Source organism: Streptomyces atroolivaceus, assembly GCF_000717025.1.
Taxonomy (GTDB): Bacteria; Actinomycetota; Actinomycetes; order Streptomycetales; family Streptomycetaceae; genus Streptomyces; species Streptomyces atroolivaceus.
This window is the reverse complement of sequence record NZ_JNXG01000001.1, coordinates 1-230686: the sequence shown is the minus strand read 5'-3', so window position 1 is coordinate 230686 and position 230686 is coordinate 1. Positions and strand designations below refer to the sequence as shown.

Genomic DNA, 230686 nt, shown 5'->3' with positions numbered 1-230686 from the left:
GAATCAGCCCGCCGGTACGGCCCGGTCCGGCACGGGGGTGGCGGCGGCCTCCCGCCGGTACGTGCTCGGGCTCTCGCCGCGGAGCCGTTTGAACGCCGCGCTGAAGCCGAACGCATCCGCGTAGCCGACCCGCCGGGCCACCGCCCCCACCGTCAAGTCCGGCCGGGTCAGCAGATCGGCTGCGAGCGTCATCCGCCACTCGGTGAGATACGCCACCGGCCCGGTCCCGACCAGCTCCGTGAACCGCTTCGCCAAGGTCGTCCTCGACACCCCCGCCCGGCTTGCCAGCTCCGCCGTCGTCCATGGGTGCGCGGGATCCTCGTGGATCGCGCGCAGGACGGGCCCCGCCACCTCGTCGCCGAGTGCGCCGTACCACCCCGGCGGCTCGGCCTCCGGACGGTCGAACCAGTCCCGCAGCGTGCACACCAGCAGCCAGTCCAGAAGCCGGTCGAGGACGATCTGGTGTCCCGGCCGGCCACCACCGATCTGCGACTCCAGGTAGTCCCGCATCGGCGAGCAGTCCTGCTCGTCGGGTACCACCACGACCGGCGGCAGAGCACGGAGCAGCCGCTGCGGGACCTGCTCCCGTACGTCGTACGCGGCAGCCAACAGCACGGTGGAGCAGCTGAGTTCGAGGTCCCGGTCAGCAGCGTCCGGCGCGTCCTCGCCCCAGTGCACCTCCCGTACGCCCGTCGGCTGCTCCGTCGCCGTGGCGTTCACCGGGTCGTCGGTGAAGCAGAACGGTGCGGGCCCCCGGACGATCGCGGTCTCGCCGAGCCCCACATGCCGCGCCTCGCCGGCCTCCGGCACGATCCATCCGGCGCCGCGCAGTGGTACGCACAGGGTCAGGTACGCGCCGTCGCTGAACCGCAGCGACCACGGCGGCCACAGCACCGAACGACCGAACACCGCACCCTTGCCCCGCACGCCCAGCAACAGCTCGTCGAACACGTCCATGGGACAACGATAGGCAGGTAGTTCACGAGGCGTCCCGGGCCCCTGTCGCGCGTCCGAGACGGAGCAGACCAGCATCACGGCGGTGCTGGAGAGCGACTTGTGCCGTGGGCGGCCGGCACGGTGACGCCGCACCTGGACGTCGGTGCCGTCGATACAGAGGCCGGCGCCCTCGCGTGAAGACGCTGCCGGGTGCGGTGGCGGTGGCTACCCGGCATCCCGGTGATCGGGGGCCGTCGGCGTCAGCCGTCGATGTGGCCGATCACCGGGGTCTCCAGGGGCGGCGGGTGCGGCCAGCCTCCTTCGACGGCCGGGCCGCTACCCGCGGGAATGTTCGCCGCTATCAGCGCCGCGCTCTCGCGGGCGCCGAGGCGGGATCCGATCACCCGCGACGGAATGTGCGGCGACCACCGTGACCAGTGGAGAACCACGTCCCACAGTCCGTCTCCGTTCGGCACCGCACGTGGTACCTCCTCGAAGAAGGGATCATCCGTACTGCTGAGGAGGCTGAACTGCCCGTGCGACGGGAACGGGAAGAACACGCGCAGGGCCGGCTGCGCATACAAGGCCTCGGCCAGTTCGGCGTCGCCCAGCCTGATCACCGGCGAGCGCTCCAAGGTGAGCCGCCATGCGGTCGGGACGACCCTCCCCGGCGGTGCCGCTTCCAGCGGGCTCGCCGCGAGCAGGGTCCACCCGCGCCGCAGTTGCTCGATCGAGGCCCCCTCACGCCAGGCGTGCAGGATGGCGTCGACCACAGCGAGGTCACCGGTGCTGCCGAAGGCTCCCCAAAGCCATCCGGTGTCCGTGGAGATCTCGATGCGGAACTCGCGTTCGTCGGTGCTGGTCGCGTATACGGCGAACCGTGCCTCTCCGCGTGCGCAGCATGCCGCGACCGCGGGATCGTACCCCTCAACGGGACCCAGCGGTGCGGCACGGTGCCCGTGCCGCACCGCCTCGCGCGCCAGCGCACCTCTCAGGCCGCCCGCCGCAGCCAGCTCTGGATAGAGCTCGGGCGGCACTTCGCTTGAGCGTTCGGGCATGCGCACACCTTAGGCGGTGATACCGAGGCCGGCCGGGCCGATCGTGCCGAAGTGCGGACGGGCACGCAACGGGCACGGGCGACACAGCGCGCTCGCGCCAACGAGCAAGCCCCCGGCCGCTGGCCTGGGGCTTTTTCATGGAGCGGGTGACGAGAATCGAACTCGCGCTCCGAGCTTGCGAATCAACGGTTCTTGAACGACTACATCGGCTCTGACCTGCACATTTGGTCTGGACGTGCAAGGCCGGAGCGGTCTCCGGGCACCGTACCTGACCGCTGTTGTCCGCTCCGCTGGGCATGAATGGGGTTCAGGTCAATGCTCCGGGCGGGCCCACGGGCCAGAGGGGGATGACGCGGACCTGGTTGCCGCAGAGCCTGGCCATGTCATCGCTGTCGGACGTCAGCAGGGCGACGGGTTTCGGCTGCCGGAGCGCGACCTCGGCGACCGTGGCGTCGATGGCGTACTTGTGCCCGTGCAGCGCGGCGCCTTTGAGGAGCGCCGCCGCAGCCTTGGCCGCCTGTTCGGTGACCGGTTCCACCTTGGCCCGGGACAGGGCCCAGTTCAAACGAGGGATGTTGATACGGGAGTGGCTGACTTCCACGATGGTGTTCGCCCCGATCACCAGGTCGGCTCCCATGTTGTGGAAGACCTGCAGCATCGCGAGGAGCTTGCGGTCCTGCGCGACCCAGGCGGCCAGTCCTTCCGAGTCCAGGACGACGGTTTCGATGCGCTCGCTCACGCGGCCTCCGCGTCCTTGGAAGAGCCGGCGGAGCCGAAGATCCTCGCGCGGGCATCGGCGAGTTCCTCGTCGCTGAAGCCTCCATGCTCTTCCTCGTGGCGGCGAAGGTCGTCGCTCAGCAACTGGTGCCGAATCTGGCGGGCCACGGCTTCAGCCACGTAGCCGGAGACGTTGTCCGTGAGCTTGCGGAGCTCCGCCACCTGGTCGCTGGGTAGCGTGACGGTGATGCGAGTCGTTGAGGACATACGGCAAGCATACTGGAGTATGCATAGGAGGGCTTGTGGCTTCCCCTGACGCTCCACAGTCGAGGTCGCATGATGAAACCGGTGGGGTTTGGTGCACCACTCGACGGTGTTCCCCTGCTTGTAGACCTCGCGGTCGAAGCTGGGTGGGCAGCCGCCTCGGCGGCCCCGCCGCAGGCGGTGGCTGGTCTGGTCGGAAGGCTGCGGGATCACCGCCTGGACTCCCCGGCGCCGGAGGTGGCCGCGGATGGCGCGGGAGGAGTAGGCCCGGTCGGCCAGCACGGCGAGGGGCCGCAGGCGACGGGGTCGGGTCCGGGCGCCAGTCCGAGGGGATCAGGAGAGACGTAGCGACCGGCCGCCGGATCGTGGTGGCGGAAGAGGTTGTAGTGCAGGCCGGTTTCTGGGTCGTAGTACTGGCCGGGGAAACGCAGAGGAGTGTAGGCGGTGCTCGTCCGAGCCCAGGCGGTCGTGCCCCGGATGGTCGTGCGGGTGCGCCAGGCTATGGCGCGGTCTCCGTGGACCTGTGGCCTGCGACGCATGGACGGGATCGACAGGGCGTGCGACCGGAGGCGCGGGCCGGTCAGGATGAACAGACCGGCCCCGTAAGACGTAGCGTGATCCGGACGACAAAGAAGCCCCCGGCCGCTGGCCTGGGGCTTTTCATGGAGCAGGTGACGAGAATCGAACTCGCGCTCTGAGCTTGGGAATCAACGGTTCTTGGGCCGTTGAAGGGGCTCTGACCTGCATTTTCCCGTCAGGCGGCGTGTATGGCTACGGTCTCTGGGAACCACACCTGACCGCTGTTGTCCGCTCTGCTGGGCACGGATGGGGCACGGGAGTCGCTACGGAGACCGTGCCCCAGCGGCTGAGCTGTCACGGCTGAGGCTCGTACAACCAACCGGCCCTCCTGTCTGTCTTGTTCGGCGACGTCTGACCGACATCGGCCGCCGAACAGGACTGAAGGACTTGATGAACCCAGCCAGACGCACGACCGCCACCGCCTTGGCTCTGGCCACGGCAGGCGGAGTGCTCTACGCCACCGCCGTACCTGCTTCCGCGGCGGTGAACTGTACTTCCCCCGTCTTCACACGGCAGTTCTTCGCGAACACGACGTTCTCGGGCACGCCGAAGAAGACGGACTGCGATTCCACGATCGACCAGAACTGGGGCAGCGGAGCCCCTGTCTCCGGCGTGCCGTCCAACAACTTCGGCGTGCGTTGGTCGGTGACACGCGACTTCGGCTCCGGTGGCCCCTTCACGTTCACGGCCTCCGCCCTGGACGGAATGCGCGTCTATGTCGATGGCGTCCGCAAGATCGACGTATGGAAGAACGTCTCCGCCACCGTCAAGAAGACGGTCAATGTGACGATCCCCGCGGGCAAGCACACGATCCGCTTCGACTTCGTCAACTGGACAGGTTCCGCGAACGTCAGGTTCGCCTATACGCCACGCACCTCCGCCGCCTACGACAAGGTCAAGCCCCTCATTCCGACTGGCACGGCCGTCTCGTACAACTCCGCCACCGGCGCCGCCAAGCTCACCTGGACCAGGAGCAAGGAGATGGACCTGGCGAACTACCGGGTCTACCGGCGGCTGAAGGGCGCGACGTACGGCAAGCAGCTCGCGACGACCACCGCCACGTCGTACACCGACAGCGCGCTGCCCAAGACCGGAGCGGCCTACTACTACGAGGTGCGGGCCGTCGACAAGGCGGGCAATGTATCCGGCGGCAGCTCCGACAAGCTCGTCATCACCGTCGACAGGACGCCGCCCGCCGCGCCCTTCGTCGAATGGGATGCCTGCCCGGCCGACCAGCCCTACGCGGCACCGGAGCTGGTCACCACCGCACAGAATGCCGCCGACATCGCCCGGTACGAGATGCAGCGGCTCGACGCCACCACGAAGAGCTGGAGCACCATCTACTCCGGCACCAAGGGTGCCATCTGCGACACCGGTTACCGGGCCGACGGCAGCAAGGTCACCTACCGGGGGCGGGCCCGGGACGCCGCCGGGAACTGGTCGGCGTACTCGGCCGCCACGACGTTCACCACCCCCGACCTGACCCCGCCCGCCGCCGTCACAGGGCTCCGCGCCGAGTACCGGTCGGGCGTTCCGCATCTGGTGTGGTCGCCCGTCGCCGGGGCCGCCTCCTACCAGGTCCTCCAGTACGACCCGGCGACCGGCGACCACACCGACGCTCTTCCCGACGGGAGCCCCACCACCCGGACCGACGTCGTGCCGCGCCAGTCGGCCGCCGTCGCCGACAGCTACCGGTACGCGGTGCGCTCGCTGGACGCCAGGGGCAACCCTGCCGCGCCGGTGGAGATCACTCTGAAGATGGCCGACCGGCCGGAGGCGATCCCCGCGTTCAAGACCACTGCCGACAGTTTCGACGAGGGCGTGATGGTCGAGTGGAGCAGCGTCGACCCGTGGACCGTCGACGAGCAGCCCCTTCCCACGTACAAGATCATCCGGACCGACACCGCGACCGGCGAGACCGACGTCGTGGACCAGTGCAAGCCGAACAGCTCAGTGGACCAGCCGCTGGATGACCCGGACACGTACTGGACCTGGGCGGACGACGATGCTCCTCTGTCCGCCCGCAAACAGGTCAACGGCAGCTGCTGGGACGTCCAGGGCAAGTCGGAGACGACGTACGAGTACCGAGTCGTGACGATCGACCGGTACGGACATGTGTCGCAGGCCGGCCCGCCCGCCACGGAGACCACCCCGGACACGCAGCGTCCGGCCCCGGTCCAGGACCTGACCGCGGAGCGCGTCCCGCTCGGCGTCCGGCTGACCTGGACGCCGCCCGCCGACACCGATGTCTCCGGCTACCGCGCGTGGCAGGGCGTCACCGACCCGGACAGCGGTGAGACGGTCTGGAAGAACGACTGCTGGACCGGCAGCTCCCTGACCAGGACCGAAATCCTCTGCCCGACAGTGCCGGACGGCGCCACCCACGTCTACAAGGTGGCCGCGATGGACGATCACCGCGACGATCCACTCGACGTCCTCCACCCCGCCGAGGTCTCGGTCACCCTGCCCGACACCCGGCCGCCAGGCTGGACGGAGACCGAGGTCCGTGAGGGCCAGTACCCGGATCTGTACGTCGGCTGCTCCGAAAGCTCCGGACTCGGGGACTGTTCCCGGTTCGCGAGCTACCGCGTGGAGCGCTGGGACCCTGCCACCGCCGCCTACGTGGCCCTGGCGGAGGGCGCGATGGGTGACGCCGCGTTCTACATGGACACCACGGTGCACGAGGACCGGCTCGGCCTGTACTACTACCGCGTCGTACGGCTCGACGCCTCGGGCGTCGAGGCCGTGACCCGATCGACGGCGTACGGCATCTGGGACTCCTGGCTCTGACCGGACATGGGAGGGGACCGAAGGGTTCTTCGGTCCCCTCCCATGCTGGGCGACGAGCGGTTCGACCGGCCGCAGGACTTCGACCTGGGCGTGTACTGGGTCTCCTACCCCGATGACTTCCAGGCCCGCTGCTATGTCGGCACAGCCACCGTCCGCCTTTCTCCCCGGGAACGCCGGCGCTTGCTCGGCAACGTTGCCCTTGCGGTGGTGAGGGCCTTCGGCTCCACCGCGACCGCCGGCGGTGACGACGGACGGGTCGAGGCGGTCATCCCGGTCGAGGGCACCGAGCACGCCTGCTGCGAGTTGCTGAGGCTCGGGGGGATGCCGAGGTCGTTGCACGGGCCGAACTCCCCCAGGTCGTGGCCGCCACCGCAGCGATACTCGCCCGAGCCTACGAGAACAAGGGCCCAGGTGGTGCGCAGGTGGTGCGCGACGCCGGGGAAGTCTGGCAACGACGAACCCCCAGGTCCATGACCTGGGGGTTCGTGAAAGAGCGGGTGACGAGAATCGAACTCGCGCTCTGAGCTTGGGAAGCTCATGTTCTACCATTAAACTACACCCGCGAGGCACGCTGATGATCGGCGATGCATCGTCCCACACTGTACCCCATCGCAGGCCCCCGGCGTGTCCGTCGCGGGGCCCGTGGGTCGTTCCGGAGTGTGGATGCGCGTGAGGGTGGGGGGAGTTGAGGGCGTAGCGTGGGTGGACGGAGTGCCGCCTGGAGTGGCGTCCTGTTCATCCCCTAATGTGGCGGTCTCGTCCAAGGCTGGTTGGGGAAGGGACTTGATGTCGTCGATGGAGCGCACCGTCGTCCGCTGTGCCGAGGGGCACGTTTTCACTACCTCGTCGTTCCCGATGCAGCAGCTCGGGTCCGAGCGGATCGGTCCCGGGCGGCTCATCCGCTGTCCGCGCTGCGCGCGGTTGAGGCAGGCCGTTCCTGTGGTGTTCGAGGAGCGCTAGTTCCGTTGGCGTTCGAGGGAGCGCCGGAGGTGTGAGTCAGGCGCGCGGGTCGGTCCGGTTGGGGCCGGCTCGCGCGTTCTGCGTATCCTCGGTGCGTGCTTCTCTCAGATAAGGACCTCCGGGCCGAGATCGATGCCGGGCGGGTTCGCATTGACCCGTTCGACGCTTCGATGGTGCAGCCCTCGAGCATCGATGTGCGGTTGGACCGCTACTTCCGGGTGTTCGAGAACCACCGCTATCCGCATATCGATCCCGCCGTCGAGCAGGTGGACCTGACCCGTCAGGTCGAGCCGGACGGTGACGAGGCGTTCATCCTCCACCCCGGGGAGTTCGTCCTCGCCTCGACCTACGAGGTCATCTCACTCCCCGACGACCTGGCGTCGCGACTGGAGGGGAAGAGCTCGCTGGGGCGGCTCGGACTGGTGACCCATTCCACGGCCGGGTTCATCGACCCCGGTTTCTCGGGGCACGTCACCCTGGAGCTGTCGAATCTGGCGACGTTGCCGATAAAGCTCTGGCCGGGAATGAAGATCGGGCAGCTCTGTATGTTCCGGCTGACTTCGTCCTCCGAGTTCCCGTACGGATCCGAGCGCTACGGATCGCGCTACCAGGGCCAGCGAGGGCCGACCGCCTCGCGTTCTTACATGAATTTCCACAGGACTCAGGTGTGATACGGCATGGCTGGTGAGATGCGGGAGAATCTGACGTACGAGGCCTTCGGGCACGCCGTACGCGAGTTGGCTCAGGCGGTGGCCGACGACGGCTTCGAGCCGGATGTCGTGCTGAGCATCGCTCGGGGCGGGGTCTTCGTCGCGGGCGGTCTGGCGTATGCCCTGGACTGCAAGAACATTCATCTGGTGAACGTCGAGTTCTACACCGGGGTCGGGACCACGCTGGAAATGCCGGTCATGCTGGCGCCCGTCCCGAATGCCATCGACTTCACGCAGAAGAAGGTTCTCATCGCCGATGACGTCGCCGATACCGGAAAGACGCTGAAGCTGGTCCGCGACTTCTGTATCGACCATGTGGCCGAGGTGCGCAGCGCGGTCATCTACGAGAAGCCGCAGTCGCTCGTGAAATGCGAGTACGTGTGGAAGAAGACCGATCAGTGGATCAACTTCCCGTGGAGCGTGGAGAAGCCCGTCGTGCGTCGTGAGGGTCAGGTTCTCGACTCCTGATCAGCCCTGAAGCGAAACGGGAGGGCCCCGGTGCCGTGCACCGGGGCCCTCCTACGTGTCGGAGCAGGGTCAGATCGTGCCGAGCTTGATGATCGAGAGCAGCGCGATCAGCTGGATCCCGGAGGCGCCCAGGGCCTTCGGCCACGGCAGGTCGTGCGACTTGCTCACCATGGAGGTGAAGAGCGCTCCGGCGGCCAGCCAGGTCATCCAGCCGAGGATCTGGACCAGGGAGTTCTCGCCGCCGAGGAAGAGGGCGAAGATCAGGCGGGGTGCGTCCGTGATCGACATGATGAGCATCGACAGGCCCACGGTCGGCTGCCAGGAGCCCGTGCCGCCGAGCTGGCGCGCCAGGGTGTGGGTGACCGCGCCGAGGACCAGTCCGCCGATGACGAAGCCGACGCCCGTGAAGATCACGTACGGGGCGGCCGTGGAGACCTCCGCGTGGATCGCCTCGTCGCGCGCCTGGTCGAAGCCGAAGAGCGCGAGCAGGCCGTACACGAAGGTGACGACGAGCGCGGGGCCCCAGACGGGGTAGTCGCGCATCTGCCAGAACGTCGGTCCCGGCCGCATCACGATGCCGCTCAGCAGCTGCTTCCACTGCAGCCTGGGTCCCGAGGGGTGCGCGGGGGCCTGGCCGGCCTGGTAGGTGTTCCCGTCGCCGTACGGGTCCTCGTTGATGCTGAACGCCTGGGTGTGACCCGGGGCGTTGGCGTACGGGTCCCGCTGCGAGGGCTGGTGGTGCGGGTCGCCGAAGTACTCCGGTTCGCCGTGCCCGCCTGCCTGCCCGTTACCACCCCCGGGCCCGTTGCCGCCGTGCCCGCCGCCGTACGGAGCGCCCTGCGGGCCTCCGTACGGTGCGCCGTTGCCACCTGCCGGCGGCCACGACTGCCCGCCGTACGGCGGCGGTGATGCCTGCGCGCCGTACGGCTGTTGCTGCTGCGGGTGTTGCTGCCGTGTGCGGTTGTCCCGGCCGCGTCCGATCCTGAATCCAGCCACACATCGAACGTACCTGGTCCGTGGGGGCGCGGTGTGAGGGCCGGGGGAACACCGGCCCCATTGCGGCCTAGCTGTGACATCCCCTAGGGGAACCCTGGGGGGTCTGTGGCACCCTGCGGGCCCCTGGCAGCACCCAGGACGGACGGAAGCGGCCGGTCCTGCCCCCGAGGCAGGTCCGGCCGCTTCCGTGGTGGGAGACAGCTACTGGACGGGTTCCGGTTCCGGCTGGTCGGCCGTCTCCGCGTCGCCCGCCGGGTCGGCGGGTGTCTTCACCGACTCCAGGAGCAGCTGCGACACGTCGACGACCTGCACCGACTCCTTCGCCTTGCCGTCGTTCTTCTTGCCGTTGACCGAGTCGGTCAGCATGACGAGGCAGAACGGGCAGGCGGTGGAGACGATGTCCGGGTTGAGGGAGAGGGCTTCGTCGACGCGCTCGTTGTTGATGCGCTTGCCGATCCGCTCCTCCATCCACATCCGGGCACCACCGGCGCCGCAGCAGAAGCCGCGCTCCTTGTGGCGGTGCATCTCCTCGTTCCGCAGACCCGGGACCTTCGCGATGATCTCGCGCGGGGGCGTGTAGATCTTGTTGTGACGGCCCAGGTAGCAGGGGTCGTGGTACGTGATCAGACCCTCGACCGGCGTCACCGGGATCAGCTTGCCCTCGTCCACCAGGTGCTGGAGCAGCTGGGTGTGGTGGATGACCTCGTACTCGCCGCCGAGCTGCGGGTACTCGTTCGCGATGGTGTTGAAGCAGTGCGGGCAGGTCGCGACGATCTTCTTCGACGCCTTCGGCTTCTTGGTCGAGTCGTCCTCCCCTTCCTCGCCTGGGGCGGACTCGCCGAACGCCATGTTCAGCATCGCGACGTTCTCCTGGCCGAGCTGCTGGAACAGCGGCTCGTTGCCGAGGCGGCGGGCGGAGTCACCGGTGCACTTCTCGTCGCCGCCCATGATCGCGAACTTGACGCCCGCGATGTGGAGGAGCTCCGCGAAGGCCTTCGTCGTCTTCTTGGCCCGGTCCTCGAGGGCGCCCGCGCAGCCGACCCAGTACAGGTAGTCGACCTCGCTGAGGTCCTCGACGTCCTTGCCGACGATCGGGACCTCGAAGTCGACCTCCTTGGTCCACTCGACGCGCTGCTTCTTGGCGAGCCCCCAGGGGTTGCCCTTCTTCTCCAGGTTCTTGAGCATCGTGCCCGCCTCGGACGGGAACGCGGACTCGATCATCACCTGGTAGCGGCGCATGTCGACGATGTGGTCGATGTGCTCGATGTCGACCGGGCACTGCTCCACGCACGCGCCGCAGGTGGTGCAGGACCACAGCACGTCCGGGTCGATGACGCCGTTCTCCTCGGCGGTGCCGATGAGGGGGCGCTCGGCCTCCGCGAGGGCGGCCGCGGGGACGTCCTTGAGCTGCTCCTCGGTGGCCTTCTCGTTGCCCTCCATGTCCTTGCCGCCGCCGGCCAGCAGATACGGGGCCTTGGCGTGCGCGTGGTCGCGCAGGGACATGATGAGGAGCTTCGGGGAGAGCGGCTTGCCGGTGTTCCAGGCCGGGCACTGCGACTGGCAGCGGCCGCACTCGGTGCACGTGGAGAAGTCGAGGATGCCCTTCCAGGAGAACTGCTCGACCTGGGAGACACCGAAGGTGTCGTCCTCGCCCGGGTCCTCCCAGTCGATCTCCTTGCCGCCCGTGGTCATCGGCTGCAGCGCGCCGAGCGCGACCGCGCCGTCGGCGTTCCTCTTGAACCAGATGTTCGGGAAGCCGAGGAAGCGGTGCCAGGCGACACCCATGTTGGTGTTGAGGGACACCGTGATCATCCAGATCAGCGAGGTGCCGATCTTGATCATCGCCGTGAGGTAGATCAGGTTCTGGAGTGTGCCGAGCGTGAGGCCCTTGAAGGCGAGCACCAGGGGGTACGAGACGAAGTAGGAGGCCTCGTAGCCCTCGACGTGGTGGATCGCGCCTTCGAGGCCGCGCAGCGCCAGGATGGCCAGGCCGATGATCAGGATGATGTACTCGACGAAGTACGCCTGCCAGGCCTTGGAGCCGGCGAAGCGGGACTTGCGGCCGGCCCGCGAGGGCAGGTTCAGCAGTCGGATGGCCATCAGCGTGACGATGCCGAGCACGGTCATGATGCCGATGAACTCGATGTACATCTCGAACGGCAGCCAGCCACCGACGACGGGGAGCACCCAGTCGGCCTGGAAGAGCTGTCCGTACGCCTGGAGCAGCGTCGGCGGCAGAGTCAGGAAGCCGATCGCTACGAACCAGTGGGCGAAGCCCACGATCCCCCACCGGTTCATCCGGGTGTGGCCGAGGAACTCCTTGACCAGGGTGATCGTGCGCTGCTTGGGGTCGTCGGTGCGGCTGCCTGCCGGTACCGGCTGTCCGAGACGGACGAACCGGTAGATCTGCGCGACGGCTCGGGCGATGAGCGCAACGCCGACGACAGTCAGCACCAGCGACACGATGATCGCGGCGAGTTGCATTTGGGGGCTCCTCGGGCCTGCGAGGGTGGGATCCAGCGCGTACAAGCGATTACTAAGCAGTAACTTAATCAGTCTGTGCTGACACTATCCACTTATTCCGCCACGCTGTAGCCGGGCAGGCGGTGATCTGTGTCGCTCAGGTGAGCCTTCCCCGTGCGCCGCGGTCCGCGTAGCGCCGCACGTAGGTGGATGCGTACGGATTGCGCCAGGATCGCCAGGTCGAGCCCCGTCCCATGATGCTCTGCGTAGTGCGCGTCGAGGAGGGCGGGTTCGTCCCAGGGCATTCCGGAGCGGGCCCGCACCTGGGCCAGGCCGGTCAGCCCCGGCCTGAGCCCCTGGCGCCAGTGTCCTGCGGCCGGTCCGAGCAGGGCGGCCTCGTCGGGGGTGAGCGGGGCCGGGCCGACCAGGGACAGCTCCCCCCGGACGACGTGGGGCAGCCGGGACAGCAGGTCGAGCCGGAGGCGTCGGGTGCGCAGCGAGCGCAGCTCGAAGAGGCGGCCGCCCAGGCCGACCCTGGTCTCGCGCAGCAGTACTCCTCCCCGGTCGTGGGGTGACCGGAGCGTGAGGGCCAGGGCGCCGAGGGCGAGTGCGGGGGACGTGAGGAGCAGGAGGGCCGTGCCGAGCGTCAGGTCCAGGGCCCGCTTGGCGGTCAGGGTGGCCAGCGGTCCGGCGACGCGCTCGGCCGTCACGGCTGCCAGGCGCTCGGCGACGCGCTCGGCCGCCAGGGCGGCCCGGGGGACCCGGCCGGCTCTTGAGCTCCTCACCCGAGCCGATGTGCCGGGGCGCCGCTTCCTTCGTTCCGCGGTCTGCCTCGCGTTCCGCATTGCACCTGCCCGGAGTCGATGACGTGACGGTTTGCCCGTCTCCATGCCATTTTGTGACAGAACGATCCCACGGTGCGATGGTGGGAGGCGTGTGTGTGACGTGCCGCGCGGCCGGTGTCGCGGATCGAGGAGGCCATGGAAGACCTCCGGAGAGCCTCCGGCGTTGCCCGAACACGCGAAACACCTGCTCAGCGCGGATGCGAGCACATAAGTTGAGCGTAAGTGGCTCAGGTCCTTTGACTCCGGGGTGGGTGTCATGCATCCTTGAGTCAGATCCACTCAAGTAGTCAGTTGGAGGAATTGAAATGGCACGTGCGGTCGGCATCGACCTGGGCACGACTAACTCCGTCGTCAGCGTTCTCGAAGGCGGCGAGCCCACCGTCATCACCAACGCCGAAGGCGCCAGGACCACGCCGTCCGTCGTCGCCTTCGCGAAGAACGGCGAGGTGCTTGTCGGCGAGGTGGCCAAGCGCCAGGCGGTCACCAACGTCGACAGGACGATCCGTTCGGTCAAGCGCCACATGGGCACTGACTGGAAGATCGAGCTCGACGGCAAGAACTTCAACCCGCAGCAGATGAGCGCCTTCATCCTGCAGAAGCTGAAGCGCGACGCCGAGTCCTACCTGGGCGAGAAGGTCACCGACGCGGTGATCACCGTCCCGGCGTACTTCAACGACTCGGAGCGTCAGGCGACCAAGGAGGCCGGCGAGATCGCGGGCCTGAACGTCCTGCGTATCGTCAACGAGCCCACCGCCGCAGCCCTGGCGTACGGCCTCGACAAGGACGACCAGACGATCCTCGTCTTCGACCTCGGTGGCGGCACCTTCGACGTGTCCCTCCTGGAGATCGGCGACGGCGTCGTCGAGGTGAAGGCCACCAACGGTGACAACCACCTCGGTGGTGACGACTGGGACCAGCGGGTCGTCGACTACCTGGTGAAGCAGTTCGCCAACGGGCACGGCGTGGACCTGTCCAAGGACAAGATGGCTCTCCAGCGTCTCCGCGAGGCCGCGGAGAAGGCGAAGATCGAGCTCTCGTCCTCGACCGAGACCACGATCAACCTGCCCTACATCACGGCGTCCGCCGAGGGCCCGCTGCACCTGGACGAGAAGCTCACGCGCTCGCAGTTCCAGCAGCTGACCGCGGACCTCCTGGACCGCTGCAAGAACCCGTTCCACAACGTGATCAAGGACGCGGGCATCCAGCTCTCCGAGATCGACCACGTCGTTCTCGTCGGTGGCTCGACCCGCATGCCGGCCGTCGCCGAGCTCGTCAAGGAGCTCACGGGCGGCCAGGACGCCAACAAGGGTGTGAACCCGGACGAGGTCGTCGCCATCGGCGCCTCGCTCCAGGCCGGTGTCCTCAAGGGTGAGGTCAAGGACGTCCTGCTCCTCGACGTGACCCCGCTGTCCCTCGGCATCGAGACCAAGGGAGGGATCATGACGAAGCTCATCGAGCGCAACACCACGATCCCGACCAAGCGTTCCGAGATCTTCACGACGGCCGAGGACAACCAGCCGTCCGTGCAGATCCAGGTCTACCAGGGCGAGCGCGAGATCGCGGCGTACAACAAGAAGCTCGGGATGTTCGAGCTCACCGGTCTGCCGCCGGCCCCGCGCGGTGTGCCGCAGATCGAGGTCGCCTTCGACATCGACGCCAACGGCATCATGCACGTCGCTGCCAAGGACCTCGGCACCGGCAAGGAGCAGAAGATGACCGTCACCGGTGGCTCCTCGCTGCCGAAGGACGAGGTCAACCGGATGCGCGAAGAGGCCGAGCAGTACGCCGACGAGGACCACCGCCGTCGCGAGGCCGCCGAGTCGCGCAACCAGGGCGAGCAGCTCGTCTACCAGACGGAGAAGTTCCTCAAGGACAACGAGGACAAGGTCCCCGGCGACGTCAAGACGGAGGTGGAGACCGCGCTCACCGAGCTGAAGGAGAAGCTCAAGGGCGAGGACACCGCCGAGATCCGCACCGCAACCGAGAAGGTGGCGGCCGTCTCCCAGAAGCTGGGCCAGGCGATGTACGCCAACGCCTCCGAGGGCGCGACGCCGGGTGCCGAGGCGCCGGGCGACGGTCAGGCCAAGGCCGACGACGACGTCGTCGACGCCGAGATCGTGGACGACGAGAAGGACACGAAGGGCGGTGCGGCGTGACCGAGGAGACTCCGGGCTTCGACGAGAAGCCTGACGTCCCCTCCGGCGCCGAAGCCGACGACGCCGAGCCGAAGGCAGCCGCACCCTCCGAGGAGGAGGCGGCGGCCCCGGCCGGGGACGTACAGCAGACAGCGGCTCTGACGGCTCAGCTGGACCAGGTCCGTACCGCGCTCAACGAGCGCACGGGCGACCTCCAGCGGCTCCAGGCCGAGTACCAGAACTACCGCCGTCGGGTCGAGCGCGACCGGGTCACGGTCAAGGAGGTCGCCGCGGCGAACCTCCTGACCGACCTCCTGCCCGTGCTCGACGACATCGGCCGGGCGCGGGAGCACGGCGAGCTCGTCGGCGGCTTCAAGGCGGTGGCCGAATCGGTGGAGACGGTCGTCGCGAAGATCGGCCTCCAGCAGTTCGGCAAGGAGGGCGAGCCCTTCGATCCGACGATCCACGAGGCCCTGATGCACTCGTACGCGCCGGACGTCACCGAGACGACCTGCGTGGCGATCCTGCAGCCCGGGTACCGCATCGGGGAGCGCACCATCCGCCCCGCGCGGGTGGCCGTGGCCGAGCCGCAGCCGGGCGCCACGCCCGCGGCGGCCAAGGAAGAGAAGGCAGACGACGAGGAGAGCGGTGGCACCGAAGAGGTCTGACATTCCGTCCGACCACTGCGGTGAACACCGACGGGGCGTGCGGCCGGCCACACGGCCGGCCGCACGGCCGATCGTCCGGAAGGAGGGACGTCGATGAGCACGAAGGACTTCGTCGAGAAGGACTACTACAAGGTCCTCGGCGTCCCCAAGGACGCCACCGACGCCGAGGTCAAGAAGGCGTACCGGAAGCTCGCCCGCGAGTACCACCCGGACGCCAACAAGGGTGACGCCAAGGCCGAGGAGCGTTTCAAGGAGATCTCCGAGGCGAACGACGTCCTCGGTGACCCCAAGAAGCGCAAGGAGTACGACGAGGCGCGCGCACTCTTCGGCAACGGAGGCTTCCGGGCGGGTCCCGGCGGTGCGGGCGGCAACTTCAACTTCGACCTGGGTGACCTCTTCGGCGGGGCCCCGGGCGGCGGCCAGACCGCCGGCGCCGGCGGTTTCGGCGGTGGCGGCGGCCTGGGTGACGTCTTCGGCGGACTGTTCAACCGCGGCGGTGCCGGCACACGTGTCCAGCCGCGGCGCGGCCAGGACATCGAGTCCGAGGTGACGCTCAGCTTCACCGAGGCGGTCGACGGGGCCACGGTCCCGCTGCGGATGTCCAGCCAGGCTCCCTGCAAGGCGTGTTCGGGCACCGGCGACAAGAACGGCACCCCGAGGGTCTGCCCGACGTGCGTCGGCACCGGCCAGGTGTCGCGCGGTACAGGCGGCGGGTTCTCCCTCACCGATCCCTGCGTGGACTGCAAGGGCCGGGGCCTCATCGCCCAGGACGCCTGCGAGGTCTGCAAGGGCAGCGGCCGGGCGAAGTCGGCCCGCACGATGCAGGTCAGGATCCCGGCAGGGGTGCTGGACGGCCAGCGGATCCGGCTGCGCGGCAAGGGCAGCCCGGGCGAGCGCGGTGGCCCGGCGGGCGACCTGTACGTCGTCGTCCACGTCGACGCCCACCCGGTCTTCGGCCGCAAGGGCGACAACCTCACCGTCACCGTTCCCGTCACCTTCCCGGAGGCGGCGCTCGGCGGCGAGGTGAAGGTCCCCACGCTCGGAGGGCCTCCGGTCACCCTGAAACTCCCGGCCGGTACGCCCAACGGCCGTACGATGCGGGCTCGTGGCAAGGGCGCAGTCCGCAAGGACGGCACCCGGGGCGACCTGCTGGTCACCGTCGAGGTGACCGTACCCACGGACCTCGGCGCGGACGCCCAGGACGCGCTGGAGGCCTATCGGAAGTCGACCGCGGGGGAGGACCCGCGGGCGGAGCTGTTCCAGGCTGCGAAGGGAGCTTGAGATGGACGGCCGTCGACGCAATCCGTACCAGCTGACCGACGAGTCCCCGGTCTACGTGATCTCGATCGCGGCCCAGCTCTCGGGCCTGCACCCGCAGACACTGCGCCAGTACGACCGCCTCGGCCTGGTCTCGCCCGACCGCACGGCCGGACGCGGACGGCGCTACTCGGCCCGTGACATCGAACTGCTGCGCACCGTCCAGCAGTTGTCGCAGGACGAGGGCATCAACCTCGCGGGCATCAAGCGCATCATCGAGTTGGAGAACCAGGTCGCCGCACTCCAGCAGCGCGTGGCCGAGCTGTCGGCGGCGGTGGACGGCGCGGCCGTGGCCATGCAGCAGCGCGAGGCCCAGGTGCACGCCTCCTACCGGCGTGATCTGGTGCCGTACCAGGATGTGCAGCAGGCCGGTGCGCTGGTGGTCTGGCGGCCGAAGCGGCCCAAGGACTGAGCCGGCCGGCCGGAAGGGGTCCGTCCCGGAGTCTCACGACTCCGGGACGGACCCCTTCCCCGTGGCCGGGGCGGTGTCCACGATGCCGGACCGCATGATCAGGACGCCCAGATGGGTCCTGCTGGTGGCCCCCAGGGCCTGCATGAGCTTGGCGATGTGGGAGCGGCAGGTCCGGACGCTGATGCCCAGCTTGCGTGCCACCACGTCGTCGACGTGGCCCTCGCCGAGGAGCCGGGCGATGCTCTGCTGGACGGCCGTGACCTGGGCGCCGGGGGCGGTCGTGGGGAGCTGCTGGGTGAGCGGGGTCGCCTGCGCCCAGAGGACCTCGTAGACCTGGACGAGGTAGCGCACCAGGGCCGGGTGGCGGATCTCCAGGGCCACGTTGCGTTCGGGGGTGGCGGGTATGTAGGCGACGGTGCGGTCGAAGATGATGAGCCGTTCGACGGTCTGTTCCACCGTGCGGACCTGGAGGCAGTCGCCGGGCACCTGTGACACGTAGTCCTTGACCCGGGAGTTGTAGCGGGCCGGGTGCTGGTAGATGTGCCGGAGCCTGGCTCCTCCGGCGATCGCCGAACGGGCGTTCTCCAGCCCCTGCCTCATGTGGTGCTCCAGCCGGTTGCCCCCGGGCTGCGCCGTCAGCACCTCCTCCCTCGCGTGGAGGGCGGCCTCCCGGAGGGCGGACACGATCTGCGGCCTCCCGTCGAGCACGGTGATCGCCAGGTTGGGGTTCTCGTCGGCGACGGACGCCAGCGGTGTCAGCACCCGGCTCAGAGCGGTGCTCAGCCGTATTCGTTCGTCGATCTCACGGGTGATGGGCTGCAGCAGGTGGGCCAGTGCGGCGGACGGCGGGACGGGGCGCATCCACGCGTCGTCGCCGGTGTCGGGGTGGACCAGGGACATCTCGATCAGGCACGGGGCCGACGCCAGGGCGGTGCGGGAGACCCGCCCCACACGCAGCGCCTCCTCGTACAGCTGGAGCGCCGGTTCGCAGAGCTCCCGGGGGCCGTGGGAATGTGCCGGGTTCGCCTCATGGGTATCGATTTGATGACCCCTCACTTTGTGCAGTGCAAAAAGATGACGGTGGTGGAAGCGGCGCCCGCGGGGGAGTCTGGAGGGGCCGGGCGAGAGGGGAACTCGCCCGGTCCGATGCGGGCGCGGCCGCACTCACACGCTGTGCGCGGACTCGTCCTCCGGCTTCGGGGCGGGGGTACCTCGAGCCTCGCACGTTCAGGATTCCTGGTCGAGGATTCCTGAACGTGCGATCAGGTACCCGAGCTGGGCGCGGCTGGTGCTGCCCAGGGTGGCCGACAGTTTGGCGATGTGCGCCCGGCAGGTGCGGACGTTCATCCCGAGGCGGCGGGCGATGGAGTCGTCGACGTGACCTTCGACGAGGAGCTGGGCTATGGAGCGCTGGACGCCGCTGATCCCGACCGGGGTCGGCTCGTACCGGATGTCCTCCAGAAGTGGGGTGGCGCTCTGCCAGAGCTGCTCGAAGACACTGGTCAGGTAGGAGACGAGACCCGGGTGCCGGAGTTCCAGGGCGACCGTCCGGTCGTCCTGGGCGGGAATGAAGGCGACGGTCCGGTCGAAGATGAGGAGTCGTTCCACGAGCTCCTCCAGCGTGCGGATCGCCACGCCTTCGGCGAGCCTCTCCGCGTACGCGAACGTCCCCTGGTGGTGGCGTACCGTGTGCTGGTAGAGCGTGCGGATGCTGACGCCGCGGTCCACCACCGCCTTGCCCCGCTCCAGCCCCTTGCTGAGGATGTCCTCGCTCCGTCCGCCCCCCGGCTGCACCGTGAGTACTTCGGTGTGGCACTCCGCGGTGGCGGCGTCGATGGCCGCGTTGATGCGCGTGCTGCCCTCCAGCACGGTGATGGCGTGTGTGGTCGGCGGGTCCTGGGCGCTGATGTCCATGAAGGGCTCGAAGGACTCGGTCAGCTCCAGGGAGTGGCGCCTCCGCTCCTGGATCTCCCGCTCTATCGGGTGCAGCCTCTGGGCGAGCGCCGCCGAGGGCGGCACCGGGCGCAGCCAGTCGGCATCGTCGGGATCGGGGTGGAGCAGGGCGAAGTCCATCAGGCAGGGGGCTGGTTCGACCTCCGCGCGCGGTATGCGTCCGGACCGCAGCGCGCTGGCGTAGAGGGCCTGCCCCGCATCGCATAGTTGGGTGATCCCGTGAGGATGTGACGCCTTTGAGCCACTTGTGCACATATCTCCACCCCCCATGTTCCTGAACGTGCAGGAACATGATGCATCGATCCGGTGGTGCTTGCGTGTCCGCGTGAGACATCGTCTTGATTGCGGGGGAGATGAATCCATCAAGTGAGGACGAAGCCGAAATGTCTAAGCGAATGCTTCGCTCGGTGCTTGCCACTGCGTTCGTGGGGGCCCTGGCATACGGTGCGGTGGGTACCCATGACATCACCTGGGGAGTTGCGACGGCCGAGCAGGCGGCTCCCGGTGACATCACGTGGGGGGCTGCTCCGGGCGACATCACGTGGGGTGCGGCTGAGGGCGGCGACATCACATGGGGTGTGGCCACGGGTGACATCACGTGGGGTGCGGCTCCGACCCACGCCGGCGCATGACCACCCCTCCGGACGACCGCACCTTCCGGCGGGAGATGGCCACGGCCTACCGCTCAGGGTGGCACTTCATCGATCTGCTCACGGCACTTACCCGCCAGGGCGATTCGTTGATGGTCACCCTGTTCGGGGAGCCCATCGTCGTCGTCATGGAAACGGATGACGACATCCGCGCCTATCGCTGTCTTCGCCGGCCGCGCGGAGCGCCGCAGCCGGTTCGCTGTGCCGTGAGGTACGGCATGATTTTTGTAAATCTCGATCAGCGCGATCATGAGCTGTTCGAACAAGAAGCCATTTCCGCCACCCCCCGCAGTGCCTGAACGATTCCCCCGTCGTTACATATCGTTCCGGCACTTCCCCCACACAGCGGCGCCATCGTGACCTGAACACGATGGCGCCGTTGTGCTGTCCGGAAATGATTTCTTTGTTTCTCAGCCTTTTCCGAGCGCCCTGTCGACGGCGATCTCGATGACGACCCGCTCGGGGTTGTGCCGCGGGGTGCGCTCGTAGCGCTCGGCGTAGCGGCGTACCGCGTCCTGGATCTCCGCGGGCTCCGTACGGACCACCGCCACGCCCTCCAGGGTCGCCCAGCGGCGCCCCTGCATCTGGCAGACCGCGACGCGTGCCCCTTCGGGGCCCGCCGCCAGGACGTGGGCGACCTTCCTGGTGTTTCCGCCCGTGATGATGCGGGCGAGCCGTGTCTCCGGGTCGTACGTCACGCCGACCGGCACCACATGCGGTGTGCCGTCGGGGCGGAGCGTCGTGAGGGTGCACACATGGCGCTCCCGCCAGAACGCGAGGTACTCGGGGCCGGGGTTGCGAACGTCAGGCATGGGTTCAGCCTAGAGACCGGGGAGTCGTGGGCGCCCGGGGAGGCACCGGAACGCCCTTGAGTGGAATAGACTCAACTTTGTACCCGTTGTTCGAGTCAAAGTTCTCTGCAGTACCAGACACGAGGAGGAGACAGCGCCCGTGGACGCCGAGCTGACCAACAAGAGCCGGGACGCCCTCAACGCGGCCACCAGCAGGGCCGTGAAGGACGGGCATCCCGATCTGACCCCCGGGCACCTGCTGCTTGCGCTGCTCGCGGGCGAGGACAACGCGAACATCATCGATCTGCTGGCCGCCGTCGACGCCGACCAGGTGGCCGTGCGCACGGAGACCGAACGGCTCCTCGGCGCCCTGCCCAGTGTCACCGGGTCGACCGTGGCACCTCCACAGCCCAACCGCGACCTGCTCGCCGTCATCGCCGACGCCGACCAGCGGGCCAGGGAACTCGGCGACGACTACCTCTCCACCGAGCACCTGCTGATCGCCGTCGCTGCGAAGGGCGGCCGTGCCGGTGAGATCCTCGACGGACAGGGAGCCAGTGCGAAGAAGCTGCTGGACGCGTTCGAGAAGAGCAGGGGAGGGCGCCGGGTGACCACCCCCGACCCCGAAGGCCAGTACAAGGCGCTGGAGAAGTTCGGTACGGACTTCACGGCCGCCGCACGCGAGGGCAAGCTGGACCCGGTCATCGGCCGTGACCAGGAGATCCGCCGCGTCGTGCAGGTGCTGTCGCGCCGTACGAAGAACAACCCCGTGCTCATCGGTGAGCCCGGCGTCGGCAAGACGGCCGTCGTCGAGGGGCTCGCCCAGCGCATCGTCAAGGGCGACGTCCCCGAGTCCCTGCGGAACAAGCGGCTCGTCTCCCTGGACCTCGGGGCCATGGTCGCGGGCGCCAAGTACCGGGGTGAGTTCGAGGAACGCCTGAAGACCGTCCTCTCCGAGATCAAGGAGAGCGACGGGCAGATCATCACCTTCATCGACGAGCTGCACACCGTCGTCGGCGCGGGCGCCGGCGGCGACTCCGCGATGGACGCGGGCAACATGCTCAAGCCGATGCTCGCCCGGGGTGAGCTCCGCATGGTCGGCGCCACCACGCTGGACGAGTACCGCGAGCGCATCGAGAAGGACCCCGCGCTGGAGCGCCGCTTCCAGCAGGTCCTGGTGGCCGAGCCGTCCGTCGAGGACACCATCGCGATCCTGCGTGGCCTCAAGGGGCGCTACGAGGCGCACCACAAGGTCCAGATCGCCGACTCCTCGCTGGTGGCCGCGGCGACCCTCTCCGACCGGTACATCACCTCCCGCTTCCTCCCCGACAAGGCCATCGACCTGGTCGACGAGGCGGCCTCGCGGCTCCGCATGGAGATCGACTCCTCCCCCCTGGAGATCGACGAGCTCCAGCGCTCCGTCGACCGGCTGCACATGGAGGAGCTGGCCCTCAAGAACGAGACCGACGAGGGCTCCAAGCAGCGCCTGGAGAAGATCCGCCGCGACCTCGCCGACAAGGAGGAGGAGCTGCGCGGTCTCACCGCCCGCTGGGAGAAGGAGAAGCAGGGCCTGAACCGCGTCGGTGAGCTCAAGGAGCGCCTCGACGAGCTGCGCGGACAGGCCGAGCGCGCGCAGCGCGACGGCGACTTCGACACCGCCTCCAAGCTGCTGTACGGGGAGATCCCCGGGCTGGAGCGGGAGCTGGCGGAGGCGGACGAGGCCGAGCAGGCCTCCAAGGACACGATGGTCAAGGAGGAGGTCGGCCCGGACGACATCGCCGATGTCGTCGGCGCCTGGACCGGGATCCCGGCCGGACGCCTCCTGGAGGGCGAGACCCAGAAGCTGCTGCGGATGGAGGCCGAGCTGGGCAGGCGGCTGATCGGCCAGACCGAGGCCGTGCGGTCCGTGTCGGACGCCGTGCGCCGCACCCGCGCGGGGATCGCCGACCCCGACCGGCCCACGGGCTCGTTCCTCTTCCTCGGTCCGACCGGGGTCGGCAAGACGGAGCTCGCCAAGGCGCTCGCGGACTTCCTGTTCGACGACGAGCGGGCCATGATCCGCATCGACATGAGCGAGTACGGCGAGAAGCACAGCGTCGCCCGCCTCGTGGGTGCCCCGCCCGGCTACGTCGGTTACGAGGAGGGCGGGCAGCTCACGGAGGCGGTCCGCCGCCGCCCGTACAGCGTCGTGCTGCTGGACGAGGTCGAGAAGGCGCACCCCGAGGTCTTCGACATCCTGCTCCAGGTGCTCGACGACGGCCGGCTCACCGACGGGCAGGGCAGGACGGTGGACTTCCGCAACACGATCCTGATCCTCACGTCGAACCTGGGAAGCCAGTTCCTGATCGACCCTCTGACCGAGCCCGAGGTGAAGAAGGAGCAGGTCCTGGAGGTCGTACGGGCCTCGTTCAAGCCGGAGTTCCTCAACCGGCTCGACGATCTGGTCGTCTTCTCCGCACTGTCCGGCGACGAGCTGGCCCACATCGCGGGCCTCCAGGTGGAGAGCCTCGCCAAGCGGCTGGCCGACCGGCGGATCCGCCTCGACATCACGCCCGAGGCGCTGGCCTGGCTGGCCGTGGAGGGCAACGACCCGGCGTACGGTGCCCGGCCGCTGCGCCGGCTCATCCAGACCGCGATCGGCGACCGGCTGGCCAAGGAGATCCTCGCGGGCGAGGTCAAGGACGGCGACACGGTCCGGGTGGACCGGGCCGCCGACGGACTGGTCGTGGGGCCGGCGACGGAGGTCAAGAGCCTGTAGCCCTGGCCCCCCGTCCCCGGCCGGATGACCTCGTCCCCCGGCCGGGGACACGCATGTGCGGGTCCGTCCCTATTGATTCGTGCATCTGGCATGCATCATGGGTGGGTCCGGCCCACGAAATTGAGCCGAATATTTACATTCCGTGGCTGAAGTGCGGATGTGGTGCAGGCTCCGGACGCTGTTATTTGTATCCGGGCGATACATATCCGCACGCTCGACAGAAAGTGGGACTCCGGTTGCCCGGGTGATCGTGTTCCACGCGATATCAGGGGAGTTCGGGCCTTTTCCTTTTGCGTCGGAAGCGGCGGTGCCGAATTCGGAGACCGGTAAGGTACGCGCATGACGGAGCGGATACCCGGCGAGGCGAGTGCGGAGCCGGAGAACGGCACGAGTGGCAGTCTCATTCGGCACGGCGAATTTCGTACTCTGTGGGTGGCTTTCGCTCAGTCGGTCCTCGGTGACCAGCTGGCCCGGGTCGCGCTGTCGCTGCTGGTGTTCGAACGCACCGAGTCGGCCGGCTGGACCGCGGCGACCTACGCCCTGACGACTCTGCCCGCCCTGCTGTCCGGGGTGCTCCTCTCCGGTCTCGCCGACCGGTTCCCCCGGCGCACGGTCATGATCGGGTGCGACCTGGTGCGTGCCGCCCTCGTCGGGCTCATGGCCCTGCCCGGTACCCCTCTGCCGCTCCTGGCGGGACTGCTGGTGCTGGCGCAGCTCGCCGAGGCGCCGTTCGGGGCGTCGAAGGGCGCCCTCATGCCGGCCGTCCTGGGCGAGCGCCTGTACGAGCGGGGGCAGCGGGTCATGATGATCACCTACCAGGCCGGACAGCTGATCGGCTTCGGCGCCGGTGGCGTGCTCGTCGTGTGGCTGGGCAGCCACCTCTCGCTGGGGCTGAACGCGTTGACGTTCCTGATCTCCGCGGTCCTGATCAGACTGGGTGTGAAGGCGCGACCGGTGGACACGAGCGCCGACGCGCGGCCGAAGCGGCTGCACACCCAGGTGGGCAGGGCGGCATCACTGATCTGGTCGGACCCCCGGCTGCGGTCCCTGGTCGCGCTGGGCTGGCTGGCCGGGTTCATCGTGCTGCCGGAGGGCCTCGCCGCCCCCTTCGCGGAGGAGGCCGGCGGGGGCGCCGCCTCGGTGGGGCTGCTGCTCGCCGCGCATCCCGCCGGAATGGTCCTCGGCGCGGCCTTCCTCGGGCGCCCGGGGATCGGGGCCGAGCGGCGCCGCCGGCTGCTCGGGCCGCTCGCGGTGGGCGCGAACCTGCCGCTGGTCGTCTACTGGGCGGGCCCGGGCGTCGGGGTGGCCCTGCTGGTGCTGCTGGTGTCGGGGGTGTGCTCCGCGTACCAGATCACCGCCGGGGCGACCTTCGTCCTGCTCACCCCTGCCGACCAGCGCGGTCAGGCGCTCGGACTCGCCAGGTCCGGGCTGACCGCCATGCAGGGGATCGGTGTCGCGGCGGGCGGCCTGGCCGCGGAGCTGACGGACTCCTCGGCACGGACGATCGGCGGGGCGGGCGTCGTCGGTACGCTCTGCGCCGTCCTCGTCGCGGTTTCCTGGTCGCGGGCCAGGGGAAGGAGCGGCGGGACGATTCCCCTGAGCGCGTAGGACCACCGGCCGCGATCGCGGCTAGGGTCGAAGCCAGGAAACCACGTGCGATCCACAGGAGTACCCAGCGATGTCTATCGACCCGACCTCGATCCCCAACTTCGGGGGCCAGCCCGAACCGCAGGCGGCAGGACCCGAGGGCCCCGTGGTCCCGGACCAGGACCTCGTCAAGCAGCTTCTCGAGCAGATGGAGCTGAAGTTCGTCGTCGACGACGAGGGCGACCTCGCCGCGCCGTGGGAAGACTTCCGGACGTACTTCATGTTCCGCGGCGAGGACGAGCAGCAGGTCTTCTCGGTCCGGACCTTCTACGACCGTCCCCACGCCCTGGACCAGCGCCCCGTGCTGCTCGACGCGATCGACGACTGGAACCGCCGCACCCTGTGGCCCAAGGTCTACACGCACGCCCACGAGGGCGACGAGGGTGCCGCGGGCTCCGTGCGACTCGTCGGTGAGGCGCAGATGCTCATCGGCACCGGCGTCAGCCTGGAGCACTTCGTCTCCTCGACGGTCAGCTGGGTGCGGGCCTCGATCGAGTTCGACAAGTGGCTCGTGGAGCGTCTGGGCCTGGAGACCGCGGAGGAGAAGCCGGAGGGCGACGAGCCCACGGAGGCCTGATCCCGCGGCCGGACGGCGGAGGCCCGGTCCGGGGCGCGGCCCTTGCGGCCGCCGCCCCGGACCGGGCCTCCGCCGTGCCTGCGCCGGGGTGCCCGAGGCCGGAGGGCCAGGGGCGGCCGCGGCTGTGGTTCGCCGAGCCGGGCCGCCCCGAGGCTCCGCGTGGTCAGGACGCCCGGAGGGTCTTCAGCCGGGTGACCGCTTCGGTGAGCACGTCCGTGCGCTTGCAGAACGCGAAGCGCACGAAGGGCGCACCCTGCTCGCGATGGTCGTAGAAGACCGCGTTCGGGACGGCGACGACCCCGCAGCGTCCGGGGAGGGCCCGGCAGAAGGCGAAGCCGTCGGAGCCCTCGCCGAGCGGGCGGATGTCGGTGGTGACGAAGTACGTCCCGGCGGGCTCGTAGACGTCGAAGCCCGCCTCCGCGAGGCCCGTACCGAGCAGGTCGCGCTTGGTGCGCATATCCGCGCGCAGCGCGTCGAAATAGCTCTCGGGCAGCCGCAGCGCCTCCGCGACGGCGTACTGGAGCGGGCCGCCGGAGACGTACGTCAGGAACTGCTTCGCGGAGCGGACCGCTGTGACCAGTTCCGGGCTCGCGGTGATCCAGCCGATCTTCCAGCCCGTGAGCGAGAAGGTCTTGCCCGCGCTGCTGATGGTGACCGTGCGCTCCCGCATGCCGGGGAAGGACGCGATGGGGATGTGCTCGCCCTCGAAGACGAGGTGCTCGTAGACCTCGTCGGTGACGACCAGGAGGTCCCGCTCGCACGCGAGTGCGGCGACGGCCGCCAGTTCGTCCCGGGTCAGGACGGTGCCCGTCGGGTTGTGCGGGGTGTTGAGCAGGATCAGCCGGGTGCGGGGTGTGACGGCGGCGCGGAGCTCCTCGAGGTCGAGCCGGTAGGCGCCCTCGTGCGGGCGGAGCGTGACGGGGACGCGGGTGCCGCCCGCCATGGCGATGCAGGCGGCGTACGAGTCGTAGTACGGCTCCAGGGCGATGACCTCGTCGCCGGGCTCCAGGAGGGCGAGCAGGGAGGCGGCGACCGCTTCCGTGGCGCCCGTGGTGACCAGGACCTCGGCGTCGGGGTCGTACTCCAGTCCGTAGTGCCGTCGCTGGTGCTCCGCGACCGCGGAGCGCAGCTCGGGGATCCCGGGGCCCGGCGGGTACTGGTTGCCGTGGCCGGCGCGCAGGGCGCGGACCGCGGCCTCGAGGATCTCCTCGGGGCCGTCCGTGTCGGGGAAACCCTGACCGAGGTTGATCGATCCGGTCTGTGCGGCCAGCGCCGACATCTCCGCGAAGATCGTCGTGCCGAACTCGGTGAGGCGGCGGTTGAGCAGCGGTCGTCCCTGTGTCATGGGCGCCATCCTGTGCCGAAGCTCTGGAGTTGCTCAAGTCTGCTTTGGGCGCGGCGGGCGATGGGAATCCAACGCTCACTTGAGAAGCGGGGACCTCGCTTCGGGGGAGAGAAGGATGTGAGGTCGATGGAGTTGTTCGTCTTCATCGTGTTCCTGGTGATCGTGGTGGTGGGGGTCGCCGCCCTCGTCACAGGGTCGGGCGGCCGGAAGAAGGCGGCGTCGCCGGGACGCGCCCGGCGCGCGGGCCGCAGCAGTTCGGACGGTGGCGGGGGAGGGAGCTCGAGCGGGGGCAGCTGGTGGGCCGGGGACAGCGGCGGTGGTGACTCCGGCGGCCATTCCTGCGGGGGTGGAAGCAGCAGCAGCGGCGGCAGCAGCAGCAGTTGCGGCGGTGGCGGTGGCTGCGGCGGGGGCAACTGACAAGGTCCGTCCGTCCTCTGCCGTACGAGGGCGTCCGAGGTGTCCGGTGGGGGGTAACTCCCGCCGGACACCTTTTTGTTGGGAGCGCGGGAACAGGTGAACCGTCCTGCCCCCTGAGGGATGGAAACCACGGCAAGTTGGGTAAAAGCGCTGTGAGCGCGACGTACTTCGTGATTGCATCGATGTAGAGAACATTCAGCCCCCGGGCCCCAGTTGGGCCGGATCGGGCTCCTCCTCCCCCACGTGCGCCGCACGGGGGTACCTCCTGTCCACGTGTCCCTGTGTGTCCTGCGGAGCCGATCCATGCTCACGACCCTTCAGACCGCCTATTCCGATACCCGAGCCGCCGATCTGGCATGGACGCTCGGGCGGGAGCCGCTGCCCGCCCTCGCCGTACTCGACCTCGAACTAGGGGGCGCGAAAGTGCAGTTGCGGCTGCTCGGCGCCTCTCACCAGGTCCTGCTGGAGGAGGAGCGCCGTACCTGCTCCGAGACCGTCGCCTGTCTGCCGGGCAGCAGTGCGCCGCTGCCGCTGGGTGTCGCCGAGAGTCTGGGTGACTGGGACTACGAGTTCGCGGCACGCGTCGAGACGCTCTCGGAGGGCTCGTTCGCGGGCCGCGCCCAGGAGTTGCTCGCGCTGGTCGCAGACCATCCGCACGGTCTGGCGGGGACGTTCCCCGGCAGCCCTCACGCCTTCACCGCGATGCTCGCCCAGCGGACGGAGGGGCAGGTGCGGTGGCGGACCTGGCACGCGTATCCGCAGGAGGGGCAGCTGGTGGTGACCCGGACGCGGGTGAGAGCGCGGGTGCCGGCAGCGGTGCCGTGAGGGGCGATCGTGCCGGTCCGGGCCGGCGCGGCGGGCCCGCGCGGGGCGGTGAGCGGGTGCCGGGCGCGCGCCGCTTACACACGTGTGGGTGACAAGAAGCAACAGCACCGTCACGTAGCGTTCGTTTCATGATCGACCAGCAGATGCCGCTGCGAGGGGGCGCGACGCGGCTTCCCGTACGGCCGGGGACCGGCCGTTTCCTCGTGCTGGCCGTGGTCTTCGTCTGCGCCGCGTGCGGTCTGGTGTACGAGCTGGAGCTGGTGGCGCTGGCCTCGTACCTCATCGGTGATTCGGTCACGCAGGCATCGGTCGTGCTGTCCGTGATGGTGTTCGCCATGGGCATCGGCTCGCTGCTCGCGAAACGTTTACGCGGTCACGCCGCCGTGGGGTTCGGTCTGATCGAGGCCGCTCTCGCGCTCGTCGGCGGCACCTCGGCGCTCATCCTCTACGCGTCGTTCGCCTGGCTCGGGGAGTCGCGTCACACGCTGGTCGGCTTCTCGCTCGCGATCGGGATCCTGATCGGCGCGGAGATCCCGCTGCTGATGACACTGATCCAGCGGGTCGACCGCCAGGACGCGGGCGGGGCGGTCGCGGACCTCTTCGCCGCCGACTACGTGGGCGCGCTGGTCGGCGGGCTGGCCTTCCCGTTCCTGCTGCTGCCGATGATGGGCCAGCTGACCGGGGCGCTGTTCACCGGAGCGGTCAACGCGGCGGCGGGCGGGGCGCTGGTGCTGTGGGTGTTCCGGCGCGATCTGTGTCCGCGGTCACGCCGGCTGCTGATCGTCGTCAACGGCGCGGTGATCGCCCTGCTGGCCACGGCCTCCGTCCTGGTCGACGACTTCGAGCGGGCGGCACGGCGTGCGGTGTACGGGAACGAGGTGCGGGTCGCCATGCAGACCGAGGTGCAGGAGATCGTCCTCACCGGTCCGGTGAGCGGCTCGCTCGACCTCTGGCTGGGCGGCCGGCTGAAGGTCAGCTCCCGGGACGAGCACCGCTACCACGAGGCGCTCGTGCACCCGGCGATGAACGGGCCGCACCGGCGGGTGCTCATCCTGGGTGGGGGCGACGGACTCGCCGCCCGTGAGGTGCTGCGCTATCCGGATGTCACGTCCGTGGTGGTGGTCGAGCTCGATCCGGCCGTCACCCGGCTGGCCCGCACGGACCCGGCACTCTCCACGCTGAACGGGCACGCGTACGACGATCCCCGGCTGACGGCGGTCACCGGGGACGCCTTCGCCTGGCTGCGGACCACGCACGAACGTTTCGACGTGGTGATCTCGGATCTCCCCGACCCGGGGATCACGGCGAGCACGAAGCTCTACGCCACCGAGTTCTACGGGCTGGTCGCCGGGGCCATGGAGCCGGACGGGCGGCTGGTGGTGCACGCGGGGCCGCCGAGCGCCAGGCCGGCGACGTTCTGGACGGTGGAGGCGTCGGTGCGGGCGGGCGGCCTGGCTACCCGGCCGTACCGCGTCGACGGGCGCCTCAGCGGCTTCGCGGCGGTCGCGGACGGCGCCACGGGCGGGACGGGGACACCGAAGGGCTGGGGATTCGTGCTGGCGGCCCGGCAGCCGGTGGGCCGGCTCGGCATGGATCCGGGGGCACCGCCCCTGCGGACGCTGGGGGAGCGGGAGCTGCTGGCAGGCCGGCGTGCGGCGGAGCGGGTGCGGCAGCACGGGGTGCAGCCGTCGACGCTGGTCCACCCGCGGTACTGGGAGGAACCGTGAGCACGGCGGGGCGGCGCGGTCCGCACGGCGTCCGGGGGTGGAAGCGCTGACGGGACGGCCGGGGCTGAGTAGGCTCGGGCGGTATGGAGCATGAGGTGTTCGTTCCGGTTCCGGTCCCGTCCCTGCGGCGGACGCTGGCTGATCCCGCCCGCGTCGCGCGCTGCGTGCCGGGGCTCCAGCAGGATGCCGACGCGTCGGCGGGGCCGCTGGCCGGCCGGCTGAGGTTCCGCGCCGACGGCCACACGATCACGTACCGGGGGGCGCTGACGCTGCGGCCTTCGGACGGGGGTGATTCCTTCTCCGTGACCGGGGAGGGGGTGGAGGCCCGGGGCGCCGGCACGGCGAAGCTGGCGCTGACCGTCCGCCTCTCCGAGACGGACGGCGGAACGACGATCGGTTTCACGGGCACGGCGAGCGGCGACGGCCGCATCGTGGAGCTGGACGCGTCCGCGGCGCTCGCCGCGGCGCAGCGCTTGCTGGACCGCTTCACGCAGCAGTTGGTGACGGAGTCCCTGGCGTCGAGGGACGGTGGACCGGAGTCCGGCGGGCCGACGGTGGAGCCGTCGGGCGGTGACCGGTCCGGCGAGCCGCCGTCCGCGGAGCCGACGTCTCCCGAGACGCCGTCCGCCGGGACGCCGCCTTCTCCGGACGCGTCCGCCGAGCCGCCGTCCGCCGAGCCGACGTCCGCCGGCGCTCCGTCCGCCGAACCGCCGTCCGCCGGCGAGGAGTCCGCGGGCGAGGGCTCAGCCGGCGAGGAGTCCGCCGACAGCAAGTCCGTGTTCGACGCGCCCGTTCCGCCGCCGTCGCTCGACCCCTCCGAGGAGATGGAGTTCACCGTGCCGGACGAGCCGCCGGCCGAGGCCGCGCACGCCCGCCGCACCATGATCGGCCGCAGTACCGAGGAGGTCGACCACGCCCCGCCGCGCGGCCGGTACGCCCCGGTGCCGTCCCCCGAGGCGGGCGCCGCCGGCATCACGCTGCGCTGGGCCGCCCCGGCAGCCGCCCTGGTGATCGCCTCGGCCGTGGTGGTGGGCAGGGCTCTGCGGCGCAGGAGGCCGTAGCGAGCCGCCCCGCGCCAGTAGTGTCGGGGGGTGAGCAGAGTTGTGAAGAACGCACGGCTGACCGCCGGCGACGTCGAATTGACCGTTGACCCCGTGAACGGCTGCCGGATCAGCAGCCTGCGGATCGGGGGCACCGAACTGCTGCGTCAGGGCGAGCGGTACGGCTGCTTCCCCATGGTGCCGTGGTGCGGCCGCACCGAGAACGGCCTGTTCCGTAACGGTGGCGAGCTGCACCAGATGCCGCTGAACTCGCCGCCGCACGCCATCCACGGCACCGGCCGCGACACCACCTGGAAGCCGGCCCGGCAGGGCGAGGCGGAAGCGGCCTTCTTCTACGATCTGGCCGACCCGTGGCCGTACGAGGGCCGGGTGACGCAGTCCTTCGAGCTGACCGAGGAATCACTGACGCTGAGCCTCGGCATCGAGACGTACGGGGACTCCTTCCCCGCACAGGCCGGGTGGCATCCCTGGTTCCTCCGGAACCTCGGTGCCCAGGACGTGCGGATCGCCTTCGACCCGGCCTGGCAGGAGGAGAGGGGCGACAACCACCTGCCGACCGGGCGCCGGATCGACCCTTCCCCGAGCTCTCAGCTCCTGTCGAGCGAGGGAGACCCCGTCCCCGGCACGTGGGACGACTGCTTCGGGATGCCCGAAGGCGTCGACGTGCGGCTCACCTGGCCCGAGCAGCTGGAGCTGACGGTCAAGAGCCGGGACGAGTGGGTGGTGATCTACGACGAGCAGGCGGAGGCGGTCTGCGTCGAGCCGCAGTCCGGGCCGCCGAACGGGCTGAACACGGCCCCCCGGCTGGTCACCCCGATCGAGCCCCTGGAGATCACGACCACCTGGAGCTGGGTACGGCTCTGACCCACCCCGGCAGCCCTTACCCTCGTTGACATGACTGACGTACGCGCTGAGCTGCTCCAGCAGATCAAGGACAAGGCCGTGGTACACGGCAAAGTGACCCTTTCCTCGGGTCTGGAAGCCGACTGGTACATCGACCTGCGCCGGATCACGCTGGACGGCAAAGCCGCGCCGCTGGTCGGCCAGATGATGCTCGATGCCACCGCCGAGCTGGAGTACGACTGTGTCGGGGGCCTGACCCTGGGCGCCGACCCGGTGGCCACCTCGATGCTCCACGCGTCGGCGGCGCGTGGGACGAGCCTGGACGCCTTCGTCGTCCGTAAGGCGCAGAAGGCCCACGGGATGCAGCGCCGCATCGAGGGCACGGACGTCAAGGGCCGTCGCTGCCTCGTCGTCGAGGACACCTCGACGACCGGTGGCTCGCCTCTGACCGCGGTCGAAGCGGTGCGCGAGGCCGGCGGTGAGGTCGTGGCGGTCGCCGTGATCGTGGAGCGCGGCGCCGCTCCGGCGATCGCCGAGGCGGGTCTGCCGTACGTCCAGGTCTACTCGGTGGCGGACCTCGACCTGTCCTGACCTGGTCCTTCCTCGGTGCGCTCCCCGTTTCACGTGAAACGGGGAGCGGTACTCGACGGGCAGCGCGGAGCCGAAGCGAGAGTCTGGGATGATAAGGGCGACGATGACGTCGCCCCCAGGTCAGGGACCAAGCACTGCACACCCGCACATCCCAAGGAGCGGACAGATGCCCATCGCAACCCCCGAGGTCTACGCCGAGATGCTCGACCGGGCGAAGGCAGGCAAGTTCGCCTACCCGGCCATCAATGTGACGTCGACCCAGACCCTGCACGCTGCACTGCGCGGCTTCGCGGAGGCGGAGAGCGACGGCATCGTCCAGATCTCCACCGGTGGTGCCGAATTCCTGGGCGGCCAGCACAACAAGGACATGGTGACGGGCGCCGTAGCCCTGGCCGAGTTCGCGCACATCGTCGCCGCCAAGTACGACATCACGGTCGCGCTGCACACCGACCACTGCCCCAAGGACAAGCTGGACGCCTATGTGCGTCCGCTCCTCGACGTCTCCGCGGAGCGCGTCGCCAAGGGTCTGAACCCGCTGTTCCAGTCGCACATGTGGGACGGCTCGGCCGAGACCCTCGCGGACAACCTGGCCATCGGCCAGGAACTGCTGGCCAAGGCCGCCGCAGCCAAGATCATCCTCGAGGTCGAGATCACCCCGACCGGTGGCGAGGAGGACGGCGTCACGCACGAGATCAACGACGAGCTGTACACGACCGTCGACGACGCGCTGCGTACCGCCGAGGCGCTCGGACTGGGCGAGAAGGGCCGCTACCTGCTCGCGGCGTCCTTCGGCAACGTCCACGGCGTCTACAAGCCGGGCAACGTCGTCCTGCGCCCCGAGCTCCTCAAGGACCTCCAGCAGGGCGTCGCCGCCAAGTACGGCAAGCCGGCCGGCAGCCAGCCGTTCGACTTCGTCTTCCACGGCGGATCGGGCTCCACGGCCGAGGAGATCGCCACCGCGCTGGAGAACGGCGTCGTGAAGATGAACCTCGACACCGACACCCAGTACGCCTTCACCCGCCCGATCGTGGACCACGTGTTCCGCAACTACGACGGCGTGCTGAAGGTCGACGGCGAGGTCGGCAACAAGAAGGTCTACGACCCGCGCAGCTGGGGCAAGTCCGCCGAGGCGGGCATGGCCGTACGGGTCACCGAGGCCTGCACCAACCTGCGCTCCTCGGGCACCAGGCTGAAGTAGGCACTGCACGGATGTACGAGCGGGCCCGGTCTCCCTTCGGAGGCCGGGCCCGCTCCGTGTCCGGGGTGCCGGTACCCCGCGGTGGGCCGTCCGCGCGCCAGGATCCCGGCGACGTCGTCGGCTGCCGGGGCACCGGGTGCGTACCCCGGCCGGGTGGGGGCCATGAATGGCCGCCCGGTCCGGCAGCGGTGATCCTGCTCGTATGACTGACACGGACGGCGCGGACGGCGACGGGATCCGGGTTGCCTCGCCCGTGGGGCGCTGGGTCGTCCTGACCACCGTGCTCGGGTCCAGCATGGCCCTGCTCGACTCCACGGTCATCAATGTGGCCCTCCCCCGCATCGGCGAGGACCTCGGCACCGATCTGGCCGCGCTGCAGTGGACCGTCAACGCCTACATGCTCACCCTCGCCGGGCTGATCCTGCTCGGGGGCGCGCTCGGGGACCGGTTCGGACGGCGGCGGGTGTTCGTCCTCGGGGTGGTCTGGTTCGCCGTGGCCTCGCTGCTGTGCGGGATCGCGCCGAACGCGGAGGTGCTCGTCGCCTCACGGGCGTTGCAGGGTGTCGGGGGCGCGCTGCTCACCCCCGGGTCGCTGGCGATCATCCAGGCGGGCTTCCACCCCGACGACCGGGCCCGTGCCGTGGGGCTCTGGTCCGGGTTCGGCGGGGTCGGGGCGGCCGTCGGGCCGTTCCTCGGTGGGTGGCTGGTGGACGGGCCGGGCTGGCGGTGGGTGTTCCTGCTCAATCTCCCGCTGGCCGCCGTCTGCGTTCCCGTGGCCCTGCGCCACGTGCCGGAGTCCCGGGACCCGGACGCGCACGGCCGCTTCGACGTGCTCGGGGCAGCCCTCGCCGCCCTGGCGCTCGCCCTGGTCACCTACGCGCTGATCGAGGTGCCGGAGCAGGGCGCGTCCGTCACGGTGATCGGCGCGGCGCTGGGCGGTGTGGTCCTGGGGGTGGCGTTCGTACGGGTGGAGCGGCGCAGGGCCGAACCGATGGTGCCGCCGTCGATCTTCGCGTCCCGCCAGTTCACGTCCGTCAACATCGTCACGTTCTGTGTCTACGCGGCCCTCGGCGGTTTCTTCTTCCTGTCCGCGATCCAGCTCCAGGTGGTCGCCGGCTATTCGGCGCTCGGCGCGGGGACCGCGCTCCTGCCCACGACCGTGCTGATGCTGCTCTTCTCGGCGTCGGCGGGCGACCTGGGGCGGCGTATCGGGCCGCGGATCCCGCTCACCGTCGGGCCGCTGCTGGCGGCTGCCGGGATGCTCCTGATGCTGCGGGTCGGCCCCGGCGCCTCCTACCTGGGGGACGTCCTGCCCGCCGTGCTGGTGCTCGGCCTCGGCATGGTCACCCTCGTGGCCCCCCTCACCGCGACCGTTCTGGCCGCCGTGGACACCGGCCGGGCCGGGCTCGCCAGCGGTATCAACAACGCGGCCGCGCGGGCCGCCGGGCTGCTCGCGGTGGCCGCGCTCCCGCTGCTGGCCGGGATGGGCCCGGAGGCGTACCGCGACGCGGGCGAGTTCGCCTCGACGTTCCGGCGGGCCATGCCGATGTGCGCCGGGCTGCTCGTGGCGGGTTCGGTGATCGCCTGGTGGGCCGTACGGTCCGTTCCCGAGGCCCGGCCGGAGAGCCGTCCGGAGTGCTCGGTGCACTGCGGGGTCTCGGCCCCGCCATTGGAGCCGGAACCCCGGCCCAGGCACACTTGAACCATGTCCATCCACGAGAACCTTCTCGGGGGCCCTGCCCCGACCCACCTGCCCGACGACCCGGAGCCGCGCGAGCTGCTCGCGAGCGGCACGGCGCCCGCCGATGTCGCGGCGAAGTACCCCACGTCCTCGCTGGCCTGGGCGCAGCTCGCCGACGAGGCGTACGAGGGCGGCCGGGTCGTCGAGTCGTACGCGTACGCGCGCACCGGCTACCACCGCGGCCTCGACGCCCTCCGCCGCGCGGGCTGGAAGGGCCACGGCCCCGTCCCGTTCGAGCACGAGCCGAACCGCGGCTTCCTGCGCGCCCTGCACGCGCTCGCACGGGCCGCGCAGGCCATCGGCGAGCAGGAGGAGTACGAGCGCTGCTCGTCCTTCCTGCGTGACTCCTCGCAGACCGCCGCAGACATCCTGGGCTGACACGACCCCGCCTTCCGGGCCCCGCGGGCCGTAGCCCGCGGGGCCCGACGCGTTCGGCGGAAGGCCGTTAGGATGCCGAGCAGGGGACCGGAGCTCCACCACCTCAGAGGAAGGGGCGGACCGCTACCCGGAAGCTCGTGTCGAGGAGACAGAAATGTCGACGAACCACCCCGGCCCCGAAGCCACCGGTGCGGAGACCCCGCACCTGGACTTCGCGGGAACGACCCCGTACGAGGACTACGTCCAGGCGGATGTCCTGACCCACCTCCAGCACCTGCGCTCGGACGATCCCGGCGAGATGGTCTTCCTGGTCACCACCCAGGTCATGGAGCTGTGGTTCACGGTCATCGTCCACGAGTGGGAGACGGCGGCGCACGCCCTGCGCGAGGACCGCATACCGGTCGCCCGTGACGCGCTGAAGCGCTCGCTGCGGGAGCTGGAGGCGCTGAACGCCTCCTGGAAGCCGCTCGCCGGCCTCACCCCCGCCCAGTTCAACTCCTACCGGGGGTCCCTCGGCGAGGGGTCCGGCTTCCAGTCGGCGATGTACCGCCGGATGGAGTTCCTGCTGGGCGACAAGTCCGCCTCCATGCTCGTGCCGCACCGGGGCGCGCCCCGCGTCCACGCCGAGCTGGAGAAGGCGCTCCACGAGCCCGGCCTGTACGACGAGACGCTCGCCCTGCTCGCCCGCCGTGGATACGCCGTGCCGCAGTCGGTGCTCCGGAGGGACCTGTCGCAGAAGTACGAGCCGTCCCCCGCGGTCGAGGCCGTATGGGCGGAGATCTACGCCGACCCGGACCAGAACGCCGAGCTCGTACGCCTCGGCGAGGTGCTGACCGATGTCGGCGAGCTCGTGTGGCGATGGCGCAACGACCACCTGACCGCCACCCGGCGGGCGATGGGGTCGAAGACCGGCACCGGCGGATCGGCCGGGGTCGCCTGGCTGGAGAAGCGGGCCACCAAGAGCGTGTTCCCCGAGCTGTGGACGGCCCGTAGCCATGTCTGACTTCAAGGAGCGCGCCGAGGCGCTCGACACCGCCGACGAACTGGCCGCGCTGCGCGAGCTGTTCATCCTCGACGACTCCGTCTACCTCGACGGCAACTCGCTGGGTGCGCTGCCCCGCCACGTCCCCGCGCGCATGCAGGACGTCATCACCCGCGAGTGGGGCGCGCTGCGCATCCGTTCCTGGGACGAGAGCGGCTGGTGGACCGCGCCCGAGCGGATCGGCGACCGGATCGCCCCGCTGGTCGGGGCGGCCCCCGGGCAGATCGTGGTGGGCGACTCCACCAGCGTGAACGTCTTCAAGGCCGTCGTCGCCGCGACCCGCCTCGCCGGCGAGGGGCGCGACGAGATCCTCGTCGACGCGACGACCTTCCCCACGGACGGGTACATCGCCGGGTCGGCGGCCCGGATGACGGGTCACCGCGTCGTCCCCGTCACCCCGGCCGACGTGCGATCCGCCCTCGGCCCGCGCACGGCGGCCGTCCTGCTGAACCACGTCGACTACCGCACGGGCAGGCTGCACGACCTGCCCGGCCTCACCGCCGCAGCCCACGAGGCCGGTGCGCTCGCGGTCTGGGACCTGTGCCACAGCGCCGGGGCCCTGCCGGTGGGTCTCGACGCGCACGGCGTGGACCTGGCCGTCGGCTGTACGTACAAGTACCTCAACGGCGGGCCCGGTTCGCCTGCCTACCTGTACGTCGCCGAGCGCCATCAGACGGTCTTCGACTCGCCCCTGCCCGGGTGGACCTCGCACGCCGACCCGTTCGCGATGACGCCGGGCTACGCCCCCGCGGACGGTTCCGTACGGGGCCGGGTCGGGACCCCGGACATCCTGTCCATGCTGGCCCTGGAAGCGTCGCTGGACGTGTGGGACGGCGTATCGGTGGACTCGGTGCGGGCCAAGTCCCTGGCGCTGACCGACTTCTTCCTGGAGTGCGTCGCCGCCTACGTGCCCGAGGGCCGGGTCGCGCCGGTCACCCCGGCCGCCCACGCGGAGCGCGGCAGCCAGGTCTCGCTGCGGTGCGACGACGCGGAGGCGGTGATGCGCGCACTCATCGAGCGCGGAGTGGTCGGTGACCTGCGCCGCCCGGACGTCCTGCGCTTCGGTTTCACCCCGCTCTACGTCGGTTTCGCCGACGCGGAGAGGGCGGCGCGGATCCTCGCGGAGGTGCTGGCGGTCTGAGACCGGCCGGGCGCCCGCGGCCGTACGGGTCCACCCCTCCGGGCCCGTGCGGCGGCGGTCCGTCGTACTGGTACCGTCCCCGCAGGTCAGTCCAGTTGGGCACGGGCACAGGACGGTTGGAGCAGCATGTCGGATTCTGCCGCGCGTGATCGCGACGCCGCCGAGACCGAGTCGGCCCTCGCGCATCCGGCGGTCGCCCCCGACGGGTCGGCGGCCTACGGGAGCCACCCCGACCAGGTGATCGACTTCTTCGCGCCGCGGGACGGGCGGGCCGGGGCGCCGCTCGTCGTGCTCCTGCACGGCGGGGCCTGGCGGGCGCCGTACGACCGGCAGCACGTCTCACCGTTCGCCGACTTCCTCGCGCGGCGCGGCTTCGCCGTGGCCAGCGTGGAGTACCGGCGTGGCGGCGAGATCCCGCAGCCGGGCGTGGCGGGCCCGGCCGCCGGCCGCTGGCCCGAGACGTTCGACGACGTGGCGGCGGCGATGGACGCCCTGCCGGCGCTGGCGGCCCGGGAGCTTCCCGGGGCCGATCCGCGCAAGACCGTCGTCACCGGGCACTCGGCCGGTGGCCAGCTCGCCCTGTGGGCGGCGGCCCGGCATGTGCTCCCGGAGGGCTCGCCGTGGCGGCTGGCTGCCGCGCCGCCCCTGCGCGGAGTGGTCGCCCTGGCGCCGATCGGTGATTTCGCGAGCGCCGTCGAGCTGGATGTCTGCTCCGGGGCGCTGCACCAGCTCCTGGGCGGCGAGGAGAACTTCGGGGCGCGGGCCGCGCACGTCGATCCGGCCCTGCTGCTGCCGACCGGGATCGCGACGGCCGTCGTGCAGGGCGTGGACGACGTCACCGTGCCGCAGGCCGTCACGGACGCGTTCGTCGACGCGGCGGCGAAGGCCGGGGAGATGGTGGGGCTCACGCTGCTGGACGGGGTGGGGCACTTTCCGCTGATCGATCCGTCGGCGGACGCCTGCGCCGTGGTGGCCGAGGAGATCGCCCAGCTGGCCTGGTAGTACTTGCGACGGACGGCCAAGGATCCGCATCACTGCTGACGACCGGGGCACAGGGCGGCGCCTACCGTGTGAGCGTGACCGAGACGAAGACCAGAAGCCCGGAATTCCGGCTGGCCGCAGGGGCGATAGACGGCCTGCGGCAGGACCTCTTCCACCATGTGCTCGACTACCGTCCGATGGGGCCGCTGGGCACGGACGGCCCGGTGATCCGACGGCTCCCGAAGCCGATCCGGACGCGGGCCGTCTGGTTCCCGCACGCGGTGGTGGCCGCGGTCGCGCTGATCGCGCTGCTGGGAGGCGTCTTCTCGGCGAACACCTACTCCCCGTTCGGGCTCGCGACCCTCATCACCGCGTTCCTGCCGGCCGCCGTGTTGCTGATGACGCTGCTCCGCCCCGTTCTCGCCTTCTGGGCGTCGATCGCTCTGGTCCCGGTGACGGCCGTCGTGGGCAGCGGGGACTGGCCGTGGTCGCCGCACACCTTCGTGTGCCACCTGGGCGTCCTGATCGTCGTCGCGGCGCGGACCAGGCCGCGTACGGCGGCCTGGATGTGGGCGATCACCCTGCTCCCCGGCTTCTTGTCGGCCGCCCTCGGCCCCTACAACCCCTCCTCGACCGCCGGCGGCATGGCCTTCACGTCGGCGTTGGCCCTGCTCGTCGTGACGGTCGTGCAGACCCGCCGCGAGGCCCAGCGCGAGGTGACCGTGCAGCGCACCGTCACCGCCGTCGAACGTGACCGGCGCACGCTCCTGGAGGAGCGCACCACCATCGCCCGTGAGCTGCACGACGTCGTCGCCCACCACATGTCCGTCGTCGCGATCCAGGCCGAGGCCGCCCCGTACCGGGTGGAGAACCCGCCGCCCGAGCTGGAGCAGGCGTTCGTCACCATCCGGGAGAACGCCGTCGCCGCGCTCACCGAGCTGCGCCGCGTCCTCGGTGTCGTACGGGCGGAGGACTACGAGGCGCCGGACGCTCCGCAGCCCACCCTCGCCGAGATCGGCCGGCTGCTGGACAACGTCCGCGAAACGGGTCTGGAGACGGAGAAGACGGTCACCGGCGCGGTACGCGAGCTTCCCCAGGGCGTCGAGCTGTCGGCGTACCGGATCGTCCAGGAGGCGCTGAGCAACACTCTCCGGCACGCGCCGGGCGCCACCGCCAAGGTGGAGATCGGCTATGTGCTCGGCGGGCTGGGGCTGCGCGTCGTCAACGGTCCCCCCAGGGGGCTGGTCAAGCCCTCGCCGGGTGCCGGGCACGGGATCACGGGGATGCGGGAGCGGGTCGCGATGCTGAACGGGGAGATGACGGCCGGGGCGACGGAGGACGGCGGCTACGAGGTCGCCGTGTTCCTCCCCGTACCGGCGGCCGAGACCGCCGCCACGAAGGGCGGGACGGCATGAACGACACCATCAGGGTGCTGATCGTGGACGACCAGATGATGGTCCGCGAGGGCTTCTCCGTGCTGCTCAACGCGATGCCCGGCATCGAGGTGGTCGGCGAGGCCGTCGACGGGCGGCAGGCCGTCTCGCAGGTCGCCGCCCTGCGGCCCGACGTGGTGCTGATGGACATCCGGATGCCGGAGCTCAACGGCATCGAGGCGACGCGCGAGATCGTCGCCGCCGACGCGGACGCCAAGGTGCTCGTCCTGACCACCTTCGACCTCGACGAGTACGTCTACCAGGCCCTGCGGGCCGGGGCCTCCGGCTTCCTGCTCAAGGACGCGTCGGCCCGGCAGCTCGCCGAGGGCGTGCGGGTGGTGGCGTCCGGCGAGGCGCTGCTCGCCCCGACGGTGACCAGGCGGCTGATCACCGAGTTCTCGAAGATCGCCGAGGCGCCCCGGCCGCCTGCCATGGCCAGGATCGGCGACCTCACGGAGCGCGAGACGGAGGTCCTGGTGCTGATCGCGCAGGGGCTGTCCAACCTCGAGATCGCCTCGCACCTGGTGGTCGCCGAGTCGACGATCAAGACGCACGTCAGCCGCATCCTGGTGAAGCTGGGGCTGCGGGACCGGACCCAGGCGGCCGTGTTCGCGTACGAGGCGCGGCTGGTCACCCCCGGATAGCGTCACCCCCGGATAGCGTCGGCTCATGCACGTGTCCTTCGATCCCTGGTCCCCGGCGTTCGTCGCCGACCCGTACCCCGCCTACGCCGCGCTGCGCGCCACCGGCCGGGCGCATTACTTCGAGCCGACGGGGCAGTGGCTGATCCCGCACTACTCCGACGTGTCCGGGCTGCTGCGCGACCGGCGGCTGGGGCGGACGTACCTGCACCGCTTCAGCCACGACGAGTTCGGCGTCACCGCCCCGCCCGCCGCCCACGAACCGTTCCACACGCTCAACGGGCAGGGGATCCTCGATCTGGAGGCCCCCGACCACACCCGGATCCGGCGCCTGGTCGCCAAGGCCTTCACGCCCCGCAGGGTCGAGGCTCTGGCTCCCACGGTGGAGCGGCTGGCCGCCGGGATCGTCGACGACTTCGTGGAGGCGGGCGGCGGCGATCTGCTGAGTGCGGTCGCGGAGCCGCTGCCGGTGGCCGTCATCGCCGAGATGCTGGGTGTCCCGGAGGCCGACCGCGGGCTTCTGCGGCCGTGGTCGGCGGCGATCTGCGGGATGTTCGAGCTGAACCCGCCGGAGGAGACCGCGCGGGCCGCCGTGCGGGCGTCGGTCGAGTTCTCCGGCTACCTGCGTGAACTGATCGGGGCACGGCGCGCGGACCCGGGGGCCGATCTGATCTCAGGACTCATCGCCGCCCATGACGACGAGGACCGGCTGACGGAGCAGGAGATCGTCTCCACCTGTGTGCTGCTGCTCAACGCCGGCCACGAGGCGACCGTCAACGCCACCGCCAACGGCTGGTGGATGCTCTTCCGGCACCCGGAGCAACTGGCCTCCCTGCGCGCCGACCACGGCCTGTTGCCCACCGCGGTGGAGGAGTTGCTGCGCTACGACACCCCGGTGCCCATGTTCGCGCGGTGGGTCCTGGACGACATCGAGGTCGACGGCACCGTCATCCCGCGGGGTTCGCAGGTCGCGCTGCTCTTCGCGTCGGCCAACCGGGATCCGGAACGCTTCGCCCACGCGGAGCATCTGGACCTGTCCCGGAAGGACAACCCGCACATCTCCTTCGGCGCGGGCATCCACTACTGCCTGGGCGCCCCGCTGGCCCGCCTCGAAATGGCGGTTTCCTTCGGAGAGCTGCTGCGCAAGGCCCCCGGCATGCGTCTGGCGGCCGAGCCGGAGTGGAAGCCCGGATACGTGATCCGGGGTCTGCGGGAGCTACTGGTCGAGATCTGAGGCGAGGGCGCCTGAGAGCCGTATGTGGTCCGGGTGATGTGGGTTCGCCCAGGTGTGCAGGCCCCACGTGGCGAGGGCGAAGACCGCCGCGGTGCACGCGCCGGCGACGAGGGCCCGGGACCGCACGGTCCTGTGCCCGCGCGGCAGACGCAGGGTCAGCAGCCAGGTGACCGGGGGGATCAGGGCACCGGCGAGCAGGACGAGGGGCAGCTCCGTCCAGAGGACGGAGAGATCCCTGGCGTGCCCTTCGAAGCCGGCACCCATGTGCAGGCCGGTACGGAGTGACGAGGCCCAGACGTACAGGGCGGTGGCCGCCCCGAGCGCCGCCGTCGCACACCCGCCGTACCCTGCCGCGTCACGTTGCTCCATACGCTCCATGACGTCCGCACGCCCTGGCCGGTTCCTGCCGGCCGGGTCCGTGGGCCCGCCGCCGGAAGGCTTCCGGATGCCTTTCGGGGGCCCTCCGGGGGCCGGCTTCCCGCCCGGCCGGGACGCGGCCGGTGAGCGGCGGGGTCCTGCCCGCGGCCTTCGCCGTGAGTGCCTTCGTGATGTTTCCGGAAGTACGCTGACTTCGCAAAGTCGTGAAAGCGCAGAAGTGTGAAGGCCGGATCGTGATCGGAGCAGGGCAGGCGGCGGAGCCCGTGAGCGGCGGGGCCGGGGGTCCCGGCGATCGGGAGGGCGGGGTCGCAGGGCGCGACCAGGACGCGGTGTCACGCTTCGTCGAGCGCTTCGCGGCGGAGATGACGGAGGCCGGGATGCAGCGGATGGCCGCCCGCGTCTTCGCAGCCCTCCTGGCCGAGGACGACGGTTCCATGACCTCGGCGGACCTCGGCCGGCAGCTGCGGATCAGCCCGGCCGCCGTATCGGGCGCGATCAACTACCTCACCCAGGTCAGCATGGTCGGCCGCGAACGCGACCCCGGCTCACGCCGCGACCGCTACCGCCTGCACGACGAGATCTGGTACGCCGCCTTCGCGAGCCGGGACCAGGTGCTGACGCGCTGGGAGCGAACGCTGAGGGACGGCGCCCGTTCCCTCGGCGAGGACACCCCGGCCGGGACGCGGCTGGGGGAGACGGCGGAGTTCTTCGCATTCCTGCAGGCGGAACTGACCGGTGTCCTGGACCGGTGGCGCGAGAGCCGCGCGACGCCCGGCTGAGGCCGCGGGCCGGGCTCAGGCCGCGGGCCGGGCTGAGCCACGGGCCGGGCTCAGGCACCCACGGGGAGCACCAGCCCCCAGGCGCCCGCCCGTACCGTCCACGTGCGGGTCCTGACGGGGCCCGCGACCTGTATGTCCGCGCGGTAGCGGAAGTCCGGGCCGGAGACCGTGACCGCCTTGGCCTCCACCGTGTGCGTCTCGCCGGAGGCCGTGTGGATCACCACGTCCGCCAGGCCTCCGTCCCCCTGCGCGGCCACCGAGACGCCCTCGACGGGCCGGTCCAGGTCGTTCAGCAGGACCCCGTCCGCCTCGACCCGCAGCCGGTGGGCCCGGACGGGGCCCGAGTGCGAGGGCGGGGCGGGGCGGACCAGGGAGGCCACCAGCGTGCGGCAGGTGTCCCAGACCGTGTGGGGCGGGCCCGGCGCGGGCCTGGCCGCCGGGATGCTCAGCTCGCCGAGCACGACTCCGTCGCTGTCGTCGACGAGCAGGTCCAGCCTGCGGGCGGCCCCGTCGAGCGCCGTGCGGGCGGCCGCCACGGCCCCCCGGGGCACGCCGAGTGCGTGGGCGAGTTCCAGCGTGTGCGCCGCGCCGACCGGGATCAGGGAGAGCGCGCTGTCCGCGAGCTCGCGTTCCCGGTGCAGCTGGGACACGGCGCGCAGCAGCGCGTGGTCGTCGCCGACCACGACCGGACGCCTGGAGCCCCGCCGGGACAGGGCCCTGGCGAACTCGTCGGGGCTGTCCGCGAGGCAGATCTTGGTGTGCGCGCCGGCGCTCAGCACGTCCTTCGCGATGCGCACGGACTCGCCGTCGTAGCGGCGGGCAAGGGGGTCTATGAGTACGAGTAGCTGGTGGTCGCCGTCGCCGGGGGGCTCTGCAGCCGACACCTCGGTCCTTCCTCGGGTAGCATCTTGGTGCAAGAGCCCCTTGCGCTATTGCGCCAGGGGCTTCGTCTATTCCGGGGCACCCGGTTCGACGGCTCAGGCTTTGCCGCACATCGTCGTGCGGCAGGTACGACCTTTACGTACGCCCCCTGACCTTGGACATGCCCCGCCCGGAAGGGGTGTACGCCTGTGCCCGCACTTGTGCTGCTCGGTGCTCAGTGGGGTGACGAGGGCAAGGGGAAGGCCACCGACCTCCTCGGTGGATCCGTTGACTATGTGGTGCGTTACCAGGGCGGCAACAATGCCGGCCACACGGTTGTCGTAGGCGACCAGAAGTACGCACTGCATCTCCTCCCCTCCGGAATCCTGTCGCCGGGGTGTACCCCGGTCATCGGTAACGGTGTCGTCGTCGACCCGGCGGTCCTGCTCTCCGAGCTGAGCGGTCTGAACGAGCGAGGCGTGGATACGTCCAAGCTCCTGATCAGCGGCAACGCTCATTTGATCACTCCGTACAACGTCACCGTCGACAAGGTGACGGAACGCTTCCTCGGGAAGCGCAAGATCGGCACGACCGGTCGCGGTATCGGCCCGACCTACGCCGACAAGATCAACCGCGTGGGCATCCGCGTCCAGGACCTCTACGACGAGTCGATCCTGGAGCAGAAGGTCGAGGCGGCGCTGGAGCAGAAGAACCAGCTCCTGGCCAAGGTCTTCAACCGGCGCGCGATCGAGTCCGGCAAGATCGTCGAGGAGATGCTCCAGTACGCGGAGCAGATCAAGCCGTACGTCGCCGACACGACGCTGATCCTGAACAACGCCATCGACGAGGGCAAGGTCGTCCTCTTCGAGGGCGGTCAGGGCACCCTGCTGGACGTCGACCACGGCACCTATCCCTTCGTCACCTCGTCGAACCCGACCGCGGGCGGTGCCTGCACCGGATCCGGCGTGGGCCCGACGAAGATCAGCCGGGTCATCGGCATCCTCAAGGCCTACACCACCCGCGTCGGTGCCGGCCCCTTCCCGACGGAACTTCTCGACGAGGACGGCGAGGCGCTGCGCCGGATCGGCGGAGAGCGCGGTGTCACCACCGGCCGTGACCGCCGCTGCGGCTGGTTCGACGCCCCGATCGCGCGGTACGCGACCCGGGTCAACGGCCTCACCGACTTCTTCCTCACCAAGCTGGACGTGCTGACCGGCTGGGAGCAGATCCCGGTGTGCGTGGCCTACGAGATCGACGGCAAGCGCGTCGAGGAACTCCCGTACAGCCAGACCGACTTCCACCACGCGAAGCCGATCTACGAGCTGCTGCCGGGCTGGTCCGAGGACATCACGAAGGCCAAGACCTTCGCCGACCTGCCGAAGAACGCGCAGGCGTACGTGAAGGCGCTGGAGGAGATGTCCGGCGCCCCGATCTCCGCGATCGGTGTCGGCCCCGGCCGCACCGAGACCATCGAGATCAACTCCTTCCTGTAGGGGCTCCCAGCTCTCCGCAGGAGCGGCGCGACGGCGGCCGGACCTTCCCACGGGAAGATCCGGCCGTCTCCTGTTCCAAGGGCGTTCCCCGCTCCGGCAGGGCTCAGTCCTCCCCGCAGAGCCGCATGCCCTTCGGAGTCGCGCAGGGCAGGTGGCCGTTGGTCCGCATGATCTCCTCGCCGTATTCGTCCAGGTAGTTCAGGAAGCCGGCCACCAGGGAGTCCGCGGGCGGCGAACCGTAGGTGTACGCGTACTCGATCTCCCGGTACGGGTAGCTGCTCGTGGCGACCGTGTCGACGGACGGGGTGGTGCCGTCGATGGCTGTCCGGTGCGCGCCGTCGGGTACCGCGCCTCCCCGCAGTTCGGTGTATCCGATGGCTCCGTCGAGCTCGGCGACCTCGGCCAGGACCTGGTCCGTCCCGTCGAGTTCGCAGCGGAGGACCGGGGCGTCGGCGTAGTCCTTGGTGACGCAGTCGCGCGAGGACGTGGCGGGCTCGTTGGCGTTCAGGACACGGCGCTGGAAAACCTCGCGGGTCCCGGAGTTGGCGTCCCGGCTGACGAGCCGGATGTCCAGGTCGGGGCCGTCCGCGACGATCTCGTTCCAGTTGCTCACGTCGCCGCGGTAGATCCGTCTGATCTGGTCGAGGGAGAGGTCCTTCACCGGCACCGTGTCGTTGACGACGAGGGAGAACAGCGAGATCGCGACCCGTTTCCCGTTCAGCTCGGTGAGAGCTGCCGGCCTGGGGCCGTCGGACAGGGCGATCATGGAAGGGGAACCGGCGGATCCGGCCTTGGCGCCCGTGGCGTCGAGCTTTCGCACCCCGGCGTTGCTGCCGTGGATGTCCAGGCGGATCCTCGCGCCCTCGCACTCGTCCTCGTACTTCTCCTTCAGCTCCTCCACGACCGGCTCGAACGCGGTGGAGCCGGTGACCGTGAGGGTGCCCCTGGCGCAGTCCATCGGGGGCGGGGAGTCGTCCCGCACGACGATGATGCCGGCGAGCGTGACGACGCAGGTGGTGAGGGCCACGGTGATGATCCTGGACGCCGGTCCGAACAGCGGAGGCTTCTCGTCGGGGCGGGCGGCCTTGTTCCGGGCCACGACGCCGTCCCGGATGCCGCCGGTGACCTTGACCGGTCCGCCCACGCGCGAACCGGTCAGCAGGACCAGGAGCTTGAAGTGCTCGTTGCGGTTGAGCGGGACCCGCGGCAGCCGGATGACCGAGCCGTCGTGCCGGAAGCCGGCCGCCGGGGTGAAGTGATCCATCAGGTGCTCGGCGTCCGGCGAATGGGTCACGGCGATCCCGCGGACCGTCCGGCCGGTGAACTCGGCTGTGAGGCCGTTGAGTTCACCGCGTCCGGTGTAGTCCTCGTCGCCGATCGACTGTGAGCCGTCGTTCTCGACGCGCAGCAGGACGAGGGTGGCGTCGGCCATGTCCGGGGTCTCGTCGAAGAGCCCGAGCCGCACATTGGCCCGGCCCTGGCTGACTTCGCTCCCTATGGGGGTGTCCATCTGCACGCGGTAGCCGATGCGCTTGCGGCGCGGGACGCGGCGTTCGTACCAGAGCACGCCTGCCGAGGTCGCGACGCCCAGTACGGCGGTGAGGGCGGCGATGACGTTCTCGGGGGTGAACAACGAGTCCATGGTGCTCGCGCTCCCTCGTGGGTGCGGTGTGCCGGATGGCGTCACCGTACGGCCGGGGATTCGGTGGCGGGAAAGCCTCCGCTTTCCTTCCGGTGAAATTCGTCTCGCGTTCAACGAGGCAGTGGCCGGGCGGAGTTGGGGGAGAGCTGCGTCAGGGACGAGTTTTGGTCTAGACCTTGACAGGTCCAGACCATCGACGCTTGAGTGGCCGTAACCCCCCATGGCGGTGCTCGCTCGGTGCGGGCGTCGCGTCGAAGGAGTGATCACGTGGCCAAACGTGTCATGAGCCTGATCGTCGCGCTGGGCGCGGTCATCGCGACGTTCGTCTTCCTCCCCGCATCCACGGCGTCGGCAGCCGCCTGCGCCCCGGCCTGGAGCGCCTCCGCCGTCTACTGGGGCGGGGGCTCCGCCTCGTACAACGGGCGCAACTGGTCCGCGAAGTGGTGGACCCAGAACGAGAGGCCCGGCACGGCGGACGTCTGGGCCGACCAGGGCAGCTGCGGTGGCGGCACGGACCCGGGGCAGCCGGACCCCTCGGGCTTCGTCGTGAGCGAGTCGCAGTTCAACCAGATGTTCCCGAGCCGGAACTCGTTCTACACCTACAGCGGCCTCACCGCGGCACTGAGCGCCTATCCCGGCTTCGCCAACACCGGCAGTGACGCGGTCAAGAAGCGGGAGGCCGCGGCGTTCCTCGCCAACGTCAGCCACGAGACCGGCGGGCTGGTGCACATCGTGGAGCAGAACACCGCGAACTACCCGCACTACTGCGACACCAGCCAGTCGTACGGCTGCCCCGCCGGTCAGGCCGCCTACTACGGCCGCGGGCCGATCCAGCTCAGCTGGAACTTCAACTACAAGGCCGCCGGTGACGCACTCGGTATCGACCTGCTGGGCAACCCCTGGCAGGTGGAGCAGAACGCGTCCGTGGCCTGGAAGACCGGTCTCTGGTACTGGAACACCCAGTCAGGACCCGGCACCATGACGCCCCACAACGCCATCGTGAACGGCGCCGGCTTCGGCGAGACGATCCGCTCGATCAACGGCAGCATCGAGTGCAACGGCGGCAACCCCGCCCAGGTCCAGAGCCGCATCAACAAGTTCCAGGCGTTCACCCAGATCCTCGGTACGACGCCTGGCTCGAACCTGAGCTGCTGAACCCGGCCCCACCCCGGGGAGAGGGGGCGCGCCCGGCCTCGGCCGGACGCGCCCCCGTTTCGTCCCTTCGGCCCGCTGCGGCATCGGCCCCGGGGAGGCCGCGCCTCGCCGCGGTGCCCCGTCGCCAAGGTCCTGGGGCTCCCTCGCTCGTGCCTCGGCCGGCCCCGATTGGTCTTCGGGGGCGCGTGGTTGGCAGGATCACGCGCCATGGACACGGACAGCTCCGGCACCCCGCCCACGACCACCGAGGCCCGTCTCGCTCTGATCGACAGCTCCCTCGCCCGGCCCTTCCCCGTGGGGGAGGAGAGCGAGGACAGCGGGGTGCGCAGCAGCGGACCCGGACATCACCTGCTGATCCTGCGGGCGAGCCGGGACTTCTGGGACGACCGGTCCCCCGAGCTCGTCGAGCCCGCCGAACAGGAGATCGAGACCGAGTTCAGCGCCGTGGCGACCGCGTTGAGCGACCGATGGGGCGAGCCGGAGACGGTCGACCTCTGGCCGTATCTGGAACGGGACGAGGAAGGGGCGGAGGCAGCCCCGGAGCCGCTGGGACAGCTCTGCAGCCTCGCGGGCAGCATGCAGGTCTGGCGTGTGCCCGGGAGCACGCGCTGGCTCGGTCTGGCCGTGGGGCAGGCGGACCCGGAGTTTCCCATCTGGCTGCTCGCCGCGGTCGGAGGGACGACAGTGCTCCCGGGGTGAGAACCGCACCCCGGGGGCCGTAGCCGCACTCAGAGCAGCGGCGGCTTCACGGACATCAGCAGGTGCTGGTACGTGACTGGGCCTGGGCAGGGTGTCGTCCCGCCCCGCCGCCACCGCCACCTGCGCGACCGCCGCGGCGAACTCCCCGGCGTCCACCGCCCCGCGCACCTCCGGCAGCGGTGGCAGCGCGGGGTGCTCGTCGAGAGGCAGGGCCGAGAGGCCGAAGCGGGAGCCGTCCGCCGTGACCGTGAAGCGCGAGCCCTCCACCGCGCACTCCACGGGCCCCTACGGGCAGCACCTTGCAGATGTCCAGCAGCCGCCGCCCCATGACCAGCACCCTCCCGGGCCGGGTGGTGTGCGCCTCCGCCTCGACGCGCACGGAGGCCTCGAAGTCCAGCCCGGACACGCGGAGCCGGCCGGCGTCGACATCGAGGAGGAGCCCGCCGAGGACGGGGACGGGTGAACGCGCGGGCAGCACCCGGGCCGCCCGGGAGACGGCAGCGGTCAGTGCGCCACGCGCCATGCGGAATTCCACGGCAGGGGCCTCTCGTCCGGCGTACGGCACGGTCGAGAACCACGCTAGGGGGCATCACTGACAGCGGCCGTGGGCCGACGACAGCGACCACCCCCGTGAGCCGCTGCCGTCGTGCCGTCCGGACGTCCCCCGACGTCCTCGGGCCCCCGGATCCGGGACGTTCCGACGTCCCCCGACGTCCCCGGACGTCCCGGAACACGCTGGGGACTCTAGGGGTGCGGGGTGGCGGGCCGGGAGATTCAATTCGCACTGCGTGGCCCGCGACGGGTATCAAACCGCACAGCCGGACCGGTACTCTGCACTCCGGTTTCCGGGAGGAACGGAGAACACGTGCGTGCGCGGGAACGGGCCGACGACGTACTGCTGATGTACCGGCTGGCGCGGACCGGTGGATCGCCCGAGCTGCTGCGCAGGCTGGCCCAGCGGGCGGAGGGCTGGGCCGGGATCCTGGACGCGGGCGGCACGGTGCTCCAGGCAGTGGCCGGGAACGTCCGGTGGCCGGGTCACGAGGCGGCCGGGCTCGCGTCGCGGGCGGCGCGGGAGCTGACGGCCCGTGGGACGGGCTCGTACTCCGTCGACACCGACGAGTGCTCCGCGCTGCTGCTGCCCCTGGACCGGACCCCCGAGAACCGCGGCCCGGTCCTCGCCCTCGTGGGACCCAGACCGCTGCCCGGCGGACTGACCACACTGATGGCCGACGCGGTGATGCCACTGGCCCTGTCCTGGGCGTCGGAGAGCGTCGAACGCAAGCGGCGGCGGGTGGACCTCGCGGAGTCCCGGGGCCGGGAGGCCGTCCTGCACCTGCTGATGACCGGTCAGCTCTCCATCGCCCACCAGGTGGCCGGCGCCCTGCGGCCGAAGCTCCCCGATCCCGTGCGCGTCTGTGTCGTGGAGTGCTCCGGCGGACAGCGGGACGAGGTGGCCCGGATCTGCGCGGACGTCTCCGGCGGCCGGACGTGGATCGTGCGCTGCCCGGTGTACGCCCGCCATCTGATCCTGATCGTGCCGGCGGACGAGGAAGCGGAGGCGGAGGGGACGGAGCGCGGCCGCGCCCTCGGTCTGGCGGTCGCCGGACTCGTGGACGACTGTGTCGTGGGCGTCAGCGAGGAAGTGCGGCTGCCCGACACGGCCACCGCCTACCAGCAGGCCTTCCACGCCCTCGCCGTCGCCCGTGGGCTCCCCGGACGGCACGCCAGGTTCGGCGTCGCCCAGGAGCCCGCGCTGGTCGTCGGCCCCGCCGGGGCGCGGTGGGCCGACGCCCTGCTCGCGCCCCTCCTCGCCTATCTGCCGCGCCGTTCGCAGGACCCGGGCAGCCAGGAGCTGTCGGCGACCCTCGCCTCCTGGCTGGCGTTCTCCTCCCACGCCACCCAGCACCTGAAGATCCACCGCAACACCCTGGCCTCCCGCCTGAAGCTCGTCGGCGAACTCCTCGGCCTGGACCTCAACCGGGTCGCCGACCAGGCGGCCGTCGACCTGGCCCTGCGGATCAGGGCCACCCCGTCCCTGCACCCCGCCCGCCCCGAGGGTTCCGCGGCACCCGCCGACCTCGACGTGGTCCTGCGCGCCCCCGACGTCCAGGGCTGGGCCGTCCAGCAGCTGCGGCTCCTGGGGCGGGCCGGTCCCGTGGGCGAGGAGACCCTGCGGACATGGCTGCGCTGCGAGGCCCAACTGACCCCTGCCGCCGCCGAACTGGGCATCTCGGTGCCCGGGGCGCGCAAGCGCCTCACCCGGTTGGAGGCCCTGCTGTGCCGGTCGCTGCTCCAGACGCCGAGCGCGCGGTACGACCTGTGGCTGGCGTTCCGGGCGGTGGACCTCGCGGCGTGAGCCGCTCAACCGGTCCTCTCGTACGTCAGGCTCTTGCCGGTGGCCGTGATCTCGCGGTGCAGGGTGCCGTCGGGCAGCAGTGTCAGCACGGTGGGCTCCCCCGGGGTGCACGACGACATCGGTTCGCCGGCGGTGACCCGGGACGGCCCGATGCGGAGGGGTCCGCCGGATGAGGGCTCGCTCTCCAGGTCGGCCCGGAACACGCAGTGATAGGAGCCACCGGAGCCGAGCGGGCCCTCGGCCGTGAGGGACAGCACCGTGTCGCCCACCTCGCCCTGCTGGATGACGAGTCGGCGGGTGGACGCTCCCCCGCCGCCTTCGACGGCCCCGGACCAGGTGCCCAGGAACGCGGCAGGGACGGTGCCGTCCTCCTCCGAGCCGTCGGAACCGTCGTCGTCACCGGCCGCGCCGTCCGCGTTCGTACCGTCCGAGGACGAGCCGGTGGAGCCGGTGGTGCCGGTGGTGCCGGGGGAGACGGTGCCGGTCGGGGACGCCGTGGTGCGGCCGTCCCCGCTCCGCATGAACGCGTGGACACCCCAGCCCGCCCCGACCGCGACCAGCAGCGCCACGGCGGCCAGCAGCAGGGTGGAGACCGCCCCGCGCCGGCGGCCCGGTGCGGGCGGGGCGAAACGGGTCTGCGGGCTGTGCGGAGGAGGGGGCCCGTAGCCGTATCCGTAGGCGTGGGCGGGCTGTTGCGGGTGGCCGTACGAGGGCGGCGGCGGGGTCCGCTGCGGCACCGGCGTGGGCGGCCCGACCAGTGTGGGGAGCCCGTGCGCCGCGCCGGGAGGGCGCACCGGCGCGGGGGGAACGGGCCCTGAGGGGCCGGGCGGCACGGGGCCGGGCGGCACGGGCTGCGGGCCTCGCGCCGGACCTCCTGCCGGGGCGCCTCCCGCCGGGGCGCCTCCCGCCGGGGCGCCTCCCGCCGGGGCGCCCTCCTCCGGGTCCTCGGAATCCAGGAGTTCCACGGCGTGCCGGCCCAGCTGGGCGATCAGCGCACCCGGCAGCCAGGGCTCCGTCGTGTCCGTATCGCCCAGCCGCTCCAGGACGGCGTCCGTGGAGGGCCGCGCGGAAGGGTCCTTCGCCAGGCAGTCCCGGATCAGCTCGACCAGGTCGACGGGTACGCCGGTGAGGTCCGGGTCCTCCTGCGCGATCCGGAACATCAGAGCGTGGATCCCGCTGTCCGCCGCGCCGAACGGCAGCCGGCCGGTCGCCGCGTAGGCCAGCACGGAGCCGAGGCAGAACACGTCGCACGCGGTCGTCACGCGCTCGCCCCGCACCTGCTCGGGCGCCATGAATCCGGGTGAGCCGATCATCGCGCCGGTGCGGGTGAGGCCGCCGTCGGCGACGGTCTCCAGGGCCCGCGCGATGCCGAAGTCGATGACCCGGGGGCCGTCGATCGTCATCAGGACGTTGGACGGTTTCAGGTCGCGGTGGATCAGCCCGGCCCGGTGGATGTCCTGCAGCGCCCGCGCGAGCCCGGAGCCCAGGATGCGGACGGAGCGCTCGGGGAGCGGACCGTACGCCCCCGACCCGGTCACCGGGGCGCCCGGACGGCCCGAGACGACGCGGTGGAGCGAGGGCCCTGCGACGTAACCGGTGGCCACCCAGGGCACAGCCGCGTCGACGCCGGAGTCGAGCACCGGCGCGGTCCAGGTACCGCCCACCCGCCGGGCGGCCTGCACCTCCGCCCGGAAACGGTCGCGGAAATGCTGCTGTTCGGCGAGTTCGGGGCGGACCAGTTTGATCGCGACGACGCGGCCCCGGTCCGAGCGGGCGAGGAAGACCCGGCCCATCCCGCCGGCGCCCAGACGCCCCAGCAGGCGGTAGGTGCCGATGCGTCGCGGATCGCCGGAGCCCAGCTTCTCCATGGTGCGCTTCCTCCCCCGTACGGCCATGGCGGACCGTGGACCGAGAATAGCGGCGCGCGTGCCCCGGAAGCCGCCCTCAGCCCGCCGGGGATTCCGGTGGCACTCCGGCGGGGGACGTCAGGGTGTCCATGGCGGCCGAGAGCCGCTCCAGCACCCGCACGGTCCGGGCGAACTCCTCCTCGCCCAGTTCCTCGGCGAGTCGGTCCGCGAACTCCGCGTGGGCGGGCTCTATCCGGCTCACGGCGGCCCGGCCCTCCGGTGTGGGCCGGAGCAGTTTGGCCCGCCGGTGAGCCGGGTTCGCGAGGTACTCGGCGAGGCCCCGGTCCACGAGGAGGTCCGCGATCCGCTGCACGCTCTGGCGGGTGATCCCCATGGAGCGGGCGATCCCCGACACCGGGAGGGGCTCGGTCAGGACGGCGCCGAGGACCTGCCACCACGCCGCCGTGAGGCCGACGGGTCCTGCCAGTTCCTCGGCGACGGACAGGAACCTGCCGTTGAGCCGGAACACCCCGATCGCGGTGCGGCTGAACCGGTCGGCATTCCCGGCGTGCTCCCCGCTCATCCTTCGAGCACCTCGTACGCGCTCGCGTCCGAGTCGTGGAAGAGCCGGTACCAGGCATCCAGCTTCTCAGGCCCGAACACCCCGAGCAGGCCGAAGATCTCTCGGGCGAAGGCGACCGGCTCGGTCGGCCCCGCCGTGACGAGAGCACCGCGCGACGCCCCGCCGGGTCGCGTGTCACCGCCGGCGTCGGTCACCGCGTCGGCGTCCACGTAGTGCGCGCCGCCCGCGTATCCCGTGGCCGCGAGGTAGAACGACACCGCGCTCGTGTGGGGACGGCCGTCGAGCAGCCCTTCGCGGGCCAGGCCCGCGGTCGCCCCGCAGATCGCCGCGACGGGCACCCCGGCGTCCAGGAAGGCCCTCGCCGCCCGGGCGAAGGGTGCGAGGGTGTCGCCGGTGTCCCAGAGGGAGGCGCCGGTGAGGATCAGCAGCTCGCTGTCGCCGGGGTCCAGCTCGTCGAGCGCCAGGTCCGGCAGGACGCGTACCCCGCCCATGGTGGTGACGGGGGCGGTGGTGAGGCCGACGGTGCGCACGGTGTGACCGTGCTGGGTGAGCTGCGCCGTGGCGAAGCCAGGCTCCCAGTCGGCGAAGGTGTCGTAGACGGCCAGGTGAACGGTCGTGCCGGTCATGATGACCTCCGGTGGCGGAACGCGAACCTTATGACAGGAGGCTGTCATCATGGCAGCGTGCTGTCAACTCTCCGGCCGCTTCGGGACGGAGACCCGACACCCTGCCGAGCCGGGCGTCCCACGCCGTACACAGTGGCCATGGAGGGAGGCGGCCCCGCCGCATACGCTCGCCCCATGAGCCCCGATGCCCCTCGCGCCCCGTACGCCGACCCCGCAGCGGGCGCGGCCGTGAAGGCCGCCGACCGCGCGCACGTGTTCCACTCCTGGTCCGCCCAGGGCCTGATCGACCCCCTCGCCGTCGCCGGCGCCGAGGGGGCGTATTTCTGGGACTACGACGGCAACCGCTACCTGGACTTCACCAGCGGCCTCGTCTTCACCAACATCGGCTACCAGCACCCCACGGTGGTCGCCGCGATCCAGGAACAGGCGGGCAGACTCGCCACCTTCGCCCCCGCGTTCGCCGTCGAGGCACGTTCCGAGGCGGCGCGCCTCATCGCCGAGCGCACCCCCGGCGACCTGGACAAGATCTTCTTCACCAACGGCGGGGCCGAGGCCGTCGAGAACGCCGTCCGCATGGCCCGGCTGCACACCGGACGCCAGAAGGTGCTCTCCGCCTACCGCTCGTACCACGGGGCCACCGCCACCGCGATCAACCTCACCGGCGACCCGCGCCGCTGGGCGTCGGACACCGGCTCGGCGGGTGTCGTCCGCTTCTGGGCGCCGTTCCTCTACCGCTCGCCCTTCCACGCCCGGACGGAGGCCGAGGAGTGCGCCCGCGCGCTCCAGCACCTGGAGGACACCCTCGCCTTCGAGGGCCCCTCGACCGTCGCCGCCGTCGTCCTCGAGACGATCCCCGGCACGGCGGGCATCATGTCGCCGCCGCCCGGATACCTCGCGGGCGTCCGCGAGCTCTGCGACCGCTACGGGATCGTGTTCGTGCTGGACGAGGTGATGGCCGGCTTCGGACGCACCGGCAGGTGGTTCGCCGCCGACCACCATGACGTCGTGCCCGACCTGATGACGTTCGCGAAGGGCGTCAACTCCGGTTACGTGCCGCTCGGCGGCGTCGCCATCAGCGCCGAGATCGCCGCCACCTTCGAGACCCGCCCCTACCCCGGCGGGCTCACCTACTCCGGTCACCCACTGGCCTGCGCCGCGGCCGTCGCCACGATCGGGGTCATGGAGGAGGAGAAGACCGTCGAGAGCGCCGCACACCTCGGCGAGCACGTGCTCGGCCCCGGCCTCCGCGAGCTCGCGGAGCGCCACCCGTGCGTCGGCGAGGTGCGGGGGCTCGGCGCGTTCTGGGCGCTGGAGCTGGTCCGCGACAGGGAGACCCGCGAGCCCCTGGTCCCCTACAACGCGACCGGCGAGGCCAACGCCCCGATGGCGGCCTTCGGGGCGGCCTGCAAGGAGAACGGCCTCTGGCCCTTCATCAACATGAACCGCACCCACGTCGTCCCCGCATGCAACATCACCGAGGCCGAGGCCAAGGAGGGGCTCGCGGCCCTGGACGTCGCTCTCTCGGTCGCCGACGCACACACCGTGTAGAGGGCACCGGGCACGGCGCCCTCCCCCGTGCCCGGAACCGGGCACATGCCCTGGCTTAAGGTGACCCAAGCCGAGAACGGGAGGGGGCGCCATGGGTGCGAGCGGAGGTGTGACCCGCAGTACGCTGCGGCAGCAGATCACCGACGCGCTGCGTGACGAGGTGCTCGCGGGGCGTCTGCGGCCACGGGTGGAGTTCACCGTCAAGCAGATCGCCGAGCAGTACGGGGTCTCCGCGACGCCCGTCCGGGAAGCGCTCTTCGATCTCTCCGCGCAGGGACTGCTCGAATCCGACCAGCACCGCGGCTTCCGGGTCCGCGAATTCACCGTCGCCGACTACCGGTCGATGGTGGAGGCGCGCGCCCTGGTCATAGACGGGGTGTTCCGGGGGATCTTCGACGGGACCGGTTCGGCGCCCGCCCTCATCGGCGCCCACCGGGCCGCACTCGTCTCCGTACGCCGCCGGGCCGAGGAGGCCGCACGGGCCGCGCGCAGCGGCGACCTCGACATCCTCATCGGCTACGACCTGCGGTTCTGGCGGGAGCTCGGCGCGGTCATCGGCAACACCTACATCAACGACTTCCTGCAACGGCTGCGGATGCAGGCCTGGGCCTTCGCCGTGCCGTACCTGCGCGGGGACGCCGACGTGTGCGACTGGCTGTGGAACGGCCACCAGGAACTGGTCGACGCGATCGCCGCCGTCGACGGGCCCGCCGTGCGGGCGGTGCTGGACGCCTACTACGCGCACGGGCTGAACTGGGCGGACCGGCTGGCCGCCGGCGACCCCCCGCACCCGGGCCACGGCTGAACGCACACCGGTCCGCGGCGGGCCGCCCTGGCGACCCGGGACCGCCCGCACCCTGTGCGCGCGGTCCCGGCCGCATTACGCTGGCCGGACCATCGCACGAACCGTTGGAGAGCGAGACTTCGTGGCCTGTGACCTGTGGCTGGTCCCCCTCGTCGATGTGCTGTGCCACAGCCCCGACAACCCGTTCGCCGAAGAGATCGCCGTCTACGACAAGGCGTTGACCGAGGCGGGGCTGCCGCCCGTGCCCGTCTACGCCTACATGCCGGGGCTCACCGGGGACGTCGCCCCGGTCGCGGGGTTCGACTACGACGCCCTGCACTTCCTGCGCCGCGCCTACCTCCTCCAGCTGAGCGGCCTCGCCGTCACACCCGTCGACGAACTGGGCGGGGACTACGAGCAGTTGCTGGAGATGTTCGAGCAGAGCGCGCAGGAGTCGCACCTCGTCTGGCACTACGACCACGCCGGAGCGTACGTCCCGGTGGACTTCCCCCGTCCGCTCTCCGACGACCAGCTCCTGGAGGGCGGCGGCCCGTTGGGCTCCTCGCACGGCCTGCTGCGCGAGCTGGAGTACGTGGCGCCCTCCCTCGGCATCGACCCGGCCAACCCGCCGGCCGCCCCTCTGCCGCCCGCCGGCCCGACGACGCTGGAGGAACCGGCCGCCCCGGCCCCGTACGACGAGCATCCCTTCGCCCGGGAACGTCACGTCTGGCTGGGCCTGCACGCGGCGGCCACCCGCAGCCTCGCGCAGGGCTCGATGATCATCTTCAGCTGACCCGCCGCGCACACCGCCCCGCCGCGCACGCAGCTCCGCCGCGCACACCGCCCCGCCGCGCACACCGCCGTGGCCGCCCCGCCCCTCCAGGGGGGGCCACGGCTCTCAGCGGGGCGGCTCGGGCGGCCGCTGGCGCGGCATGTTCGGCCGGGCCACCGGCAGGGTGAGCCGGCCGGGGGCGGCCCCCGGCTCGGGCCGGCCGCCCGGCCCGCCCGACACCAGTGACTGCATGCCCATGGGTGCGGGGCCGGCCCGGAACTCCACCATCCAGTCCGCCGTCTCCATGCGGACCAGCTCGGTGACGTCCTCCGAGAAGCGGCGCAGGACCCCCAGGCACCGTTCCGCCGCCTCGCTGGCCGTGCCCTCCGTCGGCCCGAGCACCTCCCGGACGCACTCGGAGGACCAGTCGAACTGCAGCACCTGCAGGCGCCGCTGCACGGCCTGTGCCGTCGCGAGGTTCCTTATCCAGCCGGACGTCAGCCCGAAGTACCGGTCGCACGCCATGCAGGCGGCGCCGAGAAGCAGCGACAGGTACCCCCAGCCGGCCGAGCCGTGCAGTTCCCCGGTCAGGTCGAGCAGCGGGAGGGCGGCGCCCGCGACCACACCCGCCGCCGTGCCGAGCCGGAGCAGTCTGGCCGTGCGCCGCTTGCGGACCCGGTCACGCAGATACCAGTCGGCGGTCTCGATGGCGCCGGCCTCGACCCAGCGGTAGAGGTCGTCGAGCCGTTCGGCGGGCTCGCCCCAGTCGCCGAGGGGGAAGGCGCGGCCGGTCAGGTCCCGGGGGCTCGCACCGTTGCGCGAAACGGACCGGTCGGTTCCGGTGCCTGCACCGGATCCCGCGCCGGGCTCCTTGCGGGGCGGCCCTTCGGGCTGCATCTCCGGCTGACTCACCGGGGCACTCCTCTGCACTCTGCGTTCGGCGCGTATCGACGCGGGATCGGCACGGTTGTCGGTCACGGGAGGGACGGCTGACGGCGTAAGACCGGGTCCCCCCCGCGTAACTCTGCGTTACCTCCACTATGCGTACGGGTACGGATACGCATGCTCTTCCTACCGCCGAATGGTGGGCCGCGGGGTCGAAATCGCGGGATTCCCGGATGGGCAGGGCCTCTGGTCAGGTATAGGAGCGCGGCAGGCAGTTTTCAGAACTCACCCGAAAGAGTTGGTCCCGGGCGGGTGGGGCGCGGCGTCCGGCGAACACGTAGGCTCGGCATACCGAAACAATCCGTCGTCGAAGTGCCAGGAGTGACCGTGATTCCCGGTGGTGGCCAGCCCAACATGCAGCAGCTGCTCCAGCAGGCCCAGAAGATGCAGCAGGACCTTGCCGTGGCCCAGGAGGAGCTGGCCAGGACCGAGGTCGAGGGACAGGCCGGCGGTGGTCTCGTGAAGGCCACCGTGACCGGGTCCGGCGAGCTCCGCGCCCTGGTGATCGATCCGGGGGCGGTGGACCCGGAGGACACCGAGACGCTCGCCGACCTCGTGGTCGCCGCGGTCCAGGCGGCGAACGAGAACGCCCAGCAGCTCCAGCAGCAGAAGCTGGGTCCGCTGGCCCAGGGCCTCGGCGGCGGCATGCCGGGTCTCCCGTTCTGACCCCTGTAGCTACCCAGGCGTACCGGATACGGTACGAGCAGGAAAATGGAAAGGCGTTCCGTTGTACGAAGGCGTGGTTCAGGAGCTGATCGACGAGCTGGGCAGACTGCCGGGCGTCGGTCCCAAGAGCGCGCAGCGGATCGCCTTCCACGTCCTGCAGGCCGAGCCCACCGACGTACGCCGTCTGGCCCATGCCCTCCTCGAGGTCAAGGACAAGGTCCGCTTCTGCGAGATCTGCGGCAACGTCGCCCAGCAGGAGCAGTGCGGCATCTGCCGGGACGCGCGCCGCGACCGTTCGGTCATCTGCGTGGTCGAGGAGCCCAAGGACGTCGTCGCGATCGAGCGGACCCGTGAGTTCCGGGGCCGCTACCACGTACTCGGCGGCGCGATCAGCCCGATCGAGGGCGTCGGCCCCGACGATCTGCGCATCAGGGAACTGCTGGCCCGGCTCGCGGACGGCTCCATCACGGAGCTGATCCTCGCGACGGACCCCAACCTGGAGGGCGAGGCCACCGCGACGTACCTCGCCAGGATGGTCAAGCCGATGGGTCTGCGGGTCACGCGGCTGGCCAGCGGGCTGCCCGTGGGCGGCGACCTGGAGTACGCGGACGAGGTCACCCTCGGCCGCGCCTTCGAGGGGAGGCGGTTGCTCGATGTGTGACCCGGCTTCCGACTGCCGCTTCACGTGGGGTGGCGCTATGTTCTACCCACCGTTCGCGACCGTGCCCACGGGAGGTCCCCTCGATGTCTGACGCCACGCTGAACTCCGTCACGCAGGATCCGGACGACTTCGCCGTCCAGATCGCGGATCAGATCAAGACGTTCATCGTCGCGGTCACCGAGGTGTCCAAGGCCGACGAGCCCGAGCAGGCCGTCCCGGTCCTGCTCCTCCAGGTCTCCCAGCTCCTGCTGGCCGGCGGGAGGCTCGGCGCGTACGAGGACATCCTCCCGGAGGAGCGCTACGAGCCGGACCTCGGCGCCGAGCCGGACGCCGACGGGCTGCGTGAGCGCTTCGCGGAGCTGCTGGAGCCCATCGACGTCTACTCCGAGGTCTTCGACCCGTACGAGCCCCGCAAGGCCCCCGTACCCCACCGCATCTCCGACGACCTGGCGGACCTGGTCACGGACCTGGGGCACGGCCTCGCCCACTACGAGGCGGACCGCACGGCCGAGGCCATGTGGTGGTGGCAGTTCTCGTACTTCTCCAACTGGGGCTCCACCGCCTCGGCGGCCCTGCGCGCGCTCCAGTCGCTGATCGCCCACATCCGGCTGAACCAGCCGCTCCAGGAGCTCGACGGCCTGGACACGGACCAGGACCCGGGCGACGGAGACCTGGCCGAGGAGGCGGGACGTGTGATGGCCGAGGAGATCGCGGGGCCCCTGGGCCTGCGGCCGGTCCTGTAGCTCCGCGGACGCAGCGCCCGTGCCGTTGGCTCCGCGGACGCAGCGCCCGTGCCGTCCGTGCCGGGTGCGCCGGCGGCGCTCGACGCGCCTGATGCGGCGCACGTGCCTACTGTGTCCTGAGACACAAACAGGCGTGCGGAAGGGGTGGAGGGGCAGCAGCCCGGTACGAGCAGTTCGGGGCGGCGCTGCGTACCAGTCGGTGGGCGGGACATCTCACCATCCGGTACTGACAGGTCGATTCCGGGCTGCTCGTTAGACTGAGCCGACCGCACCATTATTGAGCGAGGAGCGCACGTGGGCCTTGTCGTGCAGAAGTACGGAGGCTCCTCCGTAGCCGATGCCGAAGGCATCAAGCGTGTTGCCAAGCGAGTCGTCGACGCCAAGAAGAACGGCAACCAGGTGGTTGTCGTGGTGTCCGCGATGGGCGACACGACGGACGAGTTGATCGATCTCGCCGAGCAGGTATCCCCGATGCCTGCCGGGCGTGAGTTCGACATGCTGCTGACCGCCGGAGAGCGGATCTCCATGGCTCTGCTGGCCATGGCGATCAAGAACCTGGGGCACGAGGCCCAGTCGTTCACGGGCAGCCAGGCCGGTGTCATCACCGACTCGGTCCACAACAAAGCGCGCATCATCGATGTCACGCCCGGCCGCATCCGGACCTCGATCGACGAGGGCAACATCGCCATCGTCGCCGGGTTCCAGGGCGTGAGCCAGGAGGGCAAGAACATCACGACCCTCGGTCGTGGTGGCTCGGACACGACCGCTGTCGCGCTGGCCGCCGCGCTGGACGCAGAGGTCTGTGAGATCTACACCGATGTGGACGGTGTCTTCACCGCCGACCCCCGGGTCGTGAAGAAGGCCCGGAAGATCGACTGGATCTCCTTCGAGGACATGCTGGAGCTGGCGGCGTCCGGCTCCAAGGTGCTGCTGCACCGCTGCGTCGAGTACGCACGCCGTTACAACATCCCGATCCACGTCCGCTCGTCCTTCTCCGGACTGCGCGGCACCTGGGTCAGCAACGAGCCGCAAGGGGACCAGCAGGTGGAGCACGCCATCATCTCCGGAGTCGCCCACGACGTCTCCGAGGCCAAGGTCACGGTCGTCGGTGTCCCCGACAAGCCGGGTGAGGCCGCCGCGATCTTCCGCGCCATCGCGGACGCCGAGATCAACATGGACATGGTGGTGCAGAACGTCTCCGCCGCTTCGACAGGGCTGACGGACATCACGTTCACCCTGCCCAAGGCTGAGGGCCGCAAGGCCATCGACGCCCTGGAGCGCAGCCGCGCGGGCATAGGGTTCGAGTCCCTGCGCTACGACGACCAGATCGCCAAGATCTCCCTCGTCGGCGCGGGCATGAAGACCAACCCCGGGGTCACCGCGGGCTTCTTCGAGGCGCTGTCCGACGTCGGTGTGAACATCGAGCTGATCTCCACGTCCGAGATCCGGATCTCGGTGGTCACCCGCATGGACGACGTCAACGAAGCCGTGCGCGCCGTCCACACCGCCTTCGGTCTCGACAGCGACTCCGACGAGGCCGTCGTCTACGGCGGCACCGGCCGATGACAGGACGCCGCCCTTCGCTCGCGGTCGTCGGCGCGACCGGGGCGATCGGCGGCGTCATGCTCCAGATCCTCTCGCAGCACGCGGATGTCTGGGGCGAGGTCAGACTCGTCGCCTCTTCGCGTGCGGCCGGCACGAAGCTGGTCGTACGGGGTGAGGAGACCGAGGTCCTCGCGCTCGCCGAGGACGTGTTCGACGGCGTGGACGTGGCCCTGTTCCTGGTGCCGGACGAGGTGTCCGCGCAGTGGGGGCCGGTCGCCGCCGCCCGGGGAGCCGTGGTCGTGGACGACTCGGCGGCCTTCCGGCTGGACGACGACGTGCCCCTGGTCGTCCCCGAGATCAATCCCCATGCCGCGCGGATGCGACCGCGCGGCATCGTCGCGTCCCCGAGCTGCACGACCCTGTCGCTGATCGTCGCGGTCGGCGCGCTGCACGCCGAATTCGGGGTGCGGGAGCTGATCGTCTCGTCCTACCAGGCGGTGAGCGGAGTGGGCCGGGACGGTGTCGCCGTGCTCCGTGAGCAGCTCGCTCTGGTGGCGGGCACGGAACTGGGCACCCGCCCGGGAGACGTGCGGCGGGCGCTGGGCGACGGGGACAAGAGCCCTTTCGCCGCGCCTGTGGCGCTGAACGTGGTGCCGTGGGCCGGGACCGACGCCGGGGACGGCTGGTCGTCGGAGGAGCTGGCGATCCGTGAGGAGTGCCGGAAGGTCCTGGGTCTGCCGGACCTGAAGGTGACGGCGACCTGTGTGTACGTGCCCGTCGTCGCGACGCACTCGATGTCCGTGCACGCCCGCTTCGAGAACGAGGTGTCCGTGGCCCGGGCGCACGAGGTCCTGGCGACCGCACCCGGGGTCGTGCTCTTCGACAGCCCGGCGGCCGGTGACTTCCCCACACCGTCGGATGTCGTCGGCACCGATCCGACCTGGGTGGGGCGGGTGCGGCAGTCGATGGACGATCCGCATGCCGTCGAGATGTTCATCTGCGGCGATAATCTCCGAAAAGGCGCGGCTCTCAATGTGGCCCAGATCGCCGAGTCGGTGGCCGGAGAATTTCCTCGTACCTGATCGAACCTGTTTTGTAGGATCTGTGTGCGCCCTGTGGGCAAGTTGCCGGTCTGAACCTCTTGAGCTGGGGCGTTGTCATATCCGACGATGATCTCCTGGCTCCCCGCAACCGCTAGACGGATGCGACGCGTCTATGCCGTCACTTCTTGCGTGGCTGGATACGTTTTCGGGGCATTTGGGGAAGAGCAGGTACGAATGAGGGCATGTCGCACAGCATCGAACGCGGTGCCGTACGCGTACAACCCTGACGGGGGGAAGCGTGTCCAACTGGCGTGGCAGAGGTTCTCGACATCACAGTGGTGGGCCCGTTGCGAGGCGCTTCGGTGCGTCCGCTCCGGCGGCCCCGCGCAGCCGGCGGTATGCCGGTGATTGCGCCCATGCCCGCTGCGCGATCCACCCGGCTGCCTTCGCAGCGCGGCGAGAGCGCTGAGGAGACGGTGGCGGCGGGAACGACGGTCGACCATCTCACCGAGACCTACCGCGCCCACTACCGTTCGCTGCTGGGCCTCGCGGCGCTCCTCCTGGACGACACGGCGTCCTGCGAGGACGTGGTGCAGGAGGCGTTCATCCGGGTGCACTCGGCACGGAACCGGGTGCGCGACCCGGAGAAGACGCTCGCGTACCTCCGCCAGACCGTGGTCAACCTGTCCCGCTCGGCGTTGCGCCGGCGCATCCTCGGGCTGAAGCTCCTCTCCAAGCCGATGCCCGACATGGCGAGCGCGGAGGAGGGCGCGTACGACCAGTTGGAACGGGACGCGCTGATCAAGGCGATGAAGGGGTTGCAGCGCCGCCAGCGAGAGGTGCTGGTGCTGCGCTACTTCTCCGACATGACGGAGGCTCAGGTCGCGGAGACGCTGGGGATATCGCTCGGTTCGGTGAAGGCGTACGGCTCCAGGGGTATCGCGGCACTGCGCGTGGTGATGGAGGCGCAGGCATGAGTGGGCCCGAGCACAGGCACGACGATGACCGGACTGGAAACGGAATTGTGAACCACGGGCCGGAGGACACCCCGAACACCGATCCGGAGCAGGACGGTGAACGGAAGCAGGACCAGGACGCGGTCGACGGCGGTGAAGCCGCCTCAGGGACCACCGCCCCGGGCACGGAACCGGGCGGTCAGGGTGAGCGTGAGCCGGGTGGTCGTGAACCGGGCAGTCGTGAGCCGAACAGTCGTGAACCGGGCAGTCGTGACCCCGACAGCCGTGAGCTCGACAGCCGTGACGAGGGCGGTCATGGCGCCGGGTCCGGCGGCGGCACGCTGACCGACCTCTTCGGAGGAGGCGTAGGCGGCAGGAGCCGCGGTGCTTCCGGTGGCTCGGGCGACGCCGGTGGATCCGGCGACACCGGTGGCTCCGGTGGCTCCGGCGGTCAGGACATGGACGAGGTCGCGCTGCGCCGTCTGCTGCGCGGCGCCGTCCAGGATCTCGAGCCCGCCGACGGCACCCTCGACCATCTGCACCGCGCGGTGCCCGCTCGGCGGGCCAGGCGGCGGCAGGGCGTGGTGGGTGCCGCGGCCGCGGCACTGCTGATCGGCACGGCGGTCCCCGCATTCGTCCATGTGGCGAATTCGGACGGCTCGGCCACCGCCAACCCCGCCATCGCCGGTCACGGTCAGCAGGCCCAGGGCGGCAGTGGAGAGGACGCGGGCGCCGAGGCCGACCGCGGGATGACGGCGGGCCCCGAGAACCGCCGGAGCGAAGGTGCCGAGGGCGACGCCGGCAACCCGACGGCTCCGTCGCGTGAATCCGACCCGGGCGCGGAGAGCAGCGGGGCCGTGGGCCGTGACGAACCCCCGGGGTCCGAGGCGGCAGCGACCACGGCCTGTGACCCCGGCCAGCTCGGGGTCGCCTCCGCCGAGTCGGGTGCGGCCGGCGCGGACGGCACCGTGTACGGGACCTTCAGGATCGCCAATGTGTCGGGCGACGCCTGCTCGGTGACCAGTGACGGCACGGTCGACTTCCAGGCGGCGGGCGCCGCCGACCCACAGAAGATCACGGTGGTGCAGCACACCGCGGGAGACCCCGCGGGTGGGCTGCCGGACCCTTCCCTGGAACCGGGGACGGTGTTGCTGAAGCCGACGATGACGTACGAGGTGCGCTTCGCCTGGGTGCCGTCGGACACCTGTCCGACCACCGGCGGCTCGCCCAGCCCGACGCCCACGGACGGCGACGGGGGCGGGGGCGGTAGCGAGGGCACAGGGACGGATGCGGGGACGACGGACACCGTGGCGCAGTTCGGCAGCGCGGACGAGGGACCGGCCGACGGCAGCATCGCGGTCATCCATACTCCGGAGGCGGGTGCGCCGACCGCGGAGACCACGATCGCCAACGCGTGCGCCGGCACGATCTACCGCACGGGTGTACTGGACGCCTCGTAGCAGTACCCGGATCCGGATTCCGGTTCCGGGCGTACGAACGGGCGGGGCCCGCCAGGAACTCCGAGTCCTGGCGGGCCCCGCCCATCAGTGCCGTTCCCGTAGCGGGACTTCGCCGGCCCCCGTAGCGGGACCCGGTCAGTCGGCGTCGGCGGCGAGCCCGAGCTGCACGTCGCGCGCGGCCTCCGCCTCGCGGCGCACCAGCCGGAACCACATGAAGAGCACGAAGCCGCCGAAGACGAACCACTCGCCGGTGTAGCCGAGGTTCTGGAAGGCCTTCAGGTCCAGCCCGCTGCCCTGTGCCGCCGCCGCGGGCACGGGCTTCATGGCGCCGTTCGCGCCACCTGCCTCCGGCTCCGGCTCCGGCAGGGTCACCCAGGCGTCGTACACGTCGTACGGGACGAGGTTCACGAGGGACGCCGCGCTGATCATGCCGAGCTGGCCCTCGGGGAGCCCGCCGCCGAGGGAGACTCCGGTGGTGCCGCTGTTCTCCGAGGCCTGCAGATCACCGGTCACGGTGACCTCGCCGGCCGGTGCCGGAGGCACCTCGGTCCTGCCCGGTGTACCCGGCAGCCAGCCGCGTACGACGGGCAGCGCCTTGCCGCTGTCGGTGCGCAGGAGATCCAGCACGTAGAAGCCGTCACGGTCGTCCAGCTTGCGGCCGGGCACCAGGAACTGGTCGGCGTACGTCCCGGTCGCCACGGCCGGGCGCCCGGAGGTCTCCGTACTCACAGGGAGGAGATCGTCGAGTGGCTTCGGAGAGCGGGTTCCCGGTTCGGGACGCTGCTCGGCCTCCTCGTGCGTCTGCACGCGGTCCTCGAAACGGCCGAGCTGCCACGTGCCCATGAACACGCAGAACGGGATGGCCAGCACGACGAAGAGGTTGATCCCCCACCACCGCGGGGTCAGCAGGAACCGGTACACCCCTCCACGGTACGGTTCCCCGCTCCGTGGCTCGGGAGCGGGGTGCACCATTTATCCGGACCTTATGCCCTCGGCCTCTTTTCCTCGCCGTCCTGTCCCTCACGGCCCTGTCCCTCGCCCCCGGCTCGCGCCGGGAGGTGGCGCAGCGTGAAGTCCAGCTCCAGTCGTACCTGTTTGATCCGCTCCTCCACGACGAGCGAGCCGTGCCCCGCGTCGTACCGGTACACCTCGTGGACCGCGCCACGGGCCGCGAGGCGGTCCACGTAGTTCTCCACCTGACGGATCGGGCAGCGCGGATCGTTGACGCCGGCGGAGATGTAGACCGGGGCGCGCACCGCGTCCACGTACGTCAGCGGGGACGAGGCCTCGAAACGCTCGGGTACCTCCTCAGGGGTCCCGCCCAGCAGGGTGCGGTCCATTGCCTTCAGGGCTTCCATCTCGTCGTGATAGGCGGTGACGTAGTCGGCGACCGGGACCGCCGCCAGCCCGAGGGCCCAGGCGTCCGGCTGCGTACCGAGTCCGAGCAGGGTCAGGTACCCGCCCCACGAGCCACCGGCCAGCACCAGCCGCTCCGGGTCCGCCAACCCTGACTTCACCGCCCAGTCCCGGACGGCCGCGATGTCCTCCAGCTCGATCAGCCCGACCCGGTGCTTCAGCGCGTCCGTCCAGGCGCGGCCGTAGCCCGTGGATCCGCGGTAGTTGACCCGCACGACGGCGAAGCCGTGGTCCACCCAGGCCGCCGGCCCCGACGCGAACGCGTCGCTGTCGTGCCAGGTGGGTCCCCCGTGTATCTCGAAGACCGTGGGGAACGGTCCGTCACCGGTGGACGGAGTCTGCACCAGGGCATGGATACGGCCTCCGGGGCCGTCCACCCAGGCGTCCCGCACCGGCACCGAGGCCGGAGCCTTCGCGCCCGGCGGGTCGAGGACGACGGAACCCGTGGTGGACCGCACGGCGGGCGGCTGCGCGGCCGACGACCACAGATACTCCACCGTGCCGTCAGGACGGGCCGTGGCGCCCGACACCGTCCCGGAGGGAGTCTCGACCCTGACCGGCTCCGCAGCGCCCGGCTCGTACCGCCACAGCTCGCTGCGGGCCTCGAAGCTGTGCTCGATCAGCAACGCGGATCCGTCCGGATACCACTCGGCGCCCGCGTCCCCGGGCAGTTCGACGTGCAGGTCGGTCTCCGTCCCCGCCACCGGGTCCCAGATCATCGGCTCCCACCGCCCGCGCCGCTGATGCCCGACCAACAGCCGCGTGTCGCCCGCCACCGGGGCGAAGCCCAGCACCGAGAGGCCCAGCTCCTTCGTGCCACCCTCGGTGTCGTCCAGCTCGGCGACCGTCGAACCGTCGGGGCGCACCACCCGCAACGCGGAGTGCATCGCGTCCCCGTGCTCGGTGTGTTCCAGGGCGATCAGCGTTCCGTCGTGGGACAAATCACCGACCCCGGCGGATTCCCGGTGCCGGTAGATCTCGACCGGCTCCGCCCCGGCGCGCACCAGGTGGACGGTCGTGCCGTCCTCGTCCGTGGAGCGGCCGACCACCGCCGTACCGTCACGGCCGATGGCGAGCCCGGCCGGGTAGGAGGCTTCGAGGCCGGGTGTGGCCGGTTCGTCCGCACCGCCGTCGAACGGCTGCCGCATCCACACGCCGAACTCGTCGCCGTCGGTGTCGGCGAACCACCAGACGGCCTGGCCGTCCGGTGTCAGGACGCCGTCCGTCGTCCCGTTGGGCCGGTCGGTCACCTGGCGCTGCTTCCCGGTCGCACGGTCCCACGCGTACAGCTCGTACGTACCGGTCGCGTTGGAGACGAAGAGCGCGCGGTCCGGAGCGTCCTCCGCCCAGTCGGGCAGGGACACCCGCGCGGCGCGGAAACGCTGTTCCCACTGCGGCGGCTCCTGCTCCCGCTCCGGTACGGACGCGTCGTTCTGTGTGTCGCTCATGACCCCATCCAACCCGATGAGGCCGGGCCGGCGGACAGCCTGTGGATAACTGTTCGCGCGCACCCCGGGGCCGTGGGTAACTTTCCCGGCATGTACTCATCGACGCCCGACGACTGGCGCGAGGCCAACCGTGCACGCTGGGACGAACGCGTGCCCATCCACACGGCCGGCGACTACTACGATCTGGACGCCTTCCGGGCGGGCAAGGACGCTCTGCGCGACTTCGAGATCGCGGAGGTCGGAGACGTGACGGGCCGGACCTTGCTGCATCTGCAGTGCCACATTGGCCTCGACACCCTCTCGTGGGCGCGCCACGGCGCCGCCCAGGTCGTGGGCCTCGACTTCTCCGAGGCGGCCGTCGAGGCCGCCGACGTGCTCGCCAGGTCGCTGGGTCTGCCGCCCGAGCGGGCCGTGTTCGTCACATCCGATGTGTACGACGCCGCCCAGGCCGTGCCGGACTCCGCGTACGACATCGTCTACACCGGGCTCGGAGCGCTGAACTGGCTGCCGGACGTGGCCCGCTGGGCTGAGGTCGCCGCCTCTCTGGTCGCGCCCGGCGGCTTCCTCTACCTGGCGGAGTTCCACCCCCTGACCGACTGTCTGGACGACGCCACGGGCTCCACGATCGCGTACGACTACTTCAGCCGCGACCCCTGGGTGGACGACACCCCGGGGACGTACGCCGACTTCGACGCGGCCACCGTGCACAACCGCAGTGTCGAGTGGCAGCACCCCGTGGGCGAGGTCGTCTCCGCTTTGGCGGCGGCCGGGCTGCGGATCGATTTCCTGCACGAGCACGATGCCACGCTCTTCGCCCGCTACCCGGCGCTGGCGCGGGGTGCGGACGGCTATTACCGCTTCCCCGATGACCGTCCCCGCATCCCGATGATGTACTCGGTCAAGGCATCGCGGCCGGTCAGCGGCTGACGACGGCCGCTCCAGCCCGATTGTCAGTGGCGGGCGCCACAATCGGCGTGTGACCGAGACGGCCGGCGGTACCGGCGAGACGTGGGGCGCGGCCGAGGTGCGCGCAGCTGTGGAGGCGTACTGGGCCGCGGCGGACGCCCGCGACTGGAGCACGTTCGCAGCCACCCTCGCCGACGACATCGTGTACGAGTTGCCGCAGAGCCGCGAGCGCATACGAGGCAAGGAGCGATACGTACGGTTCAACCGGGAGTACCCAGGTGAACGGCATGCTCGGATCGAACGGATCGTGGCCGACGGTGAGGGCCGGCAGGCGGCTGTCCGGACCCTGGCCGCCGTCGGGCCGGACGAAAGGCCCGCCATCCACTTCTTCGCCTTCGACGCGGACGGCATGATCGCGGGGGTGACGGACTTCCGGCCCGAGCCGTACGAGCCCCCGGCGGGCCGGGAGCACCTGGTCGAGCGGTACTGAGCCGCGAGCTCACCGCACGGGACCCCGCCCGCCGCGCACACCGTCACCGGCCGTGGGCCGGTGACGGTGCCACCGTGTTCCGGGCGGGTCCGTTCCACGCGCGTCAGGCCGCGGAGGCGAAGGCGGGGAGGTAGCCGTTCGACTGCCCGACGGCCTTGGGGTGGTACGAGTTGGTGACCGGGATCGACACGCTGTGGATCCACGCGTCGCCCGAGCAGAGCTCGTGGCCGGTAAATTCGTCCACCACGCTGGAGTACGTGAATCCCGCGTCGGCCGCCCGCTTGGCGAGCACCCCGTTGAGCACGTCCGAGGCGTTGTTGATCGCCCCGCGCTCGGTCTCCGTGAGGCCCGCGATACAGGTGCCCGAGAGCTTGTAGAAGCGCGGGTATCCCATGACCACCACGTGGGCCTGCGGAGCCCGCGAGCGGATGCCCGTGTAGAGGGAGTCGAGCCGGCCGGGCAGCGAGCTCTGCACCGCGGAGACCGCCGTGTTCACCCTGCTCACGCAGGCGGCCTCGCTCTGCAGGACGCATGTCTGCATGACGTCCGCGAACCCGACGTCGTTGCCGCCGGCCGTGACGCTGACGAGCGTGGTCGACGCGCTCAGGGCGCCCAGCTGACCGCTGGACACGGAGGCCGTCGTCGCGCCGGAGCACGCGACGAAGGCGAACGACGCCGGGGCGTTCGCGTTCCTCCAGAGGTAGGGGTAAGCCTTGGTGCTGCGCTTGCAGTCGCCGCTCTCCGAGGTGTAGCTCCCCGCGCCGACGCCGGAGGAGTAGGAGTCACCGAGAGCGACGTAGTTGTCGCCCGCGGCGGATGCTGGTTGCGCGATGCCGAGCGCGGCCACGGCGGCGATCGCGAGGGTGAAGACGGACGCCCTGAAGGTTCGTACTGACATGGATGCCAGCCCTTCGAAATGTGGGGGACGAGTGGGGAGTTCGTGGGGCGAGCACGTTTGTAGCAGCTCCCGGTACCCGGCGGTAATGGCCTCGCGGAAAGTCGTCTGATATGCCCGAAGGATCGTTCGGTCGGCGGTGCTCCGCGCGTAGATAAACCTTCAACAGGCGCTCGAAACGGTGAAGTTGCGGAGGTCTCCAGGCCTCCTCGCGACTCCTCTGAGTCACCTTGGGGGGAGTGCTCCCTGCCCGAACGGCAGCCCGCCCCGGTCGCCGTCGCGCCTCCATGGCCGCTGCCCCCGCTCCACGCACGACTGCGGCCGCCAGGAAACCTGGCGGCCGCAGTGCGTGGGACGGGGCCGGGAACTACAGCGTGCGCTCCAGGCGGTCCGCCATCAGCCTGCTGAAGCGCGAGGGATCACTCAGCTCGCCGCCGTCCGAGAGGAGCGCCAGCCCGTGGACGAGCTCTGCGGTCTCGGCCAGCTCGGTGCCGGTGCCCTCCTCGCCGTCGTGCTCGCCGTGTGCCTTCTTCAACCCCCTGATGAGCGCGTGCGACGGGTTGAGTTCGAGGATGCGCTTGATCTGCGGCACCTCCTGGCCCATGGCGCGGTACATGTTCTCCAGGGCCGGGGTGACATCGTGCGTGTCCGACACGATGCAGGCCGGTGAGACGGTGAGCCGCGAGGAGAGGCGTACCTCCTTGACGGTGTCACCGAGCTGCTCCGTCATCCAGGTCAGCAGACCGGCGTAGTCCTGCTGCTGCTTCTCGCGCTCCGCCTCGACCTCCTTCTTCTCCTCGTCGGTGTCCAGGTCGACCTCGCCCTTGGAGATGGACTGGAGCGGCTTGCCGTCGAACTCGGGAACGGACTGCACCCAGACCTCGTCGACGGGGTCGGTCAGCAGGAGGACCTCGAAGCCCTTGGCGCGGAAGGCCTCCATGTGGGGCGAGCTCTCCATGGCCGCGCGCGATTCGCCCGTCATGTAGTAGATCTGCTCCTGGCCCTCCTTCATCCGCTCCACGTACGAGCGCAGGGTGGTCAGTCCCTCCTCGTCCTGGGTCGAGGCGAACGAGGAGATCTCGAGGATCGCGTCGCGGTTCTCGAAGTCCTGGAAGAGCCCTTCCTTGAGGACCCGGCCGAATTCCTTCCAGAACGTGCCGTACTTCTCAGGGCTGCTGGACCTCATTTCCTTCACCGTCGAGAGCACCTTCTTGACCAGGCGGCGCCGCATCATCTCGATCTGGCGGTCCTGCTGAAGAATCTCGCGTGACACGTTGAGAGAAAGGTCCTGTGCGTCGACCACGCCCTTGACGAATCGGAGATACGTCGGCATGAGCGCTTCGCAGTCGTCCATGATGAATACGCGCTTCACATAGAGCTGAACTCCGCGCTTGTGGTCCTGCATGAACAGGTCCTGCGGGGCGTGGGACGGCAGGAAGAGCAGGGCCTGGTACTCGAAGGTGCCCTCCGCCTGCATGCGGATGGTCTCGAGCGGATCGGTCCAGTCGTGGCTGATGTGCTTGTACAGCTCGCTGTACTCCTCATCGGTCACGGAGTCCTTCGACCGGGCCCACAGGGCCTTCATCGAGTTGACCGTCTCCACCTCGGGCTCGGCGCCCTCCTCGCCTCCCGCCGCCGCCATGCGGATGGGCCAGGTGATGAAGTCCGAGTAGCGCTTGACGATTTCCCTGATCTTCCAGGGCGACGTGTAGTCGAAGAGCTTGTCCTCGGTGTCCTCGGGCTTGAGCCGCAAGGTGACCGAGGTGCCCTGCGGTGCGTCGTCGACCGACTCGACGGTGTAGGTGCCCTCGCCGCTGGACTGCCAGCGCGTGCCCGTGTCCTCGCCGGCGCGCCGGGTCAGCAGGGTGACCTCGTCGGCGACCATGAAGCTCGAATAGAACCCGACACCGAACTGTCCGATGAGCTCCTCGGAAGTGGTGGCGTCCTTGGCTTCCTTCAGCTCCTGGAGGAATTTCGCCGTACCGGAATTGGCGATGGTCCCGATCAGCTGCACGACCTCGTCGTGCGACATTCCGATTCCGTTGTCGCGCACGGTCAGCGTGCGCTCCTCCTGGTCGGCCTCGATGGCGATGTGGAGGTCGGACGAGTCAGCCTTGAGCGTGTCGTCGCGGAGAGTTTCCAGTCGCAGCTTGTCCAGCGCGTCCGAAGAATTGGAAATGAGCTCACGCAGGAATACATCCTTGTTCGAGTAAATCGAATGGATCATCATCTGCAGGAGCTGGCGCGCTTCTACCTGAAACTCGAACGTCTCGGCCGGCATGGGTGCGGGTTCCCTTTCCTGGGGTAAGTCATCTGAGCCGTTGCATATCGTAACCAGGCGCCGCGCCGCGCATGTGCCGGTTCGCCGAAGGCCGTTGGGCGTCCGGCCCCGCTCACGGGAGGCGGACAGTGGGCCCGCCCCGTCGATGCGCGGCTTCCCCGCACGGCAGACTGGACGCATGGGTGAGACACGAGCGACTTCTCAGGCCGTGCGGGACTCCGGCCTCCCACCTGTGATCACGTGCCGCGAGCCCGGCAGCTTCGCCCGGGGCGTCATGGCGGAGCGCCATCCGGCGCTGATCAAACAGGTGCGCGAGGCCTTCCCTTACGGACCCCGGCAGCTACGCGCTCTGGACGCACTGCTGCACGAGGTCGTCCACGGAGTCGTCGAACCACTCGGCTTCGGGAGTCCGGACCGCGAGCTCTGGCTGGCGCGGGGACGGGAGCACTTCGGGCGTCCGTGGTTCGACGCCCCGTTCCTGTGGGCCGAGAGCTACTTCTACCGCAGGCTCCTGGAGGCCGTCGGCTATGTCGACGAGGGCCCGTGGCAGGGCGTCGACCCCTTCGCCCCGTTCAAGCGTGCCGAGCTCCGTGGCGGCACGGTCGAGGAGGAGCTCCGCGCCCTGGACGACCTCGTCGGCCTCCCCGCGGCCGAGCGGGCGACAGCTCTTCTCCGTGCCTCCCTCTGGGGCAATCGCGCCGACCTCGGTTTCCGTGGCCCGGCGGGCGAGACGGTCCCCGGTGAGGCGGATCCGGGCCTGGTCGCCGACGACAGCGAGTCGTTGTGGGCGCTGCTGGCGCAGGATCCGGCGGTCACCGTCGCCGTCATCGCGGACAACACCGGCCGCGAGCTGATCCCCGACCTCGTCCTCATCGACCACCTGCTCGAGCACGGCCACGCCGACCGGGTGGTGCTCCATGTGAAGCCCGGCCCGTACTACGTCTCCGACGCGACCACAGCCGACGTCGTCGACTGCCTGCGCCGACTCGGCCGGGCACCCGGTGAGGCGGGCAGGATCGGCGGGCGGGTCTGGCAGGCCATGAGCACCGGCCGGCTCGATGTGCGTACCCATGCGTTCTTCTGTGCCCCGTACCCGTACGAGCGGATGCCCGAGGACTTGCGGGCGGAACTCGGTACCGCCGGACTGACGATCCTGAAGGGCGACCTCAACTACCGCCGCCTGGTGGGCGACAGGCTGTGGCCGGCGACCACGCCGTTCGCCGACCTCACCGCCTACTTCCCGGGTTCCGTCGCCGCGTTGCGCACCCTGAAATCCGACGTCGTCGTGGGCCTGGATCCGCAGACCCTGGAAGGTCTGCGGTCCGGACGTGCGTGGCGCACCAGCGGCACGCACGCCCTGATCCAGGTGCGAGCGCAGCCCGGTGGTCCCGCCCTCAGCGCTCCACCCCGTACCGGGTGAGCAGGTCGTGCCAGGCCTGGTCCAACCGGTCCGGCGGCATGCCGCTTTCACATGTCAGGTGGTGGACCAGGGGGGCGTCGATCGACCCGAGCAGGGTGTGCGCGAGCAGCTCCGGATCGCCCGCCGCGCGGGCCTGACGCAGCAGCAGGGTGACATGGCTGAGCCTCAGGCTCTGCGCGGGGACGGTATAGGTGCGCAGTGGATCGGTGCGGGACGCGAGGATCAGTTCGTGGTGATCGTGTTCGTGGCGCATCACGGCGGGGCCGAATGCGTGCAGCCGCTCGGCTGCCGGGGCGTCCGGGCCCATCGGGGGCGGCCCGGAGAGGAAGGCGGCCTGCAACAGGGCTTCGCGATGGTCCAGGAGCGCGATGAGCAGGCCCGTGCGGTCCTTGAAACGCCGGAATACGGTGCCCTTGCCGACTCCGGCCGCGGAGGCCACCGACTCCATGGTGAGGTCCGCCGCGCCGCAGTCGGCGAGGAGACGGGAGGCGGCCTCCAGCAACAGCGCTCGGTTGCGCGCCGCGTCCGCACGCAGCAGCTCCGGCTCGCCGACGGGGGCGAGCGTGAGACTCGTCCGCGTCTCGCCGGGGTCGGGTGGCCCGGGCATCGGGGGGAGGGGAGCCGTCATGGCTTCAGGGTAGCCCCGGACGAGAGAAAGTGGACCACGGTCCGTTTAGGTGGTACAACTTTAAACGGACCGTGGTCCGCTTACTTCTGCAGTCTCCGTCTCCCCAGGAGCTTCCCTGATGTCTGTACGCATCCTCGCCCTCGTCGGCAGCCTCCGCGCCGGCTCCCACAACCGTCAGCTCGCCGAGGCCGCCATCAAGCACGCCCCCGAGGGCGTCGAGGTCGTGCTGTACGAAGGGCTTGCCGACGTCCCCTTCTACAACGAGGACATCGACGTCGAGGGCGGCGTTCCGGCTGCCGCGGCCCGGCTGCGTGACGCAGCCGGCCTCTCCGACGGGTTCCTGCTGTTCTCGCCCGAGTACAACGGCACCATGCCGGCGGTCCTCAAGAACGCCATCGACTGGCTGTCCCGCCCGTACGGTGCAGGCGCCCTGACCGCCAAGCCGGTCGCCGTGGTCGGCACGGCCTTCGGTCAGTTCGGTGGCGTCTGGGCCCAGGACGAGGCCCGCAAGGCGGCCGGTCTCGCGGGTGGAGCGGTCCTGGCCGACGTCAAGCTCTCCATCCCCGGCTCCGTGACCCGCTTCGCCGAGCTCCACCCGGCGGACGACGCCGAGGTCGTCACCTCCCTGACCGAGGTGCTCCGCCAGGTCGCCCAGGGCACCGCGGCGGCTGCTGCCTGACCTACTGCCGGCGATGGCGCCGAGGACAGCGGCGCCGCTGTCACGGCACCCCGGCACGCTCTGTGGGCCCGGTCCGCCACTCTCCCGGGAGAGTGGCGGACCGTCTGTCGTCGAGGCCCATCCCCGCGCGGACGATCCTGGTCTGCGACTTCGGGGGGCCTGGCGGATCTCGCCGACACGGAGACCGGCCCGTGCTCCGAGTGCACCCGGCCGTGAGCGCGCCCTAACGGAAAAGGCCTGATCCACTCAGTGGATCAGGCCTTTGACCTGGTGCTTCAGCTGTCGGGGTGGCGGGATTTGAACCCACGACCTCTTCGTCCCGAACGAAGCGCGCTGCCAAGCTGCGCTACACCCCGATGTCCACCGATTGTCCCGGCGACATCGATTACTTTAGCCCACCCGCGCCCGGAGGCGAAATCCGGTTTGTGTCCCCCGGCGGGAGGCTCAGTCGCGCGGCGTCAGCGTCAGCAGGGTCGCCTCGGGCGGGCAGGCGAAGCGGACCGGGGTGTAGCGGTTCGTGCCACAGCCCGCCGAGACGTGGAGGTAGGAGCGCCGATCGCCGACCGTGTGGCCGGAGAGGCCCTTCACCCGGTCGGTGTCCAGGTCGCAGTTGGTGACGAGGGCGCCGTAGAAGGGGATACAGAGCTGGCCGCCGTGGGTGTGGCCGGCCAGGATCAGGGGGTAGCCGTCCGCCGTGAACGCGTCCAGGGAACGCAGGTACGGGGCGTGGACCACGCCGATCGAGAGGTCGGCGCCGGTTTCGGGGCCGCCCGCGACCTCGGCGTACCGGTCCCGCTTGATGTGGGGGTCGTCCAGGCCGGTGAAGGCGATCTCGAGCCCGTCGGCCTTGATCCGGCCCCGGGTGTTGGAGAGGTTCAGCCAGCCGGCCTCGTCGAACGCGTCCCGCATCGGCTCCCAGGGGTTGTGCACGACGCCGACCGCCGGCGCGTTCCCGTTCAGCCCGTGCCTACCCTGCGTCTTCTCCAGGAGGTAGCGGACCGGGTTACGGAGTTTCGGGCCGTAGTAGTCGTTGGAACCGAAGACGTAGACCCCGGGGAACTCCATCAGCGGGCCGAGCGCGTCGAGCAGCTCCGGCACGGCTTCCGGATCGGAGAGATTGTCGCCGGTGTTCACCACGAAGTCCGGGCGCAGCCCCGCCAGCGACTGCAGCCAGGCGCGCTTCTTGCGCTGCCCGCTCACCATGTGGATGTCGGAGACCTGGAGTACGCGCAAGGGGCGCGCTCCGTGCGGGAGTACGGGAATCGTGATCCGTCGAAGGCGGAACGAGCGTGCCTCGAATCCGGCCGCGTACACGAGGCCGGCTACGCCGACCGCTGCGCCGACTGCCGTTGCTTTCAGGGGTACTCCGTAGCGTGCGCGCATGGGCCCATCGTCGCAGAAGCCGTGCGGTGGGACGAAAACAGGCGGGCGGCAAGTGCCCCGTACCTGTCACAATCGCGGCATGACCACGCTCAAGTCCAAGCTCAAGGAAGACCTCACCACGGCCATGAAGGCGCGTGACGAGCTCACCTCGTCCACCCTCCGGCTCACCCTGACCGCGATCACCAAGGAAGAGGTCAGCGGCAAGACGTCGCGCGAGCTCTCCGACGACGAGGTGCAGAAGGTGATCGCCAAGGAGGCGAAGAAGCGTCGCGAGGCGGCCGAGGCCTTCGCGCAGGGCGGCCGGACCGAGCAGGCCGAGCGGGAAAGGGCCGAGGGTGAGCTGCTCGACGCCTATCTGCCCAAGCAGCTCTCCGACGACGAGCTGAACGCGATCGTCGCGCAGGCGGTCGGGGAGGCGAAGGCCGCCGGCGCCGAGGGGCCGCGTGCGATGGGCGCCGTCATGAAGATCGTCAACCCGAAGGTGGCAGGGCTTGCCGAGGGCGGCCGGGTGGCCGCCACGGTGAAGAAGCTGCTCGCGGGCTGATCACCGGCTTCCGGTGCGAAACTTGACGGACCCTCCGGCAGGAAGGCGGTGCGCTTCCTGCCGGAAAATCCGTCAAAGGCACTCGGGATCAGCTGAAGGTCGTCACGTGCTCCAGCATGTGGTCGTAGCTGTTCCAGTGGATGCCTCCGGTCACGGTCCCGTCCCAGTTGCCGGTGTACGCCACCAGGGTGATGTGGCGGTCCTCGGGGAGGGACATGTTCACGTGGCGCGTGGAGCCGGCCTTGGTCCGGTTCCAGTAGTAGTACGTGGTGTCGCCCGACACGATGAGCCGGGCCACCGTCGACTTGCCGTCCGAAACCAGGTCGGTGATGTAGAGGTGCTCGCCCTCCGGCACGAACTTGGCCTGGCCGAGCTTGGACGCGGTGTAGATGCTCACCGCAGGGTCATCCGCCTGTGCTGAAGACGCCGTGACGCCTCCCACGAGTGCAATTGCGGAGGCAATGGTTATGGCGCGCATTACGTTACGCATGTCGATACCTTTCGGTCAGGTGGATTCGATTCCGGGGAATCCGGGAGGTAGATGTCGGCGATATGGATGATCGCTGACAGGTTCTTGCGCTCTGCGTTACTCGGATGGAATCTTCGGCTTGGTCCGGCAGTCGGCAGAAATGCGCATCAGGACTTTCTCGTCGGCATCGAACGGCTTTCCTGCGGCAGGGGACTGAGAACACACCCGCCAATTCCTGGCCGTCCGGGAGTCGAGCCGCCTGGACGGTTTCTCTTCGTCCTGGGCTGTCATCCGGTCGGGCTGGAAGCCGGTCGAAGCCATCAGAGCCACGGCTTCGGCGCTCGTCCGGCCCGTGACATCGGGGACCGGAGGGCGTGGCACGACAGCACCCCTCTTCGCGGGGCAGCTCTCCGCCGATGGCACCACGAACAGGTCGATCGCGGCGTACTCCGGCTTGTCCTCCGTGAAACAGACTGCGTACGCCCGGGTCATTTCCGGTGGTATGTATCTGCCCAGGGAGGTTGCGTCCCGGACGGAGAGGCCCAGTCCTGCGGACGTCACCTCGTCCACGACTTCCACCAGTGGAGTTCCTGGCTTCACGTCCCGAAAACCGTCCTGGGTCCCGGGGCGTGGAGTATGGGAGGCTCCACAGCCGGCGACAAGTAGTGATGTCGCCATGAGGAGGAAAAGGCCTCTTGCTTTCTCGATGGATCGCAACCGTCGTTACACCCTTGTTCTGTGCGCGGTCCCGTCGGTGAGCGAATATGTCCGCGGCTCCGTATTCGTCGATCATATGTGCGAAGAGGTGTGCTCGCATGTGTTTTTCGGCCAGGATCCGGAGCGAGATGATCCGGTGATGCGCTGGGTGAAATGCGGTGGCCGCAAAGTCGTTTGTGCGTGCAATTTGTTGATTAGTGGCCACGGAGCGGCCGCATTCCCCCTCACGAAGAGTCACGTGAGGTCGGTCACGTGACTGCGGCACGTGCGGCTCGCGTCGTGCGGATCGCGTGGCTGCGCAGGTACCCGCTCCGTGGCCAGGCCGCCCGGGACGTGCCGTCTGCCGCGAAGCGTTCGTCGAGGACGATGGCCTCCGCAAGTGGCTGCCCGGGACCGGAGCTTCGATGTGACGTGGGCCTGCCGCTGTCCGCCTGATCGAGTCGCTCGTCCGTCCACCCGGCCGCGGGTGCAGGGCGGGGCTGATGACGCCGGCCTCGCCGGGGCCGGCCGGGCATGGGGCAGATACAGCGAAGGAGGGCGCTCCCCGGTGGGGGAGCGCCCTCCTTCGTGCCTGGACCTGGAGGGGTCAGGGACCGTTGCCGCCGCGTCCGCGGCCGTCGTTCCCGCCGATGAAGCCGGGCGGCAGGGTGATGCCGCCGATGGGGTCGGCGCCGGGCTTGTCGTTGTCGTTGCCGCCGCCCGCGCCCTCGTCGCGGCCCTTGTCCTTCTCCTCTTCCTTCTCCTTGCCTCGCGGCACCTGGACCGGCTGGAAGGACGGGGTCTCCGAGGCGTTCAGGGCTCCGGTCATCGCTGTCTTCCAGATGGGGCCGGGAAGACAGCCACCGCAGACCTTGTCGTAGTACTGGCCACCGATGGTGATGTTGAACATCTTGGTGGTCTTCTCGCCGACGTCGTCCCCGACCCAGACCGCTGTGGAGAGATTCGGGGTGTAGCCGACGAACCAGGCGTCGAGGCGGTCGTTCGTCGTACCCGTCTTGCCCGCGTTGTCGCGGTCGGAGAGGCCGGCCAGGGTGCCGGTGCCGTCCTCGACCACGCCCTTGAGCATCTGGCTGATGGTGTCAGCCGTCTTCTCGCTCATCGCGCGGGAGCACTCGGTCTTCGGGACGCCGAGCTTCTTGCCGTTGGCGTCCGTGATCGACTCGATGGCGACGGGCGAGCAGTACGTGCCCCGGTTGGCGAACGTGGCGTAGACGGAGGCCATCGACAGCGGGGTGCTCACCTCGCCGCCGAGGGTGATCGAGGCGTTCTCCTCGATCTCCTTGCCGTCACCCCGCTCGTAACCCATCTTCTTCGCCATCTCGACCGTCTCGCAGAGCCCGGTCTTCTGCTCCAGCTTGGCGAAGTAGGTGTTGATGGACTTGCCGAGCGCGCTCGTCATGTCCCAGGTGCCCTTCTCGGACTCCAGCTCGTTCACCAGGTCCCAGTTGTCGCTGCCGGTGGGGGCACCCGAGCAGTCGCGGAAGGAGTTCAGCGGCAGCGAGATCTTCCAGTCGGTGGTGTAGCTCTCCGCCGGGCTGATGCCCTTCTCCAGGGCGGCGGCGGCGGTGATCGGCTTGAAGGTCGAGCCGACCTGGAAGCCGTAGGTGCTGCCGCCCATCTTGTTGCTGACGCCGAGGTTGAGCATCGTCTGGTGCTTGTTCTGGTCCAGACCGTACGGCCTGGACTGGGCCATCGAGAGGATCTTGCCGGTGCCGGGCTCCACCTGCACCACCGAGGCGGCGACCTTGTCGTCCTTGTAGACCTTCGAGGTGGCGGCCTCGTCGGCGGCCTCCTGGGCGCGCGGCGAAAGCGTGGTCCTGATGGTCAGCCCGCCGAGGTTCCAGAGCTTGGCACGCTCCTCGTGGGTCTTCCCGAAGGTCGGATCGGTCAGGACGGTCTTGCGCACGTAGTCGCAGAAGAAACCGGCGCCGCTGTCAGCTGTGATGCAGCCGCTGTTCGGCTTGCTGACGTCCAGGTTGAGGGGGGTGGCGATGGCCTTCTCGGCCTCGTCCTGCGAGATGCTGCCGACAGCGGCCATGCGCTGCAGCACGATGTTGCGACGCTTGGTCGCCTCCTCGGCGTCGTTGACCGGGTCGTAGCGGGTCGGCGACTGGACGAGGCCGGCCAGCATCGCCGCCTCCTCCAGCTTCAGGTCCTTGGCGTGCTTGGAGAAGTACCGCTGCGAGGCGGTCTCGACGCCGTAGGCCTGCTGCCCGAAGAAGGTGATGTTGAGGTAGTTCTCCAGGATCTTCTTCTTGCCGAGTTCTTCCTCGACCTGGATCGCGTACTTCAGCTCCCGGACCTTGCGGCCCAGGGTCTGCTGGGTGGCCTCGGCGACCTTGTCCGGGTCGTCGCCCGCCTCCTCGACGAAGACGTTCTTCACGTACTGCTGGGTGAGAGTGGAGGCACCCTGCGCGGCGCCGCCGGCCTGCACGTTGCGGTTCATCGCGCGCAGGATGCCCTTGAGGTCGACGGCCCCGTGCTCGTAGAAGCGCGAGTCCTCGATCGCGATGATCGCGTCCTGCATGTACGGGGAGATGTCCTTGAGCGGGATGACGGTGCGGTCGCGCGAGTAGTCCGTCGCGATGAGCCCGCCCTCGTTGTCCAGGATCGTGATCCGCTGGCTCAACGGTGGAGTCTTGAGGTTGGAAGGGATCTCGTCGAATCCCTCGACCGTCCCCTTGGCCGCGAGCCCGAGTGCGCCGACGGCCGGCAGCGCGATGCCTGCCAGCACAGCTCCGGAGAGCGCGGCGACACCGAGGAACTTGGCGGCCTGCTGGGTCGTCGTCAGACCCCCGCCTGAGCGCTTCTTTGGCATGGGGGCAGCCTACGTTCTCATTCGCCGGACACGCGTATAGGCCTTGGCCTAAGCTGCTCTCAACTGTCACAGCAGTCCGATTTCGCATCAAGCCCCCTGCACGGTCCTCAACGGAATTCAGCCACGCGCCGAGACGTTCCCGAATTCGCCTCACATGTTGCTGAATGTCCGTTACGACTTGGGCTTTCTGTCCCGAATCTGTCGGGATGGCCGCACATGTCCTCGCGTCACTCCTCTGGGTGATCTGCCGCATACGCATAGTCCGTTCGGGCCATCCAAGATTGGGCCCGAAGGGGGTGTTGTGCTGTCGCCACCTTCCGTAACGTCCTCAACTGGCAGCGGTGAATATGCCGCTGTCGCCGTGGGGGAGCCTCGATTCGGGAGAGGACGGCGCCGGAATGGGCTGGGTAACCGACTGGAGTGCGCAGGCAGCCTGCCGCACTACCGATCCGGATGAATTGTTCGTACAAGGGGCAGCGCAGAACAGGGCCAAGGCGGTGTGCACCGGATGCCCGGTGCGGACCGAGTGCCTGGCCGACGCGCTGGACAATCGCGTCGAGTTCGGCGTGTGGGGCGGAATGACGGAGCGGGAGCGCCGTGCGCTGCTGCGCCGACGTCCGACCGTCACGTCCTGGCGCCGCCTGCTGGAGACCGCGCGCAGTGAGTACGAGCGGTCCACCGGCATGCTGCCCGCAGTGGTGGGCCTGGACGACGACGTACTGCATGACGACGAACTGCACGAGACGTTCGCCGCGGTGGGGTGAGTGCCCCAGGGCCGCCCCGCTGTGCCCGTCGGCGGTCCTACTCAGCTCCGGTCGGGGCAGGAGCTGAACCGGTCGCGAGCAGTTCCCCGATGGCCCTGAGGCCTGAGAGGTCGTGCACGTCACCGGGCAGCGCGGCCACCTCGGTCACCGGGACCTCGGGGTGGAGCGTGGTGAAGCGGTCGCGTGTGTGCTGCTCGCGCGCGACAACCTGCATCCGCTCGGCGTGCAGTCGCAGCAGACCTGCGGTCAGCTGCTCGACGGACACCTCGACGGATACGGCGTCCGCGGCGGGTGCGTCGTGCCCGTCAGCCGCCGAGCGCACGGATGGTCCGGACGGGTCAGACGACTTTCGGCCACGGCCATGGGGCTTGGTGGTGCGCGATGTCCGGTCGTCGGGCTGTGGCAGCTCCTGCTGTGGCGGCTCGTGCGGGGAGGGCTCGTTGCTGCGCTCGGGGGAGAGCGGCGACTCCGGGGCTCCGGGAGAGGCGGCGGCTACGGGGTCCATGTCACCAAGGCCAGCCTTCCCGGCCGTCTGATCCACAATGCCGAGACCCTCAAGATTTTCTGCGGCCGTCAGGGCTCGTTCCGCGGACAGGCGTGAGGCGTCGCTGCCGTGCACGCGGTTGAGGACGAGGCCCGCCAGCGGCATCTCCTCCGCAGCCAGCCGTTCCACGAAGTACGCGGCCTCGCGCAGGGCGTCACGCTCCGGCGTCGCCACGACGAGGAAGGCCGTGCCGGGTGCCTGGAGCAGTTTGTAGGTCGCATCGGCCCGGGTACGGAATCCGCCGAACATGGTGTCCATCGCCGCGACGAAGGTCTGTACGTCGCGGAGGAACTGACCGCCGAGCAGCTTGCCGAGAGTCCCCGTCATCATCGACATCCCGACGTTGAGGAACTTCATCCCGGCACGCCCGCCGATCTTCGCCGGGGCGATCAGCAGCCGGATGAACTTCCCGTCCAGGAACGAGCCGAGGCGTTTAGGCGCGTCCAGGAAGTCCAGTGCGGAACGGGACGGCGGGGTGTCGACGACGATCAGGTCCCACTCGTCGCGGGACCTCAGCTGCCCGAGCTTCTCCATCGCCATGTACTCCTGGGTGCCCGCGAACCCGGCCGACAGCGACTGGTAGAAGGGGTTCTCCAGGATCGCGCGGGCCCGCTCGGCATCCGTGTGCGCCTCGACGGTCTCGTCGAAGGTGCGCTTCATGTCGAGCATCATGGCGTGCAGCTCGCCCTCGCCGTCGATGCCCTCGACCCGGCGCGGGATGTTGTCCAGCCGGTCGATGCCCATGGACTGGGCGAGCCGGCGAGCCGGGTCGATGGTGAGGACGACGACCCTGCGGCCGCGTTCGGCCGCCCGGACACCGAGCGCTGCCGCGGTCGTGGTCTTGCCCACGCCGCCGGAGCCGCAGCACACGACGATACGGATCTCCGGGTCGTCCAGCAGCGCGTCGGTCTCCAGCCCCGTTGCGATGTCCGTGCCCAGCGTCATGAACCCACCCCTCGTCCGGAGCCGCGTCGCTTCCCGTCCCGGGGTGCTTCCCCCGTCGCGTCCGCGGACTCGTCGCCGACACCCTGTTTACGGAACTCCTCCGCCAGCTCGTACAGCGCGGGGAGGGTCACTCCTTCGCCCAGCAGCGGGAGCTCGGCCATGGGGAGCCCCAGCCCGGCCAGCGCCGCACGCTGCTCACGCTCCAGGCCGACCCGCTGGGCGTGTTCGGCGGCCTGCTCGACGAGCGGACGCACGAGCCCGGCGGAACCGGTCACGCCGGCCCGGGTGAGCGTCTTGGCGATCTCCTTGCGGCGGCCCCCCGACGCCGTGCGCAACGCGTCCTCGTCCAGCAGATGGGGTCGCACCATGTTCACCACGACCCGTCCCACGGGCAGTTCGGCGGCCCGCAGGTCGGCGATGCCGTCCGCGGTCTCCTGGACCGGCATCTCCTCCAGGAGCGTCACCAGGTGGACCGCGGTCTCGGCCGACTTGAGGACCCGCATCACGGCCTGCGCCTGGTTGTGTATCGGACCGATCCTCGCCAGCCCCGCCACCTCGTCGTTGACATTGAGGAAGCGTGTGATGCGGCCTGTGGGGGGCGCGTCCATGATCACGTAGTCGTAGACGAACCTGCCCTGCTTGTCCTTGCGGCGCACGGCCTCGCAGGCCTTGCCGGTCAGCAGGACGTCCCTGACCCCCGGCGCGATGGTGGTGGCGAAGTCGATCGCGCCGAGTTTCTTCAGCGCCCGGCCCGCACTGCCCAGCTTGTAGAACATCTGGAGGTAGTCCAGGAGCGCGCGCTCGGCGTCGATCGCCAGTGCGTGGACCTCACCGCCGCCGGGCGCCACGGCGATCCTGCGTTCTTCGTAGGGGAGGGCCTCGGACTCGAAGAGCTGGGCGATGCCCTGCCTGCCCTCGACCTCGACGAGGAGAGTGCGCCTGCCCTCGGTCGCGAGGGCGAGCGCGAGTGCGGCGGCGACCGTGGTCTTACCGGTCCCGCCCTTGCCGCTGACGACCTGGAACCTGCTCACGTCTTCGAGCCTAACCAGTCGGCAGGCAGGCTACGCACGAGGCCGCGTGTGCCAGGCATTACAGTCGGCTCATGACCAAGTGGGAATACGCGACCGTGCCCCTTCTCGTGCACGCGACCAAGCAGATTCTGGACACCTGGGGCGAGGACGGCTGGGAGCTGGTCCAGGTCGTTCCCGGCCCGAACAACCCCGAGCAGCTCGTGGCCTACCTGAAGCGGGAGAAGCCGTAGTGGCGGGCGCGGTCGAGGCGAAGCTCGCCGAACTCGGCCTGGCGCTCCCGGACGTCGTACCGCCGCTCGCCTCCTACCAGCCGGCCGTGCAGTCCGGGGTGTACGTCTACACCTCCGGCCAGCTCCCGATAGTGGACGGCAAACTCGCGGTGACCGGCAAGGTCGGCGCCGAGGTGACTCCGGACGAGGCCAAGGAGCTGGCGAAGACCTGCGCGCTCAACGCCCTTGCGGCGGTGAAGTCGGTCGCCGGTGACCTGGACCGGATCGCACGGGTCGTGAAGGTCGTGGGCTTCGTCGCCTCGGCCTCCGACTTCACCGGGCAGCCGGGAGTCGTCAACGGCGCGAGCGAGCTGCTGGGCGCGGTCCTGGGCGACAAGGGCGTGCACGCCCGCAGCGCCGTGGGCGTCGCGGTGCTGCCGCTGGACGCACCGGTGGAGGTCGAGGTCCAGGTCGAGCTCGTCGACGCCTGATCCCGCACCTCCACGATCCCGTCCGGTCACGCGACCGGGCGGGATCATGTGTGTAAGGGGCAGACATCGATCCCCGGGGGCCTCGAACATCGGCGCGGTTCCGGATAGCCTCCGGCCATGTCCAACGGTCAGTGGTACCCACCGGAATGGCCCGCCCGGATCCGGGCCCTCGCCAGCGGCGAGCTGACAGCCGTGACTCCCAGGCGCGCGGCCACGGTGATGCTGCTCCGGGACGACACATCGGGGCCGGGCACCACCGGTCCCGCCGTGCACATGCTGCGCCGGCGCACCTCCATGGCCTTCGCCGGCGGTGCGTACGCCTATCCGGGTGGCGGGGTCGATCCGCGCGACGACGACCGCCATGTGGGCTGGGCGGGGCCGTCCCTGGACACCTGGGCCGGCCGTCTGGGCGTCGGTACGGCCGCCGAGGCCCAGGCCGTCGTCTGTGCCGCGGTCCGTGAGACGTACGAGGAAGCGGGCGTCCTGCTGGCCGGACCGACCGCCGACACCGTCGTGAGCGACACCACGGGCGCCGGCTGGGAGACCGACCGTGAGGCCCTCGTCGCCCGCGAGCTGTCCTTCGCCGACTTCCTGGACCGCCGGGGCCTGGTGCTGCGGTCCGACCTGCTGGCGGCGTGGGCGCGCTGGATCACCCCGGCGTTCGAACCGCGACGCTACGACACCTGGTTCTTCGTGGCCGCACTCCCCGAGGGCCAGCGCACCAGGAACGCCTCCACAGAGGCCGACCGGACGGTGTGGATCCGGCCCGGTGACGCAGCCGACGGCTACGACAGGGGCGAACTGCTGATGATGCCGCCCACCGTGGCCACCTTGCGGGCGCTGAGGCCGTACGGGACGGCCGCGGAGGCATTGAAGGCAGCGGATTCCCAGGACCTCGCTCCCGTGCTGGCAGAAGCCCGCATGGAGGGCGACGAACTGGTGCTGAGCTGGCCGGGTCACGACGAGTTCACCAGACACGTCCCGCCGGCCGGCGGATCGGCGTCCCTCCCTTCCGGTGACGGCACGGCCGGGAACCCCTCATGAGCGACGCGGCCGCACTGCCCGGACAGCCTCGCGGCGGGGTCCTCTCCGGGCCCGCCACCACCCGTACGGTCAACGTCCTGGCCCCGAACGCCTCGGCGATGACCCTGGACGGCACGAACACCTGGATCGTCGCGGAACCGGACTCCGCCCTCGCGGTCGTGATCGATCCGGGGCCGCTCGACGACGCACACCTGAGGGCTGTCGTCGACACCGCGGAGAGGGCGGGCAAGCGCGTCGGCCTCACCCTGCTCACGCACGGGCACCCGGACCACGCGGAGGGCGCCGCCCGGTTCGCCGAGCTCACGCGGACGAAGGTGCGCGCCCTGGACGTGGCGTTGCGACTGGGTGACGAAGGGCTCACGGCGGGCGATGTGATCACCACGGGAGGGCTCGAACTCCGGGTCGTCCCCACACCGGGGCACACCGCGGACTCCCTGTCCTTCCATCTGCCCGCCGACCGGGCCGTGCTGACGGGCGACACGATCCTCGGGCGCGGCACCACCGTCGTCGCGCACCCGGACGGCCGGCTGGGCGACTACCTGGACACCCTGCGGCGGCTGCGCTCGCTGACGGTCGACGACGGGGTGCGCACGGTCCTTCCGGGGCACGGGCCGGTGCTGGAGGACGCGCAGGGTGCCGTCGAGTTCTACCTCGCCCACCGCGCGCACCGCCTGGCGCAGGTGGAGACGGCCGTGGAGTCGGGACACCGGACGCCCGCCGAGGTCGTGGCGGCGGTGTACGCGGATGTGGACCGTTCCCTGTGGCCGGCGGCCGAGCTGTCGGTGCGGGCCCAGATGGAGTACCTGACCGAGCACGGACTCATCTGACCCGGGCCGGCCCTGGGACGCACGCGAAAGGCCCCACCGCCGGTGGGGCCTTTTCGGCGAGCGTGCGGGGCAGGGCGTCAGCGGGACCGCTTCGCCAGCCGCTCCACGTCCAGCAGGATCACGGCGCGCGCCTCGAGCCGCAGCCAGCCGCGGCCCGCGAAGTCCGCGAGCGCCTTGTTGACCGTCTCGCGGGAGGCGCCGACCAGCTGGGCCAGCTCTTCCTGCGTCAGGTCGTGCACGACGTGGATGCCCTCCTCGGACTGCACGCCGAAGCGGCGCGACAGATCGAGGAGCGCACGGGCGACGCGTCCCGGTACATCGGAGAAGACCAGGTCGGACATCTGGTCGTTGGTCTTGCGCAGACGGCGGGCGACCGCCCGCAGCAGCGCGGTGGCCACCTCGGGGCGGGCGTTCAGCCAGGGCTGGAGGTCTCCGTGACCGAGGCCGAGGAGCTTGACCTCGGTCAGCGCGGTCGCGGTCGCGGTGCGCGGGCCCGGATCGAAGAGCGACAGCTCCCCGATCAGCTCGCCGGGACCGAGGACGGCCAGCATGTTCTCCCGCCCGTCAGGAGAAGTGCGGTGGAGCTTCACCTTGCCCTCGGTGACCACGTACAGGCGGTCACCGGGGTCACCCTCGTGGAACAGCGCGTCACCGCGCGCGAGGGTCACCTCACTCATCGAGGCGCGGAGCTCCGCGGCCTGCTCGTCATCGAGCGCCGCGAAAAGCGGGGCGCGCCGCAGAACGTCGTCCACGAGTTCTCTCCTTGTCGGCCTGTTCAGGGAAGCGTGGTTTCCATGATGCCGGACGGTAAAACAGTGCGATCGATCACAAACCAGTTTGACGCACGGGCGTGCCGGACCCTACGGCAGGGGGCCGATTGGCCGTGGATGCGCGGTGACCGGGGCGGATGTCAGCCCCTGGCTCTAGGCTGGCCGGGTGTCCGGAACGCCGGTGGGAGTGCAGGCCAAGGGGGCTGATGGGGTGTCGGGAGACAGGAATTCCGCTGTGGGCGAACAGGGTGTACGAAGTAAGAAAAAAGCCGCAATGGGCTCGACGGGAGCGGCGGCGGGAAAGCCCGCGAAACCGGAGTCGCATCTCGCGATGGTCCGCCGTGCCCGCCGGATCAACCGCGAACTCGCCGAGGTCTATCCGTACGCCCATCCCGAGCTGGATTTCCGTAATCCTTTCGAACTCCTGGTCGCCACGGTCCTCTCCGCCCAGACCACCGACCTGAGGGTCAACCAGACGACTCCGGCGCTCTTCGCGGCCTACCCGACGCCTGAGGACATGGCCGCCGCCGTGCCGGAGAGGCTGGAGGAGATCATCCGGCCGACCGGCTTCTTCCGGGCGAAGGCGCGGTCCCTGATCGGTCTGTCGGCCGCGCTGAGGGACGACTTCGACGGGGAGGTTCCCGGTCGGCTGGCAGATCTCGTCAAGCTGCCGGGAGTCGGACGCAAGACCGCCAACGTGGTCCTCGGCAACGCCTTCGGTGTGCCCGGCATCACGGTGGACACTCACTTCGGGCGGCTGGTCCGCCGCTGGAAATGGACCGAGCAGGAGGATCCGGAGAAGGTCGAGGCCGAGGTCGCCGCGATCTTCCCGAAAAGTGAGTGGACGATGCTCTCGCACCGCGTGGTCTTCCACGGCCGTCGCATCTGCCACTCGCGCAAGCCTGCGTGCGGTGCCTGCCCGATCGCTTCCCTCTGTCCCGCGTACGGGGAGGGCGAGACGGATCCCGACAAGGCCCGAAAGCTTCTGAAGTACGAGATGGGCGGCTACCCGGGCCAGCGCCTCAGCCCGCCCCCGGACTATCCGGGCAGCCCCGCGCCCCCACTGGGAGCCGGGTGAGGGGCCGCCCATCCCTGTCCGAGGGCCGAGGGGTGGGCGTCGCCCGGCTCGGCCCCGGGGCCGGGGCCGAGCTCCGGCGTCAGCGGCTCGCGGGGCGGGTACGCGCGGAACGAAATGGCCGACAACAGGCGTTGGAGAGACGGGGGTGCCCATGACGCACGCACAGAGCACACGGACCGCGACCGAAGCGGCCGCCACGGAGACGGGCGCGTCCCGCGACAGCGCACTCACCGTCTCCGCCGAGGGCCTGCCCGCCTGGCTCGAACCCGTGGCCCGTGCGGCGCGGACCGTGGAGGCACAGCAGCTCAGTCGTTTCCTGCCGCCGGAGAGCGGTGCCGGCCGCCAGTCCGCCGTCCTGGTCCTCTTCGGCGAAGGCGAGCGCGGCCCGGAGCTGCTCCTGATGGAGCGTTCCGGCACACTGCGATCCCACGCCGGCCAGCCGTCCTTCCCCGGGGGCTCCCTCGATCCCGAGGACGGCGACCACATGACCACCGGGCCGCTCAGGGCCGCGTTGCGGGAGGCCGAGGAGGAGACCGGACTCGACCCGAGCGGTGTCCAGCTCTTCGGTGTGCTGCCCCGGCTCTACATCCCGGTGAGTGAGTTCGTCGTGACGCCCGTCCTCGGCTGGTGGCGGACACCCAGCCCGGTGGGGGTCGTGGATCCCGCAGAGACCGCCCGGGTCTTCACCGCGCCCGTGGCGGATCTCACGGATCCGGCCAACCGCGCGACAGCCGTCCATCCGAGCGGTCACCGAGGCCCCGCGTTTCTGGTGAAATCCGCGTTGGTCTGGGGATTCACAGCCGGTGTGATCGACAGGATTGTGCACTACGCAGGGTGGGAACGCCCCTGGGACAGGACCAGGCAGGTGCCGCTCGACTGGCGCGCATGACAGGCTGACTCCCGTGCTGCGCTGTTCCGGGCCTGGCCCGGACCCCGTCGAACCGGACGGGCCAGGTGACGAATCTGCGAGGCTATAGACGGTGAACGTGCTGGACATCCTGCTGCTTGTCGGCGCCGTGTGGTTCGCGGTCATCGGCTACCGCCAGGGTTTCGTCGTCGGCATCCTGTCCGTGATCGGCTTTCTGGGCGGCGGGCTCGTGGCCGTCTACCTGCTGCCGGTCATCTGGGACCGGGTGACCGACGGGTCGGAGGTCTCCTCCACCGCCGCCATCGTCGCGGTGGTGATCGTGATCGTGTGCGCCTCGGTGGGCCAGGCGTTCACCACCCACCTCGGCAACAGACTCCGCCGCTACATCACGTGGTCGCCGGCGCGCGCCCTGGACGCCACAGGCGGATCCCTGGTCAACGTGGTGGCCATGCTCCTGGTGGCCTGGCTGATCGGCTCCGCGCTGGCCGGTACGTCACTGCCGACGCTGGGCAAGGAGGTCCGCAGTTCCTCGGTCCTGCTCGGGGTGTCCCGGGTGATGCCCGATCAGGCCTCCAACTGGTTCACGGACTTCTCCTCCGTCCTCGCCCAGAACGGCTTCCCGCAGGTCTTCAGCCCCTTCGCCAACGAGCCCATCACCGAGGTCGAGGCCCCGGACCCCGCGCTGGCCGGAAGCCCTGTCGCAGCCCGTGCCAAGAAGTCCATCGTCAAGGTCGTCGGTATGGCGCCGGCCTGCGGCAAGGTCCTCGAAGGGACCGGATTCGTCTTCTCCGACCGCCGCGTGATGACCAACGCCCACGTGGTCGGCGGTGTCGACGAACCCACCGTCCAGATCGGAGGCGAGGGCCGGCTGTACGACGCCAAGGTCGTCCTCTACGACTGGCAGCGGGACATCGCCGTACTGGACGTCCCGGACCTGGAAGCCGAACCGCTGCGCTTCACGGACAGCGACAAGGACGCGGGGAGCGGTGACAGCGCCATCGTGGCCGGCTTCCCGGAGAACGGCGCGTACGACGTGCGCTCCGCCCGCATCCGGGGCCGCATCGACGCCAACGGCCCGGACATCTACCACCGGGGCACCGTGCGGCGCGACGTGTACTCGCTGTTCGCGACCGTACGCCAGGGCAACTCCGGCGGCCCACTGCTCACACCCGACGGCAAGGTGTACGGGGTGGTGTTCGCCAAGTCGCTCGACGACCCGGACACGGGTTACGCGCTGACGGCGGACGAGATCCGCGAGGACATCGAGCTCGGCAAGTCCACGGCCCAGCAGGTCGACAGCCAGGGCTGCGCGCTCTGAGGTCATGCGTCCGGCCCGGGCCGTGACGCAGCCGCACGGCCGTCTCCTCGGGCCCTCGTACGGCACGGGCCCGAGGAGACGGCCGTTATGGTTCCGGGCCGGGACAGACCTACGGCCCGGTTGGGATCCGCTGCACGGCTCGGCACGGGAAACACGTCCGCGGGTGTGGCCGTCCGGCGGAGACCGGGAGGCCCGTACCCCGACTGCTGCTGTGCGGGTGCCACGCAGGTCCCTGAGGCCTCAGCGGTCTCGGGGACGGCTGCGTGGAGTGTTGTCCGACGGTCGGTGGGTCATCCACGGGGATGGCGCAGGCGCGCCGAGACCCAGCGGGCCCGGCGGTGGAGAATGCGCGGGATACCCAGCCGGAGATCATGGAAATCGCTCACATCGTGCACCCGGCTCAGGGAGCCGCCCCCCTCATGAACGCTCGGACCAGCAGGAGCGGTCGAGCGGCGGTTGCGTGCTGCGTCGTTGAAGTCGCGCGTCCAGCCCATACCTCGACGTCTGCCCGTGACCCAAGGTCGGTAATCGTGTGCGAGTCAGCCAATTGGCTTATGCGGCAGGCAATTGGCTGTTCGTCGGACACCTGTGCGGCTCGGCTAACGGTCGGGCTCGGGATCCTTGAGCCAGTTGATGAGTTCGGTCGAGAAGCCGACCGGATCCTCCTCGTGGGGGAAGTGCCCCAGACCGTCGAAAAGTCGCCACCGGTAGGGCGCCTCGACGTACTCGCCGGACCCCGCGGAACTGCGGGTCCGGATCGCCGGGTCGAGCGATCCGTGCAGGTGCAGGGTCGGCACACGTACCGGGCGCTTCATGCGCCGGTTGAACTGGACACCGTCGGGACGCGCCAGGGAGCGCACCATCCAGCGGTACGGCTCGATCGAGCAGTGTGCCGTCGACGGGACACACATCGCACGCCGGTAGACGTCCGTCGTCTCGTCGTCCGGGAAGTCTGGGGTGCGCGGCCCCGACCAGTCGCGGATGAGGCGTGCCACCAGAGCCGCGTCATCCGCGACGAGCTGACGCTCCGGAACCCACGGGCGCTGGAAGCCCCATACGTGCGAACCCGCCCTGGACTGCGCGAAGTCGGAGAGCATGGAGGAACGCCAGCGACGCGGATGCGGCATCGAGGACACCACGAGCCGCCGTACCAGCTTCGGCCGCATCACGGCCGCGGTCCAGGCGAGATAACCGCCCATGTCATGGCCCACGAGCGCCGCGTCCGGCTCGCCGAGCGAGCGGATCACGCCTGTGACGTCGAGCGCCAGGTTCGCGGGGTCGTACCCCCGGGGCGTACGGTCGCTGCCGCCCACCCCGCGGAGGTCCATCGCCACCGCGCGGTACCCGGCATCGGCCAGGGCGGTCATCTGGTGGCGCCAGGTCCACCAGAACTGCGGAAAACCGTGCAGCAACAGCACCAGCGGACCATCACCGAGCTCGGCGATGTGGAAGCGCGCGCCGTTGGCCGCGACGTCACGGTGGGTCCACGGCCCCTCGATGCGGACGGGGCTGCCGGAACCGGCAGCCGGTCCCAGCGGCCCCACGGGGCCGGATGCGAAATCGGGGTCGGTCATGTGGACGAGCGTGTCACAGGGAGCGCCTTGTCCTGAACAGGACGGTTCTCGATTGCCTTGTCCGCGAGCGTGCTGCCCTGCGCCTGCTCGATGGCACGCGCGCTGACGGTGGGCCGGGGGTGCGGCTTGACGCCCTGCAGGACCGCTGCGGTCTGCTTGGCCGAAGCGATGGACTTCTCCGGGGGCTTGACCTTCTTGAACTTGGCGAGCCCGAAGAGGGCGAGCAGGATTCCCAGAAGGATGAACGCACCGCCGACGATCAGGAAGGACCAGGCGAGGCCCAGGCCCAGGTTGTGAATGCCGTAGGCCGCGGCGAAACTCAGCACGGGGATCGCGAACAGGATCAGCACACCCGTGACGATGAACGCCACGCTGCCGATCACGCCGCGTTTGACGTCCTGACGCACCTCGGCCTTGGCCAGGGCGATCTCGTCGTGCACCAGCGCGGACATCTCAGCGGTCGCCGAAGCGAACAGCTGTCCGAGACTACGGTCGGTACTGCCCGCGTAGTTGCCGGGGTCGCTCATCCCTGACTCCCTCTCCTCTTCCGTACATCCGATGTCAGATCATGCCGGACTGTCCGGCTTGCTGCTCGCTGCCCCCGCCCGTTCGGCAAGGCGGCGGTGCTCGGCAGCCTTCCTCTCGTGTATCGCGGCCATGCGCAGGTGGTACTCCGGGTCGTCCTGCTCGTAGACGTCGGGCACCCCCGATGCGTCCGCGTCGAGTTCCTCGGCCTCGTACAGCGTCCTGTATCTGCGTACCCGTAGTTTCAGCAGTACACCGGAGAGTACGGCGGCGATGAGGGAACCGATGAGGACCGCCGCCTTGACGTCGTTCATCATGTCGTCGTCGCCGGTGAAGGCGAGCTCCCCGATGAGCAGCGAAACGGTGAAACCGATACCGGCCAGCGTGGCCACGGCGAAGACATCGGCCCAGGCCAGGTCCTTGTTCAGTTCGGCCTTGGTGAACCGGGCCACGAGCCAGGTGCCGCCGAAGATGCCGACGGTCTTGCCGACGACCAGACCGAGCACCACCCCGAGCGTTTCGGGCCGGGTGAAGACGCCGGCCAGGGCATCGCCCTTCAGAGTGACGCCGGCCGAGAAGAGGGCGAACAACGGAACCGCGAAACCGGCCGAGAGAGGGCGCACCAGGTGCTCGATGTGTTCGCCCGGGGAATGCGTCTCTCCTTCACGCTTGGTGCAGCGCAGCATGAGACCCATGGCGACGCCCGCGATCGTCGCGTGGACACCGCTGTTGTACATCAGTCCCCAGATGACCAGGGCGAGCGGCAGGTAGATGTACCACCCCCGCACTCCGGCGCGCAGCAGCGCGTAGAACACGGCCAGCCCGGCGAAGGCACCGCCGAGCGCCAGGAAGTCGATGCTCTCGGTGAAGAAGACGGCGATGATGAGGATGGCGAAGAGGTCGTCCACGACGGCGAGCGTCAGAAGGAAGGCGCGTAGCGCCGCCGGCAGCGAGGTGCCGATGACCGCGAGGATGGCGAGCGCGAACGCGATGTCGGTAGCGGTGGGCACGGCCCAGCCGGAGAGCGACCCTCCACCCATTACAGCGGTCAGTGTGTAGACGACCGCGGGCACGGCCATGCCGCAGAGCGCTGCGGCGACGGGCAGAGCTGCGGCCCGGGGGTCACGGAGTTCGCCTGCGACCAGCTCACGCTTGAGTTCTACTCCCGCGACGAAGAAGAAGACGGCGAGCAGCCCGTCGGCCGCCCAGTGGGACACCGAGAGGTTCAGCCCCAGGGCTTCGGGGCCGAGGTGGAAACCGCTGACAGACGTGTAGGAGGAGCCGAAGGTGTTCGCCCAGATCAGCGCGGCAACGGCCGCGACCAGCAGGATGACCCCGCCGACCGTCTCGGTGCGCAGGGCCTCGGCGACGTAGTTGCGTTCAGGGAGGGGGAGGCGGCCGAGCAGAGTGCGGCGGCCGGACGGGGGGGCGGGCGGGGCCACGAGGGAGACCTCCGGGTCGGGTTACGGCAGTGATGGCATGGCGGATACACATGCCGACCAGACTTCCCGGCGCCCCTGTGGAGTTCTTCTGTGCGGTTTTGGTTTCTGCGCTCACGTCTCGGCGGATACGGGATCGTGCTGACGCACCGCGCCGAACTCCGCCGAACAGCTCACCACTCTACCTGGGGTACCGGAACCGTAACCGGATCCGGTGTCCGCCGCCCGACGGTGTAGGCAGGGGCCGTCCCGGCGCCACCCGATGGCGGAGGCCGCTACCGTCCCTACTCCGTCCGCCTGCTGCCTAGGGGCACCCGGGTTGCTTCCGGGTGCCCCCTCGCAGGCGACGGCGCAGGGAGGCCGTCCTGGTTCTCTCCGTTCCGTCTCAGTCCTCGGAAGACGCGGAGGGCAGCTGGGTCTGGATGAGTGCCATGACCGAGCTGTCGGTGAGCGTGGTGACGTCGCCCAGTTCGCGGTTCTCGGCTACGTCGCGCAGCAGCCGGCGCATGATCTTGCCGGATCGGGTCTTGGGCAGCTCTGCCACCGGCAGGACCCGCTTGGGCTTGGCGATCGGCCCGAGGGTGGTGCCGACGTGGTTGCGCAGCTCGGCGACCAGTTCCTCGGAGGCGGTGGCGGTGCCGCGCAGGATCACGAAGGCGACGATGGCCTGTCCGGTCGTCTCGTCGTTGGCGCCCACCACGGCTGCCTCGGCGACCGAGGGGTGCGACACGAGAGCGGACTCGACCTCGGTGGTCGAGATGTTGTGCCCGGAAACGAGCATGACGTCGTCGACCCGGCCCAGCAGCCAGACGTCGCCGTCCTCGTCCTTCTTGGCACCGTCACCGGCGAAGTACTTGCCCTCGAAGCGTGACCAGTAGGTGTCGAGGAAGCGCTGGTCGTCGCCCCAGATGGTGCGCAGCATCGACGGCCACGGCTCGGTCAGGACGAGGTAGCCGCCCCCGCCGTTCGGCACCTCGTTCGCCTCGTCGTCGACGACCGTGGCGGAAATGCCGGGCAGAGCCCGCTGGGCGGAGCCGGGCTTGGTCGCGGTGACCCCGGGAAGCGGCGAGATCATCATGGCGCCGGTCTCGGTCTGCCACCAGGTGTCCACGATCGGGCACCTGTCGGCGCCGATGTGCTTGCGGTACCACATCCAGGCCTCGGGGTTGATCGGCTCACCCACCGACCCCAGGACACGCAGCGACGACAGATCGAACTTGGCGGGGATCTCATCACCCCACTTCATGAACGTACGGATCGCGGTAGGCGCGGTGTAGAGGATCGTCACTCCGTACTTCTGCACGATCTCCCAGAAGCGCCCCTGATGGGGAGTGTCGGGCGTGCCCTCGTACATCACCTGCGTCGCACCGTTGGCCAGCGGGCCGTAGACGATGTACGAATGCCCGGTCACCCAGCCGATGTCGGCCGTGCACCAGTACACATCCGAATCGGGCTTCAGGTCGAACACCGCGTGATGGGTGTACGCCGCCTGCGTCAGATAACCCCCGGAGGTGTGCAGGATCCCCTTCGGCTTACCCGTCGTCCCCGACGTGTACAGAATGAACAGCGGCTGCTCCGCGTCGAACGCCTCGGGCGTGTGCTCGGCCGACTGCCGTCCGGTGATCTCGTGCCACCACACATCCCGCCCCTCCGACCACGCGGTGTCCTGCCCGGTCCGCCGCACCACGAGAACGTGCTCGACGCTCTCGATACGCGAGACCGCGTCGTCCACAGCGGGCTTGAGCGCCGACGGCTTGCCACGCCGGTAACCACCGTCAGCAGTGATCACGACCTTGGCGTCCGCGTCCTGGATACGGGCGGCGATGGCATCCGCGGAGAAGCCCCCGAACACCACCGAATGCGTTGCGCCGATGCGGGCGCAGGCCAGCATCGCGACGGCGGCCTCGGGGATCATCGGCAGGTAGACCGCGACCCGGTCCCCCTTGCCGACGCCCAGCTCGGTCAGGGCGTTGGCCGCGCGGGAGACCTCGTCCTTCAGCTCCGCGTAGGTGATCGCGCGGCTGTCGCCGGGCTCACCCTCGAAATGGATCGCGACCCGGTCGCCGTTGCCCGCCTCGACATGACGGTCCACGCAGTTGTACGCGACGTTGAGCTTGCCGTCCGCGAACCACTTCGCGAAGGGCGGGTTGCTCCAGTCGAGCGTCTCGGTCGGCTCCGTGGCCCAGGTCAGGCGGCGGGCCTGCTCGGCCCAGAAGCCCAGCCTGTCCGCCTCGGCCTGCTCGTACGCCTCCACCGTGACGTTGGCGTTCGCAGCCAGATCGGCAGGCGGTGCGAACCGCCGCTCCTCCTTGAGCAGATTGGCCAGACTTTCGTTGCTCACGACATCTCCCATTCCCAGGGTGTCCGTTGTGTCCCGGGGGACAGCTCATCAGGCCGCGGGCCAGGTGACAAGTGTCTGCCGGAAATTGGTTTAGACCTGTGTCCCGCGGTGGTGGGGCACCTGCCCCGCTTTCGCATGCAGTCGTGTGCGGTGCGAAAGCGGGACCACAAGGTCTCACGGACCAGGAATGTGAGTGGTTCAGGCGTCGACCGTCGTTGCGGAGGCGGAGTGCAGTTCTTCGTCCTCGGGCTCGGTGCCCCATGCCGCGCCGGGGGCGACCCGCACGAAGACCTCGTCGGGCCCGGTGCCGGAACTGGCGCCCTCCGTCAGCAGGTATGCCTGTGCCTCACCTACATGGAAGTACATGCCGTGCAGCTGCAGGGTGCCTGCCGCCAGCCGGCGGGCCACCGATTCGTGCGCCCGCAGGTGCTCCAACTGCTGGACCACATTGGTCAGACAGAGCTGCTCGACCGCGTCGGTTGGCAGCCGGCCGGCGATACGCGCCCAGGAGTGGTGACGGGAGCGCATACGCTCCAGACTCGGCAGCCCGTACTGCAACCAGCGCCACAGAGGGGTGCTGGGCGTCTCGGGTGCGGCCCCCAACAGTGCCTGCATGGCGCCGCAGCCGGAGTGGCCGCAAATGGTGATGGACTCGACCTGCAGCACATCCACGGCGTACTCGATGGCGGCAGCAACGGAATCGTCGTTGCCCGCCGTGTCTCCCGTGCCCGGCGGCGGCACCAGATTGCCCACGTTCCGCACAGTGAAGAGGTCGCCCGGGCCGCTTGCGGTGATCATGCTGGTGACCAGTCGGGAGTCGGCACAGGTCAGGAAGAGCTGTGACGGCCTCTGTCCCTCGGCTGCCAGCCGGGCCAGCTCCTCACGGACCAGTGGAGCGGTGGTGCGCTGGAAGGAGCTGAGGCCGCTGAGAAGCCGGTGGGCGCCGTGCCGGTGGTCGGAAGGGCTTCTCGGAGCCGCAGCATGGGCCGCCTTCGCGACGACGTGCCCGGCGGGGGGAGAGGTGGGCGATGAGACTTCCTCAGGGCGGTCGTGGCAGTGATGGTTGCGCCACGGCGTCCAAGGGCGGCAGCAGGAATGGGCGGCCGACGCAGGCTCGGCGATCCGGCCACCGGAACGCCCGGTGAACTCGATCCTGCCTCCCAGCGCGGTCTGCGCCGTGTACCAGTCCTGGATCGTCTCGTATGCCGCGTGATCCATGAAGGAGCCGTCCAACTCGACCACGGCGTGTACCCCTTGCGGCAGTCTGCCGAGCAAGCGGCTGAGGCGGGGGACGGCCAGGAAAGTCAGCTGACCGCGAGCAGTCACCAGATGGCGGCCGTCCTCCTCCGTCACGGTGATGCGCGTGCGTGCCAGCCGGTGCAGGGCGACGGCCACCGCCATGACAATGCCGATCGCGACACCCTCGAGCACCCCGACGAGAATCACGCCGCTGATCGTGGCGCCGTACACCAGGAACTCCCGGTGTCTGTGGACCTTGCGGATGCGCGCGAAGCTGACCATCTGGATGCCGACCACCATCACCAGGGCGGCGAGCGCCGCCAGTGGGATCAGCTCGAGGGCGGTGACCAGGAGCAGGGTCGCCAGCAGGACCCAGACGCCATGGAGGACGGTGGAGGCGCGGCTCTCCGCACCCGCCCGCACATTCGCGGAGCTGCGCACGGCGCCGCCGGAGACGGGAAGCCCTCCGGCCAGTCCCGACACCGCGTTGGCCACACCCTGGGCCCGTAGCTCCCGGTCGAGGTCGGATCGCTTGACGGGCGCGGGTGGCGTCGGCCCGCCCTCGAGGGTGGCTGTGGAGCGGTCCGCGGCCAGCTTGTCCACGGAAACCGCGGCGAGCAGGGATTCCAGACTGGCTACGAGCATGACCGTGAACACTGCCGTTGCCAGCGCGGCCACCGGGCCCTGCGGCAGTTCGGGGAGGGCGTGCGAGCGCCACGACGGAAGGTCCACCCGGGCGATTCCGGGGGTGGCCATGGTGGCCACAGCCGTCGCGATGACCACTGCGGCGAGTGCGGCAGGAATTCTTCCCAGCGCCGCACCGAGCCGCCCGGGCAGGCGTGGCCACACGACGAGAAGGAGGATGGTCAGGACTCCGATGAGGGGTGCGGCCGCCTCGAACTGCGTCAAGCGGGAAGGCAGCGACAAGACGTTGTCGAGAGCTGAGCTCCGAGGTGCCCCGCCGAGCACGATGTGCAGCTGGGCGAGAGCGATGGCCACCCCGATCCCGGCAAGCGTGCCGTGCACGATGGCCGGGCTCACGGCCAGCGCGCTGCGGGCTGCTCTCAGCGAGCCCAGCACGATTTGCAAGAGCCCCGCGCCGATGGTGATCGCGCACGTGGTGCGCCAGCCGTAGATCTGGATCAACTCGGCTGTGACTACGGTCAGTCCGGCGGAGGGCCCGCTGACCTGGAGGGGTGTTCCGCCCAGCAGCCCGGCGACGATGCCGCCGATCGCTGCCGAGACCAGGCCGGCGGCGAGGGGGGCGTCCATGGCGACGGCGAGCCCGAGCGACATGGGCACGGCGATCAGGAAGACGGTGATCGATGCGGACACATCCGCGCCCGAGAGGCGGAAGCGGCCGCCGCGTGGTGGTGGCGGGCTGTGGGGGCGCTTGGCTCCCGAGGCGCGGGAAGGGCGCGAACTGCGGGATGAGTGGTCGTTGCGGGCAGGGACGCAGGCAGACATGTTCCCGTCTCCTCCGGGGCAGCGCGGTCGCGGTATGTGAGTGACGGCGGCCGTGGGTCACGGCGTGCAGCGGTGGGGTACAGCGGCGGGATTTCTCAACTCTCCGTAAATGAATCGTAATGGAGAGTAAAGAAAGGTGTCCACGTTTTCGAGCAATTAGCCCAACAGCTCACCCTTTCAAGTGAATAAGCATCTTTTCATCCGGCTTGTCGTACTGATTCCTTTGGGTCTGTGTGTGAGGTTGACCGCGCCGTGTCAGCACTTCAACGCACGAATCCTGCAAGGAAGAGGGTGGACGGATGATGGCCGCCACGAAGCGGATCGCCCTGGGGGCCGTGGTCACCGCGCTGATCGCCGGCCTGGCCGGTTGCTCGGGTCTCGGTACGGGGGGTGCCGGCTCAGCGCCCGGAGCCGGGAAGGAATCGGCCCCGGGCGCGGAGGGGAACTCCCCGGCGGCGGCACCGAAGGGGGCGGTCAACCTCATCGGCGACGGTTCCACCGCCTTCACGGGCGCGCAGCCGGAACTCCCCCGGGCCAAGCGCCTCAAGCCAGGGCAGAAGCCTCCGCAGTTCGTCGTGTTCTCGTGGGACGGCGCCGGTGAGGACAGTCAGAAGCTGTTCTCGCATTTCCGGGCGGTCGCGAAGAAGTACGACGCCAAGATGACGTACTTCCTCAGCGGCGTGTACCTCTTGCCGGAGGAGAAGAAGGAGCTCTACAACCCGCCTCAGCATGCGGCGGGCCGATCCGACATCGGGTTCAACGACACCGAGGGAATCCGCCAGACGCTGGCGGAGCTGCGTGCCGCGTGGCTGGACGGCAATGAGATCGGTACCCACTTCAACGGGCACTTCTGTGGGCCGGACGGCGGCGTCGGCACGTGGTCGGTCGAGGAGTGGAAGAGCGAGATCAGCCAGGCGAAGGCGTTCGTGAAGAGCTGGAAGACCAACACCCCGGCTCTCAAGGGCGAAGGCCCGCTGCCCTTCGACTACGACAAGGAACTGATCGGCGCTCGCACCCCGTGCCTGGAGGGACAGAAGAACATGGTCGCGGCTGCGCGGACCATGGGATTCCGCTACGACTCCAGTGGCGTCGGCAACCAGGTCTGGCCTACGAAGAAGGATGGGATCTGGGATCTTCCCCTGCAGCTTGTCCCTGTGCCGGGCCGGGCGTTCGAGACGCTCTCGATGGACTACAACTTCATGTTCAACCAGTCCGGCACGACGCAGGGTGACCCCGACAAGCACGAGTACTGGGGCAATCAGATGAGGGACGGCCTGCTCCAGGCGTTCGACCGCGCCTACAGCGGGAACCGGGCTCCGCTGATCATCGGCAACCATTTCGAAAGCTGGAACGGTGGCACCTACATGCGTGCGATCGAGGAGACGATCAAGACGGTGTGCACCAAGCGGGATGTCCAGTGCGTCTCGTTCCGTCAACTCGCCGACTGGCTGGATGCGCAGGACCCGGCGACCCTCGCCAGACTCGGGACACTGAAGGTGGGCCAGAAGCCCAAGCCGGGCTGGACGGCATTCCTGGCGGGTACGGCTCCCGGTAAAGCCGCAGTCGGTCCCGTACCTGCCAGGCCGGCAGACCAGCCGGCAGGCAAGGGACCCGACGGGAGCGGGGACTAGGAGCATCCCTGGCGCCGTTCCATTCGGCTCAGGCCGGCTGGCGGGCGCCCGATTCCGCGTGGTGCTCATGCAGGACGAAGGCGGGGTCGACCTGGGCAGCCAGGTCGGCGCCCGTCTTCTCGTTGCCCCAGCTCTCCGCGTTCTTCAGGTGAAAGTGCACCATCTGACGTGTGTAACGCTCCCAGTCGCGTAGCTCGTAGGAGTCCTCGGCGGCGTTCTGCAGGGCCTGCAGCGCCATCCGGTTGTCTGCTTCCAGCAGTTCGAACGGGGCCGGCCTGCCCTTCTCCATCGTGCGGACCCAGTCCGACCGGCCTACCCCGACCAGCAGGTCGTCGCCGACCTCGGCGCGCAGGAAGTCGAGGTCGTCCTCGCCCTGCACCTTGTTGCCCACCACCTTCAGCGCGACACCGAAGTCCCGCGCGTACTCCTTGTACTGGCGGTAGACCGAGACGCCCTTCCGGGTCGGTTCGGCGACCAGGAACGTCATGTCGAAGCGGGTGAACATCCCGGACGCGAACGAATCCGACCCCGCAGTCATGTCGACCACCACATACTCGTCGGGGCCGTCGACCAGGTGGTTGAGGCAGAGTTCGACGGCCCCGACCTTGGAGTGGTAGCAGGCGACACCGAGATCGGACTCGGTGAAGGGACCGGTGGCCATCAGGCGGATCTCGCCGTCGTCGAGACGCACCGTCCGGGCGCACGCGTCATAAACCGGGTTGTCCTCGCGGACACGCAGGAGCCGTGACCCCTTCCCGGGTGGCGTGGTCTTGATCATCGTTGCTGCGGATGTGATGCGGGGGTTGTCCCCGCGGAGGTATTCCTTGATGAGGGGCAGCTGGGAGCCCATGGCGGGCAGAGCGGCGGCCTCGTCCTCGTCCAGGCCGAGGGCGGCCGCGAGGTGCTGGTTGATGTCGGCGTCCACCGCGACGACAGGGGCTTCGTTGGCGGCGAGGTGACGGATGAAGAGCGAAGACAGCGTGGTCTTGCCGCTGCCGCCCTTCCCTACGAAAGCGATCTTCATGTTCACCTAGGGTAGCGGTGTCATCGCTCAGCGCTGTCATGCTTCGTGAAGAAGGCCACTCCTGGGAGGTATCCGCACCGGGGGCGCGTAGCCTCGCTACTTATGAGTACGTCTTCCTCGGACCCGCTTGCCGCCCTGGGTGACCTGCCAGGGGTCGCCGATGCGGTGGACTCCGTGCGCAAAGCTGTGGACAGGGTCTACGGGCACCGGGTCATGCGGCGCCGCAGCAACGAGGTCACCGCGGAGGCGGCGCTGCGAGGCGCACGCGGTTCGGCGGCGCTCTCGGGTGCCGACTGGAACCTCGAGGAGGTGCGTCGGCGCACTGATTTCAGCGGTGAGGGCGAATCCCGTGCCATCGGCGCCGCTCTGAGGCTCACGGCGGAAGCGGGTCAACTGCTCTCCATCTGGCGGCAGTCGCCGCTGCGGGTCCTGGCCCGGCTGCATCTGGTGGCGGCAGGCGGCGCCTCTCCCGACGATGCGGTCGGCAGGCCCCGACTGGCGGGCGAGCCGGTCGACGAGCCGTTGATCGAGGCGCCAGTCCCAGGGGCGGACGAGGTGGCCGGGCGGTTGGAGGGGTTGTCGCAGCTGATCATCGCCGGCGGCTCGGCGCCCGCGCTGGTGACGTCCTCGGTGGTGCACGGTGAACTGCTGGCGCTGCGCCCGTTCGGTTCGCACAACGGTTTGGTCGCCCGGACCGCAGAGCGGATCGTGCTGATCGGCAGCGGACTCGATCCGAAATCCATCTGCCCGGCGGAAGTCGGGCATGCGGAACAGGGGCGAGCGGCCTATGTGGCCGCGTTCGACGGATACCTGTCGGGGACGCCCGAGGGGATGGCCGCATGGATCACCCACTGCGGGCGCTCGGTGCAGTTGGGAGTCAGGGAGTCCACGGCGGTGTGCGAGGCGCTCCAGCGTGGGGCCGCCTAGGCGCAGTCTGTCGGAGGCTGCGAGGCCTCCGGGGTCGGGCGGTGGTGACGTGCCGAGGGTGCACGCGGGCTGTGGGCGGTCCCGGGAAAGGGTGCGGCGGTACCGGTTCCGGTACCGCCGCTGGCACGTCGGTCCAGTTACCAAGCGTCCTCGGTATATGCCCATCAGGTCGGGTTCTTTGCCCGTTCCCTGGTGCGGCTGGCCCGTAATCGACGGGTCGACGTCGCGTGGGTACTCGGCCTTCGTGCTCGGTCCGTGGGGCCTTCTGTGCGTGAAAGGTGATCCTCTCGGATGGCCTTGGTCTCGCGGGCCGTTGAATCCTTTGTACTCCAGGATCGATAAGAGCGGAAGGCCTCGTCGCACTTCTTTACTTTTGCTTTCAAATGCATGTAGGTCGGACATGTTCGCGAGTGTCCGGTTGAGCCTGCCGCTTTTTGTGTAAGCGGGGCGAAGTCCTCCGGTCGGGAACTCCTGTCAGGTGGTGAGCGCGGCGGCGCGGCGACGATTGGCGTACCAGACCAGCCCAGCTGTCAACGCAGCCGCCCCCACTGCGGCGGCGGCCACGAGTGCCGGCCGCGGTGGCATCGAGAAGGCGGGCAGGCGCTGCTTGAGCCGGACCGGTCGGTCGAAGACGAGAATCGGCCATTCCCTGAGAGTGGCCTCGCGCCTCAGTGCCCGGTCAGGGTTGACGGCGTGCGGGTGTCCGACCGACTCCAGCATCGGCACGTCGGTGGCGGAGTCGCTGTACGCGTAGCAGCGCGAAAGGTCGTAGCCTTCCGATTCGGCGAGAGCCTTGATCGCCTCGGCCTTCGTCGGTCCGTACGCGTAGTACTCGATCTCGCCGGTGAAGCAGCCGTCGTCGCCCACGACCATCCGGGTCGCCACGACCCGGTCGGCGCCGAGGAGTTCTCCGATCGGTTCGACGACTTCCGCGCCCGAGGTCGAAACGATGACCACATCGCGCCCGGCGGTATGGTGCTCCTCGATGAGGGTTGCCGCCTCGTCGTAGATGATCGGGTCGATCAGGTCGTGCAGTGTCTCGGCGACAAGGTCCTTGACCAGCTGGACGTTCCAGCCCTTGCAGAGCGCCGAGAGGTACTCGCGCATCCGCTCCATCTGGTCGTGGTCGGCGCCCCCGGCAAGGAACACGAACTGTGTGTACGCGGTGCGCAGTACGGCACGGCGGTTGATCAGCCCGCCTTGGTAGAAGGACTTGCTGAAGGTCAGTGTCGATGACTTCGCAATGACCGTCTTGTCCAGGTCAAAGAAGGCTGCTGTGCGAGGCGAGAAGCAGTTTTCCACAAAGGTGAGCATAGGGGCCCGCCATTCGGCGTAAAGTCCGGCAGGCGGGTTTGCCTGAGAGGGCGCTCGGGTACACCATGGAAGTCACGGATCGTTCGCGACCGTGCTAACCCGGTCCGACTCCTCCCCCCCCCCCGAGTCGGCCGTGGAGACGACCCCCGCTCTCCCCCCCGGCGGGGGTCGTCGCATGTCCGGATGCATTTTTCGGCAGAGGGTCAAGGTCCATCCGGTCTGACTGTCACCGCCGCACCTCCTCTCCTGTGGGTCACTCGATCATGCATCGTCACTGTGGGTAGCGGAATAGCTTCGCTGTGAAAGTCCCCTGTACGAGCTACCGAGATATTCACAACGACGGCGTTGTCCACAGTTTCTGACCAAGATCCACATGTTTTTCCATGCCGATGCATGTTGATTCCGCCCGCGAAGTACGTGGGTTCCGGAATCGCGCATCTCGGGAGCGTTCGAGATCCCCGCGAAACCGCACCGAAGGGCAGTGGGAGAGGGCGGAGATCGTGACTGGATCCTTCGTAGGCGAAGGTCTGCTGAGCGCCGAGGGGAGGCGGGACGGGCCCCTGATCGTGACTGAGGACGCGGATCTGCTGGACGATCTGCTCAGGCTGTGCGCGGCCGCAGGGGCGGTGCCGGAGGTGCATCACGCGCCTCCTGGGGAGAGGCGCGGCTGGGAGCGGGCCCCGATGGTTCTGGTGGGCGACGACGCGGCCCGCGGGTGTCGAGGGGTGCCCCGCAGGCCCGGCGTCATGCTGGTCGGGCGTGACCAGGACGACCCCGGTGTATGGCGCCGCGCGGTTGAGATCGGGGCCGAATACGTGCTGAGGCTGCCCGATTCCGAGGGGTGGCTCGTCGATCAGATCGCCAACGCGGTGGAAGGCGTGGGCCGCCCCGCGCTCACCGTCGGGGTGATGGGGGGACGCGGCGGATCCGGCGCGTCCACGCTGGCCTGCGCGCTTGCCGTGACGGCAGCGCGGTCGGGCCGACGGACCATGCTGGTCGACGGCGACCCCTTGGGCGGCGGGATCGACGTGCTGCTCGGCGGTGAGGACTCGGAAGGCATGCGATGGCCGGATTTCGCCCGTTCGAAGGGGAGGCTGGGCGGAGGGGCGCTGGAGGAGTCCCTTCCCGCGTTGCACGGGCTGCGTGTACTCAGCTGGGGCAGGGAAGACGAGGTGGTCGTTCCGCCCCAGGCCATGCGGTCGGTGCTCGCCGCAGCGCGCAGGCTCGGGGGAGTGGTGGTCGTGGATCTGCCGCGGAGGGTCGACGAGAGCGTGGCAGAAGCCCTGGCTCAGCTGGACGTCGGACTCCTCGTCGTGCCCGGGGAGCTGAGAGCGGTCGCGGCAGCGCAGCGCGTCGCGTCTGCGGCCCGGATGGTCCTCGAGGACCTGCGGGTCGTTGTCCGGGGCCCCTGCACGGCAGGCCTGGACGAGCAGTGGGTGGCGCAGGCGCTCGGGCTGCCGCTCGTCGGTGCCCTGCCCACGGAGGCCGGGTTGCCGTCGGCTCAGGACTGCGGTGTGCCCCCGGGCGGGGATTCTCGTGGTGCACTGGCGCGCTTCTGTACGGCCTTCTGGGATCTGGCGGATGCCCCCGATCGCTCGGAGGGAGTGCCGGCACGGCCTCGCGGGGGAGGGGTGTCATGACCGAGGCATTGCTCGACGCCGTACGCCAACGACTGGCCCGTAGCGGCGCGGCGCCCACTCCGGCCGGGGTGGCTGCCGCGCTGAGGGAACAGGGTCGTCTGCTCGGCGACATGGAAGTCCTCGGCGCGGCCGAGGAACTGCGGGGTGAACTGGTCGGCACAGGCGTGCTGGAGCGGCTGTTGGCCGACCCGGCGGTGACCGATGTGCTGGTATCGGCTCCGGACCGGGTGTGGGTGGACCGTGGGGGCGGACTCGAGCTGACCCGAGTCACCTTTCAGGACGCGGCAGCCGTCCGCCGGCTGGCTCAGAGGCTTGCCGCGGTAGCGGGGCGCCGCCTCGACGACGCCCGGCCGTGGGTGGACGCCCGGCTGCCCGACGGGACGCGCATGCACGCGGTCCTGCCACCAGTGTCCGTCGGTTCGACGTGCCTCTCGCTGCGGGTGGTGCGCCCCAAGGCCTACACACTGGCGGAGCTCGTGGCGGCAGGGACGGTCCCGCCCGGCGGCGACCAGCTGTTGAGAGCTCTGGTGGAAGCTCGCGTCTCTTATCTGATCAGCGGAGGAACCGGGGCGGGGAAGACGACACTGCTGTCCAGCCTGCTGGGGGCGGTCGGCGAGCGGGAGCGCATCGTGCTGGCCGAGGACTCGGCGGAGTTGCGCCCGGACCATCCGCATGTGGTGCGCCTGGAGTCGCGTCCCGCCAACCAGGAAGGTGCGGGTCGGGTGACGCTGCGGGACCTGGTGCGCCAAGCCCTGCGCATGCGTCCTGACCGGCTGGTGGTGGGAGAGGTCAGGGGCGCCGAGGTGACGGAGCTTCTGGCCGCCCTCAACACTGGACACGAGGGCGGTTGCGGCACGGTGCACGCCAACGCCGCCGAGCATGTTCCGGCGCGCCTGGAGGCTCTCGGGACGGCTGCGGGCCTCGACCGGGCGGCCTTGCACAGCCAGGTGGCAGCGGCCCTGTCCGTGGTCGTCCATCTCGTACGGGACAGGGGCGGGCAGAGGCGCCTGGCTGAAGTGCATGTACTCGAGCGGGATACCGCTGGCCTCGTGATCACGGTGCCCGCGCTGCGCTGGGGTGCTGAGGGGTTCGAGCCGCAGCGAGGCTGGGAGCGGCTGAGCGCGCTGATCGGGGGGAAGCCGTGACCGCGGCGGGCTCCGAGGCGCTGATGCAGGTGATGACGTGGACGATGGCGGGATGCACGGGCCTGGCAGGCGGTATGGCCGTGGCGCGGGATCCGGGGGCGCGACGGGCTCGAACGCTCATGGCCCGACAGCACGAGGGGCAGTGGGGGCCGGCTGTACGGGCCGCTGTCCGCACAGTCTTCGGCGGGCGGCGGGAATGGCTGTGTGCTCCTGTGGCGGCTCTTCTCGCCGTGCTCGGGGAATCGGTGCTGCCGCTGCTCGCGGGCGCCGTGGCGGTTCCGCTCACGAGGCGCTGGCTGCGGCGGCGGGCGCGGCGCCATGAGTCCGAGAAGGCGGCCCTCGCGGTGACGGCGCTCTGCGGGGCGGTGGTCGGCGAACTGCGGGCCGGACGGGAGCCCGGACAGGCTTTGCTCGCCGCAGCGAGGAACGCCGGCGCGCTGGGCGCTGCCGAATCCGCCGTGCTTGCTGCTGCGCGGTTCGGCGGCGACGTGCCGAGCGCGTTGCGGCAGGCGTCGGCGGGACCTGGCCTTGACGGACTCGCGGGGATGGCGGCCTGTTGGCGGGTGGCGGTGGACGGCGGAGCCGGGCTGGCGACAGGTCTGGCGCGCCTGGAGCACTCGCTGAGGGGCGAGAGGCGGCGGCGGGACGAGCTGAGGGCACAGCTTGCGGGCGCGTGGTCGACGGTTGGGGTCCTGGCACTGCTGCCGGTGGTGGGTCTGGGACTGGGAGCTGCGCTCGGAGCGGATCCGCTGAGGGTCCTGCTGCACAGTCCGGGCGGACTCCTCTGCCTGGTGACGGGCGGCCTGCTGGAGGCTGCGGGGCTGTTCTGGGCATCGCGGATCGTACGGGCGGGGGAGGCGGGGTGAGCGGGCTGCCCGGGGTGGGGGAGACGCTGGGAGCGGCCGGGGCCGTGGGAGCGGTGCTGGGCGCAGCCACCTGTCTGGCCCTCACAGTGACGGTCCGACGGCATGAGCGGGCGATACGCAGACGGGGGGCGCTGCTGGCCGGGTCCGGCGCGAGCAGGCGGCAGCGGGGACGGGCGGGCCTGCGGGCATCCGCAGGCTGGAGTCGTACGCGGAGGTGGGCTGCGCCCCTGGCCGCATGGGCGGTCGGCTGGATCCTCGTCGGTGGGCCGGCCGGATTCGGGGCCGGGCTTGCGGCGGCTTACGGAATGTGGCGGTGGCAGCGCTCCGCGAAGGGGCGGAGATCCGCCGGGAGCGAAGCCGAGGCTGCCCTGATCGCCCGGCAACTGCCGACCACAGCGGACCTGTTGGCATCCTGTATTTCGGCGGGCGCAGGACCGCGTGACGCAGCGGAAGCGGTCGGGGAGTCCATCGCCGGTCCGGTCGGCGAGCGGCTGGCGCGTACGGCGGCCGAAATTCTGCTCGGCGGTGAACCGGCCGAGGCATGGGGCCGGTTCGGGGAGCTCCCGGGTGCGGCGCCACTGGCCCGCTGCCTGGAACGCGCCGCATCGACGGGCGCACCTGCGGCGGAGCCGGTTTCCAGGCTGGCCGACGAGATACGTGCCGAGCGGGCGAGTGCGGCTGTGGCACGTGCGCAGCGGGCGGGTGTGCTGATCACCGCACCGGTCGGGCTCTGTTTCCTGCCGGCATTTCTGGCGGTGGGAGTGGCGCCGGTGGTGATTGGGCTGGCATCCGGCTTGTTGCACCGCGGTTGAACGGGAGCAGCCCTCGCTCCGGAGGCCTGCCCCGAACGCGGGTCGAGCCGGGGGCCCGCTGGGTCCTGTACCGACGCCCGAGCCTCACCCTGGTCGGCCCTTTGTCGGGGTGAAGCCATGGCTGCTTCCTGAGTGGAAGGCGGGCCGGGCCGCCGATTGCGCGAAGTGCGGAACCGAGTACGGAAACGAAACGACGCTGGTTTGACCATGGGGGTCGAGATGAGTAGGAAAATGATGATTCGCTCTGTGAACACGCTGTGTCGGGCGTGGAAGGCGGGGTTCGGCAGGAGTGGCAGGTGCCGTGCTTCCGACCGGGGGATGACGACGTCCGAGTACGCGGTGGGGACCATCGCCGCCTGCGCGTTCGCGGCGGTGCTCTACAAGGTGGTCACCAGCGGGGCGGTGCTGTCGGCGTTGCAGTCGCTGATCAAGGACGCCCTCGATGCGAAGTTCTGAAGCGCCGTGGAGGGGCCGGGGTGGTGACCGGGGAGTGGTGACGGCGGAGGCCGCCATGGTCCTTCCCGTGCTGGTGACATTCGTCCTCGCTCTTGTCTGGGCGCTGGTGGCCGCCTCGGACCAGATCCGCTGTGTGGATGCCGCGCGGGCCGGAGCGCGGGCCGCGGCCAGGTCGGAGCCGGAGGACGCGGTACGGTCCGCGGCCCGTGCTGCGGCACCCGGCGGAGCCCGGGTCGCCGTGGAGCGGGCCGGGGGGCTCTGGCGGGTGCGAGTGGAGGCGCCGACGCCGGGGCCCGGATCGCTGGGCCTGACGCTGAGTGCTGAGGCGGTCGCATCGGCCGAGGACACTGTGGGGGTGGAGCCGTGAGGAGGAAGAGGGGCGGTCCCGGAGCTGGAGACCGGGGGCTGGCGACAGTCTGGGTGGCCGTCACGGCGGCGACGCTCTGTGCGGTGTTCGCGATGGTCCTGGCTCTCGGCCAGGCCGTGTCCGCCCGCCACAGGGCGGGTGGCGCGGCTGATCTGGCGGCGCTCGCGGCAGCCGACCGGGCGCTGCGGGGTGCTGAGGTGGCGTGCGGGGTGGCCGGCGAGGTCGCCGTGGCCCAAGGAGCAGAGATCGTTCGCTGCGTGGTTCAGGGCGAGATCGCCGACGTGACTGCCCGCGCGCGCTTCGGCCCGTACACGCCCGAGGTCAGGTCGAGAGCGGGACCTCCGGAGGCCCCGCCGTCACCGGTTCGTCCTGCGGCGCCGTCATACGCCGAGGAGTCGGTTCACACCCATGGCCTCATCCCTCAGCGCCTTCCGGCCGCGGACCCCCGGAGCGCTCTGCAGGGTGCCCTTCCTCGGGCTCCGGCGGCGCCGTTCTGAGCAGTTCTGTCAGGAGACGCACAGCGCCTCGTTTGTGCAGAGGGTCGTTGCCGTTGCCGCACTTGGGGGACTGGATGCAGGACGGGCAGCCCGCTTCGCACTCGCACGACGCGATGGCCTGCCGTGTCGCCGTGAGCCACGAGCGGGCCGTGTGGAAGGCGCGCTCCGCGAAGCCGGCGCCTCCCGGATGGCCGTCGTAAACGAACACCGTCGGCAGGAGTGTGTCGGGGTGCAGCGGAACGGAGACTCCGCCGATGTCCCAGCGGTCGCAGGTGGCGAAGAGCGGCAGCATCCCGATGGAGGCGTGTTCCGCTGCGTGCAGGGCACCTCCGAGGATCTCCGGGCTGATCCGGGCGGCATCGAGTTGGTCCTCGGTGACGGTCCACCACACAGCGCGGGTGCGCAGGGTGCGGGGCGGCAGGTCGAGTTTGGTCTCGCCCAGGACCTCCCCGGTGATCAGCCTGCGACGCAGGAAGGAGACGACCTGATTGGTCACCTCGACGGAGCCGAAGCAGAGCCGCCCGTCACCCCACGGGATCTCGGTGTCCGTCTCCAGCACGGCGATCGCGGTCGTGTCGCGGGCGTTGGTCGAGTAGGGAGGGACGGCTTCTTCCACCAGGGCCACGGAATCCTCCAGATCCAGCTTCCGGACCAGGTATGTCCGGCCCTGGTGGAGGTGGACGGCGCCCTCGTGGACGGCGGTGTGTGCGGCTGCTTCGTCCACGGTTCCCAGCAGCCGGCCGGTGCCTTCCTCGACGATCTGGACGGGGCGGCCGCCTCCGCCGCGGATGTCGGTGAGGTCGGCGGCGCGCTCACGGCGGGTCCAGTGCCAGCCGGTCGTCCTCCTGCGCAGCAGCTTCGCGGCTTCCAGCTGCGGCAGAAGCTCGGGAACAGCGGGGCCGAAGAGTGCGATGTCGGCCTCCGTGAGGGGGAGTTCCGCGGCCGCGGCGCACAGGTGCGGTGCGAGGACGTAGGGGTTGTCCGGGTCCAGGACGGTCGACTCCACCGGCTGCTGGAACAGGGCCTCGGGATGGTGCACGAGGAAGGTGTCCAGCGGGTCGTCCCGGGCCACGAGGACGGCCAGGGCGCCTTCCCCCGAGCGCCCGGCGCGCCCGGCCTGCTGCCAGAGGGAGGCACGAGTGCCCGGATAGCCTGCGATGACGACGGCGTCGAGGCCCGACACGTCGATGCCGAGTTCCAGGGCGGTGGTGGCGGCCAGGCCGAGCAGTTCTCCGGAGTGCAGTGCGCGTTCCAGAGCCCGGCGTTCCTCGGGCAGGTAGCCGCCGCGGTAGGCGGCGACGCGCCCGGGCAGGGAGCGGTCCACCTCGGCCAGCCGCTCCTTCGCGATGACGGAGATGAGCTCGGCTCCGCGTCGGGAGCGGACGAAGGCGACCGAGCGAACGCCCTGGAGCGTCAGGTCGGTCAGAAGGTCAGCGGTTTCGGCCGTGGCGGTACGGCGTACCGGAGCCCCCTTCTCGCCGTGCAGGTCGGTCAGCGGCGGCTCCCAGAGGGCGAAGACCAGCTCACCGCGGGGCGAGGCGTCGTCGGCGACCTCCACGACGGGCAGGCCGGTGAGCCGGCCTGCGGCGGCCGAAGGCTGTGCCGCGGTGGCGGAGGCGAGAAGGAAGACGGGCTCGGACCCGTAGCGGGCGCAGAGGCGCCGGAGCCGGCGCAGCACCTGGGCGACGTGGGAGCCGAACACACCTCGGTAGGTGTGGCACTCGTCGACGACGACGAAGCGGAGGGAACGGAGGAAGGACGCCCAGCGGGGGTGGGACGGGAGAATGCCTCGATGCAGCATGTCGGGATTCGTCAGGACGTAATTGGCGTACTGGCGCACCCATTCGCGTTCTTCGACCGGCGTGTCCCCGTCGTAGACCGCCGGGCGGATCGCGGAGCCGAGGGGCGCCGCCAGCTGCTTCACCGCGCGGCGCTGGTCGGCTGCCAGGGCCTTGGTGGGGGCGAGGTACAGGGCGGTGGTGCCTCGGCCGTTCGGGGCGTGGGCGCCATCGAGGAGGGTACTCAGTACGGGAGCGAGGTAGGCGAGCGACTTGCCGGATGCGGTTCCGGTGGCGATCACGACGGATTCGCCGTCCAGGGCGTGCTCGGCGGCGGTGGCCTGATGCGTCCACGGATGGTCGATCCCCGCTTGGCCGATCGCCGAGATCACTTCTGGCCGGATGCGATCCGGCCAGGTGGCATGGGTTCCCGCACGCGGGGGCAAGTGCTCCGTATGAGTGATGCGCGCTGCCCGGCCCGCCGCTGCGGCGAGCCGGTCGAGAACCACCGTGGGAGAGGGGCGCGAGCCCGCGTTCTCGGGTGGTCGACTGGGGCGGTGATTCTTGGCCATCGGCACCGAGTGTGTCACTGGCGTGACGGACAATGGTCCCAAGGCGTCGTGCATGGCTGCTGGTAAGTGATTGAATGCCATCGCGGCTGGCGATCCGTCCCCTGGCCTCCGTCGGGGAGACCGAGGGGCGACCGCTCGATAGCAAGGTGCTGGAGGATCCGTGGACCTGTCCCTGTCGACTCGCAATGTGTCCGGGCCTGGTGGCGACCGTACGGTCGTCGAGGTCGGTGGCGAGATTGATGTGTATACCGCGCCCAAGCTGCGCGAGCAGTTGGTCGAGTTGGTGAATGACGGCAGCTACCACCTGGTTGTCGACATGGAAGGCGTCGACTTCCTCGACTCCACCGGCCTCGGCGTGCTCGTGGGTGGCTTGAAGCGTGTCCGGGCCCATGAGGGCTCACTGCGTCTGGTGTGCAACCAGGAGCGCATTCTCAAGATCTTCCGGATCACAGGTCTGACCAAGGTGTTTCCCATTCACACCACGGTCGACGAGGCTGTCGCGGCTACCGACTGACCGTCGGGGCAGGCCGGCAGCTCCAAGGCCGGCAGGCCCGCAGCGACAGACCGGCAGGCGGCAGCAGTCGGGCCGCCAAGAGCGGGCGGTCGGCCATGTGGCCGGCTGCCGGCTTCGTCGGTCTCTGGAGGAGAATGAGAGCAGGGGTACCGGGCGCCACGCCCGGGCCCCTGAATGCACGCCTAAACGTTTGAGGGGGATGGCATGCCAACCGTTGAACTCCGCTTCAGCGCTCAGCCCGAACACGTCAGGACGGCCCGCCTCGTGGCAGCCGCCGTGGCGCGCAGGGCCGGCGTCGACGAGGCGGTGCTCGACGAGGTGAGACTCGCAGTCGGCGAGGCGTGCAGCCGCGCCGTGGGGCTGCATCGGAGCCATGGCATCGCCGCACCGGTCACGGTCGTTCTGACCGAGGAGGAGAAGGCGTTCTCCATCGAGGTCGGCGATGGGCTTCCTGCCCCGGGAAGCAACGCCTCAGCGGCGGGAGTGCCCGGCGGTGGAGGTTCGGACGCCCCGGAGACCGAGGCGGACAGTGAGGACGAGATGGGTCTCGCCGTCATCAGCGGCCTGGTCGACGACGTGGAGGTCCGCACGGGTGCGGACGGCGGAGTGATCCGTATGACCTGGCCGACGACTCCGGCCGTGGTGCTTCCCTGACCCCACCCGCCCCCCGGATCCCTCCCGCCCGGCCTTGGTGCGGGGTGACAACCAGCCCGGCGCGGTACATCTGCCTGACGCCCGGCGTGCCTCACCCCACCTTGTGCGACCCGGCCGGCGCTTGGCGCGCCCCGGTTGCCTGGTGCTCGGCGTTCGGCTTGACTCCGCTGCATGATGCTCGGAGTTCGGCTCGGCTCGGCTGTCCGGCGCTCGCGCGGCCGCCTGCCTGATGCCCGGCGCGGCGCATCTGCCTGACGCCCGAGTGCCTCACCCCCACCTTGTGCGACCCGCCTGACGCTGGGCGCGACCCGCCCTGCCCGGCGCCCCGGGCCCCGTCTGCCTCCCCTGCCTCGTGCGGCCCGCATGTCCGGTGCGCTCCGCCCGCCTCGCGAGGGCCATCGGCCCCCTGCGGCTCTCCCCGTCCTACGTTCATCTCCCCGCTCTTCCGCTGCCCTTTACGCCTCGCGCTGCCGCGCTCCTTCGTGCCTGAGTCCCGAAGCCACCCAGAAGCCGCCCCGACGACGGCCCGACGCGTGTCGCGCGGCCCCCGCTCTGCCCTGTGCCTCGTCGGGCGGAGGCTTCAGGGCAGGTGTGATCACGATTTCGAGCCCTGCTGAACAGGGCATTTCCTTTTCGCTGGACCGGTGATCTTCAGAATTCCGTGCGAGCCACGCGTCTGCCCCGTTACTGCATTCGGGTTCAGAGAGGTGCGAGATCATTTGCCATTGGGTGGACGAAAGCTTATTTCATTGACCACCCACTGTTGTGATCAGGTTCCTCTCCCTACAATCCGTCCACGTCTTGAGCGCTCAGCGTCAAGGAGGACGTATGGCGGAGTTCTTCAACACCCCACTGGCAGAACTGGCCCACGTTTCCGCATCTTCCGGCCGGTCCACCTCACTCGCAGCCGCGGTACTCACCGATGGCAACCGGCTGATCGTCGTCGTCGTCGCGGTCGTCGCCCTGGCCGCGCTGGTCGTGGCTCAGCTGCTCACACGCCAGGTTCTGGCAGCCGGTGAAGGCACCGAACGTATGAAAGAGATCGCGGCGGCCGTCCAGGAAGGCGCGAATGCCTATCTGGCCCGGCAACTGCGCACCGTCGGCATCTTCGCCGTCGTCGTGTTCTTCCTGCTTCTGCTGCTTCCGGCCGACAACTGGTCGCAGCGTGCGGGGCGCTCGCTGTTCTTCCTGGTGGGCGCGCTTTTCTCGGCGGCCACCGGATACATCGGTATGCGGCTCGCCGTCCGCAGTAATGTGCGCGTGGCTGCCGCCGCACGTGAGGCGACTCCCGCCGAGGGAGAACCGGAAAAGGATCTCACCGCCGTTTCGCACAAAGCGATGAAGATCGCTTTTCGCACAGGCGGGGTGGTCGGCATGATCACGGTGGGCCTCGGCCTGCTCGGCGCATCCTGCGTGGTGCTCGTGTACGCGGCCGACGCGCCCAAGGTGCTGGAGGGTTTCGGCCTCGGTGCCGCACTGATCGCCATGTTCATGCGAGTCGGTGGCGGCATCTTCACCAAGGCCGCCGACGTGGGTGCCGACCTCGTGGGCAAGGTGGAGCAGGGCATCCCGGAGGACGACCCGCGTAACGCCGCCACCATCGCCGACAACGTGGGCGACAACGTCGGCGACTGCGCGGGGATGGCTGCCGACCTCTTCGAGTCGTACGCCGTGACGCTCGTGGCCGCACTCATCCTGGGCAAGGTCGCCTTCGGCGACGCGGGGCTCGCCTTCCCGCTGATCGTTCCGGCGATCGGGGTGGTCACAGCGATGATCGGCATCTTCGCTGTCGCGCCCAGGCGCGCCGACCGCAGCGGGATGAGCGCCATCAACCGCGGATTCTTCGTCTCCGCCGTGATCTCGCTCGCCCTCGTGGCGGTGGCCGTCTTCGTCTACCTGCCCTCCTCGTACGCCGAGCTGGACGGGGTCACGGACGCGGCCATCACCTCGCACGGCGGCGACCCGCGCGTCTTCGCACTGGTCGCCGTGGCCATCGGCATCGTCCTCGCCGCCCTGATCCAGCAGCTCACCGGCTACTTCACGGAGACCACGCGGCGTCCCGTCCGGGACATCGGCAAGTCCTCGCTGACCGGCCCGGCCACCGTCGTCCTCGCGGGCATCTCCATCGGCCTGGAGTCGGCGGTCTACACCGCGCTCCTGATCGGGCTCGGCGTCTACGGGGCTTTCCTGCTCGGCGGTACGTCGATCATGCTGGCGCTCTTCGCGGTGGCCCTGGCGGGTACCGGCCTGCTCACCACCGTCGGCGTCATCGTCGCGATGGACACGTTCGGCCCGGTCTCCGACAACGCCCAGGGCATCGCCGAGATGTCCGGAGACGTCACGGGTGCGGGCGCCCAGGTCCTCACCGACCTGGACGCCGTCGGCAACACCACCAAGGCCATCACCAAGGGCATCGCGATCGCCACGGCGGTCCTGGCAGCGGCCGCGCTCTTCGGCTCGTACCGGGATGCCATCGCCACGGCGGTCGACGACGTGGGGGCCCGGGCGGGGGAGCTCGGGCTGAGTCTGGACATCTCCCAGCCGAACAACCTGGTGGGCCTGATCCTCGGAGCCGCGGTCGTCTTCCTCTTCTCCGGGCTGGCCATCAACGCGGTCTCCCGTTCGGCGGGAGCCGTGGTTTACGAGGTGCGGCGGCAGTTCCGGGAACACCCCGGGATCATGGACCACACGGAGAAGCCTGAGTACGGCCGCGTCGTCGACATCTGCACCAAGGACGCGCTGCGCGAGCTGGCGACGCCCGGCCTGCTGGCGGTGCTGGCGCCGATCGCGGTGGGGTTCACCCTGGGGGTCGGGGCTCTCGGCTCCTATCTGGCGGGGGCGATCGCCACCGGCACCCTGATGGCGGTCTTCCTCGCCAACTCGGGTGGTGCGTGGGACAACGCCAAGAAACTCGTCGAGGACGGCCACCACGGTGGCAAGGGCAGCGAGGCGCATGCGGCGACGGTCATCGGCGACACGGTCGGCGACCCGTTCAAGGACACGGCGGGACCGGCCATCAATCCGCTCCTCAAGGTGATGAATCTCGTGGCCCTGCTCATCGCCCCCGCGGTGGTGCAGTTCAGTTACGGCGACGACGCGAGCGCGGGGGTACGTGCTCTGGTGGCCGTCATCGCCCTCGTCGTCATCATCGGGGCGGTCTACGTGTCCAAACGGCGAGGAATCGCCGTCGGCGACGTCGACGGACAGGACGGCGACGGCGGTGGCGACGGCGGAGGCGGCCCTGCCAAGTCCACCGGGCCGGCGGCGGTTTCGTAACGGACGTGGTCGCGGGGAGCCGGTCCGTGGGTTGACGCCTGCTCAGCACGGAGACGGACGGCACATTCTGATGTGCCGTCCGTCGTGTTCGCGTCAGGGAGGTGCCGGCTGCCGCCAAGGTGGCTCCGCACATCTGTCCGAGTCGGCAGGTGAGTTGTATCTCCCTCATTTCCCTTGGTGCAAATGGCTGCAAAAGAATACATATCGGATGCACGGCGCCTGTTTGTCGCCCAGTTGGCGTGTAAGTTCCGGGGCCGAGAGCCTTGGAAGGGACCCAATCCGGTGAACAAGAAGCTTGCAGCCGCACTGTCCGGCGGTGCGGTACTCGTACTGACGCTGTCGGGCTGCAGCGACGACGACAGCGACAACAAGGTGAACGACTGGGCGAAGAAGGTCTGCGACCAGGTTCAGCCGCAGTTGCAGAAGATCGCGAACGCCAATGCCGCGATCCAGCAGCAGACGGCTGACAACAGCAAGCCGGCTGACGTACAGAAGACCGACTCGGCCGCCTTCCAGCAGATCTCGCAGGCGTACAAGGCGCTGGGCTCGGCCGTTCAGTCGGCGGGGGCGCCGCCCGTGGACGGTGGGGAGACCACGCAGAAGGAGGCTGTGAAGGAGCTCAACGCTTCCTCGGTCGCCTACGCGAACCTGAAGACCAAGGTCGACGGGCTCGACACGAAGGACCAGGCGAAGTTCGCCGACGGGCTCAAGGGCATCGCGGACGAGCTGAACAAGATCAGCACCAGTGGTGACCAAGCGCTGAAGAAGCTCCAGTCCGGTGAGGTCGGTGCCGCGATGGCGAAGCAGAAGGGCTGCCAGAAGCCGACCGCCTCGGCCCCGCCCGCCTCCGCTCCGTCGGCCCCGGCGTCGCAGTCCGCGTCGCCCTCGGCCTCGGCGAGCGCCAAGGCGTAGAGCGGATCGGCGTGGGGCGGCCACGGCGCTTGCGTGCAAGGACTCGGCGGCGCTGGGGCCGCGCGCGCGAAATGCCGTAGCGGCACTGGCGGCGCGTGCGGCGGAAAGCCGCAGTGGCGAGCGCGTGGCAGGCCGCACCGCCGCGCGCGAGCAGCCGTCATCGCGGCCGTGCGAACGGCCGCGATCACGGCAGGTCTGCGAGCGGCCGCACCGCCGGACGCCCTCGCCGGTGCACGCGGTGAGCGGCGCGGAGCCGTCGCGGGGAGACCCGTGCGAAGTGGCCCGGCCGCCCCTCGTGGGCGCCGGGCCGCTGCCGTTGTCGGCGTGACCGGACACAATGGGCGGGTGAGTACGACCAGCCTCCCCGCATCCGACCGCGCGCCCCGGCTCCGCGAAGCCCTGATCGCCGCCGCCTTCACCGCCGATGGCCTCCTCGAACGGCTCGGCGCACCCGCGTACGCCGCCCTCGCCCGTAGCGAGACGGTCCCGGCTTTCCGCGCCACCCGCGGGAATTCACCGCTCGACACGCTGGTGCGGCTCTTCCTTCTGCAGTGCCCCGTTCCGGCCGCCACGGCCGCCGCAGCCCTCCCCCTGGAGGAGTGCGTGGAGGACGGCTGGGTGGTCCAGGAGGGCGACCTGGTCGCAGCGACCGTCGACGTCCGCCCCTACGGCGGGCCGGAGGGCCAGGACTGGTTCATCGTCTCCGACCTGGGATGCGCGGTCGGCGGGGCCGGCGGCATCGGATCACACGAGGAAGGCGTGGTCCTCGGCGTCGGTGGGGCCTCCACCACGCTCGCGGGGATCACCGTGCGCAAGCCCGTCGCCTCCGCCCTCGATCTCGGTACGGGCTCCGGCATCCAGGCTCTGCACGCCGCCCAGCACGCCACTCGCGTCACCGCCACGGACGTCAACCCGCGCGCCCTGGAATTCACCCGCCTCACCCTCGCCCTGTCCGGAGCGGCGCCCGCCGATCTGCGGGCGGGCTCCCTCTTCGAGCCGGTGGGTACGGAGACGTACGACCTGATCGTGTCCAACCCGCCCTTCGTCATCTCCCCGGGTGCCCGTCTGACCTACCGTGACGGCGGGATGGGCGGCGACGACCTGTGCCGGACCCTCGTGCAGCAGGCCGGGGACCGGCTCAACGAGGGCGGGTACGCACAGTTCCTCGCCAACTGGCAGCACGTGGAGGGCGAGGAGTGGCAGGACCGTGTGCGCTCCTGGGTGCCCGACGGCTGTGACGCCTGGATCGTGCAGCGCGAGGTGCAGGACATCACGCAGTACGCCGAGCTGTGGCTGCGTGACAGTGGCGATCACCGCGCCGATCCCGCTCTCTACGCCGAGCGTTACGAGGCATGGCTGGACGAGTTCGAGGCCCGCAGCACCAAGGCCGTCGGCTTCGGCTGGATCACGCTCCGGAAGTCCGCCGCGGCCGCCGCCGGGACTCCTTCGCTCGTCGCCGAGGAGTGGCCGCACGCGGTGGAGCAGCCTCTCGGATCAGCCGTCGAGGCTCATTTCGCACGGCAGGACTATCTGCGGGAGCACGACGACGCGGCGTTGCTCGCCGCGCACTTCACTCTTGCCGAGGAGGTCGTCCAGGAGCAGGTCGGGCTGCCGGGCGCCGAGGATCCCGAGCATGTGGTGCTGCGTCAGCACCGTGGCATGCGGCGTGCGACCAAGGTCGACGCCGTCGGGGCCGGGTTCGCAGGCGTGTGCGACGGTTCGCTGCCCGCAGGCCGGATCCTGGACGCCATCGCCCAGCTGATGGCCGAGGACCCGGTGCTGCTGCGGGACCGCACCCCGCAGGCGATCCGGCTCCTGGTCGAGGAAGGCTTCATCGATCCCGTCCGGTGACCCCGCGCCGGGGCACCGGCAGCACCGGCACCGTCTTCGGCGGCTTTCCCGGTGCCCGGTCACGGTCCGTCCTGCACACCGGAGCCGCACCGTCCGGCGCCCGGCGCCCGGGACCCGGCGCCCGGCCGACCAGCGTGTCCACACGCCGATGCAGGACTCCGGAGCGGCCCGCGGGTTCCGCCCACCGCGACTGCCACCGGGCGGCTGCGCGGCTCGCGGATTCCGCTCACGACCGTTCCCCGGTGAGCTGCACCGTGTTCATCGGGGGTTCGTACCGGCGACGCCCCGGCGTGGCAGCCTCCCCTCTGCCGGGCCGCCCACACAGCGCGGCGGCACGGGAGCCACGGGAAGCGTGCCGGTGTACGGACGCCGCGGCGACAGCCGGGGGAGAAGCGTGAGGGGTACGGACATGGAGAGTGTCACCGCGGTCTTCGCCGGTGCGGCGTTCGCGCTCTTCGGCGCCGCCCTCCTCGTATGGACCGGGGCGCGCACCGTTCGGCGTGCGCCGGTGGCGCTCGGTGTGAGCCCCGTCGCCTCCACCGTCCTCGCCACGCTCTTCGGCGTACTCTTCCTCGTCCTCGGCGTGTGGTGCTTCACCCGCGTCTGATCCCCTTCTCCGGGCAGGGGCCCCGGCCGCCGGGCGGCCGGGCCGTGGTTCCCCGACAGCACCTCGAAACCCGCAGGCGGCAGCCCTGCGAGGACCGGACCGGGCAGTCCGGGCGGCAGGAATGGCGGAAGTCGGGTTACCGTTCGAGTGGCCGTTGCGGGCTTTTGCCGTTTGACACGGGGGCGGGTTGTACCGTCACACTCCGCAGCGACAGCACCGCGGGCAGCGTCATGACGCCGCCCGGATGCCCACGAGTGCCGACCGGAGAGAAGAGCGAAGTTGTCCCCGACCAGCGAGACCGCAGGCCGCCGACTCGTCATTGTCGAGTCGCCTGCCAAGGCGAAGACGATCAAGGGCTATCTCGGCCCCGGATACGTCGTCGAGGCGAGCGTCGGGCACATCCGCGACCTGCCGAACGGCGCCGCCGAGGTGCCGGACGAGTACACCGGTGAGGTACGCCGCCTCGGCGTGGACGTCGAGAACGACTTCCAGCCGATCTACGTCGTCAACGCCGACAAGAAAGCCCAGGTCAGGAAGCTCAAGCAGCTTCTTGCCGAATCCGACGAACTCTTCCTCGCCACCGATGAGGACCGCGAGGGCGAAGCCATCGCGTGGCACCTGCAGGAAGTCCTCAGGCCCAAGGTCCCGGTCCACCGGATGGTCTTCCACGAGATCACCAAGGATGCGATCCGGGCCGCCGTGGCCAATCCGCGCGAGCTGAACCAGCGCATGGTCGACGCCCAGGAGACCCGTCGCATCCTCGACCGTCTGTACGGCTACGAGGTCTCGCCGGTCCTGTGGAAGAAGGTCATGCCGCGGCTCTCCGCGGGCCGTGTCCAGTCCGTGGCCACGCGGCTCGTCGTGGAGCGGGAGCGCGAGCGCATCGCCTTCCGGTCCGCCGAGTACTGGGACCTGACCGGCACCTTCGCCACCGGCCGCACCGGTGACACCTCCGACCCCTCGACGCTCACCGCCCGCCTCAGCGCGGTCGACGGGCGTCGCATCGCCCAGGGCCGTGACTTCGGTCCGGACGGGCAGCTCAAGCCCGGCTCGGCCCAGACACTGCACCTGGACGAGACGAACGCCCGCGCCCTGGCCGCGGCGCTCGCCGACAGCGCGTTCGCGGTCCGCTCGGTCGAGTCGAAGCCGTACCGGCGCTCCCCGTACGCCCCCTTCCGTACGACGACCCTCCAGCAGGAGGCGAGCCGGAAGCTGGGATTCGGGGCCAAGGCCACGATGCAGGTGGCCCAGAAGCTGTACGAGAACGGCTTCATCACCTACATGCGTACGGACTCCACGACCCTCTCGGACACCGCGGTCTCCGCGGCCCGGGCGCAGGTCACGCAGCTGTACGGGGCGAACTACCTGCCCGACAAGCCCCGCACGTACGCCGGCAAGGTGAAGAACGCGCAGGAGGCGCACGAGGCGATCCGCCCCTCGGGCGACCGCTTCCGCACCCCTGCCGAGACGGGCCTCACCGGCGACCAGTTCCGGCTCTACGAGCTGATCTGGAAGCGGACCGTCGCCTCCCAGATGAAGGACGCCACGGGTAACTCCGTCACGGTGAAGATCGGCGGCCGGGCGAGCGACGGCCGCGACGCCGAGTTCTCGGCATCCGGGAAGACGATCACCTTCCACGGCTTCATGAAGGCGTACGTCGAAGGCGCGGACGACCCGAACGCCGAGCTGGACGACCGTGAGCGCCGTCTGCCGCAGGTCGCCGAGGGCGACCCGCTGACCGCCGACGAGGTCACGGTCGACGGCCACGCCACCAAGCCGCCGGCCCGCTACACCGAGGCCTCGCTGGTCAAGGAGCTCGAAGAGCGCGAGATCGGCCGTCCGTCGACGTACGCCTCGATCATCGGGACCATCCTGGACCGCGGCTACGTGTTCAAGAAGGGCACGGCCCTGGTGCCGTCCTTCCTCTCCTTCGCCGTGGTCAATCTGCTGGAGAAGCACTTCGGCCGGCTCGTCGACTACGACTTCACCGCGCGCATGGAGGACGACCTCGACCGCATCGCGCGGGGCGAGGCCCAGTCCGTGCCGTGGCTGCGGCACTTCTACTTCGGCACGGGCGGCGACGCGACCGGTGCGGGAGCGGCCTCCTCCGCGGGCAACGGCGACGGGGACCACCTCGGCGGCCTGAAGGAGCTCGTGACGGACCTGGGCGCGATCGACGCCCGCGAGATCTCCTCGTTCCCCGTCGGCAACGACATCAAGCTCCGCGTCGGCCGCTACGGTCCGTACATCGAGCGCGGCGAGAAGGACTCCGAGGGCCACCAGCGCGCGGACGTGCCGGAGGACCTGGCGCCCGACGAGCTGACCGTGGAGCTCGCGGAGGAGCTGCTGGCCAAGCCGAGCGGCGACTTCGAGCTCGGGGCCGACCCGGTCAGCGGGAACCAGATCATCGCGAAGGACGGGCGGTACGGCCCGTACGTCACCGAGGTGCTGCCCGAGGGCACACCGAAGACGGGCAAGAACGCGGTGAAGCCGCGGACCGCGTCGCTCTTCAAGTCCATGTCGCTCGATACGGTGACGCTGGCCGACGCGCTCAAGCTGATGTCGCTGCCGAGGGTCGTGGGCGAGGACGCCGAGGGCGTCGAGATCACCGCGCAGAACGGCCGGTACGGGCCCTATCTGAAGAAGGGCACGGACTCGCGTTCCCTGACGTCCGAGGACCAGCTCTTCGACATCACGCTCGAAGAGGCCCTCGCGATCTACGCCCAGCCGAAGCAGCGCGGGCGGGCCGCCGCCAAGCCGCCGCTGAAGGAACTGGGCACGGACCCCGTCAGCGGGGCCCCGGTGGTCGTGAAGGACGGCCGCTTCGGCGCCTACGTCACCGACGGCGAGACGAACGCGACGCTGCGGACCGACGACAGCGTCGAGGACATCACGCCGGAGCGCGGCTACGAACTGCTCGCCGAGAAGCGGGCCAAGGGCCCGGCGAAGAAGAAGACGGCGAAGAAGGCTCCGGCCAAGAAGGCGACGGCGAAGAAGGCCACGACGGCCAAGAAGGCGACGGCGAAGAAGACGACCGCCGCCAAGACCACGGCCGCGAAGAAGACGACCACCGCCAAGAAGGCGCCCGCCAAGAAGACGACCGCCGCGGCCACGAGGACCGCTTCGGCTCCGTCCGAGGAGGGCTGACCGCCGCCGCCTCGGCGGTGGCGGCCGGCGCACGGAGCCGGCCGTCGGCCGTGAAGTGATGCGGAGCTGACCGCCGGCCTCGAACGCCGGAAGGGCCGGGACGACCCGGCCCTTCCGGCGTTCGTGCGAGGGGCGGCCGACGTTTCCGTGGGCATATGTTCGGACGCGGCCCCCGGGTACCGCACGGCTCCCGATAGGCTGGGCGGATGACGCGAGCCGAGCAGCCATTGGTCGTGAGCCCCACCTCCGACACACTTGCCGCAGACTCACGCGAGCGAGCCGTACGAGCCCTGTTGCGTGTCCCCCCGCTCCGGCGGTTGTGGAGCGCCCAGCTCGTCGGCAGTATCGGCGATTCCCTCGCCCTTCTGGTGCTTGTGCTGTTGTCGCTGCAGGCGGCGGTCCTCGAGGGCTCCTTCGGGGCCGGATACCGCGGGGCGGCCTTCGCCGTCGCCGCCGTGTTCGGTGCCCGGATCCTTTCCACCGTGCTCTTCGGAGCCGTACTCCTGGGGCCTCTGACGGCGCTCACGGCGCCCGGTGGCCCCGTCGACCGGCGCTGGCTGATGATCGGGGCGGACGCGTTCCGGCTAGCTCTCCTGGTCGTCGCGCCCCTGTGGATCGACTGGATGCCGGACAAGGCACTCATGATGATCCTGATCACCGTCTTCCTGGCGGGTACCGGCGAACGGCTGTGGTCGGTGGCCAAGGAGAGCGCGGCTCCCGCGCTGCTTCCCGCCCCGCCGTTGGAGGGCGCCGCGGTGCGCCCGCTGCCCGACCACCTCGACGCCCTGCGGAGGCTTTCCCTCCGGACGAACTTCCTGGCGGTCCCGGCGGCCGCCGCCGTGCTGGTCATCGCCTCGCTGATCGGTGAACTGCTGGGCACCGGCTTCGACTGGTTCTCCTTCCACCAGGCCGCGCTCGGTTCCTACGTCGCGGCAGGACTCTTCTCCGCCTCCGTCTCGACCCTGTACTTCCTCGAACTTCCGGCCACCCAGACCCCCCGCCCGCGCTCGCCCCTGGAGGGACTGCGCAGGCCGGCCACCGGAACGGGGTCCGGCAAGGGCCGGACCGGCAGCATCCCGCTCGTCGTCGCCGCGTGCTCCGCCGTGGCCGGGGCCATCGCCGCCGCGGCTGCCGTCTCCGTGCTGCACGCCGCCGATCTCGGTGGCGGGCCCGCCACCTTCGCCCTGCTGATCCTGGCCCTGACCGGTGGCACCGCACTCGGCATCCGTACCGCGCCGAAGGTGCTGCCCGCCCTGTCGCGGCGTCGCCTGCTCGCACTGGCGGTCGCCGTCACGGGCGTGGCGCTCCTCGCGCTCGGCCTGGTCCCCGACACCGCCACGGGGCTGCTGATCGCGCTCCTCGCCGGTTACGCGGCGGGGGTCGCCGCCAACATCGGGCATGCGGTCGTCGACCAGGAGACGGAGCCTCTCCGGCAGGCCAGGACCACGGAGCACCTCCAGGCAGTCGTCCGGGTGATGGTCGCGCTCGGCGCGGTGGGCGGCCCGCTGCTCGCCGCCGCCATCGGGCGGCACCGTCTGGGATCCGGCGACTTCGTCTTCGCACACGGCGGCGCGGCTTTCGCGCTGATGCTCATCGGCGCTCTGCTGCTGCCGGTCGCGGTGATCGTCCTCGCCAGGACCGACGACCGCGCCGGTGTGCCGCTGCGCCGCGACCTGCGTGAGGCCCTGCGCGGCGGCGACCCCGCCGTCGCACCCGCGGCGAACGGTTTCTTCCTCGCCCTGGAGGGCGGCGACGGAGCCGGTAAGTCCACCCAGGTCGAGGCGCTCGCCGAATGGATCCGCGCCAAGGGCCACGAGGTCGTCGTGACGCGTGAGCCGGGGGCCACCCCGGTCGGCAAGAGGCTGCGCTCGATCCTCCTGGACGTCTCCTCGGCCGGTCTGTCGAACCGGGCCGAGGCACTGCTGTACGCCGCCGACCGGGCGGAGCACGTGGACTCGGTCGTCCGTCCGGCGCTGGAGCGCGGCGCGGTCGTCATCTCGGACCGCTACATCGACTCGTCCGTCGCCTACCAGGGCGCGGGCCGGGACCTCGCCCCGACCGAGATCGCCCGGATCTCGCGCTGGGCGACGAGCGGACTCGTACCGCATCTGACGGTGCTCCTGGACGTCGATCCGGAGACGGCGAGGGAACGCTTCACCGAGGCGCCCGACCGGCTGGAGTCCGAGCCCGCCGAATTCCACACCCGGGTGCGGTCCGGCTTCCTCACGCTCGCGGCAGCGGACCCGGCCCGCTACCTGGTGGTGGACGCCGGGCAGGAGCCGGAAGCGATCACCACCGTCGTACGCCACCGGCTCGACCGGGTCCTGCCGCTCTCCGAGGCCGAGATCCAGGCCAGGGAAGAGGCCCGCAGGGCGGCCGAGGAAGAGGCCCGGCGCAAGGCGGAGGAAGAGGCGGCCCGCAAGGCCGAGGAGGAGCGGCTGGAGCGTGAGCGGCAGGCTCAGCTCGCCAAGCTCCGCGCCGAGGAGGAGGAGCGCAGGCGCCGCGAGGAGGAAGAGGCGCGGCAGCGCGAGGCCGAACGGCAGGCGGAGGAGGCCCGGCAGCGCGCCGAGGAGGCCCGTCGCCGTGCGGAGGAGGAGCGTGCCCGTCTCGAGGCCGAGGAGCGGGTGCGCGAGGCCGAGCAGGAGCGCCTGCGGGCGCAGGCCAAGGAGGAGGCGCGGCTGCGCAAGGAGGCGGAGGAACTGCGCCTGGAGAAGCAGCGCAAGGCGGAGGAGGCGCTGGTGAGGGCCGAGGAGGCTCGCCGCCGCGCCGAGGCCGAGGCAGCAGCCCGGGCCGAGGAGGCCGCCGCGCAGCGTTCCCACGAGTCCGGCCGCCCCGGCTCCGGGTCCACCGGGCCGTACGTGCCGGACAACGAGCTCACCGTCCCGACCCCGGTGGTGAATCCGAACGAGATCACGCAGCCCGTGCCGGTCGCCAGGCCGGACCGCCCGTCGGACGAGACGGCCGTGCTGCCGCCCGTGCGGGACGCGGACGAGACGGCAGTGCTGCCGCCCGTGCGGGACGAGGACCCGTCGGACCGCGTGCCGCCGGGCGTCTTCCGCGACGAGCGCCGCGCTTCCGGCGCCGAGAGCGAGAACGAGCGCACGCGTGAACTGCCCCAGGTCGAAGACCCGCAGGCCGGACGGCCGGTCCAGGACGCTCCCGGCCGCCAGAAGCGGCCGCGTCCCGACTGGGCCGAGGAGACGCCGCTCGACGACCTGCCGTCCCTGGCCGACGAACTGCTCGGCGGCCAGGAGGACGACAAAGGCGGATCCGGACGGGGCGGGCGCCGGCCCCGCCGCTGACGGTGAGGTGGGACCGGGGACGGGACGCCGGGATTGTCAGAGCCTTCCCGCACAATAGGGAGGCGATGGGATTCCGGCGTTCCCGCGCCACACCACCGGAAGGGCGGCGACCGTGACCGTATGGGACGACCTGGTCGGACAGGACCGGGTGCAGGAGCAGCTCGGTGCCGCCGCCCGGGACGCCGACGTACTGGTCACCGCCATCTCCGCGGGCGAGCCGGTGCCCCCCGGCTCGAAGATGACCCATGCCTGGCTGTTCACGGGCCCGCCCGGTTCCGGCCGGTCCACCGCCGCCCGCGCCTTCGCCGCCGCGCTCCAGTGCACCAGCCCCGACCGCGCCCTGGGCGGGGCTCCCGGCTGCGGCTTCTGCGACGGCTGTCACACGGCGCTGATCGGTACCCACGCCGATGTCGAGGTGATCCGCACGGATCTGCTCTCCATCGGGGTGAAGGAGACCCGTGAGCTGGTCCGCCGCGCCCAGCTGTCCCCCGCCGTCGGCCGCTGGCAGGTCATCGTCATGGAGGACGCCGACCGCCTCACCGAAGGCGCGGGAAACGTCCTGCTGAAGGCGGTGGAGGAGCCCGCGCCCCGCACGGTGTGGCTGCTCTGCGCCCCCTCCCTCGAGGACGTGCTGCCCACGATCCGTTCGCGCTGCCGCCATCTCACCCTGCGTACGCCTCCGGTGGACGCCGTGGCCGACGTGCTGATCAGGCGTGACGGCATCGATCCCGAGCGGGCCGCGTCCGCCGCCCGTGCGACGCAGGGGCACATCGGCAGGGCGCGCCGCCTGGCCACGGACGAGCGGGCGCGTGCCCGCCGGGCCGCCGTGCTCAAGCTCCCGTTGCGCGTCCATGACGTCGGCGGCTGCCTCAAGGCGGCGCAGGAGCTGATCGACACGGCCACGGACGACGCCAGACAGGTCGCCGAAGAGGTCGACGTCAAGGAGACGGACGACATGAAGGCGGCGCTCGGCGGCGTGGCCGGTGGCCGGATGCCGCGCGGGACGGCGGGTGCGATGAAGGAGCTGGAGGACAGGCAGAAGCGCCGCAGGACGCGCACGCAGCGGGACAGTCTCGATCTGGCGCTGAGTGAACTCACCGGCTTCTACCGCGATGTGCTGGCTCTTCAGCTCGGGTCCCGGATCGCTCTCGCCAACACCGACGTGCGGGACGCCCTCGACCGGATCGCCGAGTCGTCCACGCCCGAGCGGACCCTGCGCCGGATCGAGGCCGTGTTCGCCTGCCGCCGGGCCCTCGACCGTAACGTCGCGCCCTTGCTCGCCGTGGAGGCGATGGCGGTGGAGCTCCGGGCGGGCTGACGTCCTGCGTCCCGGCCGGAGCCGCAGGGCCGCACGGTCCACAGGGCTGGGTGAATTCACCCGTATGGGCAGGGAATCGGTGGAGTCGTCACCTGGCGGCTACGCTCCGGGGATGGACACCAGGCGCCTGCTCCGTATCCTCGCCACCGCGCTCGGCACTGCCGGCCTTCTCGTCTCCGGCTGCAGCAGCGGAAGTACGACGCCGAGTGGGTCCGCGACGGGCTCGGCCGCCGCGGAGGAGCTGAAGCCGTACTACGGGCAGAAGCTGCGTTGGCGGGACTGCGGCGTGGAGGGCTTCCAGTGCGCCACGATGAAGGCACCGCTGGACTACGCGAAGCCTGGGGCCGGAGACGTCGAGCTGGCCGTCTCGCGCGCGAAGGCGACCGGCCCCGGCAAGCGGATCGGCTCGCTCCTGGTGAATCCCGGCGGTCCCGGGGGCTCGGCCGTCGACTATCTCCAGGGGTACGCGGGGATCGGCTACCCCGCCCCCGTCCGGGCCCGGTACGACATGGTGTCCATCGATCCACGCGGGGTGGCCCGCAGTGAACCGGTCGAGTGCCTCTCCGGCAAGGACATGGACGCCTACACGCAGGTGGACCAGACCCCGGACGACAAGGGTGAGGTGGCCGAGCTGCGCGCATCCTTCGAGAAGTTCGCCGAGGGCTGCGAGAAGCGCTCCGGAAAGATCCTTCCGCACGTCTCCACGGTCGAGACGGCGCGCGACATGGACATCCTGCGCTCCCTGCTCGGCGACGAGAAGCTGCACTACGTCGGCGCCTCGTACGGCACGTTCCTCGGCGCGACCTACGCCGATCTGTTCCCCGCCCGGGTGGGGCGTCTCGTCCTGGACGGGGCGATGGACCCCTCGCTTCCCGCGGTCGACATCAACCGCGATCAGACCGCCGGCTTCGAGGGGGCGTTCCAGTCCTTCGCCGCGGACTGTGTGAAGCAGACGGACTGCCCGCTCGGCACCTCGTCCACCGCCGATGCGGCGACCACCCTCAAGGAGCTCTTCGCCCAGCTGGACTCCGAGCCCGTGCCGACCGGCGAGACCCGGCAGCTGACCGAATCCCTGGCGACCACGGGTGTGATCGCCGCCATGTACGACGAGGCCGCCTGGCCCCAGCTCCGTGAAGCCGTCGCCGGTGCGCAGCGCGGTGACGGCTCCGGCCTCCTCGCCCTGGCCGACAGCTACTACGAGCGTGAGCCGAGTGGCGAGTACGCCAACCTGATGTTCGCCAACGCCGCCGTGAACTGCCTCGACCTGGCCCCTGCCTTCGACGGTCCCGCAGCGGCGGAGAAGGCGCTCCCGGAGTTCGAGAAGGCCTCCCCGGTCTTCGGCAGGGGCTTCGCCTGGGCGGCGCTGAACTGCGGCTCCTGGCCCGTGGACCCCACCGGTACCCCGCACCGCACCGAGGCCGAGGGTGCCGCCCCGATCGTCGTGGTCGGCACCACCCGTGACCCGGCCACCCCCTACAAGTGGGCCGAGTCCCTCGCGGAGCAGCTCTCCTCCGGCACCCTGCTCACCTACGAGGGCGACGGGCACACGGCGTACGGCCGGGGCAGCGACTGCATCGACACGGCGATCAACACCTACCTGCTGGAGGGGACTCCCCCCAAGGACGGCAAGAAGTGCACCTGACCTGCGGATACGGCCATGGGGGCGGGCGGTACGGAGCACCCCTGGAAACTGTGTAGACTTGGCGTCGCTGCTGACCGCACCATGGTGCGACAGAGCGTGCCGCCTTAGCTCAGTTGGCCAGAGCAACGCACTCGTAATGCGTAGGTCTCGGGTTCGAATCCCGAAGGCGGCTCTGTGGAAGCCTCAGGACTCACTCGCCGTGACCTGGGGCTTTTGCTTTTGTCGGATGCGGCGCGCCGTCGGGCGCGGGCCGCCCGAGTGTCGACGGCGTCAGTTCTGGTCCCTGCGAGGCCGGGATCCGGCTTCGAGGGTGGCGGCGTACACAGATACACCAGGTCAGGCCCGGTCATCCGTGAGGGATGACCGGGCCTGAGTGGTTTCCGAGGCTCCTTCGGGAGAAATCAGGTGCCTACCGGTGTGTCCTGTACTGGTCCGAGGCGAGCCCGGTGGCGACCGTCGTGTCCTCCGGCGCTCCCCGAGTGGTGCGGTACTTCGAGCCGGACGCACCGGGCCTGGCCTGCGAGGGTACGGATCCGGAACCTGGCCCCGGGCCGGCCGCCCGTCGCCGCATCCCTGCGCGCCGTGCTGCGCGTCGCCACAGCTGAGGCAGGAAGGCGTAGAAGCGGTCGGGAAGGAAGACGGCATCCGCGATGATCATCGCGCCGGAGAACAGGGGCAGCCCCAGAAGCACCGCGATACCGATGTGCATGCTCAGCAGCAGGGCCAGAACCGGGTACTTGAGCCTGCCGAAGAGCACGAACGGGAAGGCGACCTGCAGGAGCACCGTCATGTAGCCGGCGATCGCGATCAGGATGGTGTAGTCGTCCACCAGGTGGGAGAACGCGGGCCAGGGCTGGAAGAGCTCGAGGTTCAGCGCGTAGTGGAGAGCGGTACCGCCACCCCAGGTGGGGCCCTGGACCTTGTAGAGGCCGGCTGATCCGTAGAGGAAGCAGACCTGCGCCGCGATGACGAAGAGGCCGCAGTTGTGCATGACCGTGACCAACGTGGTTCGGGCGCGGTGGAACTGCTCCGGGAGGACGCTGCTCACCGGCTGCGGCGTCTCCCCCTCACGAGCGGCTCTGAGCCGGGCTCTGCGTGCGTCCAGGGACCATCGCCGACCGCACGCCGTGAGGACGAGGTAGAGGGCCATCAGCAGGACGAGGTTGTCGCCCCCGTCCGTCATGAAGATCGATCGCGCGTGGAACGAGGCCACCACGACCGCGAAGAGGGCGGACATGGCGCGGGTGCGCCAGCCCAGCATGAACAGTGCGGACGTGACGAGGGCCAGCACGTAGCAGAGTTCGAAGTAGGCACGGCTGTCGGACAGGGTCAGGATGCTGTTCCAGCCTGTCTGCCGGAAGAGCTGCTCCGCCAGCGCGGGCGTCCAGGGGGAGCCGGGGCCCCAGATCTCGTCACGGTGCGGGAACTCGCGCAGGAGAAAGACCAGATAGAGAAACCCGTAGCCGATGCGCAGCACCGACGCGGCGTACAGAGACACCGGGCGTCCGGTGAGAAGGGTCCACAGCGCACCGGCCCGGTCGAGGAGCCACCTCCGGGCTGTGCCGACGGCCCCGGTGCCGTGGTCCGCGGGCCGGTCCCGTCGCGCTGCCGGGGAGGGGAGAGAGGGTCGCTGTTCATTTCCCACGGGGGGTCACCTTCCACCAGGGCAGGAGCCGAGTCCCGAGGGGCTTCGGCGGGCCGTTCCCGGCGGCAGTGCCGGGCGCGGCGACGGGCAGTGTGAAGACCCGGAGCTGGATGAACTCGATCGTGCCGCCGCCGTCCCTGTGGGCGGCGACGCGCTCCGCGGCGATGTTGCTCAGATACTTCTGCAGCATCACGGCCCGCTCCGAGCCCGCGGCATCGTCTCCCCCGTGTGTCTCCTCGTAGGAGGTCCAGGCGCGGCGGAGAAGGTTCTGATTCGTGTGGCTCGGAAACGGATTGTGGTCGACTGCGGAATTGTCCACGGCAGTCAGGTCGAACCAGGGGCTCACGTGCATCGATCCACGGGAATCTGTCTGTGCGGTTCTCGCCAGGATCTGCCGGTTGGTGGAGTCGGGGTCCGGGGCGAAAAGCCGCCAATTCTGTTCGAAGAGCGGGTACACCCATGCATTGATCTGTGGGTTGTACCGCTTCGACAGAGGATTGGCGGGGGCCACATGCAGGAATACGAGAAGGACATGGACGACGGTCGCCACCACGCACACGGCCACGGTGGTGTACAACCCTGCTTTCAGCGTACGGACCGCGAGGAGCCGCCTGCCCGGCGCCACAGGTTCTTCATGGTCCGGTTCGGTTACCGGACCAGAATCCGACCTCTGGCATTCCTTCACGTCCGCTGATTCAATGCCGCTCGACACCGCCCACCCTGTCTTTCTCATATCTGCTGCTCACGCCTGAGGTCTGTGCGGACCGTCAGCGACGGCGCGCCGCGGATTCGTGAGAATCCGCCGCGCGCCGTCATCCGATGAGGTGCTTTTCGCAGGCTGTTGCTCAGGCCTCGTGGCCTTCGTGGCCCGCGGGCTTGTCGCCATAGCCGAAGTGCTTGCCAGGCTGCTCGTCGTGACCGCCGTGGCCGTGCTCCGGCTTTCCGTCCTCGCCCGGACCGTCGTGGCCCGGCTTTCCGTCCTCGCCCGGACCGTCGTGGCCCGGCTTACCGCCCTGGTCCGGACCGCCGTGGCCGTGCTCCGGCTTTCCGTCCTCGCCCGGACCGCCGTGGCCCGGCCTGTCCGGCTTCCCACCGTTACCGCCGGTGATGGCTCCGCCCGTGGTGTTCCCGGCGCTGTTGCCCGAGGTGTTTCCGCCGGTGGTGTTCCCGGCGGTGTTGCCCGTGGTGTTCCCGGAGGTGTTGCCGGCGATGTTCCCCGACGTGCCGCCCGTCACCAGGTCGACGATGGGGCCGCCGAGGAGGCCGCCACCGATCAGGCCCACGGTCGTGCCGGTCGTCGAACCCGTCGTCGTGCCGGTGGTCGTACCCGTCGTCGTGCCGGTCGTCGTACCCGTTGTCGTGCCGGTGGTTGTACCCGTCGTCGTGCCGGTCGTCGTCGAGCCGGTCGAGCACGACCCGAGGAAGATCCGGTTGGTGTCGAGCGTCACCTGGCCGTTACGGGCCAGCGCCCGGCCCTCGATGTTCGCCCCGTTGGTCGCGAAGATCGAGGTCAGAGCCATGATGGTGCCCACGAACGTGGAGTTGGTACCGAGGGTCGCCGAACTCCCGATCTGCCAGAACACGTTGCACGGCGAAGCGCCGTTCGTGAGGAGGATCCGGCTGTTGGGTGCCGTCGTCAGGGCTTCGGGAACCTGGAACACCCAGACCGCGTTGGGGTTGCCCCCCGCGTTCAGGACCAGGTCGCCGGTGAGTCCGACGCCGGCCGTAGCGGTGTGGACGCCCGGGAGCAGCTCCTGGCCTCCGCCGATGCCGGCCGGAAGCGCGAAGTCGGTGGCCTGGCCGGCCGCGTTGTTGTACGCGACGACAAGATCGCTCTTGGCCTGGAGGGCTGCGGCGTCCGCCGGGTGCACGGCGCCGAGCACCAGCCCGGGCGGGAACCCGGTGATGGCCGGATTCGGGCTCGTCCCGAGGTCGTGGCCGAGGACGGAGGGGCCGGTGTTGGTGACACCCTGACCCGCCAGAACGGAGTAACTGGCGGCTGTGCCCAGGGGTACGGGCAGGGCGATGGCCGACGCCGTGGAGGGCGTCACGGCGACCATCACAGCGGCAACGGTTGCGGCTAGACCCGAGGCGAGCCAGCCGGACAGAGCGCGGCGCTGAGCCGCCTGAGGAAACTTCAGCTTCATCGAGAGGCCATTTTCTATGGGGGCCGTGGCGTACCGGGCCCTACCAATCGCCCGGAATGCCTTGTTGGAGTCGCCGCATATTACCCAGGGACATCCGCATTTCAGCAGTATGTGAAGGGGATGGGAATTATGAAAAACATACTGAATGGCGCAAGTGGGTGACGTAATTCCCAAGCTCATATTTTCGGTCATCCGGCGTCATCCGGCGTCATCCGGAGCGGACGGGGCCCGCTCGGCCGAGACGAGGCGGAATCTCTTTTGTGTCCGGTGGATCGAAACCCGCCGCATTCGGAGAAGTACCGCCAGTCAGGTGTTCTCACGAACTCGCCACGACGCGGGCGTGGCGTGACGGTCTCGTGCGGAACATGAGCGCGGATGGCCGGGGAAAGGGCTGGGGTCGATTTCGCCCCAGTTACTGCCGCGGCGATGTGATTCCTCGGTTCGAATCCGTTTGTGTGCTCCGCGCCTGGTCATCGATGTCCCGGTCGGGCCCGGTGCCGCCCCGCGTGGTGAGGCGTCACGTTCTCCACGGTCGCGGCCGGCCGGGCAGGCAGCCCTTGCGCCGGCGCCGGGCGTGGCCCGCTGGATCCTGGCCCCGCCGGTAGCGGCGGAGTCACCATCTGGACGCCTCCACATGCCGCCGGGGTACGCAGGGGAGATCGTGTAGCCATGGCCGGCACGGCGTTCGGCGTCATCGATGTGCTCCACACCCGTGAGTGGGGGACGGCCCCCGCGCCGCCCGGGACCCGGGCCTCCGGGATCACGGTCGGCGACCGGACTCACCGGGTGATCGCCGGCCCTGGGGGAGGCGGGCCCGCAGCCGTTTTCTCCTCGGCCGGCTTCAACCGCGCGTCACCGGGCACTGGAGTGAGCGCAGTGACCGGGCGGAGGACGAGGCCGCCCGGAGCGACGGAGGGCACGCGAATGACCGAGGACGCAGTACGGCGGCCCGTCGTGCCGGAGGCCCAGCCCCGGCCCGTGGGAGCCGAAGATTTCGATGCCCGTGCCCTGCGCGCGGAGACCGCCACGCGTTTCACCGCCGCGGTCGCCGCGATCGACGCGGGAGACATGGACTTCCCGCTGCCGGGCAGCGGCGCGACCGCCGAGCGTTTCGCCGCGCTGCGGGCCGTGGCCGAGGACGATCTGTGTCTCGCCCGGCTGGTGGAGGGCCACGTCGACGCGTTGGCGATCCTCGGCGAACTGGGCGGCCCCGCGCCCGAGCCCGGCCGGCGCTGGGGGGTGTGGGCGGCCGAGCCCCCCGGCGAGGGGCTCTCCGCCGTCCGGGGTGCCGACGGGCGGTGGAGCGTGAGCGGGCTCAAGCAGTACTGCTCCGGAGCGCACAGCTGTACGCACGCGCTGGTCACCGCCCGTGCCGAGGACGGCCGGCGACTCTTCGCCGTGCCCCTGGAGGCGGGGACGTACGAGCCGGTGGAGGGCAGCTGGCAGGCGCTCGGCATGGCCGGCTCCGACACGCCGGACGTGCGTTTCCACGCGGCGGACGCCGAGCCGGTCGGGGACGTCGAGGGGTATGTGAACCGTCCCGGTTTCCAGCACGGTGGCATCGGGGTGGCGGCCTGCTGGCTCGGCGGGGCGAGTGCCGTGGCCCGCGCCCTGCGTGCCGCGGCCCACCGCGGGGGCGGCCCGCACACCGACGCCCACCTCGGCGCCGTGGACATCGACCTGCGGGCGGCCGGTCTGCTCCTGGAGGCCGCGGCGGCCGGCATCGACGCCGACCCTCTGGACACCAAGGGCGAGGCCAGGCTGCGCAGCCTGCGCGTACGGGGCTTCGTCGAGGCCGTCTGCGACCGCACGCTCGGGCATGTGGGCCGGGCCACCGGTGCGGGGCCGCTGTGCCATGACCGGCGCCACGCCCGTGCCGTCGCCGACCTGACCGTCTACATCCGGCAGCACCACGCCGAGCGCAACCTCGCCGAACTGGGTGCCCTGGTCAGCGGCCGGGAGGAGGAGTGAGCACGCACACCGAGGACTCGTCGCCCTACGCCGACGCGATCCAGGCCCCCGGCACCGATGAGAGCGTGTGGGAGGCGTGGCCGGGCTGGGAAAGGCTGCGCGAGTTCCCGCTGCCGCCCCGGGGCCGGGTCGTCGTGGTCGCCGCGCACCCCGACGACGAGGTGCTGGGACTCGGCGGCACGCTGGCACGGCTCGCGGCGGCCGGGCACGCCCTCACCGTGGTCTCCGTGACCGACGGAGAGGGGTCGCACCCCCACAGCAGGGTCGTACGCCCCCGCGAACTCGTCCGCGTCCGCGCCGAGGAGACCCGCACCGCCCTCGGACGGCTCGGCGCGGGGGAGGCCGAGATCGTACGGCTGCACGTACCCGACTCGGGCGTCGACCGTCACGAGGAGGAGGTACGACGGGCTCTCGTCCCGCTGTGCTCGGGAGCGGTCCTGGTCGCGGCCCCGTGGACCGGCGACGTGCACAGCGACCACGAGGCGGCCGGCCGGGCGGCCCGGGCCGCGGCCCGGGAGGCCGGTGCGCCCTTCGCCGAGTACCCGGTGTGGATGTGGCACTGGGCGCGCCCCGAGGATTCCCGCGTGCCCTGGGAGCGGGCGGCGCAGGTCACCCTGTCCGCCGGGGTCCAGGCCCGCAAGCGGCACGCGGTCGATGCCTTCGCCTCGCAGATCCGGCCCCTGGGGCCGGGAGCGGCGGAGGCGGCGGTCCTGCCGCCGGAGGAGCTCGCCCACCACCTGCGTCCCCGTGAGGTGGTGTTCCTGTGAGCACTCCGGCCGGATACTTCGAGGACATGTACCGGGGCGAGGACGATCCCTGGCACCTTCAGGAGCGCTGGTACGAACAGCGCAAGTACGCGCTGACCCTGGCGTCGCTGCCCAGGCCCCGATTCCGCAGCGCCTTCGAACCCGCTTGCTCGGTGGGCCAGCTGACGCGTCTCCTGGCTCCGCGGTGCGAGCGGCTGCTCGCCGCCGACCGGGTCGCCTCCGCCGTGGAGACGGCCCGGCGGCGGACCGCGGATCTCGGGCAGGTGGAGGTGGCCCGGCTCACCGTGCCCGAGGAGTGGCCCGAGGGACGCTTCGACCTGATCGTGCTGTCCGAACTGCTCTACTACTTCGACGGGGAGCGGCTGGACGGACTGCTGTCACGGGCCACCGGTTCGCTCGAACCGGGCGGGACCCTGGTCACCGTGCACTGGAACCACCCGGTACCCGAGCACCTGTACACCGGGGCTCAGCTGGCCGGCCGGCTCGCCCGTGAACCCGGGCTGCTGCTGCGGACCGACCACCGGGAGGAGGACTTCGTCCTGCAGACCTTCAGCCGGGTCCTGCCGGGTGACGCCGCGCCCGCCTCGCCCGCCGCGTTCGAGGGGCTCGTGTGACGAGGATCGCCGCCATGGCCGTGGTGATACCCGCGCACAACGAACAGGCGCTGCTGGGTGCCGCCCTCGCCGCCGTCTCCCGGGCCGCACGGCACCCCGCCCTCGTCGCCACCCGGCTGCTCGTGGTGGTCGCCGCGGACGCCTGCACCGACGCGACGCAGTCGGTCGCGCGCCGGGCCGGCGCTCTGATCGCGCCGCTCGACTCCCGTAGCCCCGGGCGGGCCAGAGCGGCCGGTGCGGCGCTTGCCCTGCGCACCCTCGGCCTGGACCCGGGCGCCGTGTGGATCGCCTCGACCGACGCCGACAGCGAGGTCCCGCCCCGCTGGCTCGCCCACCAGCGGGCCTGTGCCGAGCAGGGCTGGGACGCGGTGGTGGGTACCGTCCGGCCCCAGAAGTGGCATCCCGCGCTCAGCGATGTGATCCGCCGTCACGTGCGGGAGTACGAGGAGGCAGGCCGCCACGAGGGGCGGCCGGATCTCCACCCGCATGTCCACGGTGCCAATCTGGGCGTACGGGCGGACGCCTATCTGCGCTGCGGGGGGTACCCGGCGCTGGCGACCGGCGAGGACCACGCGCTGGTGGCCGCCCTGAAGGCGGGCGGTCACCGCGTGCTGCGCACCAGACGCTTCCCGGTCCTCACCTCCGCGCGTCTGACGGCACGGGCCCGGGGTGGGTACGGCGACCATCTCGGCGCGCTCGCCCGGCCCGTACGGCAGCTCGACTGACATGCGGGCGGGAGCGGCAGACGACAGGCCGGTGAACGGAGCGGGAGGACTCGGGTACTCATGACCGGTGGCACCACGACCGAGCGGTCGGACACGGGGCGGCTGGCAGCCGTCACCCAGTGGTGGCAGCGCGCCTTCTCCTATGCCGGAGACGAACGCGAGACCCTGCTGGTGATCGGGAAGAGCACCCTCGCGGCCGGGCTGGCCTGGCTGATCGCCTACGACGTCCTCGACGCCCGCTCGCCCGCCTTCGCCCCCTTCTCGGCGGTGCTGATCATGCAGGTGACCGTCTACCGCTCGGTCGTGCAGTCACTGCGCTACGTCGGCGCCGTCGTCGCGGGGGTCCTGGTGCAGGCCGCCCTCGGGTTCCTCGCCGGCCCCGACCTGCTGACCTTCGTACTCGTCGCCGCCATCGCCCTCACGATCGGGCGCTGGCGCGTCCTGGGCGTCCAGGGACCGCAGGTCGCCACCGCGGCCTTCTTCGCCTTCTCGACGTACACCTCGTCGTCCGGCGACTCCGAGCGGTTCTTCCGGCTGGGTGAGATCGTCGTGCTCGTCCTCATCGGCTGCGCGATCGGCACCGCCGTCAACGTCCTCGTGGCCCCGCCGCTGCGCTACCGCAGCGCCGAGTACGGCATCCGCAGCTTGGCCCACACCCTTCACGACCTGCTCGCCGACATGTACCCGGTGCTCGCCGAGGGTGTGCCCGACCAGGACACCACCGGCGGGTGGAGGGCGCGGGCGGAACGTACCGAGGGGATGATCCGGCAGGCGAGGGCGGGTCTGGAGACCGCGAAGGAGAGCGTCCAGCTCAACCCCCGGCGCCTGTTGCGCCGCTACCGGGGCCACCCCGGCTTCCACGGCTACGAGTCGGTGCTCGGCGCCCTGGAACGCACGCTCTACCAGGTGGCCGCGCTCACCCGCGGTCTCGACCGGTCCCGCGAGGAGGAGGACGACGAGGCCCGCCGGCCGTTCCTGCGGCGGTACGCGGGGTTCCTGGAAGCGGCCTCCGCGGTCGCGGAGGTGCTGACGACGCTGGACGAGACCACCTTGCGCGCGCAGGCGAAACGGCTGGAGCGGCTCACCGGGGAGGCCGAGGCGCGGCGGGACGAGGTGGTCGAGGAGACCCGCCGGCTCTCCTCGTCCCTCGCCGATCCCTCGGCCCCGTACGGCATTCTTGTCACCGAGGCGACGCGGCTCCTGGAGGAGTTCCAGTACACCTGCGAGGTCCTCCTCGACGTCGCGCCAGAGACGCACCGGGGGCCGGGTGGGCCGGAGCGGTAGGCCGGCCGGGGGAGCCGCCCCTTGTCCATGCCGGGCGCAGCGTGACGGCCGGAGGACCCACCGGCTGCGGGCGCACCACGAGCACTTCGACGCGGGGGGACGGACGTCCATGGAGACCGAGCACGGGGAAGCGGCCGCTGATGCCGGGACGGAGGGGCCGCCGGGACCCCTCGTCGATGCGGCCTGGCTCGCGAGCCGGCTGACGAGGCGGGGAACGGTGGTCCTCGACGCCTCGGTGGGCGCGCACCGCGCGGCCGGGCGGCGCGTTCCGGGGGCCCGGCGCTTCGACATCGACGGGGTGATGTCCGACCACGCCGTACCGCTGCCGCACACGATGCCTCAGGCGGACGCGTTCGCCGAGGAGATGCGGGCCCTGGGGGTGGACGGCACGGACACCGTCGTCGTCTACGACACCGCCGGGATCTACTCCAGCGCCCGTGCCTGGTGGATGCTCCGCGCGATGGGCTTCGACCGCGCCGCGGTGCTCGACGGAGGGCTGCCCGCCTGGGAGGCGGCCGGGCTCCCGGTGGAGGCCCTTCCGCCGGGAGGCGGCGGGCGGGCCGGGAACTTCACCGCCCGCCCGCGCCCCGGAGCGCTGGTCGGCAGCGACGAGGTCGTGGAAGCCCTGGCCGATCCGGGTGCGGCCGTTCTCGACGCGAGGTCCCGTGGGCGCTTCGCAGGCACGGAGGCCGAGCCACGGCCCGGCCTGCGGGGCGGCCATATGCCGGGGGCGGTGAATCTGCCCTTCGCCGAGGTGCAGCGCGACGGCCGGATGCTGCCCGTGGACGAGTTGCGCGCGGTGTTCGAGGCGTCGGTGGAAGGCCGGGAGCGACTGGTCGTCAGCTGCGGGTCCGGCGTGACGGCGTGCGTCCTGGCGCTCGGGGCGGAGCTCGCCGGGTACGGCGGGGTGGCCGTGTACGACGGTTCCTGGAGCGAATGGGGCCTGCCGTCGGAGCTGCCGGTCGTGACGGGCGCGTAGCGCGCCGGCCGGCTACGCGGGCCCGCCGGGAAGCGGTCCTCACTCGCGGCTGCCGGCCAGTTCGACCGGCCTCGTGCGCATCGCGGCGAGCGCGGGCAGTACGGCGGAGACGGTGGCCGCCACGGCGCACGCGGCCGCCACACCACCGGCCGCCGTCCACGGGACGACCACCGGGGAGCTCACCGAGAGGAGTTCCAGGGCGCCCTTCACCCCCAGCAGGTTCAGCCCGGCCACCGCCCCTCCCATGACCGTGCCCACCGCCACCACCATCAGCGCCTCGACCGTCACCAGCCGGAGCACCTGCGCCTTCGTGGCACCGGTGAGGCGGAGCACCGCCAGGTCGCGCACCCGGTCCGAAGTGGCCATGACCATGGTGTTCGCCAGGGCGATCCCCGTGTACAGCAGGGCGATGCCCAGGATGAGCATCAGGCCCGCGCGGGTGTTGCCGCCGGTACGCGGGTAGTGCGCGGTCACCCACGCGTCCCTCGTCATGACCGGGGTGCCCGTGTCCCGCCCCGCCTCCTCCAGGAGGGCGCGGACGGCCGAAGGGTCCCCTTCTTCCCGGAGCCTGACGTCGATGCGGTCGATCGCGGCTCCGGCCGCGTTCGCGGGAGTGACGTACACCCCGTTGCTGCCGGTGCCGGTGCGCATCACGGCCGCGATGCGCAGCGACACCTTGCGGCCGTCGCCGAGCCAGACGCTCACGCGCTGTCCGACCGTCCGTGTCTCCCACTCCTCGTTCACGATGATGGAGTCGTCGTCCAGATCGCCGACGCGGCCGGCGACGAGGGGCAGACGGGCGGTCGCGGCAAGGCCGGCCGGATCGGCCGCCCGTGCCTCCGACGTGATGAGCGCGGTGCCCTCCTCGAGGACGGTGACCCCGGTGGAGCGGGAGGCACTGGTCACGGCTCCGGGGACGCTCCGTACGCGCTGTACGAAGCGCGGGTCCAGCGGGCCGTCCCCGCCGGCCACGTGGTCGGCGCGGGAGACGGCCGCCGCCTCGGTGGCCCTGGCCTCGTTGATCGTGGCCACGGTGCCCAGCAGCGAGCCCGCCAGGGCGACGGTGATCAGGACCGGCGCGGCGACCGCGGCGGTTCGGCGGATGCCGGTGGACGCGTTCTGCCGGGCCAGCAGGCCGGTGGCGCCCGGCAGCCGCGCGGGCAGCCAGGTGAGCAGACGCGTCAGTGGGCGCACGAGGAGCGGCGCGAGCAGCGCGCAGCCGGCGATGATCCACATGGGCTGCAGGATGTACGTCTTCCGCTTGAGCACGTCCCCGGGGTCGGTGACCAGAGCCCAGCCCAGCAGCCCCAGCCCGGTCAGCAGGACGGCCGCGCCCGTCAGCAGGCGACCCGGCGGCATCCCTCCGGCGTCCACGGACGCGTCGCGGAGCGCCTCCACGGGACGGATCCGGCCCGCGCGGTGGGAGGAGACGGCGACACCGGCGAGGGCCACGCCGAGGCCGGTCCAGAAGGCGGTGTGCAGCGGCCAGGTCGCGTCGCCGACGAGGAACCAGGCCGGGGCGAAACCCTCGTCGACCAGCCGGCCGGCCAGGACGGGTGCGGCGGCCTCGCCCAGCAGACAGCCGGCGGCCGAGGCCAGTACACCGATCACGAGCGCCTCCACGACGACCGTGCGCCGCACCTGACCCGGAGTGGCACCCGTCGTGCGGAGCAGCCCGAACTCCCTTCTGCGCTGGGCCACAGCGAAGGAGAACGTCGAGGCGACGACGGAGACCGAGACGAAACCGGTGATACCGGCGGCCGTGCCGAGCAGGGCGTTGACGGCGGTCAGGGCCTCGCTGTCCCGGTCGGGACCGGGGTCGGCCCGGCGCCGGTCGTCGCCGGTGAGGACGCTCATGCCGGGGAACGCCTGGGTCAGCCGCCGTACCGCGTCCGCGTCGGCGTGAACGGCCACCGCGTCGACGGCCGGGTGGATGCGGGCGGCCTCGGCGTCGCTGAAGAACACCGCCTTCTCGAAGCCCGCGTCGGCCACCGTGCCGACCACCGTCCGCGTCTTCGTCCCGGCGCCGCCGCCGGGGGTGGCCGTCCTGACCCGGTCGCCGGTCCGGAGGCCCGGGCCCCCGCCCGCCGTCACGACGATCTCGCCGGCCTCGGCCGGAGCGCGGCCGGAGATGACGCGGTACGGGGTGGCGGCCGCGACGGCCCACGGGTGTCCCACGGCCCTCTCCCCGGCCAGACGGACGGGGAACGTACGGTCCTCGGCCGTGCGCCCGAGTGCGGAGAGCCCGGCGGCGAGGCGCTGCGGCACCGGGCGGGGGGCGGCGAGCCGGGCCGTACGCTCCCCGACGGGTGTGGCGACCCGCAGGGTGTCCGACGGCGCCACCACGACCGGGGCCCCGGCGAAGCGTTCGGGGCCGCGGTCAGGCGTGTCGAAGGTGGCCGCCAGCGCCAGCCCGGTCATGGCGATCAGCCCGACGCCCAGGGCGAGTGCGACGAACGAGCCGATGAAGGTGACCCAGCGGGTCCGCATCGAGCGCAGGGCGGAGCTCAGCACGGGACCACCGCCAGGGCGGTCATGCGCGCGGCGATCTGTCCGGCGGCCGGGTCGCACAGCTCGTCCCGTATCGATCCGTCGGCCAGGAACACCACACGGTCCGCGTAGGAGGCGGCCACCGGATCGTGCGTCACCATGATCACCGTCTGGCCGGCGTCGGACATCGACCGCAGGAGCTCCAGGACCTCCCGGCCGGTACGGGAATCGAGCGCCCCGGTGGGTTCGTCGCCGAACAGGACCTCGGGCCGGGTGACCAACGCCCGTGCCAGGGCGCCGCGTTGCTGCTGCCCGCCGGAGAGCTCGGTGGGCCGGTGGCGGGCCCGGGAGCCGAGACCGACCCGTTCCAGAACCGCGCGTACCTCCGCGCGGCGGGGTCTGCGGCCCGCGAGCCGCAGCGGGAGCGCCACGTTCTGCTCGGCGGTGAGCGCCGGCAGCAGGTTGAAGGCCTGGAAGACGAACCCGATCCGCTCACGGCGCAGCAGCGTGAGCCTCCGCTCGCTCAGCCCGGTCGTCTCCGTGTCCCCGAGGAACACCCGGCCGGAGGTGGGCCGGTCGAGGCCGGCGGTGCACTGGAGGAGCGTCGACTTCCCCGAACCGGACGGTCCCATGATCGCAGTGAAGGAGCCCCGGGGGATGGCGAGGCTGACTCCGTCCAGCGCCGTGACGGCGTCGGCGGCCTTTCCGAAGGACCGGGTGACGGTGTCGAGCCGGACGGCTGCGGGTTGCTGATTCATGGTTCCACTCAACCGGGCGCGCTCGGCGGCCACATCGCAGCGAGGAGGGGTCCTGGGGGTGGAGCCAGCTCCACCACCGGCCCCCCGCCCGCCGGGTGGTGGTGGCCGGTCCGTGCTGTCTACCGTGCGGGTCATGAGCTCACTCACCCTCCGGCAGGCCATCCTGCGGCGCCGCTATCTGCTCGGCGGCCTGCCGTGGCGCGCGGCGCTGTACCTGCTGAGCAGCGTCCCCACGGGTGCGGCCCTCCTGGCCTCCGTCCTGCTGCTGGCTGTGGTGGGCAGCGCCCTGTCCCTCGTGCTCGTCGGCCTGCCGCTCCTTCTGATGCTCGCCCTGATCGGCGTCCCGGTGGCCGCCGTCGAGCGGCGCAGGCTGCGGCTGATCGACCCCGTGCCCCTCGGCGATCCGCACCGGTCCCCGTCGGGCACCGGGTTGTTGGCGTGGCTGCGCACCCGGCTCCGGGAGCAGGCCACCTGGCGGGAATTCCGTTACGTACTGCTGTTCGCCGGGGTGCTCTGGCCGCTGGAGGGGCTGCTCGTGGGGGGCGTACTGACCGTCTGCGGCGCGCTGTTGGCGACGCCCGTCGTCATGGCGGCCGTCACCGGCGGCGAGGAGGTGCGGGTGCTGAAGCTGTATCTCGCCGACTCGTATCCGCAGGCCTTCGCCCTGGCCCTGCTCGGGCTGGTGCTGCTGCCGGTCCTCGCCTATCCGCTCGGGTGGGCGGCGGTGGCACGTGCGGCCCTGACCAGGGCGCTGCTGTCCGCGGGGGGTGAGGGACTCGACGCCCGTATCGAGGAGTTGGGGCGCTCCCGGATGCGGCTGGTGGACGCCTTCGAGGCGGAGCGCCGCCGGATCGAGCGAGACCTGCACGACGGGGCGCAGCAACGGCTCGTAGCCCTCTCGATGACGCTGGGCCTGGCCAGGCTGGAGAGGCCGGCCGAGCCGCTGGGCGGATTGCTCGCCAAGGCGCACGAGGAGGCGGGGGAGGCCCTCGTGGAGATCAGGGAGCTCATCCGGGGCATCCACCCCCAGGTCCTCACCGACCGCGGTCTGGCCGCGGCGGTCGAGGACGTCGCCGACCGCTCGGCCGTACCCGTCGACGTGGACCTCGACATACCCGACCGGCTGCCGCAGCCGGTGGAGACCGCCGTGTACTTCGCTCTCTGCGAGGCGCTGGCCAATGTGGCGAAGCACAGCGGGGCGAGCCGGGCACGGGTGACGGGGCGGGACGACGGGGAGCGGCTGACCGTCGAGGTGTGGGACGACGGCACAGGCGGCGCGGCGACCACCGGGGGTACCGGGCTCCAGGGGGTCGCCGACCGGCTCTCCGTGCTGGACGGGCGGCTGTTACTGTCCAGCCCGGCCGGGGGGCCGACCGTGCTCCGGATCGACGTCCCCCGGATCCCCGCTCACCTGGTCGAATGAGGGTTGGATGCTGCGCATCGTGCTGGCCGAGGACAGTGTGCTCCTCAGGGAGGGCCTCGTCGGCCTGCTGGAGAGGTTCGGCCACGAGGTGGTGGCCGGCGTCGGCACCGCCGGTGAACTCACCGCCGCCGTCGCCGAACACGGCCCGGACATCGTGGTGACGGACGTACGGATGCCGCCCGGTTTCTCCGACGAAGGGCTCCGGGCCGCCGTGGCCCTGCGGGAGACCCGTCCCCGGCTGCCCGTCCTGGTCCTCAGCCAGTACGTCCAGCGTGCCTACGCCGAGGAGTTGCTCGACTCCTGCGACGGTACGGGCGTGGGCTACCTCCTCAAGGAACGCGTGGGGAAGGTCGAGGAGTTCGTCGATGCGCTCCAGCGGGTCGCCGAAGGCGGCACGGTCGTCGACCCGGAAGTGGTGCGTCAGCTCCTCAGGCACCGCCGCGACCCGCTGTCGCGGCTGACCGCACGGGAGCAGGAGGTGCTGGCCCTGATGGCGGAGGGCCGCTCGAACGCCTCCGTGGCCGAGGCGCTGACGGTCAGTGAGGGGACGGTCAGCAAGCACTTCGGCTCCATCCTCACCAAACTGGACCTCTCCCTGACCGACGCGACGAACCGCCGGGTCCTCGCCGTGCTGGCCTACCTGCGGAAGTGACCGGACCGTCAGCCCGCCAGCGAAGCGACCAGTTCCGCCGCCTCGTCCAGCACCGCCGTCCGGTGCGCGGTGAGCTGTGGGTCCGCCGCGCGCAGTGCGGTGGCGCGGGCGAGGGCGTCGGCGGGCACGCCGCCGTCGTCCGTGAACCGGTTGAGCAGTGCCGCCAGCACGCCCCGGGCCCCCGGGCCCGCGGAGTACGACGGGTCGAGGGCCGCCTGGGCCAGGAGCAGGGAGGTCATGGCCCGGTCCAGCGCGGGCGGCCCCTCACCGGCCGTCATCCAGTCGATCACCATCGCGCCCTCGGGGGCCAGGACCACGTTCTCGGGACGCAGGTCCAGGTGCAGGATCCGGTCCTCGGGTTCCTGGGAGAGCCGTGGAGGGATCGCGTGCAGCTCCCGTAGGAGCCGCGCCAGCAGCTCCGCGCCCTCGTCCCCGGTGACCGTGCCCGCCAGCATCGCCTCGGCCAGCGTCGGACCGGTCAGCCGCTGCACCACGAGGTCCGTGGGAAGCGCATCCTCGGCGGGCGGACCGATGCGCGGGACCGGGAAGCCCGAGGCCGAGAGGTACGACATCACGGCCAGCTCCCCGGTCGTGTCGATGCCTTGGCGGTAACGGCGCAGGACCCAGGGGCCGTCGAGTGCGTACACGTCGGCGGTGCGTCCCGAGCCCAGGAGTGGGCCTATATGCATGGGGGAAACCTACCCGCGCCGTCCCACCCGGGGGAGTCACCAGCGCATGTGAACGTCCTCGGCCCAGCCCAGCAGGCGGTCCACGGCGATCTCGGCGCCGTCGTCGGTGCGGATCCGGCCGTCGTAGTGGCCGAAGCGCTGGTCGGTGCGGTTGGCGATCAGACCGACGTCGGTGTGCACGGCCCGGTTGTGGAACGGCGTGAACGTCAGGTCCACCTGGCCGGACGAGGGGGTGCGGAGCGTCCAGGGTGCCAGCGGGGCGGAGGCGGACCACTGCCAGTCCATCTCCTCGCCGATCTTGGTGAGCCGGCCGTCCACGCAGAGCCCGTTCTCGGTGGAGCCGGTGCCCTCGGTCCAGCGGCCGCCGAACTGGAGGCCCACCGTGTGCCCGTCCGTACGGCCGGACGCGGCGCCCCAGTTCCAGTCGACCGTACGCGGCCAGCGCCCGCGGCCGTGGTCCAGGACGGCCCAGGCCTCGTCGTCCTCCCCGCCGAACGTCAGGATCTCGCTGCCGATACGCACGCGGCCTGAGGCGGGGAGCGCGGTGTGCTTGGAGGTGTACTGGAAGCGCTGCTCGCTCCACGGGACGACCACGGAGAGCGACTCGTGTCCTTCCGGCCGGGAGACCAGGAGGCCGACCTCCAGCGGCAGCCGTTCCGGGGTCAGGCAGCGGGCCCGCAGCCTCGTGCCGGCGTTCTCGTCGCGGATCTCGATGCGCACCTTGCCCCCGGTCGGCCGGGCGGGGCCGACGACGACGTCCTCGGAGCCCGGTGCTCCCGCGACGGTGTCCGGGAGGCGGACGCCCCGGGCGGCGGGGACGATCGAGGAGCATTCGAACTCGCGGCCTCCGGGGCCGAATTCCAGCAGGTAGACGGTGTTCAGCGCCAGGAAGTCGAGGTCGCTCACGGTCAGGGCGACCAGGTGGGTGGGTGTGGTCACGCACCAGTACTCCCACCGCTTCGTCCGGCCCCAGCCCTGCAGATTGGCCCGGTGCAGCGGCTTCCTGGACCAGCCGACGGCAGAGGGATTCAGGCTGCCGTCGGGGAGGCAGAGGTCGACGGGCTCCGTGATCTCGTGCTCGTGCGTCGCCATGGCCGGAGCCTATAGCGGCACGGCGCCCCGCCCGGGCACGGCTCCGGGCGCGCCGGGTGGGTCTCCCGGCCGCCTCGGACCGGCGTCGGAGGGCGCCCACGACGCGGCGGTGGGGGCGGGCGGGACCTTCGGTTGCGGAGGTGCGGCGCCACGTCGTGGTTCCACGCCCCGTCGGGCTCCGCCGCCCGGAGCACGTCACCCCGTAAGGCGAGGAGAGCGAGGCGGAGACAAGCCCGACAACCCCGCTCCGCGGACGCGCGTTCACCGTGGGGCCACCGCCGTGGCGGTAGGCGCGGGCCGTGGCCCGGCCAGGGTCCGGCCCTGGCCGCCCCTGGATCCGGCCGCCGCCGTGGCAGGTCACCCGGCCGGCTCATTTGGCGTCCGAGTAGCGCTCGACCACCGCCGTGCTGAACGGGAACCGCACCGGCGTCTCCCCGAAGGCGACCCTGCCGGCCAGCTCCCCGGCCTCGCGGATCGCCTCCACCACCGCCGGCGCCTCCCCGGCCGGGCAGTGCACGATCACCTCGTCGTGCTGGAAGAACACCAGCTCGGCCCGCATCCCCCCTGCGGCGAGCGTCCGCCGCAGCGCCGCCAGGAGCAGCAGCGCCCAGTCCGCGGCACTGCCCTGGACCACGAAGTTGCGGGTGAAGCGGCCCCGCGCCCGGGCGTTCGACGAGGCATAACCCGGGGTGAGTCCGTAGGCGTTCGTGCTCTCCCCGGGCGGCCGCTCCTCGCTCTCCTGCGGGATACCGGCCTCTCCGTCCTCGTCCGCCCCGGCGGCGGGCGGGCTCGTGCGGCCCAGCCAGGTACGGACGAGGCGGCCCTCCTCGCCCGCCTTCGCCGCGTCGTCGACGTAGGCGACGGCGTGCGGGAACCGCCGCCGCAGTGCCGCCAGGTTCTTCAGGCCGTCGCCCGAGGTCTGTCCGTAGATCGCGCCGAGCAGCGCGATCTTGGCGTGGTCGCGGTCGCCGTGGAACGCCCGGTCGGACAGGGCCTTGTAGAGGTCGCCCTCGTGCCCGGCCACTTCCATCAGCCCCCGGTCGCGGGAGATCGCGGCCAGCACGCGCGGCTCCATCTGGTCGGCGTCCGCCACGACCAGCCGCCAGCCCTCGTCGGCGACGACCGCCTGGCGTATCACCTTGGGGATCTGCAGCGCTCCGCCGCCGTTGGTCGTCCAGCGCCCGCTGACCGTGCCCCCCGGCTGGTACTCGGGGCGGAAGCGGCCGTCACGCACCCAGTCCTGGAGCCAGCTCCAGCCGTGTGCCGTCCAGACGCGGTACAGCTTCTTGTAGCGGATCAGCGGCTCCACCGCCGGGTGGTCGAGCTCCTCCAGCTCCCACCGCCGGGTCGACTTCACCCTGATACCGGCCTGCGCGAAGGCCTTGACGACATCGGCCGGCAGATCGGGCCGCACCCGTCTGCCGAAGGCTGCCGACACCTCGTCCGCGGCCTCGGCCAGCCTGCGGGGCTCGCCGCCACCGGCGTACCGCTCGCCGAGCAGCTCGTTCAGTACGTCGCGGTGCACATCGGCCCGCCAGGGGAGCCCGGACGCGTTCATCTCGGCGGCGACCAGCATGCCCGCGGACTCGGCGGCCGTGAGCAGCCGCATCCTGCCCGGGTGCTCCGCCGCCTCGTGACGGCGCAGCTGCTCGGCGTAGACCTGGAGCAGGGCCTCGAAGGGCAGGTCGGCTCCGGAGCGCGGCTCGAAGAGGGAGGACTGGGCCCCGGGCTCCGCCGACCGGGGCGGCGGATCGGGCGGCACCGGCGCACGGCGAAGCCGGGCCCAGGCAGCCGCCGCGGAGCGGGGCTCCCCGAGCCGCCCCTCGTGGCCGAGCAGCAGGAGCTCGGCGCACTCGATGTCGTAGCAACGCTCCACCCGTACGCCCGCCGCGAGCAGCCGGGGGTAGATCCCGGCGGTCGACCGCCAGACCCAGCGGGCGACACCGGGGCGCGAGCGGACGGACTCGACGAGGTCGGGCTCGGCCAGGACGGGACCGGCGGGCAGGCCGTCGCGCGTGAGCGGCGCGAGGAGTGCGCCGCCCCCTTCCGCGGTGGCCAGAGCCCAGCGTTCGGTCATGAGCCGAGTCTCGCACCCGCCACCGACAGAGGCCCCGGCCCACGGGGAGGGCGGCCGTCCGGCTCACCGGGCGGGCGCGCCCGACTGCCGGGAGGATCGGAGTGCGGTGCGCGCGGCGCGTACCGGCGACCCGGCAGGCGGCGGAGGAGACGGTGATGGAAGCGATCGTGTACGAGGAGTTCGGCGGCCCCGAGGTCCTGCGCCTGGCCCAGGTCGAGGACGTCCACGCCGGCCCCGGGCAGATCCGGGTGGAGGTCAGGGCCGCCGGGGTCAATCCGATCGACCACAAGATCCGCAACGGCTGGATGGAGGCGGCCTTCCCCACCCCGCTGCCCGCCACACCCGGCAGCGAGTTCGCCGGAGTCGTCGACGAGACCGGTGAGGGAGTGACGGAGTTCGCCGTCGGCGACGAGGTCCTCGGCCGGAGCGCGACCGGCGCGTACGCGGCGTACGTCCTCGCCGACGTGGGATCCGTCGCGCCCAGGCCGGAGGGACTGGGCTGGGCGGAGGCCGCCGCGCTGCCGGTCGCGACCGTGACCGCCGCCCGTGTGCTGGACGAGCTCGCGGTCTCCGCGGGCGAGACCCTGCTGGTGCACGGGGCGTCCGGCGCGGTCGGTTCCGCCGCCGTCCAGCTGGCCGCCGCCCGCGGCGCCACCGTCGTCGGGACCGCCTCACCGGCCAACCACGACTACCTGCGGGTGCTCGGCGCGGTCCCGGTCGCGTACGGGGAAGGGCTGGTGGACCGGGTGCGGGAGGCCGCGCCGCAGGGCGTGGACGCGGTGTTCGACGTGGCGGGCAGGGGCGCGCTGGCGGACTCGGTGGAGCTGCGTGGCGGCACGGCCGACCGGGTCACCACCATCGCCGACCCGGACGCCGCCCACTACGGGGTGGCCTTCTCCGCCGGCGGCGGGAGCCGTCCCGACGAGGGCAGGCGGCTCGCGGAGTACGCCGAGGCGGCGGCGGTCGGTGGCCTCCGCGTCCCCGTGGAACGGACCTTCGCGCTCGGCGAGGCGGCGCGGGCCCAGGAGCTCAGCGAGGCCGGGCACGTGCGCGGCAAGCTCGTCCTGGTCCCCGGGGAGCACTGAGCGGCCGGCCGCCGCCTAACCTGGCCCGATGGAATCGGTGATCGACCGGGCGTGTGCCGCGGCCCTCTATTCGGACGGCGACGCGGGGCTGGACACCGGCGCATCCCTGCTCGCCGCGGACCCCTCGGCCGACGAGGAGCTGCACCGCCGGGGCGAGGAGTTCGTCCGGCGGGCCTGGTCGCGCGGCTGGCAGCCCGCCGACGTCGTACGGATCGTCCGGCGCGAGCTGGACGAGACCGGGGCCGCGCTCGTCGCCGCGCTGATCGGGGCGGAGACGGCGGGTTACGGGCAGCTGCCGGCACGCTGGGCGGACCAGCTCGCCGCGATGCCCGCACCGGCGCCCCGGAACCGGCCCGACCGCTTCACGTACGCCTCCGCGCTCCTGGAGCTGTACCGGCTCCTGCTGAGGCTCCCGGTCATCGAGCCGGTCGGGCCGCCGCCCGGCACGGCCGCCGACGCTCCGCACCGGCCGCCGGCCCACGGTGAGCCCCGGATGCTCACCAGGATCCGGGCGCTGCTCGCGAAGGCGGAGGCGACGGGCTTCCCGGAGGAGGCCGAGGCGCTCACCACCAAGGCACAGGAACTGATGGCGCGGCACAGCATCGACGAGGCGCTCCTCGCCGCCCGGACGCACAGCGCCGACGCGCCGGGGGCCGTCCGGATCGGGGTCGACGCCCCGTACGAGAGCGCCAAGGCCGTCCTGCTCGACTCCGTCGCCTCGGCGAACCGGTGCCGTGCCGTGTGGAACAGCGAGTTCGGCTTCACCACGGTCGTGGGCTTCGAGCCGGACCTGGAAGCCGTCGAGCTGCTCTTCACCTCCCTGCTGGTGCAGGGCAACGCGGCGATGACGAAGGCGGAGGCCGGGCAGCGGGCCGGCGGACGCAAGCGGACCAAGACCTTCCGGCAGTCCTTCCTGATGGCGTACGCCCAGCGCCTGGGCAGCCGTCTCGCGGCGGACACCGCACGGGTCACCGCCGCGGCGGGCTCGGAGGCCGGATCCGAGGGCCGTGACGGTGGGACCGGGGCCCTGCTGCCGGTCCTGGCCGCCCGGGACGTCGCCGTCACGGGCACCGCGGAGCGGATGTTCCCGAGGACCACCACGACCCGGCTGCGCGGGGCGACGGACGCCGAGGGCTGGACCCACGGCACGGCCGCCGCCGACCGGGCCAGGATGGGTGGAGCAGGGCCGGAAATCCGCCGTTAGATCCGCTGGGCGGCATAAGTCGGGATTGCCGGAGAATCCGGCTACGCTCGGTCCATGAGCTGGCTCCGGGCGCTGAGGGAGACCGCCCGCTCGGGGCTGACGATCGAGCGGCAGCGTCTCGAACCGCTCATCGCGTTGCGGGGCGCCGCCGGCCTCGCCCTCGTCGTCGGGGTGAGCCTGGCGCTCTTCGGCCCGGCGATCGCCGCCGGCTCCGCGTTCGGCGCGTTCCAGGCGGCCATCGCCACCTTCCAGCGCAGCTGGCGCCCCCGGCCGGTGCTCGCCCTGGTCTCCGGGGCCAGTCTGGCCGTGTCGACGTTCGTCGGCTACGTCACCGTGTCCCACACCCTGCTCTTCCTGGTCCTGCTGGTCCTCTGGACGTTCGCCGCCGGGATGACCTGGGCGGCGGGGCCGACCGGCGGCATCATCGCGGGCTCCAACGTCGCGATCATGCTGGTCACGATCACCCTGCCCACCTCCGTCGCCGACGCCGCCGCACACGCCGCGATGATGGCGTTCGGCGGGCTCGTCCAGGCCGCGCTGATCGTGCTGTTCCCGGTCCGCAGATGGGGCGCGCAGCGCGACGCCCTCGCCGACGCCCTGGCCGGCGAGGCCGACTACGCCCGCAGGCTGCGGCACGACCCGGTCGCCCCGTTCGACCCCGTACCGCTGATGACCGCGCGCAACGCGGCCGCCGTCACCCCGCGCCAGGCCCGGCGCCGCCCCGCCGACCTGCACGGCGCCCGCGGGGTCGCCGAACGGCTGCGGCCGGTCCTCGCCTCGCTGGCCGATCCCGCCCTCGGCGTCCCGGCCGAGGGGCCCGAACGCTACTGGGCGCGGGAGATCCTCGGTGCCGCCGGATCCCTGCTCGACTCCGCTGCCCGGGCGGTACGCCACGGGGACCCGGTGCGGCTGGACGAGACGGCGCTCTCCGTACTGAAGTCCCCGGACACCGAGGTCATCCTCACCGGCCCGCCCCGCCGGGCCGCCGACCGGCTCACCTCCCTCCTCGCCGACGTCATCGAGATCGCCGAGGGGACCGGTACGGACGACAGGACGCCCGGCGAGCCACTCGTCCCGCACCGCAGCAGGCCCACCCTGCTGCGACTGGTCCCCGTCATCTACCGCTCCATGCGCCGCGAGATGCGCCGGGGCTCCACGATCCTGCGCCACGCGGAGCGGGTGTCGGCGGTGACCGCGGCTGGCTACGTCCTCGGCGGTCTGCTGCCGCTGGGCCACGGCTACTGGGCGCCGATGACCGCCGTGATGGTCATGCGCCCGGAATTCACCCAGACGTACTCGCGGTCCGTGGCCCGCTTCCTCGGGACCGTGCTGGGCGTGGCCGTCGCCACCGGCATCGTGCAGGCCGCGCACCCGAACGCGCAGCTCTCCGCCCTCCTCGCCGTCGTCAGCGCCGGGCTGATGTACCTGCTGATGCGCACCGGATACGCGGTCAGCCAGGTCTGCGTCTCCGCGTACGTCGTGTTCCTGCTCGGCATGGCGGGCGACGACTGGTCGCAGACCGTGCCCGAGCGGGTCGTGCTGACCCTCGCCGGGGGGCTCCTCGCGATGGCGGCGTACGCCCTCTACCCGGCCTGGGAGACTCCGAGGCTGCGCGACCGGCTGGCCAACTGGGTCATCACGGACGGGCGCTACGCGGCCACGGTCCTCGACCGGTACGCCGATCCCGCGTCCAGGAGCCTGGACGACGTACGCAAGGCACTCCTCACCACCCGGGAGGCCCGCGTCGCCTGGCAGGAGGCGCTGGAGACGGCCCGGCACGAGCCCGTGCGCCACCGGGGCATCTCGCGGACCTCCGCGGCGGACGCCCAGGACGCCCTCGCCCAGTTCGGCCGGGTCGCGATGCTCATGGAGGCCCACCTTCCCGCCGCGTCCGCCACGCCCGTGCCGGAGGCCGCGGGGCTGGCCGCCGCGCTGCTCCGGGCCACCGAGGAGGGCGCCAAGGCGGTGCGGGAGCGCCGTGTGCCGGACTGGGAACCGGTCAGGGAGGCGCTGGCGCGCCGGGACGCCGCCCCGGGGCCCCCACCGGACCCCTTCGTGAAGAACGGGGCGACCCTGCTGCTGCGAGCCCTGGAGGACTTCTCGCGTGCGCTGGAGATCAGCAGCGGGCGGGCATAGGAGGTGCCGGCCGGTGTGAGGTGCGGCCGTGAGAAGGCATCCGGAGTGCGGAAACCTGGCCGTACGGAGTTCCCCGGAGTGGATTCAGGGCCGAAAGGCCGCGCGGACCACCAAGGGCGAACGGAACAACTCCAGGAAGTGGGAGCCAAATTGGCGTGCCGTTCGTCTGTTCCTCATAGAGGGCGGGGAAGGGCGAACACGCGGGTGCCCGGATCGGGGGCAAACCTGTAATCGGGCGCGCACCCGGCGTGCACGTGCATCTGCTCATGCATTGGCATATGAACACAGCTATGATCCGAGCTAGTTGACATTTGCACCTTGCAACTCGGGGAGCGTCCTGTGCACCACGTGTACAACGGCATGGCGGCCACAGAGCTTCGCGGGGTCGTCTGGCAGAAGAGCAGACACAGCAACTCCCAGGGATCATGCGTGGAGTTCGCGAAACTGCCCGGCGGGAATGTGGCGATGCGGAACTCGCGCCACCCCGACGGGCCCGCCCTGGTCTATACACCGGCCGAGATCGAGGCGCTGCTGCTCGGTGTCAAGGACGGGGAGTTCGACCACCTGGCCGCGGGCGGCTGACCGCACGGAGGCCCCCGGGCCGGACGACCCGCGGCTCACCGCCGACGGGCCGCGCCCCGTCGCGGGCCCGGGCGCGTGGCAGCGCCCGCCGTCCCTACCGGCTCTCGGGGAACGCGTCGACCGGGACGGGACGCTCCTGCGCCGTGTGGTCCGTCAGCCGGAACAGGGCCCAGACCACCTTGCCGAATCCTCCGTCGGGGGGCGTGTCCCCGGCCGGTACGGGGGACGGGTGCCAGCCCCAGCAGTCGCTGAACGACTCGACGAGGAACAGGCCCCGGCCGCACTCGGCCGAATCCGGCGCCTCTCCCGCGACGGGCCCCTTCTCGCTGGGATCGCGCACCGCGCACACCAGCCGCGAGGTCCAGCGCATCAGATGCAGCCGTACGGTGGAGTCCTGGTGCTCGCGCGCGACATCGGCCGGAAGGGCGTGCCGCAGTGCGTTGGTGACCAGCTCGGACACGACCAGGGCGACATCGTCGAAGTGGTCGCCAAGATCCCAGGAGGTCAGGGTCGTGCGCGTGAACTTCCGTGCCCCGCCCACCGCTTCGTACCGGGCCGGCAGCGTGCAGGAGGCCGAGCCCGCGACCGCCGAGGGGTCGATGGGGGGAAGCCCCTGCCGTAACGGCTCGAGCATCGTCGATCCATTCGTCCCCATGCGAGGCACTCCCGGGATTCGCGGCTGTAGCGGCACTGCTTCTGGCGGGCACTGCGGGTACAGCGGCACAACACGAACGAGCACGCAGGTGCGCGAGGCCCATGGTTCCCAATGCGCGGAGCAGATGCAAGGGCAGATGCACGTGCACGCGACGGTTCTGCCCGGTAGCGTGCCGGTTCGGACTCATTTCTTCCGCTTCGCAGTTTTGGAGCTTTCGGAAAGTCTTGCCATTTCTGTAATCGAATGAGTACGGGCTGAAGCGTTTTGGTGGCAGAATCCGCCTCCGGGGTTCGGGGGAACCCTGAAGTACGGGAAGCGATGGGGAGGGTTGGGAAGCCAGTGTCGGCAGGCGAGTCGAGTGGTTCTGTGGTGCGGCGCATCCTGCTGGGCTCACAGCTCAGGCGTCTGCGTGAGTCGCGCGGCATCACCCGTGAGGCGGCCGGCTACTCCATCCGCGCCTCCGAATCGAAGATCAGCCGCATGGAGTTGGGACGGGTGAGCTTCAAGGCCAGGGACGTCGAGGACCTGCTCACGCTGTACGGAGTCACGGACGAGGCGGAGCGGGATTCGCTCCTGGGCCTGGCCCGTGAGGCCAACGTGGCGGGCTGGTGGCACAGTTACGGCGATGTGCTGCCCGGCTGGTTCCAGACGTATATCGGTCTGGAGGGGGCGGCCTCGCTCATCCGGATCTACGAAGTCCAGTTCGTGCACGGACTGTTGCAGACCGAGGCGTACGCCCACGCCGTCGTCGCGCGTGGCATGCCCGGCGCACCGGCGGCCGAGATCGACCGCAGGGTCGCCCTGCGGCTGGCGCGGCAGAAGGCGCTCGTCTCCGAGCGCGCCCCGCGCTTCCACGCCGTGCTCGACGAGGCGGCGCTACGCCGGCCGTACGGCGGGCGTGAGGTGATGCGTGCGCAATTGCGGCATCTGATCGATATGTCGGAGCAGCCGAATATCACCCTCCAGGTGATGCCCTTCAGTTTTGGCGGGCATGCCGGTGAGAGCGGGGCATTCACCATGCTGCGATTCCCTGAATCCGATCTGTCGGACATCGTCTATTTGGAGCAGCTGACAAGTGCGCTTTATCTGGACAAGGCCGAAGAAGTCGCCCAGTACGAAAAGGCCATGATCCGTCTCCATGAGGACAGCCCGGGGCCCGAGGAGAGCCGGGATCTTCTCCGGGGACTCCTTCAATTGACGTGAATCGCCAGTACGATGACTGCCCGACAGGAGTCTGCGCCTGCAGTAAGGGATTGCATGTCCTTCCCCAGTGAACTGGCCCGCCAGTACATCGACGGCGAGTGGCTGACCGGCAACGGTGCGTGGGACATCATCGATATCAATCCCTACAACGGCGAAAAACTCTGCTCCGTCACCGTCGCCACAGCGGCGGAGGTCGACCTCGCCTACCGGGCCGCCGAACGCGCGCAGAGGGAATGGGCGGCGGTCGGTCCTTATGAGCGGCGGGCCGTTCTGGAGAACGCCGTGCGGCTCGTCGGCGAACGTGACGGTGAAATCACCGAGCTGATCATCGAAGAGCTCGGTGGTACGCGGGCGAGGGCCGAATACGAGGTCCGGGCCGCGCGGGAGTTCCTGCGTGAGGCTGCCGGGCAGGCGCTCCGCCCGGTGGCCGGGTTGCTGCCGTCGGTCGCCGACGGCAAGGAGAACCGGGTCTACCGGTTGCCCGTCGGGGTCGTCGGCGTGATCAGCGCTTTCAACTTCCCTTTCCTGGTGACGATGAAGACGGCCGCCCCCGCGCTCGCGCTCGGCAACGCGGTCGTGGTGAAGCCCCATCAGCACGCCCCGATCGCCGGTGGCGGACTGGTGGCCCGGATCTTCGAGGACGCGGGGCTGCCCCCGGGGCTTCTCAACGTCGTGATCACCGACAGCGCCGAGATCGGCGACTCCTTCATCCAGCACCCCGTGCCCAAGGTGATCTCGTTCACCGGTTCGGACCGGGTCGGCCGCCATGTCGCCGCCGTCGCCGCCGGGCTCTTCAAGAGGACCATCCTCGAACTGAGCGGCAACAGCGCCCTGGTCGTACTGGAGGACGCCGATCTCGATCACGCGGTCCAGGCGGCCGTCTACAGCCGGTTCCTGTTCCAGGGGCAGGTCAGCATGGCCGCCAATCGCATCCTGGTGGACCGGGCCGTCGAGAAGGAGTTCACCGAGCGGTTCGCCGCCGCGGTGGCAGCCCTCCCGGCGGGGGACCCGCGTGACCCGGACACCCGTATCGGGCCGGTGATCAGCGCGTTCCAGGCCGAGGCGCTGACGGCGCTGGTCGACGGGGCGATCGAGGCCGGCGCCACCGCGCTCGTACGCGGCCGCACGCGGGGAAATCTCGTCGAACCGACCGTGCTGACCGGGCTGCCCGAAGGCTCACCGCTGCTGGAACAGGAGATCTTCGGCCCCGTGGCGCTGATGGTGCCCTTCGACGGTGAGGAAGACGCCGTACGCATCGTCAACGACAGTCCCTACGGGCTGAGCGGCGCCGTTCACACGGCGGACGCCGAGCGCGGCGTGCGGTTCGCCCGGCGCATTCGCGGCGGGATGTTCCACGTCAACGGCGCGACCGTGCAGGACGATCCGGCGGTCGCGTTCGGGGGCGAGAAGAGGTCCGGCATGGGGCGGCTGAACGGTGAGGCCGCCGTGGAGGCCTTCACCACCCGGAAGTGGATCTCGGTGCAGCACGGGCGGACCGTCTTTCCCTTCTGACAGGTGCCGGCAGGGGGCGGAATCCGGCCTGAGGGGGTCACGGGTTCCGGGGCGCCCCGGCGGCCGATCCGTGCGCCCGGCTGCTGGTCCGTCCGGCCGAGGAGACCGGCCGGCATGCAGGCACATCGGCACCCCTGGCGGCACGCCGGACGGCGGGAAGGGCCTCGGCCCGGCCGTCGAAGGGCCGGGCTACGCTGGTCGAGGTCGATCACAAAGGGTGGGTGGTATGTCGGCGATCCGTCTCCTGGTCCTGGGTGCCGTGCGTCAGCACGGCCGCGCGCACGGCTATCAGGTGCGCAACGACCTGGAGTACTGGGGCGCCCACGAGTGGTCCAACGCCAAGCCGGGGTCGATCTACCACGCGCTCAAGCAGATGGCCAAGCAGGGACTTCTCCTCGCGCACGAGGTCGCCCCGTCCACCGCCGGAGGCCCGCCCCGCACCGAGTACGAGATCACCGAGCGCGGTACGGAGGAGTTCTTCACCCTGCTGCGGGCCTCGCTGACCTCGTACGACCAGAGCGTGGACGTGCTCTCGGCCGGTATCGGCTTCATCGTCGACCTGGAGCGGGCGGAGGCGGTGGCGCTCCTACGGGAACGGGTCGCCGCCATCGAGGGCTGGCGGGCCTCGGTCACGGAGTACTGGACGCCGTCGGACGGTCCGGAGTCGATCGGGCACATCGGCGAGATCATGAACATGTGGGTGCACTCGGCGGATGCGGGTGCCGAGTGGACCCGCGGCCTGATCGCACGGATCGAGGCGGGGGCCTACACCTTCGCGGGAGAGGGCGAGCCCTTCGTCGGCGTGCTCTCCGAAGGGGAGGAGAACCCGTTCGCCACCGGGGTCCCCGATGCCGGGGATGCTCACTGATCAAGTTTGACTAATGCTTTCGGCGGGTTTACCTTCGCTTCCTAGTCAAGTTTGACTACTGAGATCGAAGGGCTGGTGGGGACCGTGAGCGACGCGATCGTCCTCGAAGGAGTGCACAAGCGGTACGGAGAGAAGCGAGCCCTGGACGGCCTCGGCCTCACCGTCCGGCGTGGAGCGGTGCACGGGGTGCTCGGCCCCAACGGGGCGGGCAAGACCACCGCCGTCCGTGTGCTGACGACCCTCCTGCGGCACGACGAGGGGCGGGCGGAGGTCGCGGGGTTCGATGTGCGGTCCGAGGCCGCCGAGGTCAGGCGGCGGATCGGGCTGCTCGGACAGCACGCCGCTGTGGACGAGGAGCTCGGCGGCCGGCAGAACCTGGAGATGTTCGGCCGGCTCCACCACCTCGGCGCGCGCAGGGCGGGCCTGCGGGCCGGCGAACTGCTGGAGCGGTTCGGGCTCGCGGACACCGGGCGCAAGGCGGTCAAGCAGTACAGCGGCGGCATGCGGCGCCGCCTCGACCTGGCCGCGTCCCTGATCACCGACCCGGAGGTCCTCTTCCTCGACGAGCCCACGACCGGACTCGACCCACGGGGACGGACCGAGGTGTGGAACGCCGTCCGTTCCCTGGCGGCCGGCGGCACCACCGTCCTGCTGACCACGCAGTACCTGGAGGAGGCGGACCAGCTCGCCGACCGGATCTCGGTGATCGACGACGGCCGGGTCATCGCGGAGGGCACCGCCGACCAGCTCAAGGCGACGGTCGGCGGTGACCGCGTCGACGTGGTCGTCCGCGACCCGGGCCGGCTCGGCGAGGCGGCCGCGCTGCTCGGCGAGGGGGTGAGCGTGGACACGGACCGGCGGCTGGTCGGCGCACCCGCCCCCGACCGCATGCGGGCTCTGACCCGCACCGTGCGGCTGCTGGAGGAGGCGGGCATCGAGGCGGAGGACGTCGCGGTGCGCCGGCCCACGCTGGACGAGGTGTTCCTGGCCCTCACCGGAGGCGGAAGCGGGGCCCGGGCTCCCCTGGACGCGGAGGTGGCGGCATGAGTACGGCGACGGCGGGACCCGGACGTATCGGCTGGGCACTGGCCGACTCCTGGACGATGACCCGGCGCGAACTCGCGCACTGGGCGCGGCAGCCCGTCCAGGTGGTCGTCGGTCTGGTCTTCCCGGTGATGCTCCTCCTGATGTTCAACTACCTGGTGGGAGGCGGCAGCGGGGTCGACGGGGACAACACCGAATTCCTGGTGCCAGGCATGCTCGCGCTCACCATGGCCTTCGGCCTCGAGGGCACGATGCTGGCCGTCACCCAGGACCTGAACAAAGGTGTCATCGACCGGTTCCGTTCCATGCCGATGGTCTCGGGTGCCGTCCTCGTCGGGCGCAGCGCCGCCGACATGCTCCAGTCGGTGGCCGCTCTCGCCGTGATGACCGGGGTCGGATACGCCCTCGGCTGGCGCTGGCACAACGGGACGGCCGCAGCCCTGGCCGCACTGGGGCTGCTGCTCCTGCTGCGCTTCGCGATGCTGTGGATCGGCATCCAGCTCGCGATGGTGGCGGGCAGGCCGGAGATGGTGCAGGCCGTGCAGATCCTGGTCTGGCCGGTGGGCTTCCTCTCCAACGTCTTCGCGTCGCCGGAGTCGATGCCGGACTGGCTCGGCACCGTCGTCGAGTGGAACCCGATGTCGGCCACGGCGACGGCGGTACGCGGCCTGTTCGGCAACCCCGGCGGCCCGTCGGGCTCCTGGGCCGCCGAGCACGCCGAGCTGCTCGCCGTCCTGTGGCCGGTGGCGCTGATCGCCGTGTTCTTCCCGCTGGCGGTACGCGGGTTCGCACGGCTCAGCCGCTGACCGTCCCTCCGGTGTGTCAGTGGTGGAAGGCCGTCCTGGCTCCCGCGTCCAGGGTCGAAGGATGCGCCTGGGCGCGCAGTTCGGGCAGGAGCCCGCGCAGATCGTCCACCAGCATCTCCGCCAGATCCGAGGAGAAGCCGTTGCGGCAGACGACGCGCAGCACCGAGAGGTCCTGGCGGTTGGCGGGGAAGGTGTACGCGGGCACCAGCCAGCCGCGCTCGCGCAGCCGCCGCGACACGTCGAAGACGTCGTACGCCTTCACCTCGGGCTTCGTCGTCACCGCGAACACCGGAAGTTCGTCGCCCCGGGTCAGGAGCCTGAAGTCGTCCAGCGCCTCGAACGCCCCGGCGAGGTGTCGCGCGATGTCCCGGGACGCCTGCTGAACGGCCCGGTAGCCCTCCCGGCCCAGCCGCAGGAAGGTGTAGTACTGCGCCACCACCTGTGCGCCGGGCCGGGAGAAGTTCAGTGCGAAGGTCGGCATGTCGCCGCCCAGGTAGTTGACCCGGAAGACGAGTTCTTCCGGCAGCTCGGCAGGGGAACGCCACAGTGCCCAGCCCACACCCGGGTAGACGAGCCCGTACTTGTGCCCCGAGGTGTTGATCGAGGACACCCTGGGCAGCCGGAAGTCCCACACCAGGTCCTGGTCGAGGAACGGAGCCACCATCGCCCCGGACGCCCCGTCCACGTGGACCGGGATGTCGAGCCCGGTGCGCTCCTGCAGTCCGTCCAGTGCCGCGCAGAGATCGGCGACCGGCTCGTAGGAACCGTCGAAGGTGGAGCCGAGGATCCCGACCACTCCGATGGTGTTCTCGTCGCACAGCTCGGCTGCCGCCTGGGGGTCCAGGTGGAAACGCTCGCCGTCCATCGGTACCTGGCGGGGCTCGACCTCCCAGAACGTGCAGAACTTCTCCCAGCAGACCTGTACGTTCACGCCCATCACGAGATTGGGCCGCGCGGACGCCGGATAGCGGTCGGCGTTCCTGGCGGACCAGCGGCGCTTGAGCGCCATGCCCGCCAGCATGCACGCCTCGCTGGAGCCCGTGGTCGAGCAGCCCACCGTGGTCGCCGGGTCGGGGGCGTTCCAGAGGTCGGCGAGCATCGCCACACAGCGCCGCTCCAGCTCGGCGGTGCGGGGGTACTCGTCCTTGTCGATCATGTTCTTGTCCCGGCACTCGCCCATCAGCACACCGGCCTGGGGCTCCATCCAGGTGGTGACGAACGTGGCCAGGTTGAGCCGGGAGTTCCCGTCGAGCATCAGTTCGTCGTGGACGAGCCGGTAGGCGGTCGACGGGGGCAGCGGGCCTTCCGGGAGCTGATGCCTCGGCGGCGCCGCGACCATCGGCGCGGTCGGGTCGGCCTCACCGAAGAACGGGTTGAGTGCGAGTCTGCGGTGCTCGTCGGACGGAGCGCGCCTGGCGTGTGAACCCTGGTGGAGCGGCATGACGGCCCCCTCAGTTCTCGGCCGCGAGTCCGGCCTTGACCGCCCGGGTGAACTTCACGACCCGTTCGGCCTGGACCCGCGCGGCGGTCAGGGTCTGTTCGCCCACCGGGATGTCGCCCTGCCCCGAGACGTGGGAGGTGCCGTACGGATTGCCGTCGACGAACTTGGAGGGGTCCGTGTAGCCGGGAGGGACCAGGATGCCGCCGAAGTGGTAGATCGTGTTGTACAGCGCCAGCAGGGTGGACTCCTGGCCGCCGTGGGTGGTGCTGCTGGCGGTGAAGCCGCTGTAGACCTTGTCGGCGAGCTTCCCCGCCTGCCAGAGCCCTCCCAGCGTGTCGAGGAACTGTTTGAGCTGGGCGGTGACATTGCCGTACCGGGTGGGCGTGCCGAAGACGACCGCGTCCGCCCAGACCATGTCGTCAGGCGAGACCTCGGTGATGTCGGCGGTCGCCCTCGCGTGCTCGGCCCAGGCCGGATTGGAGTCGATGGCCGCCTGCGGGGCGAGCTCGGCGGCCTTCCGCAGGCGCACCTGCGCGCCGGCGTTCTCGGCGTCCTTCGCGATGGCCTTGGCGATCGTGGAGATGGTGCCGGTGGAGGAGTAGTAGATGACGGCGACGTTGACGGACGTGGGCATGCGGGAGCCTCCGTGGGTGGGATCCGGGGGGTGCGGAGCCGGTCAGGACCTGCTGATCACGGCCGCCGTGCCGTAGGCGCAGACCTCGGTGCCCACGTCCGCGGCCTCGCTGACGTCGAACCGCATCATCAGCACGGCGTTCGCGCCGCGCGCCCTGGCCTGGTCGACGAGCCGCTCCATGGCCTGGTTGCGGGTCTCGACGAGTGTCTTGGTGAGTCCTCTCAGCTCGCCGCCGATCATCGACTTCAGCCCGGCACCGATCTGGCTGCCGAGGTGGCGGGAGCGGACCGTGAGCCCGAACACCTCGCCGACGACCTCGGTCACCTGGTAGCCGGGTACGTCGTTCGTCGTGACGACCAGGACGTCCGCCCGGGGCGTCTGTCCGCCGCCGTAGTCCTCAATGCCCATGACGTGGCACCTCCTGAGGAAAGTTTTGTCCTGGTTCGTTCCGCGCGCATCCTTGCTTACGCCAGTGGAACCCAGGCGTCCGCCGCAGCGTTGATAGCTTGGGGCGGCCACGCAGCCGCGCACACCGACCAACCCTGGAGCCCGGACCCTTGAATACGCTTGCGCTCGGCCCGAGCTGGCTGGACCCGGATTATCTGCTCAACACCTTCGGGCTTCCCGGCCTTCTGCTCATCGTGTTCGCCGAGTCCGGTCTGGCGATCGGTTTCTTCCTGCCCGGTGACTCCCTGCTGTTCACCACGGGTCTTCTGGTGACGACGGGAGACCTGAAGCACCCCCTGTGGCTGGTCTGCGTCCTGGTGGCCCTGGCGGCGATCATCGGCGACCAGGTCGGCTACCTCTTCGGCCGCAAGGTCGGACCGGCCCTCTTCAAGCGCCCGGACTCCCGTCTCTTCAAGCAGGAGAACGTCGAGAAGGCCCACGAGTTCTTCGAGAAGTACGGCCCGAAGTCGCTGGTCCTGGCCCGCTTCGTGCCCATCGTCCGGACCTTCACGCCGATCATCGCCGGTGTGAGCCGGATGAACTACCGCTCGTTCATCACCTACAACATCATCGGCGGCATCCTCTGGGGCGTCGGGGTGACGGTGCTCGGCGCGGCCCTCGGCAAGGTCGACTTCGTGCACGCGAACATCGAGATGATCCTCATCCTGATCGTGCTGATCTCGGTGGTGCCGATCGTGATCGAGTTCCTGCGGGCCCGCGCCAAGTCCAACAAGGAAGGCGCCGCGCAGCGGGGCGACGACCACGGCTCCTCGGACGGCGGCTCCCCGGCGGGCCCCCACGGCGAAGCGGGCAACGACGGCCAGGGCCCTGCCGCCCGCCAGTACACCGGCGACCGGGCAGCCCCGTACGAGGGCGGTCAGTACGGCAACGGCCAGGCGGGTCAGTACGGCGGCGGCCAGGCAGGGCAGTACGGCAACGGGCAGGGCGGTCAGCAGGGGGCGCAGTACGGCGGCCAGTACGGCGGCCAGGGCGCGCAGCAGGGCGGCGGCGGTCAGTACGGCGGCGGTCAGAACGCCCAGTACGGCGGCCAGGGCACTCAGCAGTACGGCGGTCAGAACGCCCGGTACGGCGCCCAGTACGGCGCCCCCCAGGGCGGTGGCCAGTACGGACAGGGGCAAGGCGGCCAGTACGGAGCCGGTCAGGGTCAGTACGGAGCACCTCAGGGCGGCCAGTACGGCGCTGGGCAGTACGGCGCCGCCGACCAGGGCGGCCAGTATGACGGCGGCCAGTACGGAGCCGGTCAGGGTCAGTACGGAGCACCTCAGGGCGGCCAGTACAGCGCTGGTCAGTACGGCGCCGCAGAGCAGGGCGGTCAGTACGGCGCTGGGCAGTACGGCGCCGCCGACCAGGGCGCTCAGCACGGCGGCGGTCAGTACGGCGCCGCCGACCAGGGCCAGTACGGTGCCGCCGACCACGGCGGTCAGTACGGCGGCGGTCAGTACGGCGCCGCCGACCAGGCGGGTCAGTACGGCGGCGGGCAGGCGGCCCCGTACAACGGCCAGGAGGAAGAGCCGGGTCAGCACGGGTGGCAGAACAGGCGCTGACCCCTCCGCGCACCCATCGACGGCGCCCCGGTCCCCATGAGGGGCCGGGGCGCCGTTCGTGTGGAAGCCGTCAGAAGCCGCGGGTCCGCTTGGCAGCCCGGCGGGACGCGCCCTCGACCGCGCCCGGCACCCGCATGAACAGCCGGGAGATCTCGCTCCCCAGGTTGACCCCGATGGCGATCGCCAGCGCTGTGGCGACAGCTGTGGAGAGCGAGGTGAGCCCGGTGTCCACCTCGTTCTGGGCGACGCCCAGCAGACCGAAGTAGGTCGCCGAACCGGGCAGCAGCGGGCCGATCGCGGCTGTGATGTAGGGCAGCGACGAGCTGTAGTGGTACCGCGAGAACAGCTGGCCGAACAGCCCCACCAGACCGGCCGCGACCGCCGTCGCAGCCACCGGCGAGATGCCCCCCTCGCGGGCCATCGCCCCGTAGATGATCCAGGCCACGCCCCCGTTGAGGGTCACCGCGAGCACCGTGGAACGCTCCTGCTGGAGCAGGATCGCGAAGGCCAGCGTGAGGGTCATCGAGGCCAGGATCTGGAGCACCGGCCGGTCGTTGGGCACGAAGCGCGCTTCCGGGTTCAGCTCGGCGCCGAGCTGCACCCCCAGATAGAGCATCAGCAGCACGCCGGCCACGATGCCGATGAAGAAGTACATGACCTCCAGGAGCCGGGCGCCCGCGGTGAGGTAGTAGCCGGTCAGACCGTCCTGCACCCCGGCGACGAGGGCCCGCCCGGGCAGCAGCGCGAACAGCCCACCGGTGATCACCGCGGAGGGCCGCACGTCCGTCGAATGGGTCAGTGTCAGAGCGATGCCCATGGCGGCCGGAGGCATGGCCGCAACCATGAACTGGTAGAACTCGGGCAGCCCGCGCCCGGCGCAGAGCCAGGCCAGCCGGTCGCCCAGCATCGCGCCCGCGGCTGCCACGATGAAGACCAGCACACCACCGCCGACCAGCACCGATGCCGAGCCGGCGAGCAGACCGGCGGAGGCCGTCAGGACCCAGCCCGGGTACGGGTGCCTGTTACGGCGGATCTCGGCGAGGCGCCGGTAGGCCTCCTCCAGTGAGACCTCGACGTGTTCTGCCGTGGTGATGTCGTCGATCAGCCGGAAAACGGCCGCCAGCCGCGTGTAGTCGGTGCCGCGGCGGCGCACGGTGCGGCTGGCCGTCACGGGGTCGTCGACCAGTGACGGCTGGTAGGAGATGGACAGCAGGGTGAAGGTGACCGTCGGTTCGGAGCGGTCGAGCCCGTACGAGCGCGTCACCGCGAACATGGCCGCCTCGACGTCCTCGGCACCCTCGCCGCCCGCGAGCAGCAGCTCCCCGATACGCAGCGTCAGGTCGAGCACGCGCGGTACGGCGGGGCCCGAGTCGTCGGTCCTCTGCACGCTCTCGGGCGCCGGGCGCTCGGTCACCGGCATCCGCAGCATGGTCCGCATCCGGTCCTGCCAGGGGGCTTCCTTGGTCAGCCGGACCATCGGAATGCCGTGCGCGGGCGTGAAGGCGGGCGGCTGATGCTGCGCGTTGTACCCGCTCGGCGGGACGAAGGCGGACGCGAGCGCGTCGGACCCCGGGCCGCCCCCGGGCCCGGAAGCGGAACCCGGGCCCGACCCGGAGGAGGCTGTCGGATCGGTGTGCAGACCGGCCGGAAGGGCGAATTCCGACGTCGGATGGTCGTCCTCGGACGGAGCCGCCGGCTGCTCCACACCGGTCGGTGGGACGAAGGCGCTGTGCGCCTCGTCGGACTGGGGCTTCTGGTCCTCAGGACCGCCCTGTTCCGCCACCACTCGACCTCGTTCCTCCTGGACCGCTCGTTCCTGGGAGCGCTTCTGCCCAGTATGTGCACGGACATGGGCCGCCACACGCAACGGGCGGCGCACCGGTGAAGGTGCGCCGCCCGTTGTCCGTACGGTCAGCTGGGCCGGTCGGCCCCGTGCGCCGCGATCCGCGCCGTCCCGCCGTCAAGCGGAAGCCGGAGGGATGACGTCAGTGCGCGCCGCCCTGCGCCTCGAGGCGCTTGTAGGAAGCCTCGATCTCGGCCTCGGCCTCGGTGCGGCCGACCCAGTCGGCGCCCTCGACGGACTTGCCCGGCTCCAGGTCCTTGTAGACCTCGAAGAAGTGCTGGATCTCCAGGCGGTCGAACTCCGACACGTGGTGGATGTCCCGCAGGTGCTCCACCCGGGGGTCGGACGCCGGGACGCACAGCAGCTTGTCGTCGCCGCCGGCCTCGTCCGTCATCCGGAACATGCCGATCGCGCGGCACTTGATGAGGCAGCCGGGGAACGTCGGCTCCTCCAGGATGACCAGCGCGTCCAGCGGGTCGCCGTCCTCGCCGAGGGTGTTCTCGACGAAGCCGTAGTCCGCCGGGTAGCTGGTCGAGGTGAAGAGTCGACGGTCCAGACGGATCCGACCGGTCTCGTGGTCCACCTCGTACTTGTTCCGCGAACCCTTCGGGATCTCGATAACGACGTCGAACTCCACGGGTGGCTCCTCCATGATCAACACATACGACTGGTGGTTAAGTGTCCCTCACGCAGATGAGTGCTCGCGAAAGGGGCTGGTCAACGGTGGCCGAGCCGGTGGACAGACCGACGGACGAACCGTTGAACAGGTGGGGCAGGTGGAACGCTCCGAAGTACCTGAAGCGCGGGAGCGGCCCGCACGACCTCCGGCTCGTCGCAGGCTCCGCGGTGCTCGGCCTGGTGGTCGCCGCCGGTGCCGTCCTGGCCGCCGGTCCCTGGGACTCCGGTCAGCGTAAGGCCGAGCGGGACCGGGCAGCCGTCCTGCAGCGCGCAGGTGGCGCACATCACGAAGGTACCGGGTCCGACGGGCCGGAGCCCGCCCCCAGCGCGCCCGCCGTCCTGAGCGCCTTGGGCGCCACGGGCGGCCTCACCGCGCCGGCGGGCGCGGGCGGCCTGGAGGAGGCGCTCGCGCCTCTCCTGGACTCGCCGGCCCTCGGCTCCGTACGGGCCGCCGTGGTCGTCGACGCCGCCACCGGCAAGCAGCTGTTCGCGCGGGGCGCGGCGACTCCCATGACCCCCGCGTCCACGGTGAAGATCGCCACGACAGCCGCCGCGCTCTCCGCGCTCGGCCCCGCCCACCGCATCGCGACGACGGTCAGGCTGTCCCCGGACTCCCGGACGCTCACCCTCGTCGGCGGCGGCGACCCCACCCTGGACAAGGCGGCCCTGCGCTCCCTGGCCGCCGGCACGGCCCGCTCCCTGCGTGAGGGCGGCACCGGGTCCGTGAGGCTGACGTACGACACCTCGCGCTACTCCGGTCCGGCCCTGCACCCCATCGGCCCCAACGAGAACATCGCGCCGGTCAGCGCGCTCATGGCCGACGAGGGCCGCCTCGACAAGAGCGACCGGGGGCCTGCACCCCGTACCGACGACCCCGCGGGTGACGCGGCGCGCGTGTTCGCGGACCTTCTCGGCGACGCCGGTGTCGCCACCCCGTCCGCCCCTGTTTCAGGGCGGGCCGCAGCCGGGTCCCGAACGGTTGCGACGCACCTGTCCGAGCCGCTCTCCGCGCTGGTCGAGCGGGCCCTGACCAACAGCGACAACGACATCGCCGAGGCGCTGGCCAGGCAGACCGCGATCAAGGCCGGGGAGCCGGCCTCCTTCGCAGGGAGCCGGCGTGCCGTCACCGCCCGGCTGAAGGCGCTCGGCCTGCCGCTGGCCGGGGCCCGGCTCGCGGACGGCAGTGGTCTCGACCGCGCGGACAAGGTGACGGCAGGGCTCCTGGCCCGGCTGCTGGCGCTGGCCGCCGGCCCGGACCACCCCGAGCTCCGCCCCGTCCTCAGCGGCCTCCCGGTCGCCGGCTTCAGCGGCACGCTCGGCGACCGCTACACCGCGACCTCCCCGGCGACCGGCCTGATCAGGGCCAAGACGGGCACTCTCACGGGGGTGAACAGCCTCGCCGGTACGACGGTCGACGCCCAGGGCCGGCTCCTCGCCTTCGCGTTCCTGGCCTCGGGCACCACCTCCCGGGGCGAGGCGGAAGCCGCGCTCGACGCGCTGGGCGCCGCCCTCACCAAAGGCACCCGGTGAGCGGCTGACACCCCACCATGGAGCGACCACCTCACGTACGGTTGACGCATGACGAGCATCGGTGGTGCCGAGATGGTCGACTGGAATCTCGCGGTCGCGACTGCGACCCGGTTCGTGCGGCCGGGTCCCGAGATCAGCCGTGAGGAGGCCCGCGCCGTCGTCGCGGAACTCCGCAGGCATGCCAAGGCCTCGGAGGAGCACGTCCGTTCGTTCACGCGAATGATCCCGGACGGGCACGAACCCGAGGACACCCCGGTCCTGGTCGTCGACCGGGCCGGGTGGATCAGGGCCAACGTCGCGGGTTTCCGCGAGCTGCTGCGCCCGCTGCTCGGAAAGATGCGGGACCGTCGCGGCAGCGGCCCGGGCAACGCCGTGCTCGGCGCGGTGGGCGGCAAGGTGACCGGCGTCGAACTGGGCATGCTGCTGTCGTTCCTGGCCTCGCGGGTCCTCGGGCAGTACGAGACCTTCGCCCCGGCCACCCGGGAGCTGCCCGGGTCCTCCAAGGGGGGAGGCAGGCTGCTGCTGGTGGCCCCCAACATCGTCCACGTCGAACGCGAACTCGAGGTGGACCCGCACGACTTCAGGCTCTGGGTGGCGCTCCACGAGGAGACGCACCGCACCCAGTTCACCGGGGTCCCCTGGCTCCGTGACCATCTGCAGGGCGAAATCCAGTCGTTCCTCGACGAGACCGATGTCGACCCGATGACCGTTCTCGAACGCCTCCGCGAGGCGGCGCAGGCCTTCTCAGGAGGCAGCCGTCCCGAGGGCGAACGGGGGGAGGACGGCGGTGACCGGGGGCGCAGCCTCGTCGAGATCGTCCAGACGCCCGCCCAGCGCGAGATCCTGGGCCGTCTCACCGCCGTGATGTCCCTGCTCGAAGGGCACGCGGACTTCGTGATGGACGGGGTGGGCCCCGATGTGGTGGGCTCCGTCGCCGAGATCCGGGAGAAGTTCCAGCAGCGCAGGGCGCGCGGCGCGAGCCGCCTGGACCTGGCGCTGCGCAAGCTCCTCGGGCTCGATGCCAAGCTGCAGCAGTACCGCGACGGCGAGAAGTTCGTCCGGGCCGTGGTGGAGGAGGTCGGTATGGACGGCTTCAACCGGGTGTGGACCTCCCCCAACACCCTCCCCACCAAGGCCGAGATCGCGGCGCCGGCGGACTGGGTGGCCCGGGTGCACCGTAAGGCGGATTCGTGATCCTGGCCGGTCCGGTGGCAGGAGATTGCCCCGCCAATCACCCATCCGAGGGACCGTAGGGGCATGGGAAGGCGTGCAATGCTCGATGGACAGCTCGGCTCTGTCACCATCGACGCACTCTGAGTGACGGGACTCCGTCCCGCGCACTCCGAGGCGCCCCCCAAAACTTCACCCGAAGGGCACCGGACATGGGTCCCCATCCAGCGGTCGCGGCGATACGCCTGGCGGTCCGCCGCGTACTCCACGACGTCGTCACCGAACACAACCGTCACACCGAACAGGCGAGCCACGCCGAGTTCGCCGAAGCCGGGGCGGGCGGGAGGCGTTCCGCGCTCCCCGAACGGCCCGACACCCCGCTGGTGCTGGTCGCGTGCTCCGGGGGTGCCGACTCCATGGCGCTCGCCTCCGCCCTCGCCTTCGAGTCGCGGAAGCTACCCGTCCGCGCCGGCGGCATCACCGTCGACCACAATCTCCAGCCCGGCTCCGGACTCCGCGCCGACGAGGTCGTCGCCCGCCTCGCCGAGATGCTGCTCGACCCGGTCGAGGCCGTCTCCGTGCGGGTCGGCCGCGACGGCGGCCCCGAGGCGGCCGCCCGTGACGCCCGCTACGCCGCCCTGGACGCCGCGGCGGAGCGCCACGGCGCCGCCGCCGTGCTCCTCGGCCACACCCGCGACGACCAGGCCGAGACGGTCCTGCTGGGCCTCGCCCGGGGGTCGGGTATCCGCTCGCTCTCCGGGATGGCCGCCGCCTCCGGCCCCGCCGGCCGCTACCGCCGCCCGTTCCTGCAGCTCGACCGGCAGACCGCCCGCAAGGCATGCCTGGTCCAGTCGATCCCCGTCTGGGACGACCCGCACAACGTCGACCCCGCCTACACCCGCTCCCGGCTGCGTCACGAAGGCCTGCCCGCCCTGGAGAAGGCGCTGGGCAAAGGTGTCGTGGAAGCCCTCGCCCGTACGGCGCAGCTCTCCCGCGACGATGCCGACGCCCTCGACACCTGGGCGGCGGAGGCCGCCCGCTCGGTCCGTGACGACGCCGGACGGCTGGAGTGCGCCAAACTCTCCGTCCTGCCGCCCGCGGTACGCCGCCGGGTGCTGCGCCGGGCCGTGATCGACGCCGGTTCCCCCGCGGGTTCGCTCTTCGCCCGCCACATCGAGGAAGTGGACCGGCTCATCACCGGCTGGCGAGGCCAGGGGGCCATCAACCTGCCCGGCCGCGTCGAGGTGCGGCGGCAGGGTGGCAGACTGGTGATTCGGCAGAGCTGAAGCGCAAGCGGCTGAAGTGCAGGCGAAACGCCGGTCCGGTCCCGGGGAGCAGTCCAGGTCCGGCAGGGCAGAGAAAGAGACGCGGGTGAACGAGAAGGACATGGGCACCGACCTCGAGTCGGTGCTCCTCACCAAGGAAGAGATCGACGCGAAGCTCGTCGAGCTGGCAGCGAAGATCGACGCGGAGTACGCGGGCAAGGACCTGCTCATCATCGGCGTGCTCAAGGGCGCGGTGATGGTGATGGCGGACCTGGCCCGCGCGCTGTCCACCCCCGTCACCATGGACTGGATGGCCGTCTCGTCGTACGGCGCAGGCACCCAGTCCTCCGGCGTCGTCCGGATCCTCAAGGACCTCGACACCGACATCAAGGGCAAGCACGTCCTGATCGTCGAGGACATCATCGACTCCGGTCTGACGCTCTCCTGGCTGCTGACCAACCTCGGCTCGCGCGAACCCGCGAGCCTGGAGGTCTGCACGCTGCTCCGCAAGCCGGATGCCGCGAAGGTCGCGATCGACGTGAAGTGGGTCGGCTTCGACATCCCCAACGAGTTCGTCGTCGGCTACGGGCTCGACTACGCCGAGAAGTACCGCAACCTCCCCTTCGTCGGCACGCTCGCCCCTCACGTCTACGGCGGCTGAGACGCCGCCCCCGACGGGGCCTGGCCGAACCCGCCCGGACTCCTGGGAACCCTCGTGGCGTTCGGGCCGTTGGAGCCTTCGGAGACGGGTTTGTCAGACCTCCCCTGCGGTCACGGGTGACAATGCTGGGGTACCGTCCGAAGAACAGTCTTTTCTCACAGCAGCATTTACCTACGGGCAGGAGGGACGGGGCGACTTCGCTCCGTATGGATGGACGTGAAGCGATACTTCCGTGGGCCGGTCATGTGGATCGTGCTGGCCGTCCTCGCCGTGGTCGTGTTGATGCAGGTCGTCGGCTCGTCCGGCGGCTACAAGACGGTGGACACCGGCAAGGTCGTCCAGGCGATCAGCAAGAACCAGGTGGAGCAGGCCAAGCTGACCACCGGTGACGAACAGATCCTGAAGATCGAGCTGAAGGACAAGGAAAAGCTCCAGGGCGAGTCCGGCAGCAAGTTCCAGGCGAGCTACATCGGCAACCAGGGTGTCGAACTCGCCGACACGCTGCAGAAGAAGTTCGAGAGCGGTGACATCGAGAAGGGTTACACCGTCTCGCCGTCGAAGCAGTCCCCGTTCGTCTCGATCCTTCTCTCCCTGCTGCCCTTCGTCCTGATCGTGGTCGTGTTCCTGTTTCTGATGAATCAGATGCAGGGCGGCGGCTCCAAGGTCATGCAGTTCGGCAAGTCCAAGGCCAAGCTGATCACCAAGGACACGCCGAAGACGACGTTCGCCGATGTGGCGGGGTCGGACGAGGCCGTCGAGGAACTGTACGAGATCAAGGAATTCCTCCAGGAGCCGGCGAAGTTCCAGGCCGTCGGCGCCAAGATCCCCAAGGGTGTCCTGCTGTACGGGCCGCCCGGTACGGGTAAGACGCTGCTCGCACGCGCCGTCGCCGGCGAGGCGGGCGTTCCGTTCTACTCAATCTCCGGTTCCGACTTCGTCGAGATGTTCGTCGGCGTCGGTGCCTCCCGTGTCCGTGACCTCTTCGAGCAGGCCAAGGCGAACGCCCCGGCGATCGTCTTCGTCGACGAGATCGACGCCGTCGGCCGGCACCGCGGTGCCGGCATGGGCGGCGGCCACGACGAGCGCGAGCAGACGCTCAACCAGCTGCTCGTCGAGATGGACGGCTTCGACGTGAAGGGCGGCGTCATCCTGATCGCCGCCACGAACCGGCCGGACATCCTGGACCCGGCGCTGCTGCGTCCCGGGCGCTTCGACCGGCAGATCGCCGTCGACCGGCCGGACATGCAGGGCCGCCTCGAGATCCTCAAGGTGCACCAGAAGGGCAAGCCGGTCGCGGAGGACGTCGACCTCAACGCGGTTGCCCGTCGCACGCCCGGCTTCACCGGTGCCGACCTGTCGAACGTGCTGAACGAAGCGGCGCTCCTGACGGCGCGCAGCAACAAGAAGCTGATCGACAACCACATGCTCGACGAGGCCATCGACCGCGTCGTGGCGGGTCCGCAGAAGCGGACCCGGATCATGTCCGAGAAGGAAAAGAAGATCACCGCGTACCACGAGGGCGGACACGCCCTGGTCGCGGCGGCCTCACCCCAGTCGGACCCGGTCCACAAGATCACGATTCTCTCCCGCGGCCGTGCCCTCGGTTACACGATGGTGCTCCCGGAAGAGGACAAGTACTCCACGACGCGCAACGAGATGCTCGACCAGCTGGCGTACATGCTGGGCGGGCGCGCTGCCGAGGAGCTGGTCTTCCACGACCCGACGACCGGTGCTGCGAACGACATCGAGAAGGCCACTGCCACGGCCCGCGCGATGGTCACGCAGTACGGCATGACCGAGCGCCTGGGTGCGATCAAGTTCGGTGGAGACAACACCGAGCCGTTCGTGGGCCGGGAGATGGGCCACCAGCGCGACTACTCGGAAGAGGTCGCGGCGCTGGTCGACGAAGAGGTCAAGAAGCTCATCGAGACCGCGCACAACGACGCGTGGGAAATTCTCGTCGAGAACCGCGACATCCTCGACGCCCTGGTCCTCGAGCTCCTCGAGAAGGAGACGCTCGGCAAGGAGCAGATCGCCGAGATCTTCGCCCCGATCGTGAAGCGCCCGGCTCGCCCGGCGTGGACCGGTTCGGCCCTGCGTACCCCGTCGACGCGTCCGCCCGTGCTCTCTCCCAAGGAGCTGGCCCTCACCAACGGCTCTGCCAATGGCTCGGGCACTCCGGAGATCGCCCCGACGGACATCACGTCGAAGAACACCGGTACCTCCACGGAGGCGCTCCCCGAGGATCGCCCCGAGAGCTAGCCCCTGCCCGACCCGGTGTGGCCCCCGTCACGGGGGCCCCACCAGGCCCGGAATGGATGCCGCGCCCCCCAGGTTCTAGCCTGTGGGGGCGCGGCTTTTCCGTATGCCTGCGCTGTGCCTGCCGTATTTCCCTGAGGTCCGGGCGGGTCCGCGCATGTGACTGCACAGAGGAACGAGGCACAGATGACCGACCCGGTGACGCTCGACGGGCAGGGTTCGATCGGCGTATTCGACGAGAAGCGGGCCGAGTCCGCTGTACGGGAACTCCTCATCGCTGTCGGCGAGGACCCCGACCGGGAGGGACTGCGCGAGACCCCGGGCCGAGTGGCGCGTGCCTACAAGGAGATATTCGCCGGTCTCCACCAGGAGCCCGAGGACGTCCTCACCACCACGTTCGACCTCGGTCACGACGAGATGGTGCTGGTCAAGGACATCGAGGTCTTCAGCACCTGCGAGCACCACCTGGTGCCGTTCCACGGTGTCGCGCACGTCGGCTACATCCCGGCGACGAGCGGCAAGATCACGGGTCTGTCGAAGCTGGCCCGGCTGGTCGACGTCTACGCCAGGCGGCCGCAGGTCCAGGAGAGGCTCACCACGCAGATCGCCGACTCCCTGATGGCCATCCTGGAGCCGCGCGGGGTCATCGTCGTCATCGAGTGCGAGCACATGTGCATGTCGATGCGGGGCATCCGCAAGCCCGGAGCCAAGACGATCACGTCCGCGGTCCGTGGCCAGCTGCGCGATCCGGCCACGCGCGCCGAGGCGATGAGTCTCATCATGGCGCGCTAGAAGGGGCGGGGGCGGGCGGACCGGCTGACAATGCCTGGGACGACGGGCGCACCGGCGCGGGGCAGCGACGAATCCGCGCGGGGGCGGGAGCCGCCCGTAGGGGAGCGGCGTACGGCCGGTCCCACCAGGGAGAGGAGCGTTCCATGGCATTCACTCATGTGCTGGCCGTAGCGCCCGTGATGGCCATCGAGCCGGCGGTGGAGTGGTACGAGCGGCTTCTCGGCCGTCCGGCCGACGCCAGGCCCATGGACGGGCTGGCCGACTGGCACATCTCCCCGTACGCCTGGCTCCAGGTGTTCGAGTCGCCCGAGCAGGCCGGCGGGACCCTGGTGAATCTGGTGGTCGACGACCTGGACCGGGCGCTCTCGGAACTCGCCGGCCGGGGGATCACGGCCGGGGGGACCGAGCCGGGCTCGCAGGGTGTGCGGTTCGCCGCCGTCCACGATCCCGACGGCAACCGGGTCACCCTGATCGAGAACCCGGTGGAGGGCTGACCCGGGAAGTGACCCCCGGGCCGGCCGGGGGACCGGTCGTCCCGGAGCGCGGCGGGTGCGAGTGAGAGTGCGCGTGCCCTGGCGGGCCGGGAGGGCCGTTCCGGGCCCTCAGGCGGCCTGGGCCGTGTTCCGGTCGTCGTCGCCGTTCTCCGGGAGCTTGCAGACCCGCTCGAGGAAGACGGCCGCGGCGATGACCGCGATGCCGGCCAGCACGGCGAAGCCCGCGTAGATGGCCTGATCCCGCCGGGGCGGCACGTCCAGGGAGCCGAGCAGGAAGACCCCCGTGCCGCCGTACATCCCCGCGACCAGCGCGGCGACGAGCGCGCTCGCCTGGCCGAAGACGACGGCGCGCGCCGCCATCATCGGCTCCACGCCCTTCGCCCCGGGGCGACGCTCCCGCTGCGCACGAAGCCGCGCGCGGATCGAGAGAGCCGTGGCCAGCAGGACGACGGCGATCACGGCGAGCACGACGGGCGCGGCGAGCGGCACGCTCGGCAGCGTCCCCAGGGAGTCCCAGAGGCGGGCTCCGCCCCAGGACAGCACGCCGGCTCCGGCGAAGAGTCCGGCCAGGAGTCCGAGCCGTAGTTGCTTCACCGAGAGTGCCGCCCTTCGTCACCGTGCCCGTCGTTCGCCCGTAGGCGGTCGTCCTTGAGCCTAACGACTACTCGGGGAGACGGAGTTCCAGGTCGGGCCGGGGAAGCACTCCCTCGCGGCCCACGCCCTCCAGCAGACCGGCGACCGGGCCGGCGCCGGGCAGTTGGGCCTCCGGGTCCACGTCGTGCCAGGGGGCGAGGACGAAGGCGCGCTCGTGGGCGCGCGGGTGCGGGAGCGTCAGCAGCGGGTCGTCGGAGACCACGTCGGCGTACGACACGATGTCGACGTCGAGGGTGCGCGGCCCCCAGCGCTCCTCGCGGACACGGTCGAAGGCCTCCTCGACGGCCTGGCCGCGCTCCAGCAGGGAGGAGGGCGGCAGGGTCGTCTTCACGACGACCACCGCGTTGAAGTACGAGGGCTGCGAGCCGGGGGCGACGCCCCAGGGCTCCGTCTCGTAGACCGGGGAGACCGCTTTGACGCGGAGGCCGGGGGTGTCCTCCAGGGCGTCGACGGCGCCCTGGATGGTCTCCAGCCGGTTGCCGAGGTTGGAGCCGAGGGAGATCACGGCCAGTTTGGGGTTGGAGAGGGTGACGTCTGCCGCGTCCACCTGCTCGACCACGGCGGCGGGAACCGGCTGTACGGTCGGGTCGCTCTGCCCCTCGGTGGAAAATGCAGTCATGCTCGGCTCCGGGTGATGGTGATGGTCACGTCGTCGAAGGGGACGGTGATCGGTGCATCCGGCTTGTGGACGACCACCTCGACCTCCTCGACCCCTTGGTGCTTGAGGCACTGCTGCGCGATGCGCTCCGCGAGGGTCTCGATCAGATCGACCGGCTCACCCTTGACGACGTCGACGACCTCCTCCGCGACCACGCCGTAGTGGACGGTCTTCGACAGGTCGTCGGCGGCGGCCGCGGGGCGGGTGTCGAGGCCGAGCACCAGGTCCACGATGAAGGTCTGGCCCTCTTCCCGTTCCCTGGGGAAGACACCGTGGTGCCCACGGGCCTTGAGGCCGCGCAGCGCGACACGATCCACGCGAATCACTCCTGCTGTTCGTCGTCTCCGGAGGCACCCGGCCGCGTGCGGGCGGTGAGGTGCCGTCTGTCGAATCTACCCGCGAGCACCGACAGCGCCCGCCCGCGGGGGCGCGGGCCGGCCCGGCAGGGGGTTGGTAGCCGCGTATACCCGGCGATCGGCGGATCCAATCCCCCGTGAGCCGCTCCACCCGTTCAGGCGGTCGGCTCCTCGTCCTCTTCCTCACCGGTTTCGGCCAGTACGGGGGATCCGTGGTGGGACCAGAGCTTCCAGCCCTCCGGTGTGCGCCGGAACACATTGGTGGCGACGACGAGCTGGCCGACGAGCGGGCCGAGCGCGTCGCCCTCCTCCGCGGGGCCGCCGCTGAGGATGTTCTCGGTGCAGGTCACCAGGGCGGTGTCGCCGGTCATGGAGACCCCGACATCGGTCAGGAAGAACTGGATGTACTCGGTGTTGGCCATGATCAGCGCATAGCTGCGCAGCACCTCGCCGCGTCCGGTGAGCACCGGCCAGCCGGGGTGGACGCAGGACACGGTGAGGTCCTCGCCCGGCAGCCACAGGGCGGAGAGCTCGTCGAGGTCGCCGTGTTCCATCGCCTCGTAGAAGGCGGTGTTGGCCTGCTCGACCGCCGCGATGTCGGCGGCGGCCTCCTCGTGCTCGTCGCGCGCGGCGCTCACGCGGCTCCCTCGACGGCGCGGGCGACCCGCACCGCGTCCGCCGTGGGCCGTACCGCGTGCACCCGGACCGCCCAGGCGCCCGCGGCGGCGGAGAGGGCGGAGACCGCGGCGGTCGCGGCGTCCCGCTCGCGGGCGGGCGGCGGAGCCGCGCCCCCGCCGGCCAGGACGTGGCCGAGGAAACGTTTGCGTGAGGCGGCGACGAGCAGTGGCCTGCCCAGGTCGCGCAGGCGGTCGAGGTGCGCGACCAGTGCGAGGTCCTGGGCGGCGTCCTTGGCGAAACCGAGCCCCGGGTCGATCACCAGCTTCTCCGGGTCCACCCCGCCCTCGATCACGGCCTCCATGCGCTTCGTCAGCTCGGCGACGACTTCGCCCACGACGTCCCCGTAGACCGCGCGGCTGTTCATCGACTCGCTGAAACCGCGCCAGTGCATGACGACGAACGGCACCCCGGCGTCGGCGACGACCGGGATCATGCCGGGGTCGGCGAGGCCGCCGCTCACGTCGTTGACCAGGACGGCACCGGCGGCGACGGCCTGTTCGGCCACGCCGGCGCGCATGGTGTCCACGGAGACGGTGACGCCCTCGGAGGCCAGCCCCCGCACGACGGGGATCACTCGCCGCAGTTCCTCGGCCTCGTCCACCCTGCTCGCGCCCGGGCGGGTCGACTCACCTCCGACGTCGATCAGGTCCGCACCTTCGGCCACCAGTTCGAGGCCGTGCTTGATCGCCGCCGTGGTGTCGAACCAGTGACCTCCGTCGGAGAAGGAGTCCGGCGTCACGTTGACGACTCCCATGACCGCGCAGCGGTCCCACTCCGGCAGGCCCCGCACCGTGCCCCGTCCTCGCAACGTACTCATGCGACCAGCCTAGGCCCGGGGAGCGGCCTGCCGGGCCCCGGCGGTGCGGTGATCACCGCAGGATCCGTCGCGGGCGGAGCGGCACCGGGCCCGGAAGGCCCTTCGCCGTGAGCCCATGGCCGTGAGCCCACCGCCGGGGATCCGCGCGCACCGGTTCAGCCGGATGGACGGTGGCGACGGCCCGCGCGTCCCCGCCGACGGCGAGAGGGCCTCACCTCGGGGCGGTGGGAGGACCCGCTCACGGGGAGCCGACGCCGGCCACGCTCTCCACGGCGACCTCGGCGCGCGGCACGTCCTGCGCGTCCGCGTCGATCGAGCGGCGCAGCGCCTCGTGGAGGCGGGCCGGGGTGAGTACGCCCAGGAAACGGCCGGTGCCCTCCTTGTCGATGACGGCGATCCAGCCCGCGTCGTGCTGCAGCATCGTGGCGAAGGCCTGTTTGAGCGGCGCTCCGAGCGGAAGCCACGCGTCCATGCGCCGGGCGTGCTCACGGACCGTGCCCTTGGCCGGCACTCCGCCGCCGGCCGGAATCCAGCCGTGCAGATTGTCCTGACCGTCGAGGACGACGGCCCAGCGCGCGCCCTCGGCCCGCAGACGCTCGGTCGCCTTCGTCAGCGGGTCGTCGAGATGGACGACCGGCGGCTGGTCCAGGTCGCTCTCCTCGACCGGCGTGACCGAGAGCCGCTTCAGGCCGCGGTCCGCCCCGACGAAGTCGGCGACGTACGGCGTCGCCGGGGCGCCGAGCACCGAGGCCGGGGAGTCGAACTGCTCGATGCGGCCGTGCCCGTACACCGCGATCCGGTCGCCGAGCCGGACGGCTTCCTCGATGTCGTGGGTGACGAACAACACGGTCTTGCGGACCTGTGCCTGCAGTTTCAGGAATTCGTTCTGCAGCCTTTCCCGTACGACCGGATCGACCGCCCCGAAAGGCTCGTCCATCAGCAGTACCGGCGGGTCGGCGGCCAGGGCCCGGGCCACTCCGACCCGTTGGCGCTGACCGCCCGAAAGCTGCTCGGGATAGCGGCCGCCATAAACGGACGGATCCAGTCCGACGAGGTCGAGCAGTTCGGCGGCGCGCTTCCTGCCCTTTTCCCGCCCCCAGCCCAGGAGGTGGGGAACGGTCGCCGTGTTCTCCAGGACCGTTCTGTGCGGGAAGAGCCCGACCTGCTGGATGACATAGCCGATACGTCGGCGGAGCCGGACGGGGTCGATGGTGGATATGTCGTCCCCGTCGAGGAATATCCGGCCGTCGGTCGGTTCGATCAGACGGTTCACCATTTTCATGGTGGTCGTCTTGCCGCAGCCGGAAGGCCCTACGAGCGTGACCAGTTCACCCTCGGCGACCTCGAAGGAAAGGTCGTCGACGGCGGTGGTGCCGTCCGCGTACCGCTTGGTGACGTGCTCGAAACGGATCATGATTCCCCATTGTGGCGCGGGTTCTGTGAAGCCCATGTTGCCGGAATACGACAGCCTCGGCGATTGTCGGTGGTCGGGGATAGGGTCACCCAGGACCGGAACGGTGGCGGCGTCGCGAGTGCGAGCAGGAGGTGGGGGCGGGTGGCCGAGCAGAACTGCCTGGTGGAGAACGACTGGATCTGCGGGGAGTATCTGCGCTCCCGCGGTCATGAGTTGGCCGAAGCGACCGTCCAGCACATCTGGATCACGGCGGCCTCCGTGCTGATAGGGCTCGCGGTGGCATTTCCCCTCGCGCTGCTCGCGCGCCGCGGCCGGCATTTCGCGGGTCCGGTGCTGGGTCTGACGACCGTGCTCTACACCGTGCCGTCGCTGGCGATGTTCTCGTTGCTGCTGCCGCTGTTCGGTCTCTCCGCGGCGCTCGTCGTCACCGGCCTGGTGCTCTATTCGCTGACCATTCTCGTGCGCAACATCCTGGCCGGTCTCGAAGCGGTCCCGCAGGAGGCCAGGGAAGCCGCGAAGGGCATGGGGTACGGGCCGGTCCGGCTTCTCTGGGAGGTCGAACTCCCCCTCGCGCTGCCCGCACTGATGGCGGGACTGCGGATCGCCACGGTGTCGACGGTCGCGCTGACCACGGTCGGCTCCCTCGTGGGCAAGGGGGGTCTCGGGAATCTCATCGAGGACGCGCTGCCCAGCTTCTTCAAGGCCCAGGTGCTCACCGCCTCCGTGCTCTGCGTGCTGCTCGCGGTGGCCGCGGATCTGCTGTTGCTCGGTGTGCAACGCCTGCTCACGCCCTGGACCCGGATACGGACGCCCGCCAGGGCATCCGCCGGGGCGGGCATCGCGAAGACGGAGGCGGTCTGATCCATGGGAGTCATCGGGGAGGCGTGGACCTGGCTCACCACCGGCGCCAACTGGTCGGGGGACGGCGGGGCGGCACACCGGCTGGCCGAGCACCTGTACGTCAGCGGGATCGCCCTGGCGGTGGCCTGTGCCGTCGCGCTGCCGGTCGCGCTGTACCTGGGACACGTGGGCAAGGGAGGCGCGCTGGCCGTCAACCTCTCCAACGTGGGCCGGGCGGTCCCGGTGTTCGCGGTGCTGGCCCTCTTCATGATGACGCCCCTGCGCAACTCCGGATATCTGCCCACGGTCATCGCGCTGGTGCTGTTCGCCGTGCCGCCGCTGCTGACCAACGCCTACGTCGGGATGACGGGGGTGGACCGGTCGGTGCTGGAGGCCGCACGGGGCATGGGGATGTCCGGCCGGCAGCTCTTCGTGCGGGTGGAGCTCCCGCTCGCCTACCCGATGATCATGACCGGCCTCCGGTCCGCCGCCGTCCAGGTGATCGCCACCGCCTCGATCGCGGCGATGGTCGGTCTCGGTGGGCTGGGACGCATCATCACCGCCGGATTCAACACCTATGACACCGCGCAGGTCTTCGCGGGCGCCGTGCTCGTGGCCCTCCTGGCCCTGGTGGTGGAGGGCGTCCTCGTGGCGCTGGACCGGCTGCTGTCGCCCTTGCGCCGCCGCCGGACAGCATGAACGCGCGGGCTGTTCGGACTGTGCACACCATTTTTCGCGGACGGAGTACAACATGAGCAGGACCTCGCGCATAGCGGGTGCGGTCATCGGAGCGGTGGCGCTGGCAGGGTCGCTCGCCGCCTGCGGCGGCGACAGCCTGGAGAAGGAGAAGAGCGGCTCGGACAAGGGTTCCGGCGCCGGCTCGGGGAAGGGCTCGCTCGTCGTGGGCGCGGCCGGCTTCACCGAGTCCAAGGTGCTCGCCGAGCTGTACGCCCAGGTCCTGGGCGACGCCGGGTACGACACCTCGATCACCACGGTGAAGAACCGTGAACTGTACGAGCCCTCGCTGGAGAAGGGCGAGATCGACGTCGTCCCGGAATACGCGGCGACCCTCGCGGAATTCCTCAACGCCAAGGTCAACGGAGCGGAGGAGGCGGAGAAGAAGCCGGTCGCCTCCGGTGACGTGACAGCCACCGTCGCCGCTCTGGAGAAGCTCGCCACCCCGCTCGGACTGAAGGTCCTTCCGGCGGGCAAGGCGGTCGACCAGAACGCCTTCGCGGTGTCGAAGGAATTCGCCGAGAAGAACAACCTCACGACGCTTTCCGATCTCGGCAGCTCGAAGATCAAGGTGAAGATCGCGGCGGGCGACGAGTGCGAGGTGCGCCCGTTCTGCGCGCCTGGACTGAAGAAGACGTACGGCATCGACGTCACCGGGATCGACCCGAAGGGCGTCGGTACGCCGCAGTCCAAGCAGGCGGTCAAGGACGGGAAGGACCAACTGGTCCTCACGACCACCACGGACGCGGTGCTCGACTCCTACGGTCTGGTGTTCCTGGAGGACGACAAGAAGCTGCAGAACGCGGACAACGTCCTTCCGGTACTGAATGCCGAGGATGCCGGTGCTCCGGAGATCGCCGAGGCGCTCGGGAAGCTCACCGGCGCACTCACCACGGAGGATCTCGCGGAACTGAACCGCAAGGTCGACGCGGAGCGTGCCAAGCCCGCCGATGCGGCCGGGGACTATCTCCGGTCGAAGGGGCTGATCAAGAAGTAAAAAGGCGTATGTGAGGGCCACTTGAGAGGCCGGCAGGTAACCGGCGGGGAACAGATTGCCGGGCGGTCTCCCAAGTGACCCGCACGCACGGTAAATTTCGGGCCATGCCACGAGGACGCCACCGCCATTCACCACCCCTCCACAGAATCCTGCCTCCCGCCGTGGTGGCCGGAGTGCCGGCCGTCTGCGCCGCCGGAGCCTGGGTCCTCGCGGAACCCCTGGCTCTGCGCGCCCTGGTGGCGGTGACAGCGGCCGCCGCTGTCACCGGTGCCTGTCTGATGCGCAGCTGGGACCGGGCCGCGGGGCTGCGCGTGGCGGAACTGACCCGCGCCCGGGCCAGCGACGAGTGGAAGACCGAGGAGCGCATAGCCGAACTCGAGGCGGACCTCGAGGAATCACGGGAGCTGCGCACCCGGCTGGAGACCAAGCTGCGCCGCAAGCGGGTGGAGCTGGCGGGGCTGCGGGGCGAGCACGCCGCGCTGCTGCGCCGGTACGCCAACGCCGAGACGGAGCGGGCCAGCGCACTGGAAGGGCGCAGGCAGCTCGCCATCGAGGCGTCCGGACCGCGGGAGCTCGCGCCCGCGCGGTCCACGCCGACGCCCGGTGCGTATCTGCTCGCGGCGCAGGCACTGCGGGACCTGCCCCGCAACGCGGCCCTGCAGGAGGCGCGCCGCACGGCCGAGCTCGCCCGGCAGCGCGACATCGCCGAGCGGTCCGCGGAGCGTGACACGGAGGGCGACGGCCGGAAGGGGAAGCACGCGGCGGCCGCCGGAGCGGGTGACCTCCAGCACCGCCGCCCCCAGCCCTCCCGCACCGCACCGCAGCTGTCACCCGCAGCCGTGCGCCCGGCTCGCGCCGTACCGGCCGCGTCCGCCGTCGTTCCCCAGGCCGCGGCGCGCCGTCACCTCGTCCCGCAGGGAAGCTTCGACTTCTTCGGTACGCAGAAGGCGGACGCCGCGATCGAGTCGGTGCAGAACGAGGACCTCGCGGACGTCGTGGGCGAGGAGGCGCTGGCGGCGCACCGTACGGGCGCGGCCGAGAACCGCGCCGTCGGCAAGGTCATCGACCTGACGGCGCACGACGAGACGGAGCAGCTGGAAGTCGTCGAGCTGCGCAGCGCGGTCTCCTCGTAGCCGCGGGCCCGCCCCGGGAGGCGTTCCTCCCGGCGGTGGGCCCCGGCTACTTGTCGATGTCCCCGACGACGAAGAAGAGGGACCCCAGGATCGCCACCATGTCGGCGACGAGCGTGCCGGGCAGCAGCTCGGTGAGTGCCTGGATGTTGTTGAACGAGGCGGAGCGCAGCTTCAGCCGGTACGGGGTCTTCTCGCCCGTGGACACCAGGTAGTAGCCGTTGATGCCCAGCGGATTCTCGGTCCACGCGTAGGTGTGGCCCTCCGGGGCCTTCAGCACCTTGGGCAGCCGCTGGTTGATGGGTCCGGGCGCCAGATCGGCCATCCGGTCCAGGCACGCGTCGGCGAGGTCCAGGGCGTTGTGCGTCTGCTCCAGGAGGCATTCGAACCGGGCGAGGCAGTCGCCCTCGGTCCGGGTGACGACCTCGAGCGTGTCCCGCAGCTCCCCGTAGGCGAGATACGGCTCGTCGCGCCGCAGGTCGAAGTCGACCCCGGAGGCCCTGGCGATCGGCCCGGACACCCCGTACGCGTGCACGGCCTCGGCGGACAGCACGCCCACCCCGCGGGTGCGGCCCCGGAAGATCTCGTTGCCGAGGACCAGCCGGTCGTAGACGTCCATGCGTGAACGTACGGACGCCACGGCGTCCCTGGCCCGGCCGAGCCAGCCCGCGGGCAGGTCCTCCTTGAGGCCGCCGACCCGGTTGAACATGTAGTGCATCCGGCCGCCGGAGATCTCCTCCATCGCGGCCTGGAGTTCCTCGCGTTCCCGGAACGCGTGGAACATCGGGGTGATCCCACCCAGTTCGAGCGGGTAGGAGCCGAGGAACATCAGATGGTTGAGCACCCGGTTCAGCTCCGCCAGCAGCGTCCTCGTCCAGACGGCGCGCTCGGGGACCTCCATGCCGAGCATCCGCTCGACGGCCATGACGACCCCGAGCTCGTTGGAGAACGCCGACAGCCAGTCGTGGCGGTTGGCGAGCATGATGATCTGCCGGTAGTCCCTGGCCTCGAAGAGCTTCTCGGCGCCCCGGTGCATGTAGCCGACGACGGGCTCGGCCTGCTGGATCCGCTCACCGTCCAGGACGAGCCGGAGCCGGAGCACCCCGTGTGTGGAGGGGTGCTGCGGACCGATGTTCAGCACCATGTCGGTGCTCTCCGCCGCGCCGCCGATGCCGATCGTCGTCTCCGTCATGCGGGACAGTATCCCCCTTCACGGTCCGGCACCCGCTGCCGCAGCCAGCCGAAGTCGCCCAGCCCGCCCCGCGCCGTCAGCTCCGCCGCCTCCCCGGCCGACGCGAGCGCCCGCACGTAGCCGACGGGATCGGCCGACGCCGCCGCCAGCGGCGGACGTTCGCCGCTGATGCCCAGTTCCCGCAGCGCCGTCCGCTGGTCCAGGAGTTCGGCCGCGCCGTCCGCCGCCGCCGCGCAGGCGTCCAGCGCCACGTGTGAGGTCAGGTCACAGCTTCCGTCGGGCACGGGCGGCACCTCTCGGCCTTCCCGGAATCCGGTGAGCGTCCCGAACGGCGGTCTCGACGCCCGTACATGGGCGTAGTCCACGGCCACCGCGGCGCCGCCGGCCAGCGACGCCACGGCCCGGGCCCAGGCCTCGTCGCGGGGCCGGCCGATCTCCGCACGGCCGCCGGGCCGGGACAGCGGCCACCAGCGGCTCAGCCACCGGGCGTCCGCACCGGCCACCGGATCGCCGAGCCGCTCCGTGCCGTCGGCCCTCCGCACGAGGACGTAGCGGGGCACCCCGTCCGCGTCGGCCTCGGCGATGTCCGTCGGGACGTTGTCCAGCCACTCGTTGGCGAACAGCAGCCCCCGCACGCCCTGCGGGATTTCGGCGCACCACTCCACGGCCGGGTCCAGGCCGGGCGGGCGCGGGGCGATCTCCACGGCGTACGCCCGTACGGTGAGGCCGGGGGCCAGGTTCCCGTCCCGCAGGGCAGCCAGCACCCCGGCCGACAGCTCGCCGCGGCCCGCTCCCACGTCCACCAGGGCGACCGAGTCCGTCCCCAGCTCCCGTGCCGTGCCGGCCAGCAGCCGGGCGACGGCGGTGGCGAACAGGGGGGAGGCGTGCACCGAGGTGCGGAAGTGGCCCGCGGGGCCCTCCGGTCTCCGGTAGAACCCCTCTTCCCCGTACAAAGCGGTCTCGGCGGCTTCCCGCCAGCGGCACCAGTCATCCGTCACATAGGCAAGTCTCCACCTTGGGGAGTACGGTCCCAGGACCCGGATCGGCCCTTCGGCGGACCCGGGCACCGATCAGCTGTCCCTACGCTGGGTAACGTGCAGCGCTTCTACGATTTCATCCGCAGACACCCGACGGGCGTCGACATCCTCTGGGCTGTCCTCCTCCTCGGGTTCTCCGGCGTGTCCATCGTGGCCGACCAGGTCGGTGCCGGCCGGGAGCGCGTCGCCGCGGTGCCGATCGCGGTGGGCCTGTGCACGGTGGTCGCCCTGCGCCGCCGGGCGCCGGAGAAGATGCTGCTGCTCGCGATCCTGATGGGGCTCGCCCAGCTGCTGTTCGGGGTGCGGCCCAACGCGGCCGACTTCGCCATGCTGGTGATCACCTACACCGTGGCGACGGCGGGGGAGCGCTGGGCGTCCCGGCTCGCCCTCGGATGCAGTCTGACCGCGGCGGGGATCTCACGACTGCGCTGGTCCGACGGGGCCCCTACGGGCGGCTGGGCGCAGACGGTCTCCTACATCGTCGTCATGACCGTGCCCTTCGTCCTGGCCTGGGTGCTCGGCGACTCGATACGCACCCGGCGGGCCTACTTCAGTCAGCTGGAGGAACGGGCCGCACGGCTGGAGCGGGAGCGCGAGGCGCAGTCGAAGGTCGCCGTCGCCGCCGAACGGGCCCGTATCGCCCGCGAACTGCACGACGTCGTCGCGCACAACGTCTCGGTGATGGTGGTCCAGGCCGACGGCGCCGCGTACGTCATGGACTCGTCCCCGGATCAGGCCCGGCAGGCGCTGGAGACCATCTCCGGCACCGGCCGCCAGGCACTCGCCGAGATGCGGCGGCTGCTGGGAGTGCTCAGGACCGGCGATTCCGAGGAGAGCGGGGAGTACGTCCCCCAGCCCGACGTCGAGCAGATCGAGGAGCTCGTCGGCAAGGTCAGGGAGACCGGTCTCGCGGTGGACTTCAAGATCGAGGGCACTCCGCGTCCTCTGCCGAGCGGGGTCGAGCTGACCGCCTACCGCATCGTCCAGGAGGCGCTCACCAACACCCGCAAGCACGGCGGCCCCGACGCCGGGGCGAGCGTGCGGCTCGTCTACTTCGACGACGGGCTCGGCCTGCTGGTCGAGGACGACGGCCGCGGCGCCCCGCACGAGCTCTACGAGGACGGCGGGGCCGACGGCGCGGGGCAGGGAATGATCGGCATGCGCGAGCGGGTCGGCATGGTCGGCGGCACGCTGGACGCGGGCCCGCGCCAGGGCGGCGGCTTCAGGATCAGCGCCCTGCTCCCGCTCAAGCCGGCCAACCAGTGACAGAAGGACAGGACAGTTCATGGCGATCCGAGTGATGCTCGTCGACGACCAGGTGCTGCTGCGCACCGGTTTCCGGATGGTGCTCGCCGCCCAGCCGGACATGGAGGTCGTCGCGGAGGCGGGCGACGGGGCCGAGGCGATCGAGGTGCTGCGGTCCACGGCCGTCGACGTGGTGCTGATGGACGTACGCATGCCACGTCTGGACGGAGTCGAGGCGACCCGGCGCATCTGCGCGAGCACCGACCCGCCCAAGGTGCTGATCCTGACGACGTTCGACCTGGACGAGTACGCCTTCTCCGGCCTGAAGGCCGGCGCGAGCGGCTTCATGCTCAAGGACGTGCCGCCCGGCGAACTTCTCTCCGCGATCCGCTCGGTGCACAGCGGTGACGCCGTCGTGGCACCGTCCACGACCCGCAGGCTGCTCGACCGGTTCTCGCCGATGCTGCCGAGCGGCCGGAAGGAACCTCGGCACAAGCGTGTCGAGAAGCTGACCGAGCGCGAGCGCGAGGTGATGCTGCTGGTCGCCCAGGGCCTGTCGAACGGCGAGATCGCGGGCCGCCTGGTGCTGTCCGAGGCGACCGTGAAGACCCACGTGGGCCGCATCCTCACCAAACTGGGCCTGCGCGACCGTGTCCAGGTGGTCGTCCTCGCGTACGAGACGGGCCTGGTCAGGGCCGGCGGCGGAACGGGCTGACCCACCTGGCCCCCGCGCCCCGGGGACGGCCGGCCACCCCGCGGGCGGGCACGGCGGCGCTCACCGCAGTACGCCCTCCAGGAAGTCGCTGCCCAGGCGGGCGACGGCCGTCAGATCCAGCGAGTGCAGGACGTAGCGTCCGCGCCGGCGGGTGGTGGCCAGGCCGGCCCTCTTGAGCACGGCCAGGTGGCGGGATACCTCGGGGGGCGTGATGCCGTGCGAGTCCGCGAGTTCGCCCGTGGTGCAGGGAGAACGGGCCAGGTTGCGGCAGATCCGCATCCGCATGGGGTTGGCCAGCGCCTCCATCCGGAGCTGGAGGAGCTCGACGGAGGCGGGGGAGGGAAGTTCGGGGCGGTGCACCGGGTAGTGGATCACCGGACGCCAGCCGGGGGCGTGAAGCACCGTCAGATGCGGCCAGCCGAAGCTGGTCGGGATGAGGGTGAGGCCGGCGCCCGCAGCCGTGCCCGTGGCCTCCGTCCTGCCCGTGGTCAGCTTGTCGACACTGATCCTGCCGGTCTCCTCGTCCAGCGTGAGAGCCGCGGAGACCGCGCCCAGCGCGGCGCCGACGCCCTTGTGCCGCAGCACCTCCGTCTTGTGCCGGGCGTCGGCGGCCAGCTGGACCTGTGCCCGCCGCCAGGTGTCCGCGAAGAAGGCGCGGTCGCAGTCCTCGAAGAGGCGCCTGACCCAGCCGCGTACGGAGCCGGGGGCGGCCAGCAGCTGCCGGGTGAAGGCCAGCTGCTTCGGGCCCCGGGCCGATGCCATGTCGAGCGCGCGTGTCCGCATCCCGGCGTCGGCGAGCGGCGAGGGCGCTCCCGTCCCGTACAGGCTCGCGCAGGTGAACTCCAGGGCGGCAGAGACGAACCGCTCGTCGTCGAGCCGGTCGAGGATGTCCAGGTCCTCGGCGAGGGTCGCGCCGGTCCTGCCGTCGCCGCCTCGGACACCGGCGAACGGCATGAAGACGTCGGAGAAGGCGTTCCGCCACAGGAAGTCCGCCTCGTGCAGCCGGTCCGCGAGGTCCGGTTCCAGGGCTGCGGAGGTCGCGGTCGCCCAGCCGTGCAGGCCGGGGTGGTGCCCCGGCTCGGAGAGCGCGTGGAGGGCGAGCCCCAGCTCCGCGAGGGGGGAGATCTCGAAAACGATGCGCTCGGGAGGCAGGCCCGCGATGTCGATGTGCACACTCACCCCTCCATGGTGCGGGTCGAGGGGGCGGGGTCCGGTCCCACTTGACCGCGGTCGTCAATCCACGGGCGGAGTCGCCGGCCCGGGGCCAGGCTGGATGTATGGACATCGTTCAGCAGTACATGCTCGACAGCTGTCGCGCCGCTCAGCACGGTGAGGCGCCGCCCCCGCCGCCCGGTGCGCACGAGCGGGACGTCCTGCGCACCCTCCGCAGGCGCATCCGTGCCTGGACGGCCGTGCACAGGCCGCCCCTCCCCTGAGACGCCTACGCCAGCCGTTCCACGAAATCCGCCACCGCTCCCCGAACGTCGCCGGCCGTCCACTCCAGTCCCGGCGCAGCCACCGTGACCTCGGTGAACGAGAGTCCCGGCGGCCCCGCCGGAGCCGCGAACCAGCGGCGGAAGAGGGTCACACCCGTCTCCTCGGCCTGCCGCACCGACGCCTCGTCCAGCACCTCCGCGGCGTACGGCAGCCAGACCCTGAACTGGTGTGTGTGCGGCGGCTCGGGGTGGACCCGGCACCACGGCACCTCCGACCCCTCGAATCCCCCCGCCAGCGCGCCGGCGACCACCTTCGCCTGCGCCACGTAGGACGGCAGCCTCGGCAGCTCCCGCTCCAGGCCCAGCAGGGCGGACAGGGCGGCCGGATACTGCTGGAAGAGCTGACCGCCGTACCGGTGGCGCCAGGTCCGCGCTTCCTCGATCAGTGACTCGGGGCCGGCGAGGACCGCTCCGGACAGCCCGTCCAGGGACTTGTAGAACGACACGTACACACTGTCGGCGAGGGCCGCGATCTCCGGCAGACCGCGCCCGAGGTGCGACGTGCACTCCCACAGGCGCGCCCCGTCCAGATGCACCACCGCGTCCCGCTCCCGCGCGGCGGCCACGACGGCCTCCAGCTCCTCCCAGGAGGGCAGGACGAAGCCGGCGTCACGCAAAGGCAGTTCCAGCATCAGAGTGCCGAACGGCTCGGGGAAGTCCCGGATCTCGTCCGCGGTGGGGAGGCGGGGCGCGGTCGTCGGATGCACCGTGCGCAGGCCGCTCACCGAGGTGAGCGCGCCCCGCTCGTGGACCTCCGGGTGGGAGAGCGGATGCAGCGCCACGGCCCGGTCACCCGTACGCCCCGCCCAGCACCGCAGCGCGACCTGCTGGGCCATCGTGCCGGTCGGGAAGAAGGCCGCGGCCTCCATGCCCAGCAGATCCGCCGTGCGCCGCTCGGCCTCGGCGACGACCCCGTCGCCGTACACATCCGTCCACTCGCCGAGGTCGTGGACCGTGCCGGCGTCGGCGGCCAGCGCGGCCAGCCGCTCGGCCAGCGTGTGGTCCGCGGACATCCGCGCCAGTACCTTCCCGGACCGCCGCCACGCGGTCAGCCTGCGGTTCCGTTGCTGCTGCTCATCGGTGACTCCCATGGGACGATCATCGCCCGCGTCACGCCGCCCATCGCGCGTTCCCGTGCCGCCGAAAGTTATCCACAGGGTGTGGACGGCTGGGGGGTGTGCCGAAACGCTGGCGTAGCATGCAGAGGAATCGTCCGGTACCCCCCGCGGACTGGAACGGAAGGCCATCGCCGCGTGAACGCATCAGTTTCCAAGGAATCCCTCGACGCGAGGGACCGCCCCGCCCGCCTCACCGTCGGCGTCGTCGGCGCGGGAAGGGTCGGACCCGCCCTCGCCGCCTCGCTGCGGCTCGCCGGGCACCGCCCGGTCGCGGTGTCGGGCGTCTCCGACGCATCCGTGCGCCGGGCCGCCGCCCTGCTCCCCGACGTCCCCCTCGTGACCCCCGGCGAGGTCCTCGCACGCGCCGAGCTCGTGCTGCTGACCGTCCCCGACGACGCGCTGCCCGGCCTGGTCGAAGGCCTCGCGGAGACAGGCGCCGTACGGCCGGGCCAACTGCTCGTCCACACCTCCGGGCGGTACGGGACGAGGGTGCTGGACCCCGCGCTGCGGGCCGGCGCCCTCCCGCTCGCCCTGCACCCGGCGATGACCTTCACAGGCAGCTCCGTCGACGTCCAGCGGCTCGAAGGCTGCTCCTTCGGGGTCACCGCCCCCGAGGAGCTCAGGCTCGCCGCCGAGGCGCTCGTCATCGAGATGGGCGGCGAGCCCGAATGGATCGCCGAGGAGTCCCGCCCGCTCTACCACGCGGCGCTCGCCCTCGGAGCGAACCACCTGGTCACCCTCGTCGCGCAGTCCATGGAGCTGCTCCGCAAGGCAGGCGTGGGCGCACCCGACCGGATGCTCGGCCCTCTGCTCGGGGCGGCGCTCGACAACGCCCTGCGCTCCGGCGACGCGGCGCTGACCGGGCCCGTCGCCCGGGGCGACGCGGGGACGGTGTCCGCGCACATCCACGAGCTGCGCGCCCACGCCCCGCAGACGGTGGCCGGATACCTCGCGATGGCGCGCGCCACGGCCGACCGGGCGCTGGACCACGGCCTGCTCAAGCCGGAGCTCGCCGAGGACCTCCTCGGAGTCCTGTCGGACAGCAACGCCGTGAACGGAACGAACGGAACACACGGGCCGGACGAATCCGGGCCGGGGGAGAAGCGATGAACACCGCACCCGCCACCCTGCTGCGCTCCGCCGCGGAGCTGGAGGCCCTCGGCCGGGCCGCCGGAGCGCGCCGCGCCGTCGTGATGACGATGGGCGCGCTCCACGACGGCCACGCCACCCTCGTCCGGGCGGCGCGGTCAGCCGCCGGACCCGACGGCCAGGTCGTGGTCACCGTCTTCGTCAACCCGCTCCAGTTCGGCGAGGCCGCCGACCTCGACCGCTATCCCCGCACCCTTGAGGCCGATCTCGCCGTCGCCTCGGAGGCCGGCGCCGACGCCGTCTTCGCCCCCTCCGTCGACGAGGTCTACCCCGGCGGCGAGCCCCAGGTCAGGATCACCGCGGGGCCCATGGGCGAGCGGCTGGAAGGCGCCTCCCGCCCCGGGCACTTCGACGGCATGCTCACCGTCGTCGCCAAGCTCCTCCACCTCACCCGGCCGGACGCGGCGTTCTTCGGGCAGAAGGACGCCCAGCAGCTGGCGCTGGTCCGCCGTATGGTGCGCGATCTCAACTTCGGCGTCGACATCGTCGCGGTGCCGACCGTCCGTGACCCCGACGGACTCGCACTCTCCAGCCGCAACCGCTTCCTCTCCTCCGAGGAGCGCCGCACCGCGCTCGCCCTCCCCAGGGCACTGTTCGCGGCCCGTGACCGGCTGGTCGCCCAGCAGACGCTGCACGCCCGCGCCCGGGCGCTGCCCGAGCGCGAGGGCAGGGCCGCCGCTCTCACCCGGCTCGGAGAGGCCCGTGCGGCCGCCGACACCCAGGCCGTGGCGCTGGCCCGCCCGACCGTCGCACCCGCCGCGGTGCTGGCCGCCGCACGGGCCGTCCTGGACGAGGCGGCCGAGGAAGAGGTACCCCTCACCCTCGACTACGTGGCGCTCGTGGACCCGGCGGACTTCACCGAGCTTCCCGACGACCGGGTCAGCGGCGAGGCGGTCCTCGCCGTCGCGGCCCGGGTGGGAGCCACCCGCCTGATCGACAACATCCCGCTGACCCTCGGAGCCCTCACGTGACCGGAATACGGCTGACCGCCCCCGCCCCCGGCTGGGCCATCGACGCGGACGTCGTGGTGGTCGGCTCCGGCGTGGCCGGTCTCACCACCGCACTGCGCTGTGCCGCGGCGGGCCTCGCGACCGTGGTCGTCACCAAGGCCCGTCTCGACGACGGCTCCACCCGATGGGCGCAGGGCGGCATCGCCGCCGCACTCGGCGAGGGCGACACCCCCGAGCAGCACCTCGACGACACCCTGGTCGCCGGAGCGGGCCTGTGCGACGAGACGGCGGTGCGCACCCTGGTCACCGAAGGACCTGACGCCGTACGCCGGCTGATCGGCACCGGCGCGCACTTCGACACCACCGACACCGGGGCGATCGCGCTGACCCGTGAGGGCGGCCACCACCGCCGCCGCATCGCGCACGCGGGGGGCGACGCGACGGGCGCCGAGATCTCCCGGGCCCTGGTCGGGGCGGTCCGCTCGGCCGCGCTCCGCACCATCGAGAACGCCCTGGTCCTGGATCTGCTCACGGATGCCGAAGGCCGTACCGAGGGCGTCACCCTGCACGTCATGGGTGAGGGCCAGCACGACGGGGTCGGCGCCGTCCACGCCCCGGCCGTGGTGCTCGCCACCGGGGGCATGGGCCAGGTCTTCTCCGCCACCACCAATCCGCCGGTCTCCACGGGCGACGGGGTGGCCCTCGCGCTGCGGGCGGGCGCCGAGGTCTCCGACCTCGAATTCGTCCAGTTCCACCCGACCGTCCTGTTTCTCGGCGCCGACTCGGAGGGCCAGCAGCCGCTGGTCTCCGAAGCGGTACGCGGCGAGGGCGCCCATCTCGTCGACGCCTCCGGCACCCGCTTCATGCTCGGGCAGCACGAGCTGGCCGAGCTGGCGCCCCGGGACATCGTCGCCAAGGCCATCACCCGCCAGATGCACCTCCAGGGCACCGAGCACATGTACCTCGACGCCCGCCACTTCGGGGCGGCGATGTGGGAGCAGCGCTTCCCGACGATCCTCGCGGCCTGCCGCGCCCACGGCATCGACCCCGTCACGCAGCCGGTTCCGGTGGCTCCCGCGGCGCACTACGCCTCGGGCGGAGTGCGTACGGACCTCCGGGGCCGTACGACGGTGCCCGGTCTGTACGCCTGCGGCGAGGTCGCCTGCACGGGCGTGCACGGCGCCAACCGGCTGGCGTCCAACTCCCTGCTGGAGGGCCTGGTCTTCGCCGAGCGCATCGCGGCGGACATCGTGGCCGGGCCCCGGGCCGATCCCGGGACCGCCTCCGTGCGTCCCCCCGTGGTGAACCCCGCCGGGACGCACACCGTCCCGCTGCTCACCGCGGAGTCCCGGACGGCGATCCAGCGGATCATGACAAGGGGCGCAGGGGTCATCCGCTCCGCCGGCAGCCTCGCCACCGCGGCCGAGGAGCTGGAGGCGCTCCAGCGGGCCGCGGCCGCCGCCGACGAGGACGGTCCCAAGGACGCCGTACCCGGGGTGGAGGCGTGGGAGGCCACGAACCTCCTCCTCGTCTCACGGGTGCTGGTCGCCGCCGCCCGGGAGCGCGAGGAGACCCGCGGCTGCCACTGGCGCGAGGACCGGCCCGACCGCGACGACGCCGCCTGGCGCCGCCACCTCGTCGTCCGCATCGCCCCTGACCGGCAGCCCTTCGTCAGCTCGACGGACAGTGCCGCGTTCCCGCCCGTACGCCCCCGAGACCCTGCGGACCCCACAGACACAGCACTGTCCGCCGGCCTCCGCAACCGCCCCGCCGACGCCCCCGAGGAGCCGTAACCGTGAGCACGCCCGAAGAGAATCCGCGCCCCACACCTGTGGACGTACCGCTGATCCACATCGGCGCACCCGCCGAGTCCGGGGGCGGCTGTGGCGACGGCTGCGGCTGCGGCGACGGCTACGACCCCGACGGTCTGGAGTGCGGTCTCGACCCCGCCCTGGCCCAGCTCCTGGCCGAAGCCGGGCTGGACCCGGTCCAGGTCGAGGACATCGCCCACGTCGCGATCGAGGAGGACCTGGACGGGGGCGAGGACGTCACCACCGTGGCGACCGTCCCGGAGGACTCCGTCGCCACCGGCGACTTCACGGCGCGTGAGGCGGGCGTCGTCGCCGGTCTGCGCGTGGCCGAGGCCGTCCTGTCCATCGTCTGTACCGACGAGTTCGAGGTCGAGCGCCACGTCGAGGACGGCGACCGTGTCACGGCCGGCCAGAAGCTGCTCACGGTCACGACCCGCACCCGTGACCTGCTCACCGGCGAGCGCAGCGCGCTCAACCTGCTCTGCAGGCTCTCCGGGATCGCGACGGCGACCCGCGCCTGGGCCGACGTGCTCGAAGGCACGAAGACAGAGGTCCGCGACACCCGCAAGACCACCCCGGGCCTGCGCGCGCTCGAGAAGTACGCGGTGCGCTGCGGCGGCGGGGTCAACCACCGCATGTCGCTCGTGGACGCCGCGCTGGTCAAGGACAACCACGTGATCGCCGCCGGCGGAGTCGCCGAGGCGTTCCAGCGGGTCCGGAAGGCGTTCCCGGACCTCGCGATCGAGGTCGAGGTGGACACCCTGGAGCAGGTCCGGGAGGTGCTGGACGCCGGTGCGGACCTGATCCTGCTGGACAACTTCACCCCGGCGGGGACCGCCGAGGCGGTCGCCCTCGTCGCGGGCCGGGCGGTGCTGGAGTCCTCGGGCCGGCTCACCCTCGACTCCGCCCGCGCCTACGCCGAGGCCGGCGTCGACTACCTGGCCGTGGGCGCGCTGACGCACTCCTCGCCGATCCTCGACATCGGCCTGGACTTCCGTGACGCCGCAGCACGGACGGACGGGGCCGACGCCTGATGCTGCTCACCATCGACGTCGGCAACTCCCACACCGTCCTCGGTCTGTTCGACGGAGAGGAGATCGTCGAGCACTGGCGGATCTCCACCGACGCCCGCCGCACCGCCGACGAGCTCGCCGTCCTGCTCCAGGGACTGATGGGCATGCACCCGCTGCTCGGTGTCGAACTGGGCGACGGCATCGAGGGCATCGCGATCTGCTCGACCGTCCCCGCCGTCCTGCACGAGCTCCGCGAGGTCACCCGCCGCTACTACGGCGATGTCCCGGCGGTCCTCGTCGAGCCGGGCGTCAAGACCGGCGTACCCGTCCTCACGGACAACCCGAAGGAGGTCGGGGCGGACCGCATCATCAACGCGGTCGCCGCCGTCGAGCTCTACGGAGGCCCGGCCATCGTCGTAGACCTCGGCACGGCCACGACCTTCGACGCGGTCTCGGCCCGCGGGGAGTACACGGGCGGGGTGATCGCGCCGGGCATCGAGATCTCCGTGGAGGCTCTCGGGGTGAAGGGCGCCCAGCTCCGCAAGATCGAGCTGGCACGGCCCCGCAGCGTGATCGGCAAGAACACCGTCGAGGCCATGCAGTCCGGCATCGTGTACGGCTTCGCCGGCCAGATCGACGGAGTGGTCGAGCGCATGAAGAAGGAGCTGGCCGCCGACCCCGACGAGGTCACCGTGATCGCGACCGGCGGCCTTGCTCCGATGGTGTTGGGTGAGTCCTCCGTCATCGACGAGCACGAGCCCTGGCTGACGCTCATCGGACTGCGCCTCGTGTACGAGCGCAACGTCGCCCGTATGTAGGACGCGCCTGCGGCCACCTGCGGGAACGACTCGGCGGCGCGGCGTCGGACGCCGCGCCGCCAAGCGGTTGGTTAAGCGGATTTTGTCCCTTTAGCACGTATTGTCGCGTCATGCCCACGCCCTACGGATCACGCGGCGGCATGGCGTTCAGCGCGGACGAACTGCGGGTACTCCGACGTGCTCTCGCCAACGCCCTCCACCCCACGCCCCTGCCGGAAGAGGATGTCCAGGACTGCCTGCGCCTCGCGGGCGCCGTGGACGAGGCGGTGAGCGAGGGCGGCCGGCTGCGCGCCTTCCTCCTCGCCGACCTCGCCCGCTACCGCGATGCGCTGCCCGGCTCCCTCAACGGCTATCTGGAGCTCCTCCAGGACGCCCTCGCGGCCGGCTACGACCCCCGCCCGGACGACCTCGCGGCGTTGCGCGCCCTGCGCGCGGGGCCGACGGCGGCGGCCCTGCTGGAGCGCTGCCAGGTGCTGGCCGAGCGCTCGGTGCGGGCGCGCCTCGCGGGTCGCGCGGTGTCCGTCACGGCGCCCGCCCCGCGCAGCCGGCTGCTGGCTCTGCCCGGCGGCCTGGCGGCAGCCGAGGAGCCCGAGCGGCCCCGGACCCCGTCCCGTCCCCCTGCGCCGGCCCGCCCGTCGGCCCCGGGGGAGCGGCCGAAGCCCAAGCCGTCCGAGGTCTTCCCGCCGCGCCGCCGGCCGGCGCCGGCTCCTCCCCCGGAGGAGCGAGCCGTGTCCTGATGACGGCGGCGCGCCCGGGGGGTGCCCGGGAGTGGCCGGAATGCCGGGCTCGCTACCCTGGACGGCATGGACTACGTATCCGCGCTCGTTCCCCCCGTGGTGATGGCCGTCTTCTTCGTCGGCCTCGTCGTGACGATCATCAAGAGCCAGGGTGGCCCGAACAAGGCCAAGGAGGACGCCGCCGTGGACGCGGCCCTCGCCCATGCGGAAGCGGCCAAGCAGGCGCCGCGGCCCGAGGGCGTCTGACCCGGACCTCAGCATGAAGGGCGCACGGCTCCCAGGAGCCGTGCGCCCTTTTGCCGTCCCCGAATTATCCCATTCCAGACATCTGGCACTAAGATGGCGCTGTGCCTCGCCAATTGGGAGATCTGGAAGACACCGTGATGACCCGGGTCTGGCAATGGAACCGCCCGGTCACCGTGCGGGAAGTTCTCGAGGACCTTCAACAGGAACGCTCCATCGCGTACACGACCGTCATGACGGTAATGGACAATCTCCATCAGAAGGGCTGGGTGCGCCGGGAAGTCGACGGCCGCGCATATCGATATACGGCGGTCTCCACCCGCGCCGCATACTCTGCCGCACTGATGAACGAGGCCTGGTCGCAGAGCGACAACCCGGCGGCGGCACTGGTCGCCTTCTTCGGCATGATGTCCGCGGAGCAGCGTGAGGCTCTCCGGGATGCCATCCGTGTCGTCGCCCCCACCTTCCCCGAACCGGCCGACAGCCGGCCCGATGGCGGGACCGTAGCCGATGAAGCGCCGCCGGAGAGCGGGCGATAGCGTCGGGGGATGTCCTCAGAGCAGTCGCAAACCGAGCACCGTACCGAGTCGCAAACCGGAGCTCAAAGAGGGCCGGAAACCGGATCTCACACAGATCTTCATACCGGCCAGTCGGTAAATAAACCGGCCATCACCGTCCGCCGTGCGAGGACGAGCGATGTGGCGTCCGTCCGCGGACTCCTGGACGGCTACGTCTCCGAAGGCATCCTGCTCGACAAAGCGACGGTGACGCTTTACGAGGACATCCAGGAGTTCTGGGTCGCCGAACGCGACGAGGACGCCCGCGTCATCGGCTGCGGCGCACTCCACGTGATGTGGGAAGACCTCGCCGAAGTCCGCACTCTCGCCGTCGACCACGGCATCAAGGGAGCCGGAGTCGGGCACCAGGTCCTGGACAAGCTCTTGCAGACCGCGCGCTGGCTCGGTGTCCGCCGGGTTTTCTGCCTCACCTTCGAGGTCGACTTCTTCGCAGCGCACGGCTTCACCGAGATCGGAGAGACGCCGGTCGACGGAGATGTCTACAGCGAGCTGCTGCGTTCCTATGACGAGGGTGTCGCCGAGTTCCTGGGTCTCGAACGAGTGAAGCCGAACACCTTGGGCAACAGCCGGATGCTTCTGCACCTGTGAACGGCGGAAGGTACCGGAACCCTATGTCCGAATCGCGCATGTTTCCCGCGTTCTTGCGCTCCTGAACCTCTCCCAGGGGTTTGTGTTTTCCGGGGAAAAGCGGTTTCCTTTCCGCGTACTGCATTTTCGATGAAAGGAAATCCGGTGGCACAGAAGGTTCAGGTCCTTCTTGTTGATGACCTCGACGGTGGCGAGGCGGACGAGACCGTCACGTTCGCTCTGGATGGCAAGACGTACGAGATCGACCTCACCACGACCAACGCGGACAAGCTCCGTGGTCTTCTTGAGCCGTACACCAAGAGTGGGCGTCGTACCGGTGGCCGCGCCGCTACCGGCCGCGGCAAGGGCCGCGCCGTTTCCGGTGGCAACAAGGACACGGCCGAGATCCGTCGGTGGGCGCGCGAGAACGGCCACAACGTGAATGACCGCGGCCGCGTTCCCGCCGAGATCCGTGAGGCTTACGAGAAGGCCAACGGCTGACCTGTCGGCCGATGGGTCCACAGGTGTGTCCGGGCATGCGCGATTCTGGCCCGGTGGCATTCCGTCGCCGCCGCGTCCACGAGTCGCACGAGATCGGGAGCATCCCCACCGCTGCTCCCGAGGCCGCCGAGGGCCGGGAGCGATGGTTCCGTCTCCTGGCGCGATCCGGGGGGCCGCAGCCAGAACGCGGTCCCCGGCGAGTCTGCCGTCCCGCCCGGCGGCACCGGGGCCGTGATGTGCCCGCCGCTACCGATGGCGGACAGGTCCAGGGTGATCCCGCCCCACTCCAGCCAGTCGAGCAGCCCCGGCAGCTCGTCGGCGCTGCCCGCGGCCACCAGTAGCCGCATGCGCCGCCCTGCCAGCACCACCGGGCCGGTACGCCCGACCCGGCGCAGCGCCGCTTGACCCGCTGCGGCGGGCAGGTCGAGCACGTCGAAGCTCAGCCCCGTCAGCAGCCGCACCGGCGAGGTGCCCGCCGTGGCCCATCCGAGTTCGCGGGCATACCACTGCGCGCAGTCGTCGGACTCCGGCGACGAGCGGGGCGGCGGGACGAGGGAAGGCATGTCCGATGAACCGCCGAACCGGCCCCGGGGTTACGCCCCGTCCATGACCGACTGCTCTGTGTGCCCGGAACGGGGGCGCGCGGTGGCGTCAGCCGGCAGGAAGTTGTTCGCCCGTAGCGGAGGAAACGGGGGTGCGCCGCATGGACTGTCAGTGGGTGCGGGTAAGACATCCCTAGTGGGAAGGGGCGACACGCGGGCAAAAACGTCTCACGTTCGCCATCGGCGTACTGGCGAAAGGGCTATCTGCCTGGCCTGCGGGAACATCGTCTCGCACCATCGGGTTGGAGCAGTTGTCGGCGTTCGGGGCAGGAGGCCACGACGGGTGTCGGCAGTTGAAATGAGCGGTCCCCGCTTGCGGGACTAAGCTGCGGAAGGACAGGGAGGGGACCGACCCCTTACTGCCTGACCGCTCTGAGGAGCGATTAACGATGTTCGAGAGGTTCACCGACCGCGCGCGGCGGGTTGTCGTCCTGGCTCAGGAAGAAGCCCGGATGCTCAACCACAACTACATCGGCACCGAGCACATCCTCCTGGGCCTGATCCACGAGGGTGAGGGTGTCGCCGCTAAGGCCCTGGAGAGCCTCGGGATTTCGCTCGAGGCGGTCCGCCAGCAGGTGGAGGAGATCATCGGCCAGGGCCAGCAGGCCCCGTCCGGGCACATCCCCTTCACTCCCCGGGCCAAGAAGGTCCTGGAGCTGTCGCTCCGTGAGGCCCTTCAGCTCGGCCACAACTACATCGGCACCGAGCACATCCTGCTCGGCCTGATCCGCGAGGGCGAGGGCGTCGCCGCCCAGGTCCTCGTGAAGCTGGGCGCCGACCTGAACCGGGTGCGGCAGCAGGTCATCCAGCTGCTCTCCGGGTACTCGGGAGGCAAGGAGGCGGCCACTGCGGGCGGCCCCGCGGAGGGCACGCCCTCCACTTCCCTGGTGCTCGACCAGTTCGGCCGGAATCTCACCCAGGCCGCTCGTGAATCCAAGCTCGACCCGGTCATCGGGCGCGAGAAGGAGATCGAGCGGGTCATGCAGGTGCTGTCCCGCCGTACCAAGAACAACCCGGTTCTCATCGGCGAGCCCGGCGTCGGCAAGACGGCGGTCGTCGAGGGCCTGGCGCAGGCCATCGTCAAGGGTGAGGTGCCCGAGACCCTCAAGGACAAGCACCTCTACACCCTGGACCTCGGCGCCCTGGTGGCGGGTTCCCGTTACCGAGGTGACTTCGAGGAGCGCCTGAAGAAGGTCCTCAAGGAGATCCGCACCCGCGGCGACATCATCCTGTTCATCGACGAGCTCCACACCCTGGTGGGTGCGGGTGCCGCCGAGGGCGCGATCGACGCGGCGAGCATCCTCAAGCCCATGCTGGCGCGAGGCGAGCTCCAGACCATCGGTGCAACGACGCTCGACGAGTACCGCAAGCACCTGGAGAAGGACGCCGCGCTCGAGCGCCGCTTCCAGCCCATCCAGGTCGCGGAGCCGTCGCTGCCGCACACCATCGAGATCCTCAAGGGTCTGCGCGACCGTTACGAGGCCCACCACCGGGTCTCCATCACGGACGAGGCGCTGGTCCAGGCCGCCACCCTGGCCGACCGCTACATCTCGGACCGCTTCCTGCCGGACAAGGCGATCGACCTGATCGACGAGGCCGGCTCCCGGATGCGCATCCGCCGGATGACCGCGCCGCCGGACCTCCGCGAGTTCGACGAGAAGATCGCGGGCGTCCGCCGCGACAAGGAGTCGGCCATCGACTCCCAGGACTTCGAGAAGGCGGCTTCGCTCCGTGACAAGGAGAAGCAGCTGCTGGCGGCGAAGGCCAAGCGGGAGAAGGAGTGGAAGGCCGGCGACATGGACGTCGTCGCCGAGGTCGACGGTGAGCTCATCGCCGAGGTCCTGGCCACGGCCACCGGCATCCCGGTCTTCAAGCTGACCGAGGAGGAGTCCTCGCGCCTGCTGCGCATGGAGGACGAGCTCCACAAGCGCGTCATCGGCCAGAAGGACGCCATCAAGGCCCTCTCGCAGGCGATCCGCCGTACGCGAGCCGGTCTGAAGGACCCGAAGCGCCCGGGTGGTTCGTTCATCTTCGCCGGCCCGTCCGGTGTGGGTAAGACGGAGCTCTCCAAGACGCTCGCCGAATTCCTCTTCGGCGACGAGGACGCGTTGATCTCCCTCGACATGTCGGAGTTCAGCGAGAAGCACACGGTTTCCCGTCTCTTCGGTTCGCCCCCCGGTTACGTGGGCTACGAAGAGGGCGGCCAGCTCACCGAGAAGGTGCGCCGCAAGCCGTTCTCCGTCGTCCTCTTCGACGAGGTCGAGAAGGCCCACCCCGATATCTTCAATTCACTGCTCCAGATTCTGGAGGACGGTCGCCTGACCGACTCCCAGGGCCGGGTCGTGGACTTCAAGAACACGGTCATCATCATGACGACCAACCTCGGGACCAGGGACATCTCGAAGGGCTTCAACCTGGGCTTCGCGGCCCAGGGCGACGTCAAGACGAACTACGAGCGGATGAAGGTCAAGGTCAACGACGAGCTCAAGCAGCACTTCCGGCCTGAGTTCCTCAACCGTGTCGACGACACGGTGGTCTTCCACCAGCTCACCGAGGAAGACATCATCCAGATCGTCGACCTGATGGTCGACAAGGTGGATGAGCGTCTCAAGGACCGCGACATGGGCATCGAGCTCAGTGCCGAGGCCAAGTCGCTCCTGGCGAAGAAGGGTTACGACCCCGTGATGGGCGCCCGGCCGCTGCGCCGGACGATCCAGCGCGAGATCGAGGACATCCTCTCCGAGAAGATCCTCTTCGGCGAGCTGCGTCCCGGTCACATCGTGGTCGTGGGCACCGAGGGCGAAGGGGACGAGAAGAAGTTCTCGTTCCGCGGCGAGGAGAAGTCGGCTCTGCCGGACGTCCCGCCGATCGAGCAGGCTGCGGGCGGCGGCCCGAACCTGACGAAGGACGTGTAGGGCGCGCGCGTAGCGCCTGAGCGTCGACAAGGGGCTGCCCCGGACCGGTAACGGTCCGGGGCAGCCCCTTTCCCGTCCCCGGGCAGTGGTTCAGGCGGAGCCGGGTGCCCCGCTGGGCACCCGGCTCTCGTCCTTGAGCGGGGAGGGGGAGGGGCCGCGGGGACACGCTGAGGCCTGCGCTCCCGTTCCCGCTCCTGCTCCGGCGGCCTGCAAACGTGCCGACACGGCCGCCCGGCGGTACGGACCTGTGCAGGCGACGCCGGTACGCGGGGCCGGTCGGGCGCCATGGCTTCGGCCTCCGTCCGCGTAGATGAGGGGTGAGGCCGTGGGCGCGCTCCGACGAAGCCCGCGGGCCGGCCCCGGGGCAGGGAGGGTTCGCGGCTGGCGGCGGCCGCGGGCCGGTCCCGTCAAGGGGTTCTCGCGGGGGCCCGGCTGGGATCCACATGGCCGGCAGACGCGGGGTCCCACCACGGAAGCGCCGGCCCGGCGGTGCGGCGGTGTGCCGGCCCGGCGGTGCGGCGGTGCGCAGCCGTGCCCCGGTGGCGTGAGCGGTCGAGCGACGACCGCCGGACACAGCCGCAGCGAGCCCGCCGCGAAGGGGCGCAGCCCCTTGGGGCCGAAGGTCCCGAAACGGACAGGCTTCGGACCCACCGGCGGTGACAAGGCGCACAGGCCCCAAGAGGCCTACTAGGTGCCTTAGGGGAAGTCGCGGTGGTGCGCCGGAGGACCTTGGTCCTGCCCCGGGGAAGACTTCCGGCGTTTGGGGCGGTATGACCGTATTGCTGGCCCATGTCCGGGAAGGGCGCCTTCGGAGCTGGGGTTAAACCCGGTCCGCGAAGAATCTCCGGAAGATCGTCCGCCGCCGTCGGGTCGTCGGCCGTCATGAATTCCCACCCCCTCGACTACGGCTTTTGGTCGTAGATGGGGGGTTTGAGTGTTGCGGGGGGTGCGGGTTACCAAGGTGGAGCAAGCCCGGTCGAGCACTGGGTCCAGTCACCCCGGAGGTTCCCCCGCATGTCGAAGCGCGTTACGTTCCAGCACTCCCGCCGCCCGTCCATGTCCCGCGTCAGTGGCGCCCTCGTGGCCGCCGGCCTGGGTGCGTCGATGGTGTTCGGTGCGGGCGCGGCGTTCGCGTCCGGCACGACGGGCACCGCGGACACCGCGGCCCTCGCCGGCGCGGCCACCGCGGACTCCGTCGCCCAGCAGGCGACCGCCCAGAGCAAGGCCGCCGCGCAGGCGAAGGCCGACAAGGCCGAGAAGGCCGACGCCAAGAAGAAGGCGGCGGCCAAGAAGAAGGCGGCCGCGAAGAAGAAGGCGGCCTCCTGGGAGGCCCCCGTCAACAAGTACGTGCTGAGCGCCAGCTACGGCACCGGCGGCGACCGCTGGGCCAGCAAGCACTCGGGCCAGGACTTCGCGGTGCCGATCGGCACCAAGGTCGAGGCCGCGCACTCCGGCCGGGTCGTCAAGGCCGGTCCGAACGGCGGCGGCGACGGTCCCGCCTACGGCAACGCCATCGTGATCAAGCACGCCGACGGCAAGTACTCGCAGTACGCGCACCTGTCCAAGATCCAGGTGAACGTCGGCGACCGGGTGAAGACGGGCGAGAAGATCGCACTGTCCGGCAACACCGGGAACTCCAGCGGCCCGCACCTCCACTTCGAGATCCGCACCACCCCGAACTACGGCTCGGCGATCAACCCGGTCTCGTTCCTGAAGACCGAGCACGTCCACATCTGACGCGATGCCCGTAGCCGCTGAGCGGCGGGCCCCGGGTCATGGGCCTTGGTCACCCTGTCGACGGCGACCTCGAGAGCAGCCTCGCGCTTCTCCTCGGGGTCGCCTTCGGCGTGTCCGGGGCCCGTCGTTCCGGCGTGCGTCGCCGGCCGCGGTCAGGGAGCCCGCAGACCGTCCGAGTGCTCCTGGCGCCGTACGGGCCCCGAGGTCCACCCCTTTTCCCTCAGTCCGTTCCCGCCTGCCGCAGGACGGGGAAGCTTCCGGTGTTCGTCGGCGCGTGCTCGGGCAGCCACAGCACGGCGACCGCGCCGCCCGTGTCACCGGAACCTCCGGCGGGCCCCGCGTTGCGGAACGTCAGCCTGGCCCCCAGGACCCGCGCCTGTCCGGCGGCGATGGTCAGTCCCAGGCCGTGGCCGCGTCCGGACCTGTCGCTGCTTCCCGTGCGGAACCGGCTCGGACCCTCCCGGAGCAGCGCCTCGGGGAATCCGGGCCCGTGATCGCGGACGCGTACCACCCGGCCCTCGACCGTGACCTCGACCGGGCCGGCGCCGTGTTTGGCGGCGTTCCCCAGCAGATTGCCCAGGATGCGCTCCAGCCGCCGAGGGTCCGTGGACACCCAGGACTCGTGCACCACCCGCACCGTGATCTCCGGATCCAGCAGCCGGACCCGCCGGCCGACGAACTCGCCGAGCGGCAGTTCCTGCAGTTCGGCCCGCTCCGAGGCGCTGTCCAGCCTGGCCACCTCCAGGACGTCCTCGACCAGGGTCCGCATCGCCTGGGCCCGGTCCCGTACGAGCTCGGTGGGGCGTCCCGGGGGCAGCAGCTCGGCCGCGGTGAGCAAGCCCGTCACCGGGGTGCGCAGTTCATGGGCGATGTCGGCGGTGACCCGGCGCTCCGCCTCGATCCGCTCGTTCAGTGCGTCCGTGAGCGCGTCCACGGCCCTGGCCAGCTCGTCGGTCTCGTCGCGTACGACTCCGCCTACGGCCTCCCGCACGCGCACCTCCGTGTTGCCCTGGGCGACCTTGCCGGCCGCTGCCGCCGCCTTGCGCAGCCTCCGGGACAGCTGGCCGCCGATCAGGACGCCGAGGGCGCAGCCGCCGAAGACGACCGATACCGAGCCGATGACCAGTGCCCGGTCGAGGTCGCCCATGATCGTGGCGCTGCGGTCGGCGAAGCGGGTGTGCAGCGACAGGACGTCACCGTTGGCGAGAGGTACGGCCGCCCAGACGTCCGGCACCCCGTCCGCGTACTCGTCGACATGGGTGGCGCGCCGGTTGTCGCGTATCTGACCGCGCAGACTCGCCGGCAGCGACGGGTCGTTGATCTTGGCACCGAATTTCGGCGACGGCTTCTGCCCGGGCGTGGCCTCGTACAGCCGCTGTGCGAAGAGCAGCCGCTCCAGCTGTACCTCGCGCGCGTTCTCCAGCATCGAGACGCGGGCCGCGTTGTGGACGACGAGGCTGAGGGCCAGCGCGATGAGCGCGCCGACGGCCGCGATCGCGATGCTGATCTTCCAGCGGACACCGGTCCGCAGCGCCAGCCGCCTCATGCGCGGAGCTTGTAGCCGAAACCGCGGACCGTCTCGATCCGGTCCTGCCCGATCTTGGTGCGCAGGCGCTGCACATGGACGTCGACGACGCGGGTGTCCCCGCCCCAGCCGTAGTCCCAGACCCGCTCCAGGAGCCTGTCCCGGGAGAGCACCGTGCCGGGCGCCGAGGAGAACTCCAGCAGCAGCCGCATCTCCGTCGGCGTCAGACCCACGTGCGCGCCCCCTCGGCGGACCTCCATGCCCTCGGTGTCGATCTCCACATCACCGAAGACCAGCACCCCGCCCGGCTCGTCCGGCGCCCCACCGGCCCCCGCGGGCGCCCCGCCCGCACCGGCGGCGTGGCCGAAGCGCCGCAGCACGGCGCGGATGCGGGCGACGAGCACCGCCCCGTCGAACGGCTTGGTGACGTAGTCGTCGGCCCCGGCCTCCAGCCCGAGCACCACGTCGATCGCGTCGGCCCGCGCCGAGAGCATGATCACCGGCACGGTCGACTCGTCGCGGATACGGCGGCACAGGCTCACCCCGTCCAGGCCCGGCACCATCACATCCAGCAGCGCGATGTCCGGGCGGTCCGCCCGGAAGGCCTCCAGGCCCAGCAGTCCGTCGGGCACCGCCGTGACCGAGAAGCCGACCCGCTCCAGTGCGAGCTGGGTGGCCTCACGGATGACGTCGTCGTCCTCGACGAAGAGGACATGGGTATCGGCCATGCGAGCGGCTCTCAGTTCTGCGTCGGCGTCTGCGGTGCGGGAAGAGCGCCCTCCCCGCTGCCGACTGCCCGGTTGAATTCGTTGTGCACCCTGTCGGTCTCGGCGAACCGGCCGGAGGTCCAGCGGTAGGTGACGACGTCCTCGCCGGAGGGGTACGCGACGGAGTCCTTCGACCCGTACACCTGTGTGGTCACCACCAGATCGCCCCGGTCGATGGTGCCGTAGACCGCCGGCACCTCGGCGGCGAAGACGTTCCCGTAGGAACCGTCGGTGCCCTGCCGGTAGACGTACGTCCCTACTCCCACCGAGTCGCCGCAGGTCATGACGTTGACCACGACGTCGGCCGCCGGGCCGTCGGTGAGCGTGCCGTACGAGGTGTCGACCGGGTACTCGTCGCCGGTACAGGGCTTCAGGTCGTCCTTGAGCTGCCGGCTCACCTTCGGGTCGGCTTTGACGAGCATCACGGCGTTCACCCTCGGGGAGGGCTTCGCCGTCCCTGTGGGGACCGTGCTCGACGGCGTGGCCCGGGCGACCTGCTGGGTGGCGGCGGGGCCCTCGTCGCGCGTACCCGTGCCTCCGGTGGAACAGCCGACGCAGAGCAGCCCGAAGGCGGCGAGCCCGGCCACCGCCGTGCTCCCCGCCGCCAGGCCGGCCCCGAGTCTCCCGTGGCCGGCCGTCGTCTCCCCTGTGCCCGTCAGGCCGCGCACCGCTCCCGCCCCCGCTCGTCATGACGCCTGTCCCGCTGTGCGGGTATCCGCGCCGGTGCCCCCTCGGCCTCATGGCTCCGGGCCGCACGGTCCTCCAGCTCCTGGCGCAGTCGTGCCAGGGCGCGGTGCAGCGTGCTCTTCACCGTACCGGCGGACATGCCGAGCGCCGCGGCCGTCTCCTCCGTGCTCATCTGCTCCCAGTGTCGCAGCACGACGACGCTGCGCTGCTTGGGAGCCAGTACCCCGAGGACGTCCATGAGCAGGGCGCGGTCGGCACGCTGCTCGGTCCCGTCGTCGACGCTCGCGTCGGGCAGCTGCTCGGTGGGGACCTCGTCGAGCTTGCGGGCGCGCCACCACTCGGTACGCGTGTTGATCATGACGCGGCGCAGGTAGGCGTCGGCGAGCGACTTGTCGGCGATGCCGTCCCAGCGGCCGAAGGTGCGGACCAGAGCGGTCTGCAGCAGGTCCTGCGCGTCCACCGGGTCGGGCACGAGCCGGCGGGCACTGCGCAGCAGCGCGTCCTGCCGGGTCCGTACGTACTCCTCGAAGCCGAGCACCTCGCCCTGCGCCATTACGACCGCCTCCGTCCCCGTGTATCCCCGTGTACCGCCGTCGGCCGGGTGGTCCCGTTGCCGACGTCCGGTGACGTTACGGAGGCGTTGTCACGAGGGTGTGCGGAGCAGCCGTACGCGGACGCACGGCTGTCCATCGGTTGTGTAACAGCCGCTGGACAGCCGTGCCGCCGGGTTGGTGGGTCAGGTCATGGGCAGCCGGTACCGGCCGTTCGCCAAGGGCTCGACCAGGCCGTCGGCGACCAGTCCGTCCAGGGCGCGTGCCCGCTGCACGGGCTCCTCCCACACGGAGTCCAGCGCGGACTGCGGCACCGGTGTCACCGCGTCACGCAGCACCGCGAGCAACCTCCCCCGCACCTGCCGGTCCGTGCCGGCGTAGGTCTGGCCGCGGCGCGGCGGGCCCTGGTGGGCGGGCTTTCCGGCCAGCCGCCAGGCGCACTGTCCGGCGATCGGGCAGCGCGTGCAGTCCTCGTTCTTCGCGGTGCACACGAGTGCACCGAGTTCCATCGTGGCCGCCGCCCAGCGGGCGGCGCGTTCCTCCTCCTCCGGAAGCAGGGCACGGGCGAGCTTGCGCTCGGCCGCGGTGGTCGCGTTCGGCGGGTACTGGATGCCGCCGGCCGCCCGGGCGAACACCCTGCGGACGTTCGTGTCGAGCACGGCGTGGCGCTGCCCGTACGCGAACGAGGCCACGGCCGCGGCCGTGTACTCCCCGATCCCGGGCAGTGCGAGCAACTGGCCGTGTTCACTCGGCACGTCGCCGCCGTGGCGTTCCGTTATCGCCTGCGCGGCCCCGTGCAGCCGCAGCGCGCGTCGCGGGTAGCCGAGCCGGCCCCAGGCGCGGACCGCCTCGCCGGGCGCGTCGGCCGCCAGGTCGGCGGGGCGGGGCCAGCGGGCCATCCACTGTTCGTAGACGGGGAGGACCCGGTTCACCGGGGTCTGCTGCAGCATGAACTCGCTCACCATCACACCCCAGGCACCCGCTTCGGGGCGGCGCCAGGGCAGATCGCGGGCGTGCTGCTCGAACCACCCGATGACGGGGGCATGGAGGGAGGCGGGGGGCGTCTGTGTCGAAGTCGTGGCAGTCATCGCACCTACGATCCTGGCACGGAAGGCGGGCCATCGGGCACGGCTCCGGGGGTGTCGGCCCGGCCGAGGGTCCAGGGGGTGATAACGCCACCCGTTCTGACCCTTTGTACGGGGCGGACGAGGTGCGAGCCGGTGCAAAGTGGATGGAACCACCCAGGAACGTCCGCTCCGTGATGATGATCCGGAAAACTTGTCGATCAGAGCGGCGGTTGGGGGCCGGAGTTGGGCAGGATCTCTCGTACAGTTCGGTCCGTGGGTTCTATGCGCAATCCGGTCGGGCCGCTTCCCTCCAGCATCTACTGGCGTCGGAGAGCAGTAGCGGTGCTGGTGATCGCGCTGCTCGCGGCGCTGGTCGCGTGGGCCGTCACCTCGGGTGGCGGCGGCGGAGGGCAGGACGACGGGAAGCCCGGAGGCTCCGACCCCGCCCCGTCCATCACTCCCGGGCCCACGAGTTCCGGCCCGGTCGTCGGCCAACCCCCCGGCGGACGCGACGAGTCGGAGGAACCGGGGACCGGAACCGCCGCGGGATCCGGGGGAGACGCCGGGGCCACCGGGGCGGGCGGCGCGACAGGACCGGGTACCTCGGGAGCGGGTGGCTCCGGAACGGCGGGGACGAGCGCGGGCACCGGCGGCGGTACGGGCGGAGGCACGGGCGGCGGTACGGGCGGAGGCACGGGCGGCCAGCAGGTGCCGGCCGGCTCACCGCTCCCCAACTGCACGCCCGCCGTGCTGCAGTTGAGCCTGAAGACGGACATCAGCTTCGGACCCGACGACAAGCCGGAGTTCCGGCTGACCGTGAGGAACACCTCCGCTGCCGACTGCAAGGCCGACTTCGGCCCCAAGAGCACGGTGCTCACGATCACCGAAGCGGGTGAGGAGGACGAGAAGGTGTGGTCCTCCAAGGACTGCCCGAAGGCCGGAGCCCTCTTCCTGAGGGTCCCGGCGGGAGCGACGGTCGTCCACACCGTGGAGTGGGACCGCAAGGGGAGCGCACCCCGGTGCGCGACACCGCCCGTCCGCGCCGCGGCCCCGGGGACGTATCTGCTGGAGGCCGAGGTCCCGGGTGAGACCGTCCAGCGCGCCTCGTTCGTCCTGGCCAAGGACTGACGGTCCCGTAGGCCCCGCCTGGAGAACGGCCTGCCCGCAGGGTTTCCACGGACCGCCGTCCGACGGGACCCCTGGGCCGCCGTGCGGCGGACCGTCACCAGCGCGCCGCGGCCGCAGGCTCACAGGAGCACTGCCGCCGCACGCCACCGGCATGGTCCGGACGGGAGGCCCTAGACGTACCGCTCCAGGATCGACGACTCCGCCAGGCGCGAGAGGCCTTCCCGTACGCTCCGGGCCCGTGCCTCGCCGACCCCGTCCACGGCCTGGAGGTCGTCCACGCTCGCGGCGAGCAGCTTCTGCAGGCCGCCGAAGTGCTCCACCAGCCGCTCGATGATCGCTCCGGGCAGTCGCGGCACCTTCGCCAGCAGCCGGAAGCCGCGCGGGGAAACCGCCGAGTCCAGTGTCTCCGGCGAGCCGCTGTAGCCCAGTGCCCTTGCCACGACGGGCAGTTCGAGCAGCTCGGTGTGGGTGAGCGTGTCCAGCTCGGCCAGCGCCTCCGCGACCGTACGGGACCGCTTCGCGGTCGGCTCGGGCACGTAGTCGCGCACGACCAGCTCCCGCTCCGGCTCCACGCCCGCGATCAGTTCGTCCAGCTGGAGCGAGAGGAGGCGGCCGTCGGTTCCCAGCTCCACCACGTACTCGGCGATCTCGGTGGCGATCCGGCGCACCATCTCCAGCCGCTGCGAGACCGCCGTCACGTCCCGCACCGTCACCAGGTCCTCGATCTCCAGTGCGGAGAGGGTCCCGGCGACCTCGTCCAGCCTGAGCTTGTACCGCTCGAGGGTGGCGAGCGCCTGATTGGCGCGGGACAGGATCGCGGAGGACTCCTCCAGGACCCGCCGCTCCCCGTCCACGTACAGCGCGATCAGGCGCATCGACTGGGAGACCGAGACCACCGGGAATCCGCACGCCTTGGAGACCCGGTCGGCCGTGCGGTGACGGGTGCCCGTCTCCTCGGTGGGGATGGAGGCGTCCGGGACCAGCTGGACTCCGGCCCGCAAGATCTTGGTCATGTCCTTGTCGAGGATCATCGCGCCGTCCAGCTTGCACAGTTCGCGCAGGCGCGTGGCGGCGAAGTCGACGTCGAGCACGAAGCCGCCGGTACACATGGATTCGACGGTTCTGTCCATGCCGAGGACGATCAGTCCGCCGGTGTTGCCGCGGAGGATGCGCTCCAAGCCGTCGCGGAGAGCCGTTCCGGGCGCGACCGCGCTCAACGAGGCGCGCATCAGCGCCTCGTTCCCCGTGCCTTGGCCGGACTTTCCGGGCGATGCTGCCCGGTCGTTGGCTGCCACTGCACTCCTCCGGTCACAGGTCGGCGGTGCCCTTGCGTCCCTCGTACCGTTCGTACGGGCGGGCGAGACCAGGGCAAAGTCTACCGGCGTGCGCCGTCCTCCTGTGGTCCGTCCGGCCGAGACCGGCGGGGGAGGACTCTCAGGGCGTCGCCCATGTCGCCCACTTCCGTGACCTTCATGCCGGCCGGAACCTGTCCCGGGTCCCTCGGGACCAGGGCGTGCTTGAACCCGAGACGGTACGCCTCCGCCAGCCTGCGCTGGACCCCTGTGACCCTCCTGACCTCCCCCGCGAGGCCCACTTCACCGACCGCGACCAGATTCTTCGGGAGCGGTGTGTCGCTGGCGGCGCTGGCCAGTGCGAGGGCGATCGCGAGGTCCGCGGCCGGCTCGGTGAGCTTCACGCCGCCGACCGTCGCGCTGTAGATGTCCCGCTTGCCGAGCGCGCTGATCCGGCCACGCTGTTCGAGAACGGCCAGCATCATCGAGACCCGGGAGGTCTCCAGGCCCGAGGTGGTGCGCCGGGGTGAGGGGATCTGTGAATCGACCGTCAGGGCCTGGACCTCGGCGACGAGCGGACGCTTGCCCTCCAGGGTGACCGTCAGACACGTGCCGGGGACGGGCTCGTCACGGCGGGTGAGGAAGAGCCCGGACGGGTCGGCGAGGCCGGTGATGCCCTCGTCGTGCAGCTCGAAGCAGCCGACCTCGTCCGTGGCGCCGTAGCGGTTCTTGACGCCCCGTACGAGCCGGAGGCGGGCGTGCCGGTCGCCCTCGAAGGACAGCACCACGTCGACGAGGTGCTCCAGGAGCCGCGGTCCCGCGATCGCACCGTCCTTGGTCACATGACCCACCAGGAGCGTCGACATGCCGCGCTCCTTCGAGGCCCGGATGAGCGCTCCCGCGACCTCGCGGACCTGCGCCATACCGCCGGGCGCGCTGTCGATCTCGGGTGAGGCGACGGTCTGCACGGAGTCGAGGACGAGGAGGGACGGCTTGACCGCGTCCAGATGTCCCAGGACCGCGGAGAGGTCGGTCTCGGCGGCCAGGTACAGGTGGTCGTTGATCGCCCGGATCCGGTCGGCCCGCATCCGCACCTGGCCGGCGGACTCCTCGGCCGTGACGTAGAGGGTGCGGTGGTCGTCGCTCGCCGCCTTGGCGGCCACGTCCAGCAGCAGCGTCGACTTGCCGACGCCCGGCTCGCCCGCGAGAAGCACCACCGCGCCGGGCACGAGGCCTCCGCCCAGCACCCGGTCCAGCTCGCTGACACCGGTCGAGCGCGCCGTCGCCTGCCGGCTGTCGACCTGGCCGATCGGCACGGCGGCGGTGGAGACCCGGCCCGCCGCCGTCGTACGGACCGCGGGGGCGCCGCCGAACTCCTCGACCGTCCCCCATGCCTGGCACTCCGGGCAGCGGCCGAGCCATTTGGCGGTCGTCCAGCCGCATTCGGTGCAACGGTAGGACGGCCGGTCCTTCGCGGATTTCGTACGGGCAGCCATGGCGCCACCGTATAGGGGCGGTCCGACAGGCGGTCCGACAGCACCGGTCGTGGACACGAGAGCCGAACTTGTGCCCGATGCGGTAATTGCGGGGGAATCCGGGATTCCTGTCCCCTTTCGAGGGAGAGTGTCACCCGTAAGGATTAAATGTCGGAAAGTGCTGTCGGGGTTTCGCCTGCGTCTGCCTACGGTCGCCACGTGACGAGCAGCAGTCTGGAGACCCCCACGCACACCACCGGCGCACACCGGGCGCACCGCCGCGAGTCCCGCCCCTCGGCGCAGCGGACGTCCGCACGCTACGAGCCCTATCTCGACGGCCTGTTCACCTACTGCCTCTCCGTGCTCTGCGACCACGAGGCGGCGACCGACGCGCTCGGATCTGTCCTGGCGATCGCCGAGCGGCAGGACGGCCGGTGCCCGGCGGCCGAGGAGGAACGTAAATCCTGGCTGTACGCCCTGGCCAGGTGGACGTGCCTGCGGGCGCTCACCGAGCAGCGGAGGGGCCGCCAGGCGCACCGTCGGCCGTCCGCCCCGCGCGGCACCGCGCCGCGCGAGGACGTCGCCGACCCCGGCCCCCACGGCACCCCGGAGGAGGCCGCCGCCCCCGGCTGCCGCACGGAGTCCCCGGCGGCCGAAGCGCGCCGCCGCGAACTCGCACAGCTGGCCTGGCCCGAGGCCGCGGGCACCACCCCCGAGCAGCGCGAGGCGCTGGAGCTCGCCGTGCGCCACGGGCTCACCCCGCGCGCCGTCGCCGCCGTCCTCGGCCTCGACCCGGGCAGTGCCCGGGAGCTCCTGGCCGGTGCGGCCTGCGAGGTGGAACGCACCCGCGCCGCCCTCGCCGTCGTGGAGAAGGGGAACTGTCCCGCCGTCGCCCGGCTCACCGGCACCCACCGGGCGCTGCTCCCGGCAGTCCTGCGCCGGGAGCTCGTCCGGCACGTCGACGACTGCCCCCGCTGCCGCCGCGCAGCCGAACGAGCCGGCGCTGCCGGTCCCTGGCCGGGTGCGACCGTCACCCCGGCCGCGGCACTTCCGGTCGTCGAGGCGCCCCGGCCCTCGGTTCACGTCGCCCTGACGCACGCCCGGCGGTCCCGGTCCGGTGCCCCGCGCTTCGGCCGGACCGGCTTCCCGCTGGATCCCAAGGACCACGCCGCGCGCCGGGGCCGGCTGCGCGCCCGGGTCGTGACGACGACGGTCGTGGCGACCGTCGTCGCCGCTCCGGTGATCGCCCTGTGGGCCGCCTACCGGGGGGCGCCGCTGACCGGCGAGGGCCGCGGCACCTCGGTCACCGCGGCGGACGTGGACGGCGGGTCGGGCCCCGCGCAAGATCCGTACGACCACTACGCGAACGCGGGCAACGCCCGCTCCGAAGGGAAGGGCGCTTTCACGGACGGTGCCCGGACTCCGGGTGTCTCGGCCGAGGTCGTCAGCGTGGGCACCGGGTCCGACGGGGAGGGCTCGCTCGAGGTCTCGGCCCGCTCGTCCGGCGGCCGTACGACGATCACCCTGACCGCGAAGGGTGACGGGACAGTCGCCTGGTCCGCACGCGTGGACGCCCCGTGGCTGCACCTCAGCCGCACGTCCGGCACGGTCGCTCCCGGCCGGAGCGTCACCCTCCAGGTGTTCGTGAACCCAGCGGCCGAGCCGCAGGGCCCGTGGAGCGCGCGTGTCCTCCTCGCCCCGTCGGGGTCCGCGGTCGCGATCACCGGTTCCGGCGCCGGCACGCCGCGCCCCGGAAGTCCGGAGCCGTCCCCGGAGCCGTCCTCCCGGGCCCCGAGCCCCACACCCTCCTCCCCGCCACCGTCGACGGATCCGACGCCGGGCCCCACGGAGCCCACCGGCCCGCCGGACCCCACGCCGACGGACACACCGGGCTCCCCCGGGCCCACACCGTCCCCGTCCGGAGAACCCCCCGGGCCCGACCCGTCGTCCGGCCCGACGGCGGTCCCGGGCGGGTCTTCCGGGCCGGCGGGCTGAGCCGAGGGCGGCCCGGTGCCACGGCGGAACGTTTGTGCGCCGGGCGCGCGGGGCCGCCGTCTGGTCGAAGGGAGCCGGACCACGCCTCGGAGGAGCGTCCCGAGGACGCGCCTCGACAGCGCCTCGACAGCCGCACCCCAGCAGCAGGGCATCGAGGAGGCGCCGCGAGAGCCCGCCTCAGGCCGGATCGGCCGGGTGAGGCGCCATCGGCAGCAGCGACGCCAGCCGCTGCTCGCAGAGCTCGGCCAGCCGGTCGTAGGCCTCCTTGCCCATCAGCTCGGTGAGCTCGGGCCGGTAGGACACATAGACCGGGTCACCCGCCCCGTGCGCGGACGTGGCCGACGTGCACCACCAGTGCAGATCGTGACCGCCGGGGCCCCAGCCCCGCCGGTCGTACTCCCCGATCGAGATCTGGAGCACGCGCGTGTCGTCGGGCCGTTCGATCCAGTCGTACGTACGGCGGACCGGCAGCTGCCAGCACACGTCCGGCTTGGTCTCCAGCGGTTCCTTGCCCTCCTTCAGGGCCAGGATGTGCAGGGAACAGCCCATGCCGCCCGCGAAGCCGGGGCGGTTCTGGAAGATGCAGGAGCCCTCCCAGCGCCGTGTCTGGCGCTCGCCGTCCTCGTCGACACCGACCCAGCCGGTCTCCGTCCCGACGTCGTGGAACTGCCACAGGTCCGGCGTGAGACGCGCCACGTGCCCGGCCACCCGCTTCTCGTCGTCCTCGTCCGAGAAGTGCGCGCCCAGCGTGCAGCAGCCGTCGTCAGCGCGGCCTGCCTGGATGCCCTGGCAGCCGCTGCCGAAGATGCAGGTCCAACGGGACGTCAGCCAGGTCAGATCGCAGCGGAAGACCTGCTCGTCGTCGGCGGGGTCGGGGAACTCCACCCAGGCCCGCGCGAAGTCGAGCCCCTTCTCGTCGGGCCCGTCCGGCCCCGCTGCTTCCGGCTGCTGCATCTCCTGCTTCGACTTCGGCTGCTTCTTCGTGGCTTTGTCCGGCTTCGCCTTTTTCGTCTTTGGCACGTGCCCAGAGTAAGCCGCAGTAGCGTTCCCGTATGAGACTCGGAGTCCTCGACGTGGGGTCGAACACGGTGCATCTGCTGGTGGTCGACGCGCATCCCGGTGCCCGTCCGCAGCCCGCCCACTCGCACAAGGCGGAATTGCGGCTCGCCGAACTGCTCGACCCGGACGGGGCGATCGGCCCCGACGGGGTGGACCGCCTCGTGACGACGGTCGCCGGCGCCCTCCAGGCAGCCGAGGACAAGGGCTGCGAGGACGTGCTGGCGTTCGCCACCTCCGCCGTGCGCGAGGCGGGCAACGCCGACGAGGTGCTGGCCCGTGTGCGGGACGAGACCGGTGTCGCCCTCGCCGTCCTCAGCGGCGAGGAGGAGGCCCGGCTGACCTTCCTGGCCGCCCGCCGCTGGTTCGGCTGGTCGGCGGGGAAGCTGCTGGTCCTGGACATCGGCGGCGGTTCGCTGGAGGTCGGCTACGGGATGGACGAGGAGCCCGACGCCGCCGTCTCGCTGCCGTTCGGCGCCGGCCGCCTCACCGCCGCGTGGCTGCCCGGCGATCCGCCGGACCCGACGGCCGTACGGGCGCTGCGCCGCCATGTCCGTGCCGGCATCGCCCGTACGGTCGGCGAGTTCACCCGGCTGGGGCCGCCCGACCACGTGGTGGGGACCTCCAAGACGTTCCGGCAGCTCGCGAGGATAACGGGCGCCGCCCGCTCCGCCGAAGGCCTGTACGTCCAGCGCGTCCTCACCCGTAAGGCCCTGGAGGAGTGGGTGCCGAAGCTGGCGGTGATGACCGTTGAGCAGCGGGGGAACCTCCCGGGGGTCACCGAGGGGCGTGCCGCGCAGCTTCTGGCGGGGGCGCTCGTCGCCGAGGGGGCGATGGACCTGTTCGGGGTCGAGGAGCTGGAGATCTGCCCCTGGGCGCTGCGCGAGGGAGTCATCCTGCGCCGCCTCGACCACCTGCCGGCGGAGCAGGCGGCGCTGGCCTGATCCGGCCGCGGCCACCCATGGTCCTTCTCACTTTCAGCCGGGCTCACTCGGCGTCGCGTACCGGTGCCCGTACCCTGTCCACGTGGCAGAACCAGTGGTGCGCATCCCGGATGCGAAGGTCGCCCTGTCGACGGCTTCCGTCTATCCGGAGTCGACGGCGACGGCCTTCGAGATCGCTGCGCGCCTGGGCTACGACGGTGTCGAGGTCATGGTCTGGACCGACCCCGTCAGCCAGGACATCGAGGCGCTGAAGCGGCTGTCGGACTACCACCAGGTGCCGGTCCTCGCGGTGCACGCGCCCTGTCTGCTGATCACCCAGCGGGTCTGGTCCACCGACCCGTGGGTGAAGCTCCAGCGGGCCAGGGCCGCGGCGGAGAAGCTCGGCGCGTCCACGGTGGTCGTCCATCCGCCGTTCCGGTGGCAGCGCAACTACGCCCGGGACTTCGTCACCGGCATCTGGCGCATGGCGGACGAGACGGATGTGCGCTTCGCGGTGGAGAACATGTACCCGTGGCGCTACCGGGACCGGGAGATGCTCGCGTACGCGCCCGCCTGGGACGTCAGCAACGACGACTACCGGCACTTCACCGTGGACCTCTCGCACACCGCGACCGCGCGCACCGACAGCATGGCCATGGTGGACCGGATGGGCGACCGGCTCGCGCACGTCCACCTCGCCGACGGCAAGGGCTCCAACAAGGACGAGCACCTGGTGCCCGGCCGGGGCGACCAGCCGTGCGCGGAACTGCTGGAGCGACTGGCCCGCACCGGCTTCGACGGCCACGTGGTCATCGAGGTCAACACCCGCCGCGCCATGTCGTCGGCCGAACGCGAGGCCGATCTCGCGGAAGCGCTCGCCTTCACCCGGCTCCATCTGGCGTCGTCGGCGCGGGCACCCCGCACGTGACCCCCGGCGCCGACGGCCCGTCCCCCCGGCGCAGGGGCCGTCCCTCGCGTACGGCGCGCTCCACGGGCCCGGACGCCAGGGCCCGGATCCTGGAGGCGGCCCGCACGGAATTCGCCGAACGCGGCTACGACAGGACGTCGGTCCGGGGCATCGCCAGGGCGGCGGACGTCGACGCCGCGCTGGTCCACCACTACTTCGGCACGAAGGACGAGGTCTTCGCCGCGGCCGTCGAGGTCTCCTTCGAGCCCGCGCTCGTCATCCCCGGGATCCTCGGCGGCCCCTCGGAGGACATGGGGGAGCGGCTGGCCCGGTATTTCATCGGCGTGTGGGAGAACCCGGTGTCCCGGGCGCCGCTGCTGGCGATCCTCCGGTCCGCGCTGACGCACGAGGCGGCTGCGAACGTACTGCGCGGCTTCGTGCTGCGCCGGCTGCTCGAGCGGATCGCGGCGGAGCTGGACGTGCCGGACCCGGCCTTCCGCGCCGAACTCGCGGCCTCCCACATGATCGGCATCGCGATCATGCGGTACGTGATCCGCGCCGAACCGCTGGCGTCCGTGGACCCCGAGAAGATCATCGAGATGGTCGCCCCCACGCTCCAGAGGTATCTGGGCGACCGGTGATCCGGGTCCTGCCTGTGTGACGGCTGTGCCGGTGGGTGCACAAGGGTGTCCCGAGTCGGTACCAGCCGCTGCCGTGGCCGAATCTCGATGGTTGGCTGTCCGGGATTCGAAGAGCTGGATGCACGTGTGAACGACATATGGGGGAGACGGACCGTGACGACTCGGAATGTGCGCAGAGCGGACGGGTACGCGGCGGACGGCGTCATGCCCCGTCGGCGGCTGCTGCGGCTGGCCGGAGCCGGACTGGGGCTCGTACTGGCCGGGGCGGTGACGACCGCGTGCGGACCCGAGGAGGTCGACGCCTCCGGCGGCATGGGGGAGCCGAAGCCCGGTGGGAGCGGCGAGGGAGGCGGCGACGCGTTCACGACCCCGCCCGCCGGGACCGCCCCGCGCGCCCTGTGGCAGGAGGAGACCGCGGTGGGCACCCTCGGGAACCACGAGGTGCTCGCCGTCGTGGGGAACGTGGTGCTGGTCGCCGGTGATCCCCTGGTGGGCCGGGACCTCGCCACCGGCAGGAAGCTCTGGTCGCTGCCGGGCGCCGCCCAGCCGGGCGCCCGGCTGATCATGGGCGGGGACACGCTCTATCTGGCCAGCGGCGAGTACGACGGCGACCTCGTCGGCCTCGACCCGGCCACCGGCAAGGAGACCTGGCGCAGCCGCCTGGGCGGGCGGTACGCCCAGCCCCGGCCGATCGGCGCCGACGCAGAACGTGTGTACGTGGTCGCGGGCATCCTGGAGAAGGACCTCAGCTCCCGGCACAATGTGATCGCCGCCGTCGACATCCGTACCGGCAAGGCCGTCTGGAACGAGCGGCGGGACGCCGGCACCGAGGAGTCGGGTCTCACCTCCGTGGTCCTCGGTGACCACCTCGTCTACACCGACCACCGCGAGAACCTGACCGTCCGCGACACCGCGACCGGACGCCAGCTGTGGACGAAGAAGATCAGCAGTTCCAACTTCGAGCGGATCGCCGTCCACGACGGAGCGGTGTTCGTCGCGGACGGCAGGAACCTGCGCTCGTTCGGCCTGGGTGACGGCGCCGAACGCTGGGCGCTGGAGACCGAGGAGTTCTCCGCGTTCAACGGGCCGACCGTCATCGACGGGGTGCTCTACGCCTCCGACAGCGCCCACGCCCTGTGGGCCGTCGACCCCGCCACGGGGAAGCGGCGGTGGCACAACCCGGACCTGCTCGAGGTCTCGGTACCGCTTCAGTTCGCCAAGGTGGGGGACACCCTGTACGGGGGGACGGAGTTCGACAAGGACGGCGGCGTCCAGGCCTACGACGCCCGCGACGGGAAGCTGCGCTGGACCTTCAACGACAAGACGGGCAAGGAACAGCAGTGGTACGTCGTGGCGGCGGGCAAGCGTCTGGCGGCGCTGCACGGCGATCGCGTACAGGCCCTCCCGGCCGTGTGAACGCGGGGTGGGCGGGGACCGCCGGCTGCCCGCCCACCGGGCATCATGTCCCGTATGTCGGACGGCGTGTCCAGATCTTGGCATGAGGGGCGTACGCTCGGAGACAGTCTTTTCTGTCGAAGGAGCGAGAGACGATGCCCCAGCTGAGGTCCCGCACTGTCACCCACGGCCGCAACATGGCGGGCGCCCGCGCCCTTATGCGGGCGTCCGGCGTAGCCAGTGAGGACATTGGCAAGCCGATCATCGCGGTGGCCAACTCCTTCACCGAGTTCGTGCCCGGCCACACCCACCTCGCCCCCGTCGGCCGGATCGTCTCCGAGGCGATCCAGGCGGCGGGCGCGGTGCCCCGCGAGTTCAACACCATCGCGGTGGACGACGGCATCGCCATGGGCCACGGCGGGATGCTGTACAGCCTGCCCTCCCGCGACCTCATCGCGGACAGCGTCGAGTACATGGTCGAGGCCCACTGCGCCGACGCACTGATCTGCATCTCGAACTGCGACAAGATCACCCCCGGCATGCTGATGGCCGCGCTGCGCCTCAACATCCCCACGGTGTTCGTCTCCGGCGGTCCGATGGAGGCCGGCAAGACCACCCTGGTCGACGGTACGGTCCGCACGCTCGACCTCGTCGACGCGATCTCGGACGCCGTCAACGACAAGATCTCCGACGCGGACATCCTCCGCATCGAGGAGAACGCCTGCCCGACCTGCGGCAGCTGTTCGGGCATGTTCACCGCCAACTCGATGAACTGTCTCGCCGAGGCCATCGGCCTGGCCCTTCCGGGCAACGGCTCGGTCCTCGCCACCCACACCGCCCGCAAGGCGCTGTACGAGAACGCCGGCCGCACGGTGGTCGAGATCACCAAGCGCCACTACGGGGAGGACGACCACTCCGTCCTGCCCCGCAGCATCGCCACCCGTGAGGCCTTCGAGAACGCCATGGCCCTCGACATCGCCATGGGCGGCTCCACCAACACGATCCTCCACCTGCTGGCCGCCGCCCAGGAGGCCGAGCTCGACTTCGGTCTCCCGGAGATGGACGAGATCTCGCGGCGGGTCCCCTGCCTCGCGAAGGTCGCCCCCAACGTGGCCCCCGGCGGCACGTACTACATGGAGGACGTGCACCGCGCGGGCGGCATCCCCGCCATCCTCGGCGAGCTGTACCGAGGCGGCCTGCTCAACGAGAACGTGCGCAGCGTGCACGCCGACTCCCTCGACGAGTGGCTGAAGACCTGGGACGTGCGCGGGGGCTCGCCCTCCGCCGAGTCACTCGAACTCTGGTACGCGGCTCCCGGCTGCAAGCGCTCCGCCACAGCCTTCTCCCAGTCCGAGCGCTGGGACAGCCTCGACACGGACGCGGCCGGCGGCTGCATCCGCTCGGTCGAGCACGCCTACTCCAAGGACGGCGGACTCGCGGTCCTCAAGGGCAACCTGGCCGTCGACGGCTGCGTGGTGAAGACGGCGGGCGTCGACGAGTCGATCTGGACGTTCGAGGGCCCCGCGGTCGTCTGCGAGTCCCAGGACGAGGCCGTCGACAAGATCCTCCGCAAGGAGATCAAGGACGGCGACGTCGTCGTCATCCGCTACGAGGGCCCCAAGGGCGGCCCGGGCATGCAGGAGATGCTCTACCCGACGTCGTTCCTCAAGGGCCGCGGGCTCGGCAAGACCTGCGCCCTGGTGACCGACGGCCGCTTCTCCGGCGGCACCTCGGGCCTGTCCATCGGCCACGCCTCCCCGGAGGCCGCGTCCGGCGGCACCATCGCCCTGGTGCAGGACGGCGACCGGATCGCGATCGACATCCCGAACCGCACGATCGAGCTCCTGGTGTCCGACGAGGAGCTGGCCCGCCGCGACCAGGCCCTCGGCGGGGTGTACGCCCCCAGGAACCGCGACCGCAAGGTCTCCCAGGCGCTGCGTGCCTACGCGGCGATGGCGACCAGCGCGGACAAGGGCGCTGTCCGCGACGTCTCCAAGCTCGGCTGACCCGCGGAGGTTCCGTCCGGCCCCGTCCCTGGTCTCACCAGTGGGCGGGGTCGTCGGCGTCCACGGCGAAGACGGACCCGTCCGGCGCTGTGCCGACGACACTCCTGCCCAGGACGACGGGGGCGGGCAGCGACGAGGCATGGGTGAGCTTGCCCTCCCGGAGCCGGGGACGCGTCTGGCCGAGCAGTGTCCCGTGCTCCGTGTCCACCGCGAGCAGCCGTCCGTCGGCGGCCGAGAAGTACAGCCGTCCGCCCTCTCCGAGTACCGGCGCCGACGTCATTCCGACGGCCGTCTCCAGCCGCCACCGCTCGGCACGCCCGGCGCCCGGGCGGACGTCGAGCGCGAGCAGGGTCCCGCCGCGCTCCAGCAGCAGGACGGTGTCGCCGTCCACCACGGTCTCCGGGGCGTTCATCCGGAAGGGCAGCGCGATACGGGTCGTGCTCCGCGGGGCCGGGTCGTAGCGGACGAGCCCGGTGGTCTGGGCCTTCTCGTTCATGGAGGTCAGCAGGAGCGCCCCGCCCGACGTCCCGGCCGGGGTGAGCATCCCGTCGAGGCTGCGCTGCCAGGCCGTTCCGCCGGTCTTCGCCTCGACGGCCGTGACCAGGGTGGAGCCCCCCTGCGCCGAACCCTCGAAGACGTACGCGAGCCCGGTCCTGGCCTCGTACAGCGCGAAGCCAGGGCTCTCGTGCCCCGGGAGGGCGCGCCGCCAGCGGGAGGCGCCGGTCGCCGCGTCGAGCCCCTGAAGCGTCCCGTTCCGGCGGACGGCCAGCAGGGTGTCGCCCGCCGGGAGGGGCGTGTCGAGGTACGCGGAGAGATCCGTACGCCAGAGTTCCGTGCCCTCACCGGGGGAGTAGGCCCGGAGTTCCTCGCCCGCCACGACGGTGTAGGCCACGCTCCCGGACACCGCGCCCCGGGGGCCGGAGCCTCCGGAACCCCCCTGCGGGGTCTCCCGGTCCGACCAGACCACGCGGCCGTCCGAGGGGTTCAGCCGCGCCGAGCCGAACCCGGCGGCGGAGCAGTACAGCGCGGGGACGCCGGTGCCGGAGGCCCCGGAGGCGCACGACGGCGTCGAGCTGCCCGGTGCGCGCAGCGGGGTCCGCCACGGTACGAACGCCGCCGCGGGCCCCTTCTTCACACCGGCTTCCGGCGCCCCGGAGCCACCCCACGCGCCGGACGCCCAGAGACCTCCGGCCAGCAGCAGCGCCGCCACGGCGACGCACGCGAGGCGCAGCCGGGTGCGCCGGCCCTTCGCCGTCGCGGCTCCGGGCCCGGACGGCAGCCCGTCCGCCGCCCGCACATGCGTGGTCCCCTCGTCCGCCTCCACGGTCTCGGCGGCGAGCGGCTTGCGCTGGACGGGTATGAAGGCGGCCGCCTCGTACGACGGAGGGTGCAGCGCGGCCATGATCTCGTCCGGGGTGGGGCGCTCCGCCGGATCCTTGGCCAGGCAGCGCCCGACCAGGGGCGCGAGATCGGCCGGCACCCCGGCCAGATCGGCCTCGTCGTGCACCACCTGGTAGGCCACGAGGTACGGGCTGTCCGAATCGAAGGGCCCCCGGCCCGTCGCCGCGTGGACCAGCACCGCCCCGAGCGCGAACACGTCCGCGGCCGGACCGACCTCGCGGGGCCGCTGGAACTGTTCGGGTGCCATGTACGGCGGCGAGCCGATCAGCTTGCCCGTCTCCGTGCGGAGATCGCTGTCGTACGGCCGGGAGATCCCGAAGTCGATGACCTTGGGCCCGGAGTCGGGGAGCAGCACGTTGCTCGGTTTGAGGTCCCGGTGGATGACACCGGCCCGGTGGATGTCGCGCAAGGCCTCGGCGAGCCCGGCCGTGAGCCTGCGCAGTTCGGCGGGGCTCATCGGCCCGTTCCGCTTCACCTGTGCGGAGAGCGTCGGGCCGGGTACGTAGAGGGTGGCCATCCAGGGCAGCGCGGCCGCCGGGTCGGCATCCACGACCGGCGCGGTGAACGCTCCGCTGACCCGCCGGGCAGCCGCGACCTCCTGGCGGAAGCGCGCCCTGAACTCGGGGTCCGCGGCGTGCTGCCGGTGCACCACCTTCACCGCGAGCTGCAGCCCGGAAGGCGAGCGCGCCAGGTGTACGACACCCATGCCACCCGCTCCGAGACATGCTTCGAGCCGGTACTGCCCGGCGTACTCAGGATGCTCCGCTTCCGGATGTGATCCGGTCCCTCGCAGCGGCGGCATCGCCCACCCCCGTGTGTTCGTGCGCAAGCGCGACGCACGGAGCCTAGTCGATGGTGCGTGCGAGGAGTGTGGGGCTTGTTAGCGGTCGCCACGGACACGGCGGCGGTCGCCACGGACACGGCGGCGGTCGCCACGGACACGGCGGCGGTCGCCACGGACACGGCGGCGGTCGCCACGGACACGGCGGCGACGACGTTGGCCGTGGAGGAGCTGACGACGCTCGCCGCGGACACCGTCGTCTACCCGATCGCTCCCGGCTACCGCGTCAACGTCCGCAGAGGGCCCGGAACGCAGTACGGGCTCGTGCGGACGCTGCCGTACGGGATGAGCGTCCCGGTGTACTGCCAGAAGCCGGGGGAGCGGGTGTCCGGCCCGTACGGCACGTCGAACCTCTGGGACAACATCGCCAACGGACAGTTCGTCTCGGACGCCTACGTCAAGACGGGCAGTGACGGTTACATCGCGCCGCGCTGCGACTGACGGAACCGGCACGCGTCCGGGGATAATCGATTCCGTGAGCGAGAACAGCGAAGCCCCCGGAACGTCCTCGGCCGTGCCTGCGGGCGGCACCACGCCGGGGCCGCAGCCCGAACCCCTCCGTTTCTTCGGTACGACCTGGGTCGACCACGACGGGGGGTACGGGCTGCGGCGCGCGGGCGTGACCACCGGCTCGCTCGTCGCGGCCGTGGCCGCCTGCTTCGTGCTGCGCTTCGCCTACCAGGGCCTGGAGATCGCCGAGGTCGGCGGCTTCGTCGGGATGCTCGTCGTGCTGATGTTCGCGGTCTGCAGCGCCATCGCCTTCCGCAAGACCTGGGAGGGATTCACCCGCCGTCCCGACGACGCGTCCCAGGAGGACAGGCTCCGCGGCCTGAAGTCGATCGGTTTCATCGGCTCACTCCTCGCCTACTTCCTCCGCTCGTTCAAGGAAGCCCCGGGCGAGAAGCTGCGGCGTACGGAGTACGAGACGGCGCTCGCCCAGTACGCGAAGCGCCGCTCGTCCCGGACCGGCAACCCGGCGGCCCGCAAGAGCGCCAAGGGAAAACGCTCCGGGCGCCGGTAGCCGCGCCCGCGGTGCTGCTGCCGGTAGCCGCGCCCGTTTGGCGTGCCGGCAGCCGCGCCGCGAATACCGCCCGCCTGCGCCGGGGCACAAGCACGATGAACCCATGCCCGCATCCACGCCACGCGCACTCTCGTTCGACGGTGCTGCCGCCCTGTACGCGGCGGCACGCCCCGGATACCCGCCCGCGCTCCTGGACGCCGTCGAGGAACTGGCCGGCCATCCCCTGACCGGTGCCCGAGCAGTCGACGTCGGGGCGGGAACGGGCATCGCCACCCGGCTGCCTGCACACGCGCGGTGCCCGGGTCACGGCCGTCGAGCCGGGCCCCGGCATGGCGGGGGAGCTGCGCCGGTCGCTGCCCTCCGTCCCCGTGGTCCGGGGTGACGGCAACCGCCTTCCCCTGGCCACCGAGTCGGCCGGTCTGATCACCTACGCCCAGTCCTGGCACCGGACGGACCCGGCCCTGGCCCGCCCGGAGGCGTTCCGCGTCCTTCGCCCCGGCGGTGCCCTGGCGCTCTGGTGGAACGTCTCCGACGACTCCGTCCCCTGGATCGCCGACCAGGACACGCGGCTGCGCGGGCACCTCGGTGCAAGCGACGGTGCCCACGGCACATTGGAAGGCGCGGGAACGCGCAACCTCGCGCAGCTGTCCGGCGGCCGGTTCGCGCACCGGCTGCTGCGGTGGTCCCGGACGGTGCCGGTCGGGACCCATCTCGCCAACCTCGCCAGCCACTCCGCCTTCCTCGTGCTCGGTACGGCCGGTGAGGAGTCCACCCACCGCTTCCTGGACGAGGAGCGCGGGCACCTGACCGCCGTGTTCCCCGACGGCATGGTCGAAGAGTGTTACGTCGTCGAACTCGCCGTGCTGGTCCGCTGACCGCCCTGGCCCGCCCGCGCCACATCCCTTGACGTGCTTCCTTCGGCAGGCCCAATATTCATCACATGATGAATTCTCTGCGTACCGCGAACGCGGGGGCCGTCGAGGCACGCGCCCTGACCGTCGTACGAGGAGAGCGCACCGTCCTGCGCGGCCTCGGCTTCACCGTCGGGCCGGGCAGGATCACCGGCCTTCTCGGCCCGTCCGGCTGCGGGAAGTCCACGCTCATGCGGGCCGTCGTCGGCACCCAGGCCGGGGTCACGGGAACGCTCGACGTCCTCGGCCACCCTGCGGGCCACCCGTCCCTGCGGCCGCGCGTCGGCTACGTCACCCAGGCGCCGTCGGTCTACACGGACCTCACCGTGCGGCAGAACCTGGACTACTTCGCGGCGGTGCTCCGGCCGGGCCGCAGGAACCGCGACTCCCGGGAGGAGGCCGTCACCCGCGCCATCGGCGACGTCGATCTCACCAGCCACGCCGACGCGCTCGCCGGCCGCCTCTCCGGCGGCCAGCTCAGCCGCGTCTCCCTCGCGGTCGCCCTGCTCGGCACGCCGGAACTCCTCGTCCTCGACGAACCGACCGTCGGCCTCGACCCCGTACTGCGCCGCGACCTGTGGAACCTCTTCCACGCCCTCGCCGCCGACCGGGGGACCACGATCCTCGTCTCCTCCCACGTCATGGACGAGGCGGAACGCTGCCACCGGCTGCTGCTCATGCGCGAGGGCGGGATCCTCGCCGACGACACCCCCGAAGCCCTCCGTGCCCGTACCGGCGCGGCCACCGTCGAGGAGGCCTTCCTCCACCTCGTGGACGAAGCGGCCGCCGAAGCCGCCGCCGACCCCGCCGAAGCCGCCGCCCGCCAGGAGACGAACCGATGAGCACCGACGCCCCCGCACTCTCCCCGGCCCGGACCCTCGCCACCGCCGGACGCGTCCTGCGCCAGCTCCGCCACGACCCCCGCACCGTCGCACTGCTGCTGATCGTCCCGGTCGTGATGATCACGCTGCTGCGCTACGTCTTCGACGCCGACGCGGGGACCTTCGACGCCATCGGTGCCTCCCTGCTCGGCATCTTCCCGCTGATCACGATGTTCCTGGTGACGTCGATCGCCACTCTCCGCGAACGCACCTCCGGCACCCTCGAGCGCCTCCTCGCGATGCCCCTCGGCAAGGGCGACCTGATCGCCGGATACGCGCTGGCCTTCGGCGCCGTAGCCGTCGCCCAGTCCCTCCTGGCGACCGCGATGTCCGTCTGGGTCCTCGGACTGGACGTCGTCGGATCCCCGTGGCTGCTGCTCCTCGTCGCCCTGCTCGACGCGCTCCTCGGCACGGCGCTCGGCCTGTTCGTCTCGGCCTTCGCCAACTCGGAATTCCAGGCGGTGCAGTTCATGCCCGCCGTGATCTTCCCGCAGCTGCTGCTGTGCGGACTGTTCACCCCGCGCGACCGGATGCACCCCGTGCTCGAGACCGTCTCCGACGTCCTGCCGATGTCCTACGCCGTCGACGGGATGAACCAGGTGCTCACCCACACCGGCATCACCGCCGACTTCTACCGCGACGTCCTCGTCGTCGCCGGCAGCGCGCTGCTCGTCCTCTGCCTGGGCGCCGCCACCCTCCGCCGCCGCACCACCTGACGGCGCGGTGCGAAGATGGCGGCATCCACGACGTGTACCGCGTTCCGCCACCCGGAGGATGAACCGCATGACCCAGACAGTCGCAGTCCTCGGTACAGGAAAGATCGGCGAGGCCCTGCTCAGCGGCATGATCCGGGCAGGCTGGCGGGCCCGGGACCTGCTGGTGACCACCCGCCGCCCCGAACGCGCCGAAGAGCTCCGCACCCGTTACGGCGTGGAGGCCGTCACCAACGCCGAGGCCGCCAAGAACGCCGACATCCTCATCCTCGCGGTCAAGCCCCAGGACATGGGCAGACTGCTCGACGAGCTCGCCCCGCACGTGGCCGCCGACCGCCTCGTCATCAGCGCCGCCGCCGGTATCACGACCGGTTTCATCGAGGACAGCCTCGCCGCGGGCACCCCGGTCGTACGCGTGATGCCGAACACCCCCGTCCTCGTGGACGAGGGCATGTCCGTCATCTCCGCGGGCAGCCACGCCACCGCCGAGCACCTCGACCACGCCGAGACGATCTTCGGTGGCGTGGGCAAGACGCTCCGCGTGCCCGAGTCCCAGCAGGACGCGGCCACCGCGCTCTCCGGATCGGGACCCGCGTACTTCTACTTCCTCGTCGAGGCGATGACCGACGCGGGCATCCTGCTCGGCCTGCCCCGCGCCCAGGCCCACGACCTGATCGTCCAGGCCGCCATCGGAGCGGCGGTCATGCTCCGGGACAGCGGCGAACACCCGGTCAAGCTGCGCGAGGCCGTCACCAGCCCGGCCGGCACGACCATCAGCGCCATCCGGGAACTGGAGAACCACGGCGTGCGAGCCGCCCTCATCGCGGCCCTCGAAGCAGCCCGCGACCGCAGCCGCGAGCTGGCCACGGGCAACGGCTGACCGACTACTTCGCAGCGGCCACCAGTTCCTCGCTGCGCACCACGCTCGCGAACCCACCGTCGTGCAACGTCACGGCGGTGGCCCGCGACAGCTCCCGCGCGCTCAGCTTCCAGCCCCAGGGGCCTTCCCCGTCGAAGGTGTACGTCGCGTCGAGCGCGAAGAACACCTCGTATCCGAGATTGCCGCCCATGCGCGCCGTCGTCTCCGCGCACATATTGGTCTGGATCCCCGCCACCACGATCTGCCGCACCCCGGCCTCCCGCAGCCAGCTGTCCAGATCGGGTGTCCCGTAGAAGGCGGAGTTCACCGACTTCGTCAGGAACAGCTCCGGCCCCGTGCCCTTTCCACGGCGTTCCTCGACGTACGTCTTGAAGGCGTTCCCCGCATGTCCCTCCCGCAGGGGCGAATTCCTCTCGGGCGAGTCGTGCCGTACGAGGACGACGGGCCGGCCGGTCGCCTGCCAGGTATCGATCAGAAGCGCGATGTTTTGATCGGCCTCCGGGTTGTCACGTGGTCCCCAGTACGCCTCCTCCTCGAATCCCTGCTGTACGTCGACGACAACCAGCGCTGCGTTCCCCGCGATCTCCATGCACCTCACTCTGCTCCGGACCGTGGTCCGTTCCCAGGGGAGGGAAAGCCATCGATCGATGCTTTACTGCCACGATGACCGTGCCACCCGACCGGCCCGGCCGGATCGCTCTGGTCGCCTTCCCCGGCATCCGCGCCTTCGACGTCTCGGTCATCACGGAGGTCTGGGGGGTGGACCGCACCGACCGCGGCGTGCCCGCATTCGAACTGCGGCGCGTGGCGAGCGAGCCGTACCCCGTCCAGCTCCAGGGCGGCCTGTCCCTCACGCCCGACCGCACACTGGCCTGGCTCGCCCGTGCTGACCTGATCGTGGTCCCCGGGCTCGACGACCACCTGACGCCCGCGCCCACTCCGGTGCTCGATGCCCTGCGACACGCCCACACCCGGGGCATCCCCCTCGCGGCGCTGTGCGGCGGAGCCTTCACGCTGGCTCAAGCCGGCCTCCTGGACGGCCGCAGGGCCGTCACCCACTGGAACCTCACCGGTCTGCTCAAGGCACGGCATCCCCGGGTGACGGTGGTGCGCGACGCCCTCTTCCTGCACGAGGACAAGATCTGGACCTCGGCCGGAACCGCTGCCGGCATCGACCTCTGTCTGCACCTGGTGCGCACGACCCATGGGGCCGAGGCGGCAGCGACGATCGCGCGTTCGATGGTCACGGCCCCGTTCCGCACCGGGACCCAGGCGCAGTTCATCGAGCACCCCACGCCACGCGCGGACCGTGACGCGGACGCCCTGGCGGAGGCCCGTGCCCATGCGCTGGCCCATCTGGCGGAACCCCACACCGTGTCCGGACTCGCCGCCCGGGCCGGCATGTCCCCCCGTTCCTTCGCCCGCCGTTTTCAGGCGACCACCGGTACGACGCCGATGCGCTGGCTGATCACCCAGCGCATCGCCGCAGCCCAGAAGCTGCTGGAGAGGACCGACTTGGCAGTCCCGGAGGTGGCCCGTCGCGCGGGGTTCGGCAGCGAGATCACGATGCGCCAGCACTTCGCGACGCACCTGGCCACCAGCCCGCGCGACTACAGGCTGGCCTTCCAGGACAGGGGCGCGCCGACTGGGGGTTGACACGCCCTGCGCGGCTCCGTAGTGTGCTCCGAGTTGTCCGACGTGAGCGCCGACTCCGGTCGGTCCCCGGACAGCCATTCCGCAGTAACCACTCAAGGCGAGCGACCTCTGTCGTGCGTTTTCACGTGCGTATGTGCGAAATGAGGAATCAGCGTTCGAAGGTGACCCGATTAGCGTCGGGCCCAGGGATTCCGCTAAAGTCTCACTCGTCGGAACGGCCCAACGGCCGGGAAGACGAATCCCGCTGACTGGGAATCAGGCCCGAAAGGATCTGATATAGTCGGACTCGCCGGAAAGGGAAACGCGAAAGCGAAGAACTGGAAAGCGAATCAGCAGGAACCCGCTTCGGCCGGGAATCGGACACGAAAGAGTCTGATAGAGTCGGAAACGCAAGAACAGAAGGGAAGCGCCCGGAGGGCC

Annotated in this window: 205 protein-coding genes, 3 tRNA genes and 4 pseudogenes; 133 read left to right on the top strand and 79 right to left on the bottom strand. The window is 70.9% G+C overall.

Annotation, left to right across the window (positions count from 1 at the left end; genetic code table 11):
* Window positions 1–3: 3 nt before the first annotated feature.
* The 6 genes and pseudogenes from OO67_RS01030 to OO67_RS37745 all read right to left on the bottom strand — a co-directional run.
* Window positions 4–957, bottom strand: a complete 954-nt coding sequence (locus OO67_RS01030) for an AraC family transcriptional regulator (RefSeq protein WP_033296632.1) — start codon at window positions 955–957, stop codon at window positions 4–6.
* A gap of 239 nt (window positions 958–1196) precedes the next feature.
* The gene (locus OO67_RS36085; protein WP_157841642.1) at window positions 1197–1994 is read right to left on the bottom strand and encodes a DUF6193 family natural product biosynthesis protein; all 798 of its coding nucleotides are present in this window, start codon (window positions 1992–1994) and stop codon (window positions 1197–1199) included.
* A gap of 307 nt (window positions 1995–2301) precedes the next feature.
* Window positions 2302–2733, bottom strand: a complete 432-nt coding sequence (locus tag OO67_RS01020; RefSeq protein WP_033296631.1) for a hypothetical protein — start codon at window positions 2731–2733, stop codon at window positions 2302–2304.
* Complete coding sequence (locus OO67_RS37755; RefSeq protein WP_033296994.1) at window positions 2730–2978, bottom strand: type II toxin-antitoxin system CcdA family antitoxin; 249 nt, start codon at window positions 2976–2978, stop codon at window positions 2730–2732. The genes OO67_RS01020 and OO67_RS37755 overlap by 4 nt, the downstream gene beginning before the upstream one ends.
* A 93-nt stretch (window positions 2979–3071) precedes the next feature.
* Window positions 3072–3305, bottom strand: a pseudogene (locus OO67_RS40595) (transposase); the annotation flags it as partial.
* A pseudogene (locus tag OO67_RS37745) lies at window positions 3233–3478 on the bottom strand (RHS repeat-associated core domain-containing protein); the annotation flags it as partial. The pseudogenes OO67_RS40595 and OO67_RS37745, both read right to left, overlap by 73 nt.
* 466 nt (window positions 3479–3944) lie before the next feature.
* On the opposite strand from OO67_RS37745, the gene OO67_RS01010 reads away from it, so the two are divergent.
* Together OO67_RS01010 and OO67_RS40740 are read left to right on the top strand one after the other, a co-directional pair.
* Window positions 3945–6344, top strand: coding sequence for a PA14 domain-containing protein (locus OO67_RS01010; RefSeq protein ID WP_033296630.1), 2400 nt, complete (start codon window positions 3945–3947; stop codon window positions 6342–6344).
* A 6-nt stretch (window positions 6345–6350) separates the two neighbouring features.
* Entirely contained in the window at window positions 6351–6818 is a 468-nt protein-coding gene (locus tag OO67_RS40740; protein ID WP_425274632.1) for a WCX domain-containing protein, read from the top strand.
* A gap of 18 nt (window positions 6819–6836) precedes the next feature.
* Here OO67_RS40740 and OO67_RS01000 read toward each other — a convergent pair.
* Window positions 6837–6907 (bottom strand) — tRNA-Gly (locus OO67_RS01000).
* Window positions 6908–7399: 492 nt separating this feature from the next.
* On the opposite strand from OO67_RS01000, the gene dcd reads away from it, so the two are divergent.
* Together dcd and OO67_RS00990 are read left to right on the top strand one after the other, a co-directional pair.
* The gene (gene dcd / locus OO67_RS00995) at window positions 7400–7975 is read left to right on the top strand and encodes a dCTP deaminase (protein WP_033296629.1); all 576 of its coding nucleotides are present in this window, start codon (window positions 7400–7402) and stop codon (window positions 7973–7975) included.
* A gap of 6 nt (window positions 7976–7981) precedes the next feature.
* A complete protein-coding gene (locus OO67_RS00990) occupies window positions 7982–8482 on the top strand; it encodes a phosphoribosyltransferase (RefSeq protein ID WP_033296628.1) in 501 nt (166 codons plus the stop codon).
* Between the two features lie 69 nt (window positions 8483–8551).
* On the opposite strand, the gene OO67_RS00985 is transcribed toward OO67_RS00990, so the two are convergent.
* From OO67_RS00985 to OO67_RS00975, 3 genes are all read right to left on the bottom strand, one after another.
* Window positions 8552–9478: a Yip1 family protein gene (locus OO67_RS00985; RefSeq protein WP_033296627.1), complete on the bottom strand. Its 927-nt coding sequence runs from the start codon at window positions 9476–9478 to the stop codon at window positions 8552–8554.
* 201 nt (window positions 9479–9679) lie between these two features.
* Window positions 9680–11962, bottom strand: coding sequence for a (Fe-S)-binding protein (locus OO67_RS00980; RefSeq protein WP_033296626.1), 2283 nt, complete (start codon window positions 11960–11962; stop codon window positions 9680–9682).
* A 92-nt stretch (window positions 11963–12054) separates the two neighbouring features.
* Window positions 12055–12726, bottom strand: a complete 672-nt coding sequence (locus tag OO67_RS00975; RefSeq protein ID WP_244299992.1) for a sugar transferase — start codon at window positions 12724–12726, stop codon at window positions 12055–12057.
* A gap of 365 nt (window positions 12727–13091) precedes the next feature.
* Here OO67_RS00975 and dnaK point away from each other — a divergent pair, with 365 nt between their 5' ends.
* The 4 genes from dnaK to OO67_RS00955 all read left to right on the top strand — a co-directional run bounded on the left by dnaK (window position 13092) and on the right by OO67_RS00955 (window position 17318).
* The gene (gene dnaK / locus OO67_RS00970) at window positions 13092–14942 is read left to right on the top strand and encodes a molecular chaperone DnaK (protein WP_033296625.1); all 1851 of its coding nucleotides are present in this window, start codon (window positions 13092–13094) and stop codon (window positions 14940–14942) included.
* The gene (gene grpE, locus OO67_RS00965; RefSeq protein WP_031090705.1) at window positions 14939–15589 is read left to right on the top strand and encodes a nucleotide exchange factor GrpE; all 651 of its coding nucleotides are present in this window, start codon (window positions 14939–14941) and stop codon (window positions 15587–15589) included. Before dnaK ends, grpE begins: the two co-directional genes overlap by 4 nt.
* 93 nt (window positions 15590–15682) lie before the next feature.
* Window positions 15683–16870 (top strand): molecular chaperone DnaJ, encoded by a 1188-nt coding sequence (gene dnaJ / locus OO67_RS00960; RefSeq protein ID WP_033296624.1) that lies wholly within the window; start codon window positions 15683–15685, stop codon window positions 16868–16870.
* 1 nt (window position 16871) lies between these two features.
* Window positions 16872–17318: a heat shock protein transcriptional repressor HspR gene (locus tag OO67_RS00955; RefSeq protein WP_033296623.1), complete on the top strand. Its 447-nt coding sequence runs from the start codon at window positions 16872–16874 to the stop codon at window positions 17316–17318.
* A gap of 33 nt (window positions 17319–17351) precedes the next feature.
* Here the strand turns inward: OO67_RS00955 and OO67_RS00950 are convergent, their stop codons facing one another.
* Together OO67_RS00950 and OO67_RS00945 are read right to left on the bottom strand one after the other, a co-directional pair.
* Complete coding sequence (locus tag OO67_RS00950) at window positions 17352–18359, bottom strand: helix-turn-helix transcriptional regulator (RefSeq protein ID WP_033296992.1); 1008 nt, start codon at window positions 18357–18359, stop codon at window positions 17352–17354.
* 186 nt (window positions 18360–18545) lie between these two features.
* Window positions 18546–19391: a hypothetical protein gene (locus OO67_RS00945; protein WP_033296622.1), complete on the bottom strand. Its 846-nt coding sequence runs from the start codon at window positions 19389–19391 to the stop codon at window positions 18546–18548.
* A gap of 508 nt (window positions 19392–19899) precedes the next feature.
* Between OO67_RS00945 and OO67_RS00935 the strand changes: the two genes are divergently transcribed.
* Window positions 19900–20220, top strand: a complete 321-nt coding sequence (locus tag OO67_RS00935; RefSeq protein ID WP_033296620.1) for a Rieske (2Fe-2S) protein — start codon at window positions 19900–19902, stop codon at window positions 20218–20220.
* Between the two features lie 111 nt (window positions 20221–20331).
* Here OO67_RS00935 and OO67_RS00930 read toward each other — a convergent pair whose 3' ends face one another.
* Entirely contained in the window at window positions 20332–20733 is a 402-nt protein-coding gene (locus tag OO67_RS00930) for a pyridoxamine 5'-phosphate oxidase family protein (RefSeq protein WP_033296619.1), read from the bottom strand.
* Window positions 20734–20872: 139 nt separating this feature from the next.
* Here OO67_RS00930 and clpB point away from each other — a divergent pair, with 139 nt between their 5' ends.
* The 3 genes from clpB (at window position 20873) to OO67_RS00915 (ending at window position 25694) form a co-directional block, all read left to right on the top strand.
* Complete coding sequence (clpB, locus tag OO67_RS00925; RefSeq protein WP_033296618.1) at window positions 20873–23470, top strand: ATP-dependent chaperone ClpB; 2598 nt, start codon at window positions 20873–20875, stop codon at window positions 23468–23470.
* A 339-nt stretch (window positions 23471–23809) separates the two neighbouring features.
* On the top strand, window positions 23810–25078 hold the full coding sequence (locus OO67_RS00920) for an MFS transporter (protein ID WP_033296617.1): 1269 nt from the start codon (window positions 23810–23812) through the stop codon (window positions 25076–25078).
* 70 nt (window positions 25079–25148) lie between these two features.
* Entirely contained in the window at window positions 25149–25694 is a 546-nt protein-coding gene (locus tag OO67_RS00915) for a type III secretion system chaperone family protein (protein WP_033296616.1), read from the top strand.
* A gap of 163 nt (window positions 25695–25857) precedes the next feature.
* On the opposite strand, the gene OO67_RS00910 is transcribed toward OO67_RS00915, so the two are convergent.
* Window positions 25858–27039: a pyridoxal phosphate-dependent aminotransferase gene (locus OO67_RS00910; RefSeq protein WP_033296615.1), complete on the bottom strand. Its 1182-nt coding sequence runs from the start codon at window positions 27037–27039 to the stop codon at window positions 25858–25860.
* A 126-nt stretch (window positions 27040–27165) separates the two neighbouring features.
* On the opposite strand from OO67_RS00910, the gene OO67_RS00905 reads away from it, so the two are divergent.
* From OO67_RS00905 to OO67_RS00835, 15 genes are all read left to right on the top strand, one after another.
* Window positions 27166–27456 (top strand): hypothetical protein, encoded by a 291-nt coding sequence (locus tag OO67_RS00905; RefSeq protein ID WP_033296614.1) that lies wholly within the window; start codon window positions 27166–27168, stop codon window positions 27454–27456.
* 303 nt (window positions 27457–27759) lie between these two features.
* Entirely contained in the window at window positions 27760–28281 is a 522-nt protein-coding gene (locus tag OO67_RS00900) for a DUF2617 family protein (RefSeq protein WP_033296613.1), read from the top strand.
* A gap of 128 nt (window positions 28282–28409) precedes the next feature.
* Complete coding sequence (locus tag OO67_RS00895) at window positions 28410–30008, top strand: polyamine aminopropyltransferase (RefSeq protein WP_033296612.1); 1599 nt, start codon at window positions 28410–28412, stop codon at window positions 30006–30008.
* 83 nt (window positions 30009–30091) lie between these two features.
* A complete protein-coding gene (locus OO67_RS00890) occupies window positions 30092–31069 on the top strand; it encodes an SRPBCC domain-containing protein (protein ID WP_033296611.1) in 978 nt (325 codons plus the stop codon).
* A 30-nt stretch (window positions 31070–31099) separates the two neighbouring features.
* On the top strand, window positions 31100–31933 hold the full coding sequence (locus OO67_RS00885; protein WP_033296610.1) for an aldose epimerase family protein: 834 nt from the start codon (window positions 31100–31102) through the stop codon (window positions 31931–31933).
* A gap of 30 nt (window positions 31934–31963) precedes the next feature.
* Window positions 31964–32503, top strand: a complete 540-nt coding sequence (gene pyrE / locus OO67_RS00880) for an orotate phosphoribosyltransferase (RefSeq protein WP_033296609.1) — start codon at window positions 31964–31966, stop codon at window positions 32501–32503.
* Between the two features lie 166 nt (window positions 32504–32669).
* Complete coding sequence (fbaA, locus tag OO67_RS00875) at window positions 32670–33701, top strand: class II fructose-bisphosphate aldolase (RefSeq protein WP_033296608.1); 1032 nt, start codon at window positions 32670–32672, stop codon at window positions 33699–33701.
* Window positions 33702–33903: 202 nt separating this feature from the next.
* Complete coding sequence (locus OO67_RS00870; RefSeq protein WP_033296607.1) at window positions 33904–35403, top strand: DHA2 family efflux MFS transporter permease subunit; 1500 nt, start codon at window positions 33904–33906, stop codon at window positions 35401–35403.
* Window positions 35404–35406: 3 nt separating this feature from the next.
* Window positions 35407–35820 carry a DUF3151 domain-containing protein gene (locus OO67_RS00865; RefSeq protein WP_033296606.1) on the top strand — a complete coding sequence of 138 codons (414 nt, stop codon included), beginning with the start codon at window positions 35407–35409 and terminating at the stop codon, window positions 35818–35820.
* Window positions 35821–35974: 154 nt separating this feature from the next.
* The gene (locus tag OO67_RS00860) at window positions 35975–36823 is read left to right on the top strand and encodes a tryptophan 2,3-dioxygenase family protein (protein WP_033296605.1); all 849 of its coding nucleotides are present in this window, start codon (window positions 35975–35977) and stop codon (window positions 36821–36823) included.
* The gene (gene kynU / locus OO67_RS00855) at window positions 36816–38003 is read left to right on the top strand and encodes a kynureninase (RefSeq protein ID WP_033296604.1); all 1188 of its coding nucleotides are present in this window, start codon (window positions 36816–36818) and stop codon (window positions 38001–38003) included. The genes OO67_RS00860 and kynU overlap by 8 nt, the downstream gene beginning before the upstream one ends.
* A gap of 126 nt (window positions 38004–38129) precedes the next feature.
* A complete protein-coding gene (locus OO67_RS00850) occupies window positions 38130–39005 on the top strand; it encodes an alpha/beta hydrolase (protein WP_033296603.1) in 876 nt (291 codons plus the stop codon).
* Window positions 39006–39073: 68 nt separating this feature from the next.
* On the top strand, window positions 39074–40399 hold the full coding sequence (locus OO67_RS00845) for a sensor histidine kinase (protein WP_208860940.1): 1326 nt from the start codon (window positions 39074–39076) through the stop codon (window positions 40397–40399).
* A complete protein-coding gene (locus tag OO67_RS00840) occupies window positions 40396–41061 on the top strand; it encodes a response regulator (protein ID WP_033296601.1) in 666 nt (221 codons plus the stop codon). The genes OO67_RS00845 and OO67_RS00840 overlap by 4 nt, the downstream gene beginning before the upstream one ends.
* Before the next feature lie 25 nt (window positions 41062–41086).
* Window positions 41087–42292 (top strand): cytochrome P450, encoded by a 1206-nt coding sequence (locus tag OO67_RS00835; RefSeq protein WP_033296600.1) that lies wholly within the window; start codon window positions 41087–41089, stop codon window positions 42290–42292.
* Here OO67_RS00835 and OO67_RS35925 read toward each other — a convergent pair.
* Window positions 42275–42661 (bottom strand): hypothetical protein, encoded by a 387-nt coding sequence (locus OO67_RS35925; protein WP_033296599.1) that lies wholly within the window; start codon window positions 42659–42661, stop codon window positions 42275–42277. The two genes, OO67_RS00835 and OO67_RS35925, sit on opposite strands and share 18 nt — an antisense overlap.
* Before the next feature lie 272 nt (window positions 42662–42933).
* Between OO67_RS35925 and OO67_RS00825 the strand changes: the two genes are divergently transcribed.
* Window positions 42934–43449, top strand: coding sequence for a GbsR/MarR family transcriptional regulator (locus OO67_RS00825; RefSeq protein WP_033296991.1), 516 nt, complete (start codon window positions 42934–42936; stop codon window positions 43447–43449).
* Between the two features lie 50 nt (window positions 43450–43499).
* Here OO67_RS00825 and OO67_RS00820 read toward each other — a convergent pair whose 3' ends face one another.
* Entirely contained in the window at window positions 43500–44333 is an 834-nt protein-coding gene (locus OO67_RS00820; protein WP_033296598.1) for a diacylglycerol kinase family protein, read from the bottom strand.
* A 186-nt stretch (window positions 44334–44519) separates the two neighbouring features.
* Here OO67_RS00820 and OO67_RS00815 point away from each other — a divergent pair, with 186 nt between their 5' ends.
* Entirely contained in the window at window positions 44520–45803 is a 1284-nt protein-coding gene (locus tag OO67_RS00815) for an adenylosuccinate synthase (RefSeq protein WP_033296597.1), read from the top strand.
* Between the two features lie 103 nt (window positions 45804–45906).
* Here OO67_RS00815 and OO67_RS00810 read toward each other — a convergent pair whose 3' ends face one another.
* On the bottom strand, window positions 45907–47445 hold the full coding sequence (locus OO67_RS00810; protein WP_033296596.1) for a substrate-binding domain-containing protein: 1539 nt from the start codon (window positions 47443–47445) through the stop codon (window positions 45907–45909).
* A gap of 267 nt (window positions 47446–47712) precedes the next feature.
* Between OO67_RS00810 and OO67_RS00805 the strand changes: the two genes are divergently transcribed.
* Together OO67_RS00805 and OO67_RS00800 are read left to right on the top strand one after the other, a co-directional pair.
* The gene (locus OO67_RS00805) at window positions 47713–48600 is read left to right on the top strand and encodes a glycoside hydrolase family 19 protein (protein WP_033296595.1); all 888 of its coding nucleotides are present in this window, start codon (window positions 47713–47715) and stop codon (window positions 48598–48600) included.
* A 207-nt stretch (window positions 48601–48807) separates the two neighbouring features.
* Window positions 48808–49299: a hypothetical protein gene (locus OO67_RS00800; RefSeq protein ID WP_033296594.1), complete on the top strand. Its 492-nt coding sequence runs from the start codon at window positions 48808–48810 to the stop codon at window positions 49297–49299.
* A gap of 80 nt (window positions 49300–49379) precedes the next feature.
* Here the strand turns inward: OO67_RS00800 and OO67_RS36070 are convergent.
* Window positions 49380–49834, bottom strand: a pseudogene (locus OO67_RS36070) (DNA polymerase III subunit beta); the annotation flags it as partial.
* Between the two features lie 366 nt (window positions 49835–50200).
* On the opposite strand from OO67_RS36070, the gene OO67_RS00790 reads away from it, so the two are divergent.
* Window positions 50201–51658, top strand: coding sequence for a helix-turn-helix domain-containing protein (locus tag OO67_RS00790; protein ID WP_208860945.1), 1458 nt, complete (start codon window positions 50201–50203; stop codon window positions 51656–51658).
* 5 nt (window positions 51659–51663) lie between these two features.
* Here the strand turns inward: OO67_RS00790 and OO67_RS00785 are convergent, their stop codons facing one another.
* The 3 genes from OO67_RS00785 to OO67_RS00775 all read right to left on the bottom strand — a co-directional run bounded on the left by OO67_RS00785 (window position 51664) and on the right by OO67_RS00775 (window position 54714).
* Window positions 51664–53526 carry a serine/threonine-protein kinase gene (locus tag OO67_RS00785; RefSeq protein WP_033296591.1) on the bottom strand — a complete coding sequence of 621 codons (1863 nt, stop codon included), beginning with the start codon at window positions 53524–53526 and terminating at the stop codon, window positions 51664–51666.
* Between the two features lie 76 nt (window positions 53527–53602).
* On the bottom strand, window positions 53603–54088 hold the full coding sequence (locus tag OO67_RS00780; RefSeq protein ID WP_033296590.1) for a MarR family winged helix-turn-helix transcriptional regulator: 486 nt from the start codon (window positions 54086–54088) through the stop codon (window positions 53603–53605).
* Window positions 54085–54714: a DJ-1/PfpI family protein gene (locus tag OO67_RS00775; protein ID WP_033296589.1), complete on the bottom strand. Its 630-nt coding sequence runs from the start codon at window positions 54712–54714 to the stop codon at window positions 54085–54087. Before OO67_RS00775 ends, OO67_RS00780 begins: the two co-directional genes overlap by 4 nt.
* Before the next feature lie 174 nt (window positions 54715–54888).
* Here OO67_RS00775 and OO67_RS00770 point away from each other — a divergent pair, with 174 nt between their 5' ends.
* The 3 genes from OO67_RS00770 to OO67_RS00760 all read left to right on the top strand — a co-directional run bounded on the left by OO67_RS00770 (window position 54889) and on the right by OO67_RS00760 (window position 57839).
* Window positions 54889–56262, top strand: a complete 1374-nt coding sequence (locus tag OO67_RS00770; protein WP_033296588.1) for an aspartate aminotransferase family protein — start codon at window positions 54889–54891, stop codon at window positions 56260–56262.
* A gap of 91 nt (window positions 56263–56353) precedes the next feature.
* Complete coding sequence (locus OO67_RS00765) at window positions 56354–57067, top strand: GntR family transcriptional regulator (protein ID WP_033296587.1); 714 nt, start codon at window positions 56354–56356, stop codon at window positions 57065–57067.
* Between the two features lie 121 nt (window positions 57068–57188).
* The gene (locus OO67_RS00760) at window positions 57189–57839 is read left to right on the top strand and encodes a hypothetical protein (RefSeq protein WP_033296586.1); all 651 of its coding nucleotides are present in this window, start codon (window positions 57189–57191) and stop codon (window positions 57837–57839) included.
* Window positions 57840–57944: 105 nt separating this feature from the next.
* Here the strand turns inward: OO67_RS00760 and OO67_RS00755 are convergent, their stop codons facing one another.
* A complete protein-coding gene (locus tag OO67_RS00755; RefSeq protein ID WP_078597522.1) occupies window positions 57945–58730 on the bottom strand; it encodes an SLATT domain-containing protein in 786 nt (261 codons plus the stop codon).
* Window positions 58731–59090: 360 nt separating this feature from the next.
* On the opposite strand from OO67_RS00755, the gene OO67_RS00750 reads away from it, so the two are divergent.
* From OO67_RS00750 to OO67_RS00720, 7 genes are all read left to right on the top strand, one after another.
* A complete protein-coding gene (locus tag OO67_RS00750) occupies window positions 59091–59429 on the top strand; it encodes a YbaB/EbfC family nucleoid-associated protein (protein ID WP_033296990.1) in 339 nt (112 codons plus the stop codon).
* A gap of 61 nt (window positions 59430–59490) precedes the next feature.
* Window positions 59491–60090, top strand: coding sequence for a recombination mediator RecR (recR, locus tag OO67_RS00745; protein WP_014155423.1), 600 nt, complete (start codon window positions 59491–59493; stop codon window positions 60088–60090).
* 83 nt (window positions 60091–60173) lie between these two features.
* Window positions 60174–60833, top strand: coding sequence for a DUF5063 domain-containing protein (locus OO67_RS00740; protein WP_033296584.1), 660 nt, complete (start codon window positions 60174–60176; stop codon window positions 60831–60833).
* Window positions 60834–61127: 294 nt separating this feature from the next.
* Window positions 61128–62399 carry an aspartate kinase gene (locus tag OO67_RS00735; protein ID WP_033296583.1) on the top strand — a complete coding sequence of 424 codons (1272 nt, stop codon included), beginning with the start codon at window positions 61128–61130 and terminating at the stop codon, window positions 62397–62399.
* A complete protein-coding gene (locus OO67_RS00730; protein ID WP_033296582.1) occupies window positions 62396–63460 on the top strand; it encodes an aspartate-semialdehyde dehydrogenase in 1065 nt (354 codons plus the stop codon). The genes OO67_RS00735 and OO67_RS00730 overlap by 4 nt, the downstream gene beginning before the upstream one ends.
* 359 nt (window positions 63461–63819) lie before the next feature.
* Window positions 63820–64398, top strand: coding sequence for a SigE family RNA polymerase sigma factor (locus tag OO67_RS00725; protein ID WP_033296581.1), 579 nt, complete (start codon window positions 63820–63822; stop codon window positions 64396–64398).
* Window positions 64395–65837: a hypothetical protein gene (locus tag OO67_RS00720; RefSeq protein ID WP_033296580.1), complete on the top strand. Its 1443-nt coding sequence runs from the start codon at window positions 64395–64397 to the stop codon at window positions 65835–65837. Before OO67_RS00725 ends, OO67_RS00720 begins: the two co-directional genes overlap by 4 nt.
* Window positions 65838–65972: 135 nt before the next feature.
* On the opposite strand, the gene OO67_RS00715 is transcribed toward OO67_RS00720, so the two are convergent.
* Together OO67_RS00715 and OO67_RS00710 are read right to left on the bottom strand one after the other, a co-directional pair.
* A complete protein-coding gene (locus OO67_RS00715; RefSeq protein ID WP_033296579.1) occupies window positions 65973–66758 on the bottom strand; it encodes an SURF1 family protein in 786 nt (261 codons plus the stop codon).
* Window positions 66759–66820: 62 nt separating this feature from the next.
* A complete protein-coding gene (locus OO67_RS00710; protein WP_033296578.1) occupies window positions 66821–68701 on the bottom strand; it encodes a S9 family peptidase in 1881 nt (626 codons plus the stop codon).
* Window positions 68702–68791: 90 nt separating this feature from the next.
* On the opposite strand from OO67_RS00710, the gene OO67_RS00705 reads away from it, so the two are divergent.
* A complete protein-coding gene (locus OO67_RS00705) occupies window positions 68792–69628 on the top strand; it encodes a class I SAM-dependent methyltransferase (RefSeq protein ID WP_033296577.1) in 837 nt (278 codons plus the stop codon).
* 49 nt (window positions 69629–69677) lie between these two features.
* A complete protein-coding gene (locus OO67_RS00700; protein ID WP_244299989.1) occupies window positions 69678–70097 on the top strand; it encodes a nuclear transport factor 2 family protein in 420 nt (139 codons plus the stop codon).
* 103 nt (window positions 70098–70200) lie between these two features.
* Here OO67_RS00700 and OO67_RS00695 read toward each other — a convergent pair whose 3' ends face one another.
* Together OO67_RS00695 and htpG are read right to left on the bottom strand one after the other, a co-directional pair.
* Entirely contained in the window at window positions 70201–70995 is a 795-nt protein-coding gene (locus OO67_RS00695) for an SGNH/GDSL hydrolase family protein (RefSeq protein ID WP_033296576.1), read from the bottom strand.
* Between the two features lie 364 nt (window positions 70996–71359).
* Window positions 71360–73273: a molecular chaperone HtpG gene (htpG, locus tag OO67_RS00690; RefSeq protein WP_033296575.1), complete on the bottom strand. Its 1914-nt coding sequence runs from the start codon at window positions 73271–73273 to the stop codon at window positions 71360–71362.
* Window positions 73274–73451: 178 nt separating this feature from the next.
* On the opposite strand from htpG, the gene OO67_RS00685 reads away from it, so the two are divergent.
* Entirely contained in the window at window positions 73452–74693 is a 1242-nt protein-coding gene (locus OO67_RS00685; protein ID WP_051709054.1) for a damage-control phosphatase ARMT1 family protein, read from the top strand.
* Here the strand turns inward: OO67_RS00685 and OO67_RS00680 are convergent.
* The gene (locus tag OO67_RS00680) at window positions 74668–75321 is read right to left on the bottom strand and encodes a TetR/AcrR family transcriptional regulator (protein WP_033296574.1); all 654 of its coding nucleotides are present in this window, start codon (window positions 75319–75321) and stop codon (window positions 74668–74670) included. The two genes, OO67_RS00685 and OO67_RS00680, sit on opposite strands and share 26 nt — an antisense overlap.
* A 118-nt stretch (window positions 75322–75439) precedes the next feature.
* On the opposite strand from OO67_RS00680, the gene OO67_RS00675 reads away from it, so the two are divergent.
* On the top strand, window positions 75440–76000 hold the full coding sequence (locus tag OO67_RS00675; protein WP_033296573.1) for an NAD(P)H-dependent oxidoreductase: 561 nt from the start codon (window positions 75440–75442) through the stop codon (window positions 75998–76000).
* Window positions 76001–76282: 282 nt separating this feature from the next.
* Here the strand turns inward: OO67_RS00675 and OO67_RS00670 are convergent.
* Both OO67_RS00670 and OO67_RS00665 read right to left on the bottom strand, forming a co-directional pair.
* Window positions 76283–76356 (bottom strand) — tRNA-Pro (locus OO67_RS00670).
* Between the two features lie 88 nt (window positions 76357–76444).
* On the bottom strand, window positions 76445–77383 hold the full coding sequence (locus OO67_RS00665; RefSeq protein WP_033296572.1) for a metallophosphoesterase: 939 nt from the start codon (window positions 77381–77383) through the stop codon (window positions 76445–76447).
* A 79-nt stretch (window positions 77384–77462) separates the two neighbouring features.
* Between OO67_RS00665 and OO67_RS00660 the strand changes: the two genes are divergently transcribed.
* Window positions 77463–77927 carry a GatB/YqeY domain-containing protein gene (locus OO67_RS00660; protein ID WP_031090851.1) on the top strand — a complete coding sequence of 155 codons (465 nt, stop codon included), beginning with the start codon at window positions 77463–77465 and terminating at the stop codon, window positions 77925–77927.
* 88 nt (window positions 77928–78015) lie between these two features.
* Here the strand turns inward: OO67_RS00660 and OO67_RS00655 are convergent, their stop codons facing one another.
* From OO67_RS00655 to OO67_RS00645, 3 genes are all read right to left on the bottom strand, one after another.
* The gene (locus OO67_RS00655) at window positions 78016–78324 is read right to left on the bottom strand and encodes a hypothetical protein (RefSeq protein WP_051709053.1); all 309 of its coding nucleotides are present in this window, start codon (window positions 78322–78324) and stop codon (window positions 78016–78018) included.
* Between the two features lie 189 nt (window positions 78325–78513).
* The gene (locus OO67_RS00650; RefSeq protein WP_157841641.1) at window positions 78514–78975 is read right to left on the bottom strand and encodes a PASTA domain-containing protein; all 462 of its coding nucleotides are present in this window, start codon (window positions 78973–78975) and stop codon (window positions 78514–78516) included.
* A gap of 724 nt (window positions 78976–79699) precedes the next feature.
* The gene (locus OO67_RS00645; RefSeq protein WP_033296570.1) at window positions 79700–81931 is read right to left on the bottom strand and encodes a transglycosylase domain-containing protein; all 2232 of its coding nucleotides are present in this window, start codon (window positions 81929–81931) and stop codon (window positions 79700–79702) included.
* A gap of 398 nt (window positions 81932–82329) precedes the next feature.
* Between OO67_RS00645 and OO67_RS00640 the strand changes: the two genes are divergently transcribed.
* The gene (locus tag OO67_RS00640; protein WP_033296569.1) at window positions 82330–82695 is read left to right on the top strand and encodes a WhiB family transcriptional regulator; all 366 of its coding nucleotides are present in this window, start codon (window positions 82330–82332) and stop codon (window positions 82693–82695) included.
* A 37-nt stretch (window positions 82696–82732) separates the two neighbouring features.
* Here the strand turns inward: OO67_RS00640 and bagB are convergent, their stop codons facing one another.
* Complete coding sequence (gene bagB / locus OO67_RS00635; protein ID WP_033296568.1) at window positions 82733–84184, bottom strand: ATPase BagB; 1452 nt, start codon at window positions 84182–84184, stop codon at window positions 82733–82735.
* A complete protein-coding gene (gene bagA / locus OO67_RS00630) occupies window positions 84181–85215 on the bottom strand; it encodes an ATPase BagA (RefSeq protein WP_033296567.1) in 1035 nt (344 codons plus the stop codon). The genes bagB and bagA overlap by 4 nt, the downstream gene beginning before the upstream one ends.
* 71 nt (window positions 85216–85286) lie before the next feature.
* Between bagA and sp36 the strand changes: the two genes are divergently transcribed.
* From sp36 to OO67_RS00615, 4 genes are all read left to right on the top strand, one after another.
* A complete protein-coding gene (gene sp36 / locus OO67_RS37740) occupies window positions 85287–85445 on the top strand; it encodes a Sp36 family protein (protein ID WP_019992579.1) in 159 nt (52 codons plus the stop codon).
* Entirely contained in the window at window positions 85445–85915 is a 471-nt protein-coding gene (locus tag OO67_RS00625; protein ID WP_033296566.1) for a RidA family protein, read from the top strand. The genes sp36 and OO67_RS00625 overlap by 1 nt, the downstream gene beginning before the upstream one ends.
* 117 nt (window positions 85916–86032) lie before the next feature.
* Window positions 86033–86959: an NUDIX hydrolase gene (locus tag OO67_RS00620; protein ID WP_033296565.1), complete on the top strand. Its 927-nt coding sequence runs from the start codon at window positions 86033–86035 to the stop codon at window positions 86957–86959.
* A complete protein-coding gene (locus OO67_RS00615; RefSeq protein WP_033296564.1) occupies window positions 86956–87786 on the top strand; it encodes an MBL fold metallo-hydrolase in 831 nt (276 codons plus the stop codon). Before OO67_RS00620 ends, OO67_RS00615 begins: the two co-directional genes overlap by 4 nt.
* Window positions 87787–87863: 77 nt before the next feature.
* Here the strand turns inward: OO67_RS00615 and OO67_RS00610 are convergent, their stop codons facing one another.
* The gene (locus OO67_RS00610; RefSeq protein ID WP_014046869.1) at window positions 87864–88538 is read right to left on the bottom strand and encodes a Crp/Fnr family transcriptional regulator; all 675 of its coding nucleotides are present in this window, start codon (window positions 88536–88538) and stop codon (window positions 87864–87866) included.
* Between the two features lie 292 nt (window positions 88539–88830).
* Between OO67_RS00610 and nth the strand changes: the two genes are divergently transcribed.
* From nth to OO67_RS00595, 3 genes are all read left to right on the top strand, one after another.
* Complete coding sequence (gene nth / locus OO67_RS00605; RefSeq protein ID WP_244299987.1) at window positions 88831–89634, top strand: endonuclease III; 804 nt, start codon at window positions 88831–88833, stop codon at window positions 89632–89634.
* Between the two features lie 151 nt (window positions 89635–89785).
* Window positions 89786–90523 carry an NUDIX hydrolase gene (locus OO67_RS00600; RefSeq protein ID WP_033296562.1) on the top strand — a complete coding sequence of 246 codons (738 nt, stop codon included), beginning with the start codon at window positions 89786–89788 and terminating at the stop codon, window positions 90521–90523.
* A gap of 91 nt (window positions 90524–90614) precedes the next feature.
* Window positions 90615–91820 carry a MarP family serine protease gene (locus tag OO67_RS00595; RefSeq protein ID WP_033296561.1) on the top strand — a complete coding sequence of 402 codons (1206 nt, stop codon included), beginning with the start codon at window positions 90615–90617 and terminating at the stop codon, window positions 91818–91820.
* A 290-nt stretch (window positions 91821–92110) separates the two neighbouring features.
* Here the strand turns inward: OO67_RS00595 and OO67_RS39455 are convergent, their stop codons facing one another.
* The 6 genes from OO67_RS39455 to OO67_RS00570 form a co-directional block, all read right to left on the bottom strand.
* Window positions 92111–92314: a hypothetical protein gene (locus tag OO67_RS39455; RefSeq protein WP_078597516.1), complete on the bottom strand. Its 204-nt coding sequence runs from the start codon at window positions 92312–92314 to the stop codon at window positions 92111–92113.
* Between the two features lie 105 nt (window positions 92315–92419).
* On the bottom strand, window positions 92420–93394 hold the full coding sequence (locus tag OO67_RS00590; protein WP_033296560.1) for an alpha/beta fold hydrolase: 975 nt from the start codon (window positions 93392–93394) through the stop codon (window positions 92420–92422).
* On the bottom strand, window positions 93391–93921 hold the full coding sequence (locus OO67_RS00585; RefSeq protein ID WP_033296559.1) for a phage holin family protein: 531 nt from the start codon (window positions 93919–93921) through the stop codon (window positions 93391–93393). The genes OO67_RS00590 and OO67_RS00585 overlap by 4 nt, the downstream gene beginning before the upstream one ends.
* Before the next feature lie 39 nt (window positions 93922–93960).
* Entirely contained in the window at window positions 93961–95361 is a 1401-nt protein-coding gene (nhaA, locus tag OO67_RS00580) for a Na+/H+ antiporter NhaA (protein WP_033296558.1), read from the bottom strand.
* A 382-nt stretch (window positions 95362–95743) separates the two neighbouring features.
* On the bottom strand, window positions 95744–97711 hold the full coding sequence (gene acs / locus OO67_RS00575) for an acetate--CoA ligase (RefSeq protein ID WP_033296557.1): 1968 nt from the start codon (window positions 97709–97711) through the stop codon (window positions 95744–95746).
* 186 nt (window positions 97712–97897) lie between these two features.
* Window positions 97898–100405 (bottom strand): SulP family inorganic anion transporter, encoded by a 2508-nt coding sequence (locus tag OO67_RS00570; protein WP_033296556.1) that lies wholly within the window; start codon window positions 100403–100405, stop codon window positions 97898–97900.
* Between the two features lie 299 nt (window positions 100406–100704).
* On the opposite strand from OO67_RS00570, the gene OO67_RS00565 reads away from it, so the two are divergent.
* Window positions 100705–102036, top strand: coding sequence for a polysaccharide deacetylase family protein (locus OO67_RS00565; protein ID WP_033296555.1), 1332 nt, complete (start codon window positions 100705–100707; stop codon window positions 102034–102036).
* A 28-nt stretch (window positions 102037–102064) separates the two neighbouring features.
* Here the strand turns inward: OO67_RS00565 and OO67_RS00560 are convergent, their stop codons facing one another.
* Complete coding sequence (locus tag OO67_RS00560; protein ID WP_033296986.1) at window positions 102065–103060, bottom strand: ATP-binding protein; 996 nt, start codon at window positions 103058–103060, stop codon at window positions 102065–102067.
* Between the two features lie 102 nt (window positions 103061–103162).
* Here OO67_RS00560 and OO67_RS00555 point away from each other — a divergent pair, with 102 nt between their 5' ends.
* Window positions 103163–103987: a Fic family protein gene (locus OO67_RS00555; protein WP_033296554.1), complete on the top strand. Its 825-nt coding sequence runs from the start codon at window positions 103163–103165 to the stop codon at window positions 103985–103987.
* A gap of 474 nt (window positions 103988–104461) precedes the next feature.
* Here OO67_RS00555 and OO67_RS00550 read toward each other — a convergent pair whose 3' ends face one another.
* Window positions 104462–105301 carry an HAD family hydrolase gene (locus OO67_RS00550; protein ID WP_033296553.1) on the bottom strand — a complete coding sequence of 280 codons (840 nt, stop codon included), beginning with the start codon at window positions 105299–105301 and terminating at the stop codon, window positions 104462–104464.
* A 500-nt stretch (window positions 105302–105801) separates the two neighbouring features.
* Between OO67_RS00550 and ssd the strand changes: the two genes are divergently transcribed.
* The 7 genes from ssd to OO67_RS36050 all read left to right on the top strand — a co-directional run bounded on the left by ssd (window position 105802) and on the right by OO67_RS36050 (window position 111084).
* Window positions 105802–106941 carry a septum site-determining protein Ssd gene (gene ssd, locus OO67_RS00545; RefSeq protein WP_033296552.1) on the top strand — a complete coding sequence of 380 codons (1140 nt, stop codon included), beginning with the start codon at window positions 105802–105804 and terminating at the stop codon, window positions 106939–106941.
* Entirely contained in the window at window positions 106938–108086 is a 1149-nt protein-coding gene (locus tag OO67_RS00540; RefSeq protein WP_033296551.1) for a TadA family conjugal transfer-associated ATPase, read from the top strand. The genes ssd and OO67_RS00540 overlap by 4 nt, the downstream gene beginning before the upstream one ends.
* A gap of 32 nt (window positions 108087–108118) precedes the next feature.
* Window positions 108119–108952 (top strand): type II secretion system F family protein, encoded by an 834-nt coding sequence (locus OO67_RS00535; RefSeq protein ID WP_382056148.1) that lies wholly within the window; start codon window positions 108119–108121, stop codon window positions 108950–108952.
* A gap of 5 nt (window positions 108953–108957) precedes the next feature.
* Window positions 108958–109764 carry a type II secretion system F family protein gene (locus tag OO67_RS36055; RefSeq protein ID WP_078597590.1) on the top strand — a complete coding sequence of 269 codons (807 nt, stop codon included), beginning with the start codon at window positions 108958–108960 and terminating at the stop codon, window positions 109762–109764.
* Between the two features lie 231 nt (window positions 109765–109995).
* Window positions 109996–110220 carry a DUF4244 domain-containing protein gene (locus OO67_RS35625; RefSeq protein WP_382056122.1) on the top strand — a complete coding sequence of 75 codons (225 nt, stop codon included), beginning with the start codon at window positions 109996–109998 and terminating at the stop codon, window positions 110218–110220.
* On the top strand, window positions 110207–110587 hold the full coding sequence (locus tag OO67_RS00525; protein ID WP_051709051.1) for a TadE family type IV pilus minor pilin: 381 nt from the start codon (window positions 110207–110209) through the stop codon (window positions 110585–110587). Before OO67_RS35625 ends, OO67_RS00525 begins: the two co-directional genes overlap by 14 nt.
* On the top strand, window positions 110584–111084 hold the full coding sequence (locus OO67_RS36050; protein WP_244299985.1) for an Rv3654c family TadE-like protein: 501 nt from the start codon (window positions 110584–110586) through the stop codon (window positions 111082–111084). Before OO67_RS00525 ends, OO67_RS36050 begins: the two co-directional genes overlap by 4 nt.
* Here the strand turns inward: OO67_RS36050 and OO67_RS00520 are convergent.
* Window positions 111002–113515 carry a DEAD/DEAH box helicase gene (locus OO67_RS00520; RefSeq protein ID WP_078597514.1) on the bottom strand — a complete coding sequence of 838 codons (2514 nt, stop codon included), beginning with the start codon at window positions 113513–113515 and terminating at the stop codon, window positions 111002–111004. The genes OO67_RS36050 and OO67_RS00520 overlap by 83 nt on opposite strands.
* 79 nt (window positions 113516–113594) lie before the next feature.
* Between OO67_RS00520 and OO67_RS00515 the strand changes: the two genes are divergently transcribed.
* The 11 genes from OO67_RS00515 to OO67_RS00465 all read left to right on the top strand — a co-directional run bounded on the left by OO67_RS00515 (window position 113595) and on the right by OO67_RS00465 (window position 130829).
* Window positions 113595–113948 carry an STAS domain-containing protein gene (locus OO67_RS00515; RefSeq protein WP_003967428.1) on the top strand — a complete coding sequence of 118 codons (354 nt, stop codon included), beginning with the start codon at window positions 113595–113597 and terminating at the stop codon, window positions 113946–113948.
* 204 nt (window positions 113949–114152) lie between these two features.
* Complete coding sequence (locus OO67_RS00510) at window positions 114153–114602, top strand: ATP-binding protein (protein WP_033296549.1); 450 nt, start codon at window positions 114153–114155, stop codon at window positions 114600–114602.
* 828 nt (window positions 114603–115430) lie between these two features.
* Entirely contained in the window at window positions 115431–117878 is a 2448-nt protein-coding gene (locus OO67_RS00505; RefSeq protein ID WP_033296548.1) for a sodium-translocating pyrophosphatase, read from the top strand.
* Between the two features lie 282 nt (window positions 117879–118160).
* Window positions 118161–118790: a hypothetical protein gene (locus OO67_RS00500; RefSeq protein WP_033296547.1), complete on the top strand. Its 630-nt coding sequence runs from the start codon at window positions 118161–118163 to the stop codon at window positions 118788–118790.
* Window positions 118791–119135: 345 nt separating this feature from the next.
* Window positions 119136–120641 (top strand): DUF7059 domain-containing protein, encoded by a 1506-nt coding sequence (locus OO67_RS00495; protein WP_033296546.1) that lies wholly within the window; start codon window positions 119136–119138, stop codon window positions 120639–120641.
* 409 nt (window positions 120642–121050) lie between these two features.
* The gene (locus OO67_RS00490) at window positions 121051–121248 is read left to right on the top strand and encodes a hypothetical protein (RefSeq protein WP_033296545.1); all 198 of its coding nucleotides are present in this window, start codon (window positions 121051–121053) and stop codon (window positions 121246–121248) included.
* 279 nt (window positions 121249–121527) lie between these two features.
* Window positions 121528–124395 (top strand): type I DNA topoisomerase, encoded by a 2868-nt coding sequence (topA, locus tag OO67_RS00485; RefSeq protein ID WP_033296544.1) that lies wholly within the window; start codon window positions 121528–121530, stop codon window positions 124393–124395.
* 206 nt (window positions 124396–124601) lie between these two features.
* A complete protein-coding gene (gene tmk, locus OO67_RS00480; RefSeq protein ID WP_051709049.1) occupies window positions 124602–127697 on the top strand; it encodes a dTMP kinase in 3096 nt (1031 codons plus the stop codon).
* Window positions 127698–127809: 112 nt separating this feature from the next.
* Window positions 127810–129015: a DNA polymerase III subunit delta' gene (locus OO67_RS00475; protein ID WP_033296542.1), complete on the top strand. Its 1206-nt coding sequence runs from the start codon at window positions 127810–127812 to the stop codon at window positions 129013–129015.
* Between the two features lie 112 nt (window positions 129016–129127).
* Window positions 129128–130657, top strand: a complete 1530-nt coding sequence (locus OO67_RS00470) for an alpha/beta hydrolase (RefSeq protein WP_033296541.1) — start codon at window positions 129128–129130, stop codon at window positions 130655–130657.
* A 98-nt stretch (window positions 130658–130755) separates the two neighbouring features.
* Window positions 130756–130829: transfer RNA gene (locus tag OO67_RS00465), tRNA-Thr, on the top strand.
* Between the two features lie 237 nt (window positions 130830–131066).
* Here the strand turns inward: OO67_RS00465 and OO67_RS00460 are convergent.
* From OO67_RS00460 to OO67_RS00450, 3 genes are all read right to left on the bottom strand, one after another.
* On the bottom strand, window positions 131067–132302 hold the full coding sequence (locus OO67_RS00460; protein WP_033296540.1) for an HTTM domain-containing protein: 1236 nt from the start codon (window positions 132300–132302) through the stop codon (window positions 131067–131069).
* Window positions 132292–132855: a DUF5819 family protein gene (locus tag OO67_RS00455; RefSeq protein ID WP_341864633.1), complete on the bottom strand. Its 564-nt coding sequence runs from the start codon at window positions 132853–132855 to the stop codon at window positions 132292–132294. Before OO67_RS00455 ends, OO67_RS00460 begins: the two co-directional genes overlap by 11 nt.
* Before the next feature lie 292 nt (window positions 132856–133147).
* A complete protein-coding gene (locus OO67_RS00450; protein ID WP_033296538.1) occupies window positions 133148–134449 on the bottom strand; it encodes an ice-binding family protein in 1302 nt (433 codons plus the stop codon).
* Between the two features lie 924 nt (window positions 134450–135373).
* On the opposite strand from OO67_RS00450, the gene OO67_RS00445 reads away from it, so the two are divergent.
* The 6 genes from OO67_RS00445 (at window position 135374) to OO67_RS00420 (ending at window position 140789) form a co-directional block, all read left to right on the top strand.
* Window positions 135374–136420: an acyl-CoA dehydrogenase middle domain-containing protein gene (locus OO67_RS00445; protein WP_033296537.1), complete on the top strand. Its 1047-nt coding sequence runs from the start codon at window positions 135374–135376 to the stop codon at window positions 136418–136420.
* Entirely contained in the window at window positions 136417–137187 is a 771-nt protein-coding gene (locus OO67_RS00440; protein WP_033296536.1) for a PIG-L deacetylase family protein, read from the top strand. The genes OO67_RS00445 and OO67_RS00440 overlap by 4 nt, the downstream gene beginning before the upstream one ends.
* Window positions 137184–137801 carry an SAM-dependent methyltransferase gene (locus OO67_RS00435; protein ID WP_033296535.1) on the top strand — a complete coding sequence of 206 codons (618 nt, stop codon included), beginning with the start codon at window positions 137184–137186 and terminating at the stop codon, window positions 137799–137801. The genes OO67_RS00440 and OO67_RS00435 overlap by 4 nt, the downstream gene beginning before the upstream one ends.
* On the top strand, window positions 137798–138526 hold the full coding sequence (locus OO67_RS00430) for a glycosyltransferase family 2 protein (RefSeq protein WP_033296534.1): 729 nt from the start codon (window positions 137798–137800) through the stop codon (window positions 138524–138526). The genes OO67_RS00435 and OO67_RS00430 overlap by 4 nt, the downstream gene beginning before the upstream one ends.
* Window positions 138527–138586: 60 nt before the next feature.
* The gene (locus OO67_RS00425) at window positions 138587–139810 is read left to right on the top strand and encodes an FUSC family protein (RefSeq protein WP_033296533.1); all 1224 of its coding nucleotides are present in this window, start codon (window positions 138587–138589) and stop codon (window positions 139808–139810) included.
* Window positions 139811–139919: 109 nt separating this feature from the next.
* On the top strand, window positions 139920–140789 hold the full coding sequence (locus tag OO67_RS00420) for a sulfurtransferase (protein ID WP_051709048.1): 870 nt from the start codon (window positions 139920–139922) through the stop codon (window positions 140787–140789).
* Between the two features lie 39 nt (window positions 140790–140828).
* On the opposite strand, the gene OO67_RS00415 is transcribed toward OO67_RS00420, so the two are convergent.
* Together OO67_RS00415 and OO67_RS00410 are read right to left on the bottom strand one after the other, a co-directional pair.
* The gene (locus OO67_RS00415; protein ID WP_033296532.1) at window positions 140829–143303 is read right to left on the bottom strand and encodes an FtsX-like permease family protein; all 2475 of its coding nucleotides are present in this window, start codon (window positions 143301–143303) and stop codon (window positions 140829–140831) included.
* On the bottom strand, window positions 143297–144037 hold the full coding sequence (locus OO67_RS00410; protein WP_033296531.1) for an ABC transporter ATP-binding protein: 741 nt from the start codon (window positions 144035–144037) through the stop codon (window positions 143297–143299). Before OO67_RS00410 ends, OO67_RS00415 begins: the two co-directional genes overlap by 7 nt.
* 133 nt (window positions 144038–144170) lie before the next feature.
* Between OO67_RS00410 and OO67_RS00405 the strand changes: the two genes are divergently transcribed.
* The gene (locus OO67_RS00405; protein WP_033296530.1) at window positions 144171–145460 is read left to right on the top strand and encodes a sensor histidine kinase; all 1290 of its coding nucleotides are present in this window, start codon (window positions 144171–144173) and stop codon (window positions 145458–145460) included.
* A 7-nt stretch (window positions 145461–145467) separates the two neighbouring features.
* Entirely contained in the window at window positions 145468–146112 is a 645-nt protein-coding gene (locus OO67_RS00400; protein ID WP_033296529.1) for a response regulator transcription factor, read from the top strand.
* Window positions 146113–146120: 8 nt separating this feature from the next.
* On the opposite strand, the gene OO67_RS00395 is transcribed toward OO67_RS00400, so the two are convergent.
* The 3 genes from OO67_RS00395 to OO67_RS00385 all read right to left on the bottom strand — a co-directional run bounded on the left by OO67_RS00395 (window position 146121) and on the right by OO67_RS00385 (window position 149970).
* Window positions 146121–146801: a phosphotransferase gene (locus OO67_RS00395; RefSeq protein WP_033296528.1), complete on the bottom strand. Its 681-nt coding sequence runs from the start codon at window positions 146799–146801 to the stop codon at window positions 146121–146123.
* 36 nt (window positions 146802–146837) lie between these two features.
* Window positions 146838–147893 (bottom strand): DUF2804 domain-containing protein, encoded by a 1056-nt coding sequence (locus tag OO67_RS00390; RefSeq protein ID WP_033296527.1) that lies wholly within the window; start codon window positions 147891–147893, stop codon window positions 146838–146840.
* A 370-nt stretch (window positions 147894–148263) separates the two neighbouring features.
* Complete coding sequence (locus OO67_RS00385) at window positions 148264–149970, bottom strand: bifunctional 3'-5' exonuclease/DNA polymerase (RefSeq protein ID WP_033296526.1); 1707 nt, start codon at window positions 149968–149970, stop codon at window positions 148264–148266.
* Window positions 149971–150125: 155 nt separating this feature from the next.
* Between OO67_RS00385 and OO67_RS00380 the strand changes: the two genes are divergently transcribed.
* From OO67_RS00380 to OO67_RS00365, 4 genes are all read left to right on the top strand, one after another.
* Complete coding sequence (locus OO67_RS00380) at window positions 150126–151055, top strand: NADP-dependent oxidoreductase (protein WP_033296982.1); 930 nt, start codon at window positions 150126–150128, stop codon at window positions 151053–151055.
* A gap of 28 nt (window positions 151056–151083) precedes the next feature.
* On the top strand, window positions 151084–152259 hold the full coding sequence (locus tag OO67_RS00375; RefSeq protein ID WP_033296525.1) for a DUF2786 domain-containing protein: 1176 nt from the start codon (window positions 151084–151086) through the stop codon (window positions 152257–152259).
* 54 nt (window positions 152260–152313) lie between these two features.
* Complete coding sequence (locus OO67_RS00370) at window positions 152314–154395, top strand: FUSC family protein (RefSeq protein ID WP_033296524.1); 2082 nt, start codon at window positions 152314–152316, stop codon at window positions 154393–154395.
* A 339-nt stretch (window positions 154396–154734) separates the two neighbouring features.
* Window positions 154735–154977, top strand: coding sequence for a DUF397 domain-containing protein (locus OO67_RS00365; RefSeq protein WP_033296523.1), 243 nt, complete (start codon window positions 154735–154737; stop codon window positions 154975–154977).
* Window positions 154978–155071: 94 nt separating this feature from the next.
* Here the strand turns inward: OO67_RS00365 and OO67_RS00360 are convergent, their stop codons facing one another.
* Window positions 155072–155611 (bottom strand): ATP-binding protein, encoded by a 540-nt coding sequence (locus OO67_RS00360; RefSeq protein WP_051709046.1) that lies wholly within the window; start codon window positions 155609–155611, stop codon window positions 155072–155074.
* A gap of 339 nt (window positions 155612–155950) precedes the next feature.
* Here OO67_RS00360 and OO67_RS00355 point away from each other — a divergent pair, with 339 nt between their 5' ends.
* The 5 genes from OO67_RS00355 (at window position 155951) to OO67_RS00335 (ending at window position 161065) form a co-directional block, all read left to right on the top strand.
* Complete coding sequence (locus OO67_RS00355; protein WP_051709044.1) at window positions 155951–156835, top strand: helix-turn-helix domain-containing protein; 885 nt, start codon at window positions 155951–155953, stop codon at window positions 156833–156835.
* Between the two features lie 54 nt (window positions 156836–156889).
* Window positions 156890–158347, top strand: a complete 1458-nt coding sequence (locus OO67_RS00350; protein ID WP_033296521.1) for an aldehyde dehydrogenase family protein — start codon at window positions 156890–156892, stop codon at window positions 158345–158347.
* Between the two features lie 226 nt (window positions 158348–158573).
* The gene (locus OO67_RS00345; RefSeq protein ID WP_033296520.1) at window positions 158574–159215 is read left to right on the top strand and encodes a PadR family transcriptional regulator; all 642 of its coding nucleotides are present in this window, start codon (window positions 158574–158576) and stop codon (window positions 159213–159215) included.
* An 84-nt stretch (window positions 159216–159299) separates the two neighbouring features.
* Entirely contained in the window at window positions 159300–160262 is a 963-nt protein-coding gene (locus tag OO67_RS00340) for a daunorubicin resistance protein DrrA family ABC transporter ATP-binding protein (RefSeq protein ID WP_033296980.1), read from the top strand.
* Window positions 160259–161065: an ABC transporter permease gene (locus OO67_RS00335; protein ID WP_033296519.1), complete on the top strand. Its 807-nt coding sequence runs from the start codon at window positions 160259–160261 to the stop codon at window positions 161063–161065. Before OO67_RS00340 ends, OO67_RS00335 begins: the two co-directional genes overlap by 4 nt.
* Before the next feature lie 16 nt (window positions 161066–161081).
* Here OO67_RS00335 and gad read toward each other — a convergent pair whose 3' ends face one another.
* The 3 genes from gad to OO67_RS00320 are packed head-to-tail and all read right to left on the bottom strand — an operon-like array spanning window position 161082 to window position 163548.
* Window positions 161082–162506: a glutamate decarboxylase gene (gad, locus tag OO67_RS00330; protein WP_033296518.1), complete on the bottom strand. Its 1425-nt coding sequence runs from the start codon at window positions 162504–162506 to the stop codon at window positions 161082–161084.
* A gap of 10 nt (window positions 162507–162516) precedes the next feature.
* A complete protein-coding gene (gene wrbA, locus OO67_RS00325) occupies window positions 162517–163140 on the bottom strand; it encodes an NAD(P)H:quinone oxidoreductase (protein ID WP_033296517.1) in 624 nt (207 codons plus the stop codon).
* Window positions 163141–163182: 42 nt separating this feature from the next.
* Window positions 163183–163548 (bottom strand): YbjQ family protein, encoded by a 366-nt coding sequence (locus OO67_RS00320; protein ID WP_033296516.1) that lies wholly within the window; start codon window positions 163546–163548, stop codon window positions 163183–163185.
* 149 nt (window positions 163549–163697) lie between these two features.
* Here OO67_RS00320 and OO67_RS00315 point away from each other — a divergent pair, with 149 nt between their 5' ends.
* Complete coding sequence (locus OO67_RS00315; protein ID WP_033296515.1) at window positions 163698–165152, top strand: DedA family protein; 1455 nt, start codon at window positions 163698–163700, stop codon at window positions 165150–165152.
* A gap of 70 nt (window positions 165153–165222) precedes the next feature.
* On the opposite strand, the gene OO67_RS00310 is transcribed toward OO67_RS00315, so the two are convergent.
* Both OO67_RS00310 and OO67_RS00305 read right to left on the bottom strand, forming a co-directional pair.
* The gene (locus OO67_RS00310) at window positions 165223–166938 is read right to left on the bottom strand and encodes a threonine/serine exporter family protein (RefSeq protein ID WP_033296514.1); all 1716 of its coding nucleotides are present in this window, start codon (window positions 166936–166938) and stop codon (window positions 165223–165225) included.
* 199 nt (window positions 166939–167137) lie between these two features.
* Window positions 167138–167632 (bottom strand): inorganic diphosphatase, encoded by a 495-nt coding sequence (locus tag OO67_RS00305; protein WP_014155500.1) that lies wholly within the window; start codon window positions 167630–167632, stop codon window positions 167138–167140.
* 86 nt (window positions 167633–167718) lie between these two features.
* Here OO67_RS00305 and dacB point away from each other — a divergent pair, with 86 nt between their 5' ends.
* The 7 genes from dacB (at window position 167719) to OO67_RS00270 (ending at window position 175844) form a co-directional block, all read left to right on the top strand.
* The gene (gene dacB / locus OO67_RS00300; RefSeq protein ID WP_033296513.1) at window positions 167719–169203 is read left to right on the top strand and encodes a D-alanyl-D-alanine carboxypeptidase/D-alanyl-D-alanine endopeptidase; all 1485 of its coding nucleotides are present in this window, start codon (window positions 167719–167721) and stop codon (window positions 169201–169203) included.
* Between the two features lie 48 nt (window positions 169204–169251).
* The gene (locus OO67_RS00295; protein ID WP_033296512.1) at window positions 169252–170397 is read left to right on the top strand and encodes a zinc-dependent metalloprotease; all 1146 of its coding nucleotides are present in this window, start codon (window positions 169252–169254) and stop codon (window positions 170395–170397) included.
* Between the two features lie 188 nt (window positions 170398–170585).
* Window positions 170586–171659, top strand: a complete 1074-nt coding sequence (gene tilS, locus OO67_RS00290; RefSeq protein ID WP_033296511.1) for a tRNA lysidine(34) synthetase TilS — start codon at window positions 170586–170588, stop codon at window positions 171657–171659.
* 100 nt (window positions 171660–171759) lie between these two features.
* Entirely contained in the window at window positions 171760–172299 is a 540-nt protein-coding gene (hpt, locus tag OO67_RS00285) for a hypoxanthine phosphoribosyltransferase (RefSeq protein ID WP_033296979.1), read from the top strand.
* 210 nt (window positions 172300–172509) lie between these two features.
* Window positions 172510–174561, top strand: coding sequence for an ATP-dependent zinc metalloprotease FtsH (gene ftsH, locus OO67_RS00280; RefSeq protein WP_033296510.1), 2052 nt, complete (start codon window positions 172510–172512; stop codon window positions 174559–174561).
* Window positions 174562–174744: 183 nt separating this feature from the next.
* Window positions 174745–175350 (top strand): GTP cyclohydrolase I FolE, encoded by a 606-nt coding sequence (gene folE / locus OO67_RS00275; protein ID WP_033296509.1) that lies wholly within the window; start codon window positions 174745–174747, stop codon window positions 175348–175350.
* Between the two features lie 143 nt (window positions 175351–175493).
* A complete protein-coding gene (locus OO67_RS00270; RefSeq protein ID WP_033296508.1) occupies window positions 175494–175844 on the top strand; it encodes a VOC family protein in 351 nt (116 codons plus the stop codon).
* A 108-nt stretch (window positions 175845–175952) separates the two neighbouring features.
* Here the strand turns inward: OO67_RS00270 and OO67_RS00265 are convergent, their stop codons facing one another.
* From OO67_RS00265 to OO67_RS00240, 6 genes are all read right to left on the bottom strand, one after another.
* Window positions 175953–176438, bottom strand: a complete 486-nt coding sequence (locus OO67_RS00265; RefSeq protein WP_033296507.1) for a DUF3180 domain-containing protein — start codon at window positions 176436–176438, stop codon at window positions 175953–175955.
* Between the two features lie 67 nt (window positions 176439–176505).
* Entirely contained in the window at window positions 176506–177117 is a 612-nt protein-coding gene (gene folK, locus OO67_RS00260; RefSeq protein ID WP_033296506.1) for a 2-amino-4-hydroxy-6-hydroxymethyldihydropteridine diphosphokinase, read from the bottom strand.
* Window positions 177114–177473 carry a dihydroneopterin aldolase gene (gene folB, locus OO67_RS00255; RefSeq protein ID WP_033296505.1) on the bottom strand — a complete coding sequence of 120 codons (360 nt, stop codon included), beginning with the start codon at window positions 177471–177473 and terminating at the stop codon, window positions 177114–177116. The genes folK and folB overlap by 4 nt, the downstream gene beginning before the upstream one ends.
* Window positions 177474–177667: 194 nt before the next feature.
* The gene (locus OO67_RS00250; RefSeq protein WP_033296504.1) at window positions 177668–178150 is read right to left on the bottom strand and encodes a nuclear transport factor 2 family protein; all 483 of its coding nucleotides are present in this window, start codon (window positions 178148–178150) and stop codon (window positions 177668–177670) included.
* Window positions 178147–179007, bottom strand: coding sequence for a dihydropteroate synthase (gene folP / locus OO67_RS00245; RefSeq protein ID WP_033296503.1), 861 nt, complete (start codon window positions 179005–179007; stop codon window positions 178147–178149). Before folP ends, OO67_RS00250 begins: the two co-directional genes overlap by 4 nt.
* 238 nt (window positions 179008–179245) lie before the next feature.
* A complete protein-coding gene (locus OO67_RS00240; RefSeq protein WP_033296502.1) occupies window positions 179246–180421 on the bottom strand; it encodes an ABC transporter ATP-binding protein in 1176 nt (391 codons plus the stop codon).
* 141 nt (window positions 180422–180562) lie between these two features.
* Between OO67_RS00240 and OO67_RS00235 the strand changes: the two genes are divergently transcribed.
* The 4 genes from OO67_RS00235 to OO67_RS00220 all read left to right on the top strand — a co-directional run bounded on the left by OO67_RS00235 (window position 180563) and on the right by OO67_RS00220 (window position 184126).
* Window positions 180563–181282 carry an ABC transporter permease gene (locus OO67_RS00235; RefSeq protein WP_033296501.1) on the top strand — a complete coding sequence of 240 codons (720 nt, stop codon included), beginning with the start codon at window positions 180563–180565 and terminating at the stop codon, window positions 181280–181282.
* 3 nt (window positions 181283–181285) lie between these two features.
* Window positions 181286–181960, top strand: coding sequence for an ABC transporter permease (locus OO67_RS00230; RefSeq protein ID WP_033296500.1), 675 nt, complete (start codon window positions 181286–181288; stop codon window positions 181958–181960).
* A 52-nt stretch (window positions 181961–182012) separates the two neighbouring features.
* Window positions 182013–182993: an ABC transporter substrate-binding protein gene (locus tag OO67_RS00225; protein ID WP_033296499.1), complete on the top strand. Its 981-nt coding sequence runs from the start codon at window positions 182013–182015 to the stop codon at window positions 182991–182993.
* Window positions 182994–183097: 104 nt separating this feature from the next.
* Window positions 183098–184126 carry a hypothetical protein gene (locus tag OO67_RS00220; protein ID WP_051709042.1) on the top strand — a complete coding sequence of 343 codons (1029 nt, stop codon included), beginning with the start codon at window positions 183098–183100 and terminating at the stop codon, window positions 184124–184126.
* A gap of 46 nt (window positions 184127–184172) precedes the next feature.
* Here OO67_RS00220 and OO67_RS00215 read toward each other — a convergent pair whose 3' ends face one another.
* Entirely contained in the window at window positions 184173–185315 is a 1143-nt protein-coding gene (locus OO67_RS00215; protein WP_033296497.1) for an NADH-quinone oxidoreductase subunit D, read from the bottom strand.
* Window positions 185312–186313, bottom strand: a complete 1002-nt coding sequence (locus OO67_RS00210) for an SAM-dependent methyltransferase (RefSeq protein WP_033296496.1) — start codon at window positions 186311–186313, stop codon at window positions 185312–185314. Before OO67_RS00210 ends, OO67_RS00215 begins: the two co-directional genes overlap by 4 nt.
* A 96-nt stretch (window positions 186314–186409) precedes the next feature.
* On the opposite strand from OO67_RS00210, the gene OO67_RS00205 reads away from it, so the two are divergent.
* Window positions 186410–187618 carry a sensor histidine kinase gene (locus OO67_RS00205; RefSeq protein WP_033296495.1) on the top strand — a complete coding sequence of 403 codons (1209 nt, stop codon included), beginning with the start codon at window positions 186410–186412 and terminating at the stop codon, window positions 187616–187618.
* A gap of 19 nt (window positions 187619–187637) precedes the next feature.
* Window positions 187638–188312 carry a response regulator gene (locus OO67_RS00200; RefSeq protein WP_033296494.1) on the top strand — a complete coding sequence of 225 codons (675 nt, stop codon included), beginning with the start codon at window positions 187638–187640 and terminating at the stop codon, window positions 188310–188312.
* 60 nt (window positions 188313–188372) lie between these two features.
* On the opposite strand, the gene OO67_RS00195 is transcribed toward OO67_RS00200, so the two are convergent.
* Window positions 188373–189485 carry a DUF5937 family protein gene (locus OO67_RS00195; protein WP_033296493.1) on the bottom strand — a complete coding sequence of 371 codons (1113 nt, stop codon included), beginning with the start codon at window positions 189483–189485 and terminating at the stop codon, window positions 188373–188375.
* Window positions 189486–189589: 104 nt separating this feature from the next.
* On the opposite strand from OO67_RS00195, the gene OO67_RS38870 reads away from it, so the two are divergent.
* Window positions 189590–189748: a hypothetical protein gene (locus OO67_RS38870; RefSeq protein WP_167748624.1), complete on the top strand. Its 159-nt coding sequence runs from the start codon at window positions 189590–189592 to the stop codon at window positions 189746–189748.
* Window positions 189749–189753: 5 nt separating this feature from the next.
* Here the strand turns inward: OO67_RS38870 and OO67_RS00190 are convergent, their stop codons facing one another.
* Complete coding sequence (locus OO67_RS00190; protein ID WP_033296492.1) at window positions 189754–190899, bottom strand: threonine aldolase family protein; 1146 nt, start codon at window positions 190897–190899, stop codon at window positions 189754–189756.
* Between the two features lie 162 nt (window positions 190900–191061).
* Between OO67_RS00190 and OO67_RS00185 the strand changes: the two genes are divergently transcribed.
* The 10 genes from OO67_RS00185 (at window position 191062) to OO67_RS00140 (ending at window position 199293) form a co-directional block, all read left to right on the top strand.
* Window positions 191062–192036 carry a Rossmann-like and DUF2520 domain-containing protein gene (locus tag OO67_RS00185; protein WP_033296491.1) on the top strand — a complete coding sequence of 325 codons (975 nt, stop codon included), beginning with the start codon at window positions 191062–191064 and terminating at the stop codon, window positions 192034–192036.
* Window positions 192033–193046, top strand: a complete 1014-nt coding sequence (panC, locus tag OO67_RS00180) for a pantoate--beta-alanine ligase (protein ID WP_033296490.1) — start codon at window positions 192033–192035, stop codon at window positions 193044–193046. Before OO67_RS00185 ends, panC begins: the two co-directional genes overlap by 4 nt.
* Window positions 193043–194818 carry an L-aspartate oxidase gene (locus OO67_RS00175; RefSeq protein ID WP_033296489.1) on the top strand — a complete coding sequence of 592 codons (1776 nt, stop codon included), beginning with the start codon at window positions 193043–193045 and terminating at the stop codon, window positions 194816–194818. Before panC ends, OO67_RS00175 begins: the two co-directional genes overlap by 4 nt.
* Window positions 194819–194820: 2 nt before the next feature.
* Window positions 194821–195870: a carboxylating nicotinate-nucleotide diphosphorylase gene (gene nadC, locus OO67_RS00170; RefSeq protein WP_033296488.1), complete on the top strand. Its 1050-nt coding sequence runs from the start codon at window positions 194821–194823 to the stop codon at window positions 195868–195870.
* Window positions 195870–196667 carry a type III pantothenate kinase gene (locus OO67_RS00165; protein WP_033296487.1) on the top strand — a complete coding sequence of 266 codons (798 nt, stop codon included), beginning with the start codon at window positions 195870–195872 and terminating at the stop codon, window positions 196665–196667. The genes nadC and OO67_RS00165 overlap by 1 nt, the downstream gene beginning before the upstream one ends.
* Before the next feature lie 140 nt (window positions 196668–196807).
* Complete coding sequence (locus OO67_RS00160; protein ID WP_033296486.1) at window positions 196808–197404, top strand: hypothetical protein; 597 nt, start codon at window positions 196808–196810, stop codon at window positions 197402–197404.
* Between the two features lie 66 nt (window positions 197405–197470).
* On the top strand, window positions 197471–197650 hold the full coding sequence (locus tag OO67_RS00155) for a hypothetical protein (protein ID WP_033296485.1): 180 nt from the start codon (window positions 197471–197473) through the stop codon (window positions 197648–197650).
* Window positions 197651–197751: 101 nt separating this feature from the next.
* Window positions 197752–198186 carry a BlaI/MecI/CopY family transcriptional regulator gene (locus OO67_RS00150; RefSeq protein ID WP_078597510.1) on the top strand — a complete coding sequence of 145 codons (435 nt, stop codon included), beginning with the start codon at window positions 197752–197754 and terminating at the stop codon, window positions 198184–198186.
* A 129-nt stretch (window positions 198187–198315) separates the two neighbouring features.
* A complete protein-coding gene (locus OO67_RS00145) occupies window positions 198316–198813 on the top strand; it encodes an amino-acid N-acetyltransferase (protein ID WP_078597586.1) in 498 nt (165 codons plus the stop codon).
* 144 nt (window positions 198814–198957) lie between these two features.
* Window positions 198958–199293, top strand: coding sequence for a histone-like nucleoid-structuring protein Lsr2 (locus tag OO67_RS00140; protein WP_014155533.1), 336 nt, complete (start codon window positions 198958–198960; stop codon window positions 199291–199293).
* On the opposite strand, the gene OO67_RS00135 is transcribed toward OO67_RS00140, so the two are convergent.
* Complete coding sequence (locus OO67_RS00135; protein ID WP_033296482.1) at window positions 199272–199856, bottom strand: SCO3374 family protein; 585 nt, start codon at window positions 199854–199856, stop codon at window positions 199272–199274. The genes OO67_RS00140 and OO67_RS00135 overlap by 22 nt on opposite strands.
* A gap of 428 nt (window positions 199857–200284) precedes the next feature.
* Here OO67_RS00135 and OO67_RS00130 point away from each other — a divergent pair, with 428 nt between their 5' ends.
* The gene (locus OO67_RS00130; RefSeq protein WP_033296481.1) at window positions 200285–202810 is read left to right on the top strand and encodes an ATP-dependent Clp protease ATP-binding subunit; all 2526 of its coding nucleotides are present in this window, start codon (window positions 200285–200287) and stop codon (window positions 202808–202810) included.
* A gap of 1014 nt (window positions 202811–203824) precedes the next feature.
* On the top strand, window positions 203825–204547 hold the full coding sequence (locus OO67_RS00125; RefSeq protein WP_033296480.1) for a M23 family metallopeptidase: 723 nt from the start codon (window positions 203825–203827) through the stop codon (window positions 204545–204547).
* A gap of 220 nt (window positions 204548–204767) precedes the next feature.
* Here OO67_RS00125 and cseC read toward each other — a convergent pair whose 3' ends face one another.
* The 5 genes from cseC to OO67_RS00100 all read right to left on the bottom strand — a co-directional run bounded on the left by cseC (window position 204768) and on the right by OO67_RS00100 (window position 209165).
* Window positions 204768–206093 (bottom strand): two-component system sensor histidine kinase CseC, encoded by a 1326-nt coding sequence (gene cseC, locus OO67_RS00120; RefSeq protein ID WP_033296479.1) that lies wholly within the window; start codon window positions 206091–206093, stop codon window positions 204768–204770.
* Window positions 206090–206800, bottom strand: coding sequence for a two-component system response regulator CseB (gene cseB, locus OO67_RS00115; RefSeq protein WP_033296478.1), 711 nt, complete (start codon window positions 206798–206800; stop codon window positions 206090–206092). The genes cseC and cseB overlap by 4 nt, the downstream gene beginning before the upstream one ends.
* 11 nt (window positions 206801–206811) lie before the next feature.
* The gene (locus tag OO67_RS00110; protein WP_051709040.1) at window positions 206812–207507 is read right to left on the bottom strand and encodes a hypothetical protein; all 696 of its coding nucleotides are present in this window, start codon (window positions 207505–207507) and stop codon (window positions 206812–206814) included.
* Complete coding sequence (locus OO67_RS00105) at window positions 207495–208079, bottom strand: SigE family RNA polymerase sigma factor (protein ID WP_033296477.1); 585 nt, start codon at window positions 208077–208079, stop codon at window positions 207495–207497. Before OO67_RS00105 ends, OO67_RS00110 begins: the two co-directional genes overlap by 13 nt.
* Before the next feature lie 183 nt (window positions 208080–208262).
* Entirely contained in the window at window positions 208263–209165 is a 903-nt protein-coding gene (locus OO67_RS00100; RefSeq protein ID WP_033296476.1) for an HhH-GPD family protein, read from the bottom strand.
* Between the two features lie 261 nt (window positions 209166–209426).
* Here OO67_RS00100 and OO67_RS00095 point away from each other — a divergent pair, with 261 nt between their 5' ends.
* Window positions 209427–210272 carry a hypothetical protein gene (locus tag OO67_RS00095; protein WP_208860944.1) on the top strand — a complete coding sequence of 282 codons (846 nt, stop codon included), beginning with the start codon at window positions 209427–209429 and terminating at the stop codon, window positions 210270–210272.
* A 170-nt stretch (window positions 210273–210442) separates the two neighbouring features.
* Here the strand turns inward: OO67_RS00095 and disA are convergent, their stop codons facing one another.
* The gene (gene disA / locus OO67_RS00090) at window positions 210443–211567 is read right to left on the bottom strand and encodes a DNA integrity scanning diadenylate cyclase DisA (protein ID WP_033296474.1); all 1125 of its coding nucleotides are present in this window, start codon (window positions 211565–211567) and stop codon (window positions 210443–210445) included.
* 80 nt (window positions 211568–211647) lie between these two features.
* A complete protein-coding gene (radA, locus tag OO67_RS00085) occupies window positions 211648–213060 on the bottom strand; it encodes a DNA repair protein RadA (RefSeq protein WP_033296473.1) in 1413 nt (470 codons plus the stop codon).
* A gap of 198 nt (window positions 213061–213258) precedes the next feature.
* Here radA and OO67_RS00080 point away from each other — a divergent pair, with 198 nt between their 5' ends.
* Window positions 213259–215034 (top strand): BACON domain-containing protein, encoded by a 1776-nt coding sequence (locus OO67_RS00080; RefSeq protein ID WP_033296472.1) that lies wholly within the window; start codon window positions 213259–213261, stop codon window positions 215032–215034.
* A 177-nt stretch (window positions 215035–215211) separates the two neighbouring features.
* On the opposite strand, the gene OO67_RS00075 is transcribed toward OO67_RS00080, so the two are convergent.
* Window positions 215212–216054: a DUF3109 family protein gene (locus OO67_RS00075; RefSeq protein WP_033296471.1), complete on the bottom strand. Its 843-nt coding sequence runs from the start codon at window positions 216052–216054 to the stop codon at window positions 215212–215214.
* Between the two features lie 32 nt (window positions 216055–216086).
* On the opposite strand from OO67_RS00075, the gene OO67_RS00070 reads away from it, so the two are divergent.
* The 5 genes from OO67_RS00070 (at window position 216087) to ilvD (ending at window position 221962) form a co-directional block, all read left to right on the top strand.
* Window positions 216087–217034: a Ppx/GppA family phosphatase gene (locus OO67_RS00070; protein ID WP_033296470.1), complete on the top strand. Its 948-nt coding sequence runs from the start codon at window positions 216087–216089 to the stop codon at window positions 217032–217034.
* Between the two features lie 97 nt (window positions 217035–217131).
* A complete protein-coding gene (locus tag OO67_RS00065; RefSeq protein WP_208860943.1) occupies window positions 217132–217941 on the top strand; it encodes a sugar phosphate isomerase/epimerase family protein in 810 nt (269 codons plus the stop codon).
* Window positions 217938–218561 carry a TetR/AcrR family transcriptional regulator gene (locus OO67_RS00060; protein WP_033296468.1) on the top strand — a complete coding sequence of 208 codons (624 nt, stop codon included), beginning with the start codon at window positions 217938–217940 and terminating at the stop codon, window positions 218559–218561. The genes OO67_RS00065 and OO67_RS00060 overlap by 4 nt, the downstream gene beginning before the upstream one ends.
* A gap of 153 nt (window positions 218562–218714) precedes the next feature.
* Entirely contained in the window at window positions 218715–219977 is a 1263-nt protein-coding gene (locus OO67_RS00055; protein ID WP_033296467.1) for a PQQ-binding-like beta-propeller repeat protein, read from the top strand.
* A gap of 134 nt (window positions 219978–220111) precedes the next feature.
* Window positions 220112–221962: a dihydroxy-acid dehydratase gene (ilvD, locus tag OO67_RS00050; protein WP_033296466.1), complete on the top strand. Its 1851-nt coding sequence runs from the start codon at window positions 220112–220114 to the stop codon at window positions 221960–221962.
* A gap of 34 nt (window positions 221963–221996) precedes the next feature.
* Here the strand turns inward: ilvD and OO67_RS00045 are convergent, their stop codons facing one another.
* Window positions 221997–224165, bottom strand: coding sequence for a protein kinase domain-containing protein (locus OO67_RS00045; protein ID WP_033296465.1), 2169 nt, complete (start codon window positions 224163–224165; stop codon window positions 221997–221999).
* 195 nt (window positions 224166–224360) lie between these two features.
* Between OO67_RS00045 and OO67_RS00040 the strand changes: the two genes are divergently transcribed.
* The 6 genes and pseudogenes from OO67_RS00040 (at window position 224361) to proC (ending at window position 228610) form a co-directional block, all read left to right on the top strand.
* Entirely contained in the window at window positions 224361–224645 is a 285-nt protein-coding gene (locus OO67_RS00040; protein WP_051709078.1) for an SH3 domain-containing protein, read from the top strand.
* A gap of 34 nt (window positions 224646–224679) precedes the next feature.
* The gene (locus tag OO67_RS00035) at window positions 224680–225225 is read left to right on the top strand and encodes a hypothetical protein (RefSeq protein ID WP_033296464.1); all 546 of its coding nucleotides are present in this window, start codon (window positions 224680–224682) and stop codon (window positions 225223–225225) included.
* Between the two features lie 103 nt (window positions 225226–225328).
* A pseudogene (locus tag OO67_RS00030) lies at window positions 225329–226100 on the top strand (class I SAM-dependent methyltransferase).
* Window positions 226101–226165: 65 nt separating this feature from the next.
* Window positions 226166–226978, top strand: coding sequence for an ABC transporter ATP-binding protein (locus tag OO67_RS00025; protein WP_033296463.1), 813 nt, complete (start codon window positions 226166–226168; stop codon window positions 226976–226978).
* On the top strand, window positions 226975–227733 hold the full coding sequence (locus tag OO67_RS00020; protein WP_033296462.1) for an ABC transporter permease: 759 nt from the start codon (window positions 226975–226977) through the stop codon (window positions 227731–227733). The genes OO67_RS00025 and OO67_RS00020 overlap by 4 nt, the downstream gene beginning before the upstream one ends.
* Window positions 227734–227791: 58 nt before the next feature.
* Window positions 227792–228610, top strand: a complete 819-nt coding sequence (proC, locus tag OO67_RS00015; protein ID WP_106972686.1) for a pyrroline-5-carboxylate reductase — start codon at window positions 227792–227794, stop codon at window positions 228608–228610.
* Window positions 228611–228614: 4 nt separating this feature from the next.
* Here proC and OO67_RS00010 read toward each other — a convergent pair whose 3' ends face one another.
* Window positions 228615–229199: a cysteine hydrolase family protein gene (locus OO67_RS00010; protein ID WP_033296460.1), complete on the bottom strand. Its 585-nt coding sequence runs from the start codon at window positions 229197–229199 to the stop codon at window positions 228615–228617.
* A gap of 74 nt (window positions 229200–229273) precedes the next feature.
* Here OO67_RS00010 and OO67_RS00005 point away from each other — a divergent pair, with 74 nt between their 5' ends.
* Window positions 229274–230266, top strand: a complete 993-nt coding sequence (locus tag OO67_RS00005) for a GlxA family transcriptional regulator (RefSeq protein WP_033296459.1) — start codon at window positions 229274–229276, stop codon at window positions 230264–230266.
* The last annotated feature ends 420 nt before the right edge of the window (window positions 230267–230686 follow it).

Bases quoted from the DNA above. Each gene is read 5' to 3' on its own strand.
- OO67_RS01030 (WP_033296632.1), bottom strand. From the start codon at position 957: ATGGACGTGTTCGACGAGCTGTTGCTGGGCGTGCGGGGCAAGGGTGCG.
- OO67_RS36085 (WP_157841642.1), bottom strand. From the start codon at position 1,994: ATGCCCGAACGCTCAAGCGAAGTGCCGCCCGAGCTCTATCCAGAGCTG.
- OO67_RS37755 (WP_033296994.1), bottom strand. From the start codon at position 2,978: ATGTCCTCAACGACTCGCATCACCGTCACGCTACCCAGCGACCAGGTG.
- OO67_RS01010 (WP_033296630.1), top strand. From the start codon at position 3,945: ATGAACCCAGCCAGACGCACGACCGCCACCGCCTTGGCTCTGGCCACG.
- OO67_RS40740 (WP_425274632.1), top strand. From the start codon at position 6,351: ATGGGAGGGGACCGAAGGGTTCTTCGGTCCCCTCCCATGCTGGGCGAC.
- OO67_RS00990 (WP_033296628.1), top strand. From the start codon at position 7,982: ATGGCTGGTGAGATGCGGGAGAATCTGACGTACGAGGCCTTCGGGCAC.
- OO67_RS00980 (WP_033296626.1), bottom strand. From the start codon at position 11,962: ATGCAACTCGCCGCGATCATCGTGTCGCTGGTGCTGACTGTCGTCGGC.
- dnaK (WP_033296625.1), top strand. From the start codon at position 13,092: ATGGCACGTGCGGTCGGCATCGACCTGGGCACGACTAACTCCGTCGTC.
- dnaJ (WP_033296624.1), top strand. From the start codon at position 15,683: ATGAGCACGAAGGACTTCGTCGAGAAGGACTACTACAAGGTCCTCGGC.
- OO67_RS00955 (WP_033296623.1), top strand. From the start codon at position 16,872: ATGGACGGCCGTCGACGCAATCCGTACCAGCTGACCGACGAGTCCCCG.
- OO67_RS00945 (WP_033296622.1), bottom strand. From the start codon at position 19,391: ATGGACTTCGCCCTGCTCCACCCCGATCCCGACGATGCCGACTGGCTG.
- OO67_RS00935 (WP_033296620.1), top strand. From the start codon at position 19,900: ATGACCACCCCTCCGGACGACCGCACCTTCCGGCGGGAGATGGCCACG.
- OO67_RS00930 (WP_033296619.1), bottom strand. From the start codon at position 20,733: ATGCCTGACGTTCGCAACCCCGGCCCCGAGTACCTCGCGTTCTGGCGG.
- OO67_RS00920 (WP_033296617.1), top strand. From the start codon at position 23,810: ATGACGGAGCGGATACCCGGCGAGGCGAGTGCGGAGCCGGAGAACGGC.
- OO67_RS00915 (WP_033296616.1), top strand. From the start codon at position 25,149: ATGTCTATCGACCCGACCTCGATCCCCAACTTCGGGGGCCAGCCCGAA.
- OO67_RS00910 (WP_033296615.1), bottom strand. From the start codon at position 27,039: ATGACACAGGGACGACCGCTGCTCAACCGCCGCCTCACCGAGTTCGGC.
- OO67_RS00905 (WP_033296614.1), top strand. From the start codon at position 27,166: ATGGAGTTGTTCGTCTTCATCGTGTTCCTGGTGATCGTGGTGGTGGGG.
- OO67_RS00900 (WP_033296613.1), top strand. From the start codon at position 27,760: ATGCTCACGACCCTTCAGACCGCCTATTCCGATACCCGAGCCGCCGAT.
- OO67_RS00895 (WP_033296612.1), top strand. From the start codon at position 28,410: ATGATCGACCAGCAGATGCCGCTGCGAGGGGGCGCGACGCGGCTTCCC.
- OO67_RS00890 (WP_033296611.1), top strand. From the start codon at position 30,092: ATGGAGCATGAGGTGTTCGTTCCGGTTCCGGTCCCGTCCCTGCGGCGG.
- pyrE (WP_033296609.1), top strand. From the start codon at position 31,964: ATGACTGACGTACGCGCTGAGCTGCTCCAGCAGATCAAGGACAAGGCC.
- fbaA (WP_033296608.1), top strand. From the start codon at position 32,670: ATGCCCATCGCAACCCCCGAGGTCTACGCCGAGATGCTCGACCGGGCG.
- OO67_RS00870 (WP_033296607.1), top strand. From the start codon at position 33,904: ATGACTGACACGGACGGCGCGGACGGCGACGGGATCCGGGTTGCCTCG.
- OO67_RS00865 (WP_033296606.1), top strand. From the start codon at position 35,407: ATGTCCATCCACGAGAACCTTCTCGGGGGCCCTGCCCCGACCCACCTG.
- OO67_RS00860 (WP_033296605.1), top strand. From the start codon at position 35,975: ATGTCGACGAACCACCCCGGCCCCGAAGCCACCGGTGCGGAGACCCCG.
- kynU (WP_033296604.1), top strand. From the start codon at position 36,816: ATGTCTGACTTCAAGGAGCGCGCCGAGGCGCTCGACACCGCCGACGAA.
- OO67_RS00850 (WP_033296603.1), top strand. From the start codon at position 38,130: ATGTCGGATTCTGCCGCGCGTGATCGCGACGCCGCCGAGACCGAGTCG.
- OO67_RS00840 (WP_033296601.1), top strand. From the start codon at position 40,396: ATGAACGACACCATCAGGGTGCTGATCGTGGACGACCAGATGATGGTC.
- OO67_RS00835 (WP_033296600.1), top strand. From the start codon at position 41,087: ATGCACGTGTCCTTCGATCCCTGGTCCCCGGCGTTCGTCGCCGACCCG.
- OO67_RS35925 (WP_033296599.1), bottom strand. From the start codon at position 42,661: ATGGAGCAACGTGACGCGGCAGGGTACGGCGGGTGTGCGACGGCGGCG.
- OO67_RS00810 (WP_033296596.1), bottom strand. From the start codon at position 47,445: ATGGACTCGTTGTTCACCCCCGAGAACGTCATCGCCGCCCTCACCGCC.
- OO67_RS00800 (WP_033296594.1), top strand. From the start codon at position 48,808: ATGGACACGGACAGCTCCGGCACCCCGCCCACGACCACCGAGGCCCGT.
- OO67_RS00790 (WP_208860945.1), top strand. From the start codon at position 50,201: ATGTACCGGCTGGCGCGGACCGGTGGATCGCCCGAGCTGCTGCGCAGG.
- OO67_RS00785 (WP_033296591.1), bottom strand. From the start codon at position 53,526: ATGGAGAAGCTGGGCTCCGGCGATCCGCGACGCATCGGCACCTACCGC.
- OO67_RS00780 (WP_033296590.1), bottom strand. From the start codon at position 54,088: ATGAGCGGGGAGCACGCCGGGAATGCCGACCGGTTCAGCCGCACCGCG.
- OO67_RS00775 (WP_033296589.1), bottom strand. From the start codon at position 54,714: ATGACCGGCACGACCGTTCACCTGGCCGTCTACGACACCTTCGCCGAC.
- OO67_RS00770 (WP_033296588.1), top strand. From the start codon at position 54,889: ATGAGCCCCGATGCCCCTCGCGCCCCGTACGCCGACCCCGCAGCGGGC.
- OO67_RS00765 (WP_033296587.1), top strand. From the start codon at position 56,354: ATGGGTGCGAGCGGAGGTGTGACCCGCAGTACGCTGCGGCAGCAGATC.
- OO67_RS00740 (WP_033296584.1), top strand. From the start codon at position 60,174: ATGTCTGACGCCACGCTGAACTCCGTCACGCAGGATCCGGACGACTTC.
- OO67_RS00730 (WP_033296582.1), top strand. From the start codon at position 62,396: ATGACAGGACGCCGCCCTTCGCTCGCGGTCGTCGGCGCGACCGGGGCG.
- OO67_RS00725 (WP_033296581.1), top strand. From the start codon at position 63,820: ATGCCGGTGATTGCGCCCATGCCCGCTGCGCGATCCACCCGGCTGCCT.
- OO67_RS00720 (WP_033296580.1), top strand. From the start codon at position 64,395: ATGAGTGGGCCCGAGCACAGGCACGACGATGACCGGACTGGAAACGGA.
- OO67_RS00710 (WP_033296578.1), bottom strand. From the start codon at position 68,701: ATGAGCGACACACAGAACGACGCGTCCGTACCGGAGCGGGAGCAGGAG.
- OO67_RS00705 (WP_033296577.1), top strand. From the start codon at position 68,792: ATGTACTCATCGACGCCCGACGACTGGCGCGAGGCCAACCGTGCACGC.
- OO67_RS00695 (WP_033296576.1), bottom strand. From the start codon at position 70,995: ATGTCAGTACGAACCTTCAGGGCGTCCGTCTTCACCCTCGCGATCGCC.
- htpG (WP_033296575.1), bottom strand. From the start codon at position 73,273: ATGCCGGCCGAGACGTTCGAGTTTCAGGTAGAAGCGCGCCAGCTCCTG.
- OO67_RS00685 (WP_051709054.1), top strand. From the start codon at position 73,452: ATGGGTGAGACACGAGCGACTTCTCAGGCCGTGCGGGACTCCGGCCTC.
- OO67_RS00680 (WP_033296574.1), bottom strand. From the start codon at position 75,321: ATGACGGCTCCCCTCCCCCCGATGCCCGGGCCACCCGACCCCGGCGAG.
- OO67_RS00675 (WP_033296573.1), top strand. From the start codon at position 75,440: ATGTCTGTACGCATCCTCGCCCTCGTCGGCAGCCTCCGCGCCGGCTCC.
- OO67_RS00665 (WP_033296572.1), bottom strand. From the start codon at position 77,383: ATGCGCGCACGCTACGGAGTACCCCTGAAAGCAACGGCAGTCGGCGCA.
- OO67_RS00660 (WP_031090851.1), top strand. From the start codon at position 77,463: ATGACCACGCTCAAGTCCAAGCTCAAGGAAGACCTCACCACGGCCATG.
- OO67_RS00645 (WP_033296570.1), bottom strand. From the start codon at position 81,931: ATGCCAAAGAAGCGCTCAGGCGGGGGTCTGACGACGACCCAGCAGGCC.
- OO67_RS00640 (WP_033296569.1), top strand. From the start codon at position 82,330: ATGGGCTGGGTAACCGACTGGAGTGCGCAGGCAGCCTGCCGCACTACC.
- bagB (WP_033296568.1), bottom strand. From the start codon at position 84,184: ATGACGCTGGGCACGGACATCGCAACGGGGCTGGAGACCGACGCGCTG.
- sp36 (WP_019992579.1), top strand. From the start codon at position 85,287: ATGACCAAGTGGGAATACGCGACCGTGCCCCTTCTCGTGCACGCGACC.
- OO67_RS00620 (WP_033296565.1), top strand. From the start codon at position 86,033: ATGTCCAACGGTCAGTGGTACCCACCGGAATGGCCCGCCCGGATCCGG.
- OO67_RS00615 (WP_033296564.1), top strand. From the start codon at position 86,956: ATGAGCGACGCGGCCGCACTGCCCGGACAGCCTCGCGGCGGGGTCCTC.
- nth (WP_244299987.1), top strand. From the start codon at position 88,831: ATGGGCTCGACGGGAGCGGCGGCGGGAAAGCCCGCGAAACCGGAGTCG.
- OO67_RS00600 (WP_033296562.1), top strand. From the start codon at position 89,786: ATGACGCACGCACAGAGCACACGGACCGCGACCGAAGCGGCCGCCACG.
- OO67_RS39455 (WP_078597516.1), bottom strand. From the start codon at position 92,314: ATGGGCTGGACGCGCGACTTCAACGACGCAGCACGCAACCGCCGCTCG.
- OO67_RS00590 (WP_033296560.1), bottom strand. From the start codon at position 93,394: ATGACCGACCCCGATTTCGCATCCGGCCCCGTGGGGCCGCTGGGACCG.
- OO67_RS00585 (WP_033296559.1), bottom strand. From the start codon at position 93,921: ATGAGCGACCCCGGCAACTACGCGGGCAGTACCGACCGTAGTCTCGGA.
- acs (WP_033296557.1), bottom strand. From the start codon at position 97,711: ATGGGAGATGTCGTGAGCAACGAAAGTCTGGCCAATCTGCTCAAGGAG.
- OO67_RS00570 (WP_033296556.1), bottom strand. From the start codon at position 100,405: ATGTCTGCCTGCGTCCCTGCCCGCAACGACCACTCATCCCGCAGTTCG.
- OO67_RS00565 (WP_033296555.1), top strand. From the start codon at position 100,705: ATGATGGCCGCCACGAAGCGGATCGCCCTGGGGGCCGTGGTCACCGCG.
- OO67_RS00560 (WP_033296986.1), bottom strand. From the start codon at position 103,060: ATGAAGATCGCTTTCGTAGGGAAGGGCGGCAGCGGCAAGACCACGCTG.
- OO67_RS00555 (WP_033296554.1), top strand. From the start codon at position 103,163: ATGAGTACGTCTTCCTCGGACCCGCTTGCCGCCCTGGGTGACCTGCCA.
- OO67_RS00550 (WP_033296553.1), bottom strand. From the start codon at position 105,301: ATGCTCACCTTTGTGGAAAACTGCTTCTCGCCTCGCACAGCAGCCTTC.
- OO67_RS00540 (WP_033296551.1), top strand. From the start codon at position 106,938: ATGACCGAGGCATTGCTCGACGCCGTACGCCAACGACTGGCCCGTAGC.
- OO67_RS00535 (WP_382056148.1), top strand. From the start codon at position 108,119: ATGACGTGGACGATGGCGGGATGCACGGGCCTGGCAGGCGGTATGGCC.
- OO67_RS35625 (WP_382056122.1), top strand. From the start codon at position 109,996: ATGATGATTCGCTCTGTGAACACGCTGTGTCGGGCGTGGAAGGCGGGG.
- OO67_RS00525 (WP_051709051.1), top strand. From the start codon at position 110,207: ATGCGAAGTTCTGAAGCGCCGTGGAGGGGCCGGGGTGGTGACCGGGGA.
- OO67_RS00520 (WP_078597514.1), bottom strand. From the start codon at position 113,515: ATGGCATTCAATCACTTACCAGCAGCCATGCACGACGCCTTGGGACCA.
- OO67_RS00510 (WP_033296549.1), top strand. From the start codon at position 114,153: ATGCCAACCGTTGAACTCCGCTTCAGCGCTCAGCCCGAACACGTCAGG.
- OO67_RS00505 (WP_033296548.1), top strand. From the start codon at position 115,431: ATGGCGGAGTTCTTCAACACCCCACTGGCAGAACTGGCCCACGTTTCC.
- OO67_RS00490 (WP_033296545.1), top strand. From the start codon at position 121,051: ATGGAGAGTGTCACCGCGGTCTTCGCCGGTGCGGCGTTCGCGCTCTTC.
- tmk (WP_051709049.1), top strand. From the start codon at position 124,602: ATGACGCGAGCCGAGCAGCCATTGGTCGTGAGCCCCACCTCCGACACA.
- OO67_RS00470 (WP_033296541.1), top strand. From the start codon at position 129,128: ATGGACACCAGGCGCCTGCTCCGTATCCTCGCCACCGCGCTCGGCACT.
- OO67_RS00450 (WP_033296538.1), bottom strand. From the start codon at position 134,449: ATGAAGCTGAAGTTTCCTCAGGCGGCTCAGCGCCGCGCTCTGTCCGGC.
- OO67_RS00445 (WP_033296537.1), top strand. From the start codon at position 135,374: ATGACCGAGGACGCAGTACGGCGGCCCGTCGTGCCGGAGGCCCAGCCC.
- OO67_RS00425 (WP_033296533.1), top strand. From the start codon at position 138,587: ATGACCGGTGGCACCACGACCGAGCGGTCGGACACGGGGCGGCTGGCA.
- OO67_RS00420 (WP_051709048.1), top strand. From the start codon at position 139,920: ATGGAGACCGAGCACGGGGAAGCGGCCGCTGATGCCGGGACGGAGGGG.
- OO67_RS00410 (WP_033296531.1), bottom strand. From the start codon at position 144,037: ATGAATCAGCAACCCGCAGCCGTCCGGCTCGACACCGTCACCCGGTCC.
- OO67_RS00405 (WP_033296530.1), top strand. From the start codon at position 144,171: ATGAGCTCACTCACCCTCCGGCAGGCCATCCTGCGGCGCCGCTATCTG.
- OO67_RS00400 (WP_033296529.1), top strand. From the start codon at position 145,468: ATGCTGCGCATCGTGCTGGCCGAGGACAGTGTGCTCCTCAGGGAGGGC.
- OO67_RS00395 (WP_033296528.1), bottom strand. From the start codon at position 146,801: ATGCATATAGGCCCACTCCTGGGCTCGGGACGCACCGCCGACGTGTAC.
- OO67_RS00390 (WP_033296527.1), bottom strand. From the start codon at position 147,893: ATGGCGACGCACGAGCACGAGATCACGGAGCCCGTCGACCTCTGCCTC.
- OO67_RS00385 (WP_033296526.1), bottom strand. From the start codon at position 149,970: ATGACCGAACGCTGGGCTCTGGCCACCGCGGAAGGGGGCGGCGCACTC.
- OO67_RS00380 (WP_033296982.1), top strand. From the start codon at position 150,126: ATGGAAGCGATCGTGTACGAGGAGTTCGGCGGCCCCGAGGTCCTGCGC.
- OO67_RS00375 (WP_033296525.1), top strand. From the start codon at position 151,084: ATGGAATCGGTGATCGACCGGGCGTGTGCCGCGGCCCTCTATTCGGAC.
- OO67_RS00370 (WP_033296524.1), top strand. From the start codon at position 152,314: ATGAGCTGGCTCCGGGCGCTGAGGGAGACCGCCCGCTCGGGGCTGACG.
- OO67_RS00360 (WP_051709046.1), bottom strand. From the start codon at position 155,611: ATGCTCGAGCCGTTACGGCAGGGGCTTCCCCCCATCGACCCCTCGGCG.
- OO67_RS00355 (WP_051709044.1), top strand. From the start codon at position 155,951: ATGGGGAGGGTTGGGAAGCCAGTGTCGGCAGGCGAGTCGAGTGGTTCT.
- OO67_RS00350 (WP_033296521.1), top strand. From the start codon at position 156,890: ATGTCCTTCCCCAGTGAACTGGCCCGCCAGTACATCGACGGCGAGTGG.
- OO67_RS00345 (WP_033296520.1), top strand. From the start codon at position 158,574: ATGTCGGCGATCCGTCTCCTGGTCCTGGGTGCCGTGCGTCAGCACGGC.
- OO67_RS00335 (WP_033296519.1), top strand. From the start codon at position 160,259: ATGAGTACGGCGACGGCGGGACCCGGACGTATCGGCTGGGCACTGGCC.
- gad (WP_033296518.1), bottom strand. From the start codon at position 162,506: ATGCCGCTCCACCAGGGTTCACACGCCAGGCGCGCTCCGTCCGACGAG.
- wrbA (WP_033296517.1), bottom strand. From the start codon at position 163,140: ATGCCCACGTCCGTCAACGTCGCCGTCATCTACTACTCCTCCACCGGC.
- OO67_RS00320 (WP_033296516.1), bottom strand. From the start codon at position 163,548: ATGGGCATTGAGGACTACGGCGGCGGACAGACGCCCCGGGCGGACGTC.
- OO67_RS00295 (WP_033296512.1), top strand. From the start codon at position 169,252: ATGACGAGCATCGGTGGTGCCGAGATGGTCGACTGGAATCTCGCGGTC.
- tilS (WP_033296511.1), top strand. From the start codon at position 170,586: ATGGGTCCCCATCCAGCGGTCGCGGCGATACGCCTGGCGGTCCGCCGC.
- hpt (WP_033296979.1), top strand. From the start codon at position 171,760: ATGGGCACCGACCTCGAGTCGGTGCTCCTCACCAAGGAAGAGATCGAC.
- ftsH (WP_033296510.1), top strand. From the start codon at position 172,510: ATGGACGTGAAGCGATACTTCCGTGGGCCGGTCATGTGGATCGTGCTG.
- folE (WP_033296509.1), top strand. From the start codon at position 174,745: ATGACCGACCCGGTGACGCTCGACGGGCAGGGTTCGATCGGCGTATTC.
- OO67_RS00270 (WP_033296508.1), top strand. From the start codon at position 175,494: ATGGCATTCACTCATGTGCTGGCCGTAGCGCCCGTGATGGCCATCGAG.
- folK (WP_033296506.1), bottom strand. From the start codon at position 177,117: ATGACTGCATTTTCCACCGAGGGGCAGAGCGACCCGACCGTACAGCCG.
- folP (WP_033296503.1), bottom strand. From the start codon at position 179,007: ATGAGTACGTTGCGAGGACGGGGCACGGTGCGGGGCCTGCCGGAGTGG.
- OO67_RS00240 (WP_033296502.1), bottom strand. From the start codon at position 180,421: ATGATCCGTTTCGAGCACGTCACCAAGCGGTACGCGGACGGCACCACC.
- OO67_RS00230 (WP_033296500.1), top strand. From the start codon at position 181,286: ATGGGAGTCATCGGGGAGGCGTGGACCTGGCTCACCACCGGCGCCAAC.
- OO67_RS00225 (WP_033296499.1), top strand. From the start codon at position 182,013: ATGAGCAGGACCTCGCGCATAGCGGGTGCGGTCATCGGAGCGGTGGCG.
- OO67_RS00220 (WP_051709042.1), top strand. From the start codon at position 183,098: ATGCCACGAGGACGCCACCGCCATTCACCACCCCTCCACAGAATCCTG.
- OO67_RS00215 (WP_033296497.1), bottom strand. From the start codon at position 185,315: ATGACGGAGACGACGATCGGCATCGGCGGCGCGGCGGAGAGCACCGAC.
- OO67_RS00200 (WP_033296494.1), top strand. From the start codon at position 187,638: ATGGCGATCCGAGTGATGCTCGTCGACGACCAGGTGCTGCTGCGCACC.
- OO67_RS38870 (WP_167748624.1), top strand. From the start codon at position 189,590: ATGGACATCGTTCAGCAGTACATGCTCGACAGCTGTCGCGCCGCTCAG.
- OO67_RS00190 (WP_033296492.1), bottom strand. From the start codon at position 190,899: ATGGGAGTCACCGATGAGCAGCAGCAACGGAACCGCAGGCTGACCGCG.
- panC (WP_033296490.1), top strand. From the start codon at position 192,033: ATGAACACCGCACCCGCCACCCTGCTGCGCTCCGCCGCGGAGCTGGAG.
- OO67_RS00165 (WP_033296487.1), top strand. From the start codon at position 195,870: ATGCTGCTCACCATCGACGTCGGCAACTCCCACACCGTCCTCGGTCTG.
- OO67_RS00160 (WP_033296486.1), top strand. From the start codon at position 196,808: ATGGCGTTCAGCGCGGACGAACTGCGGGTACTCCGACGTGCTCTCGCC.
- OO67_RS00155 (WP_033296485.1), top strand. From the start codon at position 197,471: ATGGACTACGTATCCGCGCTCGTTCCCCCCGTGGTGATGGCCGTCTTC.
- OO67_RS00135 (WP_033296482.1), bottom strand. From the start codon at position 199,856: ATGCCTTCCCTCGTCCCGCCGCCCCGCTCGTCGCCGGAGTCCGACGAC.
- OO67_RS00130 (WP_033296481.1), top strand. From the start codon at position 200,285: ATGTTCGAGAGGTTCACCGACCGCGCGCGGCGGGTTGTCGTCCTGGCT.
- OO67_RS00125 (WP_033296480.1), top strand. From the start codon at position 203,825: ATGTCGAAGCGCGTTACGTTCCAGCACTCCCGCCGCCCGTCCATGTCC.
- cseC (WP_033296479.1), bottom strand. From the start codon at position 206,093: ATGAGGCGGCTGGCGCTGCGGACCGGTGTCCGCTGGAAGATCAGCATC.
- cseB (WP_033296478.1), bottom strand. From the start codon at position 206,800: ATGGCCGATACCCATGTCCTCTTCGTCGAGGACGACGACGTCATCCGT.
- OO67_RS00105 (WP_033296477.1), bottom strand. From the start codon at position 208,079: ATGGCGCAGGGCGAGGTGCTCGGCTTCGAGGAGTACGTACGGACCCGG.
- OO67_RS00100 (WP_033296476.1), bottom strand. From the start codon at position 209,165: ATGACTGCCACGACTTCGACACAGACGCCCCCCGCCTCCCTCCATGCC.
- OO67_RS00095 (WP_208860944.1), top strand. From the start codon at position 209,427: ATGCGCAATCCGGTCGGGCCGCTTCCCTCCAGCATCTACTGGCGTCGG.
- radA (WP_033296473.1), bottom strand. From the start codon at position 213,060: ATGGCTGCCCGTACGAAATCCGCGAAGGACCGGCCGTCCTACCGTTGC.
- OO67_RS00070 (WP_033296470.1), top strand. From the start codon at position 216,087: ATGAGACTCGGAGTCCTCGACGTGGGGTCGAACACGGTGCATCTGCTG.
- ilvD (WP_033296466.1), top strand. From the start codon at position 220,112: ATGCCCCAGCTGAGGTCCCGCACTGTCACCCACGGCCGCAACATGGCG.
- OO67_RS00045 (WP_033296465.1), bottom strand. From the start codon at position 224,165: ATGCCGCCGCTGCGAGGGACCGGATCACATCCGGAAGCGGAGCATCCT.
- OO67_RS00025 (WP_033296463.1), top strand. From the start codon at position 226,166: ATGATGAATTCTCTGCGTACCGCGAACGCGGGGGCCGTCGAGGCACGC.
- OO67_RS00020 (WP_033296462.1), top strand. From the start codon at position 226,975: ATGAGCACCGACGCCCCCGCACTCTCCCCGGCCCGGACCCTCGCCACC.
- proC (WP_106972686.1), top strand. From the start codon at position 227,792: ATGAACCGCATGACCCAGACAGTCGCAGTCCTCGGTACAGGAAAGATC.
- OO67_RS00010 (WP_033296460.1), bottom strand. From the start codon at position 229,199: ATGGAGATCGCGGGGAACGCAGCGCTGGTTGTCGTCGACGTACAGCAG.
- OO67_RS00005 (WP_033296459.1), top strand. From the start codon at position 229,274: ATGACCGTGCCACCCGACCGGCCCGGCCGGATCGCTCTGGTCGCCTTC.